Consider the following 227,021-nt stretch of genomic DNA (forward strand, 5'->3'; position numbering starts at 1 on the left):
AGCAACCACCCGTGACCGCCACCTTCACCCAGCCCGGCCCGCAGTCCAATAATGCAGTACGCGTTGCGCTTGCCCGGAATCGGACCGACCAATGGGGCACCATCAATGGTATAGGTGATCGGTCCGTTGACCACGGTGTGAATACCAACTTCCATCAAGGCGGGCATGCGCGCAAAGGCCCCTTCCAGCACATCGGTCACGCGGTCCAGATCATCCGGGCACAATGCGTTCACGAAGTTCGGATCAATCCCGTCCATACCCCAGGTTTTGCACCCCTGCTCGTAGAACCCTAGCAACAGGCCGTTCTTTTCCTGCCGGCAATAGTAATCGCTGATCGGGCAGCGCAGCAGCGGCATCCGGTGTCCGGCATCCCGGATGGCCTCGATTTCTTCGGTCAGGAAATACTGATGTTCCATGGACGACACGGGATGATGAACACCCATCATGGCGCCGACCTCGTTGACCCTGTAGCCGCAGGCGTTGACGACGACATCACAGTCGATATCCCCGTGCTCGGTATGCACGGTCCAGGTGTCATCGCTGTGCTGTGTCAGCGCGGTCACCGGCGTATTTCGATACACCTCGGCGCCCGCCTTGCGTGCCCGGCGCGCAAGGGACTGGCACAATTGCGCCGGATCGATGTCGCCGTCCAGCGGATCCCAAAGCCCACCGATGAGATTGTCGGTCGAAATCAACGGGTGTCTCCGGGCACATTCATCCGCGTCTATCACCTCGAAATGTACGTCCATCCCCCGCGCCATGGACGCAAAGTGACGATAGCCCTGCATCTGCCCTTCGGTGTTGGCCAGACGGATCCCACCGTCTGCGTGATGATAGTTGATCGGGTAATCCGGATCGTCAGCCAGCTCCTTGTACAGACGGATCGAATGCGATTTCAGGCCGACGATCGTCTGGTTCATGCCGAAATTGGTGACCTGCGCCGCCGAATGCCAAGTCGTGCCCGAGGTCAGTTCATTCCGTTCGACCAAAACCACGTCGGTCCACCCTTCCCGGGTCAGGTGGTAGAGCGTCGAACATCCGGCGATCCCGCCCCCTATCACAACGGCTCTGGTACGCGACTTCATGGCAGTGCTCCTTCAACTTCGGCACCAGTCTTGCTGAATAACGGGATGCGCAGACAACAGGGCAGATACGGGTGCCGGAAAATCGAAACCGCGATTTCGGATTCTGAAAACGGCACTTCTTCTTTGATACCGGGACAACTTGGGTCCTACGGTGCAGGAAAACGCTAGGTGACGAAAACACATGCCATCCGACAGCATCAAACGAAGCGGACGCAAAGCACGGCATGCACAGCGTGCGGCCAAGCCCGTCATTGATCCTTGCCCCCCCGGTCAGAAAGGCGGGGCATTCAAGCCCTTGAGCATATCGGAAATCGAGAAGATCTATGACACGGCGCTGCGTTTGCTGGAAAAGCTGGGGATGGGAGACGTGCCGGACAGGCTGGCCTTCGACCTCAGGGCGGCGGGTGCCCAGGATCGGGAACAGAACCGGCTGGTTTTTCCCCGTTCAATGGTCAAACAGGCCATCGCCTCGGCCGCGAAGAGCTTTACCTTTCATGGCCGGGATGAAAAACGATCCATCGAGGTGGGTGGCGACCGCGTGTATTTTGGCACCGGCGGTGCTGCGGTTCAGACCCTTGATATCAACAGTGGGCTTTATCGCCCCTCAACCCTGGCCGATCTGCATGATTTCACCCGGCTGCAGGACACGCTGGCCAATGTCAGTTGGTTCACCCGATGCTGCGTGGCAACCGATGTCCCGGATGTGTTCGATCTGGACGTCAACACCGTTTACGCTTTGGTACGCAACACAACCAAGCCAATGGCAACGTCTTTCACGTTGGCGGAACATGTCGGCCCGATCGTCGAGATGCTGGACATCGTCGCCGGAGGGGCCGGGGAATTCGCCAAACGCCCCTTCCTCAAAGCGCATATAAGTCCGATCATTTCACCAATGCGATACGGCGAGGATGCCGTGGATGTGGTTTATGAATGCATCGCCCATAACATGCCGATGTCCTGCATCACGGCCGCGCAGGCGGGCGCAACCGCCCCGGCAACTCTGGCCGGATTTCTGGCGCAGTCACTGGCCGAAACGCTGGCCAGTCTCGTGATGGTCAATGCGATCAAACCCGGCTTTCCGATGGTCTTTTCCAACTGGCCCTTCATCGTAGATCTCAGGACCGGCTCTTTCGCAGGGGGCAGCGGTGAGACCGCAATCCTGAATGCGGCGTCGGCGCAAATCACGAACTGGCTGGGTTTGCCGTCGGGTGTGGCCGCCTCGATGGCGGATGCCAAGGCCATCGACGCCCAGCATGGGGCAGAAAAAGGCATCACATCGCTGGCGGCAGCGCTGGCAGGAGGCAATCTGATCTATGAAAGCTCGGGCATGACGGCATCTCTGCTCGGGGTCAGCTTCGAGGCCTTCGTTCTCGACAACGAAATGCACTCGCACACGTATCGCGTCTTGCGCGGGATCGAGGTCACCGAAGCCAATCTTGGCTTTGACGCCATATGCCATTCGGTTTTGGGCGATGGGCATTTTCTGGGCAGCGAGCAAACCTATGAAGCCATGGAACGAGACTATTTCTATCCGAAACTCGCCGATCGTCAGGAGCCCCGCACCTGGCAAACCGATGGCGCGATGGATGCGTGGTCATCCGCACGGCGCGCCGCTCAAGAGGTGTTGCGCACGCATTACCCCGAATATCTCACCCCGGAACAAGACGCCGAAATCCGCCGGCGTTTTCATATCCTGTCTTGAAGAGCCGCGGGCATTTCCTGCCTGGTCCTGAACCGTTAGGGTCGCTGAGGAAACTTGCAGAGGATGGGGCATCATGGCCGATTCATTTTTTCAACCGGTATCCGCCATGGAACTGGCCCGATTTGCCGGCATACCCGCATTCATGCGCCTGCCCATGTTGGATCTGGCGCACGAACGTATCTCGGAAGTCGAACTGGGCATCGTCGGTATCCCTTGGGACGGCGGAACCACCAATCGCCCCGGCGCCCGGCATGGTCCGCGGCAATTAAGAGATTATTCCACGATGATCAGGGCGATGAACCCGGTTACGGGTGTGGCACCGTTTTCAATGGTGAACTGCGCAGATCTAGGAGACGTCGCCCCCAATCCCGTCGACATAGAAGACACGCTGGATCGGGTCACGCGTTTCTACTCTGATCTTCGAACCCGCAACATCACACCATTGACCGCAGGAGGGGATCACCTGACCACCCTGCCCGTCCTGCGAGCCCTGGCCGCTTCAAGTCCTGTTGGCCTGATCCAATTCGACAGTCACACCGACTTGTTCGACACTTATTTCGGAGGTCACAAATTCACCCACGGCACCCCGTTCCGCCGCGCGGTCGAGGAAAGATTGGTGGACCCGAAGCGTTTTGTACAAGTCGGAATCCGTGGCACGGCCTACAACACTGAAGATATCGAATGGGGCGAGGCGCAGGGCATCCGCATCATTCGCGTCGAAGAGCTGTTCGACCGGGGCATAGACGACGTCATGAACGAGGTACGCGATATCGTCGGCATGCAGCCGACCTATTGCACCTATGACATCGACTTTGTCGATCCAACTTACGCCCCCGGCACGGGAACACCTGAAATCGGCGGGCCCAACAGCTTTCAGGCCCAGCAGGTCATTCGCAGGATGTCCGGCCTGAACCTTGTTGGCGCCGATCTTGTCGAAGTGTCACCGCCATTCGACCCCCAAGGTGGAACGGCGTGGCTTGGCATCTCGCTGATGTTCGAGCTGCTTTGCGTTCTGGCACAGGCGATCGACGCGCGGCGCTAGGCCCGCGCGACGTTCTCGGCAATCATCGAAATCATCTCGAACATCACGGCCGCCGCCGTCAGCGCGGTGATGTTGTTGGGGTTGTCCTTGGTGGGCATCATGCAGACGACATCGCCGCCGATGATGTTCAAACCGCGCGCCGCACGCAGGATGCCGACCGCCTCATCGATGTCAAACCCCTTCTCACCCGGTTCCAGATTTGACACGGCCGGCGCGACGGTTGGGTCAAGACAATCCAGATCGAAGGTGATGTAAACCGGGCGGTCACCCAAAACCTCTTTGGTCTGCGCCACGACGTCCTGCAATCCGCGCTGTCGGAACTCTCGCATGGTGACGATATTGTACCCGTAATCGTAAGACGGTTGCAGCCAGTCCAGACTGCGTGGATGGCCGCGCAGACCGATCTGCATCGACCGGGTTGGATCCACCTGCCCCTGATCAGCCAGATAGGCCCCCCAGTGAGCCGCGGATTTCTTGGCCCCCAGAAAGTGATCAACCTTGGTGAAGACATCCGTATGCGCGTCCAGATGCAGAAAGCTGACCGGCTGCCCGCCTGCAAGCTTGCCGCCACCCAGGGCCTGAACAATGCCACCGGTGATGGAATGGTCGCCTCCGACGGAAACGGGGCGCGCTCCGGCCGTGTCTATGGTCTTGTAGAATTCAGTGATGCGTTCGATGCAATCTTCGTTGTCGTTGGCCTTTGGAAAAGGCACATCACCAACATCCGCGATCCGCGCACTCTGCCAGGGATCAATTTCAAAGACCGAATGCACCCTGCGTTGTACTGCCGAGACATGCCGCAACGCGCGTGGTCCCAGGTGCTGGTCCCTTTCGGTCGTGCCGTTGCCCGTCGAATGCGGCACGCCCGCCAGTGCGATATCCTGCCCTTCGGGCCCGACATTGGGACACCGGAACAGTGTGGGCACGCCCCACCAATACAGGTTGTCCATCATCGATTGTTCATACGGATCTGTCATGGTTTCCTCGGATCAAAGAAAAGCGCCCTCGATCAGAACCGGGGGCGTTTGCGTTCAGAGTTTTTCGTCTTCTCGTCGGAACGCGCCCTGCACGATCCGGTCCATGACCATGGCAAGGAACAGGATCGCAAAGCCCCCCAGCAGGCCCGGCCCCTTGGCCGCGTATTGCAGCGCCTCGAGGATTTCCTTGCCCAAACCGCCCCCGCCAATCAGTGAGATGATCACGACCATGGACAGGCACATCAGGATCGTCTGGTTCACACCGGTCATGATCGATGGCAGCGCCAGCGGAATTTCAACATCCTTCAACAGTTGCCATTTCGACGCGCCAAAGGCGACGGCAGCTTCTTTGATGCTTTCAGGCACGCCCCGCATTCCCAGTGCCGTCAGGCGGATCACCGGCGGCATGCCAAAGATGATGGTGGCCAGAATCCCCGGCGGGTTGCCGGTGCCGAAGAAGGCGATGATCGGGATCAGGTAGACGAAGGCGGGAAGCGTTTGCATCAGGTCCAGGACCGGTTCCGCCGCGCGATACGCGCGCTTCGATTTGCCGAACCAGATACCCAGTGGAATGCCGAAAACGACGCAAAGCAGCACCGCCGCACCGACCAGAGCCACCGTTTCCATCGCCACGTCCCAATACCCCAGCAATGCGATATAGGCCAGAGAAGACGCGGTGAAGATGGCAACTCTTGGTCCTGCCGCACGCCAGGCCGTCACACAGATGACCAGCATGACCACCGGCCAGGGCGACCCGATCAGTGCAATCGTCAGCGCATCAAGCACCGATCGCACGCCCGCCACGATCCCGTCAAAGATGTCGCCGCCTGCCGCCGCCGCGGCATCAATCCTGGCCTCCATCCAGTTTGCCAAGCTCGAAAACAGCGTGCCGTTGCCTTCGCCAAGAAATATCGCAGACACTTGCTGTTCCGGGAACGCGTCCAACAATGGAAGGGATGCGTTCACGGTGAACTTGTACACAATCAAAGGTCCGATTGCTGCGACAAGGATCGCACCCATGACAATATTACGGGTCGAACGCCCGCTTTCCGTGCTGTCCGGATCGATACGCCAGTTCGAGTACTGTTTTTCATAGACGCGGTCGGCATAGAACCCTTGAACCAATTTGAATACCAGCAACATCAACAACCCGGTAATCAGGATTCCTGCCGCCTCGGACTGAGCAGCGGCGGCCCTTTCCAGACTTGTGGCCGCTGCTTTTTGTATGTTCTCGGCCAGTTTGGTGAAACGATCGATATCGGCCTGTTCCGTGGCATCCGCTGCGCGCGCCAACAGTTCGGCCGCACGTTCCTGCTGACGCGCAGCGCGCTCGGCGAAATCCGCACCGGGATTGCCCCACGCGCCCCTGCCGATCTGGACCCACGCGATGATCTCAAGGATCAGAAAGGTCCAGAACATGCCCCAAATGGCGCGTGACGCAGACCAGAATGGCCCCAGCACCGCGGCCCACGTGTTGAACGTGTTGGGAATCGCGCTGGTCGCATCATGAATCTTGTGGAACGCATTGACATAGTAGTCACCGTTCGGACCCGCGAACTCTTTGATGGAAAGGTCCAAGGCCTCGCGATCGACCTCGATATCAGAGGCGGCCGTTACTTTCATCTCTGTTGCAGCATCAGTCATTTTTGCCCCCCTGGATACCGCGCAACAGGCGCGGCTTGGTCACGACACCCACATCGATACCCGCATCCGTGATGACGACCGGCAGATCAGAATTCACGGCCAGGTCGATCAGCTGATCCAGATCCGCGCCCTCGTCGGCTCGGGGCGCACCGTCAAGTGGCCCTGTATAACTGTCCAAAGGCTCCATGATGGAATGCGCCTTGACCAGTTTGAGTTTTGAGATGCCCTGAACAAATTCGCGCACGTAATCGTCGGACGGGTTCATGACGATGTCTTCGGGGGTTCCGATCTGTACGATGACGCCATCCTTCATGATCGCAATCCGGTGGCCGATCCGAATGGCTTCGTCCAGATCGTGGGTGATGAACAGCGTGGTCTTTTTGAGCTGCGCCACAAGTGCTTTGAACTGGTCCTGCAACTGCAGGCGGATCAGCGGATCGAGCGCAGAAAATGGTTCATCCATCAACAGGATTTCCGGGTCCGAGGCCAGCGCCCGCGCGATCCCCACGCGTTGCTGCATCCCGCCCGAAAGCTCTTTGGGCAGGCGGTCCTCGTAACCTGTCAGATTCACCAGGCTCAGCGCGTGATCCGAGACGGCCCAGCGCTTTGACTTGGACACCTTTCGGATCTCCAATGGATAGGCCACATTATCGCGCACGGAACGATGCGGCATCAGCGCCATGTGCTGAAAGACCATCCCGATTTGCTGGGCGCGAATGCGGCGCAACTCGGATTCCGACAGTTTCGAAACATCGTGACCCAGAATCTCGATCCGACCCGCCGTGGGTTCGATCAATCGATTCACATGTCGCACCAATGTGGACTTGCCCGAGCCGGACAGCCCCATGATACAGAAAATCTCACCCCTCGGCACTTCGAACGTGGCGCCCTGAACGCCGACAACACAGTTGAACCGCTCCAGAACCTCCGGCTTGCCTATGCCTTCGTTTCTGACCGCTTCCATTGCCTCTTCGGCACGCGAGCCGAAGATCTTCCAAACGTTTTCTAATTTTACGACAGGTTCGTCCATTTATCTCCCACAGGGCGATGCCCTGCCCGACAGAAAAAGGCCGCCGCGGTTTTGCGCGACGGCCCAAAGAGTGGTGATTTAGTTGGTCAGCCAGCCGATGACGGTGTCTTCATTCGCAGCCACCCATTCCTTGGCGAAATCCGCAGCTTCGATGTTGTCGACGGCCAGCGCCTTACCCATCGCGCTCAGATCGTCGCCTGTCATCTGGTAGTTGCTGAACAGGGCGGCCACTTCGGGATAGCTCTCTTCCAGTTCCTTGGCGTAGTGCAAGTGAAGCGTTGCTCCGTTCCAGGCCGAGGACGCCTCGGACTTGGACAACCAATCTGGATCATCCGTGGGTTGAACGATTGTCCAGGTGGCCGGATCATGAGGCGGTTCTTCCAGAACCGTCAAATCCTGGGTCACGAAGATATAGTGGGGGCTGTAGCAAAACCCGATCCACGGGTCGCCCGCTTTGGTCGCATTTGCCAGATTGGCATAGGCGATGGTTTCCTCGTATTCCGTCAAATCGAAGATCTGGTCATAGCCATAGGACTTGGCCCGGATCTTCTCGACAACGGTCGACGCCCAACCCGGCGCACCGATCCATACCTCGGGTGTTCCGTTGCCATCGGTATCGAAAATTGCAACCTTGTCGGGGTCGCTCAGGTCATCGATCGATTTGATGTCGTACTGTTCCGCGATATAGGTCGGCACGCACATGCCCTGTTCCGCCTGAACCGGGTTTTGGTTCATGACGACGGTGCCGTTTTCCTTGACATAGGTATCGTGAAGGTTTTGCTGATTGGGCATCCACACTTCCGGATGGACATGCATCGAACCGCTGTCCATGGCCTCGAAGACAATCGGGTTGGTGCCGTTTTGCAATTCCACGTCCAGGCCGAGGTTCTCTTCGATCACGACCTCAAGAATATGTGCCGTGGCGTTCACCGAGGCCCAGTTGGGCACACCGATCACGATATCCGCGGCCATGACCGGCCCGGCAATCGCGAAAGACGCGCTTCCAAGTAGCGTTGCAGTTTTTTTCATCTGATATCTCCGTGTTGGGTCGTTTCCGCGCTTGTTTTTCTCACCCTCTCGGGTAGTGGTGCGCTAAGTTTTTTTTGTGTGGAAAGGCCGTGCCTTTCGGGTTTTTTTGGGCCAGCAAAATCACAGGCTTACATGGCTCCAAAAGTGAAGCATGCGGATGCGCTGCCCTTCAAGGAATACGTTTTTATACCTCTTGAATGCGGTATTTTCGCAAGTTTGTTTCGACTTCCTGCAATTCAACATTGCCCCTCCGAAACCTCAGAATCCGAAAATACCCGCTGGTTTCTTGAGCACCGAAATGCCCCGTGCAGAAGGCACAACCAGTTTCGAAACGGGTGGTGAAGCTGTCCTTTCGCACGAAGCAATTGATATCATTCAGATACTTAATGCGCCTGATCTTGCGTATCGCACCCGCCCCCAAAAAAGGCGTGGCACTTCTTCCCGGCAATTGCGTCACCTAACCGTGGAACCAAGCCACACTGACAAGAAACCGTTCAACACTCTGTGTAAGGTGTCGCCTATAGCAACATTTCAGTTGGCATTTGCCTACCTACTGGTAGATAGTCATCCTTGCTGCAATCAAGGAAGAGAACTGACCCCATGGAAATCAATTCGGACTTCTCTGACCGCGTTGTCGTTCACTCGGACCAGCTGGAATGGCAGGCCTCACCCATGAAGGGTGTGGATCGCAGGATGCTGGACAGGATCGGAGGCGAGGTCGCACGGGCCACCACTATCGTACGTTATGCGCCGGGCAGTCATTTCTCTGCCCATACCCATACGGGTGGCGAGGAGTTCATTGTCCTTGACGGTGTATTTCAGGATGAACATGGTGACTATCCGGCGGGGACCTATGTGCGCAACCCGCCAACCTCGCAACACACACCGGGGTCGGAACCGGGATGCACGATCTTCGTCAAGCTTTGGCAGTTCGACCTGAACGACCGAACCCAGTTTCGCAAAAACATGGTGGATGAGCTGCGCGCACCCGCAAACGGTATCGCCACCGCAGTCCTACATGAGGATGCTCGCGAGATCGTGACCTACGCCCATCTGGACGCGGGCGCGACGCTGCGCTCGGACGCCCCCGGCGGGATCGAGGTTCTGATCATCGACGGGTCGGTCACCGAAGGCGGGGACGAACTGGTCAAAAACGATTGGCTGCGCCTGCCTGAAGGCCACAGCCTGACGGCCGTTGCTGGGGCGGACGGGGCCAAGATCTGGATGAAGACAGGCCACCTGCCTTACGCCCAACCGCCGGCGGTGTAACCGATGTCTGAACAAAACCCTGGCGCAACAACCCCGGTCGAGTTGGGCCCAAAAGCTGGACCTGCGTCCTTCAACTGAGGGGGTTTGACCCATGCGCACTGATACGCTCATCATCGGTGGCGGACTTTCAGGGCTTGGCCTGGCGACACAGCTTGTGGATCAGGGTCAGGAGGTGCTGGTTGCTGAGGCGCGCAGCCGTCTGGGCGGGCGCATTCTAACCGAGCTTCAGGGGCGCGCCCATCTGGACATGGGTCCGGCTTGGTTCTGGCCCGGGCAGCCACGTATCGCAGCGCTGACAGACCGACTGGGCCTGCACCGGTTTGACCAATTCAGTTCCGGCGCGCTGAGCTTCGAAGATGAACAGGGCCGTGTTGTGCGGGGCCGCGGGTTTTCATCCATGGAAGGGTCTTATCGTCTGGTCGGGGGGCTCGCTGCTTTGACGGATGCGCTGTCGGCACGGTTGCCGGATGGAGCAATTCACCTGTCCACGCAGATCACCGCCTTGGCCCGCACCAAAGGCGGAGTTCGGGTCACCTCGCAATCTGGACAGCATATTTGGGCAAGCCGTGTGGTACTTGCCATGCCCCCACGTATCGCGGCCGAGTTGACCTATGAGCCCGCCCTGCCCGATGGCACGTTGTCAGCCATGCGGCACATCGCGACCTGGATGGCCGGTCAGGCCAAAGCAGTTGCGGTCTATGACACTCCGTTCTGGCGCAAAGACGGATTGTCAGGGGATGCTATGAGCCGGCGCGGTCCCATGGTGGAAATCCACGACGCGTCGCCTGCCAGCGGTGGTCCCTTCGCGCTGTTCGGTTTCATCGGCATCCCTGCGCAAGCTCGCCGGGATGAAGGGGCGTTGCGGCAGCAGGTTCTGGCTCAGCTGGGGCGATTGTTCGGGCGCAAGGCGACCAGCCCCAATGCGCTTTTGTTAAAAGACTGGGCGTTTGATCGCTTCACAGCAACCAACCTGGATCTTCAGCCCGTACATGCCCATCCGCAATACGGCATGCCCAAGGCCATGACGCGGATCTGGGAAGACCGGATCATCTTCAGTGGCACCGAAACAGCCGCGCAATTTGGGGGATATCTGGAAGGTGCATTGGAAGCGGCAGAAAACACCGCGGCATTGTTGAGCGCAAATAGGATGAACGTGGCATGGAAATAGATACAAAAACCGCTTTGCTGAATTCTGCCGAATTTGCCGTACGCAGCAAAGGCTTCGACGGCTTCAGCTATGCCGACCTTGCCAATGATGTGGGCATCCGCAAGGCATCGATCCACTATCACTTCCCGACCAAAGCCGCGCTTTCTGCAGCTTTGATGACACGCTACCATACCGAGCTTACCGGACGCTGCGTCGAGATCGAGGAAACTTGCGAAACGGCGGGCGCGCGCATGCGTGCACTGATCGCGCTGTATCGCGCGGCTTTGAACGACGGAAAAACCCTATGCTTATGTGTGTCGCTGATCATCAGCCGGGAAAGCTTGTCAAATGAGGTCACCGACAAAATCCGCGAGTTCCGGCGCATGTTGACCCGGTGGATCGAGAATGTCTTTGCGCTTGGCAAAACAGATCATTCGATCACGGGCGTTGAGGATCCGAAAGCAGAAGCACGCGCGGCATTGGCCTTGCTGGAAGGCGCTCATCTGACGGCTCGGGTCGAGAAGAGCACCCAAACCTTTGACGACGCCGTGGAGGTTCTAACTGCGCGATGTTTGTGACACGGCCCAAGCTTGCGCATACAGAATGGCCGCGTCGATTGTTGAGGCGCCTGCCCGCCTCCCCTGCCCCAGCCCCATTTCGGGTGATCATTCGGGGCGGTCTTTGTAGATGTCGATATTGCCTGCGATACAGCGCAGCAAGCGAATTGGCCGAGGCTGGATGTACTGACCACCAGATTGCGTCCACCACAGGTCACAAAGAAATTTCTCCATGGCTCAAGAACACTCGAAAGGTTCCGGCCAAAAGCGACTCGCAAAGCATGCTCAGACCAAGCGGGGACTAGAACACGAACCAGACATGGGAATTTTCTGAAAAAACCGTAGGTTCGTAAAATACGGGACGTGGTCAGCGTGTGGTCGGATTTGCCATTTTTGTGGCGGGGAGACAGGGATTCGAACCCTGGGGACGCTCTCACGCCCAACGGTTTTCAAGACCGCCGCATTCGACCACTCTGCCACCTCCCCGTCGAAAGCAGGGTCTAAGGCGAAGTTCGACCAGAGGCAAGTCGAAATCGGGAAATCTTGCCGAAGCCTGTGCAGCGGTCTTTCCATGACACTTCAGCCACGTTATGATCCGCAGGAAAGACCGCGACAGGCTGGCATCCAGAACCAGCAGACCGGCAGTGGGGTTCGGAAAACGAAACCCCTTCAGGCAAGGGAAAAGCAGATGAAGCGAGCGATCGAGACACGCCCGGGGCCTAAACGGCTGGCGTATCTGGCGTTGACTTTGACGATACTGGCCGGATGCGAAGAGGTTTTGTCAACTTCTGACTCGGCTGAAAAACCGGAAGACAATTCGGGCAAGACGGAACTCCTGCCCGAGGTGGCCACCGGCTCTCAGCGTGATATCGAGGCCCCTGAGGTTTTTCAGACAACCGAAGCAGGGCTTTGGGATGGCCGGCCGTCTCTTGGCGGGATATGGGTTGCGCACCCGGATGCGTCTCAACCTGAACGTGTCGTGATCAAAAACACGTCCAACAACAAATCGGTGACCGGCGCCCTGTTCCGGCGCGAGCGCAACCTGCCCGGGCCTGCGCTTCAGGTCTCGTCCGCTGCCGCGAAAGAGCTGGGAATGCTTGCGGGGGCGCCGACAAAAGTCAGTGTCGTCGCACTGCGCCGGGAAAAGCTGGAAGAACCGTCGTCGGAAGATGCGCCAGAAGCAGAAGAATCGGCCGCCGAAACCACGGCTGCGGTTGCTGATGGAGCTTCCGACACGCAAGCGTCCGCAGAGCCGGAAAAACCGGTCAAACGGAAGTGGTGGCAGAAAAAGGAACCAGCCGCCGCCGCGGCTGGTACGACTGCGGTTGCAGCCGGTGCAGCCAGTTCATCCGATGAAACGGCTGAGGACGTCGAGCCCGCAAGCGAAGATGCCGAGACGCCTACATCAGCCGACGATCAGGTCGAAGCACCTGCCGATAAACCCGCCAAGCGGAAATGGTGGCAGAAGAAAGCCCCCACAGCTGCGGCTGCGGGAACTGCCGTGGCGGCGGCAGATACAGCGACCGACAGCGCAGACGTAGCCGCCGAAGCCGCTGCGGCCGTGGCGTCGCCCTCTTTGTCGGATGCACCGGTCACACCCCCTGCCGAAAAACCTGCCAAGCGGAAATGGTGGCAAAAGAAAGACCCTGCCGCGATCACCGAAACACCGCTGGACCCGGTAGAAGGGGCCGCAGCAGCAATAGATGCGTCAGACGCCACGCCTGTTGCAGCAGCCACAACGTCGGCGACATCTTTGAGTAAGCCGTATGTTCAGATTGGAACCTTCAGCGTTGAGGCGAACGCCAAGTCAGCAGCCCAAAAGGCGCGTCGCAACGGAATGCCCACGGTTGTTCGGGAACTGAAAACAGCGAATAGTACAGTGTGGCGCGTGCTGGTAGGCCCCGCCGCAACAAGGGCCGAGCGCAAAGCCTTTCAAAAGGACGTGAAAGACCTTGGCTTCAAAGATGCGTTCACGGTAACCGACTAATTCAGGGAGGCTTAACATGCTGTCCTCAATACGAACATCTGTTCTGGCTCTTGGGCTTGCCGTTCTGGCGATACCGGCCCAGGCTTTTGATACATCCGCCCGCGCGGCTTACGTGATCGACCAAACCACCGGTACCGTGCTGCTGTCGAAAGAAGCCGACCAACCGTTGCCGCCTGCGTCGATGTCCAAGCTCATGACGCTTTATGTTGCGTTCGAAGCATTGCGGGACGGGCGCTTGACGCTGGACGAAACTCTGCCTGTTTCGGAACACGCGATGAGCTATGGCGGCTCGACGATGTTCCTGAATACGCAGGATCGCGTACGTGTCGAAGATCTGCTGCGCGGCATTATCGTTTTGTCGGGCAATGACGCCTGCGTCGTCATTGCCGAAGCGCTCAGCCCGGATGGCACCGAAACAGGGTTTGCGCGATACATGACCCAGCGGGCCAAGCAGATGGGCATGAACAATTCGAACTTCGCAAATTCAAACGGCTGGCCCGCCGCCGGGCATATGATGTCAGTTCATGATCTGGCCGTTCTTGCAGACCGGCTGATCACTGACTTTCCGGAATACTATCCCCTTTTCGCCGAAGAAGTTTTCGAATTCGATGGCCGCGCGCCCTCGAACGCCCGCAACCGCAACCCGTTGCTGCGGCTGGATATCGGCGCAGATGGCCTGAAAACCGGCCACACGCAAGAAGCGGGCTATGGCCTTGTCGGGTCCGCCAAACAAGGCGACAGGCGTGTGATCTTTGTGCTGACGGGTCTCGACAGCACCGGCCAACGGGCAGAGGAGGCTGAGGCCGTGGTTAACTGGTCGTTTCGAAATTTTGTCGAGAGGACAGTTGCCACCGCGGAAACGCCGATAGCCGAAGCCAAACTGTGGATGGGCGAGAAAAAGACCGTGGGGCTTGTTCCCGAAGGTGATCTGAATGTGCTGTTCCCGGTTCTGGGCACTCAGAATGTCGAGGCCGAAGTGGTCTATGAGGGCCCGATCAACGCGCCCGTCAAAAAAGGTCAGCAGCTGGCCGAACTGGTTATCAAGCCCGAAGGGCTGCCGGAAATCCGGCGCCCGCTGGTGGCAGCCGAAGATGTTGCGATTGGCGGGTTTGTGGTGCGCATGCTGACCGTCGGCGGTATCGTATTGAAAGACGTGATCAACAACCCGCTGGAGTCGATGTGACGAAAGCGGGGTTATTTCTGACCTTCGAAGGCATTGACGGTTCAGGCAAGTCAACACAGGCACGGATGCTGGCGGAACATCTGCGCGCGCAGGGTCACGAGGTGGTACTGACGCGCGAACCCGGCGGTTCCGCGGGGGCCGAGGAAATTCGCAGTTTGGTTTTGGAGGGCGACCCGGATCGCTGGTCGGCCGAGACCGAGATTCTGCTGTTCACAGCAGCCCGCCGCGACCATTTGGAGCGTACAATCGAGCCGGCTCTGGAGGCAGGGAAGGTTGTGATCTGCGACCGCTTTGCTGACAGCACACGTATGTATCAGGGCTTGTCCCGGGGTGACCTGCGAAATCTGGTGGATCAGTTGCACAGCCTGATGATCGGGCGCGAACCGGACATGACGCTGCTGATCGACATGGACCCCGAAACGGGCCTGGCACGCGCCAAGGGGCGACAAGGCACCGAAGAACGTTTCGAGGACTTTGGCCCGGATTTACAAAAGAAAATGCGTGCCGGTTTTCTGGCGCTGGCCGATGAGTTCCCCGACAGGTTTCACATCGTGGATGGCAACAGGGACATGGACAGCGTTGCGCAGGATGTGACAGAATTCGTCCAGGCAGCACTGCGGTAGACGATGAGCGACGATATCCCTTCTCCGGATCAGGTGCAGGGCGCACCACATCCGCGCGAAACCGTTCGGCTTTTTGGCCAGGACGCGGCTGAACAGGCATTCCTGACCGCCTACACCTCGGACCGTTTGCATCACGGTTGGCTGCTGACTGGGCCACGCGGTGTCGGCAAGGCGACCCTCGCCTGGCGAATTGCAAGGTTTCTGCTTTCCACTCCGCCGACCGAGGATGGCGGGTTGTTCGGCGCGCCGCCTCCGCCCGAGACGCTCGATATCGATCCCGATCACCCGGTGGCCCATCGCATTCAGGCCGGGGCGGAACCGGGTTTGGCGGCAATAACCCGGTCACTGAACGATCAGGGACGGCTGCGCGGTGAGATCGTCGTGGATGACATCCGCAAGCTTGGAAAGTTTTTTGGCCTGTCCTCTGCGGACGGCGGCCGCCGCGTCGTGATCGTGGATTCAGCAGACGAAATGAACGTCAGCGCCGCCAACGCGTTGCTGAAAATGCTGGAAGAGCCGCCTGCCCGCACCACCCTTTTGCTGGTATCGCATCAACCCTCGCGCCTGTTGCCAACCATCCGTTCACGCTGTCGCACGCTGCGCCTCGGCCCGCTGAACGCGCAAGACATGCAAGCCGCCCTGTCACAAACGGAAACCGAAATTCCCGCGCAGACAGAACACCTTGCCGCGCTTGCAGCGGGTTCAGTCGGAGACGCCGTGCGTTTGATCAATCTGGGTGGTCTGGACATCTATGCCGAACTGATCGCCATTCTGGGAACCCTGCCCCGCATGGACCGCCAGCGCGCGCTGGCCCTGGCCGAAGCGGCAGCACAGCGTGGTGCGGCGGACCGGTTCGAACTTTTGCTTACCCTGATCGACATCGCTCTGTCACGGCTGGCACTGACCGGGGCAACGGGCACGCCCCCGCTGCCTGAAGCCGCCCCCAACGAGGGTGAAACACTGGCGCGTCTGTCAGCATCGCCAAATCAAGCCCGTCGCTGGGCCGAGGTCGCCGCAACGATCACAGCCCGAGCGCGACATGGTCAGGCAGTCAACCTTGACCCTGCCGCTCTGGTCCTAGATACGGTGTTCAAGATACAGGAAACTGCCGGTCAGAACAGATGAGCGACACCCCCCAGATTACCGACAGCCATTGCCATCTGGACTTCCCGGATTTCGAAGGCCAGTTGGACGACATCATCGCGCGTGCTGCCCAGGCTGGCGTGACCCGGATGGTGACGATCTGCACCAAACTGCGCAACGAACCCGCCGTCCGTGCGATTGCCGAAGCCCACGCGCCGGTCTTCTATGCCGCCGGCACACATCCGATGAGCGCCGCGGACGAGCCATTGGCCTCGGTCGATGATCTGGTCGCCCTGACACGGCATCCCAAATTCGTCGGTATCGGTGAAACCGGCTTGGACTACCACTATACCGCCGACAGTGCCGAAGTGCAGAAACAGTCACTGCGCATCCATATCGAAGCGGCCCAGCGCACCGGGTTGCCCCTGATCATTCACGCCCGCGCAGCTGATGAAGATATGGCCCGCATTCTGGCTGAAGAATATCGCAACGCACCCTATTCCTGCGTCATGCACTGCTTCTCATCGTCTGCTCAATTGGCCAAGGCCGCGCTGGAGCTGGGGTTTTATCTGTCCATGTCCGGCATCGCAGCCTTTCCCAAAAGCCAGGAGTTGCGCGATATCTTCGCAAACGCCCCGGTGGACCGCATTCTGGTGGAAACTGACGCGCCCTATCTGGCCCCGCCGCCCTATCGCGGCAAACGAAACGAGCCGGCCTATACTGTGCACACGGCCCAAAAGGGGGCTGAAATCTTTGGCATGGACTATGCCGCCTTTGCTGACCAGACACAGGCGAACTTCGACCGGCTGTTTACCAAAGCGGCATCAGACAAGGCCGACGCATGACCGGCTTCCGATTTACAATTCTGGGCTGCGGGTCCTCTGGCGGCGTGCCGCGGCTGGGCGGTCAGTGGGGCGATTGTGACCCTGCGAACCCCAAGAACATCCGGCGCCGCTGTTCGATGCTGGTCGAACGCGACGGGCCAGATGGGACAACCTCGGTTCTGATCGACACAACGCCAGATATGCGCAGCCAGTTGCTGGATACAGGTACAGGGCGGTTGGACGGGGTCGTCTATACGCACTCTCACGCAGACCATGTGCATGGAATCGATGACTTGCGCATGATCGTGTTCAACATGAAAACCCGCGTTCCCGTTTGGGCGGATGGCGACACCCAGAACGCCTTGTTGGGGCGGTTTGGATACGCGTTCATTCAGCCGGAAGGCTCCCCTTATCCTCCAATACTCGAGCTCAAGTCTATCGACGGTCCATTTGAAATCGACGGCCCCGGCGGCCCGATTCCGTTGCGTCCTTTCAAAGTGAATCACGGTTCGATCGATTCCCTTGGATTCCGCATAGGGCAACTCGCCTATCTTCCGGATGTCGCCGAGATCTACGACGACGCCTGGCCCGAAATGAAAGGGCTGGACTGCCTTGTCATCGATGCCCTGCGCCGCTCGCCTCATCCAACGCATGCGCATCTGGAAAAGACGCTTGGGTGGATCGAAGAACTCCAACCGAAGCGCGCGGTTCTGACCAACATGCATATCGATCTCGATTATGCCACCGTCGATGCTGAAACCCCCGACCACATCACCCCCGCCTTCGACGGGATGGTGATCCATCAGTCGCAGTAGGCCGCTGCCCGTCGCCCGCATGATATCGCAGCAGGCCCGTCGCACGGGGGCCACATGCTGCAAAGCCTGATCGACGTCATTCTTCCGGTTTTCCTTGTAATCGGGGCCGGGTATACGGCAACACGCACGGGGTACTTCAAAGAAGCGCATGTCGATGGGCTGATGAAGTTCACCCAAGGCTTTGCGATTCCCTGCCTTTTGTTCCTCGCCATCGCGCATCTGGACCTCAGCGCCAGTTTCGACCCCCGGCTTTTGGCCAGTTTCTATTCCGCTGCCGCCCTGTGTTTCACAGCAGGTCTGTTCGGCGCACGCATCATTTTCGGGCGCGATTGGGAAGATTGCGTTGCCATCGGGTTTTGTTGCCTGTTCTCAAACTCTGTCCTGTTGGGTTTGCCGATAACCGAACGCGCATATGGGCCCGAGAACCTGACCGGCAACTACGCGATCATCGCCTTCCATTCTCCGTTTTGTTACGGCGTCGGGATCACGGTGATGGAGGTCGTGCGAAATCGCGGTCATGGTGGCATGCGCATGGCACGGTCTGTGTTGTCTGCAATGTTCAAGAACGCGCTGATCCTTGGTATCGCCCTTGGGTTTCTAGTCAACCTGTCCGGCCTGGCAATCCCTGCGGTGGTCGACGAAGCACTGGGGTTGATCACCCGTGCTGCCCTGCCCGGGGCGTTGTTTGCCTTGGGCGGTGTGCTGGTCAAATACAAGCCCGAGGGCGACCTGCGCACCATTGCGTATGTTTGCTGTATCTCTTTGATGCTGCATCCCAGCCTGGTGTGGGTGTTCGGCAAATCCACGGGCCTGCCGCAGGATCTGTTTCGGTCGGGGGTTTTGAATGCCGCCATGGCTCCGGGTTTCAACGCCTATATCTTCGCCAACATGTATGGTCGCGCAAAACGGGTCGCAGCGTCGGCGGTACTTATCGGAACGGCCTCGTCCATTCTGACCGTCTGGCTATGGCTGACACTTTTGGGCTAACTGAGGTGTTGACTTCAGGTTGATGTGAAACACCTATCGCGCAACGCTGCAGGAGATCCGCATGTCACATGCCATAATTGTCGCTCATGGCCAACCGTCAGACCCGGAACCGGCCGAAGCTGCACTTGCGGCATTCGCCGCCAAGGTCAACGCGCTTACCGGGCATATAGCAGTGGATTCGGCCACCCTGGCAGCGCCGGGTGCGTTGGAGTCGAAGCTTGACCGCGCGCCCGAAAACTCGGTCATCTATCCACTTTTCATGGCAAAAGGGTGGTTTGTCACCAGCGCTCTACCCAAACGGCTTGGGCACCATCCGGCACGGATTTTGGACCCGCTTGGAATTGACCCGGACCTGCCGGCCCTGACCGCAGAGGCCCTGCGATCGGAATTGTCCGACAAACACTGGGCTGCTCGGTCCACCGATCTGGTCATTGCCGCGCATGGTTCCGGGCGCAGCCGGAACCCGTCGACCGTGGCGTTGCAGTTTGCGAAACAGCTTGCGGGACTGGTGGCGTTCAAATCCGTTCGCGTCGGTTTCGTCGAAGAGCCACCTTCCATATCTGACGCTGCAAACGGTACCGAAGATCAGGCGCTGTGCCTTCCGTTCTTTGCTTGTGCCGGAGGGCATGTGCAGGAAGACGTCCCGCAAGAGCTGGATCGCGCGGGGTTTTCAGGCGTGGTCCTGCCGGTGGTGGGAGAGTTGCCTCCGATCCGGCAACAGATTGCGAAAAAGATAAATGCGGCATTCGATTCAGCCTGAAGCCCCGATACGTGCCCATCGTGTTTTCTGAACGAATTCAGGTTTGCGCCTTGCTCAACGCTGAATACATGCGATGGCAAGACCGGCCGTCGCGCTTGGCCTGATAAAGGGCCAAGTCTGCTGCGTGAAGAATGTCGGCGGCTTTGGAGCAGTCGAACTGCGTGGACAAGGCAGTGCCAATACTGGCCGAGATCGAACAACTCTGATTCTGAAACGTCATCGGTTCATTCAACCTTGATATCAGACGCCCAGCAATGCAGGCCAGAGTATCTTCCCGAGTCAGATCCTTGAAAACAATGACGAATTCATCCCCGCCGACCCGGGCCACAGTGTCGTTGTTTCGTGTCTCCTGTTGCATGATGCGGGCGGCCTGCTGCAAGACGAAATCACCCGCGGCATGGCCCAGCTTGTCATTTACAGATTTGAAAAAATCCAGATCCAGATGCATGAGCGCGAAGGTGGAATTTCCCGAAATCAAATGCTCGAGCAAGTGATCCATCGCCCTGCGGTTCTTCAGTCCGGTCAATGTGTCGGTAAAGGCCTGCTCTTCGGCTGCAAGCATCGCACCCTGCAGCCGAAGGTTGAGAGAGCGGGATGCCTCCATCGCGGCGGATTTGGCTTCGACCAGATACAATAGCTCAATCGCCAGATCCGTGCCCGAGAAATCAGCACTTGTCAGCGCATAGTCCCGCACCGCATCCAAAATCGAGATACCAAATGACAGATTGATGACCGCACCACCGGAATGCGGCAAAGGAGCGACCAAGCCTTTCAGGGTTGTGCGGGGTTCATCATGAAACCTCAGATGCAGCTTCGCCCCCGCCATTGACGTCAGGGCGGGAATGGTGGTGATCGTTCTGGGGCGGATCAGTTCAAACACATCCAGAAATCCCTGCCCCACCAGCGGCAGTTCAGGTCGCAACTTTTGCAGGGTCGGACCTGCCTGCCGAATATGCCCATTTTGGTCCACCAACAGGAACATCGGGCAAAGCGTTTCCAGTAGACCAGCCAGTTCTTGGGTGTCTGTCATCCGTTCCGAGCCCCCAGATCAAAATGCCGCCCCTCGGCAAAAGCGCTTTCAACCAACATGATGGAAATGACATCACTGCCTTGCTGCTGCCCCTCGTGTGACAGCATCACCAGCGCACCATAGTCATCCGCCATTGCTCGCAGGACCCCAACCATGACATTGGAATAACCGGGCAGGCCCGGAGAGCAACTCAGCTGAAATTCCGTGGCTGACAGCTCTCTCAATTCCAAGGCCGGCAGGGTCAAATCAGACACGGCCAGCCGCACGCGGTCCGCCAGATCGTCGAGCGAATGAAGAAATTCCACGTAGCTGACACCGCCGAACCTGAGAAGGCGGCGCAGCCCTTCCATATTCGGATGAGATACGAGGTACGTTCCCAGGTCCTCAAAGACTTCGGCTGGCGGTCGATCAAGGTCGGCGCTCAGCGCCTCCATTACCTTGGACGTCATGTCATCGTCATAGACGAGCATGGCCTCGAACTCGACAAACCCCAGCCGCGCGGCTTCGGTCACGCGCAACCAGCAGGATCGCCCGTAGGTCGCACAGACAAAGGACTGTATCGCCCGATTGATCAGACCATGCATCAGATGCCCCAGTTTGGTGTCCTGTGCACTGTGGCCGGAAAAACCTTAACAAATAGCCAAAATCCACCCTGAGTTGTAGCAAATTCAACCGAGTATCAGCTCGAGACCACCTGTCCGATCAGAAATCCGTGGGCGCGCCGCCTTCCGCTTTGCGGCGTTCGACAAAAGCGGCCAGTTCCTCGCGAATGCCTTCATCGATCGGGGGGGCGTCAAAGCTCGAGATAATCTCCTTGAACATGTGATGCGCGCGTTCTGCCGTCCAGATGCCGCCGGCGACCTCCCATCCTTCATAGTTTTTCCAATCACTCAGGAAGGGTTGATAGAAGGCCGTGGTATAGCGATCCTGCGTATGTTGAATGCCAAAGAAATGACCGTCATTGCCGACTGCCCGGATCGCATCCAGTGCAATCTCGTCCGGCCCTGTGGCGGTCAACTCGGGGTTCATATAGCGTTGAATTTGCTGTAGGATTTCGCAATCCATGATAAACTTTTCCGGGCTGGCGATCAGACCGCCCTCAAGCCAACCGGCTGCGTGGTAGACCATATTGGTGCCCGATTGCACGGCGGCCCAAAGCGAGTTCGAAGTCTCCCACACAGACTGCCCGTCCGGCACATTTGCCGCACAAACACCCGAAGACCGCATGGGCAAACCATAGAACCGCGCCATCTGGCCGGTCATCTGGGTCGAACGCATGTATTCCGGTGTTCCAAAGGCGGGCGCGCCGGATTTCATATCCACATTCGACGTGAATGTACCGATCACACAGGGAATACCGGGGCGCACGTATTGGAACAGCGCAATGGCGCACAGCGCCTCGGCCAAGGATTGCGCCACGGCGCCTGCCATGGTTACGGGGGCCATCGCACCCGCCAGCGTAAAGGGCGTGACAACAATCGCTTGACCGCGCCGCGCCAGGCGCAGACACCCGTCGATCATCGGGTGATCGTGTTTCAGCGGCGAGGTAGAGTTGATATTGGTATACATGCGCGGCGCGGCCTCGAACTCCTCATGGCTCAACCCTCCTGCGATGCGCACCATTTCCATGACATCTTCGACGCGTTCCTTGCCCAGTGAATAGGCGTGCATGGCCTTGTCGGTCAGGGTCAGCTTGTCGTACAGCACATCCAGATGGCGAACGCTGGCGTGGATATCGACCGGCTCGACCGGGTATCCGCCCGCGAAATGGATGCAGTTGAAGTATTGCGTCAGCTTCAGAAGGTTCCGACACATCTCGCGATTGCCCGGTACTTTTTTCCCGATCTCCATGTCCCAGTAATTCGGCGGGGAAGAGACGTTGCCGAACAGGATGTTCTTCCCGCCGATTTCGATCTTGCGATCCGGATTGCGAGGGGTGATCGAAAACCGGCTGGGAGCCTTGGCGATCATCTCCATGACAAAGTCCCGCCCCATGCGGACATTGTCGCCGTTGATGGTGCAACCGGCTTCGCGCAGGATGCCTATTGCCTCTTCGTTGTAAAACTCGATCCCGATCTCTTCGAGGATGCGCATCGCCCCTTCATGGATCGCTTCGATGCCGGCCTGATCCAAAGGTTCTGTGGGTCGATCGATGTTGACCGGCGGATCCCAGGGCATCTGGTCAATCGCTGCACTGCCCCTGCGCGCAGCCGCCCCTGCGCGCCCTCCTCCGCGGCGCTTGCGTGTTTTAGTCTCGGCCATCGGTGCCTCCTGTTCTTGCTTTCGTCAAGCAAGCCCCGAAGGGACGCCTATGGCCGCTCCGTATGCGACAGAATATGTCGGTTTTTCATTCCGTTTTGTCGAATCCCGGATTTGAAAATCAGATTTTGGCCAACCATTCGGGAATATGACCGATATCCGGCAAAATCACATCCGCCATCGGAGCCAAAGCATCGGCCTCGGCCAAACCGGTCAAAACACCGATCGTGGTCATCCCCGCCGCGCGCCCGGCCTGCAAGTCATGAAGACTGTCACCCACCATCGCGATACGAGATGGCTCGACCCCGATATGGGCGGCAAAGGCCAGCAACTGGCCCGGTCCCGGCTTGAACCCGTGACCACTGTCATACCCGGCGACGAAATCGAAATGCCCCCTTATCCCGACAGATTCGAGATGCTGCAAAGCGGGATGTTCGCTGTCATTCGTCGCAACGCCCAGCTTGATTCCGGCATCTTGCAGACCTTCCAGGAAAGGAACCAATGGCACGGCGGGCACCTGCGGGGCCGAGGCGGCCTCGGAGTTCATCAAATCGATGATCTCATGTAAGGTCGCGCCATCGACATGGGCAATCAAGACTTCTGCGATTTCCTCGACCGTGGCGGCGATTACAATGCTGTCTTCGGTATATCTCCCTTGCTCGAAATCATATCCGATGACACGGCCAAGCTCGGTGGCGCGATCTTCGTCCCCGTTGGACAGGCGCAACAGCATGGAGCGCCCGAACCCTCCCCACGTATTTGCAAAGTCAAACAGCGTGCCATCTTTGTCAAAGATGATCGCATCTATCGGCATCCGGTGCTCCTGCGGAAAATATGGTTATGTCCAGTGTATCTCAGCGCCGCCAGACAATACCGCCCTTGCCTGGGCGGGAAGATCATAGGCGAGTGAATTGGCGTCACAAAACGCCATGACCCACGAATCGTCAAGCACCAGAAAATCAAGAACCGACGCCAGAAACTCGGGATCGCTTGCCCGATCGCGGACATCCTCGATCGATGCGCCCGTAGAGCCCAGAAAAACAGGCAAAAGCTCGTCATTGCTGACCAGCCAGGCCAGGGCCGTCAGCGCAAGAGTTTGGGCGGAATCAGAGGATATCGGCATAAACTTGGGTCAGATCCGGTCTTGGAAAGGGTTTGTTAACCAGAGTCATAAACACTTTGTTCACGCATGCAATCAACGGTGAACAACTATGTCTGTGCAGGGAACCATCCTTGTCCTCGACGGGGTATCGACCAATCGCATCATGCTGAAGGTACAGCTGACGGCGGCCTGGTATCACGTGGTGCAGGGCGAAAAGCTTGAAGGGTTGCCCGCGCTCGTGCGGCGTACGCAACCGGATCTGGTTCTGACGGCTCAGACGTTGCCGGATGGAACGGCTGCGGATGTGAAGAAGGCGATTGTGAAGGAACCCGGCCTTGACGACGTTCCGGTCGTGGCGATTGCCGCGCAAAATGACCGGGACGCCAGGCTGCGGGCGTTAAAGGACGGGCTGGATGATGTTCTGACGCACCCGTTCAAAGACACCTTATTATTGGCGCGCATTCGCAGCCTTTTGCGTGCTCGTGCGGCCACTCAGGATTTGCAGGTCAGCAACGGATCGCAATCGATTGGCTTCGCAGAGCCGGTCCAACCCATAATCAGACCGTCCAAAGCGGCGCGGGTTGATATCCTGACCCACACGGCCCGAAACGGCACGCTTTGGCAAAAGGCTCTGGAAGATCAACGTCAATTTGATTTGAACTGGCATCCTCAGTCGAACCTGCGGGGTGTTTTGTCCGGCTCTGTTCCCGATGCGATCGTGGTTGAACTGGGCTCGAACCCGGCCGGCCTCAATATCCTTGCCGACCTCAGATCACGCGGCGTGACCCGGCACACGGTTTTGATCGGGGTGCTGAAAGACGAAGACGCCGGACAGGCTTCGGAAGCTCTGGACCGAGGGGCCGATGCTGTCTGTCTGGGCGGGTTCTGCGCGCAGGAGATCCTGCTGCGGCTTGAAAACCAGATTGCCCGCAAAGCGCGACTGGATCAGATGCGGGTCTCTCTCAAAAGAGGCATCGCGGAATCCTGGATCGACCCGTTGACCGGGCTGCACAATCGCCGCTACGCCATGCGCGCGCTGGATCAAATCGCGCGCCAATCCGCCAGAACGGGGCGCAGTTTTGCGATCATGCTGGCCGATCTGGATCACTTCAAGGCAATCAATGATGGCCATGGCCATGCAAGCGGCGATTATGTTTTGACGCAAGCGGCGGAACGTATGCAACATGCCTTGGGATCCCGTGGCTTTGTCGCCCGCATCGGGGGGGAAGAGTTCATGATCGGCGTGCCCGATGTATCGCCCAAACAGGCGTTGAACCTTGCCGAAACCGTTTGTGACAGCATCTGTCAGTCCCCGTTCCTGTTACCGGACCATGGGGCACAAGTTGATGTGACGGTCAGTATCGGGTTGAAGTTGTCTCAGGTCGGTTTCGCCCGGCAAGACTATGCGGCTGAAAGCGTGGAAAACCTGATCAAATCCGCGGATAAAGCGCTGTATGCTGCGAAGAAGGCAGGGCGCAATCAGGTGAGCATCAGGCAAAGTGCGGCCTGATCTGTTCAGTCTCTTTTCTTGTGCCCATGCGGCCCGCGTTTGACGACTTCCTGCAATCGGTCTGCATAAGCCTGCCGTTCATCATTGCTCATGGCGGTCACACGTGCCAGCCATTGCGTTTGCAAGGCCTGCTGCAAATCGGCGGTGGCCTGTGCTTGTTGTTGCAACAGAACCTGAACGGCGACCGGGTCGAAGGGCGTTGCGCGCAAAGCCTGACTGAGCGCTTCAAAATCCTGAGTACGACCCTTTGATCCTTTTTTGTGCAGGCCCGTCAGCTCGCCCCGCATCGCCTTTCGATCATCCTTAGGCAGGGCCCGGTACAACGCGGGGCCGAAGCCGGGCGGTGATTTGGCATGATCCCCACCTTTGAGGCGCAATACGGTGCCCACAGCGACACCGACAACCAGCAGGTTCAGCGCCAGTGACAAGGCCAAGACGACAGGCACCCACTTGCGTTTGGGCTTGGGATCAGCGTTCATTCCGTGCTCTCCAAAAAACTCGAGTCAAATCCAAGGTCGGCCACGAGGAAGGGTGTCTCCTCTGACGTCAACAGGCTGGCCGGGTCCGGCAGAAAGGCCGGTGCGGAAAACCCGATCCAGACCCCGGCAGCGCTTGCGGCGACAAGCCCGCCAAGGCCCTGCCATCCTCCTACATTGCTTATCAACCTGTTCCATATCGAAGGCATCGGCTGCGGTGCAGGCGCAAGACGACCGAGGCGAACAGTTTCAGCATCCGTCTGGATGCGCACGGCAAGATCGTCCGGCAGTGCCGGTCGCTGCCGCTGTGCCTGTGCAAACAAATGATCAAGTTCCAGGTCTTCATCCGCCATTGTCATACCCCAGTTCTTCGCGTCGTCCGGCCAAGATCGCGGTCAGGCTGCGCTTGCCTCTTGCGGTCAGGCTTTCAACTGCTTCTACCGAAATGCCCATTATCCCGGCAATCTCGGGGTTGGGCAGCTCTTCAATATGGCGCAGCACGACCGCTTGTCGCTGCCGCTCGGGCAGCTCGGCCAAAGCCGACTGCAAGGCATCCTTGCGCGCCTCGTCCTGCATGCGGTCAACAACGCTGGCCTTGCCATCTTCGGGTTCGGGAACGTCCGACAACCTGTCGGGTGTCTTCTTGCGCCTGATGTCCACGCACAGGTTCAGCGTCACCCGATACAGCCAGGTCGATACCTTGGCCTGACCCGAAACCCAATTCGGCGCCATCTGCCACAACCGCATCATCGCATCCTGCGTCACGTCTTCCGCCTCGGCCCGATTGCCCAACATGCGCAAAGCAACCGAGTAACAGCGTGGCCCCAAACGATCGGTCAGGATCCGTGCCGCCCCCGCCTCACCATCAGCGAATTGCCTCAGCAACGCATCGTCGCTGAGTGTGTTCGCGGCGCAATCCGCGCCGCGAACATCTTGTGGGTGGGAGGTCAGATCCTCCATCCTGCATCAGTTATCGCTTGTATCCGATTTTTGATGCTTTTTCTTATGGTGCCGTCCCATCCGATCTTTGGCATCGGCAAATTCCTGTTCCGAGATTCCGCCACTGTTGTCCGCATCCATCCGATCAAACATCTTGTCAGCCCGGCGCGGTTTCGGCAACTCATCCTGGCTGAGGAAGCCATCTTTGTTCGCGTCGTTGTTTTCGAACATCCTGGCAACCCGATCACTGGCTTTCTTCTGGGCGGCAGCCTGCATTTCTTCCTGGCTCAGCTTTCCATCCCCATTGGTGTCCGCCTCGGTGAAACGAGCGGTGCGGTGCGCCTCCATCTCTTGTTGCGTCACCTGACCATCCCCATCGGCGTCCAATTCCTGAAAGGACACCGGCTCGCGGCCACCCGAGCCAGCGGCCAAAACAGAAGTACCGGTAATCGCAACCGCCGACATGACAATGGCCGAGATGAATGTAACGTTTTTCATTTCCGTTTCCTTTTGTTGACGCGGCCCGAGTGCCGCCGCTCATACCCATTCAAACGGGCCGCGCCAGGAATTCCGTCGCTGAATTCGATATTATTTTGAAAGGTTCGGGACCGCCCCAAGACGAGGTGCCGGGCAGACGTTGCAAAGCGACGCACCCCCCTTTTAAATTTCCACGATCAGGCCCATTATCCGCAAAAGATTACTGCGCGAGTTACATTATGACGGATCAGACGATCGAGACGACCTCTGAAGATGAGCGTGAGACATGGCCAGCCCTGGTCAAGGGGTTTCGCTGCAAATGCCCCAACTGCGGGGAAGGCAAGCTGTTGCACAGCTATCTCAAGGTCAATGACTCCTGCTCGAACTGCGGGCAGGAGTTGTTTCACCATCGCGCAGATGATGGGCCCGCCTACCTGACAATCCTGCTGGTCGGCCACCTGCTGGCGCCTGCTCTGCACGTGTCGTACGTGCATTGGCGGCCCGATCCGTGGACGATGGCCATCGGCTTTTCCGTCGCCTGCGTCGCCCTGTCCCTGTACCTGTTGCCACGCCTGAAAGGTGCAGTGGTGGCGTATCAGTGGGCACGCCGCATGCATGGCTTTGGAAAAACCGCGTGACCCGACCCAGTTGACCAGTTTGGACATGACACCCGACAAAACCGCCATCCGGGACGCAGCGACGGTTATCGTGCTGCGGGACAGATGGACAAACCCCTCGATCCTTATGGGGCAGCGCGGGTCCAAAGCGGCCTTCATGCCGAACAAGTTCGTCTTTCCCGGTGGCGCGGTTGATCCGGCTGACGCGGATGTTCCATTGGCAACGGATTTGCCGGATCTGTGCTTTGAACGTTTGGGCGAACAGGCCGAGCCGGGGATTCAACACGCCCTCGCCGCGGCCGCCATACGCGAGCTTTGGGAAGAAACCGGTTTTGTTCTCGGCCAGCCGGGCACATGGCCCGGTCAGGTACCTGGCGATTGGCAGAGCTTTGCCGCGTTGGGTTACCTGCCAACTGCGGCTGCGCTTCAGTTCGTCTTTCGCGCGGTAACTCCACCGGGCCGTCCCCGCCGGTTCGATGCGCGGTTCTTTCTGGTCGACGCCGACGCTCTGCAAGGTGATGTGGATGATTTCAGTCACGCCTCGGATGAGCTGTCGCACCTGCAATGGGTGCCACTGGATCGGGCACGGGATCTGGATCTGCCGTTTATCACCGAGGTCGTTCTGGCGGAAATAGCGGCCCGGGTTACGTCCCCCGAGCCGCCATCGTCAGTTCCATTCTACAAAAACAACGAAGAGGCCAACCTGTTCCTGCGTCTCAGGGGCTATCCGATGCCAACCCACGACTGACGGATCGGTTTCACCGCATCCGGCTGACCACCACCGTCACTTCGGGCTTTTTGCCAATTTCCGCTTTGGCTGTCTGACGCACGATGCGGCGCATTTCATCTTCCAGCTTGTCGTCATCGCGCAGGGTCTTGGCAGCGGCCCGCATCAGGAACTGGTTCAGATCCTCTTCCAGCACTTCGACCAACGCGGCACGGGACGTGCCGGTTTCGGGCAGCCCCATGGTATCGCACCACGGCTCGCCCAGCGGTTCGTCTTCTTCGTCCAGAACCACCGTCACTGTAACATGGCCGTTCAAAGCCATGCGGATACGGTCCCGCACCACGCCGTCAAGGGCACCAATCTTCACGGTGCCGTCCAGATATGTGCGACCGGTTTCAACATAATCAACGACCACAGGCGCATTGCCGCTGAGATCCAGCATGGTGCCGTTCACCGCCAGCACTCCGGTTCTGCCGCCCTGCTCTGCCAGTTTGACATGCTCGCGCAGGTGCCGGTGTTCGCCGTGCATCGGGATCACGAATTGCGGATCAGTCAGTGCGTGCACTTTCTCGAGGTCCGGCCGGTTCGCATGGCCCGAGACATGATAAAGGCCCGAACTGTCATCAACGACATCCACGCCCTTTTCGCTGAGCTGGTTCATGATGAAGATCACGCCCCGCTCGTTCCCGGGAATGGTTTTCGAGGAAAACAGGAACAGATCGCCCTCGGCCAGTTCCAGACCACGGTACTTGCCACGGGCCAGTTGGGCGCTTGCGGCCCGTCGTTCCCCCTGGCTGCCGGTCACGATCAGCATCAGGTTCTGGCGCGGAAGGTCCAGAGCCTCTTCGGCGCTGATCACCTTTGGAAAATCCGCAAGAATACCGGTTTCGGTCGCGGCTTCGATCATCCGACGCATCGCGCGCCCCAGCAGAACGACGGAACGCCCGGCCCGCGCACCTGCTTCGGCCAGCGTTTTGACCCGCGCGACGTTTGACGCAAAGGTGGTCGCCACGACCATACCTTCCGCGCTTTCGACCAGCTTGACAATCTCGGGGCCAACTTCGGATTCTGAACGCCCCGGATGGGTCGAAAACACATTCGTACTGTCACAGACCAGCGCCTTGATGCCGGGCTTGGCAACCTCGGCCCACAGGTCAGGGTCAAAGGCCTCTCCAACGACGGGTGCAGCATCCAGCTTGAAGTCGCCCGAATGCACGACACGCCCTGCGGGTGTGTCGATGACCAGTGCGGCACTTTCGGGAATCGAGTGCGAAACAGGAAGGAAGCCAACCGTGAACGGCCCGACGGACACCTGTTCAGGCCAGGCGGAAACAGTCGTGACCGCCTCGGTCGGGTGCGCGTGTTCTTCCATCTTGCGGCGCGCGATATTGGCCGTGAAGGCGCGCGCATAGACCGGCGCGCCCAAAGCTTCATAACAATGGGCCACGGCACCGACGTGGTCTTCATGGGCGTGCGTGATGAAAACACCATCCAGCCGGTCGGCACGCTCTTTCAGCCAAAAGATATCGGCATGGATAAGGTCAACGCCCGGCGTTGTGTCCATATCAGGAAAAGTGACGCCCAGATCCACAAGGATCAGGCGTTCCTTTCCCGGTTCACCGTAGCCGTACACATAGGCGTTCATGCCAATTTCGCCCGCGCCACCCAGCGGCAGGTAGATCAATCTTTCACTGCTCATACGGAGCCATTATCCTTGTTGTAGCGATGGATCACGGTCAGGCCGTGCATCGTCAGATCATCTTCGATTGCGTCGAACCCCACGTCGGCCTGATCGAACAAGGGGGCCAGCCCTCCGGTTCCAACGACTTTCATCGGCATTCCATACTCGGCCTTGATCCGGGCGATCAGCCCCTCGATCAAACCGGAATATCCCCAATACACGCCCGATTGAATACAACCAACCGTATTTGTACCGATCACCTTCTCGGGACGCGTGATGTCGATATGCGGCAGTGCGGCTGCGCCCTGATGCAAAGCCTCAAGGCTGAGGTTCACACCCGGAGCGATAACGCCCCCCACATAGGCACCGTCCGCGGCGACAACGTCGAAATTTGTTGCGGTACCAAAGTCCACGACAACCACATTGCCACCATGGCGGTCAAAAGCGCCCACTGCATTGGCCAGTCGATCCGGGCCGGGCACCGTTCCTTCATCCACACGCGGCGGGACAGGCAACAGGCAATCGGGCTTGCCCACAACCAATGGTCTGCAACCAAAAAAGCGATCGGCAAAGATGCGCAGGTTGAACACGACACGTGGCACGGTCGAGGCAATGATGACATCCGAGATATTCGCCTCGATCCCATAATGTTTCACCAGCGTCGAATACCAGGTGAAATACGCGTCTGCCGTGCGCGCATGGTGGGTCGAGGTGCGCAGGGTGCACAGAAATTCCTCACCGTCCCAGATCGAGAAGACGGTATTGGTATTGCCGCAATCGATGGCCAGAAGCATCCGCGCCCCTCTCAGAAATAGACATCCGCCGCAGGAATGCTCACGCGGCCTTTGGCGGTGTTTAAGACAAGGTTACCACTTGCGTCCACCGTTTCGAAGGTTCCAACCGTTTCCGACGTACCGGTCCGCGCGGTGATGACCTCGCCCAACCGGGCCGCGCGGGACAGCCAGGCAGTGCGGATCGGTTCGAACCCATAGGTGACGAATTGGGTTTCATACCCGGCATAGGCCGCGGCCAGTTCGGTCAGAAAATCCTCGGGCGAGACATGTGCCCCGGTTTCCGAAAGAAGTGAGACGGGACGAACCGCGCCGGGCTCTACCGCGTCCGCATCCGGGGCATTGGCCAGATTCACTCCGATGCCGATGGACAGATGCGCCACGCCATGCCCCTGCCCCGTGCTTTCCAGCAGGATACCGGCAAGCTTGCCGCCGTTCAGCAGCACGTCATTGGGCCATTTCAGCGACAGTCCGGCAGCCCGCCCGGACACGGCGACACACGCGTCAAAAAGGGCCAGCGCCGCCACGAAACTGCGCAAAGCCGCCTGTTCCGGCGCGCCCTGAGGACGCATCAGCAAGGTCGCCGCCAGGTTGCCCATCGGGTTGGCCCAGCTTCGTCCGCGCCGCCCGCGCGCCGCCGTCTGGTGATGCGCCATGATCCAGACGGGACCACGCGCATTCGGAGCAATCCGCGCCGCTTCATTCAGCGTGCTGTCGACTTCCTGCACCTCGTGCAGGCCATAGCCTTGGGGCCATTTTGTCATATCAAAAAGGCCCGGTCGCGCGACCGAGCCCCTCTTTCCGGATGTGTGAAACGATCAATTGACAAGCGTGGCCGCCGCGGCTGCTGCCGCGCCCTCGACGCCGAACTGATAGAAGATGCCGACCAGCATTAGGGCCGCAGACCCCATCAATGCCACCCACAGAACAGGGGTCGACCGGGTTTCGATCGGCTCTTCGTTCTCGGCCCCGAAATACATGTAGAACACGATCCGCAGGTAATAGAAGGCACCGATGACCGAAGCGATGGCCGAGAGGACGACCAGACCGGTCAGACCCGCACTGACGCCCGCCTGCCAGACGCCGAATTTCGCAAAGAAACCAAGCATCGGAGGCACGCCCGCCAGGCTGAACATCAGGATCAGCACCGCCAGCGCCTTGCCCGGATCACGCTTGGAGTATTGCCGCAGAGCGTCAATGTCAGTGATGGGTTTGCCGTCACGTTCCATCATCAGAATGAAGGCGAAGGTGCCGATATTCATGGTCACGTAGATGGCCAGATACATGAGCATGGCCTTGATACCCAGCTCGGTACCAGCGGCCAGGCCAATCAGCGCATAGCCCATATGGGCAATCGACGAAAAAGCCATCAGTCGCTTGATGTCGCGCTGCCCGATCGCGGCCACGGCCCCCAGCAACATCGACAGCACGGACAGCATGACAATCACTTGCTGCCAGTCTTTGACAATGCCGCCGAACGCGTCATGCAACAGGCGCGCGAACAACGCCATCGCCGCAACCTTGGGCGCCGTGGCAAAGAAAGCCGTGATCGGTGTCGGAGACCCCTCGTAAACGTCCGGCGTCCACATATGGAACGGTACGGCCGAGACCTTGAAGGCCAGACCTGAGATCAGGAAGATTAGGCCAAACAGCAGCCCCAACGAAACATCGCCATGGTGAACTGTCTGGATGATGCCCGAGAACAACGTGGTGCCGGTGAAGCCATAGACCAGCGACGCGCCATAAAGCAGCAGACCCGAGCTCAGCGCACCCAGCACAAAATACTTCAGACCTGCCTCGGTCGATTTCGCGCTGTCACGACGCAGAGCGGCCACGACATAGAGCGACAGCGATTGCAGCTCGAGCCCCATGTAAAGCGACATCAGATCGCCTGCGCTGACCATCATCATCATCCCCACGGCGGCCAGTGCCACCAGCAAAGGATATTCAAAACGCAGCAGATCGCGGCGCGCCATGTATTCCTGGCTCATGACCAGTACTGCACCCGCCGACAAAAGGATAGCAACCTTGGCAAAGCGGGCAAAGCCGTCATCGACGAACATGCCGTTGAAGGCCACGTTTGTACCCCCGCCCTGAGTTGCAATCCAGATTGCCAGAAGGGCCATAAGACCTGCCGTGGTCCAGACCAGCAAAGGCGCCAGTCCGTCCTTTGTCGTGTAGACAGCCCCCAGCAGCGCCGCCATCGCATAAAGCGCCAGAACGATTTCCGGCAGGATGATTGTCAGATCAGCCTGGATCATGTCTCCAAAGCTCCCTTAATGCGAAGCGGCTGTCTGGGTCGCAGCCTCAGCCGCGGCCAGAGCCGTGTCATAGTTCGAAATCAGAGCCGCTGTGGATTGCCCGATTACATCGGTCACCAGCGACGGGTAGACACCCAGCAGGATGGTCATCACGATCAGCGGGGCGAAGATCAATCGCTCGCGCGAGCTCATGTCGGTCATCGCCTTAAGGCTTTCCTTGATCAGATCGCCAAACACGACCCGGCGGTAGAGCCACAGCGCATAACCCGCCGAGAAGATCACACCGGTCGCTGCCACAGCCGTTACCCAGGTGTTGATCTGGAACGCGCCCATCAGGGTCAGGAATTCACCGATGAAGCCACTGGTGCCCGGCAGGCCCACATTGGCCATGGTAAACAACATAAAGACCAGCGCGTAGGCTGGCATCCGGATCACCAGACCGCCATAAGCCTCGATATCGCGGGTGTGCATCCGGTCATAGATCACGCCAACGCACAGGAACAGCGCGGCCGAGATGAACCCGTGGCTGAGCATCTGGAAGATCGCGCCATCGATGCCCTGCTGGTTTGCCGCGAAAATACCCATGGTCACAAAGCCCATATGCGCGACCGAGGAATAGGCGATCAGTTTCTTCATATCCTCCTGCACCAGCGCCACCAAAGAGGTATAGACAACCGCGATGGCAGACATCCACAGCACCAGATCGGTCATCACGGCCGAACCCACCGGGAACATCGGCAGGCTGAACCGCAGGAAGCCATAGCCGCCCATCTTCAGAAGGATCGCGGCCAGTACGACCGATCCCGCCGTGGGCGCCTGAACGTGGGCGTCCGGCAACCAGGTATGCACCGGCCACATCGGCATTTTCACCGCGAACGAGGCAAAGAAGGCCAGGAACATCAGGGTCTGCATGCCACCGACAACATAGATGCCCAGCACGCTGAAGCCCTCGGACGAGAACTGGTGCGTCATCAGCGCGGCAATGTCCGTGGTGCCCGCATCCGCATACATTGCAACCATGGCGACCAGCATCAAGACCGAGCCGAGGAAGGTGTAGAGGAAGAACTTGAAGCTGGCGTAGATCCGATCCTTGCCGCCCCATATCCCGATGATCAGGAACATCGGAATAAGACCCGCTTCGAAGAACAGGTAGAACAGTACCAGATCAAGCGCCATGAAGACGCCCAGCATCAGCGTTTCCAGCAGCAGGAAGGCAACCATGTATTCCTTGACACGGTCCGTGACATTCCAGCTGGCCAGAATGGTCAGCGGCATGATGAAGGTCGTCAGCAGAACGAACAGGACACTGATGCCATCAACACCCATCTTGTATTTGAGGCCCATCAGCCACTCGCCCTCTTCCACCATCTGGAAACCGGGGTTCGACGGGTCAAAGCCTGTATAGATGCCGATGGAAACCAGGAAGGTCACAGTGGTGGCCAGCAGAGCAATCCACTTGGCGTTCCGCTGTGCCGCCGCATCGTCACCTTGCAGGAACAAGGCAAGAATGCCTGCGGCGATGGCGGGGATAAACGTGACGATCGAAAGGATATAATCCATTACTGGGCCCCTCCGCCGATCGACATCCAGGTGACAAGGGCCGCGATGCCCAGCACCATCCAGAAGGCATAGGTAAAGATGTACCCGGTCTGCGCCTTGCCGGCGAGGCGGGTGAAGAAGGGAACAACGCCCATTGCTACTCCGTTCAGGAAGCCATCGATTGTATTGCCGTCACCGCGTTTCCACAGGAAGCGGCCAAGCGCCACAGTGGGTTTTACGAAGACCGCATCGTAGATTTCGTCGAAATACCACTTGTTCAGAAGGAACAGGTACAGCGGACGCTGATTTGCAGCCAGACGTGCCGGCAGCGACGTATTCACGATGTAGAACCAATAGGCCACGACAAAGCCAAGCAACATGGCGACGAAGGGTGAAACCTTGACCCATTTCGGAGCCGCATGCGCATCGTCCAGAACATGGTTGTCCGGCGCCATGTAAAGCGCGCCCTCGCCGGGCTGGCCCGCAAAGACATAGTGATGATCGCCACCCTTTGCATCCTTCTCACCATGACCTTCATCGGCATGACTGTCAGCCGCGTGGCTTTCATCCGCATGGCTGTCTTCACCGTGCGAAGCATCCGCCGCCGCATGATCACCGGCCTCGGCATGTTCTGACGCTTCGGCAACCGGAATACCGTAGAACTTGCCGACCTTGTCCGCATGGCCAAAGAAATTGCCATACCAGATCATCCCGGCAAACACCGCACCCAGCGACAGAACGCCAAGCGGCACCAGCATGGTCATCGGGCTTTCATGTGCGTGGTCATGCGTATGCTTGTCGCCACGCGGTTTGCCATAGAAGGTCAGGAAAATCAGACGCCAGCTATAGAACGAGGTGAACATCGCCGCGATCACCAGCATCCAGAAGGCGTAGCCGGTTCCGCCCGCATAGGCGCTTTCGATGATCGCGTCTTTAGACAGGAACCCGGCAAAACCGATTGTGGTAAGCGGAATGCCGACACCCGTGATGGCCAGCGTTCCGATCATCATCGCCCAGAAGGTGTAAGGGATCTTTTTGCGCAGACCGCCATATTCCGTCATCTCCTGCTCGTGATGCATGGCGTGGATCACGGACCCCGCACCGAGGAACAGCAGCGCCTTGAAGAAAGCGTGCGTGAACAGGTGGAACATCGCCGCCGAATACATGCCGACGCCCGCGGCCACGAACATGTATCCCAGCTGGGAACAGGTCGAATACGCAATGACGCGCTTGATGTCGGTCTGTACCAGACCCACGGTCGCCGCGAAGAACGCTGTCGAGGCCCCAAGGAAAGTGATGAACCCGGTCGCGCCCGGCGCGAACTCCATCAGCGGCGACATGCGGCAGACAAGGAACACGCCCGCTGTCACCATGGTGGCCGCGTGGATCAGGGCCGACACCGGCGTCGGGCCTTCCATCGCGTCCGGCAACCAGGTGTGCAGGATCAGCTGCGCGGATTTACCCATCGCACCGATGAACAGCAGAACACAGATCACCTCGACCGCGGTCCATTCGCCCCACAGGAAATGTAGCTTTTCTTCTGCAAGCGCGGGTGCCGATGCGAAAATGTCCGAAAAGTTGATGCTGTCGGTCAGGAAGAACAGCGCGAAGATGCCCAGAGCAAAGCCGAAATCGCCCACACGGTTGACGATGAACGCTTTCATCGCCGCCGCATTTGCCGACGGCTTGCGATAGTAGAAGCCGATCAGCAGATACGAGGCAACACCCACGCCTTCCCAGCCAAAGAACATCTGCACAAGGTTGTCCGCCGTCACCAGCATCAGCATTGCGAAGGTAAAGAAGGACAGATAGGCAAAGAAACGCGGCTTATAGCTTTCGCCTTCGCGCCATTGCGGGTCGTGATCCATGTAGCCAAAGCTGTAGAGATGCACGAGCGCCGAAACCGTGGTGACCACGATCAGCATGATGGCGGTCAGCCGGTCCAGACGGATGGCCCACGAGGTCGAGAGCGACCCGCTTTCGATCCAGCGCATGATCTCGATCTGTTGTGTGAGCCCGTCGAACGAGAAGAACACGAGCCATGACAGCAGACAAGCCAGAAACAGCAGGCCCGTGGCCGTCCACATGGCGGCCTTCTCGCCAATGAATCTCCAGCCAAACCCGCAGAGCAGCGCGCCCACCAGCGGGGCAAAGAGGATGGTGGTTTCCATGTTCTCTTACCCCTTCATCATATTGACGTCTTCAACCGCGATGGTGCCGCGGTTGCGGAAGAAGCAGACCAGAATGGCCAGACCAATCGCCGCCTCGGCCGCCGCAACGGTCAGCACGAACAGCGTGAACACCTGCCCGACCAGATCGCCAAGGAAGCTGGAAAACGCCACGAGGTTGATATTCACCGCCAGCAGCATCAGCTCGATGCTCATCAGCAGGATGATGACGTTCTTGCGGTTCAGGAAGAGACCGAAGATGCCGATGACGAACAGCGTCGCCGCGACCGTAAGATAGTGTTCAAGTCCGATCATCGTCTTAGAGTCCCTCGAATTTCTCTTTCCCGTTGCGAAGCTCGGGAAACGCCATTGCACAGGCGCAGTTTTCTTTCGATTCAATGTAGTCGTCGATCTGGAATGCCCTTCGCTCAAAGGCTTTTGTTGCCGAAGTCCACGAATAACTTGTTTCAGCAGATGCTAGTACTTGGACAACTTCATTTGCTTCATCGACGCGATCCAAATGAGTACCGTCGAAGTCCCGTTCAAGATTCGCTACGACGCGCATCGTTTGACCGCTTTCACAAGCCGCAAACAAAACAAACTCAGTATGTGTGCATCCCAATTCGTCGGTGCAGATAGAGCCAATCTCAGAGTAAGAGACAACGCCGTTGCCAACGATTCTGTGGTTCGTCTCGAACACGTGATGCGACATAATCGGAAGAGCTTCGCAAGCTTCGATACCCGCTGCGAAAACAGTCGCGGGGAAAAAAGCGAAACTTAGCCCAGATATCACGGCTTTGAACCTCACAACCCCTGCCCCGGTTTCACGTCCTTCAATTCCATCGCCTTGGCCGGATCGCGCATCATCTGGCCGACGATGTCCTGACGCTTGATATCCTGACGGTGGCGCAGCGTCAAAACGATGGCGCCGATCATAGCCACCAGCAGGATCAGGCCCGCAAGTTGGAACAGAAGAAAGTACTGATCGTAAAGGATGACACCCAGCGCCTCGGTGTTGTGGCGGTCAGTCGGGACCGGCTGCGCCAGATTTTCGGCAGCACCCTGCGCGCTGTCCCAGGCGCCGAAAGCCAAGACAAATTGCATCAGGATGACCAGACCGATCAGCAGGGCCAGCGGCATATAGCGCGCCATCTCGGCCTTTAGCTCGGCAAAGTCCACATCCAACATCATCACAACGAAGAGGAAAAGCACAGCGACCGCGCCCACGTAGACGATGATCAACAGCATCGCCACGAACTCGGCCCCCAGCAGCACGAACAGCCCCGCCGCAGACAGGAAGGACAGGATCAGCCACAGCACCGAGTGCACTGGCTGACGGCTGATCACCGTGAACAGCCCGCCGGTGATGGCGCTGATGGCAAACAGGTAGAAGGCAAAGACGGTCATTGATCCTCATCCTCGTTGTCGCCCATGACCTCTTGCGCCAGATCCAGCGCGCGGGTCATGGCCGGGATGCCGGCAAAGACCGACATCTGACCGATCGTTTCCACGATCTCTTGTTTCTTGGCACCCGCCTCCAAAGCGTGGCGCACGGTCTGACGCACTGCCGAGTCCGCCTGAGCGCCCTGACAGGTCAGCCCGGCCAGCGTCAGCAGAAGGCGGGTTTTGGCATCCAGCCCGTCTTTGTTGACGGTGTTGCCAAACATCATCTCCATGACCTCTTTCGGCATGGTTGGCCACAGCGCCTCGAACCCCTTGGGCGAGAAGCTTTCCATCGCCGGGTTCATCGCCTTGGCCATGTCCTGAGCCTGCTTCATCATCAGCTCGAACGGATTTGTCGGGCTGTCACTCATCGGTAAGGCGCGTCCAGTTCCAGATTGCGGGCGATCTCGGCTTCCCAGCGTTCGCCGTTGTCCAGCAGTTTCTGCTTGTCATAGAACAGCTCTTCGCGGGTTTCCGTTGCGAATTCGAAATTCGGGCCTTCGACGATGGCATCGACCGGGCAAGCTTCCTGACAGAAGCCGCAATAGATGCACTTGGTCATGTCGATGTCATAGCGCGTGGTGCGGCGGCTGTCGTCCTCGCGCGGTTCAGCGTCGATGGTGATGGCTTGGGCCGGGCAGATCGCCTCGCAGAGTTTGCAGGCGATGCAGCGTTCTTCACCATTCGGATAGCGGCGCAGAGCGTGTTCGCCGCGGAAACGTGGGGACAGAGGCCCCTTTTCGTGCGGATAGTTCACCGTGGCCTTGGGCGCGAAGAAATACTTCAGCCCCAGCTTCATGCCGACCCAGAAGTCTTGCAGAAGGAAGTATTTGGCAGCGCGGGTATAGTCGATTTGGGTCATATCAGCCTCCTACGCTCCAACGGGCAAATGCGCCCCAGAACCAGTCGAATTTCGCCGCAAAGGCCACGAAAACCACCCAAGCCAGCGAGAATGGCAGGAACACTTTCCAGCCCAGCCGCATCAGCTGGTCATAGCGGTAGCGGGGTGTGATCGCCTTGACCATTGCGAAGATGAAGAAGAAGAACGCCATCTTGGCCACCATCCACAGAACGCCGTCCGGCAGGCCAGGGATCGGGGACAGCCAGCCGCCGAAGAACAGCAGAGAGGTCAGCGCGCACATCAGGAAGATGGCGATGTATTCGCCTGCCATGAACAGCAGGAAAGGCGTGGCCGAATATTCGACCTGATAACCGGCGACCAGTTCCGATTCCGCCTCGGGCAAGTCAAACGGTGGTCGGTTGGTTTCGGCCAGGGCCGAGATGAAGAACAGGAACACCATCGGGAAATGCGGCAGCCAGTACCAGCTGAAGAAGCCGAACGAGCCGTCCTGAGCGCGCACGATGTCGCCAAAATTCATCGAGCCGGTCGAAATGATCACACCGATGATGATCAGGCCGATCGAAACCTCGTAGGAAATCATCTGCGCGGCCGAGCGCAGCGAGCCCAAGAACGGGTACTTTGAGTTCGACGCCCAACCGCCCATGATCACGCCATAAACCTCGAGCGAGGACACCGCGAATACATAGAGGATCGCGACGTTGATATCCGACAGAACCCAGCCATCGTTGAACGGGATCACCGCCCAGGCGATCATCGCCAGAACGAAGGATGTCAGCGGTGCGAGGATAAAGACCGTCCGGTCGGCGCCCGCAGGAATGACGACCTCTTTCACCACATATTTCAGGGCATCCGCCACCGATTGCAGCAGGCCATAGACGCCCACCACGTTGGGGCCGCGGCGCATCTGGACAGCGGCCCAGATCTTGCGGTCCCCGTAAACAAGGAACAACAGTGAAATCATCACAAAGGCAACAACGGCAAGCACTTGCGCCAGAATGATGATGGCTATTCCGCCTGGGGTGTTAAAGAATTCAGCCATTGGTCCTCACACCGTGGGTATTCCGTTTTCCGCGCGCGATGCAAAGGCCAGAAGCCTGCGCAAACTGCGGCTGGGTCGGCGCGTTGGTGTAAACAGCATCTGCCGCCATTGCGCCACCCTTAATATTCGGTTTCACACGCAAATCAGGCGCGGCCAACTGCCGCCCGGCACCGGATGCGCCGATCTGCGATATGAAAATGGTCTGGGTCATTCCGCCGCGATCTTCTCGGATTTGCGGGCCTGCGCCTGTGCCGAAAGCTCGGCCATCAACTGTGAAGCCCGTGCGATCGGGTTGGTCAGGTAGAAGTCCTTGATCGCATAGCGGAAAGTTGCGTTGCCCAGAGCACCGGCGTCGAGAGCTTTCACATCGTTCTCGATCACTTCGTCGATACGGGCCAGATGCGAAACCGCCTCGATCAAGGCCGTGCGCAACTGTGCCAGGGAGTCGTAGGGCAGTGTTGCACCCAGTTCGGCCGACAAGGCGCGCAGGATGGCCCAGTTTTCCTTCGCCTCACCCGGCGCAAAACCGGCCCGCATCGCCAGTTGAGGGCGACCTTCGGTGTTTACGAACACGCCGTTTTCCTCGGTATAGGCCGCGCCTGGCAGGATCACATCGGCGCGGTGTGCACCCCGGTCACCATGGCTGCCCTGATAGATCACAAAGGCGCCTTCGCCGATCTCGACCTCATCCGCACCAAGGTTGTAGATCACGTCGGCGGCGCTGATCGCGTCCATTCCGCCTTCGTTCGTGGCACCCACATCCATCGCACCAACGCGCGATGCCGCAGTGTGCAAAACGATCAGACCACTTTCTGTATTGGCCGCGATGGCTTGCGCAGCAGCCAGCACGGCGGCGCCGTCCGCTTCCTGCAAAGCGCCCTGACCGATGATGACCAACGACCGTTTTCCCTTGATCTCATCATCTCCGCCCATGTCGACAACTTTTTGCAGCGCTGTTCGATCATCGCCAACATGCTGATACTCATATGTCAGATCGACCGCAGGACCGACCAAAGCGACTTCGGCCCCATGCGCCCACGCCTTGCGGATGCGCGCGTTCAGGACAGGCGCTTCGTCACGTGGGTTGGTACCGATCAGCAGGATACGTTCCGCGGTGTCGATATCTTCAATCGCGGCGGTGCCAGCGTAAGCGCCACGATTGCCCGCCGGAAGCTTTGCGCCATCGGTACGGCATTCGACAACACCACCCTGCCCTTCGATCATCTGTTTCAGCGCAAACGCCGCCTCGACCGGAGCCAGATCGCCCACGATACCGGCGGGTTTCTCGGCGCCTTTCAGCGCCTCTGCTGCCTTGGTCAGCGCCTCGGACCATGAGGCCGGGCGCAGCTTGCCGTTTTTACGGACATAGGGCTTGTCCAAACGCTGACGGCGCAGGCCATCCCAGACAAAGCGGGTCTTGTCGCTGATCCATTCCTCGTTCACGCCGTCATGATTGCGCGGCAGGAAACGCATGACTTCACGGCCTTTGGTATCGACGCGTATGTTCGATCCCAACGCATCCATCACATCGATGCTTTCGGTTTTGGTCAATTCCCACGGACGTGCAGTAAAGGCGTAGGGCTTGGAGGTCAGCGCCCCGACAGGGCACAGATCGATGATGTTGCCCTGCAAATTCGAATCCAGCGTCTGGTTCAGATACGAGGTGATCTCGGCATCCTCACCGCGCCCGGTCTGACCCATCTGAGTTATCCCGGCAACTTCGGTGGTGAAGCGCACGCAGCGCGTGCAGCTGATGCAGCGGGTCATTGCGGTGCCAACCAGCGGGCCAAGATCCAGATCATCGACCGCCCGCTTTGCTTCCTTGAAGCGGGATCCGGACATGCCATAGGCCATCGCCTGATCCTGAAGGTCGCATTCGCCACCCTGATCACAGATCGGGCAATCCAGCGGATGGTTGATCAGCAGGAACTCCATCACGCCTTCGCGGGCCTTTTTGACCATGGGCGAGTTCGTCTTGACCACCGGGGGTTGACCTTCAGGCCCCGGACGCAGGTCACGCACCTGCATCGCGCAGGAGGCCGCAGGTTTCGGCGGCCCGCCGACGACCTCGACCAGGCACATCCGGCAATTGCCAGCAATCGACAGACGCTCGTGATAACAAAAGCGCGGCACTTCGACCCCGGCTTGTTCACAAGCCTGGATCAGGGTCATCGCGCCATCGACTTCGATTTCCTGTCCGTCGATATTGATCTTGCGGAGGTCAGACATGGCTTTCAATTCGCCCTCAAATAAACGCCAATGGCGCTGTTTCTTTGGATTTCTTTCTGCCCCAGAGTGCAGAATGTGTTGGGGTTGTCATAGGTCACGCCATTCGAAGCCAGATACGCCTCGCCCTTGGCGCGCATCCGGTCTTTTTCAGCATCCGATTCGACGTAAGTGCGGATTTCGGTGTCCGAATACCCCAGTTTGTTCGCCTTGGAGCGCAGCCCCCACATCACACTGATCGCTTTCAATCGACGCCCGCTGATCGAGGGGCAATATTCCGAAATTTCATTTGCGATCGCGATGTAATAGAGTTCGTCGTCGATCTCTTTGACATCCCTCAAGGGCGGCTTCGCATTTGCAACGGCAGGCAATGTGACCAAGGTAGCCAGCGCAAGTGTTTTGGCAATAGACATGGATTTTCCCTTCGTTTTGGACGCACCAAAACGAACCGGTCCGGTCTTGCTAGGCAATAGCGGCCGGCAATCCGTGTCGTGATATGCAAAACCGCGCGTCATGGCCGTTGGCATTTTCCCGCAAAGGTCAATTGATCATCACTGATGCGCAGGTTTTGCGGTTCGGTGTCCGGCCCCACTTTCCAATCGATCCGCGAAGACCCGAAATTCTGCACGCAAAACTTGGTTCCTTCATGACGGCCGGCCTCACGTGCGCCGTCCAGCGATGCGGACGCACCCTTTACCACAACGGTAAAGTCCGTTGGCGATGCTTTCTTGTCGACCGCCTTCGCCTTTGCCTTGAACGCTTTTCCATCGAACAAAATACGATCTTCCGACGGCTTGATGATGCCGCAGGCGGACACGCTTGCCAGTGCCAGCAGGACTACAAGGGTTCTTGAGGCCTTCATACTATCCCTCTTCGTGTTCTCATCTGCCGGGACGCCATCAGAACGCCGCCACCAATGCCATAAGCCCAATCACAAACATGCAGGCCCAGCCCAATACATACAGCACGGACCGAAGGCCACTGTTCGGCTTGCCTATGCCTTTGATGTGCACCACCAGCATCACCAACCGCGCAACCAATGCGACAGACGCCAGCAGATTGACCCAGACCGGGCTGACGCCCAGCAATACCGCCGCAGTCACAACAGCCACAAACGCCGGAAGCGTTTCCGTTCCGTTCAGATAGGCCCGGTTCAGTCGATAGGCCTGGTCGGAATAGTCCTGCTCAGGGGTCGCCCCAGGCGCGAGGCCTTTGCCCTGCTTGGCCAGCGCTGAAAACGGGGCCAGGAACAGAACCACCAGCGTGAAAAGCACAACCGATGAAATCGCGTGGCTGTATTCTGCAAACATGTCCATCCCGATCACTCCGCCGCCATCGCACCCATACGGCCCGATTTCTGAGCCTTGATGCGGTCTTCGATTTCTTCACGGAAATTCCGGATCAGGCCCTGGATCGGCCAAGCGGCCGCATCGCCGAGCGCGCAGATCGTGTGACCTTCCACCTGTTTGGTCACATCAAACAGCATGTCAATCTCTTCCAGCTCGGCCTCGCCACGCACCAGGCGGTCCATGACCCGCATCATCCAGCCAGTGCCTTCGCGGCAGGGCGTGCACTGGCCGCAGCTTTCGTGTTTGTAGAATTTTGACAGGCGCCAGATCGCCTTGATGATGTCGGTGGACTTGTCCATCACGATCACCGCCGCCGTTCCAAGCCCCGAGCCCAGATCGTTGCGCAGATAATCGAAATCCATGATCGCGTCGCGCATGTTCTCACCGCGCACACACGGAACCGAGGATCCTCCGGGGATCACGGCCAGCAGATTGTCCCAGCCACCGCGAATGCCGCCGCAATGGGTCTCGATCAGCTCCTCGAAGGAAATTGACATCGCCTCTTCCACGACGCAGGGGTTGTTGACGTGACCCGAGATCGCAAACAGCTTGGTGCCCGCGTTGTTCTGGCGGCCGAAACCTGCGAACCAATCCGCCCCACGGCGCAGGATCGTAGGTACGACGGCGATGGATTCGACGTTGTTCACGGTCGTCGGGCAGCCATACAAACCCGCACCTGCCGGGAACGGCGGCTTCATCCGCGGCATGCCCTTTTTACCTTCGAGGCTTTCAATCAGCGCGGTTTCCTCGCCACAGATATAGGCGCCCGCCCCGTGGTGCAGAAATAGGTCGAAATCCCAGCCCGAGCCCGCGGCATTCTTGCCCAGCAGACCCGCGTCATAGGCCTCGTCAATCGCGGCCTGCAACGCCTCGCGTTCGCGGATGTACTCACCACGCAGGTAGATGTAGCAGGTGTGGGCATTCATGGCGAAAGACGCGATCAGGCAGCCCTCGATCAGCGTATGTGGATCATGGCGCATGATCTCGCGGTCTTTGCAGGTGCCGGGTTCGGATTCGTCCGCGTTGACCACCAGATAGGACGGGCGCCCGTCGCTTTCTTTGGGCATGAACGACCATTTGAGACCGGTCGGGAAACCCGCGCCGCCGCGTCCGCGCAGCCCGGAATCCTTCATCGTCTGGATGATCCAGTCGCGCCCTTTATCAATCAGGCCAGCAGTGCCGTCCCAATGCCCGCGGGCCTGCGCACCTTTCAGCGTGCGTTCATGCATCCCGTAGATGTTGGTAAAGATCCGGTCCTGATCCTTCAGCATCGCGTGTTACCTTCAGCTGTCCTGACGCATGCGCCAGAGTTGAAAAATGTTGACGCCCGCATAGATGAATCCCGCCAGAGCGGCGAAATCAAACAGCAGCGCATGCCGGGTTGTCAAACCCAGCGCGGGGCCAATGAACAGGTTCATCGCAAGCCAGATCAGCATGGTCACGGCGATGACCACCCCGATATGTCGGCCCTTGCGGGCTATGGCCTGTTCCTTGTCCTTGTCCATCTTCCCCCGAAGCCCGGAACGGGCATCCGTCTAGTCTTCGTATGTGCCCTCGGATTTGGCACGTTTGGCGAATTCGGTTTCCTCACCGGCAGCAAGCTTGGTCGCCTGCTCGATCCAGCCATCGCGTTCGATCCGGCCTTTGAATTTCAATCGCGCATCGACCCAGGCCACATGTTCGGGCGTCCAGGCCGCGATCTGGTCATAGTGATAGAAACCCAGCTCGTTTAGCGTTTCTTCCAGCTTGGGGCCGACGCCTTTCAACAATTTAAGGTCATCCGCCTTGCCGTCACGTGCCGCGGTTAGAGTGTTAGGCTGGGTCTCCTGAACGTCTGGGCCATCCGTCTTTGCTGCAGCGCCCTCGGGAGATGCCGGTTCGGTATGGGTAGATTTTTTGGTTCCACTCTGTTGTGCCGCCGTCTTGCCGGGCTCCGGCTTTTTCGGCGGTTGAGGAGCGGAACCGGAAGCTTCGGCTTTGCCATCCTTACCAAGCCAAGGAGTCAGGATCGGAACTTCGGTTCCGTCGATACGCTTGACCGTGTCCCCAAGCTCTGTCGCCAGTTCAACACTCGCGTTGTATTTCGGCTTGCTGGCTTCATATTCGGACAGGCTGGAAAGCCCTTTCAACGGCTCGGCCGCGTAACGCCCATTCTGAGGACCGGGCGTCGGCACCTTGCCCGCCACCAGATCGTCGAGGATCCTGCCAAAGCTCTCGGCGGTCAGGTCCTCATAGTAATCCTTGCCGATCTGCGCCATCGGCGCATTGGTGCAGGATCCCAGGCACTCGACCTCTTCCCAGCTCAGCTTGCCATCGGCAGAAAGTTCATGCGGTTTCGCCGCGATCTTTTCCTTGCAGACCGCGATCAGATCCTCGGCCCCGCAGATCATGCAGGACGTCGTGCCGCAGACCTGAATATGCGCCACAGATCCTACTGGTTGCAGCTGGAACATGAAGTAGAACGAGGCGACCTCGAGCACGCGGATATAGGCCATGCCCAGCATATCCGCGACCGATTCAATCGCCGGACGGCTCAGCCAGCCCTCCTGCTCCTGCGCGCGCCACAGCAGCGGAATGACCGCGCTGGCCTGACGCCCCTCGGGGTATTTGGTAATCTGCGCTTTGGCCCATTGCTGGTTGGCAGCGGTGAAGGCAAAGCTTTCGGGTTGTTCGGGGTGCAGACGGCGCAGCATTAGCAGGCATCTCCGATCACGATGATATAGGGGGCGTTCTGATGCGCGCGACCTTGTTCGACAAGGAAGGCAATCAGATCAGGCGTTTCGGCCTGTGTAAAACCGGCGGGGCGCAATTTTATCTCGGCTTCTTCTTCGACCATACGGCACCCATTCAAACGCACGAAGTCAAATAAGGCGTCGGCACGCCTTGCCGTATCCTCGGGCGCAAGTCCATGCGCACCGCAAATCGCAGGCGCAATCTCGAATACGGGACCGTCCAGACCAGCCAACCCCCGTTCGGCCCAGGAATTGATCACGGCGCTGACATCCTCGGGGCGCAGGTCACGCGCAGAAAAAGCCTCCTCGGTTTGCGAAATATCCAGCCGACAGCCGTTTTCCCGCATAACCTCCAGCACTTTTGCCGTCGGGTGAGTCGATGCGGCCTGCGCCGGTAGGGCAGCCACGAGGGCCAGAATCAGGGCAAAGCATCTCACCGATCAATCTCCCCAAACACAACGTCCATGGTGCCGATGATGGCGGCGACGTCGGCCAGTTGGTGGCCTTTGGCAACGTGGTCCATGGCTTGCAGGTGCAGGAAACCGGGCGCGCGCAGTTTGGCGCGATAAGGCTTGTTGGTGCCGTCGGCGACCAGATAGACGCCGAACTCGCCCTTGGGGGCCTCGACGGCGGCATAGACCTCACCAGCCGGCACGTGGAAGCCTTCGGTATACAGTTTGAAGTGATGGATCAGGCTTTCCATCGAGGTCTTCATGTCCGAGCGTTTTGGCGGGGTGATCTTGCCGCGCGCCAGAACGTCACCGGGGCACTCGCGGATTTTGGCGATGGCCTGACGGATGATCAGCAGCGACTGGCGCATTTCCTCCATGCGGACAAGGTAGCGGTCATAGCAGTCGCCGTTCTTGCCGACGGGGATCTGGAATTCGAACTCGTCGTAGCACTCGTAGGGCTGCGCGCGACGCAGGTCCCAGGCCAGACCCGATCCACGCACCATCACGCCCGAGAAGCCGTATTTCTGGATGTCATCTTCGGTCACCACGCCGATATCGGCGTTGCGCTGCTTGAAGATGCGGTTTTCGGTCAGCAGCCCGTCAATGTCATCAAGGACGCTTGGGAACTCGTGACTCCAGGCCTCGATATCGTCCAGCAGTTCCGGCGGCAGGTCCTGATGCACACCGCCGGGGCGGAAATAAGCCGCGTGAAGGCGGGCCCCGCAGGCACGCTCATAGAACACCATCAGCTTTTCGCGCTCTTCAAAGCCCCAGAGCGGCGGGGTCAACGCGCCCACATCCATCGCCTGCGTGGTCACGTTCAGCAGGTGGTTGAGGATGCGGCCGATCTCGGAATACAGAACCCGGATCAGCGAACCCCTACGCGGTACTTCAACCCCGGTCAGCTTTTCGATGGCCAGACACCAGGCATGTTCCTGGTTCATCGGCGCCACGTAATCCAGACGGTCGAAATAGGGCAGGTTTTGCAGATACGTTCGGCTTTCCATCAGCTTTTCGGTGCCGCGGTGCAGCAGGCCGATATGCGGGTCGCAGCGCTCGACAATCTCGCCGTCCAGTTCAAGCACCAAACGCAGAACCCCGTGCGCCGCAGGGTGTTGCGGGCCGAAGTTAATGTTAAAGTTGCGGATCTTCTGTTCTCCGCTCAGCGCGTCCGTGCTGCCGTCATCGTATCTTGAGCCGTCCATCAACGCCCTCGTTTCTTTTTCGCATCGGCCCGAACCCGAACCTTTTCCGCCTCGGCCGCTTTGGCAGCAGCCCCGGCCAGCAGAACCCCCAGCGCCCCCAACGCGATCAGTTCCCCCAGACCCATCAGCGGCGCTCCAGCTCTTGCAGTTTAAGCCCGACCCACCACAGCAGGGCGATCGTGCCAAAGGGAACCAGACACAGCAGGCACCAGTATTTGTTGATCCCGAAGAACGGCAATATCTTCACCATCGGAATGATGGTCAGCGCAGACAGGATCAGCCACCAGATGCCACCCATTATTCGGTCTCCTGTTTCTCATCCCCCGGCAGAATGTAGTTCGCACCTTCCCATGGGGACATGAAATCAAACTGCCGGTACTCCTGCACGAGACTGACCGGCTCGTAGACGACGCGTTTCTGCGCCTCGTCATAGCGGACCTCGGTATAGCCAGTGGTCGGAAAATCCTTGCGCAGCGGATGACCGCGAAAGCCGTAGTCGGTCAGGATGCGGCGCAGATCTGGGTGGCCCGAGAACAGGATGCCGAACATGTCGTACACCTCACGCTCGAACCAGTTGGCCGAGGGGTGAACATCGACGATCGAGGGCACCATGTCATCCTCGCGGATCGACACCCGCAGCCGGATGCGCTGGTTCTGGTACATCGACAGGAAGTGATAGACCACATCGAACCGTTTGGCGCGTTCGGGGTAATCCACACCGGTGATATCCACCAGCGACGAGAATTTGCAGCTCTGGTCGGATTTCAGGAATTCGACGAATTCCACAAGGTTTGACGGCGCCACATCCACGTTCAGCTCGCCGTGGGTCACGTCCCATGACAGAACACAATCAGACCGCTTGATTTCCAACTGCGTGCCGAGTTCCTTGAGTGCTTCGCTCATCAGCTCTCTCCTCAGCGGACAATTGTGCCGGTACGGCGGATTTTGCGTTGCAACTGCATCAGACCGTAAAGCAGTGCCTCAGCAGTCGGAGGGCAGCCGGGCACATAGATGTCCACCGGAACAACCCGGTCACAGCCACGCACGACGGAATAGGAATAGTGGTAATACCCACCGCCATTGGCGCAGGACCCCATCGAGATCACATAGCGCGGCTCGGGCATCTGGTCATAGACCTTGCGCAGCGCGGGCGCCATCTTGTTGGTCAGCGTTCCCGCCACGATCATCACGTCCGACTGGCGCGGGGACGCCCGAGGCGCAATGCCGAACCGTTCCGCATCATAACGCGGCATCGAGGTATGCATCATCTCAACCGCGCAGCAGGCCAAACCAAAGGTCATCCAGTGCAGCGATCCGGTCCGGGCCCAGTTGATGATGTCCTCGGTCGAGGTCAGCAGGAAACCTTTGTCCTGCAACTCGGCGTTCAGGGCCTGGGTGGCGACTTCCTTGTCGACACCGGCAGTGTTGGCACCTGTCATCACTCCCATTCCAGCGCCCCTTTCTTCCATTCATAGGCAAAGCCGATGGTCAGAACGCCCAGGAACACCATCATGGACCAGAACCCAACATCGCTGATGTCCTTGAAGCCGACGGCCCAGGGAAACAGGAAGGCAATTTCAAGATCGAAGATGATGAACAGAATCGAGACCAGATAGAATCGGACGTCGAATTTCATCCGCGCATCGTCGAAGGCATTGAAACCACATTCATATGCGCTGACCTTTTCGGGGTCGGGATTGCGGACGGCCAGTACGACGGCGGCCAGAATCAAGACGATCCCAAGACCAACGGCAACGGCCAGAAACACCAGAATCGGGAGGTACTCCCGCAGCAGGTCTTCCACGAATAGCTCCTTTCCTGCGCACATGTCTTGTCGGGTGCGCCGTCAATTGGCGTGTTGACTGGACATTCTCTATCCCTGCGGGGTCAGAGGGTCAACCGAACACAGCCCCCTTCGCGATCAAACCTGCGCTTGACAGCGCGGCATAGAATCGCAGTACCAGCGTTTGGCTTTGGCGTGGAGGAACCTGGTAAAACCTACTTATTCCATGCAGGTTTTCGTTTTTCAAAAAACGCAGCGATCCCTTCGCGTGCCTCGTGTGTTTCCCACCGTTCGACCAGCTCGCCTATGGTCTGATCGATCACGGCATCGTCGATGCGCGGACCCAGAGCGCGCACCAGCGCCTTGGCAGAGGCAACCGCCCCGGGCGCGCAAGACAAATAGGGGCGAATTTCGTCCTCAACGGCCTCGGAAAGCCGATCTGCCGACACGGTTTTCGCCAGCAGGCCCAGATCAACGGCCTCGGACGCATCGAACAGACGGGCCGACATGAATACCCGGCGCGCGCGGGCTTCGCCCATGCGGGCGATGACATAGGGGCCAATTGTTGCGGGGATCAGCCCCAGGCGCGTTTCGGTCAACCCCATCTTCAGACTGTCGACCCCGATCGCGACATCGCACACGGCCGCCATGCCCACCCCGCCCCCAAAGGCATTGCCCTGCAACGCCCCGATCAGAGGCTTTGGCATCGTGTTCAGAGCCTGCAACATCTCGGCCAGCTTGCGCGCCTCGACAAAACGCGTCTTTTTGTCAGCCGCCATCTGGTCCTGCATCCATCCCAGATCACCGCCGGCACAAAACGTCTTGCCCGCCGCGGCCAGAACCACCGCCCGGACCGCGTCATCCTGACCAAGTTGCGATGCGGCCTCGGTCAATTCCGTGATCATCTGCCCCGACATAGCATTGTGTTTGTCCGGCCGGTTCAGAGTGAGCGTCGCGACACCACGCTTATCCGTCGAGATCGTGATCGTTTCAAACATGTCAGCCCCTCAAAGCCCTGGCCATCTGCGCGGCCTCTTCAATGACGTCGATATCCAGGCCAGTTTCATACCCCAGCCGCTGCAAATGCGCCGCAACGTCCTCGGTGGCCACGTTACCGGCCGCACCTGGGGCGTAGGGGCAACCGCCCAACCCGCCCACGGCTGCATCGAACACCCGCACGCCCAGCGCCAATGCCGCATCGATGTTGTCGATCGCGCGCCCGTTGGTGTCATGGAAATGCCCCGCCAGCCGTGTCACCGGAACCCTTTCGCGCACCGCCAGAAGCATATGTGCAACCTTGTCCGGAGTTGCCTGCCCAATCGTGTCGCCCAGCGAAACCTCGTAACAGCCCAGCGCAAAAAGCCGATCAGCAACCTCAGCCACTTTTTCGGGCGGCGTCGGGCCGTCATATGGGCAATCCGTCACGCATGAGACATAGCCTCGAACCGGCAGGTCGATATGGCGCGCCGCCTCCAGAATCGGCGTGAACCGCTCAATCGACTCGGCGATGGATGCATTGATATTGGCCTTCGAGAATCCTTCGGAGGCCGAGGCAAACACGGCAATCTCGTCCGCCCTGGCCGCCAGCGCGTCGCCATAGCCATGCATGTTCGGCGTCAGCGCGGCATAGCGCACCCCATTCGCACGCGTGATCCCCCCCAGCACCTGAGCGGAACCCGCCATCTGCGGCACCCATTTCGGGGACACGAAGCTTGCAACTTCGATCCGGCGAAACCCCGCCCGGCTGAGACAGTCGATCAAGGCGATCTTGTCCGCGACCGGTATTTCGCGTTTTTCGTTTTGCAGCCCGTCGCGCGGCCCGACCTCATAGATTTCGACCAGCTCACCCATGTCCGCCCCCCTTCTGGATTGTCGTCGTTTCAAGCAAATATCGTCTGACCTTGGCACGCCGCGTTGCGCGGGTACAGATCAAGCTTCTTCCTCCAACCTCACCAAGGCAGCCCCGGCTTCGACCTGCGAACCATCCCCGACCAGCACTTCGGCAACGATCCCGTCCCGCGCCGCAAGCAGCGAATGCTCCATCTTCATCGCTTCCAAAATGGCCAGACGATCGCCTTTCTGTACGGTTTGTCCCGCTGTGGCAAAAACGGCTTTGACCAGACCGGGCATAGGCGCCTCGATCACATTGGTGTCGCCGGTCGCGCTGGTATCGCGGTCCAGCGGATCGATGACGTCAAAGCTCTGACCGTAATCGGTGAAAACCGTCAGGGTCCCGTTTTGTGCAGCAACGCGAGGCATCGGCGTGTCGTTCAACATCCAGCGCCCGGCGGTGCGGTCCGCAACGACGCGGTTTTTGCCAATCTGCCAAATCTGGCGATCCGGCCCATCGACCTGCACATCCAGATCCAGCACGTCGTCGCGACGGGACAAATGCACGGCACGATGCAGCGGCGCCCACAGCGAAAACCCGGTTTCCGAATCGACATCCACCAGATCCAATGCTGTCATCGCAGCCGCGACCGCGGTAACATCCGACGGCTCGGGTTCCTGCACCAACATTTCAAGGTCCCGCCCGATCAGCCCCGTATCGACATCGCCCGAGGCAAATCCTTCGTGACGCGTCAACGCGCCCAGAAAGGCCAGATTGGTAACGGTACCCGCAACTTCGGTCTGTTGCAGCACCCGGTTTAACGTCTCAAGTGCAACGGCACGCGTCGATCCATGCACCACCACCTTGGCGATCATCGGGTCATACCACGGGCTGATCGTGTCCCCGGCGCGAACGCCGCTATCGGCGCGACACGTGCCGGGGAAAACCAGATGAGTCAGCGTCCCCGTCGCGGGCAGGAACCCTTTCGGCACATCCTCGGCATACAGACGAGCCTCGAAGGCATGGCCAGAGATCGCAAGATCATCCTGTTTCTTGGGAAGGCTCTCGCCTGCGGCCACGCGAAGCTGCCACTCGACCAGGTCGATCCCCGTGATCGCCTCTGTCACCGGGTGCTCCACCTGAAGGCGCGTGTTCATTTCCATGAACCAGAATCTGTCGGGGCGCAGCCCGTCCGAGGCATCGACGATGAATTCGACCGTGCCCGCGCCTTTATAGCCGATCGCCTCGGCGGCCCGCACGCCGGCCTGACCCATAGCCTCGCGCATCTCAGACGTCATGCCCGGGGCGGGGGCTTCTTCGATCACCTTCTGATGGCGGCGCTGCAACGAGCAGTCCCTTTCGAACAGATGCACGGCATGAGTACCATCGCCGAACACCTGCACTTCGATATGGCGGGGTTTGGCCACGAATTTTTCGACCAGCACGGCATCATTGCCGAAGGCGGTCCGGGCCTCGCCCCGCGCGCTGTCGAGCGCGGTCGCGAAATCCTCGGGGCGTTCGACAAGGCGCATCCCCTTGCCGCCGCCGCCCGCAACGGCCTTGATCAGAACCGGATAGCCGATTGCATCCGCCGCACCTGCCAGATGCTCGGGGTCCTGATTGTCGCCGTGATAACCTGGCACGACCGGAACGCCGGCCTTCTCCATCAGAACCTTGGCCGCGTCCTTGAGGCCCATCTTGCGGATCGCATCCGCCGAGGGGCCGATGAACGTCAGCCCCGCCGCCTGCACGGCATCCACGAAATCGGGATTCTCGGACAAAAAGCCGTATCCCGGATGGATCGCCTGCGCGCCGGTGTCCAGCGCGGCCTGAATGATCACATCACCCTTCAAATAGCTGTCCGCCGGGGCCGGGCCGCCAATATGAACCGCCTCATCCGCCATCTGAACATGTTTTGCGGCTGCATCCGCATCGGAATAAACAGCAACGCAGGACACGCCCATGCTCTGAGCCGTTTCCATCACCCGGCAGGCGATCTCACCCCGGTTGGCAATCAGAATTTTGTTGAACATGGCCTTCACCCTTCCAATGCCAGATCTTCGACGAGACGGAACCGTTCGCACACGAGTTTCATCTCGGGATCAAAGTCGCCGTTTCGTTGGAAATATCGACGATGATCTTCCCGCCATCCTTCAAGCGTTTCATTTTCACCTTCCGCCAAGGCGAATTCCTCGGTCACATCGCAGTAACGCTGGATCGAAATATCAACGGTTTCAATGACCAACGCCGGAGTGTCATCCCAGTTCAGCGCAATATCGCGGCGACCGGACTTGGGCATCTCAAGGCTGTCATCAGGATAGTTTCTGAGCGCGTCGCAGGTCGCTGTTTTACGGCCAGAACGGACCAAGGCCAGAAGCTCTGAACTCAGCACGGGGTTGTCGCCGAATTTGAAGGTTTGTGCACCGGGATAACGGGCTAATATGTCTTTCAAACTCTCGCTCATCTCACATCCTGAACACGCCGAAACGTGTCTCCTCGATCGGGGCATTCAGAGCGGCGCTGAGCGACAGGGCCAGCACATCGCGGCTCTTGCGCGGGTCAATGATGCCGTCATCCCACAGTCGGGCCGAGGCATAGAGTGGATGCGACTGTTCCTCGAACATATCCAGCGTCGGGCGTTTGAACTCGGCCTCCTCTTCGGCGGACCACGTGCCACCCTGCCGTTCTATCCCGTCGCGTTTGACGGTGGCCAGAACGCCAGCGGCCTGCTCGCCGCCCATCACCGAAATGCGCGAATTCGGCCAGGTCCACAGAAAGCGCGGCTGATAGGCGCGACCGGCCATGCCGTAGTTTCCAGCACCAAACGAGCCGCCGACCAGCATCGTGATCTTGGGCACCGAAGTGGTCGCCACCGCCGTCACCATCTTGGCCCCATGCCGCGCGATGCCTTCGTTCTCGTATTTGCGGCCCACCATGAAGCCGGTGATGTTTTGCAGGAACACAAGCGGGATTTTGCGTTGCGAACACAGCTCGACGAAATGGGCGCCCTTCTGCGCGGCTTCGGAAAACAGCACGCCGTTATTGGCGATGATCCCAACCGGACAGCCTTTGACATGGGCAAACCCCGTGACCAGCGTTTCGCCGAAGCGCGGTTTGAATTCGTCGAACCGAGACCCATCGACCAGACGCGCAATCACTTCACGGATGTCATAGGGCGTGCGCAGATCAGCAGGGACAACGCCCAGGATTTCCTCGGGGTCATAGGCCGGATCTTCGGGGCTGGCCCAGTCCACCGTCTGCGGCTTGCGGCGGTTGAGTGACTTAACCGCCCGACGGGCCAAGGCCAGCGCGTGCGCATCATCCTCGGCCAGATAATCGGCCACGCCGGACAGGCGCGTGTGCACATCGCCGCCGCCCAGATCTTCGGCGCTGACGACCTCTCCCGTTGCTGCCTTGACCAGCGGCGGGCCGGCCAGAAAGATCGTGCCCTGTTCCTTGACGATGATCGTCACATCCGACATCGCCGGCACATAGGCGCCACCGGCCGTGCATGACCCCATGACCACGGCGATCTGAGCGATCCCCTTCGCGCTCATCCGCGCTTGGTTGTAGAAAATGCGGCCAAAGTGATCGCGGTCGGGAAAGACCTCATCCTGATTGGGCAGGTTCGCGCCACCGCTGTCGACCAGATAGATACAGGGCAGATGGTTTTCCTCGGCAATCTCCTGCGCCCGCAGGTGTTTTTTGACCGTCATCGGATAGTAGGTGCCGCCTTTCACGGTGGCATCATTGCACACAACCATAACCTGCTGCCCCTGCACAAGGCCAATGCCCGCAATCACCCCAGCACAGGGCGCGGCACCGCCATACATCCCATGCGCCGCTGTTGCCCCGATTTCGAGGAACGGAGACCCCGGATCCAGCAGGTTCGCCACCCTTCGGCGGGGGAGCATCTTGCCGCGGGATTCATGCCGCGCGCGGGATTTCTCGCCGCCCCCCATGCGGGCTGCCTCGGCGGCGGCAGATATCTGCGCCAGCGCGTCGAGATGGGCTGCGCGGTTGGCTTTGAAGCCCTCAGAGGCGGGCATAGCTTTGGATGTGAGTTTCATTTGCATACCTCTATTTTCAAAGACCGATTGGCAATTGGAAGAGCTATGAAAACCACAGCAATGCCAAACAATATTGATTTTCCTAATAGTCCAATCGGCACCCAACTTGGGAACAGTGACACGCCGTCGACGCCGAACAAGCCCATCATTCCAAAGGCGAACCAAAAAACGGTCACGAGAGTGCAAGCTATTATTGCGTGGATGAGACCAGAACCGCTCGCGACTCTGAGCTTCTCATTGCATTTTCCACATTCGACGAAAGGTATGTAGCCCTCACTGCCCTTCGCTGTATTTGCGATATTCCACGTGACAGGTGCGTCGCAACAAGGACATCGGAGCCCACTAATTCTATCGAGTACTTTCATTCCCCTACATCTTCCCCCGCCGCCCGCGCCTTCAACTCCTTGCGGATCACCTTCCCGGTCACGGTCATCGGCAGTTCCTCCAGAAATGCCACTTCGCGCGGGTACGAATAATGCGCCAGACGGTCCTTGACCCAACCCTGCAACTCGGCACCCGTGGCCTCGGCCCCCGGTTTCAACACCACGTAGGCCTTGACGATCTCGGTCCGCAGCGGGTCGGGCTTGCCGACCACGCCCACGGTGGCCACAGCCGGATGGGTCAGCAGGCAATCCTCGATCTCGGCCGGACCGATGCGGTAACCGGCCGAGGTGATCACGTCATCATCCCGACCGACAAAGCGCAGATAGTCGCCTTCCCACACGCCGCGGTCTCCGGTGATCAGCCAGTCACCCCGGAACTTCTCGGCCGTCGCTTGCGGATTGTTCCAGTATTCCAGCAGCATCGAGGCCGAACCCCGCCGGATGGCAACATCGCCTTCCTCGCTGGTCGGGATGCCATCCTCGTCGATCACCGCGACTTCATGCCCAGGCACCGGCTTTCCGATACAGCCGGGTTGAACAGGGAAATCCTCGGCGCAGGAGGATACGACCATATTGCATTCGGTCTGGCCGTAGAATTCGTTGATCGTCAGACCAAACGCACCGTGGCCCCAGGCCAGCATCTCGGCCCCCAGCGGTTCACCCCCGGACGCAACCGAGCGCAAACCCGGGATCGCCTGATCCGCCGCCTTGAGCATCCGCAGGGCGGTCGGCGGAAAGAACACATTCCGCACCCCGCCCCGCGCAATGATCTCGGCGCAGGCTTCGGGAGTGAACTTTTCAAGCCGTGCCGCGACAACCGGAATGCCCAGCGCAAGGCCCGGCATCAGCACATCGAACAACCCGCCGATCCACGCCCAATCCGCCGGGGTCCACAGGCAGTCTCCTTCGCGCAGGTGATTGTGGCTGATCGAGACACCCGGCACATGCCCGGTCAGAACCCGATGCCCGTGCAGTGCGCCTTTGGGGCTGCCGGTTGTACCAGAGGTGTAGATCAATACGGCAGGATCCTCGGGCCCTGTCGCGGCATAGGGCAGCGCAGGACCGGCCACGCCAATTTCGGATGCGATCAGAGGTTCAGCCAGATCGCCCAGCAAATCCACACCTTCAGCATCGGTCAGCACGATCTGAACGCCTGCATCGCCCGCCCGCGACCGCAGCGCATCCCGTTTGAATAACTTGAACAAGGGCACCGAAATCGCGCCGATCTTCCAGATCGCCAGATGAGCTGCCGCACACCAGGGTGACTGGCTCAGCAGCACTCCGACCCGATCACCGGGCCGGACGCGGGCCAGCAGGGCGCGGGCAATCCCATCAGCCATTTGCGCCAGTTGCCCATAGGTTGTCAGCCGCTGCCCTGATCCGGTCAGATCAATAAGCGCCACCTGATCACCCGGATGGTTCAGACATTGCTGCGCCATGTTCAGCCGGTCCGGTATGTCCCAGCCTCCTCCTGAGCGCAAACCCGGTATGCGCTCAGCGTGCAGCAACGCGAATTCCCCTTGTTTTCCTGATGCTTCGCGACCTGACCTTGGGCGGACACATCACACAAACTTGATGCAGATCAGAGTGGCCGGACACCGCCTTTGCGAAACCAAGAGCATCAACATAACCAAAGGCAAGAATATGACAAAGAAACTCGCCGCTTTGACACTGTCTACCGCGCTGGTCGCCTTGGCGGCTCCGGCTTTGGCCCAGTCGCAAGGGGACTGGACGCTGGGTATCGGTGTTGGCTATCTGGATCCGAAATCCGACAACGGCACGCTGGCCGGTGCGGCAGCGACGATCGACGCGGACACCCGCCCGATTTTCACCGCCGAGTACTTTATTCGCGACAACCTGGGCATTGAGCTTCTGGCGGCGACCCCGTTCAAACACACCGTGGCCCTTGGCGGTACGGACGCGGCCACGGTCAAGCACCTGCCGCCCACCCTGTCGCTGAATTATCACTTCCCGACCAACAGCGCCTGGAAACCCTATGTCGGCGCCGGTCTCAACTATACGATCTTCTTCGACGAGCAATCGCCCCTGGGCAACATCAAGGTCGATGACTCCTTCGGCGTCTCGTTGCAGGCCGGTCTGGATTACATGGTCACCGACAACGGGGCGATCCGCCTGAACGTGCGCTGGTTCGACATTGACTCGGACGTCTCGCTCAACGGCGCCCCCATCGGCACCGCGGAAATCGATCCCTGGCTGGTCGGTGTTTCCTACGTCCATCGGTTCTGATCCCGTTTCCAAAGCGCCCTGCGGTTACCTCGTCCGCAGGGTGTTTTTTCTTTCAGAGCATTTCACTCATCATTTCGCGGCCGATCAGCATCCGGCGAATCTCGCTGGTGCCTGCACCGATCTCCATCAGCTTGGCATCCCGGAAAATCCGGCTGACCGGCGCATCGGACAGGAAGCCCGCCCCGCCCAGCGCCTGAACCGCCTGATGGGCCTGAACCATCGCCTGTTCCGACGCGTAAAGGCAGCACGCTGCCGCATCCTGCCGGGTCACGTCACCGCGGTCACACGCCTTGGCGACTTCGTAAACATAGGCCCGCGCCGAGTTCATCGCGGTGTACATGTCGGCAATCTTGCCCTGCATCAACTGAAAGCTGCCGATGGGTTTGCCGAACTGCTTGCGTTCAGCCAGATAAGGCATCACTTCGTCCAGACAGGCGGCCATGATGCCGGTCCCGATGCCTGCCAGCACGACCCGTTCATAATCCAGCCCCGACATGAGCACGGCAACACCCTTGCCCTCTTCGCCCAACACGTTCTCGAACGGAACCTCTACATCTTCAAAGATCAGCTCAGCCGTGTTCGACCCGCGCATACCCAGCTTGTCGAAATGGGGCGAGGTTGAAAAACCCTTCATCTCTTTTTCGATCAGAAATGCGGTAATACCCTTTGATCCGGCATCGGGGTCCGTCTTGGCATAAACCACCAGAGTATCCGCATCCGGCCCGTTGGTGATCCAGTATTTGTTGCCGTTCAGACGGTAATGGTCGTTCCGCTTTTCGGCGCGCAGCTTCATCGACACCACATCCGATCCGGCCGAAGGTTCCGACATGGCCAGCGCCCCCACATGCTCGCCCGAGATAAGCCGCGGCAGGTACTTTTGCTTCTGCTCTTCATTGCCGTTCAGCTTGATCTGGTTTACGCACAGGTTCGAATGCGCCCCGTATGACAAAGAAACCGAAGCTGAAGCGCGCGCGACCTCTTCGACGGCGATCGTATGCGCCAGATAGGACATGCCTGCACCGCCGTACTCTTCCGGCACGGTAACACCCAGCAGACCAAGCTCTCCCATCTCTTTCCACAGCTCGTTCGGAAAGGCATTGGTGGCGTCGATCTCGGCCGCCATCGGCTTGACACGCTCCTGCGCCCAGCGATGCACCATCTCGCGCAGGGCATTCACATCCTCACCCAGATCGAATTTCATCGTGGCCATGAACATCTGCGTCTTCCCTCCGCTTTAATGAACAAGTGTTCAATAAATCTCTAGCAGCGAATCTGCCGCCGGTCAATCTTTGTGGCAGCGCGTCCGAAACAGAAAACGCCGCCCCGAAAAGGGCGGCGTTTCAAAAGATCGAGCGTGCGCCGCAGGCGCACTCCGCTTGGTCAAGACTGATAAACCGCGCTCACCTCAGCCCGGATGATCCGGGCGATCAATCGACAATCCTCCAGGGAAAACGTCAAAGGCACGCGCATATCCATAACGCCGGCCAGAACGCGGTCACTTTCAGGCATCCGCTCGCTATCGAAATATCGCCAACTGTCATAGCGCGACGTGAAACCTGTCGGTTCGGCACCGCCGAACCACTTCAGCTCAACCCCACGCGCGGCGCAACGGCTGATGACTTCGGCTATCCGTTCAGGCACCCAATCCAGCAGCAAGAACTGAATCGAAGACCCGACATAGGTTTCTTCTTCGGGCCGTTCGACGATCGTCAGACCCGGCGTGCCCCGCAACCCGGCTTCGATCTCGCGATAACGTTCGTTCCACCGTTCCACCTGCCGGTCCAGATCCCGCAATTGCGGGCGCAGGATGGCGGCGCGCAAATTGTCCATCCGGCCCGAGACGTTGGGCGTGGTGTATTTGATCCGTTCGAACACGTCCGGCCCCGGCGCCGCAAGATGGCGTTCGTACAGCATGTAGGACCCCGACAACATCGTAGCCTTGGCCGCCAGTTCCTCGTCATCGGTGACCAGCAAGCCCCCTTCGCCCGAATTGACATGCTTGTAGGTCTGGCAGGAATAACACCCGATCGCGCCCTGCCGTCCTGACAACTGACCGCGCCAGGCTGCACCCATCGTGTGTGCGCAATCCTCGATCACGATCACCCCGGCCGCGTCACACATCTGCATCAGCCGGTCCATATCACACAGATGCCCACGCATATGGCTGAGCATCAGAACACGCGCTTGATCCAGCTTGCCCTCTAGATCATCCAGATCGATGGTCAGCTCTTCCGTCACTCCCACAAAAATTGCCCGCCCTCCGACCGAGGCAATCGACCCCGGCACCGGCGCCAGCGTAAACGCATTGGTCAAAACCGGGTCGCCCGGCTGCACGCCAACCGCACGCAGGGCCGTGGCCAGAGCGTAACCGCCAGACGAAACCGCCAGACAGTATTTGGCCCCCATCTGCGCCGCAAATTCCTGCTCCAGCAGGGCCGTTTCCCCCAACTCTCCGGGGACGACATTGTAACGATGCAGACGTCCATGGCGCAGAACGGCCAGTGCCGCTTCGATTGCTTCTTCCGGAAGGGGTTCCTGCTGCGTAAAGCTGCCAGAGAATACGTCGGTCATGGTCTTGTTCTGAGGCTCCGAAAGGGTCCGGTCAAGGTTTCAGGCTGCCGCACCGATCAGATCAGGCACGAGGCCGGGCAAGTCATCAAAATGATGCAGAAGGGCTTCGGGTTCCAGCGCCGCCATGTCATCCCCCGATGGCCCGAAGGTAACCAGCACCGAAGGAACGCCCGCCGCCCTGGCGGTGTTGCGGTCAGTATCCGAGTCTCCGACCAGCACGCACAAGTCCGGATCGCCCCCGGCACGGCGCGCGGCTTCACGCAACGGCGCCGGGTCCGGTTTGCGGACCGGCAGCGTATCTGCCCCGACCAAAGATGCAAAACGGTCCCGCACCCCCATGCGTGTCAGCAACAATTCGGCCAGATGTTCCGGTTTGTTCGTGCAAATGCCCACACCGTAACCCGCGTCACTCAGCATCTCGACCGCCTGTAGTGCGCCGGGATAGAAACTGGTGTGGGTGTCGATGTCCTGCGCGTAGGCCTCAAGAAGAACCGGGTAATAGGCCTGCACCGTATCCTCGTCATAGGCCCCGACTCGTTTCAGCCCGTGGGTCAGCATCATGCGTCCACCTCGCAGCGCCACACCGGAATCCGGCCCATGGACCAGTACATCCCCGTGCCCCATCTTGCGGAAACAATGGTTCGCGGCCGCCAGCAAATCGCCGGATGTATCCGCCAAAGTGCCGTCCAGATCGAAGATGACGGTGCGCATTTCGCCCCCTTGCTCGGCAGGTTTTCGCCGTGTCCTGTTTCAATCGGCAATCTTGTTTGATGGCCGAACGGCTTGCGCCTTTGACCTCAGCGGATAAAACGGACGGCAACAAAACACAAAGAGAAAACGAATTCATGACCACTGCCCTTGTCATCCTTGCCGCCGGAAAAGGCACCAGGATGAATTCGGACCTTCCCAAAGTTCTGCATCCCATCGCTCAGGTTCCGATGCTGATCCATGCGATGCGCGCCGGATCTGTCCTGTCGCCCGAACATACCGTGATCGTCACCGGCCACGGGTCCGAAGCTGTGGCAAAGGTTGCACGGGCCGAGGATGAAGGGGCGCAGATCGCCGTGCAGGAAGACCAGTTGGGTACGGCCCATGCGGTCGCCCAGGCCCGAAGCGCATTGAGCGGGTTCGAAGGTGATGTGGTTGTTCTTTACGGCGACACCCCGTTCCTGCAGCCCGACACGCTGGAAAGGATGATCGAGGCACGGTCCGGGAATGACCTTGTTATTCTTGGCTTTGAAGCAGCCGATCCTGCCCGTTATGGCCGGCTGGTCATGAATGGCGACGTGCTGGAACGCATTGTCGAATTCAAGGATGCGTCGGATGAAGAACGATCCATAACATTTTGCAACTCAGGGCTTTTGGCCTGCAATGCGCAGCTGCTGTTTTCGCTGATCGACGAGGTCGGAAACGACAACGCTTCGGGCGAATACTATTTGACCGACGTGGTTGAAATTGCGCGCCGCCGTGGGCTGAACGTGACCGCAGTCGCGTGCGACGAGGCGCAGACGCTGGGCGTGAACTCTCGCGCTGATCTGGCGGCCGCCGATGCCGTATTTCAGGCGCGCGCCCGTGCCGAGCTGCTTGACCTGGGTGTCACCTTGATGGCGCCTGACACGGTGTATCTGGCCGCGGATACGGTGGTCGGGCGCGATACGGTGATCGAGCCAAATGTGGTGTTCGGACCGGGCGTCACGGTCGAAAGCGGCGCAACGATCCGCGCCTTTTCGCATCTTGAGGGCTGCCATGTCAGCCGGGGCGCTGTCGTCGGCCCCTACGCGCGCCTGCGCCCTGGTGCCGAACTGGCCGAAAACACGCGGGTCGGCAATTTTGTCGAGATCAAGAATGCCGAAATCGCCGAAGGCGCGAAGGTCAATCACCTCAGCTATATCGGGGACGCTTCGGTTGGCGCTGCGACCAACATCGGCGCAGGCACGATCACCTGCAACTATGACGGCGTGATGAAGCACAAGACCACGATTGGGGAGAATGTCTTTGTCGGCTCGAACACCATGCTGGTGGCGCCGGTCACAGTGGGCGACGGCGCGATGACCGCGACGGGCACTGTCGTGACCAGGGATGTGGACCCTGATGCGCTGGCTGTTGCGCGGGCCAAGCAGGAAAACAAGCCCGGATATGCACGTAAATTGTTTGATATGTTGAAGGCGAAAAAGGCTCGCCGCGATAAAAAGGCCTGAGATATGTGTGGAATAGTAGGTGTTTTGGGGCAGCACGAGGCCGCCCCTATTCTGGTAGAAGCCCTGAAACGGCTTGAATATCGCGGCTATGACAGCGCCGGGATTGCAACCGTCAACGACGGCGCATTGGGCCGGCGGCGCGCGGTTGGCAAGCTGGTCAACCTCAGCGATCTTCTGGTGCATGATCCCCTTCCCGGAAAATCCGGCATCGGCCATACCCGCTGGGCCACGCATGGCGCCCCGTCGGTCAACAATGCACATCCGCACAAGGCGGGCCCGGTGGCCGTCGTTCATAACGGCATCGTCGAAAACTATCGCGACCTGAGGGCCGAACTGGCCGAACATGGTGTTGATTTCCAAACCGAAACCGACACGGAAACGGTCGCCCTCATGACGGAACACCACCTGAACTCGGGCCTGTCCCCGGTTGAGGCCGCGTTCAAGACGATCGACCAGTTGGAAGGCGCCTTTGCGCTGGCCTTTCTGTTCGACGGAGAGGACGACCTGATCGTGGCGGCCCGCAAGGGATCACCACTGGCCATCGGTCACGGGGATGGCGAGATGTATGTGGGCTCTGACGCCATCGCCTTGGCGCCTCTGACCAACCAGATCACATATCTGGAAGAAGGCGACCGCGCGGTTCTGACGCGAACGTCGCTTGAAATCCGCAACGAATCCGGTGAGCTGGCCAACCGGGAAAAGCGCAAGATCAAGCTGGATCATACGCGCGCGGACAAGGGCGAGCACAAGCATTTCATGGCCAAGGAAATCGCTGAACAGCCCATCGTTGTGGCAGAGGCGATCCGGTCCTACCTGCCCACGGGCGGTGACCGCGTGGCACTGCCCGATGCCGATCTGGATTTCAGCAAGCTGGACCGTCTGACCATGGTGGCCTGCGGCACCGCGTTTTACGCCTGCCTGACCGCGAAATACTGGTTCGAGCAACTGGCCAAGATGCCGGTAGAGGTCGATATCGCCAGCGAGTTCCGCTATCGCGAGCCTCCGATCACGGATCGAACACTGGCGCTTTTCGTCAGCCAGTCGGGCGAAACCGCCGACACGCTGGCCGCGTTGCGGTACTGTGAGGGCAAGGCAGACAAGATCGTTTCGGTCGTCAATGTCCCCGAAAGCTCGATTGCAAGGGAAAGCGATATCGCCTTGCCAATCCATGCCGGTGTCGAAATCGGCGTGGCTTCGACCAAAGCCTTCACCTGTCAGCTGAGCGTGCTGCTGATGCTGGCGCTCAAGGCCGCAGCAGACCGGGGCACGATGACGGATGAGGACATCGCCGATCATGCCGCCGCTCTGCGCGGATTGCCGACCGTGCTGAACGCCGCGCTCGATCAGAACCGGGCGATCCGCAAAGCCGCCCAACGCCTGTCCGAGGCGCGCGACGTCCTGTTTCTGGGCCGTGGCCTGATGTATCCGCTGGCAATGGAAGGCGCGCTGAAGCTCAAGGAAATCAGCTATATCCACGCCGAAGGTTATGCGTCAGGAGAGTTGAAACACGGCCCCATCGCCCTGATCGACAAGCATATGCCCGTGGTCGTCATGGCACCCCGTGACACCGTGTTCGACAAGACCGTGTCGAACATGCAGGAAGTGATGGCGCGCAAGGGCAAGGTGATCCTGGTCTCTGATGATGACGGCATTGACGAGGCCGGCGACGGAGTCTGGAGCACCATCCGCATGCCGCATGTTCACACCAGTCTTGCACCGATCCTGTATTCGGTTCCCGCGCAATTGCTGGCCTATCACACGGCGGTTGCCAAGGGCACCGATGTGGATCAGCCGCGCAATCTGGCCAAGTCGGTCACGGTGGAGTGAATTATGGCCAAGCAGTTCCCGCAGCTTGAGGAAGCGCATCAAAAGTTCATCGAAGATCAGCATATGTTCTTCGTCGGCACCGCCGGGGCCGAAGGTCGTTTCAATATTTCCCCCAAGGGAATGGATTCGCTGCGGATATTGGGGCCGAACCGCATCGTCTGGATGAACCTGACCGGCAGTGGCAATGAAACGGCGGGGCATCTTTTGCAGGTCAACAGGATGACGCTGATGTGGTGTTCCTTCACCACGCGCCCGATGATCCTGCGCACCTATGGCACGGCACGTTGCCTGCATGTCGGGGATGATGGATGGGACGACTTTGCCGGCCTGTTCCCAAATCACCGAAGCGCACGGCAGATCTATGACCAGACGATCGACATGGTGCAGACCTCTTGCGGCTATGCCGTGCCTTTCTTGGAATTCCAATCCGACCGCGATACGATGCAGAAATGGGTGGATGGAAAATCAGACGAGGACATCCGCTCGTATTGGGTGGAAAGGAACAGCCATACGATTGATGGAAAGCCAACCGGCGTACCGATGTGAGCCCGATGCTGAGTGGATATCTAGATCAGATCAAAGCGCATGGTGACCCCGAGCGGGCGACCCAGATGGCCAGCTACCACAAGGCGGATCGCATATATCTGGGCGTCGCGAACCCGGTTCTCAACGACCTGACCAAGGCGTGGCGGAAAGAATTGGACGTACCGGCGCGGGTCGCATTGGCGGACGGGCTATGGCAAAGCAACATCCACGAAGGGCGGCTTGCTGCATCCAAGCTTTTGACTCAGGCACGCATCCGACCGGATGGGGCGGTTTGGAATTTGCTTCAAAGCTGGCTGCCGGATTTCGATGCCTGGGCCGTTGCGGACCATGCGTGCATGGCGATGCAAAAACGGCTTTCAGCAGATCCCGAACGGTTGGACGAGGTTGAACTGTGGACCCGGTCCGATCACATGTGGACCCGGCGCGCGGCCTTGGTCGCAACCCTGCCCTGGACCAAACAGAACCACCCCAAGCCTGACGATCTGCACCGCCGTGACCGCATCCTTGGCTGGGCTGCGGGATATGTTTCGGACCGCAACTGGTTCATCCAGAAATCCATAGCCTGGTGGCTGCGCGAACTGTCCAAACATGACCCAGAACGCGTGATCGCCTTTCTGAACCAGAACGGTGATGCCATGAAGCCGTTTGCCCGCCGTGAAGCAGGCAAATACCTGAAAAATCAGTCCACATAGACCTCAAGCTCGACAAGTTCGTCGAAGGGCACCAACAGGGCCCTCATGGCGTCCAGTGACAAGCGGCTGCCGCTGCTGTCCGGACCGGGAACCGGGACCAACGTAATATAGGCCTGCGCCCCGGTTCGTGGCACGACGACACGTGCCGTAACTTCGCTGTCCACCAGCGGTGTCTGCATCCAACGCCCCGGAGTGGTCGGATCCCCAAGCCCGGCGATGGTGGTTTTCGCCCCAACCCAGTTCGGGCGCGCGGAAACCGGTTCGGGCTGCAACACCTCTTCGGCAACTGCGGTGCCGGCTTCCGTGTCAGGCACCGTTTGGGCGGGCGCGTCGCCCCCGCCGAACACTCGGTCAGTCGTTGACTGCACGGCATCGCATCCGGCCGTCATTACGCATGTCAAAACAAGTATTTTCTTCATGCCGGAAACCTACAACCCTGCGCCCAGCTGTTCCAGCGCAAAGCACAGTTCGCCCTTGTCGCGAGCATGTTCCAGCTTTACCTATAATGGCATGACAGCTCCGCTAATCGACCCGTTTGCCCGCGCCATCACGTATCTCCGCGTCTCCGTCACGGACCGCTGCGACTTCCGCTGCGTGTATTGCATGTCCGAGAACATGACCTTTCTGCCCAAGAAAGACCTGCTGACTTTGGAGGAACTGGACCGGATGTGTTCGACCTTCGTCAGAATGGGGGTCGAAAAGCTGCGCATTACGGGTGGTGAGCCTTTGGTGCGTCGCAACATCATGACGTTCTTCAATTCGATGACACGTCATCTGGACAGCGGTGCATTGAAGGAGCTGACGCTGACAACCAACGGATCGCAACTGCACCGATTTTCCGATGATCTGTATGCGGCCGGTGTGCGTCGGGTGAATGTCTCGCTGGACACTCTGGATGATGACAAGTTCGCCAAGGTGACGCGCTGGGGTCGCCTGAAACAGGTTTTAAACGGAATCGACGCCGCGCAAAAAGCTGGCCTGCGGATCAAGATAAACGCCGTTGCCCTGAAAGGGTTCAACGAGCCCGAACTTCCCAAAATCACGGAATGGTGCGCCCAGCGGGATATGGATCTGACCTGGATCGAAGTCATGCCCATGGGTGATATTGGCAACGAAGACCGCCTGGATCAATACTGGTCGCTCAAGGACGTCCGGAAAGAATACGAAAACCACTATTCGGTCACCGATCTGGCCGAACGCAGCGGTGGCCCGGCCCGTTACGTGCGGCTCGAGGAAACCGGCCAGAAAATTGGCTTCATAACGCCGCTGTCGCACAATTTCTGTGAAAGCTGCAACAGGGTTCGCCTGACTTGCACGGGCGAGCTTTACATGTGCCTGGGTCAGGAAGACATGGCCGACCTGCGCGGCGCCCTGCGCGATCATCCCGATACCGAACAGCCACTTGAAGACGCAATCCGATCTGCGATCAATCTCAAACCCAAAGGGCATGACTTCGACTATTCCCGCCAAGCCGTCGATGGCCGGATGAGCCGTCACATGAGCCATACAGGCGGCTGATATGCCGGATCATGACGGCCGCCCCACGGCGTTGTACCATGTGTACTGCGCCCTAACGTCTCTGGCCGCGCCTCTGATATGGCGGGTCGTTCGGAACAAGCTGCGTGCAGCAAACGTACCTGATAAGCGGCAACAAGAACGCCTTGGCCATGCCAGCCTGCCCAGACCAAATGGGCGTTTGATCTGGTTCCACGCCGCCAGCGTCGGTGAAAGCCTTTCGGTCCTCAGCCTGATCAGACGGCTGGCAGACCGCCTGCCCGAGGCCGAGTTTCTGATCACCTCCGGCACCCCGACTTCAGCGGCACTGATCGGAAAACGCCTGCCGCCCCGTACACGGCATCAATTCCCGCCGCTTGACACGGCAGGCCCGGTCCGGCGCTTTCTGAACCATTGGCAACCAGAGGGCGGAGTTTTTGTCGAGAGTGAGATATGGCCGCGGTTGATCGTCGAAAGCGCCAGACACGGCGTTCCGCTGGCCCTTCTGAATGCACGACTGTCGGACAAGTCCGTTGCCGGTTGGAAAAAACGCCCCAGAACAGCGCGGTTCGTTTTGAACAAGTTCAACCTGTTCCTGACGCAAAACGACAAAACCGCAGCCAACCTGACAGCCATGGGTGCCCCTGCCGGCCGCGTCCGGCCCGGCACCAATCTCAAGGCCATGTCAGACCCTCTTCCCATAGACCACGGCACGCTGGATGACATCGGTTCTCAGGTTTCTGGCAGACCTGTGTGGATCGCCAGTTCAACCCATGCCGGTGAAGAGGAAATCGTTCTGGCCGCGCATCAATCACTTCTGGAACGCTGGCCCGATCTGCTGCTGCTGCTGATCCCCCGCCACCCAGAGCGCCGTTGCGATATCGCAAAACTACTGGACGCCTCCGATCTTAGCGCCGCGTTCCGATCAGATAGTTCCCCGATCGAAACCGAAACCCAGGTATATGTCGCCGATACATTGGGCGAGACCGGCACATGGTACGCTCTGTCTCCCATCGTGTTCCTGGGCGGTTCCCTGAAAAACATCGGCGGCCACAACCCTTTCGAACCCGCCCAGGCCGGAGCCGCCGTGATAACCGGCCCCGGATACTTCAATTTTGCTGAAACTTTCGCGCCGATGATCAAAGCCGGTGGCGCCATCGAGGTTCGAACCGAAACAGATCTCTCTGCGGCGGTCGACCTTTGGCTTTCAGACGATCAAGCCCTGACCCGGGCCCGCAGCGCCGCCCAATCCTGCGTCCAGACGCAAAGCAACGCACTGGACTCCGTCGTGGAAACGCTTTGCTGTTCGCTCAACCTGACGTGATCAGGCGGGATCCCTCTTCATCTGGCCAAAAATATCCCGGGGGTGTGGGGGCAGAGCCCCCACCCGCCCCATCAGGCCGCCGGCATCCGCTGCTCGACGATCTCTGCCCACCAGCTGCACCCGGCGGGAATCGCCTCATCGTTGAAGTTGTATTCCGGGTGGTGAACCATGGCCGTATCGCCGTTACCCACGAGAATATAGGCGCCAGGGCGCTCCTCCAGCATAAAGGCAAAATCCTCGCCGCCCATGACCAAAGGCGCATCGTCGCAATCGCCGGATACCGACCGGGCAACAGCTGCGGCAAACTCAGTCTGCTCTTCACTGTTCACCATCACCGGATACCCACGGATGTAGGTCACATCGGCGGTGCCTCCGAACGTTGCCGCCACACCATTGCAGATCTCATTGATCCGCTTTTCGGCCAGATCCCGCATATCCTTGCTCATGGTGCGCACGGTACCCTTGATCTGAACAGTCTGCGGGATCACGTTGAACGCTTTCGACGAGGTCTCGAACGACGTCACCGACACCACGACCTGATCGATCGGATCGGCATTGCGCGAGGAAATCGTCTGAAGCGCCAACACCGCCTGCGCGGCCAGTACCGTGGTATCTACTGTTTCATGCGGCTTGGCAGCATGACCACCGCGCCCTTCAAAAGTGATGTCGAACTGATCGGTTGCGGCAAAGAAAGAACCGGGGCGGATGGCGAACTTGCCCACAGGTTGACCCGGCCAATTGTGCATGCCGTAGACTTCCTGAATATTCCAGCGGTCCATCATGCCATCTTCACACATTTCACGACCACCGCCGCCGCCCTCTTCGGCAGGCTGGAAGATTACAACAACCGTGCCATCGAAATTGCGGGTTTCAGACAGGTACTTCGCCGCACCAAGCAGCATCGCCGTGTGGCCATCGTGGCCGCAGGCATGCATTGCGCCCGGCGTTTTCGAGGCATAGTCCAACCCCGTCGCCTCATGGATCGGCAGCGCATCCATATCTGCGCGCAGGCCGATCACCTTTCCCTTGCTGTCCGACTTGCCTTTGATCACCCCCACGACACCGGTACGTCCGATACCGGTCACCACCTCATCGCAGCCGAACTCCTTCAGCTTCTCGGCCACCTTCGCGCTGGTGCGGTGGGTCTCAAACAGGATCTCTGGATTTTCGTGCAGATCCCTTCTCCATTCCGTGATTTCATTCTGCAATTCGGCAAAGCGGTTTTTGACTGGCATGTCTATTCTCTCCTAATTCAGTTCAAGCCGCCGGCATTCGGCGCTCGACCATTTCTGCGAACCACGAACATCCGATCGGGATGATCTCGTCGTTGAAATCGTATTCAGGGTGGTGCAACCCGGCGCTGTCTCCGTTGCCCAGAACAATGAAAGCTCCGGGCCGTTCCTCCAGCATGAACGAGAAATCCTCGCCCCCCATCACCATCGGCGCCTCGATGCAGCTGCCCCCGACCGAGACTGCGGCCTCTGCCGCATATTCGGTTTGGGTTTCGGCATTGATCGTCACCGGAACGCCGCGCGAGTAATTGACGTTCACGGAACCACCGAATGTTGCTGCAATCCCTTCGGCGACCTCTTTGAGGCGCTGTTCGATCAGATCTCGCATCTGGTTGGAATGGGTTCGGACCGTGCCGCGTATCTGCGCCGATTGCGGGATCACGTTGAACGCTTTCGATGACATCTCGACAGACGTCACCGAAAGCACGGCTTGCAGGATCGGATCGGCATTGCGCGACACGATCGTCTGCAATGCCACGATCAGTTGTGACAGCATCACCGTCGTATCGACCGTTTCATGGGGTTTTGCAGCGTGACCGCCGCGCCCTTCAAGATGGATATCAAACTCGTCCGCTGCGGCCAGCAAAGGGCCCGAACGGATCGCGAACTGCCCGGTCGGCAGGCCCGGTACGTTGTGCATCGCATAGACTTCCTGAATGCCGAACCGGTCCATCAGACCGTCCTTGCACATGGCCTCGGCGCCATTCCCGCCCTCTTCGGCAGGCTGAAAGATCACGATTGCAGTGCCATCGAAATTGCGCGTCTCAGAGAGGTACTTTGCCGCCCCCAAAACCATGGCGGTATGCCCGTCATGCCCGCAGGCATGCATCGCGCCTGATGTCTTCGAGGCATAGTCCAGCCCGGTCTGTTCCTGCATCGGCAGCGCATCCATGTCGGCGCGCAGGCCAATCACCCGGCCCTGCGTGTCGCTCTTTCCCTGAATGACCCCGACCACGCCGGTGCGACCGATGCCTGTAACGACCTCATCACAGCCGAATTCCTTCAGCTTTTCCGCCACCAGCGCGCTGGTGCGATGCGTGTCGTACAGAATTTCCGGATGTTGGTGAATGTCACGCCGCCAGCCTGTGATCTCTTCGTGCATCTCTGCAAGGCGGTTTTTGATCGGCATGTCACTCTCCCTCAAATTAAGCCACGGGCAATCGTCGTTCCACGATCTCGGCAAACCAACTGCAACCGGCGGGAATCGCATTGTCGTCAAAATTGTATTCCGGGTGATGGCACATGGCCGTGTCCCCGTTCCCGATAAAGATGTAAGCTCCGGGCCGTTCTTCAAGCATGTAGGCGAAATCTTCCGACGGCATGATCGGATCAGTGCTGTCATTGACCTTGCCCGCCACGGCCTCGGCCGCCTCGGCAGCGTATGCCGTCTCAGCCTCGGAATTCACAGTCACAGGATAGCCGGGCGACCAGACGACATCTGCCTTTGCGCCGAAGGCCGAGGCCGTATCCTCGGCGATCCTGCGAACGCGCTCTTCTGCAATGGCGCGGTATTCGGGGTCGAGCGTCCGGACGGTCCCCTGCAAGCGGACGGTATGCGCGATCACGTTCGACGCGACACTGTCCGTTTCAAACGTACCCACGGTCAGCACCACGCGTTTGATCGGATCGACGGTGCGCGCCACGACGGATTGCAACGACACGACGATATGCGAGGCCACCAGCGTGGTGTCTACCGCGTCATGCGGTGCAGCCGCGTGTCCGCCCTTGCCGGTGATCGTGATTTCGAATTCATCAGATGAAGCCAGCAATGCGCCGGGTCGGATCGCGAATTCGCCCACCGGCAACCCCGGCATATTGTGCATGCCATAGACCTCATCAATGCCCCAGCGGTCCATCAGGCCGTCCTGACACATGGCCAGACCGCCTGCGCCACCTTCTTCGGCGGGCTGAAAAATCAGAACAACGGTGCCATCGAAGTTTCGGGTTTCAGCCAGGTACTGGGCGGCCCCAAGCAGCATCGAGGTATGCCCGTCATGCCCGCAGGCGTGCATCTTGCCCGATACAGTCGAGGCATAGTCCAACCCCGTCGCTTCTTCGATCGGCAATGCATCCATGTCAGCGCGCAATCCGATCACGCGCCCGGTCGTATCCTGCCGTCCCCGGATCACAGCCACGACACCCGTCCGGCCAATTCCCGGCGTGATCTCATCCACACCAAATTTCTTGAGACGCTCGACAACGAAAGCAGCCGTTTCATGCACGTCATACATCAGTTCAGGATGTGCGTGCAGGTGGCGGCGCCACTTGGTAATATCACCATGCATCTCTGCAAGTCTGTTTTTGACTGGCATCTCAAGACCCTCCCCTGAACCACTGAGGCCACGTTGAATGTTACGCCGCGCTCAGCCTTTCAACCAATCGTTGCATGAACCCATGCCCAGCTTCGAATTGCGCGATCGATATGAACTCGTTCGGCTGATGAGCCTGCGCGATATCGCCGGGGCCGCAAATCACGGCTGAATACCCGGCCGCCTGAAACTGCCCTGCCTCGGTCCCATAGCTGACGACGTGACTTGCGTTGTCCCCGGTCAGGGCGCGCACCAAAGCTTCGGCTTCTCCGTCCTGTTCGGGCACCAGCCCCGGGATCGCGAAATGTTCAGACAGTTCGATGCGCGTATCGGGGTGAACGGCCTGCATCCGAGCTTCGACCTGGCGGACCTGTTCGATATAGGCATCGCGCCATTCAGCCTGCGTTTCGTCCGGCACCGTGCGGAAATCCATCATGAAAGTGCAGTCTTTGGCGGTGATGTTATGGGCTGTCCCGCCTTCAATCATGCCGACATGACAGGTTGTCCACGGCGGGTCAAATACGGCTGCGATTTCGCTCGGCTCAGCAGCCATGCTTTCGGCATTTCGGTGATTTGCCCAATCAATCAAAGGCGCCGCCGCCATGATCGCGTTCACGCCAGTGTGCATGATCGAGCTGTGCACTTCGAACCCGACGATATGTGTATCTATGCCGAACCCGCCCTTATGCCCCGTCACCGCCTGCATCATCGACGGCTCACCCACTATCACTGCCGATCCCTTGGGCAGAACCTGTTGCATTGCTTCAATCATCGGCGGCGCACCGGTGCATCCGACCTCTTCGTCAAAGCTGAGCGCCAGCTGAAGCGGCCGGCTGATATTGGCATAGTGTGCTTCGACCAGAGCCCAGATGGCCAGGGCGTCAAACCCCTTCATGTCGCAGGTGCCGCGACCGAAGTACTTGCCGTCTTTCTCGGTCACCGTGAAAGGATCAGTGTCCCACGGCTGACCGTCCACCGGCACGACATCCGTGTGACCGGACAGAACCACCGCACCTTCTTCCAATGGACCAACATGCGCAAAGATCGCGGCCTTGTGCGGTTGGTCCGGATCTGGCCAGCGGTGGCTTTCGATTCCGTGGCCTTGCAAGTAGTCCTGAACCCAATCCACCAGCGGCAGATTGGAATCACGGCTTACGGTCGGAAATGAGATCAGCAGTGTCATGATCTCAAGCGGAGTCAGGCGTTTCGCCATTTGGGTCAATACCCGCTGTCCGTGGTCAGAATGAAGTGCCCTGCCTCAACCTCTTGATATTGCGAAGGTTCCGGCGTGTAGTTGGTGGGATGAATAGGAGAAGGGATCGGTTTGAAATTCAGATCCTTTTCCGATTTCCGCTTGTTCGGGTCTGCGATCGGAACCGCCTTCATCAGCGCCTGCGTATAGGGATGTTGCGGGTTCTCGAACACCCGCGCCCGGGGCCCGAGTTCGACAATGCGCCCCAGATACATGACCCCGACATAGTGGCTGACGCGTTCGACAACGGCCATGTCGTGGCTGATGAACAGGTATGACAGGCCCAGCTCGGACTGCAATTCCATCATCAGGTTCAGAACCTGCGCCTGCACCGACACGTCAAGGGCCGAGACCGCCTCATCCGCAATGATCAGCTTGGGGTTCAGGGCCAAAGCGCGGGCAATTGCAATCCGCTGACGCTGACCGCCCGACATTTCATGCGGGAAGCGACGCATGAAGCTGCGCGGCAATTGCACCTTGTCGAACAATTGTGCCACGCGATCCTGAAGTTCGGATCCCGATGCCACACCATAATTGCGCATCGGCTCGGCCACTTGGTCGACCAGCTGCATCTGCGGGTTCAGCGACGCGAACGGGTCCTGGAAAATCATCTGCATGTCCAGCCGCGCCTTGCGCAAACCAGATGGATCAAGCTTCATGATATCGACACCGTCCAGATCAATCTCGCCCGCCAAAGGCTCAACCAGCCGCAGGATCGAGCGCCCAGCCGAAGACTTGCCGCACCCGGATTCGCCGACAAGACTGAGCGTCTGACCTTTGTTCAGAGTGAACGAGACATCCTCGACCGCATGAACGTTCGAAATCGTGCGCCGCAAAAGCCCGCCTTTGACCGGGAACCGTGTTGTCAGGTTCTTGACGGTCAGCAGAACCTCTTCCGTACCCGGAATTGGTGCAATTTTCTGCCCTTCGACCCCCAGTAGCTTCATCGGCTCGGGCGCAGATTTACCCTGCATCTCGCCCAGTTTCGGCACCGCGGCCAGAAGCGCCTTGGTATAGTCGTGCTGCGGGTTTTCAAAGATTTCCTTGACCGTGCCTTCTTCGACCTTGTTGCCGCGGAACATCACCACCACGCGGTCAGCCATCTGGGCAACCACGGCCATGTCGTGGGTGATGAACATCACCGCAGTTCCGGTTTCCCGCTTGAGGCGGTCCATCAAGGCCAGGATCTCGGCCTGAATGGTCACATCCAGCGCCGTGGTGGGTTCGTCGGCGATCAACAGGCGCGGCTCACAGGCCATCGCCATCGCAATGACAACACGTTGGCGCATCCCGCCCGACAACTCGTGAGGGTATTGTTTCAGACGGCGCTCGGGCTCTGGGATACGGACCTGACGCAGCAGTTCCAGCGCCCGTTGCTCGGCCTGCGCCTTCGTCATGTCCTTGTGGATGCGCAGACCTTCGGTTAACTGCCGGCCCACGGTGAAAACGGGGTTCAGCGCGGTCATCGGCTCTTGAAAGATCATCCCGATCTCGTTGCCGCGAATCTGTTTCATCAGATCCTGATCGGCCTTGGCCAGGTTCATTTTTTCGCCATCGCGGCGATCAAACAGCAGTTCGCCGCCCGCGATTTCGCCGCCACCAAACTCGACCAGACGCATCAAAGACAAAGATGAAACCGACTTCCCCGAGCCCGATTCGCCAACGATACAAACGGTTTCGCCTGGTTTGACCTCGAACGAGACGTCCTCAACACCAACAACGGGACCGTCCTTTGTCTGAAACTCCACCCGCAGTTTTTTGATTTGAGCAATAGGCTGATCCAGCACGTGCGCGCTCCCTTGACGAGGTAATTCTTGTTCTGAGTGCCGAACGCTACGGCGGGCCACCGGGAAAAGTCAAACCCATTACACATTTTCGCGACGGCACCACTTGCATTTTTCTCAAGTTCTGTTTCGATACCCAACGTAACCGCCTTGGGGAAGCAGCGCCGACGGAATCCGTTAGCGCTATTATCGTGAATGATCAAAATCTTACCCCGAAGCGGCAACGCCAAACCCGCAGGCCTTGCGGAGATAATCGAGACACGAACGTGTCCAATTCGGGAGTGACTTATGAAAATCAAAACCCTTTTGCTTGGTGCGATCGCAAGCACGGCAATGGCCCCGATGGCCTTTGCCGAGCGCGGTTCGGACGGCAATGTCAGCATCATCTATTGGCAGGCTCCGTCGATCCTGAACCCGTTCCTGTCCGGCGGTACGAAAGACGTGGAATCAGCCTCGCTGGTGATCGAGCCACTTGCACGCTACGACCAGGACGGCAACATGGTGCCATTTCTGGCGTCTGAAATCCCGACCGTGGAAAATGGCGGTGTCAGCGAAGACCTGACGTCGATCACATGGAAAATCGCGCCGGGAATCACGTGGTCTGACGGCTCTCCGTTCACCGCTGCTGACGTGAAGTTCACCGCTGATTACTGCATGCACCCGGAAGGTGGCTGCGCACAGGTCACCAAGTTCGAAGGCGTCACCTCGGTCGAAGCTGTTGATGACCTGACCGTCAAGGTCACTTTCGACGCACCGACCCCCTTCCCCTATGGCCCGTTCGTCGGCGGTGAAAGCCCGATCCTACAAAAGGCCCAGTTCGAAAACTGCATGGGCGCCAAAGCCCCCGAATGCACCGAGCAGAACTTCAACCCGATCGGCACCGGCCCCTTTGTCGTCACCGAGTTCAAGCCGAACGACGTGATCACCTTCAAGGCCAACGACAACTATCGTGATCCGGCAAAACCTGCCTTTGCGACCGTGACCTTCAAAGGCGGCGGTGACGCGACAGCTGCTGGTCGTGCTGTCATGGAAACTGGTGAGTTTGATTATGCCTGGAACCTGCAACTGGCTCCGGAAGTGATCGCTCAGATGCAGGAAGGTGGCAAAGGTACGCCGGTTGCAGGCTTCGGCCCGCTGGTCGAGCGCATCATGCTGAACCAGACCAACCCGTCGCCTGAGCTGCCTGAAGGCGAGCGTTCGACGGCCAAGCATCCGCACCCATTCCTGAAGGACCCGGCCGTTTACAAAGCCATGTCGATGGCCATCGACCGTCCGCTGCTGGTGGAAATCGGCTATGGTCAGGCTGGTAAAGTGACCTGCAACTGGGTTCCGGCCCCTGCTGCGTTCAACTCGACCTCGATGACCTGTGACACCCAGGATATCGAAGGCGCCAAGAAACTGCTGGATGATGCCGGCATCGTCGACACCGATGGCGACGGCGTCCGCGAGAAGGATGGCGTTCCGCTGAAGATCGTCTATCAGACCTCGACCAACGCCGTCCGTCAGGACTTCCAGGCGCTGATCAAGGAATGGTGGAGCCAGATCGGCATCGAAACCGAACTGCGCAACATCAACGCATCGGTCTTCTTCGGTGGTGACCCGGGCTCGCCCGACACGTTCCAGAAGTTCTATGCCGACGTTGAAATGTACGCCAACACCTTCAACGGCACCGACCCGCAGTCCTATCTGGGCAACGGCCTGTGCGACAAAGCTCCGCGTCCTGACTCGCAGTGGCAGGGCGAAAACATCAGCCGCTTCTGCAACGAAGAGTTCGACAAGCTGCACGCTCAATTGGCCGAAACCGCTGGTCTGGAAGCGCGTGCGGAAATCGCCAAGCAGCTGAATGACATCATGGTTCAGAATGGTGGTATGATCCCGCTGGTTCACCGTGGTCGCCTGTCGGCGCATGCAAACACCCTGGGTGGCGTTGTCCTGAACGTTTGGGACAGCGAGCTGTGGAACATTGCGGACTGGTACCGCAAGACCGGTTCCTAAGCACTGACCTTGCAAAACCGCGCCCCGATCGTTATCGGGGCGCGGTCATTTGCAACCCACCCCAACAAGAAGACGCATATAAAGGCGCCTCTTAATGCTTAATTTCACAATCAGACGACTGGTGCTGGCCGTTCCAACGCTGCTGTTCATCAGCCTCGTCATCTTCCTGCTCCTCGAACTCGCACCCGGCGATCCGATGGCGCAGGTTCCGCTCACCGTTCCCCCCGAAGTCAAGGAAAAGATGCGCGAGGCGCTTGGCCTTGGCCAGCCGATGCATATCCGGTTCTGGAAGTGGATCGTGCAATTCTTCTGGATCGAACCGCAGGTTCTGATAGACCACATCTTCGGCACCAGTTTTTCCGCAGGCGACCTGCGTGTAATATCCTGGCAGACCCGCTCGCCCGTCATGGACATCGTCGTTCAGCGTATCCCGCAGACCCTGTGGGTTGTCGGCACCGCCTATGTTGTCGCCATCCTGATCGCGCTGCCCATCGGCATCTATTCGGCCTATCGCCAGTATTCCTGGTTCGACCAGATGGGCACCTTCGTGTCGATGGTCGGCTTCTCGGTCCCTCCGTTTTTCTCGGGCGTTCTGGTGATCGTGATCTTCTCGGTCCAGTTGGGCTGGTTCCCTTCGATCTATGACACGACCCATGTGGTCAACAGCTGGGACAGCTTCGTCGTGCAGCTGAAGCAGATGATCATGCCGGTCATGGTGCTGGCGTTGCAGATCACGGCACAGCTCAGCCGTTTCATGCGCGCCTCGATGCTGGACAATCTCAACCAGGATTACGTTCGCACCGCCCGCGCCAAGGGGCTCAGCGAATACACGGTCGTCATGGTCCACGTCCTGCGGAACTCGATGATCCCTGTGGTCACGGTCATTGCACTGGGCATTCCGGCCATCTTCGGCGGCGCCATCATCACCGAGCAGGTATTCAAGGTGAATGGCATCGGCCAGTTGCTGATTGGCGCCATTCAGGCCAATGACCTGCCAATGGTGCAAACCCTGACCTTCATCTTTGCCGTGCTGATCGTGTTGTTCAACCTGATCGCCGACGTCCTGTATGGCATTCTGGACCCGAGGATTCGCTATGACTGATCACGACAAATCAGACACGCTGATCCCCGACGAAGGTCTGGCCCCGGCATCCACCGCGCTGCCAACCGCTGATGTGATGGAGGAACTCACGACCCCGCCGCGCAGCCAATGGCGCGACGTCTGGGATCAGTTCAAGACGCACAAGGGCGCCATGGTGGGTGCGGTGCTGTTCATCCTGATCGTGGCGGGCGTCTATCTGGGCCCCTATCTCTGGAGCATCGATCCAACGCAGATCGATATCCGGGCCCGCAATCAGGGGCCAAGCTGGGCGCATCCCTTCGGCACCGACCAGTTGGGCCGGGATATTCTGGCGCGCATGATGTCGGGCGGTCAAACCTCGGTATCGGTGGGCATCACCGCGATGCTGCTGGCACTGTTCCTGGGATCGTTCATCGGCGTTCTGGCCGGGTTCTTCAAACGGCTGGATGGTCCGCTCATGCGTCTGACAGACCTGTTTCTGGCCCTGCCCCTGCTGCCCTTGCTGCTGGTCATGATGCTGCTGTTCCGCGAGCCCCTGTCGGCCGCGTTCGGGTTGGAGCGTGGGATCTTCATCCTGATCGTCTGCGCCATCGGCATCACCTCATGGATGCCGACCGCACGGATCGTGCGCGGTGATGTGCTGGCCATCAAGGAACGCGAATTCGTTCTGGCGGCACGCTCCATCGGCACCAGTAACAGTCAGATCATCACGCGGCACATTCTGCCCAACGTGCTTTCACCGATCATGGTGTCCGCGACGCTGGGGATTGCCACGGCGATCATTACCGAAAGCGCGCTTTCCTTCCTGGGTCTGGGCTTTCCGCCCGACTTCCCGACATGGGGCCGCCTGCTGTTCGACGGAGTCGATTACCTACAGCAATACCCCGAGCGTGTGTTCTGGCCTGGTCTGGCAATCTCGCTGACTGTCCTGAGCGTCAACTATCTGGGTGACGGTCTGCGCGACGCACTGGATCCCCGCATTCGCGGACGCTGAAACAAGTTCAGTCGGCGCGCCTCAGCGCGCCGGCCAACAGCACGATCAGAACGGCCAATGGCAACAGCACGGCGAATGCCAGACGCAGGCCGAACACTTCCGCCAAAAAGCCGATCAACGGCGGACCGATCAACAGCCCCCCATACCCCAATGTCGCAACACTTGCGATGGCTTGCCCCGGCGGCACATTCGGATCGCTGGCCGCCCGGCTGAATGCCAGTGGCATGATCACGGCATAACCTATTCCCATCAATGCAAAGCCGGCCAGCACGGGCAGGATCGTTGCTGTTGAAACCACCGTAATAACACCAAACGCCGCGCAAATACCGCCGAACCGGGCGGAAACGACTGGACCGAACCGGATAATAACAAGCGCGCCTGCAAGTCGAAACGCCACCATGGTTACTGAAAACACCGCATAGCCCAAGGCAGCGACGCTTTCCGACGCCCCCGTAATGTCACGCAGATATATCGCGCTCCAGTCTGCCACGGCCCCTTCGCCCAACGCTCCGCACAAGGCGGCTATGCCAACCAGTATCAACGCGCCGGATGGCAAGGCGAAGACCGTACTCTGAGGCTCTTGGGATTGGCGCGAGGTCCAGCTTACCCAGGATGACGCAAGCGCAAGGCCAACAACCACGCCACCCGCCAACAGGAAGTGCACAAGAACCGTCAGCCCCATCTGAACCGCGGCATAACCGCTGAGCGCGCCAAGACCTGCACCAAGGCTCCACATTGCATGGAACGAGGACATAACGGGTTTGTCATATGCCTGCTCTACCTCGGCGGCCCATGCATTCATCGCAACATCCATCGACCCGTGGAAGGCGCCAAAGACAAACAGGAACACTGCCAGCCCCCAAAGCCCATCCGCCATGGCCAGCAAGATCAGCGACCCCGTATACAGAATCGCAATGATCCGGGTGATTGCAACAGCGCCGAAACGATCCGTAAGCCGCCCGGTTATCGGGAAAGAGCAGACAGCCCCAGCAGCCATGAACAATAGGCCGAACCCGAGCGCATCATGGGACAGTTCCAAGCGGTCGCGTAAGGCGGGAATGCGCGACGCCCAGATTCCGAACAGGGCACCATTCAGAATGAACATGGCGGCGACAGCGCGCCATGCTGCAACTATGCTTGCCATCCCATGCCCTCGCTCAGCTTACCCAATGCCACCGTTCTACAGGTCAGAAAAAACTTGGCAATTGCTGCTCAACCGAGCCGTTTGCGAATGCGTCGCACCGAGTACCACACCGCGGCGACAACCGGGATCGTAACCGCCGCCGTCAGCATGCCCTTGCTGATGCCAGAGGCCGTCAGCGGATACAAAAGATAGCTGACCAGCGAAACCGCGTAATAGCTGATGGCAACCACGGAAAGCCCCTCGACCGTATGTTGCAAGCGCAGCGCCAGATCAGCCCGACGGTCCATGCTTTCCAGCAACGCCTGATTTTGCGCGCTTCTTTCCACATCCACTCTTGTCCGCAGCAACTCACCCGCGCGGATCGCCCGGTCCGACAAGGCCTCAAGGCGGCGTTCCGTGGATTTCACGGTGCGAATTGCAGGGTCATATCGGCGCATCATAAAATCGGCGAAATTCTGACCACCCTCGAAACGTTCTTCTCGCAACACTTCGATCCTCTGGTTGACGATGGCCTCATACGCCCCGGTGGCTCCGAACCGGAAAGAACACCGTGCCGACAATGTTTCGAGCTCGATCGACGTTGCCAGCAAATCCTGCAACAGCGCGTCAGGCTGCGCCGAGTTGCCTGTCATCTGCCCCATCAATCGGGTGAGTTGCCCATCCAGCTCTCCGATACGCGGCATCAGCTGCTTGACGCGCGCAAAACCCAGCATCGACATCGCCTTATACGTTTCAATTTCGCAAAGACGCTGAATAATCCGTCCCGTCCGACGCCGTCCGGTGCCCTCGGCCACGAACAAGGCAAAGCGCATGTGACCTGCCGGATCGATCCGAAAATCACTGGCACAAACCGCTGCATCGTCCAACACCCTGGACACGGCCAGGCTTTCCGGCTCGAACCAATCCAGCAGTTTCGATTTCACCACGTCGTCACTTTCGCGTTCAACCACGCGCACCAGAACCGACGTAACCCTTTGACCCGGACTGGCCATCAACCAATCGGGCGGAAAGACCTCAAAGTCAGCCGGGTCAAAGGCGCGTTCACTCACATTCTGCGCGATCGCCGTATAGGTCACGAATTCGGTATGCTGCTCCCACTTCAACCAGTGGCGTCCAATCTGGCCCGCGTAATGCGTGGCGTCCGGCCGAGGGTGCTGCGCACCGTGGCGATCCAGCAGGTCGATCAAATGAGCCAAATCCTCACGTCGATCGCGCGCCACGGCGGCCTCAGGCTTTTTGATCGCAAGAAAGACCACCGTACAGGGCATTGACGCGACCGGAAACGGTCGAGCATGCAGTTCATTGGCCAGCGCATAGCGAAGGGGATGGTCATCTATCGGTGTCATGTGAGGCTCCGCATCGTCACGCGCACTATACGGCACATAATTGACACATCAATTCTCTTTTTATTTCACGTACTTACAGGGGTACAACGGTATACAACCCTGCTATCTCATTGATTTGGCTGCCACAGCTCGATGGGGTTGCCTTCGGGATCATGGATGCGGGCAAATTTTCCAACTTCGCTGTCCCAGTCTGGATTGGTCTCCACCGTGATTCCAGCTTGCTCAAGCTGCGCCGTCAACGCGGCCAAGTCATCAACACGAAAATTGATCATCCACTGCTGATCGGCCCGCCCGAAATACGCGGTGTCCTCCGCGAATGGCGCAAAGACCGTATAGCCTTCACGCTGCTTCCAGGGCACGGGGTCATAATGATTGACGCCCAGGTGCTTCTCATACCAGGCGCTCAGCGCTTTAGGGTCGCGGGCGCGAAAGAACACTCCGCCAATACCATTCACTTTCTCCATCCTCGACCTCCTGCCATCTGTGCCGCCACCCCAGACTACCACACTCCGCCTGCTTCATCTGGCTGGAAATATCCTGGGGGTTTGGGGGCAACGCCCCCATACAAACTCAAAAAAGAAAAGGGCGCCCAAAGGCGCCCTTTGCAATCGGATCCAACGCGACGATCAATCGATCATCGGCAGCAGCTTGTCCAGCGACTCCTTGGCGTCGCCGTAGAACATGCGGGTGTTCTCTTTGAAGAACAGCGGGTTTTCGATGCCAGAATACCCGGTGCCCTGACCACGTTTCGACACAAAGACCTGCTTGGCTTTCCAGCATTCCAGAACCGGCATGCCGGCGATGGGACTGTTGGGATCTTCCTGTGCCGCAGGGTTCACGATGTCGTTCGAGCCGATGACGATTGCCACATCCGTGTCCGGAAAGTCGTCGTTGATTTCGTCCATTTCCAGAACGATATCATACGGCACCTTCGCTTCGGCCAGCAAAACGTTCATGTGGCCCGGCAAGCGGCCCGCCACAGGGTGGATTGCGAAACGAACGTTCTTGCCCTTGGCCCGCAGCTTGCGCACCAGTTCGGAAACCGATTGCTGCGCCTGTGCCACAGCCATGCCATAGCCCGGAATGATGATCACGCTGTCCGCGTCGTTCAAGGCTGCAGCAACGCCATCGGCCTCGATTGCGATCTGTTCGCCTTCAACGGCCATCTGTTCGCCCTGCGGGCCGCCAAAACCGCCAAGTATCACGCTGACAAAGTGGCGGTTCATCGCCTTGCACATGATGTAGGACAGGATTGCACCGCTTGAACCCACCAGCGCACCGACCACGATCAGTAGGTCGTTGCCCAGCGAGAAACCGATCGCCGCGGCCGCCCAACCCGAATAGCTGTTCAGCATCGACACAACCACCGGCATGTCGGCACCACCGATGCCCATGATCAGATGATAGCCGATGAACAACGCTGCCAGCGTCATCAGGATCAGCGGGAACAGACCCCCTGTCGATGTGTACCAGATCAGGCAGATCAGCGAGAGACCCGCCGCCGCCGCGTTCAGCGCATGGCCACCGGGCAGCTTTGTCGCTGCCGAGGTCACCTTGCCCGCCAGCTTGCCATAGGCGACGACCGACCCGGTAAAGGTGATCGCACCAATGAAAATGCCCAGGAACAGTTCCACGTGCAGGATTGCCAGCTCGGCCGGGGTTTTCTTGGCAATCAACTTGGCAAAAGACCCCAGATCGGACAGATCCGCCTGGCTGGCACTGTCCGCAATGGCCATGACCTGCGCCACGTTGCCGATCTCGAAATGCGCGTTGAAGCCGACGAACACGGCCGCAAGACCGACCAGCGAGTGCATCGCCGCAACAAGCTGCGGCATCTCGGTCATCTGCACGCGCTGCGCAACATACTGGCCGATGAAACCACCGCCCGCGATCAGCAGCAGCGACAGAAGCCACAGACCCGAGCCCGGGCCAACCAGCGTGGCGAAAACCGCCAGCGCCATACCGACGATGCCATACCAGACCGCGCGCTTGGCGCTTTCCTGGTTCGACAAACCGCCGAGCGAAAGGATGAAAAGGACAGCCGCAACAACATAGGCGGCAGTGGTGAAGCCATAATCCATGTGCCCGGTCTCCTTAAGATTTCTGGAACATGGCGAGCATGCGCCGGGTTACGAGGAAACCGCCGAAGATGTTGATCCCGGCCATGAAGACGGACAGTGCCGCCAACAGAATGACCAGGAACGACCCCGATCCGATCTGCATCAGGGCCCCGACGATGATGATCGACGAGATCGCGTTGGTGATCGCCATCAGCGGAGTGTGCAGGCTGTGTGCGACGTTCCAGATCACCTGGAAGCCCACAAAGATGGCCAGCACGAAGACGATGAAGTGCTGCATGAAACTGGCCGGAGCGATCAGCCCCACCAGCAGCATCAGCACGCCACCAACACCCAGCAGGGTAAATTGCTGCTTGGTCTGCGCCTTGAAGGCCGCAATTTCCTGCGCCTTCTTTTCTTCCGGGGTCAGTTCCTTGACCTCGGGCTTTTTCTGCGCCGCGATTGCCTGCACCTTGGGTGGTGGCGGCGGGAAGGTGATCTCACCCTCATAGGTCACGGTCGCGCCGCGGATCACGTCATCTTCCATGTCGTGATTGATCTGGCCGTCCTTTTCAGGCGTCAGATCGGTCATCATGTGACGGATATTGGTCGCGTACAAAGACGAAGACTGCGCCGCCATCCGGCTGGGGAAGTCGGTATAGCCGATGATGGTCACGCCATTGTCGGTCACCACCTTTTCGTCCGGCACGGTACCTTCGACGTTCCCGCCGCGTTCGGCCGCAAGGTCAACGATGACCGAGCCCGGCTTCATGGCCTTGACCATGTCTTCCAGCCACAGCTTTGGCGCCGGACGGTTGGGGATCAGTGCCGTGGTGATGACGATATCTATTTCCGGGGCCAGCTCTCGAAACTTGGCCAGCTGCGCATTGCGGAACTCTTCTGACTGGACGGAAGCATACCCGCCGGTGGCCGCACCATCCTGCTGTTCTTCTTCGAAGTCCAGATAGACGAACTCTGCCCCCATCGATTCGACCTGCTCGGCCACCTCGGGGCGCACGTCGAACGCGTAGGTGATTGCACCCAGCGAGGTCGATGTACCGATCGCGGCAAGCCCGGCAACACCGGCCCCGACGATCAGAACCTTCGCAGGCGGCACCTTGCCAGCCGCAGTCACCTGACCGGTGAAGAAACGACCAAAGTTGTTGCCCGCCTCGATAACGGCGCGGTAGCCGGCAATGTTGGCCATCGACGACAATGCGTCCATCTTCTGCGCGCGAGAAATACGCGGCACCATTTCCATGGCGATCACGTTTGCGCCCTTGGACTTGGCAAGGTCCATTCCTTCTTCGTTTCCGGCAGGGTTGAAGAAGGAAATCAGCGTCTTGCCCTTGGTCAGACGCTTCAGTTCCGTCTCGGTCGGGATACGAACCTTGGCGATGATATCTGCGGCCTTCCACAGCGATGCTGCGGTCTTGACAACTTCAACGCCCACGGCCTCATACGCCGCGTCCGAAAAACCGGCGGCAGCACCTGCGCCTTTTTCGATCAGGCACTCATAGCCCAGTTTTTGCAGTTGCACGGCCGAGTCCGGTGTCATCGCGACCCGGTTCTCGCCGTCCAGTATTTCCTTTGGCGTGCCTATCTTCACTGGCAGTCCCCCTATTTCTTACTCGTTCTGAGCGGGTGATCGGTATTCTTTGTTAAGCAAAGATGTATCCTGCGCAACATTATTTCGCAAGCGCAGCATTTTTGACGTGATGTCATTGCAGAATCCACACTAGATCCAGCGCCGTGTCTTGCGTTCGTAGCGAGCGTAATCAGCGCGAAAGGTACGACGCAGGCGGTCTTCTTCCGGCAGGATGAACCGACGCTCCAACACCCAGACAAAGACTGGCAAAAGAACCAGGGACAGCACGGCATCAAACCGAAGGATAAGACCCGCAAGAATCAGAACGTCGCCCACATAGATCGGATTGCGACTGCGCTTGTAAATGCCGGACTGCACCATCGACGACGGGGTTTCATGTGGGATGACGGTTGTCTTGTGACGGCGGAATTCGACCACTGCCAGAACAGCCATCAGGATTCCACCTCCGATCAACACCCCGCTCAGAAGATCCGTCAAACCACCCTCAAGCGACAGGCCCAGCTTCAGATACCTGGCCTGCAACCAGGCAAGAGCCGCAAAAGCAATCAACCAAACCGGCGGAACGTCCATCCAGCGCATGCAAAGCCCTCATTGAATGACGACAAGATCAAGCACATGTCGCTTCTGCGCGATGTCCTACCGCTTTTGAGCCAAAATGGCAAAAGACCAGTATGTCGCATCGCATGGACTCAATATCGAGGATCGACTACCTCAATAGCAATCACCGACGTTCACACTAGTTAGCGAGCCTTCATGACTGATTTTGCGGCAACCAAAGCCATGTTCGACCTGCCAGAGGGCGTCATCTATCTGGATGGCAATTCTCTGGGCCCCCTGCCGAAATCGGCCGGTGCCCGAGTGCAACGGATGCTGACGGATGAATGGGGCCAGATGCTGATCACCGGATGGAACAAGGCTGGTTGGATGGCCCTGCCCACCGCGCTTGGTGACCGGATTGGCCGCCTGATCGGAGCTGAGCCCGGCAGTGTGGTGACCGGAGACACCTTGTCGATCAAGGTCTATCAGGCGGTGGCCTCGGCCCTTGAACTGAATCCGGGTCGCAAAGTGGTTCTGTCGGACAACGGCAACTTTCCTTCGGACCTGTATATGGCGGATGGCTTGCTGCGCTCGCTTGGGGACGCGTATGAGTTGCGCGTCGTTGATCCCGAAGCCGTGGCCGGTGCAATCACCGAAGAGGTCGCTGTTCTTATGTTGACCGAGGTGGATTATCGCTCGGGTCGGATGCACGACATGAAGGCACTGACCGAACTGGCGCATGCCAACGGCGTGATAACAGTCTGGGATCTGGCCCATTCCGCGGGGGCCATCCCGGTGGACCTTTCAGGGTGCAACGCCGATTTCGCAGTCGGGTGCACGTACAAATACCTCAACGGCGGCCCCGGCGCGCCGGCCTTCATCTATGTCGCGCCGAGGTTGGCGGAACACGCACGCCCCGCCCTGTCCGGATGGCTGGGGCACGAAGCGCCGTTTGCCTTCGATCTCGACTACCGCCCCGGCAGCGGCATTGAACGGATGCGGGTGGGAACGCCCCCCATCATCCAGATGACGGCCTTGTCGGCTGCGATGGATATCTGGGATCTGGCGGACATGACCGACGTCCGGGCCAAATCGATTGAACTGACCGAGCTTTTCATAGAACGCGTCGAGGCAACCTGCCCGGATCTGCAACTGGCCAGCCCCCGTGATCCGCAGCAGCGTGGCAGCCAGATCTCGTTCCGTTTCAAGGAAGGGTATGCCGCCATGCAGGCCCTGATCGCCCGAGGCGTGATCGGAGATTTTCGAGCACCCGACATAATGCGGTTCGGCTTTACACCTTTGTATATCGACGAAGGCGATGTCGAACGCGCCGTCGGGATTATGGCCGATATCATGCAGAATCGCCTGTGGGACACGCCCGAATACAGGATCCGTCAGCGCGTTACCTGACTTCGAGTCCGGCGCCGAAAAGGGCCGCGACCTGTGCGACCTGCTGTTCATAGACCTCGGCGCCGGCGCCAATCAGCTTCAGCCCTTTGAGCGTGGCCGTGATCGTCCGACCGGTCTCTGCCGCGTCAGCCAGCAGGCGAACCCGGCCCGCCTTTTCCTGTTGCGTCAGCCAGTCCGCATAGAGCGCGGCCAGCCTGGCCTCACCCGCCGCGATGATTTCCCCAGACAGAGATTTTGTGTTGTCGAGGATTTCAAGCCCGTGGGGCGAGGTCAGAATTTTTGCCATCCCCTCGGTCTGCGCCTGAATTGCGCGGGTCAGAACCTCGGGCACCGACCCCTGCGTCGCCAGCGCTTCGGCCACCGCAACGCTCTTTTCGGCATAGTACAGCTCGGTCAGCTTGCTGACGATCGCCTCTTTGTTCTTGTAATGCAGATACACCGCCGGCCGGGACATCCCCGCGCCGCGCGCGATGTCGTCCATCGAGGTCTTTCTATATCCATAAGTGGAAAACGCCTGAAACGCCGAGTTCAGGATCGCCTGTTGCCGTGAGCCGTCACCATTGTCTTTCATATTCGAAGCCCTGACATTTTTTGTTCAATTTGTCAATTGACATCCTGACACTTTCCCACAATTATGTCAGAAACCAGCCACAGCAACACGAGGTGCGCCATGGCGACGACCCTGAAGATCAACGGCAAGCAACATCAGGTGGATCTGCCTGATGACGTCCCCCTTCTTTGGGTTCTGCGGGACGAGGTCGGGCTGACCGGCACCAAGTTCGGCTGCGGCGTGGCCGCATGCGGGGCCTGCACCGTGCATATCGATGGCGAGGCCGTGCGCTCCTGCCAGGTGGCGCTTTCGGATGTCTGGGGTGACGTGACCACGATCGAAGGGCTCGGCTCGCCGGACGCGCTGGCCACGATCCAACAGGCCTGGATCGATCATCAGGTCGCGCAGTGCGGATACTGCCAGTCGGGCCAGATCATGCAGGCCGCGGCATTGCTGGTGGAAAACCCGGCCCCCTCTGACGCAGACATCGACGAAGCGATGCAGGGCAACCTGTGCCGCTGCGGCACCTATCCCCTTATCCGCGCAGCAATCCATGACGCGGCATCCAAGCTGAAGGAGGCGTAAGCAATGGCTTCCGTTGGAAAAATCCTCCGCCGTACGTTCCTGATCGGCTCTGCCGCGATCGTTGGCGGCGTGGCCTTCGGGGCCTATTACGTGACCCGCCCTGCGGGCAACCCCTTGAAACCCCGCGAAGGAGAGGCAGCACTGAACCCGTTTGTGCTGATTGACCAGAACGGCGTCACATTGTTCGCGCCCCGCGCGGAAATGGGTCAGGGCGTCCGAACCACATGGGCCGCGCTGATCGCCGAGGAACTGGATGTCGATCTGGATCAGATCACCGTTCTGCACGGCCCCGCTGCGGCGGCCTATTACAATTCGGCCCTTGTGGGCGAAGGGTTGCCAAACAAGGGATACGATATCTCGAATTTCCAGCACAATCTGGGCGAGGCACTGGGTGTTCTGGGCAAGACGCTCAGCCTGCAAGTCACGGGTGGCTCGACCTCGATGAAAGATGGGTTCGACCGGATGCGGCAAGCCGGTGCTTCGGCCCGTGAAACACTCAAACGCGCTGCCGCAAACCGGTTGGGCGTCGACCCCTCGGATCTGAAAACGGCGTCAGGCCATGTCATTGCCCCCAACGGCGACAAGATCGCCTATTCAATGCTTGCCGAGGATGCCGCCGGGTTGGAACCCGTTGAGGTACCGTTGCGAGACCCGTTCGAATGGCGCTATCTGGGCCGAAGCCAACCGCGTCTCGACATGGTGGGCAAGGCGACGGGCACCGCTGAATTCGGCGTCGATGTCCGCCTGCCCGGCATGAAATTCGCCAGCGTGCGAATGAACCCCAAACTGGGCGGCGCGATGAACGGCTTTGACGACAGCGACGCAAGATCCATGCCCGGGGTTGAGAAGGTCGTCGATCTGGGCACAGGCGTGGCCGTGATCGCAAGCAACACATGGTTGGCCAATCAGGCAGTCGAGGCCATTGATGTCGATTGGGGCGACGCGCCCTATCCGCCGGAAACCGAAGACATCTTTGCCAGGATCGCCGAGGCGTTTGACGACGCACCGAACTCGACCATGCGCGACGACGGCGATGTCAGCGCGAGCCCGGAAAACGCCATTGAAATCACCGCCGAGTATCGCGTGCCCTATCTGGCCCATGCAACGATGGAGCCAATGAATGCCACCGCGCTCTACACGGGAAATGCGTTGGAACTCTGGTGCGGCAACCAGGCCCCCACACTGATTCAGTTCCGCGTTGCCAACACTGCCGGTCTGGATACCGAAGCCGTCCAAATCCACACCACCTATCTGGGTGGCGGGTTTGGTCGCAGGGGCGAACTGGATTTCGGCGAAATCGCAACCAAGGTTGCCATGGCCATGCCCGGCACACCGGTTCAGACGACCTGGAGCCGCGAAGAGGACATGCGTCACGACTATTTCCGCCCCGGCGCCATCGCCCGGATGCGCGGCGCGGTTCAGGACGGCAAGGCCGTGCTCGTTGACGGGAAGGTCGCGGCCCAATCTCCGACCCAACAGGCGGTCGAGCGCTACACCGGGTTCCCCGGCGGAGGGCCCGACAAAGTGCTGGTCGAGGGCTTCTTCAACCAGCCCTACGCGGTACCGAATTACCGCATGAGCGGCCACATTGCTGATTTGGCTGTTCCCGTGGGGTTCTGGCGCTCGGTCGGCAACAGCCATAACGGCTTTTTTCATGAAACATTCATGGATGAGATGGCTCATGCCGCAGGCCGTGATCCGCTGGAGTTCCGGCTGGAGCTGATGAGGAACGAACACGCGCCGTCGGCGGGATGTTTGGAAGCGGTGAAGGAAATGTCAGGCTGGACGGGTCAGACGACCGAAGGCGTCGGTCGGGGCGTGGCTTTCACATACAGCTTCGGCACTCCGGTGGCCCAGGTCATCGAAGTGGTCGACGAAGACGGCACCATCCGCATCAGCAAGGCCTGGATTGCCTGCGACATGGGGCTGGCGCTGGACCCGGAAAACGTCAAGGCGCAGATGTTCGGCGGCATGATGTACGGCCTGTCTGCCGCGTATTTCGGTGAGATCACCTTTGCGGAAGGCGAAGTCGAGCAGTTCAACTTCCCCGACTATGACGCGATGCGGATGCACACAGCCCCGCAGGTCGAGGTGCGCGTGCTGGAAACCAATCAGCATATGGGTGGTGCGGGCGAGCCCGGAACACCGCCTTCGATGCCGGCACTCGGCAATGCGCTTTTCGACCTGACGGGCAAGCGCGCCCGCTCGCTTCCGCTGATCAATCAGTTCAACCTGCTGGTCTGATCGCACGGCACCGGCCCGATTTCCCCCTCGTCGGGGCCGGTGTCATTCAGGCAGATTTTTGAACTGCCTGATGAACCGTTCCGGCGGCCCATCCACGCACCGCATCACCGAAGGCTTCGAACAGGGGGCGCGAGACCGGGTCATTGATCGCGTCCCATTCCGGATGCCATTGAACCGACAGGGTAAAGCCGGGCGCATCCTTGATGTAGATCGCTTCGGGCGTCCCGTCCGGTGCATGGCCATCAATGACCACGCGCTGCCCAATCGTTTTGATGCCCTGACCGTGCAAGGTGTTGGTCATGACCTCGGTTGCGCCGAACAGTTTGTGGAAAACGCCGCCGTTTTCCAGTGTCACCACATGACGCAGGGCAAACTTTTCCTCCAGGGTTCCATCGGGCGGCATCCGGTGGTTCATCCGCCCCGGCAGATCGCGTATCTCGGGATAAAGCGTTCCGCCCATGGCAACGTTGACTTCCTGAAACCCCCGGCAGATGCCCAAAAACGGCTGCCCCCTTTCAACGCAGGCCCGAACCAACGGCAGAGTTATGGCGTCTCGTGCCCGGTCGAATTCGCCATGTGCATCGGTTGCAGGTTCCCCGTATTCTTCCGGGTGCACGTTCGGGCGACCGCCGGTCAGCAAAAAGCCGTCACAGACCTCCAACAACTCATCTACCGACACGTAACGCGGATCTGCGGGTATCAACAACGGAAGACATCCTGACACGTTGGCCACGGCATCCGAATTCATCGTTCCCCCAGCATGTGTGGGGTATTGATCGTTCATGAGGTACGAGTTGCCGATGATACCGACGACAGGCCGAGACATTCCGCTTTCCCTGCTGTTGTTGTGCCTGTCAAGGAAGCTAGCGGCAGCGGTTTTAACGTGCAAGAATACACGCCCTGCATGAAAGCGCAGGGACGTGTTCGAAGACGCACTGTACGTTCTGGCCCGCCCCGCTTAATTGGAAAAATTTTCCAACGAACATCTGCGCGATGGAAAAAATTTCCCCACTCAGCGGGAAAGACGTATAAATACAACGCTCTTGTTAAATCTCGCCGATCAGGCCGGCTGCCTCGATCCCCGCCATTGCGGCCAGCGCATCATTGTCTGATGTGTCTCCGGTAACCCCAACGGCGCCGATCACGGCCCCCTTGCGATCACGCAACAGCACGCCACCCGGAACAGGCACGACCTGACCACCATAGACGCCATTTACAGAGGCCATGAAATAGGCCTGTGTTTCAGCGCGCTGCATCTGCGCGGTGCCCGCCATTCCCAGCATGACCGACCCATAGGCCTTGCCCTGTGCAATCCCGAACCGGCCCGGTGCTGCACCATCCTCGCGCTCGAACGCAATGACATGCCCACCGGCGTCCAGAACCACGACTGAGAGCGGCTTCAACTCCATCTCTCGGCCCTTTTCCAGGGTTTTGCGGATGATGGTGCGGGCCTTGCGTAGGGAAACTGACATCTGAAGGTCCTCTCGTCAGATTGAAGTTCGACGAAGCCCGCAAACGATTGGTCTGTGGGCTTTTGTCGGTGTTATCTTTGGCTGGCTTTCAATTCCAGACGGCGCGCATGCAGGACCGGCTCGGTATAGCCCGAGGGCTGAACCCGGCCCTTGAACACCAGATCGCATGCGGCCTGAAAGGCGATACCGTCAAATCCCGGCGCCATCGGTGTGTAATTCGGATCGTCTTCATTCTGGCGATCCACGACGGCGGCCATCTTTTGCAGTGCGGCCATGACCTGAGCTTCATCCACGATGCTGTGATGCAGCCAGTTGGCCAGTGCCTGCGACGAAATCCGACACGTCGCGCGGTCTTCCATCAGGCCGACATCGTTGATGTCGGGCACCTTAGAACAGCCCACGCCCTGATCGACCCAACGCACGACATAGCCGAGGATACCCTGCGCATTGTTTTCAAGTTCACGCGTGATTTCCTCGTCACTCAGATTGCGTCCAGCCAGCAAGGGGATGGTCAACAGATCCTTCAACGTACCACGTGCGCCGCCTGCGGCCAGCTCGTCCTGACGGGCCAGCACATCGACCTTGTGGTAATGCGTTGCGTGCAGGGTCGCGGCCGTGGGCGACGGCACCCAGGCACATGTCGCTCCGGCCATGGGGTGGCCGATCTTGGCCTCAAGCATATCGCCCATGCGATCCGGCATGGCCCACATGCCCTTGCCGATCTGCGCCTTGCCCTTCAGGCCACAGGCCAGACCAATATCGACATTGCGATCTTCATAGGCCGCAATCCATGGCGTATTCTTGATGTCGCCCTTGGGCAGCATCGGACCGGCCTCCATCGAGGTATGAATTTCGTCGCCGGTCCGGTCCAGGAAACCCGTATTGATAAAGGCGACGCGTGATTTTGCGGCGCGAATGCACTCTTTGAGGTTGACCGAGGTGCGGCGTTCCTCATCCATGATGCCCAGCTTCACCGTGTTGCGCGGCAGGCCCAGAATGTCTTCGACCATGTCGAATATCTCGACCGAGAACGCAACTTCCTCGGGCCCGTGCATCTTGGGCTTCACCACATAGACAGAGCCCTCGACAGAATTGCCCCCGTCCTGCTTCAGGTCGTGCATGGCGATCAGGGTGGTGCACAGAGCATCCATCAAGCCTTCGCCGATCTCGCGCCCTTCTGCGTCAAGCACGGCCGGGTTGGTCATCAGGTGACCCACGTTGCGCACCAGCATCAGGGACCGGCCTTTCAGCTTGGCCTGATCACCCGACGGAGTGGTAAAGCTCAGGTCCTCGGCCAGTTTCCGAGTGAACGTTGTGCCGCCCTTGGTGACCTCTTCGGTCAGGTCGCCTTTCATGAGGCCCAACCAGTTGCCATAGGCCACAACCTTGTCGGCGGCATCGACACAGGCAACCGAGTCTTCGCAATCCATGATGGTGGACAGTGCGGATTCCAACTGGACATCTGCAATGCCTGCGGGATCGGTCGCGCCTATGTTGCTTGTGGAGTCGATCATGATCTGGATGTGCAGGCCGTTGTTTTTCAACAGCACAAAGTCGGGCGTGTCCGCCGAACCGCCAAACCCGGCAAATTGAGCGGGATCGCCCAGCGCAGGGGTCAACGCACCGTCGGTGATGCCCAGTTCGGTGACATCCGCCCATGATCCCGACGCCAGAGGCACGGCATCATCCAGAAACGCCTTGGCCCATGCGATCACCCGTGCGCCGCGCGCCGCATCATAGCCACCGCTTGCCGGCAGATCCCCCATTGCATCGGTTCCGTACAGCGCATCATACAGGCTGCCCCAGCGCGCGTTGGCCGCGTTCAGGGCAAAGCGTGCATTGGTAATCGGAACAACCAGTTGCGGGCCCGGGGTCAGGGCGATCTCGGGGTCGACCTTGGCCGTTTCAATCTGGAACGCGTCGCCTTCTTCGACCAGATACCCGATCTCTTTCAGGAAAGCCTCATATTCAGCGGCATCGGTGTTCTGCTCCTTTCGGGACATGTGCCACCCATCGATGCGGCTTTGGATCTCGGCCCGTTTGGCCAGCAGCTCACGGTTTTTCGGCCCCAGTTCGTCCACCATCCGCGCCATGCCGTCCCAGAACTTCTGCGAAGAGACGCCCGTGCCCGGCAGCGCCTGCGTCTCGATGAACTCAGCCAAAACCGGATCGATCTGCAGTCCGCTCAGGGTCTGTCTGTCCGTCATATTCCTGCTCTCCTGCGATTGTGCGCCATTGTATGCACTGTGACTTAGGCGGAAAGTTTCCGATAGGCAACTTTCATCCCGTCATTTGGGGCATTCGCTTCGGCTTGAAGCTGTTTCAAAAACCTCAAGGCAATGGCAGGGCCGGTTGCAGCGCCCGAACGAAGCCCCTAACGTCGCGCCAGTCCCGAACAGATACGAGGCCCAAGATGCGCGACGCTGCCCCCACCACGATCTACCTGAAAGACTACACACCGTTTGGCTATCTGGTGGACAGCGTGCACCTGACCTTTGATCTGGACGCGCACGCCACGCGCGTCACCTCGCGCATTGCGTTCCGGCCCAATCCTGACGCAACCGACCGCACCTTCTTTCTGCACGGGGAAGAACTGAACTTGATCCGCGCCGCCATTGACGGGGCCGAGATCACGCCAGACGTGACCGACAAAGGACTAACCGCAGATGTCCCGGACGCCCCGTTCCTGTGGGAAGCCGAGGTTGAAATCGACCCCGGCAACAATACCGCGCTGGAAGGTCTGTACATGTCGAACGGCATGTACTGCACCCAGTGCGAGGCCGAGGGGTTCCGCAAGATCACCTTCTATCCCGACCGTCCCGACGTGATGTCCACCTTCACAGTTCGGATCAACGGCGACCTGACGGTTCTGCTGTCGAACGGCAACCCGTCGGGCAAGGGTGAAGGTTGGGCCGAATGGGTCGATCCATGGCCAAAACCCGCCTATCTGTTCGCTCTGGTCGCCGGAGACCTGATTGCACATCCCGGTCAGTTCACCACCAGATCAGGTCGCACCGTCGAACTGAACCTTTGGGTCCGTCCCGGAGACGAGGGGAAATGCGCCTTCGGCATGGAGGCGTTGAAGAAGTCGATGAAATGGGACGAGGATGTCTATGGCCGTGAATACGACCTGGACGTCTTCAACATCGTCGCCGTCGATGACTTCAACATGGGCGCTATGGAAAACAAGGGGCTGAACATCTTCAACTCGTCGGCCGTTCTCGCCAGTCCCGAAACTTCGACCGACGCCAATTTCGAACGGATCGAGGCGATCATCGCGCATGAGTATTTCCACAACTGGACCGGCAACCGCATCACCTGCCGCGACTGGTTCCAGCTGTGCCTCAAGGAAGGTCTAACAGTTTTCCGGGATGCGCAATTCACCTCGGACATGCGCTCGGCCCCGGTAAAGCGCATCCACGATGCCATAGACCTGCGTGCCCGGCAGTTCCCCGAGGACAACGGGCCGTTGTCGCATCCTGTGCGCCCAGAAAGCTTTCAGGAGATCAACAACTTCTACACCGCCACCGTCTATGAGAAGGGCGCCGAGGTGATCGGCATGCTGAAACGGTTGGTCGGGGATGCGGCCTATGCCAAGGCGCTTGATCTGTATTTTGAACGCCATGACGGTCAGGCCTGCACGATCGAGGACTGGCTGAAGGTTTTCGAAGACACCACTGAGCGCGATCTGACACAATTCAAACGCTGGTACAGCCAGTCGGGCACACCGCGCGTCGGGGTTCAGGAAGACTGGGCCGATGGCACCTATACACTTACGCTGAAACAGCGAACCGACCCCACGCCGGGACAGGAGGAAAAACTGCCTCAGGTCATCCCGGTTGCAGTCGGCCTGATTGGGCCAAACGGCGATGAAGTTCGCGCGACCGAAGTGCTGGAACTGACGCAGGCCGAACAGAGCTTTGCGTTCACTGGCCTGGCGGCGAAACCCACAGCATCGATCCTGCGCGATTTCTCGGCACCTGTCATTCTGGAACATGACCAGTCGAACGCGGAACGCGCGTTTCTTCTGGCGCATGACACGGACCCGTTTAACCGTTGGCAGGCAGGACGGGATCTGGCGCAGGACACCCTGATGCGGATGATCCTTAAGGATGCGGCACCGGATACCGATTACCTTGACGGCGTGTTGACTGTGCTGCGCAATGACGAACTGGACCCGGCCTATCGTGCGTTGATGCTGGGATTGCCGACACAATCGGAATTGGCAGCGGCCCTGCACGACCGTGGCCACACGCCCGACCCTATGGCGATCTGGACCGCAGTGGAAACGTTGCGGCAGGCAACAGCCCAGACCGTACAGGATTTGCTGCCCCGCCTGCACAGTGAGGCTTTGGTGGACGTCCCCTACAGCCCGGACGCCGAGCAATCCGGTAAACGGGCACTTGGCAGCGCCGCGCTGGCACTGACCTCTCGTCTGGACGGCGGGGCGATGGCGGCCGCGATGTACGACACGGCAGACAACATGACATTGCAACTGACGGCATTGTCTTGCCTTTTACGCGCCCGCAAGGGTGAGGCGCAGCTGGATGCCTTCTACGACCAGTGGCAGCATGACCGGTTGGTCATGGACAAGTGGTTTGGCCTGCAAGTCGCGATGGCAGCACCCGAGGCGACACCCGCAATTGCCGCGACCCTGACCGAGCATTCCGATTTCAACTGGAAAAACCCGAACAGGTTCCGCGCCGTCATGGGGGCCTTGGCGATGAACCACGCAGGGTTCCACCAACCGGATGGCGCCGGATACGCCCTGCTGGCCGACTGGCTGATCCGTCTGGACCCGGTGAACCCACAGACCACGGCCCGAATGTGCTCGGCGTTCCAGACCTGGAAACGGTATGATCCGGATCGTCAGGCCCTGATGCGTGCGCAGCTTTCCCGCATCGCGGAAACACCGAACCTGTCGCGGGACACGACCGAAATGGTGTCCCGCATCCTCGGCGCATGACGCCTTACAGCTTTGCCCGCAGCAACCGGAATTTGCGAACGCTGGCCATCCTGGCCGGCGTTTATGCGGCGTTGCTGACGCTGGTTGTCCTGTTTGACGCGGCCTGGTGGATCACGGGGCTGCTGTCTTTGGCCACCCTGCCCGCACTTTGGGACGTGGTTCAGAACACCAGCGCAGGCATGCAATTGGATCAGGATGCGCTAAGCTGGTTCACGGGGAACCGGCAGGCAGAGGTCGCGCTGCGCGACATCGACCATTTCCGCTTTGACACCCGTTGGGATTTCTCGGTTCGAGTGTCGATCGTTTTGCATTCCGGCAAACGAATCCGTCTGCCGGATGAGTCGCTGCCAGCGCATCTGGATTTGGAAACCCTTCTGAAACAAGCCGGATTTCGCGTAGAACGGCATCATTTCACTGTTTTCTGAAACACTGGACCCTTGAATGGTGAATTGGACACGAAAAGAAGAAATTAATCGGCAATTTACTTGATTTGAACCCGATATCCCGCCAGACTTCGGTGTCAGTTATACGTTTTTACAGTTTTGAGTATCGCCATGTTTCGGTCGCTAAGGGCACTGTTCGCCCCATCCACAGCTACTCCTACAAATGTTTCAGCAGATCTGTGCGCGACAAAATCCGCGCTTGCGGCTGCCTTGCCCGAGCAAGGTCAGCTGAATATTCCCGTCGCAAAATCCGACCGCGATGATCTGATCGGACATTCCACGATCGAACATGGCCGCTATCTCGCCCGGCAGGACCGCTGGGCAGAGCTGTCGCAGGAAATGCGCGTAGCTGATCAGGATCGCGCCGCCGTTGCGGATGGTATGCCGGTGGCCGATCTGCTGGCGTTCGGTGCAAGGTCTGACGTTGTTCTGGCCGCTGAACATGCGCTCTCGGATGGCGCGGCCATCTCGGATTACGACCTGTTGGGGGGCATCTCGGAACTTGAAGGCGAGATGGCGGACAACCCCTATGACCCGATGATCGCCACCGTTGTTGCCCTTGCCCATATCGATCTGGCGTGGGCATGGCGCGGAACGGCCTCGGACGCGACGCTGCCACCTTTGCACCGGTCACGCTGCGCCGCGCATTTCGACCGGGCCGCGGCAATCCTGCCCAAATGCAGGAAGGATGCCCCCGACAGCCCCCTGATTGCAGCGACCGGATGTGCGCTGCTGGCTGGCCAGCGCAAATCCAACGCGCGGGTGGCCGAAGAATATGAACGGCTGATCACGCTGGATCCATGCAATCAGCGCCACATGCGCGCGATGGGCAGCCATCTTCTGCCCCGGTGGTTCGGCAGCTACGAAGAGCTGGAGTTGCAAGCCTTGCGTACAGCCGCCAGGACACAGGATATCTGGGGCGCGGGCGGATACACATGGGTTCAGTTCGACGCCATCGCATTGGACGAAGAGGCCTGTGCCCGCGTCGATATCGAGTATTTCCTTGAAGGCCTGCGCGATATCCTGCGCCTGCGGCCTGATCAGCAGATGATCAACATGCTGTCATCCTACTGCGCGATCACTGTCCAGAACGGATTTGGCCTGAACGATCAGGCCGACCTTGTCCGTTCGCAGATGCGTGACACGGCAAACCGGCTTATCCGCGATCACCTGACTGAATTGCACCCGTTGATCTGGGCGCATGCGGCCAACGGTTTCAACAATTCCGTCCGCATAAACTCGCCCGAACGATTTGCAGCGCGCGGTCAGCGCGATGCCTTGCGCGCCATCTCGGATCTGTTCCGGGAAGAACTGCGCAGCGGTATGGATGTGACATTCACACCGTCGGGCCTGCGGTTTTCCCAGAACTGAACACGACAGGATTCCCCCTTGCCCCTAAGCCCTGCCGGGCCTAATACGCAGGCTTAGACTTCTGCGGAAATGAGGCGCGCCATGCTCGATCTGACATACGAAATGCCCAAACCCAAAACCATTGCCGGGGCCAAGCACGATTGGGAACTGGTGATCGGGATGGAGGTGCATGCTCAGGTCTCATCCAATGCCAAGCTGTTTTCGGGTGCATCCACCCAATTCGGGGCGGAACCGAATTCAAACGTGGCTTTCGTGGACGCGGCGATGCCGGGGATGCTGCCGGTGATCAACGAATACTGCGTTGAGCAAGCTGTGCGCACAGGGCTGGGCCTGAAGGCGGATATCAATCTGAAATCGGCCTTTGACCGCAAGAATTATTTCTACCCCGACCTGCCGCAAGGGTATCAGATTTCCCAGTTGTATCACCCGATCGTGGGCGAAGGCGAAGTGCTGGTCGAACTGGGCGACGGTACCGCGCGCAAGGTGCGGATCGAGCGTATCCACATGGAACAAGACGCGGGCAAGTCGATTCACGACATGGATCCGCATATGTCCTTCGTCGACCTGAACCGCACCGGTGTCTGCCTAATGGAGATCGTGAGCCGCCCCGACATCCGCGGGCCGGAAGAGGCCGCGGCCTATATCGCCAAGCTGCGTCAGATCATGCGTTACCTGGGCACCTGCGACGGCAACATGCAGAACGGCAACCTGCGGGCCGATGTGAACGTCTCGATCTGTTTGCCCGGCGCCTATAAGAAGTATCAGGAAACACAGGATTTTTCGCATCTGGGCACGCGTTGCGAGATCAAGAACATGAACTCGATGCGCTTCATCCAGCAAGCGATCGAGGTCGAAGCCCGCCGTCAGATCGCCATCGTCGAAGGTGGTGGCAAGGTCGAGCAGGAAACGCGTCTGTACGATCCGGACAAGGGTGAAACCCGTTCGATGCGGTCCAAGGAAGAAGCGCATGATTACCGCTATTTCCCTGACCCCGACCTGCTGCCGCTGGAGATCGAACAAGCGTGGGTCGATGATATCGCCGCCAGGCTGCCCGAGCTGCCGGACGAGAAAAAGGCGCGTTTCATCAATGAGTTCGGCCTGACCGACTATGACGCATCAGTGTTGACCGCCGAGGTCGAATCCGCCGCCTATTTCGAAGAAGTGGCCAAGGGCCGCAACGGAAAACTGGCGGCGAACTGGGTCATCAACGAGCTGTTCGGCCGCCTGAAGAAAGACGACCGCGACATCACCGACTCGCCGGTTTCGCCCGCGCAGCTGGGCGGGATCATCGACCTGATCGCCTCGGACGCGATTTCGGGCAAGATCGCCAAAGAGCTGTTCGAGATCGTCTATACCGAAGGCGGCGACCCGGCGCAGATCGTCGAGGATCGCGGCATGAAACAGGTGACCGACACCGGCGCGATCGAGGCCGCGCTGGACGAGATCATCGCTGCCAACCCGGCGCAGGTCGAGAAGGCCAAGATGAACCCGAAACTGGCGGGCTGGTTCGTGGGTCAGGTCATGAAAGCCACCGGCGGCAAGGCGAACCCGAAAGCCGTCAACGAACTGGTCAGCAAGAAGCTGGGCTCGTAAACCTTTCGTTTTGTACAAGCCGGCCGGCAATCTTTGGCGGGTTTGTACAATCCGGTTTCTCACAAAATCTCAAGACTTGGGGTCAAGCCATCGGCTTGACTTCCTGCTGTTTGGGCCCTTTCCTCCGCAACAGAGAGGTGAGGTATTATGCAAAGCAGATTTGATCAGGAACTCGAAGACCGGCTGGTGCGCTATGCCGCCATCGACAGTCAAAGTGACGAGACATCCCCGACGACCCCGAGCACTCAGATTCAGTTCGACATGCTGAACCTGTTGCGCGATGAGCTGATGCAGATCGGCGCGCAGGATGTTGAGATGACGGGCGACAGTGTTGTCGTCGCGACCATTCCCGGAACGGCGCCGGGGCCGACCGTGGGCTTTCTGGCCCATGTCGATACAGCCCCTCAGTTCAACGCAACCGGCGTCAAGCCGCGGGTGATCAAGGGCTACAACGGTGGCGACATCACCTTCCCCGACAACCCGGATCCGGTTCTTTCTCCGGAAGACCACCCCTATCTGGCCGAAAAGATCGGCCACGACCTGATCACTGCGTCGGGCACAACCCTGCTGGGCGCGGACGACAAGGCCGGTGTATCGATTCTGATGACGATGGCGCGGCACCTGATCGAAAATCAGGATGTTCCACATGGTCCGATTCGTATCGCGTTCACTCCGGATGAAGAGATCGGCCGGGGTGTCACGGAACAACTTCCCCAGGATCTGGGCGTGGATTTTGCTTATACGCTGGATGGGCAGCAAGTGGGTGAGATCGAGTATGAAAGTTTCTCGGCCGACCGCGCCGTGATCCGGATCGAGGGTGTTTCGATCCATCCCGGCCTGGCCAAGGAAAAGATGGTGAACGCCACGCATCTGGCGGCAAAGATCGTACAGACATTGCCTCAGGCCACCATGACGCCGGAAACCACGGACGGACGCGAAGGCTTCATCCATGTCACTGACATGAACGGCGGATCATCCGAGATGGAGATCAAGCTGATCCTGCGTGATTTCGAGATGGACGGGCTGGAAGCGCAACGAAACATCGTGCGGCAGGTCTGCGCCGCCGTGCAGGCCACGGAACCGCGCGCGACCATCACCTGCGACATCAGCCACCAGTACCGCAACATGCGGTATTGGCTGGAAAACGACATGACTCCGGTCGAACTGGCGCGCGATGCGTGTCGCGAGTTGGGGGTTGAACCGCTGTCGGTACCGATTAGGGGCGGCACGGACGGATCGCGCCTGACCGAATTCGGCACCCCCTGCCCCAACATTTTCACCGGGATGCAGTGCGTTCACGGCCCGTTGGAATGGATTTCAGTGCAGGACATGGCGTTGGCGACGGAACTGTGCCTGTCGGTTGTGGCCAAGGCGGCACAGGCCGAAGCGAATGGTCAGAGGTGAATTCCGCCGGATGAGCAAGGGCCCTTTCACCCGGGGGGCAGCGTGTTAAGTTGGCGCGGAAACGCATTTAGGAACAGTAGATGAAGCGCTACGAATACAAGGTCATCCCCGCCCCGCAAAAAGGTGTCAAAGCCAAAGGCGTGAAAACGGCCGAGGGCCGCTTTGCCGTCTCGGTCGAGCAACTGCTGAATCAGTTGGGGCAGGATGGCTGGGAATACCAGCGGGCCGAGTTGCTGCCCAGCGAAGAACGCTCGGGTCTGACCGGATCGACCACGAACTGGCGCAATGTGCTGGTGTTCCGCCGCGTGGTGGAAGAGGAAGTCGATGCCTCGTGGGTCGGCGCAGTACCTGAGATGGATGACACCCCGCTGGCCCAGCCGATTCCGGGCCCCGACGAGGTACAGGCCCCAAAACCTATTGCCGCAGAGGCGGACGAGCCGCCTTTGTCGTTGAAGCGGTCTGATGACGCCGCTGATGAAAGCGACCCTTCAAAAACATAGGCTTGGGGGCTGGTACGACCGCCAGAGCGATTGCAAATGCCCTGTGGCCTTGTGCAGGACATCCGTGTTCGCTCTGACATACGTCAAGTCGAGCCGGGACGGCCCAACCACATTGGAAAGCAATAAGGGCTACACCCTCGGGAAATCTGTGGCATGTTAGCCGGATATTCTGGAGGGACATCGAAATGGCTATTCGACAGACACAAGGGCGGACACGCCTGTATGACAGCATTCTCGACACGGTCGGTGACACGCCCTGCATTCGGGTCAATCGGATCGCGCCCGAGCATGTGACCGTCTATGTGAAATTCGAGGCCTTCAACCCGGCAGGCTCGGTCAAGGACAGGCTGGCGCTGAACATCATCGAGGCGGCGGAACGTGACGGGCGGCTGAAGCCCGGACAAACCGTTGTCGAAGCGACATCCGGCAACACCGGGATCGGGCTGGCCATGGTGTGCGCGGCCAAGGGATACCCTCTGGTCGTGACGATGGCCGAGAGCTTCTCGGTCGAACGGCGAAAGCTGATGCGGTTTCTGGGCGCCAAGGTTGTTCTGACCCCGAAGGCGCAAAAAGGGTTCGGCATGTATACCAAGGCCAAGGAACTGGCCGAGGAAAACGGATGGTTCCTTGCCAGCCAGTTCGAGACCGCAGCCAATGCCGATATTCACGAGAACACGACTGCCCGGGAAATTCTTGCGGATTTCGAAGGGCAACGGCTGGATTATTGGGTGACGGGCTATGGGACCGGCGGCACCGTTTCGGGCGTTTCGCGTATACTGCGGAAAGAGCGGCCCGACACCAGGATCATCCTGACCGAACCGGCAAATGCCGCAATAGTATCATCAGGTTACGTCAATACGCGCAACGCTGACCATCAGCCGACCGAAAGCCACCCCGATTTCGAGCCCCACCCGATTCAGGGCTGGACACCGGATTTCATCCCCTGGGTTCTTCAGGAAGCCATCGACAATTCATACTATGACGAGTTGATCCCCATTCCCGGACCCGAAGGAATCGCATGGTCGCGCCGGCTTGCCGCCGAAGAAGGGATATTCACCGGGATTTCGGGCGGATCGACCATTGCGGTGGCCATGAAGCTGGCCGAATCCGCGCCGGCAGGCTCTGTCATGCTGGTCATGTTGCCGGACACCGGCGAGCGATACTTGTCGACCCCCCTGTTCGAGGGAATCGAAGAGGGCATGACGGAAGAGGAATACGCCATCTCGGCATCGACGCCGTCCGCACAGATGGAGGCGGGTTGACACGTAAAGGTCTTCAGACGCCGATATCAAGGGCCAGCGCGTGGATGCGGGGCACGATGTCGCCCAGCGCCTTGTGCACGGCACGGTGGCGGGCGACGCGGGATTTGCCTTCGAATGCGCTGGCGCGGATACGGACGTTGAAGTGGCTTTCACCACCGTCCTGATATCCCGCATGGCCGCGATGGCTTTCGCTGTCGTCGATCACGTCCAGCTCGCGCGGATCAAAGGCGGCTTGCAGGCGGGTTCGGATCTCGTCGGTCACACTCATTTTTTTGCTCAGCGGCAAAAATATTGCCGCACCCCTCTTCTACTTTCGGCTGCTTAGATTAAACTGCTGCCTCCGAGTCGAAAAGACGCGTTCTTGAGGATTAGAGCATGGCGAAATCAGACCCCTTCGGATTCGATATGTCCGTTTCCAGCGCCAAAAAGAAGAATCCGCGGGGACGCCGGGGCATGTCGGGTGCCTCTGAAACCTCGGTCCGGATCTGTGACCACGAGGGATGTGAAGAACCGGGAAAGTTCCGCGCGCCAAAAGCACCGGATGTCCTGGATGATTTTTTCTGGTTCTGCCAGCAACACGTGCGGGAATATAACCAGAAGTGGAATTTCTTTGACGGCACCACCGAGGCCGAGCTGAACGCGCAGCGATCGAAAGACAAGGTTTGGGAGCGCGAGACCAAGCCGATGGGCGACCCCGAAGCACGTGCCTGGGCCCGTTTGGGGATCGAGGATCCGCATCAGGTTCTTGGTGCCAACAGCACGCAGAACAAAGGCCGCACGACGGGTGGCGGCGGACGACGCCTGCCGCCGACCGAACGCCGTGCGATCGAGATTCTCGAGGCCAATGACAGCTGGACCAAGGCCGAGGTTCGCAAAGCGTACAAGAAGCTGATCAAAGTGCTGCATCCGGACATGAACGGCGGCGACCGTTCGCAGGAAGAGCAGTTGCAGGAAGTTGTCTGGGCCTGGGATCAGATCAAGGACAGCCGGAACTTCAAGTAGCGGTCACGGCTTTGCCTGCTTTGCGTTGGCGGCGCGCTCTGCCTGAATGGTTGGGTGCCGCGGACGACACAACCTGAAAAAACTGCGCAAGTTCCGTATGGAACCCTGTTTCATTCCACACGAAAGTGGTGGAGGATTTGGGACAGGAGTTTCCAGGGATCAGTTTCGTGCGCACATCCATTTGCCTGTTGCTCGTCTCGCTAAGCGGGCTCATCGCTGCCAGTTTCATTACGACTGACGCGGATTGGCTGTTCCTATTGGCGCTGATTTGCGTGATGGCCAGCGCAATTCTGTTCGTACGGGCCTGGTTCAGATGGCGCCGGGCCAATACATGGATCATCGTGGACGGTTCGAACGTCATGCACTGGAAAGATGGCACCCCGGATCTGGGTACGTTGAAGAAGGTCCTTGAGACTTTGAAGCGCGCAGGGTTCAAACCGGGCGTCATGTTCGATGCGAATGTCGGGTACAAAGTCGAAGGCCACTATATGGACGACCGGAAGCTGAGCCGCGCCTTGGGCCTGCGATCCAAGCAGGTCATGGTGGCCCCCGAAGGGACACCTGCGGACCCGCTGATCTTGCAGGCGGCGCGGGATAGCAAGGCACGCATCGTCACAAATGACCGGTTTCGGGATTGGGTGGACGAGTTTCCGGATGTGTTGAACGCGGATCGTCTGGTAAAAGGTGGCTTTCGCAAAGACGAGCTTTGGTTTTCGCTATAGTCAAGCAACGGTTGACCCAAGGCACAGATGTGTAAGGCCATCTCAACGGTGCTGCACTGAGAAATTGCCTATGGTAAATGGTCCCAGAGAACACATTTGAAGGGGTTTGTTGAGGCCAGGGATCAAACCAGGGGCGGTTCGGATTACAACTATCCGCGCTTCAGTCCGGGTATGAGCTTCGCAATGCAATTGCTTCCCGGCGCTTCAAACAACTTAAGCGAGTTTGTTGCGACTCTGCAGTGCCGTCACGCAATTCGGGGAACAGTGCGAGCAATTCTTCGACGTCTTCACGACAGAAAGACTGCAGCGCTGTGTCGCCCAGAAAAAGACTTTCGCTACGTAGCCCCTGCGAGTGCAGTATCGCGTGTCGAGAGCAGGCAATGTGGTAATATGTGATGTCTTCACCTGTATGCACCTGCTGAATTGTTCTGTCATTCACCAAGTGGATTGCCGCAACAAAGACCCGATCTTGTCCGAACAACAACTCGGCGCGCCAGCCTTCCAGCATGATCCGATGTTGCGGGGACACAAAAACATCCTGGTTGGGTTGACCCTTGCAAATCGCGTCGCGCCGAATGCGAACGGGTCTAAATTTCGGTTGCAAAGCCAGTGTTTGTGCACTCAGCACTTTTTTCCCGATCCACAAAATCGGCAGCGTTTTCCCACCTGACACGCAAACTCTGTCACCGATCATCAGGTTCTCGACCGGGCGTGGACCGGCCTCGGTCTCTATCAGGGTTCCAGCAACAAAACAGGGCGGATTGTTTGGATCAAGATCTCCGGTTGTGATTTGCCAGTTTCCGGTTGTCATTGGCCCGGTGGGGTTGTTGGTGTCCCAGGCATAGATTTCGGTTCCAACCTGAATAAACTCACCAGATTCGCCGGTACCTCTGTAGTTACCTTGTCCAAGATACGTGTAGGGTACGAACGGACCACCGTTGATCGAAATCGTTTGACCCGAGACAGTGGCTGGATCGGTCAAGTTTCGGACGATCAAGTCGCCTTGCCCGCTTGTGTTGACCGAATGAAGTAAGACATCAAACGACATACGTTGTATCCGCTAAGCAGGTTGGACCAAAAGGGAACTCGCAACGAACAAGTTCCTTCCGTGTGTTGACTGAACAGAACACCACGGCCCTCACAAACTCACAAAGACCGCCCAAAAAACCACATTTAGAAGTCATGTTAACGCGCCGAAGAAGCATTTCAATGATAGTATGTTAATGTTTACATTTGAGCGAGGCGCAAAGGCCGTTGCCAGCCTTTCACCGAGGACTTCTGGGTTATGCGCAATCGGCCTCAAAGCTTGTTAACGCGAGGTGCCAAATCGTAGCGTGGTTTATCATTCTGGAATGACACCCCATGTGCAACGATAGGGCCAGTTTGCAAGAAAAACATGCGCACCTTTGGGCGCCTTTCGCTTTCCCTTGCCCTTGCCCGCAATATGTTGCACCACACACGGGTTCATACCCGGTGAACGGGCCAAAGGATAAGGACTAGGCGCATGGCTGACGGATCGATCGATATCAACGCAAAACCTACCGAGGATATCTCGGTCCGTGACGTGTTCGGCATTGACAGCGACATGGCGGTCAAGGGTTTCGCCGAGCGCAGCGACCGAGTGCCGGTGATCGATCATACCTACAAGTTCGATCCGGAAACCACGCTGGCGATTCTGGCGGGCTTTTCCCATAACCGTCGTGTGATGATCCAAGGCTATCACGGCACCGGCAAATCCACCCACATTGAACAGGTCGCTGCCCGTCTGAACTGGCCCGCCGTGCGTGTGAACCTGGACAGCCATATCAGCCGGATCGACCTGATCGGTAAAGACGCGATCAAACTGCGCGACGGCAAGCAGGTGACCGAATTCCACGAAGGCATTCTGCCCTGGGCGTTGCGCAACCCGGTTGCCATCGTGTTCGACGAATACGATGCGGGCCGCGCCGACGTGATGTTCGTGATCCAACGTGTGTTGGAGCATGACGGCAAGCTGACCCTGCTGGATCAGAACGAGATCATCACCCCGAACCCAAATTTCCGCCTGTTTGCCACCGCCAACACGGTCGGTCTGGGCGACACCACGGGTCTGTATCACGGCACGCAGCAGATCAACCAGGCGCAGATGGACCGCTGGTCGCTGGTGTCGACACTGAACTATCTGAGCCACGACGCCGAGACGATGATCGTTCTGTCGAAGGCGCCGCATTACAACACCGCCGAGGGCCGCAAGACCGTCAGCCAGATGGTCACCGTGGCCGACCTGACCCGGACCGCCTTCATGAATGGCGATCTGTCCACCGTCATGAGCCCGCGGACCGTGATCAACTGGGCCCAGAACGCTGAGATTTTCCGCAATGTGGGCTATGCGTTCCGCCTGTCCTTCCTGAACAAATGCGATGAGCTGGAGCGCCAGACCGTGGCCGAGTTCTATCAGCGCTGCTTTGATGAGGAGTTGCCTGAAAGCGCCGCGAGTGCAAGCTTGGGGTAAGCACCCGAATTGCGCCCGGAGCGGGCGCAATGCCTCCGGCGGGGATATTTTTGGCCAGATGAAGACAGATCCGTTGCTGTTTTCGACGCCGGGCAGGCCAGTACTATGAGGGCTTAAGGACATGGCACAGAAGAACGACAACCCCGCCGATCCGTTCAAGAAGGCCTTGGCCGAGGCCACCAAGGTCATGGCCGATGATCCCGAACTGTCGGTGACCTATACGGTGGACCCTTCGGGCATGACGGGCGAGTCGATGCGGCTGCCTCAGGTCTCGCGCCGGATGACGCGCGAAGAAGTGCTGTTGGCGCGAGGCACGGCGGACGCCTTGGCGTTGCATCGCAAGTATCATGACGACGCGACCCATGCGCGCTATGCGCCTCCGGGCGATATGGCGCGGGATCTGTACGAGGCGATGGAGACCGCCCGCTGCGAGGCAATGGGCGCGCGGGACATGCCGGGCACCGCCAGCAATATTGACGTCAAGATCGGGCATGAAGCAATCCGGCGTGGGTATGATCAGTGCAAGCAACCCGCCGATGCACCTTTGTCGGTTGCGGCAGGGTACTTGATCCGGCATCTGGCCACCGGGCGCGATCTGCCCCCCGCCGCAGAAAACATCATGAACCTGTGGCGTGGGTTCATTGAAGAGCAAGCGGGTGGGACGTTGGAGAATCTGGACGAGATTCTCTCGGATCAGGCGGACTTTGCCAAATTCGCCCGTCAGGTGATCAAGGATCTGGGATATGGCGACCAGCTTGGGGATGACCCCGATGAGCTGGACGACGAGCAGGAAGACCAGGCCGAGGAAGACGCCGAGGAGCAGCCCGATCCGGACAGCACCGGTCAGGATGATCAGGACGAACAGGACGCCGACGCGACCCCTGAGCAGACGCAGGAAGAGCAGCAGGATCAGTCTCAGGCCCAGGTCTCGATGGACGAAATGGCCGAAGACGAGATGGGTGACGAGGCTGAGATGCCGGATGGCGAGGCGCCTCTGGAGCCGCCTGCCCCACCGCCGGCATCTGAAGCGGACCCGGATTACAAGGTCTATCTGGACACTCACGACGAAGAGATCGCCGCTGAGGATTTAGCGGAACCGGCCGAGCTGGAACGTCTGCGGGCCTATCTGGATCAGCAGCTTGAACCGCTGAAAGGCGCGGTGAGCCGTTTGGCCAACAAGCTGCAACGTCGCTTGCAGGCGCAGCAGAACCGCAGCTGGGAGTTCGACCGCGAGGAAGGCATTCTGGACGCGGGCCGATTGGCACGTGTGGTCGCGAACCCCACCACTCCGCTGAGTTTTAAGGTCGAGAAAGACACCGAGTTCCGCGACACGGTGGTGACGCTGCTGCTGGACAATTCGGGGTCGATGCGGGGTCGTCCGATTTCGATCGCCGCCATCTGTGCCGATGTTCTGGCCCGGACGCTGGAGCGGTGCAATGTAAAGGTCGAAATTCTGGGCTTTACCACGCGGGCGTGGAAAGGCGGTCAGGCGCGCGAGGCGTGGCTAAACGATGGCCGCCCGCAACAGCCCGGCCGTCTGAACGATTTGCGCCACATCATCTACAAGGGCGCGGACGCCCCTTGGCGTCGTGCGCGGCCCAATCTGGGTCTGATGATGAAAGAGGGCCTGCTGAAAGAAAACATCGATGGGGAAGCCCTGGAATGGGCCCATCGCCGGATGCTGGCACGGCGCGAACAACGCAAGATCCTTATGGTGATCTCGGACGGTGCGCCGGTCGATGATTCGACACTGAGCGTGAACCCCGCCAACTATCTGGAAAAACACCTGCGCGACGTGATCGCGATGGTTGAAAAACGCAAGATGGTCGAACTTTTGGCCATCGGCATCGGCCATGACGTGACCCGGTATTACGACCGGGCGGTGACGATTACCGATGTCGAACAACTGGCCGGCGCGATGACCGAACAACTGGCGGCTCTTTTTGACAGTGACCCGCGGGCGCGGGCGCGTGTCATGGGGATGAGAAAGGCCGGCTGAGGCTGATCTTCTGCGCGGCGGGCGTATTTCCCCGAGGGCGACGTGTTTTTCCTTGCTGATCATCGGCCCGTTCAGACGGGGTGTTCCCGTCTGGACATTTTTTGAAATGCGCCTCAGGGTCACGCTCAAATGAAGTGAATGAGGCCGCCCATGTTCCAATCCTTCGAAGTGAACGCCCGCCCGGAACAGGGGCCACCGCGGCTGGCCGCCTTGCGCGAACAGATGGTGCAAGAAGGGCTGGACGGGTTTCTGATCCCGCGGGCGGATGCGCATCAGGGAGAGTATGTCGCGGCGCGCGATGAACGTCTGGCCTGGCTGACCGGGTTCACGGGCTCGGCCGGGTTTTGCGCCGCCCTGCGCGACGTGGCCGGAGTTTTCATCGACGGGCGGTATCGCACCCAGGTCAAGGCACAAGTTGCCGCAGATTTCACCCCGGTCCCCTGGCCCGAGGTAAGCCTGAGCGCCTGGCTGAAACAGCAATTGCCCAACGGCGGCAAGATCGGTTTTGACCCGTGGCTGCATGCGGCGGGGCAGATTTCCGGCACATTGAGTGATCTGGATGGATCGGGCATCGAACTGGTAAGGTGCGAAAACCTTGTGGACCGGATCTGGGCCGATCAACCCGCACCGCCGATGAACCCGGTCAAGGCGCATCCGATCGAATTTGCCGGGGAAGGTGCGGACAGCAAGATCGCCCGTCTGGCCGAAGACCTTCGGCGGGCCGGGCACAAGGCAGCGGTGATCACCCTGCCGGATTCCATCATGTGGCTGTTGAATATCCGTGGGTCGGATATCGCCTATAACCCGGTGGCCCACGGCTTTGCCATTCTTCATGCAGGTGGTCAGGTCGATCTGTTCATGGCGGCAGAAAAACTGGCCGGGGTACGGGATCATCTGTGTTCTCAGGTGACCTTGCGCGCTGTGGGCGATTTTCTGGATTCGGTTGCGGCTCTGGCCGGTCCGGTGCAGGTGGATGCCGCTTCGGTGCCTCAGCTCGTGGCCGATGCGCTGGGTGACGCGATGACGGATGGCGGCGATCCCTGCGCCCTGCCCAAAGCCTGCAAGAATGCGGCTGAAATCGCGGGCAGCGCCGAGGCGCATTTGCGCGATGCGGTGGCGGTCATCGAGACGTTGTGCTGGCTGGACGAACAGGCCCCGGGCAGCGTGACCGAAACACAGGTTGTCACCCGGCTGGAAGAAAACCGGCGTAAGGACAATGCGCTTCAGGACATCTCGTTCGATACCATTGCAGGCACGGGTCCGAATGGCGCGATCATGCATTACCGCGTGACCGAAGAGACCGACAGCCGCCTGGAAAATGGCCATATTCTGGTGCTGGACAGTGGCGGGCAGTATCTGGACGGCACCACCGACATCACCCGAACCATCGCCATCGGTGACGTCGGAACCGAGGAAAAAACCTGCTTCACCCGGGTGCTGAAGGGCATGATTGCCATGTCGATGCTGCGCTGGCCTGCGGGCCTTTCCGGGCGGGATATCGAATGTGTGGCCCGCGTGCCGCTGTGGTCTGCGGGACAGGATTTCAACCATGGGGTCGGACATGGGGTCGGCGCCTATCTGAGCGTGCATGAAGGGCCGCAACGGCTGTCCAAAGTCAGCCATATACCGCTGCAACCCGGCATGATCCTGTCAAACGAACCTGGGTATTACCGGGAAGGTGCCTTTGGCATCCGCATCGAAAACCTTGTGGTCGTGGAAGACGCTCCTCTGCTGCCCGGTGGCGATGCCGAACGCGCAATGCTGTACTGGCGCACGCTGACCTTTGTGCCGATTGACCGCAGACTGATCTTGGTCGATATGTTGACGCCTGACGAACGCGACTGGCTGAATGCCTATCACCGCGACGTTGCGGAAAAAATCCGCCCAAGGCTGGGACATGACGCACAACTGTGGTTGGATGCCGCAACTGCCCCAATCTGACACTGGCCTGTTACATAAAACAGGCAGAGGGGTGACCCTGATACGACGACGGAAGGAAGAGGAATGGCTGAGATCACGATCCGGAAAGCGCCGGGCAAATGGACTGTCCGCTCGGGCGGTGCGATTCTGGGCGAAACGAACAACGCGCTGGAACTGCTTGAAGGCGAAAAGGATCCGGTGATCTATTTCCCGCGCAACGATATTGCGATGGCGTTTCTGGATCGGACTGACAAGGTGACCCACTGCCCCGGCAAGGGCGAGGCGACGCACTTTTCCATCGTCAACAAGTCATCCGTGACCGACAACGCGGTCTGGAGCTATGAGGATCCGATTCAGGCGGTGGCCGAGATCAAGGACCATCTGGCATTCTACCCGGTCGAATCGGTGAAAGTGGAGCAGATTTAACGCCAGCCCCCGCGCCCACCTCACGCAGCTGTGGCATGCACGTGAACGGCATTTGCGGCACACTTTCTCCGGGGTAACACCGGAGGCTTCCATGTCGATGTCACGTCGCGATTTTGCTGGGATGATTGGGGCTGGTGCAATGGCGCCCGGCGTGCTGTGGGCGCAGCAGGATCCGGTTCTGGACGCGTTGCGCAGCACGCTGAGCGGGCGTCGGACCGCGTTTGAGGCGCAGATGGCGTATCTGAAGGGCCGTGGCCAGCCGGATGTTGTGGCCGGGTTGCTGACTGCGATGCGTTATGCCGACAGGCGACGGGATGAGATTGTCGAGGTGATGGAGGCCCTGACCGGGCAACGCCATGGCAATGACTGGTTCGATTGGATGCTGTGGCAGGAACGTAACCCGCAGATTGTCCCTCATCCGTCGCTGATCCCGTTCAAGCGCGAGGTTCTTCTGGGGATCGACCCGAATTTCGATCTGTTCCTGCGGCCCGAATATCTGCAACGCGACAAGATGAAGATCCGCCTGGAAGAGATCGCCTGGGGCGGTGTGTACAAGGATGGCATTCCGTCCCTGGACGATCCCACCCTGATCTCTGCTTCGAATGCGGGGTATCTGAAGGGCGATGATCTGGTGTTTGGCGTCGCCATCAATGGGGATGAGCGCGCTTATCCCCTGCGGATCATGGGCTGGCACGAGATGTTCAACGAGGTGATCGGTGGCGTGCCCGTGGCGCTGGCCTATTGCACGCTTTGCGGGTCTGGCATCCTGTTTGAAACCCAGGTGGCGGGGCGGCGAAAGCCGTTCATTTTCGGGTCGTCAGGTTTCCTCTATCGCTCGAACAAGCTGATGTTTGACCGTGAGACGCATTCGCTGTGGAACCAGTATACCGGCAAACCTGTTGTAGGGCCCTTGGCGAACAGCGGCATCACGTTGAAACAACGCCCTGTGGTGATCACGACATGGGACAGCTGGAGGACCTCGCATCCCAAAACCCGTGTTCTGTCGCTGAACACCGGGCATCGGCGCAATTACGGATCAGGGGTGGTTTATCGCGACTATTTCGCCTCGAGCGAGCTGATGTTCCCGGCGGTTGTGGATCAGTCCCGGCTTAGGCAGAAGGATTACATCTTTGCCGTGCGCCAGTTTGGTGCAGCCCGCGCCTGGCCTCTGGTTGCGTTCAAGGGCAAACCGGTGATCAACGATGCAATCGGTCGGACACCTCTGGTTCTGATTGGCGATCCCAAAGAGCGCAGCGTGCGGGCCTATGAGCGAAAAACGCATGCGTTCCGGGCGACGCAAGGCGGGTTGCAGGATAGCGCGGGGAACGGTTGGACCGTCACGGAAGAGGCTTTGATCGGGCCGGATGGAACGCGTTTGCCACGAGTCGCCGGTCATGTTTCCTATTGGTTTGCGTGGGACAATTATCTGGGCGACGCAGCCAGCGTGTATGGTGAGTGAAACTCAGGAATGCTCTTCGGCAGCCGTGGCCGCAAGCGCCCTGTTATATGCCTTGAGCGCATCGACGTGATAGAGCGCCCCAACCGGTGTTTCAGAGCCGTCGTTTTCCAGAATGACAACCGGAATGCAGGGGATGTCGTCACGATCAAAATAGGGCATGGCGGCTTCCAGCGTGGCGCTGGCCTGAATGCACAGGCCCTGGTCGATCAGCCCCTGCGCCTCTTCTTTCGTGATCGACCGCGGATCCCCAAGCGGGCGCATCACGGCACCGGCGCGAAGCATTGCCAGCAGATAAGCCTGCGGCCCCGCGGCCAGGTGGACATCACGCCGTTCCAGCTGGGTCAGGAAGAAAGACCGGTCCACAAGTCTCGAGGCCAGTGCCGTGGACATGGACACGCTTACCATCACGGCAAGACCGATCTGCCAATCGCCGGTCAGTTCAAAAACGATCAAAGTGGTCGAGATGGGCGCGCCCAGCACCGCCGCAGCTACGGCGCCCATTCCGGCAAAGGCATAGAGCGTATGCGTGCCCGACACATCCGGCAACAACCCGGTGGCGATCAGACCGAAGGCCAGCCCGGTCAATGCGCCGACCATCAGAGACGGTGAGAACACCCCACCGCCCATGCGCCCACCCATGGTAATCGCCACCGCAACCGTTTTGGTCACCGCAAACAGGATGGCCGTGGTCAGCACCAGATCACCGGTCAGGGCGCGAATTGTCGTCTCGTACCCCACGCCGATGATATGCGGGAACCAGATCGCCATCAGCCCCAGCATTGCCCCGGACACCGCAGGGCGCAACCAGGCCGGAATCGACAGACGGTTCTGGATATGGCTGCCGATATCCTCGGCAAAGAAAATCGACCGCATCAGCAGCAGCGCGACAAGTCCGCAGATCAGGCCCAGGATCAGGAATGCCGGAAGCTCGACATAGAATTGCAGCGATCCCGGCGTCTCCAGCGTGAACTCGGTAACGTCGCCATATTCCAGCCGGTTGATCACCGTTCCCGCGACCGAGGCGATGACGATCGGGGCAAAGGCGTGAACGGCGAAATGGCGCAGCACGACCTCGAGCGCGAACAAGGCCCCCGCAATGGGGGCGTTGAAGCTGGCCGACACGGCCGCAGCGACGGCACATCCCAACAGGTCACGCCCCGTGATCCCGTCCGCATGTATGCGGTTGCTGACCCATGTGGAAATCACTCCGGCCATATGCACCACCGGCCCCTCGCGGCCTGTTGACCCGCCCGAACTGAGCGTGATCAGCGAGGCGAAGAACGACGCGATGCCCGCCTTGACCTCGACCCGCCCGTCGGTGATGGCCGAACCTTCGATCACGTCGGCAACCGACCGGACGCGCCCGTCATTGGTGAACCGGTTCAGGATGATGCCGACGACCAGGCCACCGAAGATGGGAATGATCAGAACCATGAACCATGGCAGTTTCTCGGCGTGGCTGTGCAGCAGCAGGATATCATTGGTGTCGTACAGATAGGCCTGCAATGCGCTGATGGCCTTGCGGAAGCCAAGCGCCATGAAACCCGCCCCTATCCCGATGGCCAGCGCAATGAACCAGAACTGGATCTGGCTTGGCCCCCGGCGCAGCATGACCCGCCACGCATCCTTGATCGCGGCCACAGCCTGATTGAACTGGTTGCGCAGAACGGTGCGGGTCGATTGGGTCATTGGCCCTCGAGGATCATCACTTAACCCTTAGTAAGCCACGGAGCGCCCATATAAAAGTGAGATAGCGACAGTGTGAGCACCAATTCACGCCATCGCCGCGTCAGGCCTGCAACAGAGCCCGGGCGGCGGCGCGGGCTTCTTCGGTGATGGTGTCGCCGGCCACCATGCGCGCGATCTCGTCCACCCGATCCGGTTCGGCCAGAGGAATGACGGTGGACAGGGTTTGTCCGTCGGTAACCTGTTTCTGCACCCGCCAGTGATGAGCTGCCCGCGCAGCAACTTGCGGGGAATGGGTGACAACCAGAACCTGCCCGCCCTGCGCGAGCGACGCCAGCCTGCGTCCGACCGCATCGGCGGTTGCCCCACCGACACCGCGATCGATTTCGTCAAAGATCATCGTCCGGGCACTGTCGTCGCCAGACAGGCAGACCTTGAGGGCCAGCAGAAAGCGGCTGAGCTCACCCCCCGAGGCGATCTTGTTCAGCGGCCCCGCCGGCGCACCGGGGTTGGTGGCCACGGTGAAGGCCACAGCGTCGGTGCCTTCGGGGCCGGGTTCAACCGGGGTGATCTCGGTCTGGAACACGGCACGTTCCATCTTGAGCGGGGCCAGTTCCGCCATGACGGCCGCGTCAAGCTGCCCAGCGGCGGCCTTGCGCGCGGCGCTGAGGTCGGCTGCGGCGGCGTCATAGGCCTGTTGCGCCGCGTCTACGGCAGCTCGCCTGTCTGCCAGGTCGGCATCCCCTGCCTCCAACCGGTTCAACCGGTCACGCAGAGTGCCGGCAAACGAACCCAGATCATCCGGGGCCACGTCATGTTTGCGGGCCTGCGCACGGATGGCAAACAGGCGTTCCTCGGCCTGTTCCAATTCTACCGGGTTGAAGTCCAGCGCCTGAAGGCAGGCATTCACGCCATCCTGCGCCTCGCCCAACTCGATCATCGCGCGCCCGAGCGCTGCTATCGGTTCTTCCAGCTGGCCGCCCGCGTTGTCCGAGACGCCTTCCAACCAGCGCATGGCGTCGGACATGGCCCCTTCCGCCCCGTCCCCGGCCAACAGGGCAAAGGCACGCGCAACATCGTCGCGAATCCGCTCGGCCCCTTGCATCATGCGGCGGCGGGCATCCAGTTCGGCATCCTCACCGGGTTGCGGGTCAAGCTGGTCTAGCTCGGCGACCGCGTGACGCAGGAATTCTTCCTCGCTGCGGACCGCAGCCAGAGCGGCCTCGGTCTCGGCCAGCGCCTTGCGGGTTCGGGACATCGCGGCCCAGGCGGTTCGCACGTTTGACAGCTGCTCCGTGACCTGTGCGAATTCGTCCAACATCGCCCGATGACCACGTGGGTTCAGCAAACCGCGGTCATCGTGCTGTCCGTGCAGTTCAATCAAGGTCTCGGACAGCGCCCGCAGAACTTCGCCCGAGCAGCGGCGGTCATTGACCCAGGCGGTCTTGCGCCCCTCGGCCGTGTTGACGCGGCGCAGGATCAGTTCCTGGCCACCCGGCAGACCGGCTTCGGCCAGAATCGCATGTGCGGGATGATCGGCAGAGAGTTCGAATTCGGCGACGACCTCACCCTGCGCGGCACCCTGCCGCACAAGTTCCGCGCGCCCGCGCCAGCCTAACACGAAGCCAAGCGAATCCAGCAGAATCGATTTGCCTGCACCGGTCTCGCCGGTCAGGGCGTTCAAGCCCGGCTGAAAGCTCAGTTCCAGCCGGTCAATGATCAGCATATCGCGGATATCAAGGGCGCGCAGCATGTGGTCTTCAGCGTCCCGGACCAAAGGCCATCGCGATTACAACCATTCACCTTTGATGGTCTGACGATAAATCGTGCTGAGCCAGTTGTTACCGCGGCTCTTGAGATCAAGCCCGCGAGAGGTCAACAGTTTGTACGCATCGTCATACCATTCCGAGGACTGGTAGTTGTAGCCAAGAATGGCACCTGCGGTCTGCGCCTCGTCCAGCAGGCCAAGCGACAGATAGGCTTCGACCAGACGATACAGTGCTTCGGCGGTGTGGGATGTGGTCTGAAAGTCTTCGACCACAACTCGGAACCGGTTGATCGCCGCGACATAGTGATCCTGACGCAGGTAGTAGCGCCCGATCTCCATTTCCTTGCCCGCCAGATGGTCGAAGGCCAGATCGAACTTCAGTACCGCCGATGTGGCGTATTCGCTGTCGGGATAGACCTCGATCACGGTCCGCAGAGATTGCAGCGCCTGGAAGGTCAGGCCCTGGTCACGCCCGACTTCGTCGATCTGGTCATAATAGCTGAGCGCCAGCAGATACTGCGCATAGGCAGCATCTTCATCCGTCGGATAGAAGTCGATATACCGCTGCGCCGCCGCGCGGCTTTCTTCGTAATTCTGGTCCGAATGGAACGAAAACGCCTGCATGATCAGTGCGCGCTTGGCCCAGTCCGAATACGGATACAAACGTTCGACTTCCGAGAAATACCACGCCGCGTCGTCCGAGCGATTCTGCGACAGTTCGTATTCACCTCGGGTATAGATCTGTTCCGGCGTGAACCCTTCCAGATTCTGTTCACGGTCCGCGCCCTTGCGACCAAAAAGGCCGCCGGCGTTGCCGCATGCCGTCAAAACTGCTGCCAGAAGAATCGCACCCGCGAGTCTGACTGCCGCTTTGCTGCCAACCATACCGCCCATCCTTGTCGTCTTGCTTAATGGGGTTTGCCCCGATTTGAGCCATGGTCTAGCACAGAAAATTCCGGTGCAAAACGCCTTATGCGACTTCCGGCGCAAATGTCGTCAGAGTTGATCTGATCAGGCCACTTCGGGAATTTCCTTGACCACAAGCCCCTGCCCCGGCAGGCGCGCGGCCTGTTCCGGTGTGCACAGTACCGGACGCACGGCGCCCGGCGTTTCGAACAGGTTGCGCAGCAATGTGTTGGTCAGCGAATGACCCGACTTGTTTCCGGTGAAGTGACCCAAAATCGGCCCACCAGCCAGATAGAGATCACCCAGAGCATCCAGCATTTTGTGGCGCACGGCCTCGTCGACCCGGCGGAAACCGCCCGGTGTCAGAACTTCGACGCCCTGAACGACCACGGCGTTTTCAAGCGTGCCGCCCAAAGCCAACCCGTTTTCGCGCATCGCCTCGACATCCGTGCGTCGGCAGAACGTGCGACAATCGCTGAGTTCGCGCGCGAAGGAACCGTTGCGCATATCAAGCGTTTTGCTCTGGCTGCCGATGGCACCGTCTTCGAAATCGATATGGAAGTCGATGATCAGCCCGTCAGCGGGCGCAATACTGGCGCTCGCGCCTTCGCGGGATGCGGTGACGGTTTTCAGGACCTCATAGGCCAATACCGGGCTGGCCTGACGGCGCACACCCCGGGCCATGATGCCACGCACGAAATCAATCGAGGAGCCGTCCATGATCGGAACTTCGGGACCGTCGATCTCGACAAGCGCGTTGTGCACGCCACACCCGGCCAATGCAGCCATGATATGTTCGACGGTGGAAACCGAAACGCCGGCATCATTCACCAGACGCGTGCAAAGCGGGGTCCGTTCAACCGCATAGTAGATCGCCGGGATCATCGCGTCGCCCAGTTGAATATCCGTCCGCTTGAACCAGATGCCATGACCGGCTGCCGCCGGTTTCAGGACCATGGTCGCCGGCTTGCCGCTGTGCAGCCCGACGCCTGTAAACGTGACCGGAGATTTGAGCGTATGTTGCAAAATAGGCCTCGGTGAGTAGTGTCCAGCCTGCTTGGGCCGTGTTGGACACTGAGTTAAGGAAGCCCGCGTCAAGGCTCAACTCACTCTTTGCAACCGATTGAAACATGTATGTAACAGATCGGCGAAACCCTGCTCACATAGTTGCAAGTGACTATTAATAAACAATTAAGGGCCGCCAAATGGCAGCCCTTTGAGTGGATTTTGTTACCGCGATCAGTTGGCTTGACGGCGCAGGAAGGCCGGAATTTCGATACGGTCCTGATCCGGATCGGCCTCTTCCTGAAGCGGCGCGGTTGCCTCGGACTGTCGCAAAACGGGCTGCTGACGCGGCGGTTGAGCCGGTGTGTCAGAGGCGTGCCCGGTCATCCGGTCGATCAGGCGATTGAAGCCAAACCGCGAGCGTTCTTCGTGTTCCGGCTGCGAAACTGCTTCGGGTTGACGGGGCGCCGCCGGACGCTGTGGCGCCGACGGAACCTTCTGCACAGCGGCCTGCAAACGCTGCAACGCTTCGGGCGACGGGGTGCCGGCAGCATGCCCGCGCGGTGCCACGAATGCCTCCGGCGCGGGTTCAACATGCTCGGGCTGCGGTTCGAATTCGGCCACACGCGGCTGATAAGCGGGTGGCGGCAAGCCGTCATCGTCACGCTCGACGCGCGGCTGGAATTGTGGCTGCGCCGGCTCTTCCGCGGCTTCGAACAGCGAAGGTTCGCGGTTTTCTTCCGGCTGCGGGGCAGGCTCTGCTGTGTCGGCAGCTACGTGCGCTTCTTCCTGAATATGCTCTTCAGCCGAAACCGTGCGGGTCAGCGGTTCGGACATCGAACGGCGTGCCACCGGGACTTCGGTCGATTTTTCGCTGGCGTCGATGCCGGTCGCAACAACCGACACGCGCATTCCGCCTTCCATGGCGGTATCCAGCGTCGAGCCGACGATGATATTGGCCTCGGGATCCACTTCCTCGCGGATGCGGTTGGCAGCTTCGTCCAGCTCGAACAGGGTCAAGTCGTGCGACCCGGTGATGTTGATCAGCACGCCCTTGGCACCCTTGAGGCTGATTTCGTCCAGCAGCGGGTTTGCAATGGCCTTTTCCGCCGCCTGAATGGCGCGATCTTCGCCTGTTGCCTCGCCGGTGCCCATCATTGCCTTGCCCATCTCGTCCATTACGGCGCGAACGTCGGCAAAGTCGAGGTTGATCAGGCCGGGCCGCACCATCAGGTCGGTCACGCCTTTGACGCCCTGATACAGAACGTCGTCAGCCATCGAGAACGCCTCGGTAAAGGTGGTCTTTTCATTGGCCAGACGGAACAGGTTCTGGTTCGGGATGATGATCAGCGTATCGACAACCTGTTGCAGCGCCTCGACACCATCTTCAGCCTGGCGCATCCGCTTGGCACCTTCGAACTGGAAGGGCTTGGTGACGACACCGACGGTCAGAACACCCAATTCGCGGGCGGCCTGCGCAATGATCGGAGCAGCCCCCGTGCCGGTACCGCCGCCCATACCGGCGGTGATGAAGCACATATGCGCGCCGGCAAGGTGGTCCACGATCTGTTCGATGCTTTCCTCGGCGGCGGCCGCGCCTACGGTCGGGCGGGCCCCTGCCCCCAGACCTTCGGTGACTTTCACGCCCAGCTGCACCCGCGCCGAAGACTGGCTTTGTTGCAACGCCTGTGCGTCGGTGTTGGCGACCACGAAATCAACGCCGTCCAACTGTTTTTCAATCATGTTATTGACGGCGTTCCCGCCTGCACCGCCAACGCCAAATACTGTAATCCGAGGCTTCAGTTCGTCGTGCCCGGGCATCGAAAGATTCAATGTCATGCTCTGTCCGCCTGTATTTATGTCCCGCCAAAGCGGTGTTTTTCTTACCTATCCTTGTTCGATTCTAGCGGCCTGATGCCAAAAGGTCACGTCAAAAATCGCGTTTTCCCACAAAATATGGAGGAAATAAGGCAGAAACCGGCGGCATTTCGCAGGTCACGCCAGATATAGCGGAAACAACGGCGACCATTACTAGACAACCGGCATGAACGCGAGAACACATTCGTTCATCGCGCTCTGATCGACTGTCGACTACATTGCGGAAAACTGCTCAGGTCCTGCCGCGAGGCCTCTTTCGGGCCTTGTGGATATCTTGAGGGATAAATCGAAACGCTGCAACCGGTTTCTTCAGCTGAGCGGTGCATTTGGACAGTCCAGGCCGCGATCCGTCATGGATCGCACTTCCTGTATTTCGCCATCGACGAATGAGGCAAGCCGCACCATCAAACGATCTTCATGCAAAAACGGCCACCAACAGACCGGAATGCCGTCCGGGTCATTGTCGTACAGAAAACACAACTGACCGTTTGGCGTCGTGATCTGCCCGTAGACACAGCCCTGCCCCTCTTCGCGCCAGACCGACATGCGGCGGTTCAGAAATTGTTCGGTTCCCACCAGGCCACCGCTGCGGATTTCGTAGAATGTCAGAGTTTTGCCGACCGCCGCGTCCAGAAACGCCTCGGGCGTGATCATGGTCTGGGCCGAGGCCAAGCAAGGCAGCAGCGCCGTGCCCAGTGCACACCCGCGCAGGACTCTACCAGTTGTCACGGAACCACCGCACGGCGCGCTTGAACGGGCGCGCGGCATAGGTATCGACCGGGATTTCAAAGTCCCACCATTCATCCTGAGGATGGGCTGCAAACAGGCTGAGGCCGACAGCGGACGAGAACCCGGGCCCGGTGGCTGATTGGGGCAGGCCATGCACGCGCAAGGGGCGGCCCAGGCGAACGCGCTGACCGAGGATGCGCGTGGCCAGCCCGTCCAGCCCCATGATCTGGCTGCCGCCGCCGGTCAGCACGATCTGCTGGCTTGGCATGTGTTCAAATCCGGCGGCGTCCAGCCGGACGCGGACCTCTTCAAGAATTTCCTCGACACGCGGGCGCATGATGCCGATCAACTCGGCACGGCTGACGGTGCGGCGGTCGTGTTCCCAATCGCCGGTATCACCACCGATATCAATCATATCCCTGTCGTCGGCCCCGGTGGCATGAACGCCACCATTGAATGTCTTGATCCGTTCCGCCACGGCGGCAGGTACACCCAAGCCCATCGAGATATCGGCAGTCACGTGATCGCCGCCCATGCGCACGCAATCGGCATAGATCATGTGCTTTTTCATGAAGATCGAAACGCTCGTGGTGCCGCCGCCCATGTCGATACAGGCCGCACCCAGTTCCTGCTCATCCTCGACCAGCGCCGAGATGCCCGAGACATAGGCCGAATTCGCAATCCCGGCCAGTTCCAGATCGCAGCGCTTGATACAGCGCACGATGTTCTGGATCGCTGACGAATCCACGGTCAGCATATGCATGTCGACCGCAAGGCTCTGGCCCATCTGCCCGCGCGGGTCGATCAGGCCCGATCGGTTGTCGAGCGCGAAATTCACCGGTTGAGCATGCAGTACTTCGCGCCCGTCACCATAATCCGGCACGTCGCAGGCGTTCAGAACCCGGCCTACTTCGGCCTCGGTCACGATCTGACCGTCCAGATCGACTTGTGCATCCAGCCCGTAAGACCGCGGGTTCGCGCCCGAGAAACAGGCGATCACATGGTCGACGCGGATGTCGGCCATCTTCTGTGCGGCCTGAAGCGCGGTGCGGATGGCACGTTCGGTTTCCTGCATGGCGGTGACTTCGCCGAACTGCACGCCCCGCGACCGGGTGGTCGCGGCACCGATGACGCGAAAACCTGTCTGCCCTGCCATGGAACCGATGGTGTTGTCCTCGCTCAGCCGACCGGTTCCGTCAAAGCGCAGCACAAGACAGGCGATTTTCGAACTGCCCACATCCAGAATCGCAATCACACCGCGTTGCAATGCCTGCCGCCGCATCTGACGCATGGCACGTTGGGACTGATAAAGATCGGTCATCATGGTCGTTACTGCCCGTTACTCACTGTCACTTTTGTGTTCCACCAGTCTTCGCTGGCGGCTTTGGTCATTCGGATGGTCGGACGCTGCCCGAGGCGCATGTCGACCACGGCCACGTCACGTTCCAGAAGGTCCTGTACCTCGTTCACGGCAAGCACGCGTTCCAGCGCACGCACCGGGCGTTCGGTCGGCAGCATGATGCGCTGACCACGGTCCAGCACCAGATCCCAGCGCCGCTCTCCCACGCGCACCAAGCCGCGCACGCGATTGCCCAGGCTGCGCGAAGTCCGCAGAAGCTCCAGCGCTTCGCCGACGTGATCGTCGGCGCCCATCCCTGCGATCAGCGGCAGATCGACGTGATCCTTGCGAGAGGTGGCTTCCTTGACATGCGCGCCTGTCTCATCCAGCAGCTCAAGCCCCTCACGCGTTCGCCAGACGATTACGGGCTGACGCTCGACGACATCGACTTGCAGGATGCCTCCGGGGCGGATTCTGACGGTTGCGGATTTCACCGGGTCCAGCCCGGTGATCGTGTCGCGGATCTGTTCCACATCCAGATCCCAGGAACTGATCGGGAAATCCAGCGGAACGATTTCACGGATATCTTCGGACAGGTCGGTTCCCGCCCCATCGATGGCCATCAGGTTGACCATGAATTCAGGGCGCTCCTGAATCGAAGTGCGCACATCGGCGATATAAGCGGCAAGTGCGTCGCTACGGTCCTGCGAGGCAAAGAAGATGCCAACCGCGGCAGCGATGGCGCAGATCGGCAGGCCGACCTTGACACCAAGGCGAATGCCCGGCGTCAGCATCCAACGTTGCAGCCGATAGCTGAGACGAGACGGCGCAGGGTCACTGCGCTTCGCAGAGCGGGAAAACACACGCGCACCGCGCAGGCGCAAAAGCGGTTCGGCCTCGTGCGAGTCCGTGTCGGCCGAGGCGAAATCGGCATCCGGCCCCGCAAGTGGTGTGCTGCGGTGGATTTCCAATGAACGACTGGCGATCAGCGGTCGCATGAGGCGTCCTCCACCATCCAGGCGCAGAGCTGTCCGAATGTCATTCCAAGATGAGCGGCCTGTTCCGGGACCAGAGAGGTTGGCGTCATGCCGGGCTGGGTATTGGTTTCCAGCAGGAACAACCCATCGGCACCCTTGCTGTCATCCCAGCGAAAATCGGTGCGGCTGACGCCCCTGCATCCCAAGGCAACATGCGCACGCACGGCGTAATCCATGCAACGGTCAAAGATGTCCGGTGGCACATCGGCAGGCAGAACATGCCATGATCCGCCCGGTTTGTACTTGGCATCGTAATCATACCAACCACCATCGGTCATGATCTCGGTCACGGTCAGGGCGCGGTCGCCCATCACCGTTACGGTCAGTTCACGCCCCGCAACATATTTCTCGACCATGATCTGATCGGGCATGTCTTCGGACAGCTGCGGCGGGCCGTTGGCGTTTTCATGGACGATGTAAATCCCAACGCTGGAGCCTTCGTTGTTCGGCTTGGCCACATAGGGTGGCTTCATCACGTGAGCTTCGACCACCTCGACCTTGGGCACGATCACGCTTGGTACGACGGGCAGCCCTTCGGTCTGGTAAATCTCTTTGCTGCGCTGCTTGTCCATTGCCAGCGCCGAGGCCAGCACACCGGAATGGGTGTAAGGGATACGCATCCACTCCAGCAGGCCCTGCACACACCCATCTTCGCCCCAGCGGCCATGCAGGGCGTTGAAAACCACATCCGGTTTGATGTCCACAAGGCGCGCGCAGAGGTCGGGACCCGCGTCCAGTTCGACCACTTCAAAGCCTTCTCCCACAAGGGCGGCCGCGCATTCGCGCCCAGAGCTGAGAGACACCTCGCGTTCCGCCGAGGGTCCACCCATCAATACCGCCACTTTGGGGTTTGTCCTGCTCGACATACCCAATGTGCGCCTCAATGTCCCCGGACCTTATGTCGTGGTCCGTACTGCGTTTATGCCTTTGATCCGTCGCCTGAATTTGCCTGTTATGGTCTGACGGTCGGGGCTTTATTCTGTCAGCGGATCACCGACCCGCATGATTTCCCACTCTAGCGTGATGCCGCTTGTTTCGTAAACCTTTTTTCGCACTTCTTCGCCAAGACCTTCGAGGTCTGCAGCGGTGGCCGCGCCGGTATTGATCAGGAAATTCGAGTGCTTCGGGCTCATCTGCGCACCGCCAAGCGTCGCGCCGCGCATTCCGGCGTCGTCGATCACCTTCCACGCCTTGAAATCATGCACGTCATCCGCCTGCCCGGTCGAAGAAAACCCCGCCGGGTTACGGAAGGTCGACCCCGCGCTGCGATCTTTGGTGGGCTGGGTTTCGTCGCGTTTTTTCAACTGTGCCTCCATACGGGCATGGAGTTCTTGGGGACTGCCTGAAGGGCCCTCGAACACAGCCGAAATCAGCACGGCGCCTTCCGGCAGGTCCGTCTGGCGATAGCGAAAGTTCAAGTCTTCGGGCGTCAGGTCCACAAGTTCGCCTTGCCGGGTGACAATCGTGGCCTTGCGCAGAACATCCGCCGTGTAGCTGCCGTAACAGCCCGCGTTCATCCGCACCGCGCCGCCGATCGAGCCCGGAATGGTGCGCAGAAAGGTCAGGTCAACACCGGCATCCGCCGCTTTTCGCGCAACATGCGCGTCCAGCGCCGCAGCCCCTGCCGTAACCGTGTTGCCGTCAACCGAGATCGCGTTGAACCCGCGCCCCAGCCGGATCACCACGGCCCGCAGCCCCCCATCCCGAACGATCAGGTTCGAACCGACACCCATCGGAAAGATCGGGGTTTGTGCGGGCAGTTCCCGCAGGAAGGCTTGCAGGTCTTCGGTATCGGCAGGCTGGAACAGGTAATCGGCCGGGCCGCCGACGCGAAGCCATGTGAGCTCAGAGAGAGGCCGCGCCCGAGACAGGCGACCTTTCGGAACGGGAAACGTTGTCATGCGTCTGCACGCACCGCCAGGCTGCGTCCGCCCACACCGCCCATGATTGCAGCGAACAGAAAGGGAAGAACGCCGGCGGTCAGCCAGACCAGCGGGCCGAACGCCTGTTCTTCTTCGCCGGTGCCAATACCGGCCAGTACCACGATCAACGCCAGCCCGACGGCCGAGGCCAGACCGATCAGCCACAACAAGCCGCGCAGGCCCAGCCAACGGCCCGCCGTAAAACCGGCGGCGGCACCTAGCAGGAAAGAAAGAATCGGCAGATAGGCAAATGTGGCGACGGACGCCATGGCGGACCTCCTGAAACTGGCCGGTTATTCGTCAGCCGCCTTCATGCCCTGCATTTTCATCTTTGTCCAACGGGTCAGATAAATCACGGGCCAGCGCAGCACGGACATACCCATGGCCAGCACCAGCAAGCCGATCCACGGGCCGTTCTGATAGGTGACATACCCCAGAATCGGAATGCCCACGGCGATCAGGATATAGGCGCGTGTCCAGTGGTTGTCTTTGCTCGGGATCATTGCCAGCAGATTCGCGGAAACGCCCCAAAGACCGGCAAGGGCGATGGACCAGTTCATTCCATGACCTCCCCGCGCACCCATTTTCGCCAGTAATACCGGATGGGGTTGCGGAACATCGAAACGAATCCGCCGAAGGCGAAAACCGACCAGAACCAACCGTGATCATAACCCAGCCAGACGATCAGTACCGGAGCGCAGATCAGTAGGGTCACGCCCGGCGGAAACTGCATTCGCATCGGCAAGAACGCCACGATCGTGGCGCAGATCACCCAAAGGGCGGCAATGATCATCGAATAGTCCATCTGTCCCCTCCGAGGACATGCGGCGGCTGCGGGCATTTGCTACACCTTCAGGTTGTGCACCAAACAGAAGAGAAGTCAAACAGCTTGTTTTCGTTGCAATCTCTCGGGCAGACCATTGGCCCAGGCGCTGATCGTACCGGCCCCGAGGCAGACGACGATATCGCCCGGGCGGGCCTGCTCGCGCACAAGCCGCTCAAGATCGTTTTCGTCAAACAGCGCGCGGGCGTGGCGGTGGCCGTGACGGATCAGACCCTGCACCAGATCGTCGCGCGATGCGCCTTCGATCGGGTCTTCACCAGCCGCGAAGATATCGGCGATAGCCACGACATCGGCGTCATTGAAGCAGGTGCAGAAATCATCGAACAGATTGGACAGGCGCGAATAACGGTGCGGCTGGTGCACGGCGATTACGCGGCCTTCGGTCGCCTGTCGCGCGGCCTTCAGGACTGCGGTGATTTCAACGGGGTGGTGGCCATAGTCGTCGATGATGGTGACACCGTCGACCTCTCCGACCTTGGTAAAGCGGCGATTGACGCCGCCGAAATTGGCCAGTGCCTCGCGAATTTCCGAGGCTTTCATGCCCAGATGGCGGGCAACAGCCACGGCGGACAAAGCGTTGGAAACGTTGTGGTCGCCGGGCATCGGCAGAGTGCAGCCTTCGATCACCTTGTCTTCGTATTGCAGGTGAATGTCGAAATGCGCGACGCCGCCCTTGTAGGTCAGGTTCTCGGCCCGCACATCGGACTGCGCGTTGAAGCCATAGGTGCGCACGCGGCGGTCGGTGATGCGGCCGACAAGCGCCTGCACCTCGGCATGGTCGGTGCAACACACAGCCAGCCCGTAAAAGGGGATATTCGATACGAATTCATGGAAACCCGCGCGCAGCTTGTCGAAATCGCCCCAATGCTCCATATGCTCGGGGTCGATATTGGTGACGATGGCGATGGTCGCGGGCAGGCGGTTGAACGAGCCGTCGCTCTCGTCCGCTTCGACCACCATCCATTCGCCCTGTCCCATCCGGGCGTTCGAGCCGTAGGCATGGATGATGCCGCCATTGATCACGGTCGGGTCAAAATCCCCTGCCACCATCAGTTCGGCCATCATCGTGGTCGTGGTGGTCTTGCCGTGAGTCCCGGCGATGGCGATGTTGGATTTCAGCCGCATCAGTTCGGCCAGCATGTCAGCCCGGCGCACCACCGGAAGGCCGCGGGCACGGGCGCCGTCAAGCTCGGGGTTGCCCGGTTTGATCGCGGTCGAGACCACCACAACGGCCGCGTTTTCAAGGTTTTCCGCGCGCTGACCGACAAAGATCTCGGCCCCCAGACTTGCCAGCCGGTCGGTGATCTTCGATGCCTTCAGGTCCGAGCCCTGAACCCGGTACCCCAGATTGAGCAGCACCTCGGCGATACCCGACATTCCGATCCCGCCGATCCCCACAAAGTGAATCGGCCCTACGTCCTGCGGCAGTTTGGTTGCTGGGTTCATGTGGTCTCCTTCTGCGCCAATTGTTCAACAAGGGCTGTCAGACGCTCGGTGGCGTCAGGTGCCCCGACGGACAAGGCGGCATGGGCCATTTTCTGTGCGGCTTCGGGGTTCGTGAGAACCGTGGTGATTTGCTGTGTCAGCGCAGGAACGTCAAGAGCCTTTTCCGGGATCATGATGGCCCCGCCCGCCTGCACCAAGCCCCGTGCGTTGGCTGTCTGGTGATCTCCGGCGGCGGCGGCAAAGGGGATCAGGATCGACGGGCGCCCGATGACCGAGATATCGGCAACGCTGGACGCGCCAGACCGCGAGATCACCAGTTGGGCATCCGACATGCGACGGGGGACATCATCAAAGAAGGGCTGCACGTCGGCGCGGATGCCGTGTTCGTTGTAGAAGGCTGTGACGCGCTCGCCATCCTCGTCCCGGGCCTGATGCGCCACGCGGATGTGAGTGCGGATTTCTTCGGGCAGTGCGGCGATGGCACCAGGCACCACATCGCTGAGGATGCGTGCGCCTTGCGAACCGCCCATGACAAGGACCGACATCGGATAATCGCCGGGCGGAATATAACCGGCCGCGGCGCGGTCCAGAACGGCGGACCGGACCGGGTTTCCGGTGTGGATGCCATGCGCGCCCTCGGGCAGGTCCGTGGGCCACACACCACAGGCCACCTGCGCGACACGGGTGGCGAACAACTGGTTCACACGCCCGAGCACCCCGTTCTGTTCGTGGATCATGCGGGGGATTTTGAGCATGGTCGCAGCGCTCAGCGCCGGGATCGAGGGATACCCGCCGAAACCCACAACGACGTCGGGCTTGTCCCGCACCATCTGGAACACCATGCCAGCCACGCCACCGGCGATCTTGGGGCCGGCCATGGCCTTGGCCGCCAGACCGCCACGCGCGAAAGTGGCCGATGATGCCTCGACGATCTCGGTCGAATGCGGGAAACCACCGGTATAGCGGGCGCCGCGCGGGTCGGTGGACAGGCGCACGCGCCAGCCCTTGTTCAGCATCGCCTCGGCCAGCGCCTGAGCCGGGAACATGTGCCCCCCGGTCCCGCCAGCCGCAATCAACAGGTAAGGGTTCCCCATTATCCTCGTCCGCGCAGAATTTCGCCAAGCTCGCCCTGTGGGCGGGTTCGGGTGAAGGCCAGCAGCATTCCGACCGCAATACCGCCTGCAATCAGGGATGAGCCGCCATAGCTGACAAAAGGCAGCGTCATTCCCTTCGCGGGCAGCAGACGTACCGCAACACCCATGTTGATCATCGCCTGCACGCCGAACATGCATGCCAGACCGGTGCCCGCCAGGCGGATGAACATGTCACGTTCCCGCATCAGGCGCAGCAACGAACGTACCACGACCAACGAATAAAGCGCGATGATGATCAGCACCAGGATCAGGCCGTATTCCTCGGCCGCGACCGCGATGATGAAATCGGTATGCGCGTCCGGCAGCGACCACTTGACCTGCCCCTCACCCACGCCGACACCGAACAGCCCCCCTTCGCGGATGGCGTTGGTGGCATAGCCTAACTGGGTGGTCGGATCGACCTCTTGATTCAGAAAGCCATCGATACGGCGGGCAAAGTGTTCAGAATTGGAATAGGCGAACATACCGCCCAGAACAACAAACCCGGCCATTCCAACCAGCAGCAGCATTGGCGCCCCGGCGACAAAATACATCACCCCCCAGCCGAACAGGATCAGGCAGGCCTGACCGAAATCAGGTTGCATCACCAGCATACCGACAATCGCCATGCACAGGGCAAACGACCAGATCCGCCCCGGCGGGCCGTTGATCTCTTGTGAGGCAGCCAGCAGCCATGCAGCAACGACGATGAAGCCGGGCTTCAGAAACTCGGACGGCTGAAGCGAGGCGAACCCCAGCGAATACCAGCGCACCGCGCCCTTGCCAAAGTCGGTCCCGAAGACGGGCAGGAAAACCAGTGCCACGAAGGCCCCCAGGAAACCCAGCACCGCCAAACGACGCACCAGCGTCGGTGACATCATCGAGGTCAGAAGCATCGCAATCAGCGCCAATCCGCCGAAGATGGCCTGACGTTCGACATAATGGAACGGATCGAACCCGTTTCGCCCGGCCAGCGGTGGCGAAGACGCCAGCCCCAGCAACAGACCGATGGCAAACAGGATCAGAACGCAGGACATCGTCCAGCGATCGATTGTGCGCCACCATTTCGGTAGAATCGGTTCTCCGCGCTGGTCCTGGACCGCGCCATACACCATCTCAGTCATGAGATACCGCCACTCTCTGCCTCGTCAACGCCCCGTTTTCGGGGTCTGATTGAGACTCTACAGGGATTTTTGTGTTTGGGCTAGTAGGATGAAGCCACAAGGCATAAATCGACCTTCCAGGCCCAAAGCACCCCCGGCTGCACGTGGCGGCCCGTGGTTATTGCAGCTTTGGACACACCGCTTGGCGGAGCGGCGCGCGTTGATCCACAAGGCGGGTTGCTATGCATTATTCCTTGATCGGATATCGGTCGGGTTCCTCAAACACGTCAATGACGCGAGACCCCGCCTTGATGGTCCCTCCGTGCGCGACTCCGCTTGGGATCGAGTAGCTGTCGCCGGGGCCGTAGATGCGGGTCTGGCCACCGATCGTGAGTTCAATTTCACCCTCAACCACCGTCCCCCATTGGGCACCATGCGAATGCAGGGGAAGCTCCATGTCCTTAAGAAAAGTGAAGAAAGCGACCAGCCCTGCATCTGATCGAATGACGGCCGTCTGCACCACGTCCTCAGGAAAAGGCACATCCAGTTTTGGAAATGACGAAATAAATTCGGGGAATTGCATTCAGAGTTCCTTTTGCCAGTTTGTCTTGTCAAAACCTCTTTGCGGTATGGCCGCAGCATGTCAGTGCGCTGGAACTCTGGCAATCGCCCTGTCAGCCGACTTCGAATTTGAGAGAACGCGGCGAGCGCGCGCCGCGCGACTTCGGCATGGGCTCTTGCCATCTTGTTTAATCCACGCCATCCCCCGCGCATGACCTACGACACGATCATCCTTGGGGCCGGGGCTGCCGGCATGATGTGTGCGGCCCATTGCGGTGGGCGCGTGCTGGTGATTGACCATGCCAAGGCACCCGGCGAGAAAATCCGCATCTCGGGCGGGGGGCGCTGCAATTTCACCAACATGTATGCCGGGCCGGGCAACTTCCTGTCGCGAAACCCGCATTTCTGCAAATCCGCCCTTTCACGGTACACGCAATGGGATTTCATCGATCTGGTCGAGCGTCACAACATCGCCTGGCATGAGAAAACCTTGGGCCAGTTGTTCTGCGATGGCTCTTCGAAACAGATCATCCGGATGTTGCTGGATGAAATGAGCGGTGCAGGAGCAGAGCTGTGGGTTCAAACCTTGCTGCGCGATCTGCGCAAGACCGAAGGCGGCTTTGCACTGGAGGTGGAGCGTGACGGGCAACGGCAGCACCTGACCTGCGCCAATCTGGTGCTGGCGACGGGCGGGAAATCGATTCCCAAGATGGGCGCTACCGGGCTGGCCTATGACATCGCGCGCCAGTTCGGGTTGCGGATGACCGAGACTCGGGCGGCGCTGGTGCCTTTCACCTTCTCGGACAGGCGGTTCAAGGACCTGTCCGGCGTTTCACTTCCCGTGCGACTGTCGAATGATAGCGCCAGCTTCGACGAGGCGCTGCTGTTCACCCATCGCGGTCTCAGCGGGCCGTCGGTGTTGCAACTGTCGTCATACTGGCGCGAAGGTGAGGCAATCCAGGTGAACCTGATCCCCGACCTGCCCCTGTTGGATCTGTTGCGCGCACAGCGGCAAAGCGCTGGCCGCAAGGCGCTGACCACTGAACTGGCGCGGCATCTGCCGGCCCGGCTGGTCGATTACCTGTGTCGGATCATTCCGATGTCCGGGAAGCTGGCGGATCAGTCGGACGCGAAACTGGTCGAACTGACCTCGGCCTTGTCTGCGTGGCAACTGGTGCCGTCGGGGACCGAGGGGTATCGCACCGCCGAAGTCACCTTGGGCGGGATCAACACGGATGACTTGTCTTCGAAAACGATGGAGGCCAGGGATGTCCCCGGCCTCTATGCAATTGGCGAAGCAGTTGATGTCACCGGTTGGTTGGGCGGCTACAACTTCCAATGGGCATGGTCGTCAGGCCATGCCGCAGGTGTTGCAATTGCCGCCGGACGCTAGCCTACGACGTTGTAGCCACGCCCGCGCATGCAGTTGCGCACGATCACTTCTTTGTTCTGGTTTTTATTGATGACGTCTGCGCCAGCGCCTACCAGGGCACCTGCCACAGCCGCGCGACCAAGATTGTCGCTGCTGTCCTGAACGATCCCGGTAACGGCCGCAGCACCCGCTGCGCCAATTGCTGCATTCCCCGCGGTAGAGCCATCAACGCTGCTCTGCGATGCCGCCAGTTGTTGGCATTGCTGCAGGTCCACGTTGTAATTCGGGCCGACCGGACCGTCGACGATGGGCTGATAGTTGGCACCCGTGTTCGTACAGGCCCCCGCAACAAGAATGGCAGGTAGGATCAGAGAAAGTCTACGAAATGGCATAGTCATAACCTCGTGTTGAATCTGCTGGCAGGCAAAACCAATAATGGTGCCGCGTCAAGCTGATAGCATCCAAGTTTGGCCCAGCCGGCGGTCTATTGCAAATGGCTATTCTGTCAGCCGGCGCTTAACCTGCGTTTCAAAATCCTCGCCGCGCTGCTCAAAATTGTCATACTGATCGAAACTGGCGGCGGCCGGTGCCAACAGCACAGTGTCGCCTGCCTCGGCATCTTCCATGGCCTGCGCCACGGCGGCCTCCATCGTGGTGCAGACCTGCGCGTCTGCTTCAAGCTGCATCGCAAAACCGGCCGCTTCGCGACCGATCACATAGGCCTTGATGACTTCGCCCGCCGCCATGTTCAGGGCTGATATGCCACCCTCTTTCTCAAGACCGCCGCAAATCCATCGGATCTTTTTGAATGCCATAAGCGCTTTCAGGGCGCTGTCGACATTGGTCGCCTTGGAGTCGTTGACATAGGTAACCCCATCGGCCTCGGCGATGATCTGGCTGCGATGCGGCAGGCCCGGATAGGAATGCAACGCATCTTCGATCACGCGCGGCGCAAGGCCCAGCGACCGGCAGGCCGCGTAGGCCGCGCAGGCATTCTGGTGGTTATGTGCACCGGGCAGGCCCTTGATGGCGCGCAGGTCGATAGACCCCGTCTGCCGCCCCTTGCGGTATTCCGACAGGAACCCTTTGCGCGCAAAGACCTGCCAGCCCGGCCCAGTCAGCTTCCGCGCCACCGAGACACGGATCACCCGGTCATCCGATGGCCCTTCGGCCAGTTGCCCCGCCAGAAAAGCACCTTCGGCTTCATCGACGCCAATGATCGCACGGTCAGGGCCGCCTTCGGCAAAGAGACGCCGCTTGGCCGCGAAATATCCACCCATGCCGCCGTGGCGGTCCAGATGATCGGGCGACAGATTGGTGAACACCGCCACATCGGGGGTCAGAGCGCGGGCCAGTTCCGTCTGGTAACTGCTGAGCTCCAACACCACGACCGAACCATCTCCGCCCGGATCGATATCCAGAACCCCGCGCCCGATATTGCCCGCCAACTGCGCCTCGCGCCCGGCCTCGGTCAGAATGTGGTGGATCAACGCCGCTGTGGTCGATTTCCCGTTCGATCCCGTCACTGCAATCACGCGCGGCGGCGTGTCGTAACCGTTCCATTCCGCCCCCGCGAAGGAGCGGAAGAACAGGCCGATGTCATTGTCCACAGGCACGCCTGCATCCAGGGCTGCCGCCACCACGGGGTTCGGTTCAGGATAGAGATGCGGAATGCCCGGTGAAACGATCAGCGACGCGATGTCGTCAAATGCCCCATGCTTGCGCAGGTCGGCGCAGGTGAATCCCTCGCCTTCGGCGGTATCACGGGCGGCCGGGTTGTCATCCCAGCACACCGGTTCCGCCCCGCCCGCACGCAGCGCACGTGCAGTGGCCAGACCGGACCGGCCCAGCCCCAGAACGGCCACTTTCTGCCCTGCAAAGCCTTTGACCGGGATCATTAGGGGGTCACCTTTTTTAGATTACCGAAGATCGTGAAATCACCAACAGCTACGACCCCGCCAATAATAAACAGCAACGAAATGAAAAACGATAATATTTGTACGCTTACTGCCTCGCGGTCGTAGCGACCACTCAATTGAGTAAGCCTGTAGCCAACTACTAATGCTGCGGAGTTTGCAACGTGAAGGAACGCGACCAATACTACAAACGCGGTGATCAAATACACACGGAAATCAAAGCCGACACAGGCCAAAAAAATCAGTATGAAAAATACCGCAATCGCGAGCCACAAAGCTTGATCAAAAGAACGACGAGAAGACTTACTTTTGGGCCACCTTGTATTTACGCTATTGTGAAGCATAACTATGGGGATTGGCACGACGATAGCCACAGCGGACAAAACCAACGCTGCTATGATCACTCCCCAGTACGAACTGCACAGATCAAAAAGACCAAGAGTGTTGTTTAAGAACAAGCTAATGGTGCCTTTCCCAAGAGAAACGCTTTCCAAAAATTTTAAAAAAATTACAGCCAACCCTGCCGACTGCAACCCTGCCGCGATGGCGTAAAGTCGTTCACGCCAACACAATTCCATTTGATCGCAAGTCATTCCGCGTTGCCTTAAACTACCGCACCTTCAGCGTCGCCAGACCGATCATGGCCAGGATCAGCGAGATGATCCAGAAGCGGATCACGATGGTCGGCTCGGCCCAGCCTTTTTTCTCATAGTGGTGATGGATCGGGGCCATCAGGAAGACCCGTTTGCCCGTGCGCTTGAAGTAGAGGACCTGAATGATCACGCTCAGCGCCTCGACCACGAACAGGCCGCCGACCACGGCCAGAACCAGCTCGTGCTTGGTGGCCACGGCGATGGCACCCAGCGCGCCGCCCAGGGCCAGCGATCCGGTGTCACCCATGAACACTGCCGCCGGAGGGGCGTTGTACCAGAGAAACCCGAGGCCGGCCCCGAACAACGCGGAGGTGAATATGAAGATCTCACCGGTGCCTGGCACGTAATGCACATCGAGATATTCGGTAAAGTCGACCCGACCCACCGCATAGGCGATCACGCCCAGGGTCGAGGCTGCGATCATCGCTGGCATGATGGCCAGCCCGTCCAGACCGTCGGTCAGGTTCACCGCATTGGCGGCCCCCACGATCACGACAATCGCAAAGGGGATATAGAAGATGCCCAAATTGACCAGTGTGTCCTTGAAGACGGGTACAGCGAGCTGGTTCTGCAAGGCTTCGGGATGGTGCAACGTCGCCCAAAGCGATGCCAGCACGGCGATGATCACGCCCAACGCCAGGCGCATCCGGCCCGAGACCCCTTGCGTATTCTGTTTTGAAACCTTGGCATAGTCGTCCGCAAATCCGATGGCCGCATAAGACAAGGTCACAAAAAGAACCATCCAGACATACGGGTTGTCCAGCCGTGCCCAGACAAGGGTTGACGTGACCAGAGCTCCGACAATCAGCAATCCACCCATCGTCGGCGTGCCTGCCTTGGAAAAATGCCCTTCGGGGCCGTCGTCACGGATCGGCTGGCCTTTGCCCTGTTTCTTGCGCAGCACGTTGATCAGAGGTTTTCCGAAGATGAACCCAAAAATCAGCGCGGTCATGAAGGCACCGCCTGCGCGGAAGGTGATATACCGGAAGAGGTTCCAGAAATCCCCTCCGTCCGACAGAGCGGTCAACCAGTACAGCATGACAATACCTTTCTCACACGAGGCGCGCGGGCAAGTTCACCCATCAAGCGCGCCCCCTTGCCCCATTTTGCGCAGACCGTCAACAATCGCGGCCAACGCCATGCTGAGCGAGCCCTTGGCGAGCACCGTGTCTCCATCCCGGATCAAGGCAGGCAGATGTTCGGCCATTTCGGCGCTGGTTGCGAACCAGAGTCCACGTTTCTTCTCGGGCAGCGCGCGGTGCATTGCCTGCATCAATGGCCCGATGCAATGAACCTGATCCACGCGCGCCATCGCCTCGATATCCGCCATGGCGGCATGCATGGCCTCTTCCTGGGCGCCCAGTTCCTTCATGTCACCCAGAAACGCAACGCGGCGGGTGCCTTTGGAGGCGGCCAAGACATCCAGCGCGGCCTCCATCGAGGTCGGGTTGGCGTTATAGCTGTCATCCAGCAGTTCGATCTGCCCGCCGCCGGGCAAAGGCAGGCTTTCCCGTACGCCGCGCCCCTTGACCGGAGACCATGCGCGCAGACCCGCGATAGCGTCATCCAGATCGACACCCAGTTCAACGCAGGCTGCCAAAGCCCCCAGTGCGTTCATGGCGAAATGCGTACCGGCAGAGTTCACCGCAAAGCGGAATACCTGATCACCAACGGCAGCTTCGGCATTCACGGCGCTCGTCCCCTGCTGAACGTCGGTCAGCCGGTAATCCGTTGCGCCTTGGCCGAAATCCACGATCCCGGCCCCCTGCCCAAGTGCCGTTTGGCGCAGGATGTCCGCGTGCTCGATATCCGCATTGACGATTGCCGCGCCACCGGATTCGAGCCCTTCAAAGATCGCAGCTTTTTCATGGGCGATGCCAGCCACATTCTCGAAGGCTTCCAGATGCACCGCCGCCACGGTCGTGACCAGCGCCACATGCGGGCGGGCTTGCCGGGCCAGCGGGGCAATCTCGCCCGGATGGTTCATGCCAATCTCGATCACTGCGAATTCAGTGTCGCGCGGCATCCGGGCAAGGGTCAGCGGAACGCCCCAGTGGTTGTTGTAGCTGGCCACGCTGGCATGGGTTCTGCCCTGTGTTTCGAGGATCACGGCCAGCATTTCCTTGGTCGACGTCTTGCCGACACTGCCGGTCACCCCCACCACACGCGCATCCGTTCTGGCGCGAGCCGCCTGCCCCAAAGCCTTGAGCGCCGCCTGCACATCTTCGACGATCAGCAGTGGTGCGTCTGGCGATACGTTGTCGGGAATATGCGAGACCAAAGCCGCGCCCGCGCCTTTCTCAAGCGCTTGGGCTACGAACTCATGCCCGTCCCGTGCCGCTTTCAGCGCCACGAACAGATCACCGGGTTGAAGAGTGCGCGTGTCGATGGAGACACCATCAGCGGCCCAGTCGGTCGTGACCCGTCCACCCGTTGCCTGAGCAGCCTCGGATGCAGTCCAGAGCGTCATGCGACCCTCCCGTCCAGCGCTGCAACGGAAATGCTGGCCTGTTCGACATCGTCGAAGGGCAGAACCTGATCTCCCACGATCTGACCGGTTTCATGCCCCTTTCCGGCGATCAGCAGCGCATCACCGGGTTGCAGCGCATCGATGCCGCGCAGGATGGCCTCGGCGCGGTCGCCGACTTCGGTCACGCTGGCGTCGCCTGCTGCCTCTGACGCGCCTGCCATCACGGCCGCGCGGATGACTGCCGGATCTTCGCTGCGCGGGTTGTCATCGGTGACAAAGACCACGTCTGCATGGTTGGCTGCCGCCCTGCCCATCAAGGGTCGTTTGCTGGCGTCGCGATCCCCGCCCGCACCGATAACGGCAATCAGACGGCCCATCACATGCGGGCGCAGCGCCTTGAGTGCCGTGGCAACAGCATCAGGCGTGTGGGCATAATCCACAAACACCGCCGCGCCATTGTCACGCGTGGCGGCCAGTTGCATCCGCCCGCGAACCGTCGTCAGATGGGGCAGAGTTTCGAACACCCGTTCGGGGCTGTCCCCGGCAGCGATCACCAGGCCACAGGCCAGCAGGATATTTTCGGCCTGAAACCCGCCGATCAGGTTCAGGCGGGTCTGGAACGTTCGGCCCTGCCACGCAAAGCGCAGGTCCTGCCCCGTGGCGTCGAACCGCTGGTTGATCAGACACAGGTCGGCATCGCCCAGCCCCGCCGTCAGCACCGACTGGCCGCGCATCTCGGCGATCCGCCGGACCTGGGCCCCTTTCGGGTCGCTCAGGTTGACAACGGCCGTTCCATCCTGCGGCAAAACCCGGTCGAACAGACCGGCCTTTGCGTTGAAATAGGCCTCGAAGGTTTCGTGGTAATCCAGGTGGTCCTGCGTGAAGTTCGAGAAACCGGCGGCGGTCAGGTGAACGCCGTCAAGGCGGCGCTGTTCAAGGCCGTGGGACGAAGCCTCCATTGCGGCATGGGTCACGCCGTTCTCGGCCGCCTCGGCCAGACAGCGGTGCAAGGTGATCGGCTCGGGCGTGGTGTGGGCCAGCGGCGCTGTCCACGCACCTTCAACCCCGGTGGTGCCGAGGTTGACGGCGGCGTGGCCAAGCGCGGACCAGATCTGCCGAACGAAGGTGGAAACAGATGTTTTGCCATTCGTTCCCGTGACGGCCACGATGGTTTGCGGCTGCGCGCCGAACCACAACGCCGCGGCACCGGCCAGCGCCTGTCGCGGGTCTTCAACCACGGCCAGCGCTGCGTCCGAGGCTGCCAGTTCGGCCTCGGCGATCTCTGCCCCTTCGGCATCGGTCAGGATTGCAGCGGCCCCCATGCGCAGGGCAAACTGGATGAACTCTGCGCCATGAACGCGGGACCCGGGCAGCGCGGCAAACAGGAAGCCCTCTTTCACCTCGCGGCTGTCAACGGCCAGACCGGTGATATCCGGGTTTGCGCCCTCTCTTGCGGTCAGGGCCAGCTGGCTGAGTTTCTTCGTCCTTATGCCCATGACCCACCTCTTGCCGGACAGCCTAGTTTGAGGTCAGCGTTATAGCAGCGCCCGCCTCAGGCTCAAGCCGGGGACGCAACCCCAACAAAGGTGCGACGCGTCCGATCAGTTCGGCGGCAACTGGCACGGCAGTCCAACCGGCCGTGCGGCGTTTTTCACCGTAGGCCACGATCGAAGGTTCGTCCAACGTCACGATCAAAACGTATTGCGGATCGTAGGCCGGGAAGATCGTCGCGAAGGTGGCAATGACCTTGTCATCATAGTACCCGCCGCGCGGTTTGGGCTTGTCGGCCGTACCGGTCTTGCCGGCCACGTCATAGCCCTTGACCTCGGCGAAACTGGCGGTGCCGTCCGTTACCACTTTGCGCAGCATCTTTTGCGCCTGCCGTGCAGTGTTCTGCGACATGACACGAGGCCCGTATTGCGGGCCGTTCCGGCGCAGAATGGTCGGGCTGACGTAATGCCCGCCATTGGCAATCGCCGCGTATCCCGCGGCCAGATGCATCGGGCTGGTCGACAGGCCGTGGCCATAAGAAATTGTCACGGTACTGAGCTCGCCCCATTTCTTCGGCTTCAGCGGCACACCGCCCTTGGCCTCGACAATCTCGAATGGGGTCGGATCGAACATGCCAAGCGCGTCCAGAAACTCCTGCTGCCGTTTGGCACCGATTTGCAAGGCCAGACGCCCCGTGCCTCGGTTCGAGCTGTGGACGATCACATCCGCCACGCTGATCTTGCCGTAATTTTTGCCGTTGAATTCGCCGATGGGAAAGCGGCCGATCTTCATCGGCCCGGACGTATCGATGATGGTGTTCGAATTCACCAATCCAAGTTCAACGGCCTGGGCCGCGGTGAAAATCTTGAAAACAGATCCCAGTTCATACACGCCTTGTACATAACGGTTGAAAAGCGGGCTGTCCGAGGGGTCAAAGCCCGAGGTCGGTGGGCGCGGGCGGTCATTCGGATCAAAAGAAGGCAGCGAAGCAGCGGAAATAACCTCGCCCGTATGCGCGTTCATCAGAACGGCCGAGGCCCCCTTGGCATTCATGATCTTCATACCGCCGTAAAGAACCTGTTCTACTGCGGCTTGAATCGTCAGGTCCAGCGACAGTTGCAGTGGCTTGTTGCCGTTGGCCGGATCGCGCAGATAATCGTCGAACTGCTTTTCCACACCGGCCACGCCGATCACTTCGGCGGCGCTGACGCCTTCACGACCAAAACCGGACCCGCCCAGGATATGAGCGGCCAGCCGCCCGTTGGGGTAAAGCCGCATTTCACGCGGACCGAACAGGATGCCGGGATCACCGATGTCGTGCACGGCCTGCTTCTGCTCGGGCGAAATGCGTTTCTTGATCCACAGGAATTTGCGGTTGCCGGTGAAGTCCTTGATCAGCCGCTCTTTGTCCAGATCAGGAAAGATCGCAACCAACTGCTCTGCAGCGGCGACGGGATCGATCATCAACGGGGGCTGCGCGTAAACGGAATAGGTGTCCAGATTGGTGGCCAGTATGCGCCCTTCGCGATCGACGATGTTGGCGCGCTGCATGGCAATCGCCGCGCCTGGTGCGCTGGCCAGAGGCTCTTGTGCTTCCGAGGTCGCCAGCATGCCCATGCGGAAGCCGACAACGGAAAAAGCGCAGAAGAAGAACAGGCCCAGCACCAGCAGACGCCCTTCGGCACGGGCGCGGGCGCGATCCTTCATCTCTTCGTGGCGCTTGCGGATGTTCTCACGCTCGATTGCCTTGGGGTTTTCGCCCCGCGCGCGGGCATCCAGGATTCGGGCCAGGGGGCGCAGAGGGGTGCGTGTCATGGAATCTGCACCTCGCCCAAAGCCTGAATGTCAGTGATGGCCTGCAATTCAATCGGATCAACGACGGGCAGGTCCGGGTCTTCGGCATAGGCGATCTGATCCGCGCGCCCGAACTGCTCGGCCCGCAACGGCAGCAGACCAAGGCGTTCAAAGTTCAGGTCGGCCAGTTCGCGCAGCCTGTCCGGGCGGTTCAGATAGGCCCATTCCGCGTTCAGAACAGCCAGTCGCACCTGTGCCATTCCGATCTCGCGCTGCAAAGACTGGGTTTCCTTTACCACTTGCTGGGTTCGGTAGTTTTCCTGATAGGCCCACAGCGCCAACCCGAACACGGACAGAGCAGTCAACACATACAAAACACTCTTCATCTTGCCCTTCCCCCCAGTTGCGGCATTCCGATGGCCCGCGCTTCAATTTCCCCCGCCGGAGCTTCGGTTCGGATCGCCACGCGCAGTTTGGCCGAGCGCGCGCGCGGGTTTTCCTGCAATTCCTGTTCGTCAGGCCCCACCGCCTTGCGGGTCTTCAGTGTGAATTGCGGCTGTTCCTGTTCAATCTCGGGCGCATAGCGGTTCGCGCGCCCCGTCTTGCCCGCGCGGGACTGGAAAAACCGTTTCACCATTCGGTCTTCAATGGAATGGAAAGTGACAACGGCCAGTTGCCCGCCGGGCTTCAAAGCACGTTCAGCGGCCATCAGCCCCTGAAACAGCTCTTCATATTCTGCATTCACGGCGATCCGCAGCCCTTGAAAGCTGCGCGTGGCCGGGTGGGATTGCCCCGGTTTCGGACGTGGCAGGCAGGATTCGATGATCGCGGCCAGACGCAGGGTTGTGGTGATCGGCTCTTCCGTGCGCGCTTTGACGATCGCCTTGGCAATCCGGCGGCTGGCGCGTTCTTCACCATAGTGGAACAGGATGTCGGCCAGTTGCGCCTCGGTCGCGGTATTGACCAGATCGGCGGCGCTTTCGCCATCCTGGCTCATGCGCATGTCCAAAGGACCATCCTTCATGAAGGAAAACCCGCGGTCGGCCTGGTCCAGTTGCATCGAGGAAACGCCAAGGTCCAGAACAACGCCGTCCAGGTTCTGTGCATATTCATCCATACGAGAGAACACGCCGGGCTGCATCACCAGCCGATCACCATAGGCGCCCGCCCAGTCTGACGCCATCTCAAAAGCCAAGGGATCGCGATCCACGCCGATCACCTTGTCGGCCCCGGCCTCCAGCAATCCGCGGGTGTACCCGCCTGCGCCGAAGGTTCCGTCCAGCCAGACGCCCGTGACCGGCGCCACCGCCGCCAAGAGCGGGCGCAGCAAGACAGGGATGTGAGGCGCGTCCGGTTGTGGATGATCCGCGGCCGCCATGCCGTCACCCGCCCTCGACTTCATCGAGGAATTCCAGCGGATCAACATCGTCGCCAAGGCCGTCCAGCCATTCCTCGGTCGCCGCCAGTTCCTCGGATTCGTAGGTCTCGGGCTTCCAGATCTGAAAAGTATCCCCGGCGGCGATAAAAAACGCCTCGCCCTCAAGACCGATTTTCTTGCGCAGCTTTGCCGGCAGAACCAGCCGCCCGGTTTCATCGACATTGGTCGGGAAGGACTGCCCATGGAACAGGCGCTGCAACATCTTGCGCTTCATCGCGCCACGTGGCAGCGCATCGATCTTGGCATCGACCTCGTCGATCGCCTCCATCGTGTAGCATTCCAGGTATTTGCGGCGATGATCCCCGTAGACAATCACAAGCTCTGGATTGTCGCCGGGCTGCCAGTTGGGATCGGAGGCTTCAAGCACGCGGCGAAACGAGGCCGGGATCGACACCCTGCCTTTCGCATCCACCTTATGGTGGCTTTCACCTCTGAACCTGCGCGCCAAGACGACTGTCCCTTTCGCTTGCGCCCCACTTGAAATTCGCGTTCCCCCCGGATGAAAAACGGCGGGTTGATCTGCTGCCACTGATCAACCCGCCGCATTGACCCGCTGTGCGGGATGTCCAGCTGCACGCGCCACCTGGGGGGATGTCTGCTCGCCCGCGCGCCGGATCTCTTGATTGATGAAAGCGAGATGCCTGTATGAAACCTGATTATTTTTGGTCGGGGTCGTTTGGCGCCCCTGCTGCCTCGTCCTCATCGGATGTATTAGGGATGCCATGGGAATTCATGGAAATCAACAGGAATTTTGCGAACCGTGTTCCATGAATCACGCTCCAACAACAATACCACCATAAAATTTGATCACAATGACACCAATTGTAGGAGGTCTTTCCGCGCAACACCCCAGATATAGACAATTCGAAGTTGGAATTTTTTTCCCACGATTTCCCGGAATATCTAAAGAATTGCCATTCAGGGTGGAAAAACCCGGCATCTTTGGGCAGCGATCTCGCAGAATCATTTGCACTTTGAGCGCAATTTCGGCGGGACTTCCCCTCGACAACCACATTGGCCCATGAAATCCCGTGGCGTTCGGGCAGTTTGCTCTGCGACGTGCGAAACTGGCAAATCGTGCATCAGGGAATAGCTGAACCGCCACGCCTTGCCTGGCGCTTCGGTCACACGCACGTCTTGAATGGTTTTATTGCGCACATATTCCAGCCAACACCGCTCAATTAAAAGGCAAGCCATAAGAAGGCCATGTTTCCGCTGTCACCCGTGACCCAAGGGAAGGCCCAATGTTTCAAGGTGCATTTCGAGTTGAAGGAAAAAACTGAACCAATCTATGCGCTTGCTGCATAGCAGCATTGACGACGCGACCTATTGTGCAATCGCAGCATTTGCCTATTTTCAACCTCAAGCAAGGGCCGAGCGTAATCGGCAAAGCAAATAAATACGGATGATGAGCATGGCAGTCGCAAGCACACATACAGCATCGAAGAGCACACCGGCGTTCGGAATCGCAACTTTGATCGAAAACGCAAAGGCGCGTTTTGCCCGCTATCGTATGTATCGCCAGACCGTCAATGAGCTGGCAGGACTGTCGGACCGTGAACTGGCCGATCTGGGCCTGCATCGTTCCATGATCCGTCGGGTGGCCATGCAGGCCGCCAACGATCACATCGCGCAATAAGCGCGCCACGAATATCGAGATCAGGCCCTTCCTCCTCCCTTAGGGTCTGTTATCAGCGGCAACGTCTCTCCTCCTCCCTGACGTTGCCGCACCATATACCGGCCTCAACTCGCCGGATCCTGATACATCGAGGCTCTCCTCCTCCCTGCCTTGATGTTGAAAGCGCGCGGCGACGCCTTCCTCCTCCCTGACGTCGCCGCGTCTTCTCCATACCGGGCTCAAACCCGGGTTCGAATACATCGGGGCTCTCCTCCTCCCTGCTCTGATGTTGACAAGACGGCGGTTCCCCTTCCTCCTCCCTGGGAACCGCCGTTTTTTTGTTTTTCTGACATAGGTGTAAGATGGCCCTCTGATTTCTGATCCGCAGGAAACAATGGCCGCCTATTTCATCGCGCAGATCGACATCCACCACCCGGATGGGTATCAGGATTATCTGGCGGGTTTCATGCCGATCTTCGACCGCCACAAAGGACGCCTGCTCAAGGTTTCATCGAAACCGGTCGAACGGGTCGAAGGCGATTGGCCCAAAGGTGGCATTGTGCTGATGGAGTTTCCGGACCTTGCCGCGGCGAAAGCCTGGAAAGACGACCCTGATTACATCGAGCTGGCGAAGGTCCGGCAAGCCACCGCCTCAACCAATCTGGTTCTGGTCGAAGGGATATGACGCCTCAGAACGGGACGTCATCCTTGTTGGTCAGAAAACGCGAGACCACTTTCTTTGTGCCTGCCTTGTCGAATTCGACTTCGACCTTGTCGCCCTCGATCCCGACAACCGCGCCATAGCCGAATTTCTGGTGGAACACCCGTTCCCCCAGCGTGAAACTGGCCACGGCGGTCGCGTCGATCACCGTGTTGCGGGATTCGCGCGGCTGCGACATGCCGTATTGCCCCTGCCGCGCCTGCATCCGTCTCCAGCCCGGCGAGTTGTAGACATTCGCTTCGGCCGCGCGGGTCTCGATACCGGCCGACATCTGACTGTTGCCGTGCAACCCGGCCCCTGGCAAAACCTCAACGTGATCGTCCGGCAATTCGTCGATGAAGCGGGATGGCATGGAGTTCTGCCACTGCCCGAACACCCGCCGGTTTGCGGCAAAAGAAATGGTGCACACTTCTTCGGCGCGGGTGATGCCGACATAGGCCAGCCGCCGTTCCTCTTCGAGCCCCTTGAGCCCGGATTCGTCCATTGACCGCTGCGAGGGGAACAGCCCGTCTTCCCAGCCCGGCAGGAAGACGGCGGGAAACTCCAGCCCCTTGGCCGCGTGAAGGGTCATGATCGAAACCTTGGCCCCGTCGCTGTCCTGTTCGTTGTCCATGACCAGACTGACATGTTCCAGAAACCCTTGCAGGTTCTCGAAATTGTCCAGCTGGTTCACCAGTTCCTTGAGGTTTTCAAGGCGCCCCGGCGCTTCGGGCGTCTTGTCGTTCTGCCAGTGGGCGGTATAGCCGGATTCGTCGAGAATGATCTGCGCAAGTTCGATATGCGTATGCTCGGGTGCGCCGAACCGCATGGGCGAACCGTCATCGATCACCGAATCGTCGTCCACCTCGATCCGCGGCCCACGTGTCATCGCATTCCAACGCGCCAGACCGTCGATCAGTTCGCGCAGCGCCTTGCCTCCCTTGCCCTTGATCAACCCGTTATCGACCGCAATCCGAGCCCCCTCGACCAATGACACCCCATTTTCGCGCGCGGTCATCTGGATGGTTTGCTGCGCCCTGTCACCCAAGCCGCGTTTCGGCGTGTTTACGATTCTCTCGAAAGCAAGATCATCCTCTGGGCTGACCACCAGCCGGAAATAGGCCATGGCATCGCGAATCTCCATCCGTTCATAGAATCGCGGGCCGCCGATCACTTTGTAGGGCAAACCGATGGTCAGAAACCTGTCTTCGAAGGCGCGCATCTGGTGGCTGGCGCGGACGAGGATGGCGATTTCACTGTAACTATAGCGAAAGAATGCTGGTTCTAAGTCCTTTTCCTCATCAGAAAAACCTTTCAATCTCCAAACTAGGTTTAGTGTCTTTAAGTCTTGAAATGGGAAGTTCTGCGCAACCAGTTGGCTTTCTAACTGCTTGAGATTTGTTACACCACTTAATGCACCTCGCTTCGACAGTCTTTCAAACTCTTGGAGGATGTCCTGCGATCTTGGATTTTCTCTTCGCTTTGCAAAAGGAGAGGTTCCATCAACTAGTGCTTCGATTTCTTCACCTATCCTGCGGGCCTCTTCCTCGCCGTCCCAATGGCCGATCAGATTGACCTTGTGGCCTTCCTCGGCTTCGGTCCACAGCTCTTTGCCCAGACGGTTTTCATTGCCGCGAATGACGTTCGACGCAGCCGCCAGAATATGCGGGGTCGAGCGGTAGTTCTGTTCCAGCCGCACCACATACGCGCCGGGAAAATCCTTTTCGAACCGTAGGATGTTGCCCACCTCGGCCCCGCGCCAGCCATAGATCGACTGATCGTCATCGCCGACGCAGCAGATGTTCTTGTGCCCGCCCGCAAGCAGCCGCAGCCACAGATATTGGGCGATGTTGGTATCCTGATACTCGTCCACCAGGATATAGCGGAACCAGCGCTGGTATTGCTCCAGAACATCCTGATGGGTCTGGAAGATCGTAACCATGTGCAGAAGCAGATCGCCGAAATCCACCGCATTCAATTCGCGCAGGCGGGTCTGATATTGGGCATATAGCTCAATGCCCTTGTTGTCATAAGCCCCGGCATCGGCGGCTGGCACCTTGTCGGGTGTCAGCGCTCGGTTCTTCCAATCGTCGATGATTCCCAGCAACATCCGCGCAGGCCAGCGTTTGTCGTCGATATTTGCGGCCTGCACCAACTGCTTGAGCAGGCGCAACTGGTCGTCGGTATCCAGAATGGTGAAGTTCGATTTCAAATCGACCAGTTCCGCATGGCGGCGCAGCAGTTTGACGCAGATCGAATGAAAGGTACCCAGCCATGGCATCCCCTCAGCAGGCTGCCCCAACAGGCGGCCCACCCGTTCCTTCATCTCGCGCGCGGCCTTGTTGGTGAAGGTTACCGACAGAATCTCATTCGGACGTGCGCGCGCGGTGTTGAGAAGATGTGCGATCCGGGCGGTCAGAGCCTTGGTCTTGCCCGTTCCGGCACCTGCCAGCATCAGAACCGGGCCATCCAGACGCTCGACCGCGTCCCGTTGTGCCGGGTTAAGCTCATCCAGATAGGGCGAAGGGCGCACGGCCATGGCCCGCGCCGACAGCGATGCGCCCTCGAAGGCGTCCATTTCGTCAAAACTGCTCATGGCCCCAAACTACGCCGGATAAGCGCGAAGGGAAAGGGTTTGTTCACGGCTTGTTCACAGACTTTTCGCACTTCTTTTTACATTCAATTCTAAACAAACACGCCACCGTCCTGCACCCCGTTAACTCTCTGTCAAATCCTGACTGGGATGTTTGGCAGAGTGTAGTGGGAGCGGACATATGAAACAGGCGGAACTGACGGGTCAGTCCTCGAGGCTTAAAATGATAGGCGTGGCCCTGATGCTGCTCGCGCTGACGGCAGCGGCGGGCTGGGGGATCTATGCCGCCCCTGCGCCAGTGGTTGATCGCATGCTGGAAGCAGACCTGCGAAAGAACGCGATGCGGATGAGCCGCCAGGTCGAAAGCCATCTAAACGATCTTGAGCAGACATTCCGTTTTCACGCATTGACCGATCATGACCAGGAGTTTCTGGAGCTACTGCCCGAAACCACGGACATTTACCGCTTCAAGCTGTTTGATGCTTCGGGGCAGGTGTTCTGGTCGACCCGAGCCAGCGACGTCGGGTTCGTGAATACGAAACCCTATTTCCAGTCGATCGTCGCCGCTGGGGGCCTTTTTTACAAACACGAAGAGAAGCCGGTTACCGAAGTTGATTCCTTTGTTTTCGACAATTCCCGGGATACGGAACTGAGCAGCCGCCATGTGGCAGAGGTCTATACGCCGATCATCAAGGATGCGACGTTCATGGGCGCGATCGAGTTCTATTCCGACATAACCGACCTGCGGAACCTGTTCATCACGCGCGTTCGCCTGTCTCTGGCGCTGTTGAGCGGCGTCGCCCTGCTGGCGCTGACGACTGTCATCCTGATTGTCCATCGCACCAACCGTCGTCAGGTTCGCGACCTGCGCAAACGGGCCCAGAAAGAGAGGGAGCTGATGGACGAGCAGCTGCGCCTGGCCCGAGAGGTCCGTCTGTTGGGTGAGTTGAACGAATGGCTGCAATCAAGCCGGTCGCTGGATGAACTGTTCGACATGGTGTCTCGCTTCATGACCCACATCCTGCCAGAGGCCGAAGGCAGCGTGTATGTCTACTCAAACTCACGCGATGTGCTGGATGGCTGCGCCAGCTGGAACGGTGGAACTCATAAATCCCACATTCACCCCGAAGGTTGCTGGGGTTTGCGGCGCGGCCGGACTTACGAGTTCGGCGCATCCGAGATTGACTTTGTCTGCGAACACGCCGAACCGCATGACGGGCGGCCCTATTTCTGCTTTCCCATTCTGGCCCATGGCGAAACCGTTGGTCTTTTGCATTTGCGGGCACTTGAGGGGCGCGAAGACTGCTTCAACAAGAGCCGCAAGCTGGCCCAATTATGCGCCGAACAGATCAGTATGGCGATCGCCAACGTCCGCATGCGGGATCAGCTTCACGACCAATCGGTACGAGACCCCCTGACCGGGCTGTTCAATCGCCGCCATATGACCGAGACGCTGCGCAAGTCCATCAGCCGCAGCCAGCAGACGGGCGCCGCGCTAAGCCTGATCGCCGTGGACGTGGATCACTTCAAGAAGTTCAACGATACTCATGGGCATGATGCGGGCGACATGGTATTGCGCGCCGTCGGCGCCGCCCTGGAACAGGGGTGCGACCGGGACGAAGTCGCCTGCCGCATCGGGGGGGAAGAGTTCATGCTGATCCTGCCTGACAACAGCCCCGAAGATGCCATGACCCGCGCCGAACAACTGCGCCAGGCGGTTGAAGCCGTAACCGTCCGATATGGCGAGAAGGTATTGCCGCGCATTACGATATCGGTCGGGGTTGCACATTACCCGGCCCACGGCACCATGCCGCAGGACCTGATGCGCGCGGCAGACGATGCGCTTTATGTCGCCAAGGACAAGGGGCGCAACCAGGTGCATGTTGCAAGCGGCACCAGGAACAAGACCGAAAATGCGTCGCCTGAAAACCGGCAACCACCCAAGGATGCAGCTTAAAAAACTTGCCGAATCGCATGGCAGGTCGGATCAATCTGCATGGACTTGCACAGCACCTATCCCGGCATACCGGATCTGAAACACCGTGCGCGCCGTCGTCTGCCGCATTTCGTGTGGGAGTATATCGACAGTGGAACCGGGATTGAAACGACGCTGCACCGGAACCGCAAGGCGCTGGATGACGTGCGCCTCTGCCCCTCGATCCTGCATGGCGAGCTGGACTTTGATACGTCAAAGTCGTTTCTCGACGCTTCATATCCGCTGCCGTTCGGAATCGCGCCGATCGGAATGTCCGGGCTGGTCTGGCCCCGCGCCGAGCAACTGCTTGCCAGCGCGGCCGCAGAGGCGGGTATTCCTTATACCCTGTCGACCGTAGCCAGCCAAAGCCCTGAAGACATGGCACCGCATCTTGGGGACAATGCCTGGTTCCAGCTTTACCCGCCCCGGGATCCGGATATTCGAAAAGACCTGCTGAACCGGGTCCGCAAGGCCGGGTTCAAAACCCTGGTCCTCACCGCGGATGTTCCCGTCGCATCGCGCAGGGAAAGGCAGACACGATCGGGCCTGCGGCAACCGCCAAAGCTGACCCCGCGCATTCTGGCGCAGATCGCCCAAAGACCCGCCTGGGCGATGGGCATGCTGCGCAACGGTGTGCCGCATATGCGAACGCTGGAGAAATATATCGAAACCCCCGGGAATCTGCCGCCCACGGCTCATATCGGTTACCTGCTTCGAACCTCGCCGGATCTGGACTATGTCAAATGGCTGCGCGACCATTGGGACGGTCCGCTTGTCCTGAAGGGTGTCCTGCGACCAGAGGATACGAGCAGGCTGGAACAGGTCGGTGTCGATGCTTTGTGGGTGTCGAATCATGGCGGTCGGCAATTTGACGCGGCCCCGGCCAGCATCGAGGTTCTGCCCTCTGTCCGGGATGCAACCCGCCTGCCCCTGATCTTCGACAGTGGTGTCGAAGGCGGTCTGGATATTTTGCGTGCCATGTCGCTGGGCGCAGACTTCGTGATGCTCGGGCGGGCTTTTTTATATGGTCTTGCGGCGCTTGGCGCGCGGGGGCCTGCACATGTCATCGAGATTCTCAGGCAAGACCTGCATGCAAATATGGGCCAGATGGGCCTGGCAAGCCTGTGTCAGATTGAGAGTTAACGTTAAACATTTGATGCTGCGGCGCAGCAAAAGTATAAGGGCGCTGCGATCATAGGGCGTTTGCGAGCGATAACATGCCGGTTCTACCCAGAAGAACGGATATACCTGCGCGTATTCTCCGCCCAATAAGACGCCCATACACAAAAGACCGGGACCTATCATGACAGACTTCAACAAGATCCTGATCGCCAACCGCGGCGAGATTGCCATCCGCGTCATGCGCGCAGCAAACGAGATGGGAAAACGAACCGTCGCCGTCTACGCTGAAGAAGACAAACTGGGCCTGCACCGGTTCAAGGCTGACGAGGCGTATCAGATCGGTGAAGGCATGGGGCCGGTTGCCGCCTATCTTTCGATCGACGAGATCATCCGTGTTGCCAAGCAATGTGGCGCCGACGCGATTCATCCGGGCTATGGTCTGCTGTCCGAGAACCCGGATTTCGTCGATGCCTGCGTCAAGAACGGCATCACCTTCATCGGCCCCAAGGCGGAAACCATGCGCGCGCTTGGCGACAAGGCAAGCGCGCGACGCGTAGCAATCGAAGCAGGCGTTCCGGTCATTCCTGCCACCGAAGTTCTGGGCGATGACATGGACGCGATCCGCAAGGAGGCCGCCGAAATCGGCTATCCGCTGATGCTCAAGGCGTCCTGGGGCGGCGGCGGGCGCGGCATGCGCCCGATCCAGTCGGAAGAAGAGTTGGAAGAGAAAGTGCTGGAAGGCCGTCGCGAGGCCGAAGCCGCATTTGGCAATGGCGAGGGTTATCTGGAAAAGATGATCATTCGTGCGCGCCACGTCGAGGTGCAGATCCTGGGCGACAAGCACGGTGAAATCTATCACCTGTATGAACGCGACTGCTCGGTCCAGCGCCGGAACCAGAAGGTCGTGGAACGCGCCCCTGCCCCGTATCTGAGCGACGAACAGCGCGCAGAGATCTGCGAGCTTGGCCGCAGGATCTGTGCGCATGTGAATTACGAATGTGCCGGCACGGTCGAGTTCCTGATGGATATGGACACCGGCAAGTTCTATTTCATCGAAGTCAATCCGCGCGTTCAGGTCGAACACACCGTGACCGAAGAAGTCACCGGTATCGACATCGTGCAGGCGCAGATCCTGATCGCCGAGGGCAAGACGCTGGCCGAGGCGACCGGCATGGCCAGCCAAAAGGATATCCAGCTCAACGGGCACGCGTTGCAGACACGGATCACCACCGAGGACCCACAGAACAACTTCATCCCCGACTATGGCCGGATCACCGCCTATCGCTCGGCCACCGGTATGGGCATCCGTCTGGATGGCGGCACGGCCTATGCGGGCGGGGTGATTACGCGCTATTACGACTCGCTGCTGACCAAGGTTACGGCCTGGGCCCCCACGCCCGAAAAGGCGATCTCTCGGATGGACCGCGCCCTGCGCGAGTTCCGCATCCGCGGGGTTTCGACGAATATCGACTTCGTCATCAACCTGCTCAAGCATCCGACCTTCTTGTCGAACGAATACACCACCAAGTTCATCGACACGACGCCCGAACTGTTCACCTTCAAGAAGCGGCGCGACCGCGGCACCAAGGTTCTGACCTATATCGCGGACATCACCGTGAACGGGCATCCCGAAACCAAGGACCGCCCGCGCCCGCGCGCCGACCTGAAGGAGGCCAGGCCTCCGGCGCTGAAGGCCGAACCGCAGATGGGTACGCGCAACCTGCTGGAGCAGAAGGGCCCGCAGGCGGTGGCCGACTGGATGAAGGCGCAGCGCCAACTGCTGATCACCGACACCACCATGCGCGACGGGCACCAGTCTCTGCTGGCGACCCGGATGCGCTCGATCGACATGATCAAGGTGGCTCCCTCCTATGCGGCGAACCTGCCGCAGCTGTTCTCGGTCGAATGCTGGGGCGGCGCGACTTTCGATGTGGCGTATCGGTTCTTGCAGGAATGCCCGTGGCAGCGCCTGCGGGACCTGCGTGAGGCGATGCCGAACCTGATGACCCAGATGCTGCTGCGCGGCGCAAACGGCGTGGGCTATACGAACTATCCTGACAACGTAGTGCAGGAGTTCGTGCGTCAGGCGGCGACAGGAATTGACGTGTTCCGTGTCTTCGACTCGCTGAACTGGGTCGAAAACATGCGCGTGGCGATGGATGCGGTCGTCGATAGCGGCAAGATTTGCGAAGGTACCGTCTGCTACACTGGCGATATTCTTGACCCGGATCGCGCCAAGTACGATCTGAAATATTATGTCGGCATGGCGAAAGAACTGCGTGACGCCGGCGCGCATATTCTGGGCCTCAAGGACATGGCGGGCCTGCTGAAACCGGCCTCGGCCAAAATCCTGATCCGGGCGCTGAAGGAAGAGGTCGGGCTGCCGATCCATTTCCACACACATGACACCGCCGGTATTGCCAGCGCGACCATTCTGGCCGCGTCCGAGGCGGGCGTCGATGCAGTTGACTGCGCGATGGACAGCTTCTCGGGCAACACCAGCCAGGCGACGCTGGGCACCGTGGTCGAAGCGCTGCGCCATACCGACCGCGACACCGGGCTGGACATCAAGGCCATCCGTGAAATCAGCGATTACTTCGAGGCTGTGCGTGGCCAGTATGCGGCCTTCGAATCCAGCCTTCAGGCCCCCGCGTCCGAGGTCTATCTGCACGAGATGCCGGGCGGTCAGTTCACCAACCTCAAGGCGCAGGCACGCAGCCTGGGTCTGGAAGAACGCTGGCACGAAGTGGCGCAGATGTATGCTGACGTGAACCAGATGTTCGGTGACATCGTGAAGGTCACGCCGTCTTCCAAGGTCGTTGGTGACATGGCGCTGATGATGGTCAGCCAGAACATGACACGTGAACAGGTCGAGGACCCGAATACCGACGTGGCCTTCCCCGACTCGGTCGTGGACATGATGCGCGGCAATCTGGGTCAGCCTCCGGGCGGGTTCCCCGAGACCATCATCAAGAAGGTGCTGAAAGACGAGGTTCCCAACACGCAGCGACCCGGCAAGGACGTGCCCCCGGTCGATCTTGAAGCCACCCGCGCCGAGCTGTCCAAGCAGCTGGAAGGCAAAGAGGTCGATGACGAGGATCTGAACGGCTATCTGATGTATCCCAAGGTGTTCCTGGACTACATGGGTCGCCACCGGATCTACGGCCCGGTTCGTACCCTGCCAACGCGCACCTTCTTCTACGGCATGGAGCCGGGCGAGGAGATCACCGCGGAAATCGACCCCGGCAAGACGCTGGAAATCCGGTGTCAGGCCATTGGCGAAACGGATGAAAACGGAGAGGTCAAAGTGTTTTTTGAACTCAACGGCCAACCGCGCGTGATCCGGGTTCCGAACCGGTTGGTCACCTCGACCACGCAGGCGCGGCCCAAGGCCGAGGTCGGCAACCCGGATCATGTCGGTGCGCCGATGCCCGGTGTTGTTGCCACCGTCGCCGTAACAGCGGGCCAGCAGGTCAAGGAAGGCGACATGTTGCTGACCATCGAGGCGATGAAGATGGAAACCGGCATCCACGCCGAGCGCGATGCGACCGTCAAGGCCGTTCATGTGCAGCCCGGTGGCCAGATTGACGCAAAGGACCTTCTGGTCGAGCTGGAATAACCTGCCGAACCGGTTACAGTTCAAAGGGCCGCTCGGGAAACCGCGCGGCCCTTTTTCTATGCTGGAACGGAGACCCACCATGCTTGCTATCACCCCGATCTATGCGGCCCTGATCGCTATTCTTTACGTGGCACTCAGCGTCAAAGTGATCCTTCAGCGCCGCAGCGACAAAATCTCAGTCGGGGATGGGGGCAGCAAATTGATGATCAAGGCGATACGGACACATTCCAATTGCGCCGAATACGCCCCTATCGCCCTTTTGCTGATCGCCATGGTGGAATTGCAGGGAGCGGGCGGATTGCTTTTGCATATACTGGGCTTGATGTTGCTGGCCGGGCGTCTGCTGCACGCGTACGGATTCGGGCGCACGCCCCAGATCGTCATCCTGCGGCAGGCTGGCATGAGCCTGACGTTCCTGGCCATTCTGGTTGCGGCCATCGCCAACCTGATTCTGGCAATGTAGCTCGGTTGGCGGGTGTTATCCGGTCAGATCCGTCGTCATCACAAGGGGCGCTTTCAACAAAACGGGCGTGATCCGGTTGTGTTCGTGATCGTCCGATTTCGGCATCGCGGTGACCAGCAAGATCATTGCGGCCAGCGCCATTATCTTCATGTCTGCAACAGAAATCATGAAAGCCCCTCTGCCTGTGTCCTTTTTTGATCCGTGTTCGAGATTGAACGGGCCGGATGCCAGGTTCCGTCGAAATATTTTTCCTCTTTTTTGTGTTTTTCCGCTTGCAGCCCCGCGTGGGAATTTATAAATCCCTCCTCACTCAACGGCGCGGGCGTAGCTCAGGGGTAGAGCATAACCTTGCCAAGGTTAGGGTCGGGCGTTCGAATCGCCTCGCCCGCTCCATTGAGAGGTCTTCGGACCACATATGTATCTGATGCGGGCGTAGCTCAGGGGTAGAGCATAACCTTGCCAAGGTTAGGGTCGGGCGTTCGAATCGCCTCGCCCGCTCCAGATACGAAATTCTCCAGACATGCTGGTTCTTCACATGACATTGCGTCATTCTGGTTGCATTGCCCAACGCAGGATTCACCCATGTCTGATTACGTCATCCGCCCTCTTACCGTTGACGAGGTGCAAAAGGCCGTCGATTGGGCCGGGCGCGAAGGGTGGAACCCGGGGTATCACGATGCTCGTTGCTTCCACGGCACGGATACCCGCGGGTTTCTCGGCGGGTTCCTGGATGGCGAGATGATCGCTTCCATCTCGGTCGTTCAGTATGATGACGCCTTTGCGTTCCTTGGGTTCTACATCGTCCGGCCCGAGTTTCGCGGATCGGGCCACGGGTTGAAAATCTGGCGGCACGCCTTGGAAAACTGCAATGCGGACAACATCGGTCTGGATGGGGTCGTCGAGCAGCAGGATAACTACCGCAAGTCCGGTTTTTCCTTTGCCTATAACAACTACCGCTTTGGCGGGACAAAACGCGGGATTCTGGCCGCGCTCGGGGCGCAACCAGCTGCGCGGGCTGAGGAGCTGAACAGCCTCTCGGACGATCTAGCCGCCTATGACCGGCAGATGTTCCCTGCCCCGCGCGACATCTTCCTTCGCGATTGGCTGAGCGCGCCCAGCCACGCCTCGCGCGTGATTGCCGAGAACGGGGTGATCCGGGGCTATGCGACCCTGCGGCCCTGTCAAAGCGGATACAAGATCGGGCCGTTGTTCGCGGACGACGCCGAGATTGCCCAAGCCCTGTTGGCCTCGGTATTGGAAGCCATCCCCGACGATCACGCCACGCATGACGTGTTCATCGACATGCCGCGGCCCAACGCCGCCGCCTTTGCGCTGGCGGATGCGCTGGGTCTTGAAAAGGTGTTTGAAACGGCCCGGATGTATTCCGGCCACGCGCCGGATATCGATCTGAGCCGTGTCTTTGGCGTCACCTCATTCGAACTGGGTTAAAAAGCCTTGAACGTCATTGTGGTCAGCGAGCGTTCGATATTGGGAATCACCAGCAGGTGTTCATTGATAAAATGACCCACATCCTCGGTTTCGGGGATATAGAGCTTGAGCAGCAGATCATATTCACCGCTGGTGGAATACAGTTCAGAATGGATTTCGCGCAGGGCGATTTCCTCGGCGACCTTGTAGGTGGTTCCGGGCTTGCAACGGATCTGGATGAAAACGCAGGTGGACATGGTTTGACCCTATCGGTTCGTATTGTTGACAAGCTGACACGGGGCCAAGCCGGGCGCAATCCCCTGCAACAGTTTGCAGCGTTCGCAACGCGCGGTCTGGAAAACCCCGACCTTCCCCGTCTATAAGCGCGCCTGTAGCAAAAGGAATTCGCCCATGCGCAGCGCAAAGATCAGCCGCCAGACTGCCGAAACCGAAATTTCGGTCGAGATCAATCTGGATGGCACCGGCATGTATGAAAATCAGACCGGAGTTGGATTTTTTGATCACATGCTGGATCAACTGGCGCGCCATTCGCTGATCGACATGACGATCCGCGCCAAGGGCGATTACCACATTGATGATCACCACACGGTCGAAGATACCGGCATCGCGCTGGGGCAGGCTTTGACGCAGGCCCTGGGCGACAAAAAGGGTATCCGGCGGTACGGAGAATGCCACCTACCGATGGATGACGCTCAGGTGCGCTGTGCGCTGGACCTGTCCGGCCGCCCCTATTTGATCTGGAATGTGGACCTGCCGACGCAGAAAATCGGTGCATTCGACACAGAACTTGTGCGCGAGTTCTTTCAGGCGCTCAGCACCCATGGCGGCATCACGCTGCATATCGACCAGTTGCACGGCTTCAACAGCCACCACATCGCCGAGGCCGCATTCAAGGCCGTCGCGCGCGCGCTGCGCGACGCCGTTGAAACCGATCCGCGCAAGGCAGATGCGATTCCGTCGACCAAAGGCGCGTTGTAAATGCTGACCGCCATTATCGACTACGAAAGCGGCAACCTGCACTCGGCGGAAAAAGCGTTTCAGCGCATGGCGCAAGAGGTCGGCGCCGGTGAGGTTGTCGTCACCTCGGACGCGGATGTTGTGGCACGCGCGGATCGCTTGGTTCTGCCGGGCGACGGGGCGTTTCCGGCATGCGCTGCCGAATTGCGTGGGCACAAGGGCATCTATGACGCGATGGTCGAGGCGGTCGAACAGAAAGGCCGCCCGTTTCTGGGCATCTGTGTGGGGATGCAGTTGATGGCAACCAAAGGCCATGAATACAGCGAAACGGATGGTCTGGACTGGATTGCCGGCGATGTCGTCAGGATCGAGCCGTCAGACACATCGCTGAAAGTTCCGCATATGGGCTGGAACGATCTTGTTCTGGACAGCGATCACCCGGTGTTCAACGGGGTGAAATCCGGCGATCACACCTATTTCGTCCACTCGTACCACTTCCGGGTGTCCGACCCGGCACAGAGATTGGCTTATGTGGACTACGGGCAGGAGGTCACGGCCGTCATTGGCCGCGACACGATGGTTGGAATGCAGTTTCACCCCGAGAAAAGCCAGGACGTTGGCCTGCGCATGCTGGGCAACTTCCTGACCTGGAAACCCTGAGGCTTACTGAACACGCGTCCAGGTTTGACCGCGGCAGATCAGACCGCCCGCCACACATCCCTTGACGGTCAGTTTGTTCTGGCCGTCCAGTGACATTTTTGAATTGTAGGTTTTGTTCCGGTCCGGTGCCCAGATCTTGCCGCTATCATAGCTTCCGCCGCCATCGGGCACCATGTCCCAAATGATCTGCTTGCCCAGGTTTTCATATTCCAGCTGCTCGTTGCCATCCGCATCAAAGGCGCTGTCGATGGTTCCGCAGATCGCACTGCCGCATCCGGAAATCGTCACGTGCAGATAGCCGCCGGTATCACCGGGTGCAGTCTTCCACAGACCGTCGACGGGATCCGCAGCCATCGCGCTGGTCGCAAGAAACATCAAACCCGCTGCAAACGTAAATTTCTTCATGATTGTCTCCCTGTTTTGATGGCAGTCTGACCCGGCAACCAGCTGCGGGCAAGAATGACCCAGCGTCGCGTTGCATCCCCTGCCCCGCCTGTGCGATATCCCGCGCGTGCAACACAGATATAGGGCCGCCCGACATGATCCTCTACCCCGCCATCGACCTCAAAGACGGCAATGCCGTGCGCCTGCTGCGTGGTGAAATGGACAAGGCCACCGTGTTCAACGAAGACCCCGCCGCGCAGGCCCGCGCCTTTGTCGAGGCCGGGTGCGAGTGGCTGCACCTGGTCGATCTGAACGGCGCTTTTGCTGGTGAGCCAGTCAACGCCGCCCCGGTCGAAGCGATTCTGAAAGCCTGCGACGTGCCCGCGCAATTGGGAGGCGGCATCCGCGACATGGCCACCATCGAGACCTGGATCGACAAAGGCCTGGCCCGCGTGATTCTGGGCACGGTCGCGGTCGAGAACCCCGATCTGGTGCGCGAAGCGGCCAAAGCCTTTCCCGGCAAGGTCGCCGTGGGCATCGACGCGCGCAACGGTCTGGTTGCCACCAAGGGTTGGGCCGAAGAAACCGACGTTCAGGTAACCGATCTGGCCCGCAGCTTCGAAGACGCGGGCGTCGCTGCGATCATATACACCGACATCAACCGGGACGGCGCGATGCAGGGCCCCAATGTCGAGGCCACCGCAGAGCTTGCCAAATCGGTCGATATTCCGGTCATCGCATCTGGCGGCGTGTCCTCGATCGCCGATCTGATCGCCCTGCGCGATTGTGGCGCAGCTTTGAACGGTGCCATTTCCGGCCGCGCGCTTTATGATGGAGCGATTGATCTGAAAGAGGCTCTGACCACGCTCAGAGGATAGCTTTATGTTTCATTCGCCGGTAAAGCGTTCCGAACTGTCCGCGCACAGCCTGCTGAACGAACGGTTCAAAACCGGCGACTTTCTGGACTGCTTCAGTGTTGAATCCAATCTTCCGCCGCGCCGGGCCGCGGAAATCATCACCGCGTTCCCCGGATGGGTGCTGGCATTGGTTCGGCTGCGCGGCCTGTTGGTGACACCCTTTGGCCTCAGCACGACCGGCCCGGATGCTGACGACAAGCTGGGGATCTTCCCGGTCGAACATGATGGCAGGACCGAGGTGATCGCAGGTTTCAACGATCGCCACCTGGATTTCCGGGTGTCCGTCCTGTCGGAAAACGGCCGCATCTCGCTGGCCACATGGGTCCGACGCCATAACCTTGGCGGGCGCCTGTACCTGGCTGCGATCCTGCCATTTCACATCCTGATCGCGCGAAACGCGCTTGCGCGTGTGAAAAGCGCAAGCACATGACCCAAAAGGTCTAACCCGCGGCCGCAGCGGTCAACTTGGCGAGCGCACCGCGCATCTTCTCGACTACAGGTGACTTTTCGACGTCATCCAGCTCGTCCATCGTTTCCTTGGGGTCTTCATAGGCCAACCAGACCTGACCGTTCCCATCCTCATACGCCTGCACCTTGAGCGGCAGGAACAATCCTGCACGCGGATCGATCTGCATGGCCGGCGTGCCCAGCGCAGGATTGCCGAAAATCAGCACTTGATTGGCCGGAATGGGCGTACCGACCTTTTCCGCCCCGGCCGCGTGGTCGATACGGGCGAAGACAGTGGCCCCTGCGTTGCCAACCGCTGCTTCCAGCGCATCCAGCGCCTCGGCTACGGATTTGTTCGTTTGAACTTTGATGATGTCGTCAGCCATGGCAGCCAAAGCCCCTCCGAGCGAAAAAATTGAAGCAAGTATCAAGCTACGCATGTCGGTATTCCTTCTGTAATATTCACTCCAATTCTCACAGGTTTTGGAAATCTGACAATCACAAGTCTGGCATCAGCAAAGCTTTGCCAGAATTGATGACGCCCATTTTATCCTGGCTTTGAAGAACAATCCGACCAGAAGCCAAACATTTCACTGGGTTGAGCCATAATTCGGGCGGAATCCCCGCTTCACTCCTTCGTCAAACACAACAACCCGGGTGGCAAACGTGAGTGTTTCCAACCTAGACGTTCCCAAAACGTCCAGATTCGGATCGGCAACCATTGCGATCTTCTGTGCGGCGATTTTCACGAGCGCCAGTCTTCTGTTCTTTGTCCAGCCGCTTTTTGCCAAACTGGTTCTTCCAAAAATCGGCGGCGCCCCGGCGGTCTGGACGACGGCTATGCTGTTTTTCCAAGTGGTGCTGATATTCGGGTATGTTTACGCGCACCTGTTGACCAAGTTTCTGCCCTTGCGCTGGCAGATCATCGCCCATTTTGCCTTTTGGGTGGCGGCGCTGACTTTCCTGCCGCTGTCCACAAGCGAAAGTTGGAGCTATGACGCCTCGACCTCGACCGCGCTACAAACGCTTGGCCTGTTCGCCGTAGGTGTGGGTGTACCTTTTGCGGTGTTGTCGGCAAATGCGCCCCTGTTGCAGGCCTGGTACGCCAGGTCGGGCGGGCCTTCGGCGGATGATCCGTATTTCCTCTACAGCGCCAGCAATGTCGGATCCTTGCTGGCGTTGTTGGCCTTCCCCCTGGTTGCGGATCCATTTTTTGGCGCAGCCGAGATCAGCCGTGCCTGGCTGGTCGGCTTCGTGCTGCTCGGCGCGCTTTTGCTTGGCAGTGGCATGATCGCCTTGCGGGGATCACGGCACACGAAGCCGTCGGTTCAAACGGCGCTCAAGGCCAGTTTCCCGACCCTGCGGCAGATCGCTGTCTGGGTGTTCGTCGCCTTCATCCCCTCTTCCTTGATGCTGTCCTTCACAACGCGGGTTAGCACGGATCTGGGTGCTCTCCCGTTGATCTGGGTTGTTCCGCTGGCGGTCTATATCCTGTCCTTCATCATCGCGTTTGCCAAATGGAAACACCTGACGCTTGACGCCTTGAACCTGCCCATGCTGGCGGCGCTGGCGGCGGGTGTCTTACTGGTGTCCAAGGTGGTCAGCGAGCATGACGCGCCGATGGTTATTCTGCTCTATGTCCCGGTGTTGTTCATCATCGCCCTTTTTGCGCACCGCCTGCTGTACGACATGCGCCCATCCGCCGAGCAATTGACCGTGTTCTACATCGCCCTTTCCATGGGCGGAGCAATTGGCGGGCTGTTCAACTCGATCGTTGCGCCAATTGCCTTCACACGTGAGTTGGAGGCGCCAATCACCATGATTCTGGCCGGAGGCTTGTTTCTTGTCCGCGCCCCGGGATTTGCCCTTCGCCATGTCATCATGGGCATCGCGGCAAGTGTTTTCATCCTCGTCATCGCAGGTGCGACACGCGGCGTCGCGGCGCTGAGCGCATATATCCCGCGAGCAGGCGCGCTGTTCGTGCTGATATTCGCAGTGCTGTACCTGTTCCGGGCGCAGGCCATGCGTATCCCTGTGGTTCTTACCGTCGTTCTGCTTCCCGCATTTGCGGTAAAAAACAATCCGGTGTTCGAAGATCGCAGCTTTTTCGGCGTGCATTCCGTGTATTCAAGCAAGGGCTACCGTCTTTACAAGAACGGCACCACGGTGCATGGCTGGCAACGCGAATCCGAATATGGCACTCGACCCACACCGCTGTCCTATTATCACCCCGAAGGACCGATGGCGCAGGTCATCACGTCGGACTTCGGCAAGCAATCCAACAGCATCGGAATTGTCGGTCTTGGAACAGGTGCACTGGCCTGCTATCGGCAGCCTGCTCAAAACTGGGACTTCTTCGAGATCGACGCGACCGTTGACCAGATCGCACGCGACCCTTCGCTGTTCACCTATCTGTCGGAATGCACGCCCGATTCCGAGACCCATCTGAGTGACGCCCGGATCGTTCTGAAGCAGAAGCCTTTTGCCTTCGATATCCTGGTTTTGGATGCGTACAGCTCGGACGCGATTCCGCTTCACCTGATCACACGCGAGGCGGTAGAGATGTACACCAGCCGCCTGGCCGATGATGGGGTTTTGGTGTTCCACATCACAAACCGGTTCTACGATCTGGTCCAGCCTTTGGCCCGAATTGCCGACAGCCTGAACCTGACCGCTGCGCATCAGCAGCTGGCCGTGGGTAAAGAGCAGGTTGAAACCGGAGCCGCCACCAGCAGCGTTGTGATCCTGAGCCCCGACAAATCCCGAATTGAGAGTTTTGCGCAGGATGGAAACTGGCAAATCGTCGAAACCGACGGAGCGCTGCCATGGACCGATGGTAAGGCAAACCTGCTTTCGGCACTGAAACTGCTGAAGAACCGGGATCACTAAGCCCCCCGCTCCGCCCATGGCCCGTGCTACCAGGGCCATGGGCGGCAAAACGTCTGTGGCATCGGCGGCGCTTTGTCGGTAAAGGTCCGGCAACGAAGGACGATCAGATGCTGAAGACCCGGATCATTCCCTGCCTTGATGTTGCCGATGGCCGCGTGGTCAAAGGCGTGAATTTCGTCGGTCTGCGCGATGCGGGCGATCCCGTGGAATCGGCCAAGGCGTATGACGCCGCAGGCGCGGACGAAATCTGTTTTCTTGATATCCACGCAACCCACGAAAACCGCGGCACCATGTTCGATGTGGTACAGCGCACCGCCGAGCAGTGCTTTGTACCTCTGACAGTCGGCGGCGGAGTTCGCACCAAGGATGATGTCCGCGCCCTGTTGCTGGCGGGGGCAGACAAGGTCAGCTTCAACTCGGCAGCCGTCGCCAATCCCGACGTGATCGCGGAATCAGCAGATCAATTCGGCAGCCAGTGCATCGTCTGCGCCATCGACGCCAAGACGGTCAGCCCCGGAAAGTGGGAGATTTTCACGCATGGCGGCCGCAAGCCAACGGGCATTGATGCGGTCGAGTTCGCAAAAACTGTTGTCGCCAAAGGCGCCGGGGAAATTCTGCTGACCTCGATGGACCGCGACGGCACCAAGGCTGGCTTCAACCTGCCCCTGACCCGCGCGATTTCCGATTCCGTGGATGTGCCCGTGATCGCAAGCGGCGGTGTCGGTAAACTGGACCATCTGGTCGAAGGCGTCACCCAAGGTGGCGCAAGTGCGGTGCTTGCAGCCTCGATCTTCCATTTCGGAGAATACACGATCCGCGAAGCCAAAGAGCATATGGCCGCCGCAGGCATTCCGATGAGGCTGACATGAGCATTCTGCACGACCTTGCTGCCACGATTAAGGCGCGTAAAGGGGCTGATCCCGATTCAAGCTGGACAGCCAAGCTGCTTGCAAAGGGTCCCGAGAAATGCGCCGAGAAATTTGGTGAAGAAGCCATCGAAGCCATCATCGAAGCCACAAAGGGCGATCAGGCCAAGCTGACCGCCGAAGCCGCAGACGTGCTGTATCACCTGCTGGTCATGCTGGCCGCCCGGGACGTGGCGCTGGAGGATGTTCTGGCCGAACTTGCGCGCCGTCAGGGCATCAGCGGCATTGCCGAAAAAGCCGCCCGCCCCAAAGGGTAACGGCCGGGTTCCGCGCCGCCGCAACGCCCGTTATACTCGGGCGTCAGAATGACAGGTCGAGGGCGCGACATGATCCGAATTTTGATGCTTGTGGCAACGCTTGCCATCGTTGCGGCATGTGCGGCGCCTCCCCCTTCGACCGGGGATGAGGTGCAACGCCTGACAGCCGAGATTCAGCGTCTTGGCCCGGATATCGATCCGGAAGAAGCCCGCCGGGCGGCGCAAGTCGCCTATTCCTATACCGCGCAGCTGGTGGACGAATACCAGATCACCGACCCGCCGCTGATCCACAATGCGAAGGTCAACAAGGGATTGCGCCCGCGTGGTCTGTGCTGGCATTGGGCCGAGGATATCGAGCGTCGTCTGAAACAGGAAAACTTCCAGACGCTGGAATTGCACCGCGCCATCGCCAACGCCGACAATCCGTTGAGGATCGACCACAGCACCGCGATTATCAGTCGCAAGGGTGAATCGCTGTATGAGGGCGTCGTGCTGGATCCGTGGCGCTATGGCGGGGTTTTGTTCTGGTCACCTCTGGTCGAGGATACCCGATATGATTGGGTCCCTCGGGACGTGGTGCTGGAAAAACGACGACAGGAACAGGTTGCCCGCCTGAAACCCTATCAGCCAGCAACGCCCTAAAGCTTGGACGAGATGATCCCGGTGGAAAACCCACCCATGCGCAGCTCGCCAAACAGGCGCTGATACTCGATCTTCGGACAGCGGTTCATCACGACGTCCACACCGCGGGCCTCGGCCTTGGCTGCCGCTTCAGGGTGTTCAACCCCGATCTGCATCCAGATCGTTCCGAGGGACGGGAACCCCTCCAACGCTTCGTCCACAATGGGCGGCACGGATTCGGACCGTCGGAAGATGTCTACCATGTCCACGGGTTCGGATATCTCCGAAAGGCTGCCGCGTACCGTCTGGCCAAACAAGTCGTTCCCGGCATGGCCCGGATTGACCGGGATCACGTTGAACCCTTTCAACGACAGGTAGCGGGCGACGTAGTAGCTGGGCCGCACCGGGTTCATGGACACCCCGACAACGGCAACGGACTTGGTGCGTTGCAGAATGGTTCTCAGGTGCTGATCGGAATAGTCTGGCATGCCCTATCCTTAGCAGGGTTCCAAAAAGAAAAAAGCGCCCAAGAAACCTTGGGCGCCAGTTGTTGGAACGAGGGACAGTGAAATGACCCGCGGCAGTTCCATTCCGCGGTCACTGTGACATTTAGGCATATATTTGTTAAAAAAAAGAGGGGCGGCGCATTTTTGTGATGACTCATCACAATTAGCTGATTCCCGCTCATTCGTGATAGAGGATTGCCGGCCAGTTTTCTTCAGCCAACTCAATGTATTCTGCCTGATCCTGCTTCCAGATTTCTTCGATCTCGATCGAGTGTGTCAGGTACAGACGACCATCCACGACTTTCCAGGCCTTGGGGTCCGAGCTCTTCAGAACGCCCATCGCCATTGCATATGAACAATACCCGCCGAACTGCGGCGCGAAAGCACGGGGATTGCTTTCGAACAGCTCGCGGTTCTCCTGCGAGGTGAAATGCCACCGCGCCCCTTTCCACATCACGGAATTCTCGGGCATGCCCATGATCGGCGTAGAACCGTCGAAATAGGACACGGCGTCATACCCGGCCAACGCCACCCCTTCGGTGGCGTAGTAAACGGGCCTTTCCTGCGCATACGTGGCAGGCGCCAGAAAAAAAGCGCACAGCGCGCCAAGTGTGGAACGTCGGGTCAGCATTGCCATGTCAGAATCAGAAATCACTGGGGTATCAAGATGCAATTTTTTGCTGCATGCGGAACCCCTGTTGACGTGGATGTGAACGATCTTCACCCAAAAACGTTCAATCGAAAATGTCTTCGATCACATCCCAGGCTTCATCGAACACGCGCGAGAACATGCTCTTTTTCTTCTTTTTTCGCTTGGCCTTCCGCGGAGGGGCATGAGAAACCTCAGATCGCACTGTTTTGGCAGGCGCGGCCTTCCGCTTGGGCAGCATCTTCAGATCGTGCAAAGGTGCGCCACAACTGGAACAGCTCAGCTCGTGCCGTTCTTTGCCCCTCAGGACCAGCACAGCCCGGGTCCCGCAATAGCAGCAGGTCGCAATTTTGGATGGACCGGAAATAGCGCTCTCCTTTTTTTGTCAGGGCCGGGATGCATATAAGGCGATTGCCGCCGCATTTGAGACATTCAGCGATCCGAATCCCCCGGCTGCGTCAATTTTCACCAATTGATCCACGGTTTCCTTCGTCTTTTGGCGCAATCCCGGGCCTTCCGCCCCCAGAACAAGTGCGACGGGGCGGTCCCGACCGTCGCTCAGCGCGCCTTCGATCGTTACCTCTGCTTCACCATCCAACCCAAGGACCAGAAATCCCATATTCTGTAGTTCAACAATTGTGTCGGCCAAGTTGCGCATCCGCAGATAGGGTTGACGCTCCAGCGCGCCGCTGGCGGTTTTTGCCAGGGCCCCGGTCTCGGGCGCGGAATGGTGGCGGGTGCCTATGACGGCACTGGCACCCAGAACTTCGGCCGAGCGCAGAATCGCCCCGACATTGTGCGGGTCCGTAACGCGGTCCAGAAGGATAACGCGTGGATTTTCCCGACCGATGCAATTTTCGGCCAGTCCGCCCCAATCCAACGGCTTTACCTCCAACGCGGCACCCTGGTGCACCGAGCCTGCATCGATGGGCGCCGAGAACTTGCGCGGATCGGCCATCTCGGGCTCGATACCAGAGAATTCAATCGCTTCCGCCAGTTTGTCCCGCGCATTGCGCGTTACGATCAGGCGCAATTTCTGCCGATTGGGGTTCATCAAAGCGTCGCGAACTGCATGCAGACCGAACAGCCAAACGGTTTCAGCAGCCGCGGCCTTGCGCGCCTGCTCCTTTTCAACGACCCATTTGGGTTTCTTCATTTTTCAGGCCTCCGGGCCGGGAATTCGGTTTCCTGCGCCAAAGCGAAATTTTCCTGTTGACGCTCCTTTGGTGCGCTAGTAATCACGCCTCCACGTCAGGTGCAACGCCTGACAGTGGGCGACAGGCCGCAAGGTGTGGCAGGGGACTGTAACTCCCTCGCGGAGACGCACGCCTGGTTCGATTCCAGGGTCGCCCACCATCTTTCCCGTAGAATTCAAAGATGGCTAGAACGCATCGCCCGCGCGAGCTTATGTGCATGCTTATGCGCAATGATGGCTGCAAAGACTCGTAAAAGTTGCGAAACAGGGCACCGCCCGCTAGTCTGTTCACGTATTTGCGAGGGATTTGTTATGAGATTGATACTGGCGGCTATTGCCGTGTGTGTCGCAGGCGCGGCGAATGCGCTGACGATTACGTTTGATAATAATTTTCCAAATGATCCCCAAAGCGGCCTGACAACATATCAGGGAACCAGCCAAGGTTTCACCTTTGACTATGGTGCGGTCTACAATTTTGGAAATCAGATTAATTTCCATGATGACAACGGTGTGCTGTCAACCGTCGTGCAGGCCGTAAACGGGACGAAATTCACTGTGCAGTCCGTCGATCTTTGGGGGTTGTCACGTGTGTTCAAGACTGGATCCGGCCCTGCACCCGCACTTGGAACGCAGGCCTACAACCAGTGGCTCAAGGCGGGTACTGCAACAGTTCCAACCCTGACATTTTCGGGGCTTCTGAACGGTGCCACAGTTGCGACGCAGACGTTCGGACCTTCGGCTTTGAACACTTTTAGTTTTTCAAGTGGGTTCACGGCCATTGATCAACTTTTGATCACGCTGAACGTCCCCAACGCAGTCAAATTCCCCTTTGGCCTTGGGTCAAACACCGTTTGGTGCGACCAATGGTGTGGCGAATTCAACGTGGATAACCTGCAGGTTGCACCGGTCCCCCTGCCCGCAAGCGGGCTGCTTTTGATCGGGGCCGTTCTGGGCCTGTTCGGGTACCGCAGGCTTAAGACAACCTAGTTGCACCCAACATCAAAAAAACGGCGCTGATTGTTGGTCAGCGCCGTTTTTTGTTTCTTAACCAAGGGTTTGGAAGGTTCTATTCTGCCGCCGGGCGCAGTTCCGAGACCTTGTTGAACCACGCCTCGATTGCATCCAGATCCGCCGGCAGGGCTTGCGCTGCGCCATCCGCGAAAGTCTGGAATTTCTCTTCGTTCAAACCGTTCACGCCGACCAGAACCGGGATATCCATCGCCAGGGCTTCGCCGATCACGGGGCGGAATCCACGCCCATCGGATTCATGCTTGCCGAATTTGTTGATGATCAGCAATTGGGGCGCGCCCTCCAGCGAGGCAGTCACATATCCCACCGCCTGTTCCAGCGCTGCCGGGTCCAGACGGCAGCCGCGCGACTGGGTGCCCAGCGACTGCGAAATGCGGATGGTTTCACCATCGGGAAGCACGCGCAAGTCCATATCGCATTTGCTGCTGTCGGCGCATTCCGTGTTTGTTTGCACGACACCGGCCAGTTTTGCTCCGGAGGCCAGCAGGCGGTCCGCAACGGCGCTCAGCAGGCGGTCCGTCGCGCCGCGATCGGTGGTGGTGACATAGGCCAGATGCATCTTGGACCTCTTGTAATTCGTTTGTGACGTTTCAAATAGCACGCATGACACCGCCCGGCCACTCCCTCGTTCACGGAAGCGGGGACAGGCCAATCACAGGGGCGTGCAGGTGAAGCAGAACCGCATAGGCGGCAAGTGCGGCCAGCCACACCCCGGGACGCGGCCAGGGACGCGGTGCGCGCAGTGAGAACCGCGCCGTGTTGCGGGACAAGCGGACCCATTCAAAGCCCATTTCCCGCGACTTGCGCCGGTCGACAAGGGCCATGCCCATGGCTGCGAAACCGGCAAACAGGCCGAACAGAATCACATGTGACAGGCTGCCATTGGCAAGAAGATGTGCCACCGCCCACAGCATCAGCGCGGCAAGGATCGGGTGTCGGGTGGTGCGCAGGATACCGGGCTGTTCTGGGTCAAAGGGCCGATTGCCCAGCCCTCCGAATGAGAACGGGTTCTGAATGATCAGCCCCGCAACAGCCAGCCAGCAGACCACCGGCATGATCAGAACCGGCGCCCAGCGCAAAACCGCAAATGGCGGAATGACCTCGACATAAGGAGCGTTGGCAGCGGCGATGATCAACCACGCCAGGACGGCCAGCGACAGAACCGAATAGGCCGTGAAATACCCCCGGCGTCCGAGTGTATCGATCAGCCGTCCGCGTATGGCGGGTCGCACCGGAATCGCGTGGCTGAGAAGGAATGTGACGAGCGCTGCAAGGAATAGGACCCAACCGGTCATGGTGATCTCCGCGTTATTGGGATCGGTCTAGATCAGGACGACACTGGTATCCTTGTCCAAAATCAAGTTCGGCGCAGGGGCGGTGCATCGCCCCTGCCCTGTTTACAATCCAAGCGCCGCGCGGCGTTCTTCGGCAAACCCCTGCACTATGCGGTCGGCAATCAGCGCCAGAATCGCCATCGCGGCCCCGGCCGAAATGCCAAGCCCCACATCTGCCTGACCCAGCGCCAGATAGATCGACTGCCCCAGACCCGTGGTGCCAATGAGGGCGGCGATCACCAGCATCGCAAAGGCATAGAGGATGGTCTGGTTCAACCCCAGCAGGATCGTGGGCGCGGCATAGGGCGCGCGCACGTCGCGCATGATCTGCCACTCGGTCGCACCGCTTGAGATCGCGGCCTCCATCATCTCGTCCGGCGTGTTGACCAACCCGTGCCGCGTGTAGCGGATCATGGGCACGATCGCATAGGCGCAGATTGCCAGAAAGGCCGAGAACTCGCCGATCTGGAACACCATGAGAACCGGGATCAGGAACACGAACAGAGGGATTGTCTGCAACATGTCGCAGATCGGACGGACCACTTTCCACACCGGTTCCCAGACCGCGCTGGCAAGGCCGATCAGGCCGCCGACCACGGCACAGGAAAACACCGCCGCACCGCTGAGGTAAAGCGACAAGAGCGCTCTCTCCCACAGGCCCGAAACGAGGATGGTGCAAAGCAGCCCCACGCACAGCGCCGCCAGACGCCAGCCCCCCGCGACCCAGCCCAGAGCAGCGGCGCCGGTCAGGACAAAGGGCCACGGCAGGTTGGCAATGCCGGTTTCCAGCATTCCAATCAGGATCATGACGATCAGACCACCCGTCAGCCGCCCACGCCATGCCATCAACAGCGCGATCCCGGCACCTGCGGCAAACAGGCCAAAGCTCATGCCCGGCGTCCACTGGAAGCCCCAGGTGAAGGGCAGCACCGCCTGATCCAGACCGATCCGCAAAGGCAGCAGCACATAGAAAAGTGAGTTGTTCTTGAGCGCATCCAACCACGGGCCATTGGCCTGAGTGAACGCGGTCAGGCCGCTGTCCACGGCCTCGGCCATCGGATCCAGCAAGGTCAGTTCGGATGGGTTCGGCAACCACGCCCAGAAGGCGGCGGTGAAGACCACGGCGAAACCCAACATCGCCCAGACAACCCGACTGTCATAACGTTTGCGCTCGGTCGCCAAGGTGCCGCTCATGCGATCTATGACGACGGCAAAGACCACGATGACCAGACCCGCCATCAGAGACTCCCCGAACTGCGCCTTGCGCATGGTCAGCAGAACCTCCCAGCCGATATCGTTGAACCCACCGATGACGGCGGCAATGATGACCATGGACAAGGCCGCCATCAGACACTGGTTCACACCGACCATGATCTGCGTCGTGGCGGCGGGAATTTCGACCTGAAACAGTTGCTGAAAACGCGTGCCACCGGACATGATGGCGGCCTCTTTGATCTCGGGCTCCACCCGTTCCAGCCCCAGCATCACGTTGCGCGCCATGGGCGGCGCAGCATAGATGGCCGAGGCGATCAGACCGACAACCGGGCCAAAGCCAAAGAGCAGCAACAGTGGTGTCAGATATGCGAAGGTCGGCACCGTCTGCATGACATCCAGAACCGCCTGAACGAAGGATTTCACCCGCGGTACCTCGTTGGCGAGGATGCCGATGCCACCACCCAGTATCAACGCCACCGGAACGGATACTGCGACCAAGGCCAGAGTGTTCATGCTTTCAGCCCAGTAACCCGACGCCAGAACAAAGCTGAGGCCCAGAAAGCCCAGCGCGGCCATGGGCAAACCGCCCAGATACCAGCCCAGCGCGGTCACGATCCCGATCAGAATGGGCCATGGTGTGTTACCAAGAACGAAATTCGCCCAGTTCATCGGATAGGTCATCAAATCCGAGAACAACCGCATCGCCGGTTTGATCAGGTTCAGAAACCAGTCCAGAAACGTGCCCACCCATTGGGTTGCAGGCAGTTCCCACGCGGCGGGCCATTTGACCAGCCATGGGGCGATGCCCTCGAGTGCAAGGCAAACCGCACCGACGACAACCGTGATCAGGGCGGCCCTGGCGCCTGCCGTCAGCCGCGCGCCGTGCTGCGTCGGAAACTCAGCTACGGCGGTCATGTTTCGTCCACCTGAAGCGCGGCAGCCAGATCGGAAGGGTGCACCGTGCCAACGACATTGCCATCGGCATCCCGCACCGGCACGGGTTCATAAAGTTCCATGCAATGGGCCAGGGCCGCGTCCAGTGTCATCGATGTGGTCAGGCCGGGATCGTCCGGGCCGCACTCTGCCTCGTTTCGCATGACCGAGGCGACCTTGGCATGCTGCCCCTTGGCGACGTCCTTCGAGAATTCGCGCACATAGTCATCGACGGGTCGCAGGACGATATCCGTGGGCGTGCCGATCTGCACGATCTTGCCGTCCCGCATGATGGCAATACGGTCAGCCAGCTTAAGCGCTTCCTGAATATCGTGGGTGATGAAGACGATCGACTTCTTCAACGTCGCTTGAATGCGCAGGAATTCATCCTGCAACTGGCGACGGATCAGTGGATCAAGCGCCGAGAACGGTTCGTCCAGAAACCAGATGTCAGGGTTTACGGCAAGACTGCGGGCGATACCCACCCGCTGCCGCTGCCCGCCGGAAAGTTGTCGCGGGAAGCTGTCTTCGCGCCCTTCCAGACCGACCAGCGAAATCACTTCCTGCGCGCGGTCCAGCCGTTCCTTTTTGCCCACGCCCTGAACGCGCAGAGGATATGCGACGTTTTCAGCAACGGTCATGTGGGGGAACAGGCCGAAATGCTGGAACACCATGCCCAGTTTTTTCCGGCGCAGCTCGGTCAGGGCCTTTTTTGAGGCGCCGATGACATTTTCGCCGTCCACCCGAATCTCACCGCCTGTGCCGGGCAGCAGCTGCGAAATGCAGCGGATCAGCGTGGATTTGCCCGAGCCCGACAGGCCCATAATGACGAAAAGTTCACCTTCCTGAACTTCGAAATTGGCATCCTGAACGGCGGGGATCAGCCCCTGTTCGCGAAGGGCGACGGCAGCCTTGTCGGCGTCATTCCCTGACCGAGACAGCGCGTCGGTCAGGGCTTTGTCAGCGCCCGGGCCAAACACCTGCCAGAGATTCCGGCAGGCGATGGCTGGCACAGTCGTGTCAGTCACCTAAGTGGCTCACTTGGTCGCCGCGTCGACAACAGGACGCCATTTGTCTTCGTTCTCGGCCATCCATGCGGCGACAACTTCTTCGACCTGACCGCCGTCGACATCGATCGCGCCCATCATCGGCTGCTGGTCTTCGACCGCCAGTTGATAGTTGGACAGGATCTCATAGGCGGCCGGCCACTTTTCTTCCAGGCCGCTCCAGCCGGCTTTGAAGATGCGCGATGGCGAAAAGTCGCAATCGTTTACCGCGTTCGGGTTCGGACCCCACGCCGGATCGTTAAAACATGCCTCTTCACCTGCGGGCAGTTCAACGAACTGCACGTCATAGGCAGACATCGCCCAGTGCGGCTGCCAGAATGTGATCAGCAGCGGCGATTTACGCTCGGTCGATGCGCGAAGTTCAGCGATCAGGGCACCTTCGGAACCGGCGGGGACAGCCTTGAACGGCAGCTCAAGGCCAGTCATGCGATCCGCACCAGGCGTGCCCCAGTCGGCCGGATAGTCGACCAGACGGCCACCGGGCAGAGTTTCCGCCGTGGCGAACACCTGCGCGCAGTCTTTCAGCGCTTCCCACGCAGGCAAGCCGGGGCACAGATCAGCGACATGCGCCGGGTATGCGATACCTTCCTTGGCATCCAGGCCAAGATCGCCGATTTCGACAACCGTGCCTTCCTCGATCTTCTTGGCATATTCATCCGAAACATTGGACGACCAGATTTCAAGCGTCGCGTCGATGTCTCCATCGGCCAGCGCCTGGAACTGGTTCATCATGCCGGCGGTCACATATTCCACGTTATAACCGGCGGCCTTGAGCATCTCACCCGCCACATGCGTGGTTACGTGCTGACCGGTCCATTCGTTGATCGCCAGTTTGATCGGCTCGTCCACGGCCCCCATATCCGCCGCATGCGCCGCACCGGCAACGGTCAGGGCCATAAGGCTTACACTCAGTTTTTTCATGGATTTTCTCCCTGTCTTATTTGTTTTGCCCACCCCGGCAGGGGTTTCCCGCCGGTGTCTTTGTCTGATGACAATACCATGCCGCAACATGCACAAATTTGGTCGGAAAAGGAAAGTGATCAGTTTGTAACAGCGCGGCTTTCTTGCCGCTGAAGCGTTGATTTTTTCCCGCAGGCGCCGCAAGGACCCCCGCCCAACCTGCCATTATCCCCCGCCCCGGGGCACGGAATGTTGACTGACGAGTCAATCACAAACCGTTTTAAACCCGTTTGTCGAGGATTTCTTTGACAGTTCAGTGTTTTTCTTGTTCGGGCCGAGTTTCATTTCCGGTCGGGTGGCTTTCGAACACCGAAAATTCCCATTGCAAAAGGAAGGCAAAACAAAACACTCTTCCTAAGACAGCTTTGAGGTTGGGTTCATGCGTTCATTTGACGAGATCTTTGATATTGCCGCCTCTCGCCACGGTGGGATCGAAGCCTTTGAAGCACAGCTGAACAAGCCCAAAAGCCACGAAGAACTGGCGGCGATGCCCGACGACCGGTGGCTATCGATCATCACGAAATGCGTCTTTCAGGCCGGTTTCAACTGGAAGGTCATCGAAAACAAATGGGATGGATTCGAGGCCGCCTTTGACAGCTTCGATGTGGGCCGGTGTGCGTTCATGGATGATGAAAAGTTCGATTCCCTGCTGCAAGACACACGCATTGTCCGCAATGGAACCAAGATCGCAGCAGTGCGGGACAACGCGGCGTTCCTTTTGGAACTGCGCAACGAAGGCGGCGCGGGCCAGGTTCTGGGGGGCTGGCCCTCTGATGACTATGTCAACCTTCTTGCCATGCTGTCCAAACGCGGGTCTCGTCTTGGCGGGGCTTCGGCGCAATATGCGATGCGTTTTGCGGGCCGCGACAGTTTCATCCTGTCGCGAGACGTCACCGCCCGTCTGATCGCCGAGGGCGTGATCGACAAACCCGCTACGTCGAAAAAAGCCATGGCGGCGGTACAACGGGCCTTCAATTCCTGGATGGATCAATCCGGGCGGTCTTTGACGGAAATCAGCCGGGTTCTGGCCATGAGCCTGTGAAAACCGTTTGCGGATCGCAGGCAGAGGACTAGGATTCACCTCATGGTTCTGCGCGTATTCCTGTGTGCTCTTTTATTGCTGTCCTCTTGCGGCCGTCCGTTGACAAAGCAAGAGCGCGACTTTGCGGATGCCATTCAGGGCGAGACCCTGAATCTTGACAGCGTGCGATTGGTCCAAGGCGCGCCGGTTACCAATGTGACGTATTTCCGCGAAGAGCGGCCACGTCTGGCCTGCCGCGAGCGCATCCTTCCTCCGGTAGAACCCGGGCCGGTGACCGGCAGGCCCGCAGCCGTGGCCCTGTTCAACAAGGTCTATTTTGCGCGCGACTGGTATCTGGAAGACTACATGTCCGATTTTCCGGATCAGATGAACCTGGTGGCCGCGATGCTGCTGGCCCATGAACTGACGCATGTCTGGCAGTGGCAGAATCGCCGGACCACCGGTTACCACCCGTTGCGAGCAGCGGCGGAACATGGTGGGCGCAGCGACCCGTATCTTTTTGACCTCGAAACCTCGCCGGACTTCCTGTCCTACGGGTTTGAACAGCAGGGCGCCATCGTTGAGGAATACGTTTGCTGCCGTGCGCTGGACCCTCAGGCCACCCGAACCAAACGGCTGCACAGGATGCTGAGTGCGCATTTTGATCTGTCCCCGCTTCCGCAAAAAGGGCGTGAGCGCGCGATCTTGCTTCCCTGGAGCGAGGCCGAGATCGACGGGATTTGCAGCGGAACCTAATTCTTCTGAAGTGTTTCCAGATAGGCCACCAGATCCACGATGGGCTGGCTCGTCAGAATTGGCTGACCCTGCGGCGTTTTCATGGATGTGTCCTGCCCGTCAAAATAAGGACCATAAACCGGCATAGGGCTACCATGGCTGACCAGCGGATCCCGACCATCAATGCGGGCGACAACGCCCGCAGTCGGGAACACGCCCTCTTCGTTGGACAAAGCGGTCAGATCACTTGGTTGAACCACCAGCACGGCTGCCATCGGACCCTGACCCATCGCATCGATTCCGTGGCAGGTCGCGCAATGGTGCACATAGAGTTCCTCTCCGGTCTTCGCGTCCTGAGCCCAGGCGGCCTGCGAGGCAGCAGCCGAAACCCCAAGAACCATCACACTGATTGTTGCCTTGAACATCGTATCCTCCTGCCTGGATTGGCATTTGCAGGGTTGCCCGATGACCGTCTTGGCGCAATGATCCAGATCAACGAATAAGGTACAGAGGTTTCGGGTAATGACACAATACGCCGCCATCATGCTGGCCGCCGGATTTGGAATTCCGATCCTGGCCGCGCTCAACGCGGCGCTGGGAAAAGTCATCGGGTCGCCAACTGCGGCAGCTGTTGTGCTGTTTGCCATTGCCTTCGCCGCCTCCGCCTTGGTCATGGCGCTGTTTCCCGGATTTGCGGCCTTGTCCAAGATTGCCAATGCGCCGAAACACCTGTTGCTTGCAGGTGTCCTGATTGCTTTCTATGTCCTGTCGATCACCCATGTCGCACCACATTTCGGGGTGGGCAATGCAGTGTTCTTTGTGCTGCTCGGGCAATTGATCAGCGCTGCGGCCATCGACCATTTCGGCCTGTTCGGCGCACAGGTCGAACCGCTTACGCTTATGCGGATGGGCGGGATCGCCGTCATGGCCATTGGCGTTGCGATCACTCAACTGGCCTGAGCACTCCGCCCTCAAGCCGGACCATCCGGTCCATGCGCGCCGCTAGGTCAAGATTGTGCGTTGCTATCAACGCCGACAACCCTTCGTCCCGCACCAGCTTCATCAGTGTATCAAAGACCTGATCCGAGGTTTCGGGGTCCAGATTGCCCGTCGGTTCATCCGCCAACAAAACACGGGGCGCATTCGCCAAGGCCCGGCAAAACGCCACCCGCTGCTGTTCCCCACCAGAGAGTGCGGCGGGGCGATGGCTGGCGCGTGCGGCCACGCCGACACGGTCCAGCAGATCCAGCGCTCGGGCCTGTGCGGCCTTGTCCGGTACACCATTGGCCAGTTGCGGCAGGGTGATGTTTTCTAAGGCCGTGAATTCCGGCAGCAAGTGGTGGAATTGATACACGAACCCGATATCCTGCCGACGCAGTGCGGTTCTGGTCCGGTCGCCCTTGCCCGATACGTTCTGCCCGCCGATTTCAACGGTTCCTTCGTCGGGCATGTCCAGCAGACCAGCAATATGCAGAAGCGTTGATTTACCTGCCCCAGAGGGCGCAACCATCGCTACGGCCTCACCCGCGCGCAGATCCAGATCAACTCCGCGCAGAACCTGCACCTCGCCCGGTTTGCCTTTCAGATAGGTCTTGGTCAGACCTTTCAGACGCAATGTGACATCATTCATAGCGCAACGCCTCGACCGGGTTCAGCCGCGCCGCTCGACGGGCAGGGAAATAGGTGACGACAAAGGACAGGCCAAGCGACAGGCCGATCGCCTTGAGCACGTCGCTCAGATGCAGCTCGGCGGGCAAGGCATAGATGCCCCGGATCGACGGATCCCAGACGCCGCCGCCCATCACGTAATTCACGAAGGAAAAGATCGGATCGATATAGATCGCAAAAAGGCATCCCAGGATGACCCCCATTGCCGTTCCGATCAGGCCGGTAAAAGCGCCGCAGATGAAAAAAACACGCAGAACCGACCCTTCGCTCAGGCCAATGGTACGCAGGATGCCGATGTCGCGCCCCTTGTTCTTGACCAGCATGATCAGGCCCGAAACGATATTCATCGCGGCGATCAGAACGAGGATTGAAAGGATGATGAACATCACGTTGTCTTCAACTTCCAGCGCCCGCAGAAAGCCTCCGGATGCATCCTGCCAGGTCCAGATCTGGCTGCGCTCGCCCGATGCTTCGAGAATAGAAATCAGGATCGGGCCCAGGTCTTCGGGGTTGTCCACCATCACTTCGATTTCATCGGCCACACCTTCGCGATTGAAAAAGCCCTGCGCCTGCGAAAACGGCATGTAGACGCGGGTGCGGTCGATGTCATAGCGCCCGGCCGAGAACACATAGACAACGCGATAGGCATTCACGCGGGGCGACGTACCAAAGGCGGTTTTGACGCCGTTGGGCGACGTCAACTTGACGACATCCCCGACCGTTGCCCCGATGCTGCGCGCCACGCCTGAACCAATTGCGATGACATCCTCACCCGCCTGGAATTCAGACAAGTCCCCCACAGCCTGCTCTGCCTGGGCAATTCCGGGCAGATCACGCAGATCGTCGGGTCGGATTCCAAACACCTCGACCCCGCTGCTGCGGTCGCGGTTGGTGATCAGTACCTGCCCCTTCACCAAGGGAGCCGCGCGTTGAACACCGGGCACTTGCGCGACCCGGGCCGCGCGTTCCTCAAAGTCGGCGATTGTGCGATCCACCCGCCCCTGCGCATCAATCTCGCCTGACGAATAGACCGTCACATGCGCGTTGGCGCCCAGAATGGTGCCAACAAATTCCGAACGGAAGCCGGACCGGACCGCCAATGTCGCGATCAGGGCAAACACTGCCAATGTGATCCCGATCAGAGAAATCCAGGTCATCACACTGACGCCGCCCTCGGCCCTGCGGGCCCGCAGATAACGCCATGCGATTTTCCATTCAAAAGGGGCAAAGGGCGGGGGTGTCTTGGCCATGCCTGCTCCGGGGTGTTCATGTTCGCGGGGACAGTTTCGACATTTCACCCGATGGTCAAGCCGGTTGTCATTCCGAACCCGTTCCTCAGCCTGAACGAGCCGAATCAATCCGGTTGCCCAGCACTGTGGCTGGGCCAAACGGATGACTTGGAATTCTGGCGCTACACCATGAGTTGTGAAGCGCATCACAGACAAACTGGTATTGTTTCATGTATGAAGTTAATCGTCGCGCTTTGTGAGCTCCTGAATCGAAAAGGCAACAATGGGCGCGAAATTTTATTACTCTTTTTGATTATTTTCAGAAACTTTGTCACCCTGTATGTGGGGGAACACATTTAAGGAGCGGGGGTCGCTCAATGAATTTTCAAATTTCAACCAACGGTGCGGGGGTTATTCCGTCTCGCCAAGCATCAAAAGAACTGGATTGTGAAACAGCGGCGCTGCTGCGTGCGGCCATTCGGCCGATCTTTGCCAGCGCGGCAAGCTGGGGCAACTTGACTGATATCCTGAAAGACAAAGGGTACCGTCTGGTTTTCCGGCAAGGACGTCTGTGTATCACGGATCGCACTACGGACGCGCGGGTTTGCGGGTTGCGATTTCTGGGTCTTGAGTTTCGCGACCTGGTCAACCGGCTGGGCCGTCCGATCGTGGTCGCACGCGGCGATGGCGCCAACGGCGACATCCTTGCAACGCGCCCGACGGCAGACCAAGACTGACGTCTGAACCAATCAAATTGGTCAGTTCACATTTGGTGGCCAAGCCAATCGCATGGCCACCTTCGCGAAATGGATCTGTGTTGCGTGACAGCAAGACCCGTCACCGGTGACGGTGCTCAGGCAATCTGCTGGTAGATTTCAGCAACTTTGGTAACGGCCGCCTCGGGGCTCAGTTCCTCGCTTTCACCGGTCCGGCGGCAAGTCAGTTCAACGACACCATTCTTCAGGCCACGCGGCCCGACCGTGATCCGCCAGGGCAGACCAATCAGATCCATGGTCGCAAACTTGCCCCCTGCCCGTTCATTGCGGTCATCATAAAGCGGCTCCAGCCCCAAGGCAGTCAGAGCATTGTAGATTTTGTCACAGGCCGCATCCGCTTCTTCATCGCCCTGTTTCAGGTTCACGATGCCGCAATGGAACGGGGTCACGCCCTCGGGCCAGATGATGCCTTTGTCGTCATGGCTGGCCTCGATGATCGCACCGACCAGGCGGCTGACACCAATCCCATGGCTGCCCATATGCACCGGAACCGGTTTTCCATCCGGGCCCTGCACGGTGGCGCCCAGCGGCTCGGAATACTTCGTGCCGAAATAGAAGATCTGCCCAACTTCGATACCACGCGCCACGCGGCGGCGTTCTTCGGGGATCTGATTGAACAGCGCCTCGTCATGCGTTTCATCCGTGCGCGCGTATTTCGAGGTGAACTCTTCCAGGATCGCCTGACACTGTTCGCGGCTGTCATAGTCAATCTCACGATCACCAAAGGTCAGATCGGTGACGGCGCTGTCATAGAAGACCTCGGATTCACCAGTGTCAGCCAACACCAGGAACTCATGGGTGTCATCGCCGCCGATGGGCCCCGAATCCGCGCGCATCGGGATCGCCTGAAGGCCCATACGCTCGTAGGTGCGCAGATAGCTGACAAGATGGCGGTTATAGGCGTGCAGCGCATCTTCCTTGGTGAGGTCGAAGTTGTAGCCGTCCTTCATATAGAACTCGCGCCCTCGCATCACACCGAAACGCGGGCGGATTTCGTCGCGGAACTTCCACTGGATCTGATAGAGGGTCAGCGGAAGGTCTTTGTAGCTGTTCACGTGACCGCGGAAAATATCGGTCACCAGTTCTTCGGCCGTGGGCGTGAAAAGCATGTCCCGGTCATGCCGGTCCTTCATGCGCAGCATTTCCTGCCCGTAATCGTCATAGCGGCCGGATTCGCGCCACAGATCCGCCGATTGGATGATGGGCATCTGGATCGCGATGTGACCAGCCCGGGCCTGTTCCTCGTGGACGATGTTTTCCAGCTTGCGCAGCACTTTGAAGCCCAGCGGCAGCCAGGAATAAATCCCCGCAGAAGCCTGCTTGATCATCCCGGCACGCAGCATCAGCCGGTGGCTAACGATCTGGGCCTCGGACGGGTTTTCCTTGAGAACGGGCAGAAAGTAACGGCTGAGGCGCATGAACGATCCTATTTGTCTAGCGAAAGCCCGAATGCTCTACGCGATCCACAAAGGCTAGGCAAGGCGGCGCATCATTCAGGCTTGCGCAGCAAATAAGTGTAATAGTTGCACGAACCAAAGAACGTGCCTTCCCGCGCGGCTGTTTTCTGTCCTTCGGCCCATTTCAAGGCGGTCTCGGCGTCGATTGCGCCGGCCTGAATGCAGGGGCCGACATAGGCGTCGATCATGTTTCCGAAAAACGAGGTCTGGCCAGCCTCGGCCAGCAATTCCGGGATGAAACCGGAAACTTCCAGCCCCGTCTGCCGGGCCAGGAACGGAAGATGCCGCAGAACGAACGGATTGCCGACCACCGTCTGCAAGATCGCGTTCACCGCCATCGCGTTGGCGTCAGGGTCGCCAGCGCCGATCGTCAACGACGCATAGTCGCCATCGAAAACGGCGATCGTGCCGCCGGGCCGCGTCAGTCGCGCGGCTTCCTCCAGCATCGCCGCCGGGTCCACCACATGGCTGATCACCGTATGCGCGATGACGATATCAAAGCTACCTTCGCCGTCACCGGTGTTCCGGGAATCCGCAACCTCGTACCGTATGCGCCCCGCCAACCCCGCAGCGTCCGTCTTTTCCATTGCGACCTTGATCAGTTCCGCCGCCAGATCCGACCCGACAATCTCGCACTCCGGGCCGACCCGGTCGGCCAGCGCCCGCGTCACGACGCCCGTGCCACAGCCCAGATCGACGATGCGGCGGCACGAGGCCCAGTCGAGCCGGTCGAAATAGCGTTCGCGCATTTTTATGAAATCCGGCATTTCGCCGCGAAATTCCAGACGGTCCGCAACGACGCGAACCGTGTCTCCCCCTTGTTGATCCAGGCTCTGATAAATGTCGGGCATTGCTTCGTCCCCCAAGGCAGGGCGTCAGTATAGCACGTTTCGGCCCGGTACGTCGGCTCTCTGCGCTGGCGGGCTGTGAATGCGACGCCCGGCAATGGCGCGTTTGCGACCCAAGGTCAGTCGGGTTTTTGATTGACCCGCCAATTGGGAATTTCAATTGTGACGGGAACACCAACCCCAGGAGGCACTGTTGCAGACAATTCAGGAACCCGCCCGGCAGATACCTGTCATCCACCAGACCGATATTCTGGTCGTGGGCTCTGGCCCGGCCGGGTTGGCAGCAGCGCTGGCAGCGGCCCGTGCAGGCGCAGACGTGTCGCTGGTTGACCGGTTCGGCTGTATGGGCGGCAACATCACTGCCGTCGGCGTCGAAGGATTCGCCTGGTACCGGCACGAGCAAACCGTCGAGGCCGGCGGCATCGGGATGGAGTTCGAAACCCGCGCCAAAGAAATGGGCGCGGCGGTGCCCGAAAGCCAGTCGCTCAGTTATGAACTGGACAGCGAAGGGTTCAAGCTGGTGGCGGACAAGTTGGTCGAAGAGGCGGGTGTTCACCCGATGCTGCACCGGCAATTCGTCGCCCCCATCATGGAAGGGGACCGGATCACTGGTATCATTACCGAGTCCAAGGCCGGGCGCGAGGCGATACTGGCCAAGGTGGTAATCGATGCCACCGGTGACGCCGATGTGGCCCATCGGGCGGGGGCCCCGACGCACAAAACCGCTCGGGAGGACATGATGGCGGCGTCTGTCATGTTCCATCTGGCCGGGGTGGACAAGCGCGCCTTTATCGAGGGCGTCAAGGCCGACCCGCAGACCTACAAGGACTGGGGCGGCGGTGGTGAGTGGAACATCGAAACCAGCGGCAAAGAGGACGACATGTTCTCGCCCTTCGTGCACAAGCCCTTCCAGCAGGCCATCGATCAGGGGCTGATCCCGCCGCATCTGAATACCATTGCCGGCACCTGGGGTGCGATGCATGACACGGGCGAGCTGACCTACATGAACCTCATCCATCTGGCCGAGATTGATGGGACCGACCCCGACAGCCTGACACGTGGCGAGATCGAAGGCCGCCGTCAGACCATGCTGGCCATCGAGGCGCTGCGCCGGTTCATGCCGGGATGCGAAAACGCGCGGCTTCGGAATTTCGGGATGACCATCGGTATCCGCGACACCCGCAAGATCGATGCGGTCTACAACATGACCGAAAACGACGCCCGCCATCAGGGCCGCTTCGAGGACACGATCGGCATCTATCCCGAATTCATCGACGGCTATGGCATTCTGATCCTGCCGACCACGGGGCGGTACATGCAGGTCCCCTACCGCTCGATGCTGCCCAGGGGCGTCAAGGGCCTGCTGGTCGCCGGGCGGTCGCATGGCGCGGACCGGGTGGCCCATGCCGCCACGCGCAACATGGCCTGCTGCGCCGTCATGGGCCAGGGCGCGGGAATCGCCGCAGCGGTATCATTGAAAAGCAATCAGGAGCTGGACCAGCTGAATCTGGCACCTGTTCACGCGGAACTGCAACGTCAGGGGGTCAGGATTCACTGATGGACAGAATTCCGACCATAGACATCTCGCCGCTGTCCGATCCCGGCAGCGCAGCCTTTGCCGCAACGGTACAAGGCATAATTGAGGCCTGCACAGGAATCGGGTTTCTGTCCATCACCGGGACAGGTGTGTCCCAGCGGACAGTGAATCACGTCCGTCAAACCACAAGAGAGATCTTTGCCATCAATGAATCCCGCAAATGGGATCAGGCCATCACGCGCAAGAATTATCGCGGTTATATCCCGATGGGTTTATTCACACCGAATGACGGATCCGGCAAGGCCGACAAATACGAGGGTTACAAGCTGCACCACGAGGTTGCCGCCACCGACCCTGTGCGCTCTGAATGTGCCCTGTACGGCCCAAACCTGTGGCCCGCCGAAGTCCCCCACGCCAAAGAGGTCATCCTGGACTATTGGCGTCAATTGGATCAGGTCACTGATGTGTTGTTGGGCGCGTTGGAATCCGGCCTGAACTTGACCTCTGGCATTTTGCGCGACGCGTTCCGCAACCCGATGACCAATATGACATTGCTGCACTATCCCCCGCAGGCCGCGGAAGAAGCGGGCTATGGCATCCATCCGCACAAGGATACGGACGCACTGACCATCATCGCGCCCGATCCGGTGGGCGGGCTCGAGGTGCAGACCCGCAGCGGCAAGTGGATTTCACCAGACTGCCCACTCGGTGGTTTCGTGGTGAATATCGGCGACATGCTGGAACTTTGGTCAGGCGGGCGATTGAAATCCACGCCACATCGGGTGGTCAACCGGTCGGGCAAGGAACGGTATTCTTTCCCTTATTTCGCCGTACCCCGCCATGACGTCATTGTTGAACCATTGTTGCCCGCCCTGCCCGGTTTCGACCGTCCGGCGGTTCATTGCGGCCACTGGTCGGCAGAAATCTGGCGCACCAACTGGCCCGATGAAGCCGCAGAAGAAGACACCCCTGAACTGGGGACGTTGCACGATTGAAGCGGGCAAAGCCCCTGCCCATGAAGCGCTTGCATCATGGGCTTTGATGCGCCAAGAACGCCTGCAAGTGCCTGAACAAGGGGATCACGATGGCTTTGCCGGTAAAGGATCAGCTGAGATACTGGGGCGTCGCCGCGGCGGTTTTTGTTTTGATCCTCTGGGCTTTGGGGGATGTCCTGCTGCCCTTCGTCATAGGCGGAGCAATTGCGTATTTCCTTGATCCCGTTGCGGATCGGCTGGAGAGGTTGGGCCTGTCGCGCATCGCAGCCACAGCCGTCATCACCGTCATCGGGATTTTGGGGTTTATATTGGCGATCCTGATGGTCGTGCCCGCCCTGATTACCCAGTTGCTGGATCTGATCGACGTTCTGCCAGACCTGTTCAAGCAATTGCGCGGGTTCATTGAAAAACAATTCCCGTCGCTGCTGGATCGGGAATCAAACACTCATCAGATGCTGGTGTCCTTCGGCGACATGCTGAAATCCAAGACCGGTGATGTTCTGCAAACGGTTCTTGCCTCACTTGGGTCTGCGATAAACATTGTTGTCCTTCTGGTGATCGTGCCCGTTGTGGCCGTTTACCTGCTGCTGGACTGGGATCGCATGGTCGCTCGCATCGGAGAGCTCCTGCCGCGTGATCATGCCCCCACCATCAGGCGGCTGGCCGGTGAGATTGACGCCGTGCTGGCCTCTTTCGTGCGCGGGATGGGAACGGTCTGCCTGATCCTAGGTACCTACTATGCCGTCGCGCTGATGCTTGCCGGTCTGCAATTCGGCCTGATCGTGGGGTTCATCGCGGGGCTGGTCACGTTCATCCCCTATCTGGGCGCCCTGATCGGAGGCTCATTGGCCATCGGGCTGGCGCTGTTTCAGTTTTGGGGTGATTGGGCACATGTAGGACTGATCGCGGGGATCTTTGCCATCGGACAGGTCACCGAGGGGAATTTCCTGACACCCAAACTGGTAGGCAGCTCTGTCGGGCTGCACCCGGTCTGGCTGCTGCTGGCGCTGTCGGTCTTTGGGGCCTTGTTTGGCTTTGTCGGCATGCTGATCGCCGTGCCCGTGGCCGCAGCATTGGGCGTGCTGGCCCGATTTGCCACATCGCTGTACCTGGACAGCCGACTTTATACCGGTCTTGAACGTCAGGATCAGGAAACCGAGTAAATGGCCCGACAACTCAGCTTTGATCTGCCCGCCAAAACTGCGCTCGGGCGAGAGGACTTTTTTGTGTCGCCTGCCAATGCCTTGGCCGTGGCGATGATCTCGGCCACATCCTGGCCGGGAAACAAGCTTGTTCTGACCGGTCCGGCTGGCGCGGGTAAAACCCATCTGGCACATGTCTGGGCCGCGGAAACCGGCGGGCGCATCATTCAGGCCGCCGATTTGCGGTATGACGACGTGCCGGATCTGGCACGCAGGCCGATTGCCGTCGAAGACGTGCCCATGATCGCCGACGATGCCGACCAGCAGAAAACGCTGTTTCACCTGCACAATCTGGTTCTGGCCGAGGGGAACGCCCTGCTGATGACGGGTCGGCTGGCCCCGAAGTTCTGGGAATTGCCACTGGCCGACCTGCAAAGCCGGGTCGAAGGCGCCCATCACGTGGCGCTGGATCCGCCCGACGACGCGTTGCTGGGTGCGGTTCTGGCCAAACTGTTCGTAGATCGGCAGCTGAACCCCGGCCCCGAAGTAATCGCCTATCTGGTCAAACACATGGATCGTCGATTTGAAACTGCGGCCGACGTAGTGGCGCAGCTGGATCAATTGGCCCTTATGGAAAAGCGCGACATCACCCGTTCCCTGGCCGTGCGGGTTCTGAACATGAGCCCGGACGAGATCGAGACCAATGATTGACCCGCTGACGTCAATTTCGCATCCTCAAACAGAACAATCTGGAAGGCACATGGATCAGACCGTCGAAACCGATATCCCGGATTGGGGAACAATCGGAAAGCCTCTGTTTGACAAACCGGACGCACGGGCGCTGTCGCGCGTCGGGGTTGTCGATGTCGGGTCGAACTCGGTCCGGATGGTCATTTTCGACGGGGCGGCCCGATCACCGGCTTATTTCTACAATGAAAAGGTCATGTGCGAACTGGGGGCGGGCCTGTCCGAAACCGGACGGCTGAACCCGCGAGGCCGCAAACGTGCCCTGGCGGCATTGCGGCGCTTCCAGCACCTGGCAATGGATCTGGATTTGCCCGGTTTGCATGTTGTCGCCACCGCTGCTGTGCGCGAAGCCTCGGATGGGCCCGAGTTCTGCGATCAGGTGCAGGCTGAAACAGGATTGCAAGTGGCCATCATTGACGGTGACGAAGAAGCCCGCCTGTCGGCACAGGGTGTCCTGTTGGGATGGCCCGGAGCTTATGGGCTGATCTGCGATATTGGCGGATCGTCGATGGAATTGGCCGAAATCGGCGGTGGTCAGGTCGGCCGCCGCGTGACCTCGCCGCTTGGGCCGCTGAAACTGCGTGACATCAAAGGCGGGCGGCGCGCGCGAAAAGCGCATATCAAGGAAACGATGGAGGATCTGCGCAATCAGATGGGCCAGCAGCGGGATCGTTTGTTTTTGGTCGGCGGCAGCTGGCGTGCCTTTGCGCGGCTGGACATGCTGCGGCGAGGCTATCCGCTGAACGTTCTGCATGAATACCGCATGACCACCAAGCAGGTGCGCGAGACGATCAAATACATCGAGAAACACGATCATGAAAAGCTGCGTACTCAGGCCGGCGTGTCCAGTTCGCGCATGGCGCTTATCCCTTATGCGATGGATGTTCTGGCGCGGCTGATCCGCACGTTCAAACCCAAAGATATCGCCATCTCGAGCTATGGTATCCGCGAGGGGTTGCTGTATGAGCAGATGCCGCAGGAAGTGCGCGACCGCGACCCGCTGATCGAAGCCAGCCGGTTCTCGGAAGCCAAGGACGCGCGCCTGCCCGGATTTGGCAGCAATCTCTATGATTTTGTCATCCCGCTGTTCAGATCCGCACCGCCCAGCAGGGTGCGCCTGATCAAGGCGGCCTGCCTGCTGCACGATGTAAGCTGGCGCGCACATCCCGATTATCGGGCCGAGGTGTGTTTCGACAACGTCACGCGCGCCAATCTGGGGGGCCTGAAGCACTCCGAGCGTGTTTTCATCGGATTGGCACTGCAACACCGCTATCGCAACAAACGGGAAGGCAACCGGTTCTCTCGGCTTTACGAATTGCTGGATGAGAAAAGCCAGAAACAGGCCGAAATTCTGGGCAAGGCCATGCGCTTTGGCGCGATGCTGTGGATGCACAAGGACGCCAATATGGGGCGCCTGAAATTCTATCCCAAAAAGCGGGAGTTGGAGCTATACCTGCCCGAAGCAGCAGCCCCCCTGTTCAGCGAAGTTGCCGAAGCGCGCCTGAATTCACTGGCGAACGCCCTGAAATCCGATACGCGCGTGATCATCAAGGGCTGACCATCGATCCGATCAGATATCAGTTGCCCCTTCGGGCAATTCTTCACTTTCATTTTCAGGCTCTGGCGGATCCTCGGCCTGTTTCCTTCGGATGATGATATCGCCATTGGGCAAGATCTCGGGCGCTTCATAAGCGCTCCAATCCTTGATCTCGGCCCCCAGCTCGGCCAGTGCGGGGCCCATTTCCCGCAAGAACGACTGCATTGCCGGGCCAAACTCATCCGCAAGGCCCAGCAGATCATCCAGCGCCGGTTCCATCTCCTTGCGCAGACCTTCGAAAAACAGCTCGGCCCCCTGCTCCATCAGGGATTTGCTGTTGTCTTCCTGCGAAAGGGCGGGCGCGGCGATGCCGGCAGTGATTATGCTGATCAGCAAAACGTGTTTCATAACTAGTATATAGCGCCCCAGCCGAAGGCGTGAAAGGTCACAGGTCGATGTCCAGTGTGACCGGGAAATGATCCGACGCCGTCAGCAGTGCCTGTCGCAGGTCCGGTGCGGACCAACAGGCCGCGTCGCGAAACGGATGCCAAATGCGCCAGGCCGGGCGGTATGCACGCAGATCCTGTGTAATCATTATGTAATCCAGAAGAGCCTCGAGAAACCTGCCTTCTTCCGGGCGGGCAAAGCGCGCCGTGGAGGGTATCGATCCCGGCCGAAAACCATGAGCCGTCACCGCGTGCGGGTCGAACAACCCAGCTTCCAGCAAAATCTCGACCGAAGAGCGGCCGAACAGATGCTCGAACTCATCCAGCCCGGGACCGTCGTTCAGGTCTCCCAGCAGAATGACGGGTTCCTGGCTGGCAACGTGCATCTCGACCCGCCTGGCAAGCCAGACCGCCTGCGCCAGTTGCTTGCGGCGGTTGGCAATCGAGATCCGGATCGCCTCGTCCCGCGACCCGGCCCCATGCGGAGCCTTGGATTTCAAATGAGCTCCGATCAGCCGGACGTCGTGGCCCGATTGCGTCGTCACCGCCAGTTCCATCGGTGGTTTGGAAAACCGCACCACATCCTCGGTCGCATCAATATCCAGATCGATTCTGAACGCACCATCGAACCGGGGGGCCAAGGGGTCGTCGATGTCACCCTTGGGATCATGACGCACGGCAAGAATGGTCCTGTCGTAGAGCAGCGCCAGCTCTTGATGGGTGTCGTTGGCAAACCCCATCACAGCGTCAGAGATGCGCAGATCGAACGCCTCGGCAAAGGTTTGCAGGGCCCGCACCGTATTCTGGCGTTTGCCGGTGTTCGGAGCCTCGACAATCAATACCGCATCCGCGTCAATCGCGGTCAGCACTTTTGCGATCGCCTCGACCTGTTGCGCCTTGGTGACATTATGCCGACCGGACCAGGTGTCATCGACAATCAGATGGTCGTTTTGATCAAAAAGATTGGCAAACCATTCGATATTGTAGGTCGCCAGCCGCATCCTGTCAGGCCCGCGCGCCGTTGATCTCATCCCAGGCGCGGTTGATGTCGATCATCTTTTTCTCGGCTAGTCTGATCGCCTCTTCCGGGACACCGCGCGCCATCATGGCGTCCGGGTGCGTTTCGCGGACCAGCCTTCGCCAGACTTTGCGGATATCGGGCAAAGGCATGTCCTGCGGCACACCCAGAACCGTGTAAGGATCCTTTGGCGCATCCGGCACGAACCGTGCCCGCAATGCTTTGAATTGAGCGTCGGACTGCCCGAATATCTTGCTCACTTCCTCCAAGAACGCGTTCTCATTGGGGTGGTAGAACCCATCGGCCATGGCGATGTGAAACAGCCCCTCCATCAGGTCGCAAAGCGTGGTGCTGTCTTCGGCGAACATCCGGGCGATCTTGCGGGCATAGTCCTGATACCCCGCCACATCCGTGCGCGCCATGTTGAAGACCCGCGCAGCATCTTCTTCGTCTTCGCGCGCGATCTGGAACACATCGCGGAAGGCAGTGACTTCATCTCGAGTCACCTGACCGTCTGCCTTGGCCATTTTTGCGCCCAGGGCAATCACTGCAATCGTGAACGCCACCGATCGTTCCGGAGGTGTTCGCAGCTTTTCAAAAACTGCGGCCAGGCTTTCGCCTTGGGCCAGCGCGCTGAGCGCATCGGATATGCGGGTCCAGATCGACATGGGCGTACACTAGCGTCACAATTCGGGACTGTCAGGTGCGACAGATCATTCAGGCGAAAGAATTTTCTGCATCAACACAAGATCCAGCCATTGACCCCATTTGAACCCAACTTCGGGCATGCGACCAACCTGCGAAAAGCCCAGCGCCGCGTGAAACGCCACGGCGCCCGGATTGGCCGAGGAAATGCCTGCAACCAACACATGCACCCCGTCGGTTCGTGCCGCCGCCTCGAGCGCTTGCATCAAAGCCCGCCCAGTGCCTTTTCCGCGCGCGTCCGGTGACAACTGGATCGAATGTTCGCGCGTTTGCGCGTATCCGGGGCCCGCGCGAAACGGGGCATAGGTGGCAAAACCAACAACTTGCCCATCATGTTCGGCGACTAGGAATCCAGTGCCCCGCTCCGTAATATCCTCGGTGATTTGCGTTGTGCTGCGCTCATCGGTCGTGAAGGTGATCAACGACTCACGAATGATCGCATTGGTGATCCTGGCGATTTCGGGCGCATCCGCCGCCATGGCCGGGCGAATGATCATCCCAGCACCCGGACCCCATGAGGCGTCTCGAACTCCGCCCTGAGCGCGGCCGGGCCGGTGTCGAACACCACCTGATCCAATGCACCAAGATGTCTGGCCAGCGTCAACGCATCCGGGTGGTACACAACCAAACGCCGCAGCCGACAGCCGCTGTTTTGCAGCATGTCGGCCGGGTGAAGATCGCCCTGCCATTCGATAAGGGCGGGAAACAGGTTGTCGAACGGCAAGCGCCCGGTTGGTGGAACCGCCATGCGCCACCGCAGCGCGCCCCGGGTCAGGTCGATCGGCTCTCCGGTGCCATCGGGGAAGATCGACAGTGTGGCCTCGATATCCTCGACCCGGCATATCCAGTTCGTCAAACGCGGGCCGCCCTGAAAACTGTCCAGATCGAACCATCGCGGCCTGCCCGGAGGGTGCGCCTGCGGATCGATGGAAATCGCTTCCAGATAGAGCCCATCCCTAAGACCCAGCAGCCTGTTATGTGTCCCGAATTTTTCGTGTTTCCCACCGGGTTGCAGCGCAACGCCAAGCGCCTGTTCGATATGCGCAGACGCTTCTTCAAGCGTTTCGCCCGCGACGGCCAGATGATCCAGTAACATGTGCCACCTCCTGCAAGTTAATGGCCAGACCCTTGCGGATCTGGCCGTATGTTTTCGCCAAAGAGGCACGATCACAAGATGATCTGACGAAAAACCCGACCTTCTTCAGCCGCGCGCTTCGCTGATCAGGCGCAGGATGTCCTGAGCGGCCTCGGGAATGTTGGTGCCCGGGCCAAAGATTGCCTTGACCCCATGATCATAAAGGAACTGGTAATCCTGTTGTGGGATCACCCCTCCGCAGATCACGATGATGTCCTCGGCCCCGGCCTTTTTCAGCTCTTCCACCAGTTGCGGAGCCAGTGTCTTGTGCCCTGCCGCCTGCGAGGAAATGCCGACCACATGCACGTCATTGTCCACTGCATCCTGCGCGGCCTCGGCCGGGGTCTGGAACAAGGGGCCAACGTCCACGTCAAACCCGATATCGGCGAACGCGGTGGCAATCACCTTGGCCCCACGGTCATGGCCGTCCTGCCCCATCTTGACCACCAGCAGACGCGGGCGGCGGCCTTCGGCCTCGGCAAACTCCTCGATGGATTTCTGGATCGCGGCAAAGCCTTCGTCGCCCTCATAGGCCGCGCCATAAACGCCGGCCAGGGTTTTCACTTCGGCGCGGTGGCGGCCGAATTCCTTTTCCATTGCCATGCTGATCTCTCCTACGGATGCGCGGGCACGGGCGGCCTCGACGGCGGCGGCCAGCAGGTTTCCGCCCTCTTGGGCAGCCTTGGTCAAAGCGTCCAGCGCCTGTTGGCAAGCGGCTTCGTCACGGGTCGCACGGATACGTTCCAAACGCGCGACCTGCGCTTCGCGAACCGCCACGTTGTCGACGTCCAGAATGTCGATCGGATCTTCCTGTTCCTTGCGATATTTGTTGACCCCGACGATCACCTCTTCGCCACGGTCGATCATGGCCTGGCGGCGCGCGGCGCTTTCCTCGATGCGCAGCTTGGGCATACCACTGGCCACGGCCTTGGTCATGCCGCCCATTTCCTCGACCTCTTCCATCAGGGCCCAGGCTTTCTCGATCAGCTGATTGGTCAGGCTTTCGACGTAATAAGACCCCGCCAGCGGGTCGACCACATCGGTCACGCCGGTCTCTTCCTGCAACACCAGCTGCGTGTTCCGGGCGATACGCGCCGAAAAGTCGGTGGGCAGCGCAATCGCCTCGTCCAATGCGTTGGTGTGCAACGATTGAGTCCCGCCCAGAACCGCGCTCATCGCCTCATAGGCGGTGCGGATCACGTTGTTGTAAGGATCCTGTTCCTGCAACGAAACACCTGACGTCTGGCAGTGGGTGCGCAGCATTTTTGACCGTTCAGATTTCGCGCCGAACTCAGTCATCACCCGGTGCCACAGCGTGCGCGCGGCGCGCAGTTTGGCGATCTCCATGAAAAAGTTCATGCCGATGGCAAAGAAGAACGACAGCCGGCCTGCGAACTTGTCCACGTCCATCCCGGCCTGTGTTGCTGCACGGACATATTCGCGCCCGTCGGCCAGGGTATAGGCCAGCTCCTGCACCAGGTTCGCGCCGGCCTCTTGCATGTGATAGCCCGAGATCGAGATCGAGTTGAACTTGGGCATCTCGTTCGAGGTATACTCAATGATGTCCGAGATGATCCGCATCGAGGGCTCGGGCGGATAGATATAGGTATTTCGCACCATGAATTCCTTCAGAATGTCGTTCTGAATGGTGCCGGACAGCACGGATTTGTCGTGTCCCTGCTCTTCACCCGCCACGATGAAATTGGCGAGGATCGGGATCACCGCGCCGTTCATGGTCATCGAGACCGAGACCTGATCCAACGGAATGCCGTCGAACAGGATTTTCATGTCCTCGACACTGTCGATGGCCACACCGGCCTTGCCCACGTCACCGACGACACGCGGGTGGTCGCTGTCATAGCCGCGGTGGGTGGCCAGATCGAAGGCAACCGAAACACCCTGCTGGCCCGCCGCCAGATTGCGGCGATAGAAGGCGTTGGATTCTTCGGCGGTCGAAAAGCCCGCATATTGACGGATCGTCCACGGACGGCCGGCATACATCGTGGCTTTCACACCGCGTGTAAACGGACCAAAGCCCGGCAGCGAACCCATATGCGGCAAACCAGCGGTGTCTTCCTGCGTATAGAGCGGTTTGACCGCAATGCCTTCCAGCGTCTCTTTGGTCAGATCGTCCAGCGGACGCCCGCGCAGCTCTTTCTCGGCCAGCGCTTTCCAATCCTTGGTGTCGGTCATTTCGGTTTCCTCTTGTCAATTCGGATGGCGGCAGTCGAAAGCTTCCGCATTGAGGTCTTGCGCTTGGCCGTTTCATTCAGCCACAAGCGCGACATTTTGAGTGTTTGGTACAAATCGTCGGTCGCAATCGGTGTCACAGAGGCTATATTCGAAGGAACAGGAGGCCACATGACACGCACGCTTGCCTTTGTTTTCTTGGCACTAATCCCGATGTCTGTCTGGGCGGCGGATGGCACGGCGACGACGGATGACAGTTTTGTCCGCCCGGTGGGTGACAGCGAACTCAGCGAGTTTCTTTGGGTCAACCGACCTATCGTAGTCTTTGCCGACACGCCGGCGGACCCGCGGTTCCAGCAACAGATCGACATGCTGGTCGAGGGCGAAGCCGCAATGCGTGAGCGTGACGTGGTGGTTCTGACCGACACCGACCCATCGGCGCGGTCTCCGATCCGGTCACAGCTGCGCCCGCGCGGGTTCCAGATGGTATTCGTCGACAAGGACGGCGTGGTCAAACTGCGCAAACCTTCTCCGTGGAGCGTGCGCGAGATTGGCCGGTCCATCGACAAGACCCCCCTGCGCGAACGCGAAATCCGCGATCGGCGCGAAGGCGGCTGACCGCTTTCGCCACCCCGAAAGGCCCCGGCACAGAATGCCGGAGGCTTTGACGGGTATGGCAAAAGCGCGGTCATGATCACTCGAACTCGATGATCACTTCGTCCACGGCGAGACTGTCGCCGGGGCCTGCATTGATCTTGGCAACGATGCCCTTCTTCTCGGCGCGCAGGATGTTTTCCATCTTCATCGCCTCGATGGTGCACAGCGCTTGACCTTCCTGCACCTCCTGCCCCACTTCGACGTCGATCTTCACGACCAGGCCGGGCATCGGGCACAGCAGCATTTTCGAAGTGTCCGGCGGCAGTTTTTCAGGCATCAGCCGCGCCAGTTCGGCCTGACGCGGGGTACGTATCTGCACCTTGAGATCCGCGCCGCGGTTACGGATGCGGAACCCGCCCGAGATCTTGCCCACCTTCATGACCAGCGGCGCGTCATCGACCGTCATGACGGCAAGTTGATCACCCGGTGTCCAATCACCCGTCACCCGCATTTCCTGACCGTCGTCAAACCTGATCGTGGCCCCGTCCTGATCCGCGTTAACCTTGACGGGCCACTGGATCTCGCGCCCGAAGGAGACAACCCAATCGGTGCCGACCTTGCGTTCGTGATTATCCATCCGGCCCGACACGCGGGTCCGGCGAATTTCTGCGACGCGATGCATGGCCGCGCAGGACGCCGCAATCCGGCGCAGGTCTGCCTCGGCAAGTTCGACGCCTTCGAACCCGTCGGGGTATTCCTCGGCGATAAAGGCCGTGGTCATATCGCCGCTGATGAATTTCGGATGATCCATCACGGCGGACAGGAACGGCAGGTTGTGGCCAATGCCTTCAACCTCGAAACTGTCCAGCGCCACGCGCATCGCCTCGATCGCCTGATCACGGGTCGGAGCCCAGGTACACAGTTTGGCAATCATCGGGTCGTAATACATGCTGATCTCACCGCCCTCATAGACGCCGGTGTCATTTCGAACAGCAACATCGCCTTCGGGCGCATCCCCCTGCCATTTGCCGTTGGCCAGCATCGGTCCGGCTGCCGTCTCCTGCGGCGGGCGATACCGGGTCAGACGGCCAATCGAGGGCAGGAAACCGCGATACGGATCCTCGGCGTACAGGCGGTTTTCGATCGCCCATCCGGTCAGTGTCACGTCGTCCTGCGTGATCGACAGCTTTTCACCCGCTGCTACGCGGATCATCTGTTCGACCAGATCAACGCCGGTGATCAGTTCGGTGACAGGGTGTTCAACCTGCAAACGCGTGTTCATTTCCAGGAAATAGAAGTTCTTTTCACCGTCAACGATGAACTCTACCGTTCCCGCGCTGGAATAGCCCACGGCCTTGGCCAGGGCCACCGCCTGTTCCCCCATGGCTTTGCGCGTCGCTTCGTCCAGAAACGGCGACGGCGCCTCTTCCACGACTTTCTGGTTCCGGCGCTGGATCGAGCATTCGCGCTCGCCAAGGTAGATGCCGTTTCCATGACTGTCGCACAGAACCTGAATTTCGATGTGACGCGGTTGGGTCACGAATTTCTCGATGAAGATCCGATCATCCCCGAACGAGCTTGCGGCTTCGTTCTTTGACGACTGAAAGCCCTCGCGCGCCTCGTCGTCATTCCACGCGATCCGCATGCCCTTGCCGCCGCCGCCGGCGCTGGCCTTGATCATGACAGGATAGCCGATCTCGTTCGAGATTTTGACCGCCTCTTCCGCGTCTTCGATCAGCCCCATATATCCGGGAACCGTCGACACATTCGCGTCCTGCGCGATTTTCTTCGAGGTGATCTTGTCGCCCATCGCCTCGATCGCGCCTTTCGGAGGACCGACGAAAACCACACCTTCGGCTTCCAGCGCCTCGGCAAACTTGGCGTTTTCGGACAGGAAACCATAACCGGGATGGACCGCCTGCGCGCCGCTCTGGCGGATGGCGTCCATCACCTTGTCGATAACGATATAGGACTGGTTTGCAGGTGGCGGGCCGATATGGATGGCTTCGTCCGCCATCGACACATGCAGCGCGTTCTTGTCCGCGTCCGAGAAAATGGCGACGGTGCCGATACCCATCTTGCGGGCGGTCTTGATAACCCGGCAGGCGATCTCGCCCCGGTTGGCGATCAGGATCTTATTGAACATGGAACGTCCTTTGGCTTGGTCTTCTGGAAACGCAAAACGCCGCCGCAGGGAACAATCCCCACGACGGCGTGATGCGCGATGACGGGCGGGACGACATGCGCCCCGCAAAATATGCGTTAGTTACAGGTGTTCTGTGTCTTGCAGTACAGCACGTTGCCCGCCGCGCCGACTGCTGCGCCAAACAACGGGTCCGCGTTGAGGACGGCCGCCCCCACTGCCCCGGCACCTCCGCCGAGGATTGCCTGTTCGCCCGTGGTGTCTCCGCAGGCGGCCAGACCCGCGCAGGTCGTCGCAACAAGGATGAAGCGTGAGAATCGCATAGTATCTGCCCTTTTTGGTTTCTTGGTCCTTTTCGGGTCAGATGCGCGAAACACACCCTGTTATTCAATATCAACGGACGCGCCGGCGATTTTTGTGCGGGATTTTGCCTCTTTTTGTCCGTGACAGGCAAAAAGAAAAACGCGGACAGGACTATGTGGGGAACACAAGCCTGCCCGCGCAAGGAAGGGGTACGGAATAGTAGGTGCATGTGCGGCGCAGGCAAAGTAGAGCCGCACGGCTCATCCAGTTTGCACAGCACAATATTGCCGGCAAACACAGTATTGTTTCCAATCGGGATTTCGGCTGGAATCTGCCCACACCCGGAAATGCCGCGCAACTTCGCGCCTATACCGGTTCGATACTGCTCGGGCGTTTGAGGCCGCTTTACCGTCACAGTTTCGTGACAGATCAAGCCGCTTCCCGCGCGTTTCGCGGTTGCAGCATCACGACTCTCGGTCAGCGTTGGACATACAGAACCGCCTTGCGCCAATGCGTTATCCAAGCAGCTCAAGACGTCGTGTTTCAGCGCAGTAAAAAACACACATATACTTGAAAAATCAAAGCCTTCACTTCCCATTCTCGTGATTTCCCAAGGTTTGCACCTCGTGAAACGGTCCTTGTGCACACTCGCACTCAAAGGAACACCCACATGACGAAGACTAGAAAAAAGGCACTCCTGCTTGCTGCCTCTGCGCTTTGTGTGACCAGCACGCTTGCCTTTGCTCAGGATGCCCAAACCCAAGCCGAACTTGACGCCTTGCGCGCCCGGGTCGAGGCGCTGGAATCCGCCAGTGCCAGCCCTGCCAACGGTGACTTCCGCATCGGTAACACCGTTCTGGACGTTTATGGCTATGTAAAGGCCGACTTCTTCTACGATTTCGAGTTCGATCAGGGCGACACGGCGTTCGTGAATGTCATCGGGGAACCGTCGGCCGCGACCGATGGTACATTTGGTGCCACCGTCCGCCAATCGCGGATCGGTCTGCGCACCACCACCCCAAGCGGTATCGGCGATATCGGCGGACAATTGGAACTGGATCTGTTCGGTTCCGGCGGAACGGCCGAATTGCGTATACGCCACGCCAATATCACCATCGGTGACAACTGGCTGATCGGACAGACCTGGACCAACTTCATGCCGCTGGACACCTACCCGACCTCGGTGGAATTCAACGGCCCCGTTGGTATCCCTTTCGCACGGGTTCCGCAGGTTCGCTATACCAACTCTTTCGGAACGAACACGTCCTTCGCCGTTTCGATCGAAGAGAATGTCGGCGGTTCGAACTCGGACGATCCGGTTTTGACCGCATCCGCCGAATACAATGACGGGACTTATGTCGCACGTGTGTCCGGCCTTTATGGCAAGGCGGAATCCGGCAATGTCGAAGTTGATCAGACCGGGTTCACGATTTCCGGCTCGGTTCGCCCATGGCAGGGCGGTCTGTTCCAGGTCAACTATGTGAACGGCGAGGCACTCGGCCCGTACCTGATCGGCCTTGGTGATCCCATCGTGAACGGCCAGGCCAATGACGTGGATGGATACACCATCGAATTCCGGCAGGATCTGAGCCCGAAATGGAATGTTGGCATTGCATACGGCAAAGAAGACTATGACCTGCCGACCTCGACCGGAACCCTGTCGTTTACCGAACTGGAAACGATCCACGTCAACGCATTTTACAAGGCAACCGAGGATCTGACACTCAGCGCCGAGTACATCTATGGCGAACGGAACGACGCGCCGACCGGCAGAACCTTTGACGGAAGCCGCGTTCAGCTGGCCGCTCAGTTGAACTTCTGACGCCGCACACGGATCCTGCCCGGTTTCGGGCAGGGTCATCCCGAAACCGGTCTTGAAGGGCTGATATGCGGCGGCCTGGATCACGATCAGCCTGTCCCGTCGATTACGTCGGGAAAGGACGCACGGGCGGCGTCCACATCGATCACCAGCATCGCGTCATAGCTGGCCGGATCAAAAGGATCTTCCGCCGGGATGACTTCGCGCCCAAAAAGCCAGCTGAGACGTCCGGCATCCAGGTTGCCCCTCTCGAACGGCTGATCGCCGAAATGCGCCCAAAGGGCCTCCATGAAGGCGGCATCGGCACGTTTGTCCGCCGGTTTGCGATCCCGGAACCGTTCCCGCCGCGTCAGCGGCGTCACACCCTTGGGATTGGCGCGGCGAATAGTGAACTGAAAATCGGTGCCTGAAAGACGCCCTGGAAACCCGCGATGTTTCAGCATGGCGACACTCCACAGCTTTGTTTTGCAGTCAAAAATAGTTCGAACCCGAACTTGGATGGGATCATGTTGCGCACCTCCAAAGCCGCACCGTTGGTCTGAGAAGCTTTGACGTCATGACAGCGTGAGTTCATGGTCAAAGCCCTTCCCAGATACACCGGGACTGCTCCAGCCGGTAGGCTTCAAAATACTGTGTCGCGTCCGGAGCGGTGTCGCCGAATTCCACCGGGCGATCAGACAGGGAAATGACAACTCTGGATGGCTGCAATTCGTGCAGAGCCACATAAGGAACGGCAAGAACCTGGCACAGATGCTCCATATCCCTGGACGCCACATCATAGCCGATCCGTCCCACTGATGCTCCGATCTTCGGGGCGACAAATCGAAAGCGCACCCAAAGCTCACCGGGGTTGTTGTCCAGCAGGACATCGCTCAGATGCACGGGCTGACCGGACGGTACCGGCAACGAACTGTCTGTCTGGGCAAAAACAGGAGCGCCGAGCGCGCACAATACCAGACATATGGCACGATCCCGGACCCACCGAAGGCAGGCTCCTCCTTCCGGGATCGCGCGCGCAGTGCTTTTGGCCTGCGCGGTTCTATGTCTGACGGGTCGGATCATTCAACTATTTGTCGCTTTTTGTCAATTCCGCCGCAATTTTGAGCATTTCCTGCTCAGAATCGGACTACCGGTGCCAACAACCGGGGCGGACAACGTCGCCCCGAATGGGTCAAAGCGGAATATTGTCGTGCTTTTTCCATGGGTTCTTAAGCTGTTTGCCGCGCAAACTGGCAAAGGCTCTGGACACGCGCCGGCGGGTCGAATGCGGCATGATGACCTCGTCGACGAACCCGCGTTCGGCGGCGACAAAGGGGTTTGCAAACCGATCTTCATAATCGGCGACATGCTGTGCGGTCTTTTCCGCATCATGCAGATCTGCCCGGTGAATGATCTCGGTTGCACCCTTGGCACCCATCACCGCGATTTCGGCAGTCGGCCAGGCATAGTTGAAATCGCCGCGCAGGTGTTTGGACGCCATAACCACATAGGCACCGCCATACGCCTTGCGCGTGATCACCGTGACCTTGGGCACGGTCGCCTCGCCATATGCATAAAGCAGCTTTGCGCCGTGCTTGATCACGCCGCTATATTCCTGCTGTGTGCCCGGCAGAAAGCCCGGCACATCGACAAGCGTCAGGATCGGAATTTCGAAACAGTCGCAGAACCGCACGAACCGCGCCGCCTTGCGCGAACTGTCGATATCCAGACATCCCGCCAAAACCATCGGCTGGTTCGCCACCACACCTACGGTCTGACCTTCCAGCCGGATAAAGCCGGTGATGATGTTCTTGGCGAAATCTTCCTGAATTTCGTAGAAATCGCCTTCATCGGCTATTTTGGTGATGAGTTCCTTCATGTCGTAGGGCGTGTTCGGATTGTCCGGAACCAGAGTGTCCAGCGAATCCTCGATCCGGTGAGGGTCATCAAAGAACGGGCGCACCGGAGGTTTTTCGCGGTTGTTGAGCGGCAGGAAATCCACCAGACGGCGCACTTCTGCCAATGCTTCCACATCGTTTTCGAACGCGGCGTCGGCGACCGAGGACTTCTTGGTGTGGGTCGAGGCGCCACCCAGTTCTTCAGCCGTTACAACCTCGTTGGTAACCGTTTTGACCACGTCGGGGCCCGTCACGAACATGTAAGACGAGTCTTTGACCATAAAAATGAAGTCAGTCATCGCGGGGCTGTAAACCGCACCGCCGGCGCATGGGCCCATGATCACGCTGATCTGCGGAACCACCCCCGAGGCCGTGATGTTGCGCTGAAACACTTCGGCATACCCGGCCAGCGAAGCCACGCCTTCCTGGATTCGCGCACCGCCCGAATCGTTGATTCCGACAATTGGTGCTCCGTTTTGCACCGCCATATCCATGATCTTGCAGATCTTCTGGGCATGCGTCTCGGACAGCGACCCACCAAAGACCGTAAAGTCCTGGCTGAACACATAGACCATGCGGCCGTTGATGGTGCCCCAGCCGGTGACAACGCCATCACCTGCAGGTTTTTGTTTTTCCATTCCGAATTCGGTGCATCGATGACTGACGAACATGTCGAATTCTTCAAAGCTGCCCTCATCCAGCAACAACTCGATCCGCTCTCGCGCCGTCAGTTTTCCGCGCGCATGCTGGGCATCAATCCGCCTCTGCCCGCCGCCCAGTCGTGCGTCGTTGCGGCGGTTTTCCAACTCGGAAAGGATGTCTTTCATGACGATTATCCCCTGTAAAATTTGCCGGGACCCTACCCCTTTGCGCCTCTCATCCAAAGCCCTTTTCGGCAAATTTGCAAATATTCAGCAACAACAATCTGGATAACTGTAAACTTGCAAAGTCTCTTATTGAGATCGCTGGATTGCTGGCAATCCCAAATTCCATGACTATACATGTGAACCATGCAGTTCAGCTCTCGCGCGGTTCGCCGCACACCACCCACATTGGCGACACTGGTATTGCTCGCGGGCTTGTCTGCGCTGAGCATGAACCTGTTTCTGCCGAGCCTGCCGAACATGGCCGCGTATTTTGGCGCCGATTACAAGGTCATGCAGCTGTCGATCGCGCTGTATCTTCTGGTCAATGCCGTTCTGCAAATCCTGATTGGGCCGCTCGCCGACAAGGCAGGTCGCAGGCCAGTTCTGCTGTGGGGGATCGGCTTGTTCCTGCTGGCCACGCTTGGATGCATCTATGCCCCCAACGTTGAAATCTTTCTGGCGTTCAGAATGTGCCAGGCGGTCGTGGTTGTCGGCATGGTTCTCAGCCGGGCCGCGGTAAGGGATATGTACGATCAGGATCAGGCGGCATCGATGATCGGATATGTGACAATGGGTATGGCCGTGGTCCCGATGATCGGCCCGGCGATCGGCGGGCTGCTGGAGGAAAGCTTTGGCTGGAAAGCGAATTTCTGGCTGCCTTTCGCCCTGGGTGGATTGACGCTTGCCTTGACCTTTGCGGATTTTGGCGAAACGTCAGCGAAAAGCGGCAAGACCCTTGTTCAGCAGTTCAAGGAATACCCTGAACTTCTGACCTCGCCACGGTTCTGGGGCTATTCACTGTCCTGCGCGTTGTCTTCGGGCACCTTCTTTGCCTATCTCGGTGGCGCGCCCTTTATTGGAACCGAACTGTTCGGACTAAGCGCGGCACAGGTCGGCATATATTTCGGTGCACCGGCAGTCGGTTATTTTGTTGGCAACTTTCTGAGCGGTCGTTTTTCCATGCAGATTGGCATCAACCGGATGGTGCTGTGGGGCAGCCTGCTGAACGCTTTGGGTGTCGCGCTTTCAGCATCCTTGTTCCTCACAGGTCTGGGCACCGCACTCAGCTTTTTCAGCTTGATGACCTTTGTGGGCGTCGGAAACGGCATGGCCATTCCCAATGCCACTTCCGGCGCATTGTCTGTTCGTCCGCATCTGGCCGCAACCGCCTCGGGGCTGAGCGGCGCAATCATGCTGGGGGGCGGCGCGGGCCTGAGCGCGCTGGCAGGCACCCTGCTGACCCGGGAAACCGGAGCCATGCCGTTGCTCTGGCTGATGCTCACCTCCGCAGTTCTGGCGATTTTCGCAATTGGATCCGTCATTCGGCGAGAACGGCAATTGGGGCTGTGACCACTTGCCCCGAAAACTTTGCAAAGTTAGTCTTCCAAAATAGAAAACTTGCAAAGGTACCTCATGGCCACCCAAAAGCTCTATGCCGGCGCGAAACTGCGTGAAATGCGCACGCGACTGGCCCTGACACAACGCGAATTCGCGGCGAAACTGGGTGTTTCACTCCCATATCTGAACCAGATGGAGAACAACAACCGGCCGATCTCGACCACGGTTGTGTTGGCTCTGGCACAAGAATTCGGCATGGATGTCACCGAGCTCAGCACCGGCGACAGCGAGCGACTGGTGTCGGACATGCGCGAAGCTTTGGCCGACCCGGTTTTTGCGGATATTCTGCCGCCACTTGCCGATTTACGCCTGACGGCATCAAACGCCCCGGCATTGGCCCGCGCATTTATCGAGCTGCACAAAACCTACCGGCAAACGCATGAACGCCTCGCGTCACTGGACGAAGCTTTGGGGCGGGAAGACGCCCGAATGCAGGCCAGCCCTTGGGAAGAGGTGCGGGACTTCTTCCACTATTGCGACAACTATATCGACGCCGTGGACCGGGCGGCAGAGCTGTTCGCCAATCGCGCGGAAAACCCGGGCAGTATCCGGCAGGCGGCTTTGAACAGCCTGACTGAGCGCGGCATTCAAGTGATGTTCTCTGACATCGCCCCTTTGCGCACCTATGACGCTGAAAGCAAAATCCTGCGCCTTTCCTCCCGCTCGACTCCGCAAACGCAAGTGTTTCAACTGCTGTTGCAGGTCGCATTGATCAGTCAGGACAAGCTGCTGGAAGCGACACTGGATTTTGCCAAGTTCCAAAGCGAAGAGGCACGGTCCATCGCCAAGATCGGCCTCGCCAATTATTTCGCCGGCGCTTCCTTGATGCCCTATTCCGCATTCCTGACCGCCGCTCAGGAAGAGCGCCACGATCTGGAGCTGCTCAGCAACCGGTTCGGCGCATCGATTGAGCAGGTTGCGCATAGACTGTCGACGCTGCAACGCCCCGGTGCAAAAGGTATCCCGTTCTTTTTTGTCCGCGTGGATCAGGCCGGAACAATCACGAAACGGCACTCGGCCACGCGTCTGCAATTTGCACGGTTTGGTGGCGCATGCCCCCTTTGGAACGTGCATCGGGCCTTTGAAACGCCGGGCCATTTCCTTCGGCAACTGGCAGAAACGCCGGATGGTGTGCGTTATATCTCGCTGGCTCGGGATGTGTCGAAATCAGGTGGTTCATTCGGCGCACCGGTCAGGCGGTACGCAATTGCGCTGGGGTGCGAGGTACGCCACGCCCCGGCGCTCGTGTATGCCGACAACCTCGACATAAACAACGCCAGCGCTTACGAGCCCATCGGCATTTCCTGCCGCATCTGCGAGCGGCAAAACTGCCATCAGCGCTCGGTCCCGCCGCTGGAACGTCGGCTCAGCATCGACACCCATACGCGCGGCACCCTGCCATACGAAGTCACCTGAGTTCGTATGGCCAGAAATTAACCGGGGGAGCCCCGACCGGGGCCGGGAAAGGACAGGGACAGTATCCCCCGGCCATAATGTTCAGGCCTTGGACAAAATCGCCCAGATTTCGTCTTTCAGCGCTGCCCGCTTCTTGCGCAAATCAACTTCGGCCAGGTCTTCCATGGGTTCGACGTTGGTTTCAGCCCGATGCACAACGCGATTGACCTCGTGATACTCATCAGCCAGACGGGCAAAATGCGCGTCCGTTTGCTTGAGCTGGCTCATCAGTTCAACCTTGTCCGGAAACTCTTCGGCCAGTTCATGCGGGGTGTGGGACATGTCTGTTCGCTCCTTAATATGTCGTTGCATATCAGTGGTAGAAGCGTGACGCGCCGCCCACTTTGACGCGGATCAATTTCATACAGTAAAAATTCAGAATTCAGCGTCGCGCAGCACGCCAACCCGCTGCACGTGCTTCGGCAGCAGAGCAAAACCATCGCTCGCCCTTGGCTGCGCTGATCCGGGTCTTGGAATAGTACCTCTGGCCCGGTTCGTGAAAGATCCTTTCGCCCTTTGACGAAACATTTCCTTTAATAATGCATACATCAGAGGATTTCGGTTTCTTGCGCGCCCTGTGCACCCAAGGCACCTGAATCTGAGTTTTGTGCAATCCCCTGTTTCCAGTCTTCGCAACCCGCTCGGCGCCTGCATACGTGTCCGAATATTTACGGTACGCAAAGGCCAAGCCCTGCTCTACAATCTGGGTGGCGACGTCTTCGCGCTCCACGCTGCACCGAGCAACGATGCGACCGTAGCGATCCCGATCCACCGGGACACATGTGGTCATCCGTCCCTGAAACTGCTTCTGAACCATATGAGTGGCCCACGCCCCGCACGGCCAGCTTGATCCGTCGGAATCCTGACAGGTCTGATCCAGTTCGGGCGCATCGATACCGTGCAGCCGCACCCGAACATCACCGACATTCCAGGTGTCCGCATCGATTACGTGAACCCGACCCGCAAGGTGCTCTGCGGCATGGGTTAGACCTGGCAGCAGAAGAACAAAGGTTAAACAAATCCTTAACATGCCCCCGATATGCGCGGTATTTCACGCGCATTCAACCGGGGGCCGTTTGGAAAGGTTAACGTTGAGCGGTTGCCCAGTTGGGGTGAATCCACGGACGATCATTGGCCTTCGGCAACGGATCTTTGCCCAATAGCGAATCCGACACTTTTTCACCCACCATGATAGACGGCGCATTTAGGTTGCCGTTGGTGATCTGCGGAAAGATTGAACTGTCCGCAACGCGCAACCCGTCCACGCCGATGACACGGCCTTGGGGGTCGACTACCGCATTCTTGTCATCCGCGCGCCCCATCCGACACGTACCGCAGGGGTGATAGGCGCTTTCCGCATGCTCCGCGATAAAGGCGTTCAGCTCTTCATCCGTTTGGACAGCGGAACCGGGCTGAATTTCCTTGCCCGCAAAGGGCTTGAAGGCGGCTTGCCCAAAGATTTCGCGGGTCAGCCGGATACAGGTGCGGAAATCCTCCCAATCCTTTTCATGGCTCATGTAGTTGAACTTGATCACCGGCGCATCTGCGGCTTGGGCAGAGCGCAATGTGACCGCCCCGCGTGACGGGGACCGCATCGGGCCGACATGCGCCTGGAACCCGTGCCCCTCGGCAGCGGCCTGCCCATCATAGCGCACCGCTATCGGCAGGAAGTGGTATTGAATGTCGGGGTATTCCACGCCCGGCTTCGACCGGATGAACGCAGCGCTTTCGAACTGGTTCGATGCGCCCAGTCCCGTTTTGGTAAACAGCCATTGCGCCCCGATCAGGCCCTTGCTGAACAGGTTCCAGTGCTTGTAGAGCGTGATCGGTTGCAGCGACGCCTGTTGGATATACAGCTCAAGATGGTCCTGTAGGTTAGCACCAACCCCCGGGCGATCCGCCACGACGCCGATCCCATGCTCGGCCAGATGCGCCGCTGGGCCGATACCGGACAACATCAGCAGCTTGGGCGAATTGATCGACGATGCCGCCAGAACAACTTCGCGCCGGGCCTTGATGACCTCTTTCCTGCCGCCACGGATCAGTTCGACCCCTGTGGCGCGGCCGTTTTCCATGACAACCCGAGACGCAAGACCGCGCACGATATCGCAATTGTCGCGCTTGAGCGCGGGTTTCAGATAGGCATTCGCCGCAGACCAGCGCCGCCCTTTCCAGACGGTCTGCTCCATCGGGCCAAAGCCTTCCTGCTTTTCACCGTTGTAGTCGCCCGTGACTTCGTAACCGGCCTGCTGACCGGCATCCACAAAGGCCTGAAACAACGGGTTCTCGCGCGGGCCGCGCGACACGTGCAGCGGACCGTCAGTGCCGCGCCATGCCGGATCGCCCCCGTGGCCGCCGTCGTGCCAGGTTTCCATCCGTTTGTAATAAGGCAAAACATCCGCGTAAGACCAACCGTCAGCCCCCATCTCGGCCCAGGTATCGAAATCGCGCGCGTGGCCGCGAACATAGACCATGCCATTGATCGAGGACGACCCGCCGATCACCTTGCCGCGCGGACAGGCCAGGCGGCGGTTGTTCAGGTGCGGCTCGGGCTCGGACTGATAGCCCCAGTCATAGCGCGACATGTTCATCGGATAGCTCAGCGCCGCCGGCATCTGAATGAACGGCCCCATATCGGTGCCGCCGTGTTCGATCACCAGAACCGAGGCCCCGGCCTCGCTCAGACGATATGCCATTGCGCAGCCTGCGGACCCTGCGCCGACGATGACAAAATCTGCTTCCATTTCCACAACTCCTGCCCCGCCGAGAAGGTTGGATGCCTCCGGCGGGAGTATTTTCGAAAAGATGAAGAGGTTATTCGCCGCGTGGGAACCGGGCGTTTTCCTCGACGATGTTCAGATCCATGTGATTGCGCATGTAGCGTTCCGACGCTTTTTGCAGCGGCTGATAGTCCCAAGGGTAGTATCCGCCCTGCCGCAGCGCTTCGTACACAACCCAACGCCGCGCCTGGCTGGCACGGACTTCGGCGTCGAAGCGATCCAGATCCCAACGGGCCTCGGATTTGGCACGCAGTGTTTGCAGCGTACCTGCGTGTTCGGGGCTGTCTGCCAGATTGTTCAGTTCGTGCGGGTCGGCCTCAAGATCAAACAACTGATCAGGGTCCAGCGCACAGCGGTTGTATTTCCACTTGCCATATCGCAACGAGACCAGCGGCGCGTAGGATGCCTCGGCCGCGTATTCCATGGCTACCGGTGTGGTTCGTTCCTCGCCCAGTGCCAACGGCACGAGGTTTTCGCCATCGGTCCAGGGGGCAATCTCGGCCATGTCTACGCCGGCCAGCGCCCCTAGGGTCGGCGTTACGTCAATTGTTGACACCGGAGCATCAATCCGGCCGGCGGGCAGATCAGGCGACGCGATCATAAGCGGCACTCGCGCCGAACCTTCGTAGAAGTTCATCTTGAACCACAGCCCGCGTTCACCCAACATGTCCCCGTGATCCGAAACGAACAGGATGATCGCCTCTTGCCGGGTGGTTTCCAGCACTTCGAGGATTTCGCCTATCTTGTCGTCCAAATAGGAAATATTGGCGAAATAGGCGCGGCGCGACTTGCGGATATCTTCTTGGGTAATGTCGAAACTGCGCCAGTCATTGGCATCGAAGATGCGCTTGGCGTGGGGGTCCTGATTGTCATAACCCAGATCGGCGACCTCGGGCAGCAGATGTGCGCAATCTTCGTAAAGGTCCCAGTATTTGCGGCGGGCAACATACGGGTCATGAGGGTGCGTGAAGCTGACGGTCACGCACCACGGGCGGTCATCCTTGCCGCGTGCCAGATCATAAAGCTTGGCCTTGGCGTTGTAGGCGACCTCGTCGTCATATTCCATCTGGTTGGAAATCTCGGCAACGCCCGCGCCGGTAACGGACCCCATGTTGTGATACCACCAGTCGATGCGTTCACCCGGCTTGCGGTAATCCGGGGTCCAGCCGAAATCGGCTGGGTAGATGTCGGTGGTCAGGCGGTCTTCGAACCCGTGCAGCTGATCAGGACCGACGAAATGCATCTTGCCCGACAGGCAGGTGTAATAGCCCGCGCGGCGCAGGTGATGCGCGTATGTGGGGATATCGCTGCGAAACTCGGCCGCGTTGTCATAGACGCCGGTTCGCGACGGCAATTGACCGGACATGAAGCTGGCCCGCCCGGGCGCGCACAAGGGCGACGCCGTGTAAGCGTTGGCAAATCGGGTTGACCGTTCCGCCAGTTTCTTCAGGTTCGGAGCGTGAAGCCAATCAGCGGGACCGTCTGGAAAGAGAGTCCCGTTGAGCTGATCCACCATCAGGATCAGAATGTTCGGTTTTGTCATTTTTCAGCCTCGAGCAGAGTGTTGAGCACACGCATCGCGTGGTTCACGGCCAGTTGCGGTTCTTCAGGGGCGCTGAGTGCGGCGCGGATGTACAGACCGTCAATCAGGGCAACCATGTTCTCGGCCGCCTCCTGCGGGTCAGCCAACTTGTGCCGCAGGGCGTGGGTCAGATTGGATTTGATGCGGGCCTGATAGATCTGCCACAGGCGCAGGGCATCATCATTTGTCTGAGCCAGCACATAGAAGGTCATCCATGCCGCGATCACATCGGGTGTGAAACAAGAAGGCGCAAAACACGCCCTGACGATCGCCTGCGCCCTTTGGTCCGGCGTAGCCGCTTTCAGCTCGCCCCTTGCTTCTTCGCCGAAGTCCGACAGGATCCGGCGCATGGCGGCCAGAAAGATCTGATCCTTGCCGCCGAAATAGTGATGCGCAAGCGCGCTGGACATGCCCGCACGTTTGGCAATCTGACTGACGGTTACATCAAGGGATTTCTTCACGCCCAGCTCAGCGATTGTCGCGCGAACAATCGCATCCCGGCGGATTGGCTCCATTCCGACTTTTGGCATCGTTCTCCCCTTGAGCAGGCGTCACGGGACCACGCTAGGGGGTTTTTATTGACTCGTCAATTAATGAAAAATCAGAGAGCGATGTCGTTACAGCTTCGGCGCAATACTCGGAGGCGTCAAGTCCTTGCGGTTCAACACGAATTCGCGCCACGATATAAAGCTCACGGCGGCAAGGATCAGCGTGCCGCCCGCGACAACCCACACGTCAACGCTTTCATGGAAAACCGCGGCGCCCAGGATCGTGGCCCATATCAGCTGAAGAAACGTCACCGGCTGCGTGACGGCCACTGGCGCCGCCTGAAGCGCCAGGGTCATGAAATAGTGCCCGGCGGTCGCAAAGCTGGCCACCAGAAAAAGAACCCCGATATCCCGCAGGCTTGGCTGCGTCCAAACGGCGATCGCAAAGGGTATCAAGGCAATGGTCACCCAGATCGACAGATGTGCCACAACGACGGCGGGCGGTACGTCACGCACCAGAATCTTGGCCAATAAATACGACCCCCCAAGGGTCAGGGCCGTTCCCAGCATGGCCAGATGGCCTGATGACACTTCGCGAAACCCGGGCCGCAGGATGATCAGGACGCCAACCAGAGCGACCAAAATCGCGGCAATCCGGCGAAAGGCCAGCTTTTCGCCCAAAAACAGGGCCGCCCCCAGTGTGACGTAAACCGGAGTCATGTAATTCATGGCTGTAACTTCGGCCAGTGGGATCTGTGTCATCGCAAAGAACCAGAGCATGACCGCAACCGCATGCACGACGCCTCGCAGACCGAACAGCGTCAGCAGGCGGGGGGTCAGATGCGTCGCCATGATCGACCGCATGGCCGGCAACAGAAACACCAACCCCAGCACATATCGCAGAAAGGCGGCCTGGATGGAATTCATCGATGTGCCCAGCGACTTCACCAGCGCGGTCATCACAACAAAGGACAAGCCGGCGGCGAACATCCAGAACATGCCGGCAAGCGGACGGGACGATACGGTGGATGAAGTCATGTTCAAGGTTGAACACCGAAACCCGGCCGGGAACAACCCTTCACATGGTAACAAGTTTCAACGCGATACCCAACATGACCACGCCAATCCCTGCGTCCAGCACCTGCCACGCCCTGGGGCGCGCAAAAACAGGCGACAGGATGCTTGCCCCATAGCCAAGCGAAAAGAAGAATACAAAGCTGGATGTCATCGCGCCGAGGGCGAAACCAAGCCGGTCGTCATATTGGGCCGAGATCGAGCCGATCAGCACGACCGTATCCAGATATACATGCGGATTCAGCCAGGTGAACGCGAAAACCGTCAGCAGCGCAGCCTTGAGGCTGGTTCGCTTGCCATTGCCGATTTCCATCACCGAACCACCCAGCCAGGACGACCGAAGACTGCGCAAGCCATACCAGGTCAGGAATGCCGCCCCACCGTATCGCATCACGGTTTCGAACCAGGGTGCGGCCTGTGCCAGTGTGCCAAAACCTGCTACGCCTGCTCCGATCAGGATGGCATCAGACACCGCGCAGGTCAGGCACAGAAAAAACACATGCTCGCGTCGCAAGCCCTGCCTCAGAACAAAGGCGTTCTGCGCCCCGATGGCGAGGATCAGGCTGAAACCCAGCGCGAAACCGGCGATCACGGATGTAGGCATGGTACCTCCTGCGTTGCGTTTGCGTTGACTAATGGCCGCGATGCGATCTATCAAATTAAAGATGTTGCCCTCAGTTAAGTTTTGCTAATGCTGCTGGATCCTCACCAATTGGCCGCCTTGTCAGCCATTCTGCGCCATGGCAGCTTTGATGCGGCGGCGGCGGAACTGGCTGTAACCCCTTCGGCGATATCCCAGCGGATAAAAGCGCTGGAGGATCGCGTGGGCGCCTCGCTCATCCATCGGGGAACCCCTTGCACCGGAACGCCAGCCGGGCAGCGCATCGCACGTTACGCTGAAGATGTCGGACTGCTCGAGGCGCAGCTGGCACGGGAATTGGCTCTGGTACAAGAACCCGGGTCCGCAAGGGTTCGCGTTGCGGTACCCGCCGACATTCTGGCCACCTGGTTCATTGACGCGATGGCGCGGGTGCCCGACCTGCTGTTCGACCTTGTGATCGACGATCAGGATCATTCTGCAGACTGGCTGAGGCGCGGCGAGGTCAGCGCCGCCGTCACTGTCGGCGGACAAACCGTGAGCGGTTGCGACGCGATTGAGCTGGGCGTGTTGAGGTATCTGCCCACCGCCAGCCCGGAATTTGTCAACACCTGGTTCAAGAACGGCGTGACCGAGGAAACCCTCAGCAAAGCGCCTTGCCTTGTCTTCAACAGGAAGGACGGTCTGCAAAAAGCGTGGATCGCACATCACACCGGCAAACATCTGTCACCGCCTTTCCACTTCCTGCCATCTTCGCAAGGGTTCGTTGATGCCGCAGTCGCCGGAATTGGCTGGGGCATGAACCCCGCAGCCCTTGTGCAAGACGCCATGGCGCGCGGACTTCTGAGCCCGATCGTTCCAGATGCGCCACTGGACATCGCGCTCAGCTGGCAGGTCGGGCGGGTTCTTGCCCCGGCGCTCAAACCCCTTACACAGGCAGTCCAGCATGCTGCGCAACGGGTTTTACTACCGTCACAAGGCAAATAGTCAGACTCATTCGATTGGAGGAACCAATGTTCTCGCGCGACGCCCTCAGTTATGACCCCATTCCCCTGCCCGACCGATGCGAGATCAGTGATGCGGACATGCAGGACGCGGCAGTGGCTTTTTTTGAAAAGATGCGGCGACGTCATACCGTTCGGGACTTCTCCACGCGCCCGGTGGCTCGTGACGTGATCGAAACCTGCCTGCGCACCGCGGGAACAGCCCCGTCAGGTGCAAACCACCAGCCCTGGCATTTTGCTGCCATCTCGGACCCCAAGCTGAAACTGCGCATCCGCGAGGAAGCCGAGGAAGAAGAGCGTCGCTTTTACGCGGGAGCGGCGGGCGATGAATGGATCAAGGCTCTGGAACCCATCGGGACAAACGCAGTCAAGGAACATCTGACCATCGCCCCGTGGCTGATCGTGGTCTTTGCCCAACGCTGGGGGCAATTCGAAGACGGGACGCGGTACAAGAATTACTATGTGCCAGAAAGTGTGAACATTGCCACCGGCTTTCTGCTGGCGGCGTTGCATCACGCCGGTCTCAGCACATTGACACATACCCCGAACCCGATGCGATTTCTGACCGATGCGCTGGGTCGGCCCGCTTCAGAGAAACCGACAATGATCATCGCAGTTGGACATCCCTCGGAAACCGCGACCGTGCCGTCCGTTGCAAAGCTGAAAAAGCCCCTGGACGAGATTTCTTCCTTTTTCTAGGCGGAGCCGCATCAGCCCTGTGTGCCAGAGGCGTCCTTTCGGCCCGGCGACATCGTCAGATAGCATGTCACGCAGGCCACCAGGCTGGCCGCGACTATGAACCCGACGGCCAATGCAACCTCGTGCATATGGGCGACCGCGGCCAGAGCCGCCGAAAGCAGCACCGCCAACAAACGGGTAAAAGACTTGATCGCGGCTGATCCCTGAACGCGCTGTTCCTTGGGCGCGACGTCCAGGAAATAGAGCTTGCGCGCGCTGCTGATCCCGGTCACCGCAACGGTGACGACAAACAGCGCGATCGCGTGCAGATGCACATCGTGATCGATACCCAAGTCGTGAAATGCCAGAAGAACGCCACCGGTTGCGGCCACCATCAGTGTCCCGACCACCATGACGGCACGATGAGATTTCATGTTCACGACCTGCCACAAAGGCCCGGACACAAGATAGCCCGAAGCAGATGAAACAATCATCGCGGTCAGTCCCTTGGCCGAGCTGTGATGCGCCTCGGCCGCGATCAGCGCGAAGAACGGGACAGAGAGCGAAACAGCCACCAAGAGCATTCGCATGACCATGTAACGCCGAAACCACGAGTATTCGAACATGCCCAGAATACCCCGGGCATTGGCCTTGAACGACAGCTTTGCCGTGGGTCCGGTCTTGTTTGCCGACTCCGCCGAGCGGGCATTCTCTGTCATGGCCAGCATCAAAAGCCCTGACAGCATGAAGAACGCAACCGATACACCGATCATGGTTGAGTGGCGGGAAAAAGGTGGGTTTTCCCTGGTGATCTGATGCACAAGCATGGCAAGACCGATGGCACACAGGCCTCCGCCCCCAAGTTGCAGGTAATGCAGGACCATGCGCGAACGCGAGTGGACATGATCGCCCAGCAGATCGGTGAACATCAGGTTCTGAACCTCGTCCACAAGACCGATCACGAAAAAGACCGCCACGAAGACCACTGCGATCAACGGAACGATCCCGGTCGCGGCGGCCACCATCGCCAAAACCAGACAGGATCCGATGATCGCTTCGGTCAGGGCAATGGCGCGTTTCTTTTGCGATTTCGCCGCGACGGATTGCGCCAGAAAGAAATCGGAAATCATGCTGCCAATCATTCGCACCGAAACCAGCGCGCCCGCCACGAACATCGGCAATTCGAATGACACGGCCAGAAACGGCAAAACCACCGATGGGCTGCCCAGAGTCCACGCAACCTGAGACACGATACTCTGCCCAGCAAGAACCGGCACGTTTCGCTTGGCCTTTTCAGCAGTCGCATCCATCGCGGATCTTTCGGTGGTGTTGTCCCGGAAATTCCGAGTTTTTCCAGCCTATGCGTTTCGAAGGGTTCAGCCAACAACTCTTCAAAACTGTCCGAAAACGAAAAAACCCGGCCGTTGAGCCGGGTTTCGCCGTCAAGATCCGCAACAACTCAGAGCTGTGCCATCACCTCATCCGAGGCTTCGAAATTGGTCGTGACACGCTGCACGTCGTCATCGTCTTCCAGCGCGTCCACCAGCTTCATCAGCTTTTGCATGTCTTCCAGACCCAGCTCGGTCGTGGTGGTTGGCTTCCAGACCAATTTGGTGGATTCCGATTCACCCAGCGCGGCTTCCAACGCGTTCGAAACGTCGTTCAGATCCGTATCCGCACACCAGATGATGTGGCCATCCTCTGAACTTTCGACATCTTCCGCGCCGGCCTCGATGGCGGCTTCGAAAATGGTGTCTGCGTCACCCGCCGTTGCCGGGTAAATCACTTCGCCCTTGCGTTCAAACATAAACCCGACCGAGCCCGTCTCGCCCAGATTGCCGCCGTTCTTGGAAAAGGTCGAACGCACGGTCGACGCAGTGCGGTTGCGGTTGTCCGTCATGGTTTCAACAATCACGGCCACGCCGTTGGGGCCATAGCCCTCGTAGCGGATTTCTTCGTAATCGTCGCCTTCACCGGCGGTGGACTTTTTGATCGCGCGGTCAATCACATCCTTGGGAACCGAGTTCGACTTGGCCTCTTTCACGGCCAGACGCAAGCGCGGGTTCTTGTCGGGATCGGGGTCGCCCATCTTGGCGGCAACGGTGATCTCTTTCGACAGTTTGGAAAACAGTTTGGACCGCGCGGCGTCCTGACGCCCCTTGCGGTGCTGGATGTTGGCCCATTTTGAGTGGCCTGCCATAATGCGTCCTCGTCATCGTGATTGCGTGTTCGGCGCTCATATAGACGTTTGCAGGGGGCAGGATCAAGAGAGCGGCTTGCGACGGCTTCACCGACTAGTATGGTGACGGCATGACGACAGACCAGATCATTCTTTTTGCGCTTTTCATCACCGTCTTCGGAATGCTGCTGTGGGGCCGGTTTCGATACGACCTTGTGGCCTTTGCCGCGCTGATGATCGGCGTCGTGCTGGGCGTCGTGCCGGTGGATAACGCCTTTGCCGGGTTCGGACACCCGGCCACCATCATCGTGGCGCTGGTTTTGGTGGTTTCTGCCGGTTTGGTCCGGTCCGGAGCAGTGTTCCTGATCACCCGCACGCTGGTGGATGCCTCGCGGGGTCTGGGCGCGCATATCGCCCTGATGGGTGGGATCGGTGCGGTTCTGTCGGCCTTCATGAACAACGTAGCGGCGCTGGCGCTGCTGATGCCCGTGGACATTCAGACCGCACGCAAGGCTGGACGATCAGTGGGCCTGTCGCTGATGCCGCTGAGCTTTGCCACCATTCTGGGGGGGATGGCGACGCTGATCGGCACACCTCCGAACATCATCATCGCGTCGATCCGGGCCGAAACACTGGGCGAGCCGTTTCACATGTTCGATTTTGCCCCGGTCGGTGGGCTGGCCGCGATCGCCGGTCTTGCCTTTGTCGCACTGGTAGGCTGGCGCCTGATCCCCAATCGCGGACCGCAGGCCGAGACATCGGAAACCTTGGCCGAGTACATCGCCGAGCTGACCGTTCCCCCGGAATCCGCCCATATCGGCAAACGGGTCAGCGAGCTTTATGAGGTGGCCGAGAAATCGGACGTGGCCATCATCGGATTAATCCGGGATGGCAAGCGTCGTTATGGCCGGTCGGCACACGCTGTTTTACAAGAAGGTGACGCGCTGGTTCTGGAAGCCGGACCCGAAGCGCTGGACGAGTTTCGCGCGGCGCTCAATCTCAACTTCTCGGACACGCGCCGGCAGGAATTGCTGACGGCTGAGGGTGACGGGCTGGAAGTGATCGAAGTCGTCGTGCCGGAAAGCGCGCGCATCACAGGTCGCACGGCACAAGGGCTTGGGCTGGCCTGGCGGCAAAGCACCGTTCTGATGGGCATCTCACGCCAGGGGCGCAGGATCACCCAACAGGTCCGCAAGACCGAGGTGGAACCGGGCGATATCCTACTGCTGCTCTGCCCCCGCGACCGCGCTGCGGATGTTACGGAATGGCTGGGTTGCCTGCCCCTTGCCGGACGCGGGCTGAACGTTACTGCAAACGACAAGGCAGGGTTGGCCATCGGTCTGTTTGCCGCCGCTGTTTTGGCCGCAAGTGTTGGGTTGATCTATCTGCCCATTGCTTTGGGACTGGTCGTGATTGCCTATGTGCTGACCAAGATCATGCCGATCACCGACATTTACAATCACATCGAATGGCCGGTGGTCGTACTGCTGGGGTCTATGATCCCTCTGGGCAGTGCTTTGGAGACCTCGGGCGGCACCGAGCTGATCGCAAACGCCCTGATCCAGCTGACCGATGGTCTGCCCGCCTGGGCCATTCTGACCGTATTGATGGTTGTCACGATGACTCTGTCGGACGTGTTGAACAACACCGCCACCGCCATTGTCGCCGCGCCGGTCGGGATACAGATGGCACGCACGCTCGAGGTGTCACCCGACCCGTTCCTGATGACCGTGGCCGTTGCGGCCTCGGCTGCATTCCTGACCCCCATCGGGCACAAGAACAACACGCTGGTTCTGGGTCCCGGCGGCTATCGGTTCGGAGATTACTGGCGCATGGGATTGCCGCTGGAAGTGCTGATCATAGCCGTTTCTGTTCCCGCCATTCTTGTATTCTGGCCGCTATGACCGGTAAAGGCTGCGCATGAAACCCTTTTTGATCCTGCAACTGCGCCCCGAAACAGATGCGTCCGACGCCGAATATGCCTCGATCCTGAACCGAAGCGGGATGCCTCAGGAACGGGCGAATCGCATCCGTTTGGATTGCGACGACCTGCCAGAAGGGCTGGATGTCACGGAGTATGCCGGTGTCATCGTAGGCGGCGGACCGGGATGCGTCAGTGACGACCCGGCGACCAAATCCCCGCTGGATGCCCGGATCGAGGCTGCGATCATGGGATTGATGCCGCAGATCATCGCACAGGATCACCCATTCATGGGCTGCTGCTATGGCCTTGGCATTCTGGCGGCTTACCTGGACGGCGACGTCAGCAAGGCCCGGTATGGCGAACCCGTCGGACCATCCACGTGCCACCTGACCCCGGAGGGGCGGCAGGATCCGTTGACCGCCGGGTTGGAACCCACCTTCGACGCTTTCGTTGGCCACAAGGAAGCGGTTCAGGCTCTGCCAGAGGGATGCGTGCACCTTGTCGCGTCAGCCCCCTGCCCGTTCCAGATGATCCGTTGGGGGCAGAACGTATACGCCACGCAGTTCCACCCAGAAGCCGACGCCAGGGATTTTGAACAGCGCATCAAAATCTACAAGAACCACGGCTATTTCCCGCCTGAAGACGCGCAAAAACTGATCGACCACTGCCATTCGGCCGATGTCACGCAGCCGGGCGAGATCCTGCGCCGGTTCGTCCGACGATACGAATGACCCAACGGCGCGGTTGCCTGCGCCTTGCCCCCTCGCATAGGCTGATCTGACGCAACTTTGGGAGGAGTTGTCCTTGGATTTGCTTTTGAATGTCGGCTTGCCGGTGTCGCTTGCCATTATCATGTTGTCTCTGGGCATCGGGCTGGAGGTGGCAGACTTCCGTCGTATCCTGAGCCGACGACGCGCCTTTGCCATCGGGGCGGCAAGCCAGATTGTTCTCTTGCCAGTCGCGGCCTTTGTGACGGTCACAATCTTTGCATTGCCCCCCGAGATCGCGGTTGGTTTCATGCTGCTCAGTTTTTGCCCGGGCGGCGTAACCAGCAACATCCTCTCCAAGCTCGCCAAAGCCGATGTCGCGCTTTCGGTCAGCCTGACCGCCGTGATCAGCCTTTTGTCGATGGTGACCGTGCCAATACTGGCCGCGTGGTCGATCAGGCACTTCATGGGCGACGAAGCCCCCGAGGTTTCGATCACCGGTCTGGCTGTTGCATTGTTTCTCATAACAACGCTGCCCGTGGCCATCGGGGTCGGAATTCGCAACTTTGCAACAGGGTTTGCAAACCGCGTAGAGCCGGGATTGTCGACGCTCGCGACCGTTTTGTTCGTGCTGATCGTTGCCGCGGCACTGGCCGGGAACTGGCAATTGTTCGTCGACAATCTTGGCATCATGGGCGCAGGCTTGATTTCTTTGAATATCGCCCTGCTGTTCATCGGGCTCGGGCTGGCGCGGATATCAAACCTGTCCTGGAATGAGTGCAAGACGATCTCGATCGAAACCGGAATTCAAAACTCCACGCTGGGCATTACACTGGCGGCGCTGATCACGAATACCGAAAGCGGGTTCAGCCCGCTGGCCCTGCCCTCGGCAGTTTATGGCATTACGATGTACGCCGTGGTTCTGCCGTTTCTTGTCTGGTTCCGCAGGCGCTGAAAGGACCGTTATGACAAACAACACTGCTGATGCGATCGTAATCGGTGCTGGTCTGGCCGGATTGGCCGCCGCCGCCGAACTGGGCGACCGAGGTAAGAAGGTAATCATACTCGATCAGGAACCAGAAGGTTTTCTGGGCGGCCAGGCCTTCTGGAGCCTGGGCGGTTTGTTCATGGTCGACACGCCGGAACAACGCCGCATGGGTATCCGCGACAGCCACGATCTGGCATTGCGCGACTGGATCGGAAGCGCGCAGTTTGACCGCGAAGAAGACATCTGGCCCCGCAAATGGGCCGAGGCCTATATCGAGTTCGCCGCCGGTGAAATGCGCCCCTGGCTGCATGACATGGGCCTGCGCTGGTTTCCGGTCGTGGGTTGGGCTGAACGTGGCGGGTCTTATGCAAACGGGCATGGCAATTCCGTCCCGCGCTTTCACATCACCTGGGGCACCGGACCCGGCGTACTGGAACACTTCATCCGCCGGGTCCGCGACCATGTCAGCGCCGGCCTGATCCAGCTGAAGTTCCGCCATCAGGTCAGCCATATCATCATGCAGAACGGCGAGGCCAAGGGCGTCTCGGGCGAGGTTCTGGCCGATGATGCGGCCCCACGCGGCGGCAAGACCAACCGTGACGAGGTGGGCGAGTTCGAGGTCTATGCACCATCCGTCATCGTCACCTCGGGCGGGATCGGTGGCAATTTCGAGATGGTGCGCCAGAACTGGCCCCGCGACCGCCTGGGCGAACCGCCCAAGGACATGGTGGCGGGTGTGCCCTTCCATGTGGATGGTCGGATGATCGCCATCAGCGAAAAGGCCGGTGGCCATGTTATCAACGGAGACCGCATGTGGCATTACACCGAAGGCGTGCGCAACTGGGATCCGATCTGGCCCGACCATGGCATTCGCATTCTGCCCGGTCCCAGCTCGATGTGGTTCGACGCGCGCGGAAACCGGTTGCAGCCCCCCTGCCTGCCCGGGTTCGACACGCTGGGCACCCTGCGCGAAATCCTTAAGACTGGCTATGAATACAGTTGGTTCGTCCTGACACAGAAGGTGATCAAGAAAGAATTCGCCCTGTCCGGGTCTGAACAGAACCCCGATTTCACATCAGGCAGCTGGAAGGAAGTGATCCGGCAGCGCATCCTGTCGGGGTCGAAAGCCACCGGCCCGGTCGAGGCGTTCAAGGAAAAGGGCGCGGATTTTGTCGTCGCCAACACGTTGACCGAACTGGTGAGTGGCATGAACCATCTGGGCGGGGGTCTGATCGACGAGGCGCATCTGCGCGCCCAGATCGAAGCACGGGATTCACAGGTGGACAATCCGTTCTCAAAAGATGCGCAGATGATGGCGATCCTGGCGGCGCGCAACTATCGCGGCGACAAGCTGATCCGCACCGCCAAACCGCACAAGTTCCTGGACCCCAGGAATGGCCCGCTGATCGCGGTCAAGCTGCACGTGCTGACCCGCAAGACACTGGGCGGTTTGCAGACCAATCTGGACAGTCAGATGATCGGCGCCGACGGTCAGGTTGTGCCGGGCCTGTTCGCAGCCGGCGAAGTCGCCGGATTCGGAGGCGGTGGCTATCACGGCTACAACGCGCTTGAGGGAACTTTCCTGGGCGGCTGCATCTTTTCGGGTCGCAACGCCGGACGATCGAGGGCCATCGCGTGACAGCCCTGCCCTATTACTTGCGCATCATTTTGATCACCGGCTCACCCTGAGCATCCAGCAAGGCCAGCACGTTGCCTTGCATCGCGAAGGTCGTGACACTTTGCATCGCCTTGAGAAACTGCCGCTCGACCTCATCCAGCGGGGGTGGGCAAGCCATGAGCGTTGCAGCCATATTGTCCGGGAACGCAATCCGATTGTCAGAAATCTCGGCCTGGCCACTGAACCGGTTGCAACCTCCGCTGCCTGAAAATGCCCCGCCCTGCCCAAAAGCAAGTTCAGGACGTTTCTCTGTCTCGACAGCCGCACCATTGAGGCCCGAAGCGACCCATTCGGTGTTTTCCAGCATCACGGCACCTTGGTGTTGCACCTGTATCATCAGCAGGTCAGCAGAATTCTCGGCCCCATGTGTAAGTACCGGATAAACGGTATCCGTGGTGAACAACAGCTTTTGCCCCTGCATGACCGAAGCACGCACGGCGTATCTGCGCCCGTCCTGAATCAATGCGTCATCATAGGTCAGTTCGAACTGCGCCGGAACTCCGGTCAGAGCATATCTCTGCGCGGCAAGCGTTTCGGCCGGCGCATCCGCCAATGAGATATCCTGAAGCTCGACGAACAAGGTCGTGTCAGGCGGAAGCGCAATACGCTCTCGGTAGGTTGCAGTTCCTTCGACGGTTCCGGCAAGCGATGCGCCGCTCAAAACGGTGGCGAAAGCAACCGCAGGAAACATGGTGCGGCCGAATGTCAGCATGGCAGTACCCCTTAAAGTAATATTTCTACAAAAGATTGCTGTTCATCCGACATTTACAAGTACGCCGCGGATAAAGCGGCAAATCTGCGCCGATGTCATAACGGCCAGATCAACGGGATCAGCAGAGACGCCAACAATCCGACCGTCAGGTTCAGCGGCACACCCACCTTCATGAAGTCGGTGAACCTGTAGCCTCCGGGGCCATAGACCATCATGTTCGTCTGGTATCCGATCGGAGTTGCAAAAGATGCCGAGGCCGCCACCATGACCGCGACGACCAGCGGACGCGGGTCTATTCCGACCGCCTGCGCCAAACCGATGGCGATCGGGGTGACCACAACCGCCACGGCGTTATTGGAAACCAGTTCCGTCAGCACCGAGGTCAGCAGGTAAATCGCCCAGATAATCAGGAATGGCGGCAAGACACTGAGCCCCGGCGCAACGGCCTCGACGATCAGAGAAACCGCGCCCGAACTGTCCAGTGCAGCCCCAATGCCCAGCATCGCAAAGATCAACGCCAACAGGCGACCTTCCACAAAAGAAAACGCCTCATCCGCATCGATACAACGGGTCAACAGAACCACGGCGCAGGCCACAATCGACAACAACAGGATGGGCGCAATGCCCAGCGCGGCAAGGGCAACAATCCCTACAAGAGCCCCAATCGCAATCGGTGCGTGGCTGCGACGGAATGCACGAGCCGATGGCTGGGTGACGTCCACCATGTCCATTTCCGCCGCCAGCCGCTGGATATCCGCCGGGGCACCTTCCAAAAGCAGCGTATCCCCAACCCTGACCACCAAGTCATCCAGTTGACGACCGATATTCTGGTTGCGGCGGTGCACCGCCAGCACGTAAACGCCATAACGACGCCGAAGCCGCATCATCCCAAGGGTCCGACCCACCAGACGGCATCCGGGCGTGATCAACACCTCAACCGTCTTGGTTTCAACGGCCGATACCTGATCCACGCGTTTGAGTTCCCTGTTGCGCTGAAGGCTCAGAAGCTCGGTCATCTCGGTGCGTAGAACCACCCGGTCGCCGACCTTAAGTTCGACGCCTTTCAGGTTGCGCCGCAACGACTCATCCCCCCGGATGACATCGATCAGGCGCACGCCGGGGCGTTTGAACAACTGCACGCCGGTCACTTCGCGCCCGATCAGGTTGCTGTCCGGCGGAATGACGGCCTCGGTAAAGAACTTCATCTTGGACCGGTCGCTGAGCAGCGACGCCATGCTGTCCCGCTCGGGCAACAGTTTCGGCGCGATGAACCGCAAATAGATCATGCCGTAGATCACCAGCGCGATCCCCAGCGGCGTGACTTCGAAAATCGTAAAGGGTTTCATCCCCTGCGCGCGGGCCACACCATCGACCAGCAGGTTGGTGGACGTGCCGATCAATGTCAGCGTGCCGCCCAGAATGGCCGCATAACTCAGCGGAATCAGCAATTTGGACGCGGGAACATTCAGGGTGCGGGCGATTTGCACAAAGACCGGTATCATCACCACGACCACTGGCGTATTCGAAACCACCGCCGAGGCCAGCACGACAAACCCCATGAGCAAAGCGATTGCGACACGCGGGTTCACCTGAGCTTGCTTTTGCGCGGTCGAGGTGAACGAATCCAGGGCTCCGGTCCGCACCAAAGCCCCCATGATGATGAACATCGCGGCAATCGTCCAGGGTGCCGGGTTGGACAGAACTGCAAGCGCACTCTGATAGGGCAGAATGCCGGTTACAAGCATCAGTGAGACACCGCCAATGGCCACGACTTCGGTCGGATAAACCTCGCGCAGGAACATGATGAACATGCCCGCAACGATGACCAGCGCCAGAACTGCGCTTCCTGTGTCTGTCAGTGAAAGGAAATTCATTCGTGGTATTCTGTCCGAACCCGGGCCCAAGCGCCTGATGACATGCAGTTTCACGCATTGCGCCCGACAGAGCAAGCCTGACGATGACTATTCGGGCCCGGCTTGTTCCAGGCGCCCTCCGACGCGCACCATGCGCACGGTTTTGGCTTGTCCGTCACGATCATCGGTTTCCACGAACACGCCGCTTAGTGTGGCTTCGCCGTTTGCAGGGGTAAAGCGCGCCTTGGGCATGCCGGTGATGAACCGGCGCATGGGCTCCTGCTTGTCCATGCCGATGACCGAATCGTAATCTCCGCACATGCCCGCATCGGTCAAATACGCAGTGCCCCCCGGCAGAATCTGGGAATCCGCCGTCGGGACATGGGTATGCGTTCCTACCACAAGGCTTGCACGTTTGTCGCAGTAGTGCCCCATCGCCATCTTCTCGGACGTGGCCTCGCAATGCATGTCCACGATGATCGCCTGCGCCTGCCCGCCTCTGGGATGAGATTTCAGGATCGGTTCGATAGCCGAGAACGGATCGTCGAACGGGCGTTTCATAAAGACCTGACCCAGCACCTGAACCACCAGAACCTTGCGCCCCCCCGGGGCCGTGAACAGCCGATGACCCCGCCCCGGCGCGCCTTTGGCGAAATTGATGGGTCGTATGATGCGCTGTTCCTTCTCGATGAATTGCAGCATGTCTTTCTGGTCGAACGCATGATCGCCCAGCGTCAGGCAATCCGCTCCGGCGTCGAGCAACAGCCTGGCGTGATCTCCGGTCAGCCCCATGCCGTTCGACGCGTTTTCGCCATTGACCACGACAAAATCCAGCCGCCATTCGTCGCGCAGGCGCGGCAAATGCTGCTGAACGGCAGCGCGTCCCGCGCGCCCCATGACATCACCAAGAAACAGAATCCTCATGATCCGGGTCGTAGGGGCTGTACTTGGCAATAACAAGGCGGAAGCGTGAAATTAACGGCAGACTTGGGGGTTGAAATCAAATTCTGCCGTGGCGATGTTTCGATACGTCTCTTGAATACAGAAGGAATTCTTCGTGAAGTCGTCAATTGTTCTGACCGGCTGCCTTTTGGCGGCAACTGCTGCCGCTGCCGAAGGCACCAAGACATCCATGCCCAACCCCGCCGCGACCTTTTGCATTGAAAACGACGGGACCTACCAGCTTCGTAAAAACGAAGACGGCAGTGTCTATGGCGTCTGCATCCTGAAGGACGGCACCGAGGTGGATGCCTGGGATTACTTGCGCAGCCATTTCGAACAGTAGCAGCTAGAAGGTCAGCACGCGGCTTTCCGTGACAACCATGTCCAGCGGTTGGTCGGTTGGCTCGAGCGGCAGGTCCGCAGCCTCTTGCGCATCAAAAGCAAAGCCGATGGCAAGCGTCGGGCGTTTGGCGCGCAGACCTTCCAGCGTTCGGTCATAAAACCCGCCGCCATACCCCAGGCGGCCACCATTTGCGTCGAAGGCGACCAGTGGAACGATCAGAATTTCGGGTTCGAAATAGTCATCCACCTGGGGCACTTTTGCACCGAACGGGCCGTCCTTAAGCACACCGTCCGGCGTCCAGCGAGAGAATTTCAGCGGCTGACCGGCTGTCTGAATGACAGGTACCCCCACCGGGCCATAAGCCGATGCTTCGGCCATCGCAGGCACCGGGTCGATCTCGGTCCGGATCGGCATGTAACCTGACAGGGGCACGCCGCGATAGCCTGCCAGAACCTCGGACAAGCGCCCGGCTGCGCCCGGCAAGCGGGCATCAAACGCGGCCTTGCGGCGGGCAAATGCCGCTTTGCGCGCTGCGGCTTTAATATCGGTCAGATCGGTCACAGTAGCACCACGCTGGCAAGCCCAAGAAATATGAAGAAACCCATGACATCCGTCGTGGTTGTCACAAAGGTTCCTGAAGCCAGAGCCGGGTCAATTCCCAGACGATCCAGCACCACCGGTACTACCGTACCTGCGAACCCGGCGATGATCATATTCACGACCAAGGCCGACCCGATCACGACACCCAGCAGCGGGGAATCGAACCACAGCATCCCCACGGTCCCCAACACGATGGCAAAGCAGAGCCCATTCAGCATCCCCACCAGCAGTTCCCGCCTGATAACGCGCATCACGTTCGAATTTGTCAGGTCGCGCGTCGCCAGCGCACGCACCGCCACGGTGAGCGATTGTGTTCCTGCATTGCCGCCCATTGACGCAACGATCGGCATCAGGATGGCCAGCGCGACCAATTGATCAATTGCCGCCTCGAATTGCGAAATCACCAAAGAGGCACAAATCGCCGTGCACAGATTCACCGCCAACCAGGGCAACCTTCGCCGGCTGGTTGCCGCCACACTGTCAGACAACGAGCTTTCGTCGCCAACACCGGCAAGACGCAGAATGTCCTCTTCGTGCTCTTCATCCAGAACGACCATCGCGTCGTCAATGGTGATGACACCGACCAAACGACCATCTGCATCCACCACCGGGGCCGAGATCAGGTGATACTGGTTGAAGGCATAAGCCACGTCTTCCTCATCCTGATCGACGGGGATGATGTGAAACTCTTCTTCTGCCAGATCAATCAGCGGCACTTCACGACGCGCCGCCATAAGCTTGCCCAACGTCACCTGAGCAACCGGTTTCAGGCGCGGATCGACCAGAACGACATGATAGAACTGCTCGGGCAAATCGTCATTGGCGCGCATGAAGTCGATAGCTTGCCCGACGCTCCAATGTTCCGGCGCCATGACGACTTCCCGCTGCATGAGACGACCGGCCGAGTTCTCGGGGTAGGACAGTGCCTGCTCGGCTGCGATCCTTTCGGAAACCTCCAATGCGTCCAGAATGGCTTCCTGCTGCGGTTCCTCAAGGTCTTCCAGCAGGTCAACGACATCGTCGCTTTCCATCTCGCGCACGGCTTCGGCCAGAACATCCGGGTTCAGAACCGAGATCACCTCTTCACGAACCGATTCATCCAGTTCAGACAGGATGTCGCCGTCGAACTCTTTGTCATACAGGCGGATCAGGCGCGCCCGGTCAAACGGATTGATCTGTTCAAGAAGGTCGGCAATGTCGGCCGAGTGCAGCGGCTCCATCAACTCAACCAGCTTGTCGCGGTCGTCTATGTCCACCGCGTACAGAATTGCCGCTACTGCCTTGGGGTCCAACGCATAGGCGTCTTCATCCCGGGGCTGATCGTGTCCGGCTTCGTCTCTGCCTGTCGTCATGCTCTGCCCCTTTTTTACGATTTGCCCTTAAATAGAAGAAGCAGCTACCGGAAAACAATGACAATGCGCCGATTTACCCACTTCTTTCGTCCGCCTATGCTGGTGTGCGGTTCCAAACAGGTGGAGAACAGGGAAAATGGCGCAAAAGACGCTTTTGAAAGGGCGTGTTCTGAGTTTCACAGGATCACCCTTCGACGGAGAGCCGACCGAGGCGACCCGGCTGGACGAAGCGGTCGTGATCGAACACGGGCGAATTGCAGAGGTCGGCACCGCCGATGCGCTGAATAAAGCCCATCCTGACGCGGTTACGAAGGATCACGGAACGCGCCTGATCATGGCTGGGTTCGTCGATCCACATGTGCATTATCCACAGACTGCGATGATCGCCAGCTGGGGCAAACGGCTGATCGACTGGCTGAACACCTACACCTTCCCGGAAGAGATGAAGTTCGGCGATTTCGACTATGCGACCGAGATCGCCAACCGGTATCTGGACCTGACGACCGCCCACGGCACCACGACCATGTGCAGTTTTTGCACGATTCACCCTGAAAGCGTCGATGCCTTCTTCACCGCGGCGCAACAGCGTGGGCAGCGTGTCGTCGCCGGCAAGACCTGCATGGACCGGAACGCGCCCGAAGGGCTGCGCGACACCGCGCAGACGGCTTACGACCAATCCGCCGCCCTGCTGGAAAAATGGCATCGCGTCGACCGCTTGTCCTATGCGGTCACGCCGCGCTTTTCACCGACCTCGACCCCGGAACAGCTCGAGGCCATGGGCGCGCTTTGGGCCGAGCATCCCCATTGTCTCATGCAAACCCACCTGAGCGAGCAAACAGATGAAATCGAATGGGTTCGATCCCTGTTCCCTGAAGCAAGGGATTATCTGGATACCTACGAGAAATTCGGCCTGTTGGGCCAGAACGGCCTGTATGGCCACGTCATCCATCTGGAAGACCGGGAACGGGATCGGCTGCGCGAGGTCGATGCCTCTTTGATCCATTGCCCCACGTCGAACACCTTCATCGGATCGGGATTGTTTGACATGAACGGGCTGATCCATGATGGCCACCGGATCGGTCTGGCCACGGATACCGGCGGCGGGTCCAGCTTTTCGATGCTGCGCACCATGGCCGCCGCTTATGAGATCGGCCAATTGCGCGGCCGTCCCCTGCATCCGGCGCAATTGCTGTGGTTGGGCACGGTCGGATCCGCCCGAAGCCTGCGTATGGACGACTGCATCGGCAACATCGCTCAGGGGATGGAGGCGGATCTGGTGGTAATCGACCTCGCCTCGACCCCCGCCATCGCCCAGCGCGAGGCCCATGCAGAAGATGTTTGGGAAGCGATCTTCCCAACCATCATGATGGGCGATGATCGCGCCGTGGCTGAGGTCTGGATCGGCGGACAACAGGCGGCTTAGGCCTGCAACGCCCGGGCAAGCGTGTTCTGGCGTTCGATCACGCGGGGCAGATCGATGGTCGTTATGTGCCCGTCACGCACGATCTGGCGGCCTTCGACGAACAGATGTTTCACAGACATCGGCCCCGCCAGAAGCAGCGCCGCCGGATCCCAACTGCCCGCGCTTTCGATGCCGCGGGTATCCCACACAGCAATATCGGCTCGTTTTCCGGGCATCAGCCGTCCACAATCGGAACGTCCCAACACATCCGCGCCGCCGCGCGTCGCGATCTCGAGCGCTTCGCGGGCCGACATGGCATCTGCACCATTGGCGACCCGTTGCAGCAACATGGCCTGGCGCGCCTCAAGCATGAGGTTGCCATTGTCATTGCTGGCCGATCCATCGGCGCCGAGGCCGACCTTGACACCCGCATCGCGCATCGCCCGCACCGGTGCGATACCCGATCCGAGGCGGCAATTTGAACAGGGGCAATGGGCCACGCCTGTTTCCGAGCGCGAGAACAGATCAATCTCGGCCCCGTCCAGCTTGACGCAATGGGCGTGCCAGACATCCGGGCCGGTCCAGCCCAGTTCCTCGGCATATTGCCCCGGGCGGCAGCCGAATTGCGCCTGCGAATAGGCGATATCCTCATCATTCTCGGCCAGATGGGTATGCAACATCACGCCCTTGTCCCGCGCCAGCA

At 59.4% G+C, this 227,021-nt stretch carries 223 protein-coding genes and 4 tRNA genes (2 of these 227 running past the window's edge); 85 read left to right on the top strand and 142 right to left on the bottom strand.

The annotated features are described in order from the left end of the window. A protein-coding gene (locus ACR0I0_RS05885; RefSeq protein ID WP_480490545.1) for a GcvT family protein crosses the window boundary here: on the bottom strand, positions 1–1,085 show its 5' end (the start). 1,351 nt of this gene lie to the left of the window's left edge; only the first 1,085 of its 2,436 coding nucleotides appear in the window; it begins with the start codon at positions 1,083–1,085; its stop codon lies beyond the left edge, outside the window. A 181-nt stretch (positions 1,086–1,266) separates the two neighbouring features. Here ACR0I0_RS05885 and ACR0I0_RS05890 point away from each other — a divergent pair, with 181 nt between their 5' ends. Both ACR0I0_RS05890 and ACR0I0_RS05895 read left to right on the top strand, forming a co-directional pair. After that, complete coding sequence (locus ACR0I0_RS05890) at positions 1,267–2,787, top strand: trimethylamine methyltransferase family protein (RefSeq protein ID WP_480490547.1); 1,521 nt, start codon at positions 1,267–1,269, stop codon at positions 2,785–2,787. 73 nt (positions 2,788–2,860) lie between these two features. Beyond that, positions 2,861–3,829 (top strand): agmatinase, encoded by a 969-nt coding sequence (locus ACR0I0_RS05895; protein WP_480490549.1) that lies wholly within the window; start codon positions 2,861–2,863, stop codon positions 3,827–3,829. On the opposite strand, the gene ACR0I0_RS05900 is transcribed toward ACR0I0_RS05895, so the two are convergent. From ACR0I0_RS05900 to ACR0I0_RS05915, 4 genes are all read right to left on the bottom strand, one after another. Next, positions 3,826–4,806: an arginase family protein gene (locus ACR0I0_RS05900; protein ID WP_171631238.1), complete on the bottom strand. Its 981-nt coding sequence runs from the start codon at positions 4,804–4,806 to the stop codon at positions 3,826–3,828. The two genes, ACR0I0_RS05895 and ACR0I0_RS05900, sit on opposite strands and share 4 nt — an antisense overlap. Positions 4,807–4,860: 54 nt before the next feature. After that, on the bottom strand, positions 4,861–6,450 hold the full coding sequence (locus ACR0I0_RS05905) for an ABC transporter permease (protein WP_480490551.1): 1,590 nt from the start codon (positions 6,448–6,450) through the stop codon (positions 4,861–4,863). After that, positions 6,443–7,480, bottom strand: a complete 1,038-nt coding sequence (locus ACR0I0_RS05910) for a quaternary amine ABC transporter ATP-binding protein (protein WP_480490552.1) — start codon at positions 7,478–7,480, stop codon at positions 6,443–6,445. Before ACR0I0_RS05910 ends, ACR0I0_RS05905 begins: the two co-directional genes overlap by 8 nt. 78 nt (positions 7,481–7,558) lie before the next feature. Further along, positions 7,559–8,509: an ABC transporter substrate-binding protein gene (locus ACR0I0_RS05915; protein WP_253283232.1), complete on the bottom strand. Its 951-nt coding sequence runs from the start codon at positions 8,507–8,509 to the stop codon at positions 7,559–7,561. 600 nt (positions 8,510–9,109) lie between these two features. Here ACR0I0_RS05915 and ACR0I0_RS05920 point away from each other — a divergent pair. The 3 genes from ACR0I0_RS05920 to ACR0I0_RS05930 all read left to right on the top strand — a co-directional run bounded on the left by ACR0I0_RS05920 (position 9,110) and on the right by ACR0I0_RS05930 (position 11,503). Then, positions 9,110–9,778, top strand: a complete 669-nt coding sequence (locus ACR0I0_RS05920) for a cupin domain-containing protein (RefSeq protein WP_171722980.1) — start codon at positions 9,110–9,112, stop codon at positions 9,776–9,778. A gap of 91 nt (positions 9,779–9,869) precedes the next feature. After that, positions 9,870–10,946 carry a flavin monoamine oxidase family protein gene (locus ACR0I0_RS05925; RefSeq protein WP_209832632.1) on the top strand — a complete coding sequence of 359 codons (1,077 nt, stop codon included), beginning with the start codon at positions 9,870–9,872 and terminating at the stop codon, positions 10,944–10,946. Beyond that, complete coding sequence (locus ACR0I0_RS05930) at positions 10,937–11,503, top strand: TetR/AcrR family transcriptional regulator (RefSeq protein ID WP_171631227.1); 567 nt, start codon at positions 10,937–10,939, stop codon at positions 11,501–11,503. The genes ACR0I0_RS05925 and ACR0I0_RS05930 overlap by 10 nt, the downstream gene beginning before the upstream one ends. A gap of 87 nt (positions 11,504–11,590) precedes the next feature. Here the strand turns inward: ACR0I0_RS05930 and ACR0I0_RS05935 are convergent, their stop codons facing one another. Next, positions 11,591–11,716: a hypothetical protein gene (locus ACR0I0_RS05935; RefSeq protein ID WP_280922458.1), complete on the bottom strand. Its 126-nt coding sequence runs from the start codon at positions 11,714–11,716 to the stop codon at positions 11,591–11,593. A 162-nt stretch (positions 11,717–11,878) separates the two neighbouring features. Next, positions 11,879–11,968: transfer RNA gene (locus ACR0I0_RS05940), tRNA-Ser, on the bottom strand. A gap of 202 nt (positions 11,969–12,170) precedes the next feature. Here ACR0I0_RS05940 and ACR0I0_RS05945 point away from each other — a divergent pair. The 8 genes from ACR0I0_RS05945 (at position 12,171) to ACR0I0_RS05980 (ending at position 19,744) form a co-directional block, all read left to right on the top strand. Further along, on the top strand, positions 12,171–13,469 hold the full coding sequence (locus ACR0I0_RS05945) for an SPOR domain-containing protein (RefSeq protein WP_171722978.1): 1,299 nt from the start codon (positions 12,171–12,173) through the stop codon (positions 13,467–13,469). A gap of 16 nt (positions 13,470–13,485) precedes the next feature. Further along, entirely contained in the window at positions 13,486–14,652 is a 1,167-nt protein-coding gene (locus ACR0I0_RS05950; protein WP_480490554.1) for a D-alanyl-D-alanine carboxypeptidase family protein, read from the top strand. After that, positions 14,649–15,275: a dTMP kinase gene (tmk, locus tag ACR0I0_RS05955; RefSeq protein WP_480490555.1), complete on the top strand. Its 627-nt coding sequence runs from the start codon at positions 14,649–14,651 to the stop codon at positions 15,273–15,275. Before ACR0I0_RS05950 ends, tmk begins: the two co-directional genes overlap by 4 nt. 3 nt (positions 15,276–15,278) lie before the next feature. After that, the gene (locus tag ACR0I0_RS05960; RefSeq protein ID WP_480490556.1) at positions 15,279–16,400 is read left to right on the top strand and encodes a DNA polymerase III subunit delta'; all 1,122 of its coding nucleotides are present in this window, start codon (positions 15,279–15,281) and stop codon (positions 16,398–16,400) included. After that, a complete protein-coding gene (locus ACR0I0_RS05965; RefSeq protein WP_480490558.1) occupies positions 16,397–17,203 on the top strand; it encodes a TatD family hydrolase in 807 nt (268 codons plus the stop codon). Before ACR0I0_RS05960 ends, ACR0I0_RS05965 begins: the two co-directional genes overlap by 4 nt. After that, on the top strand, positions 17,200–17,997 hold the full coding sequence (locus ACR0I0_RS05970) for an MBL fold metallo-hydrolase (protein ID WP_171631213.1): 798 nt from the start codon (positions 17,200–17,202) through the stop codon (positions 17,995–17,997). Before ACR0I0_RS05965 ends, ACR0I0_RS05970 begins: the two co-directional genes overlap by 4 nt. Before the next feature lie 54 nt (positions 17,998–18,051). Beyond that, entirely contained in the window at positions 18,052–18,984 is a 933-nt protein-coding gene (locus ACR0I0_RS05975) for an AEC family transporter (protein ID WP_171227973.1), read from the top strand. 61 nt (positions 18,985–19,045) lie between these two features. Further along, a complete protein-coding gene (locus tag ACR0I0_RS05980; protein WP_171631209.1) occupies positions 19,046–19,744 on the top strand; it encodes a CbiX/SirB N-terminal domain-containing protein in 699 nt (232 codons plus the stop codon). Positions 19,745–19,781: 37 nt separating this feature from the next. Here the strand turns inward: ACR0I0_RS05980 and ACR0I0_RS05985 are convergent, their stop codons facing one another. From ACR0I0_RS05985 to ACR0I0_RS06005, 5 genes are all read right to left on the bottom strand, one after another. Then, positions 19,782–20,774: a diguanylate cyclase domain-containing protein gene (locus ACR0I0_RS05985; RefSeq protein WP_480490560.1), complete on the bottom strand. Its 993-nt coding sequence runs from the start codon at positions 20,772–20,774 to the stop codon at positions 19,782–19,784. Then, positions 20,771–21,358, bottom strand: coding sequence for a heme NO-binding domain-containing protein (locus tag ACR0I0_RS05990; protein WP_171631195.1), 588 nt, complete (start codon positions 21,356–21,358; stop codon positions 20,771–20,773). Before ACR0I0_RS05990 ends, ACR0I0_RS05985 begins: the two co-directional genes overlap by 4 nt. Before the next feature lie 118 nt (positions 21,359–21,476). Beyond that, positions 21,477–23,036 carry a trimethylamine methyltransferase family protein gene (locus ACR0I0_RS05995; protein ID WP_171722968.1) on the bottom strand — a complete coding sequence of 520 codons (1,560 nt, stop codon included), beginning with the start codon at positions 23,034–23,036 and terminating at the stop codon, positions 21,477–21,479. A 118-nt stretch (positions 23,037–23,154) separates the two neighbouring features. Next, positions 23,155–23,847 carry an HAD family hydrolase gene (locus ACR0I0_RS06000; protein ID WP_210092574.1) on the bottom strand — a complete coding sequence of 231 codons (693 nt, stop codon included), beginning with the start codon at positions 23,845–23,847 and terminating at the stop codon, positions 23,155–23,157. Between the two features lie 24 nt (positions 23,848–23,871). After that, a complete protein-coding gene (locus ACR0I0_RS06005; protein WP_171631188.1) occupies positions 23,872–24,156 on the bottom strand; it encodes a DUF3572 domain-containing protein in 285 nt (94 codons plus the stop codon). Between the two features lie 88 nt (positions 24,157–24,244). On the opposite strand from ACR0I0_RS06005, the gene ACR0I0_RS06010 reads away from it, so the two are divergent. Next, a complete protein-coding gene (locus tag ACR0I0_RS06010; RefSeq protein ID WP_480490562.1) occupies positions 24,245–25,645 on the top strand; it encodes a diguanylate cyclase in 1,401 nt (466 codons plus the stop codon). A gap of 5 nt (positions 25,646–25,650) precedes the next feature. On the opposite strand, the gene ACR0I0_RS06015 is transcribed toward ACR0I0_RS06010, so the two are convergent. The 4 genes from ACR0I0_RS06015 to ACR0I0_RS06030 are packed head-to-tail and all read right to left on the bottom strand — an operon-like array spanning position 25,651 to position 27,558. Further along, positions 25,651–26,124, bottom strand: coding sequence for a periplasmic heavy metal sensor (locus ACR0I0_RS06015; protein WP_480488042.1), 474 nt, complete (start codon positions 26,122–26,124; stop codon positions 25,651–25,653). Then, positions 26,121–26,474 (bottom strand): hypothetical protein, encoded by a 354-nt coding sequence (locus ACR0I0_RS06020; protein WP_480490564.1) that lies wholly within the window; start codon positions 26,472–26,474, stop codon positions 26,121–26,123. Before ACR0I0_RS06020 ends, ACR0I0_RS06015 begins: the two co-directional genes overlap by 4 nt. Then, on the bottom strand, positions 26,464–27,081 hold the full coding sequence (locus ACR0I0_RS06025) for an RNA polymerase sigma factor (RefSeq protein ID WP_152458569.1): 618 nt from the start codon (positions 27,079–27,081) through the stop codon (positions 26,464–26,466). The genes ACR0I0_RS06020 and ACR0I0_RS06025 overlap by 11 nt, the downstream gene beginning before the upstream one ends. A 6-nt stretch (positions 27,082–27,087) precedes the next feature. Then, complete coding sequence (locus ACR0I0_RS06030; RefSeq protein WP_171631177.1) at positions 27,088–27,558, bottom strand: EF-hand domain-containing protein; 471 nt, start codon at positions 27,556–27,558, stop codon at positions 27,088–27,090. Positions 27,559–27,776: 218 nt separating this feature from the next. Here ACR0I0_RS06030 and ACR0I0_RS06035 point away from each other — a divergent pair, with 218 nt between their 5' ends. Both ACR0I0_RS06035 and ACR0I0_RS06040 read left to right on the top strand, forming a co-directional pair. Further along, a complete protein-coding gene (locus ACR0I0_RS06035) occupies positions 27,777–28,175 on the top strand; it encodes a DUF983 domain-containing protein (protein ID WP_171115058.1) in 399 nt (132 codons plus the stop codon). Positions 28,176–28,200: 25 nt separating this feature from the next. Then, on the top strand, positions 28,201–28,902 hold the full coding sequence (locus ACR0I0_RS06040; protein ID WP_480490768.1) for an NUDIX hydrolase: 702 nt from the start codon (positions 28,201–28,203) through the stop codon (positions 28,900–28,902). A 10-nt stretch (positions 28,903–28,912) separates the two neighbouring features. Here the strand turns inward: ACR0I0_RS06040 and ACR0I0_RS06045 are convergent, their stop codons facing one another. The 33 genes from ACR0I0_RS06045 to ACR0I0_RS06205 all read right to left on the bottom strand — a co-directional run bounded on the left by ACR0I0_RS06045 (position 28,913) and on the right by ACR0I0_RS06205 (position 58,204). Beyond that, a complete protein-coding gene (locus ACR0I0_RS06045; protein ID WP_480490566.1) occupies positions 28,913–30,580 on the bottom strand; it encodes a ribonuclease J in 1,668 nt (555 codons plus the stop codon). Continuing rightward, a complete protein-coding gene (locus ACR0I0_RS06050; protein ID WP_171631173.1) occupies positions 30,577–31,356 on the bottom strand; it encodes a type III pantothenate kinase in 780 nt (259 codons plus the stop codon). Before ACR0I0_RS06050 ends, ACR0I0_RS06045 begins: the two co-directional genes overlap by 4 nt. A gap of 11 nt (positions 31,357–31,367) precedes the next feature. Beyond that, positions 31,368–32,117: a biotin--[acetyl-CoA-carboxylase] ligase gene (locus tag ACR0I0_RS06055; RefSeq protein WP_480490568.1), complete on the bottom strand. Its 750-nt coding sequence runs from the start codon at positions 32,115–32,117 to the stop codon at positions 31,368–31,370. Positions 32,118–32,171: 54 nt separating this feature from the next. Continuing rightward, the gene (nuoN, locus tag ACR0I0_RS06060; RefSeq protein ID WP_480490570.1) at positions 32,172–33,614 is read right to left on the bottom strand and encodes an NADH-quinone oxidoreductase subunit NuoN; all 1,443 of its coding nucleotides are present in this window, start codon (positions 33,612–33,614) and stop codon (positions 32,172–32,174) included. 15 nt (positions 33,615–33,629) lie between these two features. Next, on the bottom strand, positions 33,630–35,174 hold the full coding sequence (locus tag ACR0I0_RS06065; protein WP_480490571.1) for an NADH-quinone oxidoreductase subunit M: 1,545 nt from the start codon (positions 35,172–35,174) through the stop codon (positions 33,630–33,632). After that, positions 35,174–37,324 carry an NADH-quinone oxidoreductase subunit L gene (gene nuoL / locus ACR0I0_RS06070; RefSeq protein ID WP_171722963.1) on the bottom strand — a complete coding sequence of 717 codons (2,151 nt, stop codon included), beginning with the start codon at positions 37,322–37,324 and terminating at the stop codon, positions 35,174–35,176. Before nuoL ends, ACR0I0_RS06065 begins: the two co-directional genes overlap by 1 nt. 6 nt (positions 37,325–37,330) lie before the next feature. After that, positions 37,331–37,636 carry an NADH-quinone oxidoreductase subunit NuoK gene (gene nuoK, locus ACR0I0_RS06075; protein ID WP_005984024.1) on the bottom strand — a complete coding sequence of 102 codons (306 nt, stop codon included), beginning with the start codon at positions 37,634–37,636 and terminating at the stop codon, positions 37,331–37,333. Between the two features lie 4 nt (positions 37,637–37,640). Further along, positions 37,641–38,129 carry a hypothetical protein gene (locus ACR0I0_RS06080; RefSeq protein ID WP_480490572.1) on the bottom strand — a complete coding sequence of 163 codons (489 nt, stop codon included), beginning with the start codon at positions 38,127–38,129 and terminating at the stop codon, positions 37,641–37,643. Further along, positions 38,126–38,728 (bottom strand): NADH-quinone oxidoreductase subunit J, encoded by a 603-nt coding sequence (locus ACR0I0_RS06085; RefSeq protein WP_480488055.1) that lies wholly within the window; start codon positions 38,726–38,728, stop codon positions 38,126–38,128. Before ACR0I0_RS06085 ends, ACR0I0_RS06080 begins: the two co-directional genes overlap by 4 nt. Then, a complete protein-coding gene (locus ACR0I0_RS06090) occupies positions 38,725–39,135 on the bottom strand; it encodes a carboxymuconolactone decarboxylase family protein (RefSeq protein WP_170476531.1) in 411 nt (136 codons plus the stop codon). Before ACR0I0_RS06090 ends, ACR0I0_RS06085 begins: the two co-directional genes overlap by 4 nt. Further along, positions 39,132–39,626, bottom strand: a complete 495-nt coding sequence (gene nuoI, locus ACR0I0_RS06095; protein WP_480490574.1) for an NADH-quinone oxidoreductase subunit NuoI — start codon at positions 39,624–39,626, stop codon at positions 39,132–39,134. The genes ACR0I0_RS06090 and nuoI overlap by 4 nt, the downstream gene beginning before the upstream one ends. A gap of 1 nt (position 39,627) precedes the next feature. Continuing rightward, positions 39,628–40,665: an NADH-quinone oxidoreductase subunit NuoH gene (nuoH, locus tag ACR0I0_RS06100; protein ID WP_152458581.1), complete on the bottom strand. Its 1,038-nt coding sequence runs from the start codon at positions 40,663–40,665 to the stop codon at positions 39,628–39,630. Next, complete coding sequence (locus tag ACR0I0_RS06105; protein WP_171631160.1) at positions 40,658–40,876, bottom strand: hypothetical protein; 219 nt, start codon at positions 40,874–40,876, stop codon at positions 40,658–40,660. Before ACR0I0_RS06105 ends, nuoH begins: the two co-directional genes overlap by 8 nt. After that, positions 40,873–42,894: an NADH-quinone oxidoreductase subunit NuoG gene (nuoG, locus tag ACR0I0_RS06110; protein ID WP_480490576.1), complete on the bottom strand. Its 2,022-nt coding sequence runs from the start codon at positions 42,892–42,894 to the stop codon at positions 40,873–40,875. The genes ACR0I0_RS06105 and nuoG overlap by 4 nt, the downstream gene beginning before the upstream one ends. 5 nt (positions 42,895–42,899) lie before the next feature. Next, entirely contained in the window at positions 42,900–43,304 is a 405-nt protein-coding gene (locus ACR0I0_RS06115; protein ID WP_171631156.1) for a DUF5333 domain-containing protein, read from the bottom strand. Positions 43,305–43,402: 98 nt separating this feature from the next. Next, positions 43,403–43,753: a hypothetical protein gene (locus tag ACR0I0_RS06120; protein WP_171631153.1), complete on the bottom strand. Its 351-nt coding sequence runs from the start codon at positions 43,751–43,753 to the stop codon at positions 43,403–43,405. Positions 43,754–43,790: 37 nt separating this feature from the next. Next, complete coding sequence (locus ACR0I0_RS06125) at positions 43,791–44,207, bottom strand: MAPEG family protein (RefSeq protein ID WP_210092583.1); 417 nt, start codon at positions 44,205–44,207, stop codon at positions 43,791–43,793. Between the two features lie 5 nt (positions 44,208–44,212). After that, positions 44,213–45,511 carry an NADH-quinone oxidoreductase subunit NuoF gene (gene nuoF, locus ACR0I0_RS06130; RefSeq protein ID WP_209832595.1) on the bottom strand — a complete coding sequence of 433 codons (1,299 nt, stop codon included), beginning with the start codon at positions 45,509–45,511 and terminating at the stop codon, positions 44,213–44,215. A 12-nt stretch (positions 45,512–45,523) separates the two neighbouring features. Continuing rightward, entirely contained in the window at positions 45,524–45,745 is a 222-nt protein-coding gene (locus tag ACR0I0_RS06135) for a DUF5337 domain-containing protein (protein WP_171115038.1), read from the bottom strand. A 30-nt stretch (positions 45,746–45,775) separates the two neighbouring features. Then, positions 45,776–46,933 (bottom strand): NADH-quinone oxidoreductase subunit E, encoded by a 1,158-nt coding sequence (locus ACR0I0_RS06140; protein WP_480490580.1) that lies wholly within the window; start codon positions 46,931–46,933, stop codon positions 45,776–45,778. Continuing rightward, positions 46,933–47,409 (bottom strand): hypothetical protein, encoded by a 477-nt coding sequence (locus tag ACR0I0_RS06145; RefSeq protein ID WP_480490581.1) that lies wholly within the window; start codon positions 47,407–47,409, stop codon positions 46,933–46,935. Before ACR0I0_RS06145 ends, ACR0I0_RS06140 begins: the two co-directional genes overlap by 1 nt. Beyond that, positions 47,406–48,629, bottom strand: a complete 1,224-nt coding sequence (locus tag ACR0I0_RS06150; protein ID WP_171631140.1) for an NADH-quinone oxidoreductase subunit D — start codon at positions 48,627–48,629, stop codon at positions 47,406–47,408. Before ACR0I0_RS06150 ends, ACR0I0_RS06145 begins: the two co-directional genes overlap by 4 nt. Continuing rightward, entirely contained in the window at positions 48,629–48,754 is a 126-nt protein-coding gene (locus ACR0I0_RS06155) for a hypothetical protein (RefSeq protein WP_256368965.1), read from the bottom strand. Before ACR0I0_RS06155 ends, ACR0I0_RS06150 begins: the two co-directional genes overlap by 1 nt. After that, complete coding sequence (locus tag ACR0I0_RS06160) at positions 48,754–48,927, bottom strand: hypothetical protein (protein ID WP_010442775.1); 174 nt, start codon at positions 48,925–48,927, stop codon at positions 48,754–48,756. Before ACR0I0_RS06160 ends, ACR0I0_RS06155 begins: the two co-directional genes overlap by 1 nt. Then, positions 48,927–49,532, bottom strand: coding sequence for an NADH-quinone oxidoreductase subunit C (locus ACR0I0_RS06165; RefSeq protein WP_480490583.1), 606 nt, complete (start codon positions 49,530–49,532; stop codon positions 48,927–48,929). Before ACR0I0_RS06165 ends, ACR0I0_RS06160 begins: the two co-directional genes overlap by 1 nt. 11 nt (positions 49,533–49,543) lie before the next feature. Beyond that, entirely contained in the window at positions 49,544–50,077 is a 534-nt protein-coding gene (locus ACR0I0_RS06170; protein ID WP_010442777.1) for a NuoB/complex I 20 kDa subunit family protein, read from the bottom strand. Continuing rightward, entirely contained in the window at positions 50,068–50,433 is a 366-nt protein-coding gene (locus tag ACR0I0_RS06175; protein WP_050602775.1) for an NADH-quinone oxidoreductase subunit A, read from the bottom strand. Before ACR0I0_RS06175 ends, ACR0I0_RS06170 begins: the two co-directional genes overlap by 10 nt. Positions 50,434–50,627: 194 nt before the next feature. Then, on the bottom strand, positions 50,628–51,410 hold the full coding sequence (locus ACR0I0_RS06180) for a crotonase/enoyl-CoA hydratase family protein (protein ID WP_480490586.1): 783 nt from the start codon (positions 51,408–51,410) through the stop codon (positions 50,628–50,630). Position 51,411: 1 nt separating this feature from the next. Beyond that, positions 51,412–52,263 (bottom strand): hydroxymethylglutaryl-CoA lyase, encoded by an 852-nt coding sequence (locus ACR0I0_RS06185; protein WP_480490588.1) that lies wholly within the window; start codon positions 52,261–52,263, stop codon positions 51,412–51,414. 78 nt (positions 52,264–52,341) lie between these two features. Then, positions 52,342–54,276 carry an acetyl/propionyl/methylcrotonyl-CoA carboxylase subunit alpha gene (locus ACR0I0_RS06190; protein WP_480490590.1) on the bottom strand — a complete coding sequence of 645 codons (1,935 nt, stop codon included), beginning with the start codon at positions 54,274–54,276 and terminating at the stop codon, positions 52,342–52,344. A 5-nt stretch (positions 54,277–54,281) separates the two neighbouring features. Continuing rightward, complete coding sequence (locus ACR0I0_RS06195) at positions 54,282–54,707, bottom strand: ASCH domain-containing protein (protein ID WP_209832585.1); 426 nt, start codon at positions 54,705–54,707, stop codon at positions 54,282–54,284. 1 nt (position 54,708) lies between these two features. Then, positions 54,709–56,313 carry a carboxyl transferase domain-containing protein gene (locus tag ACR0I0_RS06200; RefSeq protein ID WP_171722952.1) on the bottom strand — a complete coding sequence of 535 codons (1,605 nt, stop codon included), beginning with the start codon at positions 56,311–56,313 and terminating at the stop codon, positions 54,709–54,711. A 361-nt stretch (positions 56,314–56,674) separates the two neighbouring features. Then, positions 56,675–58,204 (bottom strand): AMP-binding protein, encoded by a 1,530-nt coding sequence (locus tag ACR0I0_RS06205; protein WP_171722951.1) that lies wholly within the window; start codon positions 58,202–58,204, stop codon positions 56,675–56,677. 136 nt (positions 58,205–58,340) lie between these two features. Here ACR0I0_RS06205 and ACR0I0_RS06210 point away from each other — a divergent pair, with 136 nt between their 5' ends. Next, positions 58,341–58,943, top strand: coding sequence for an OmpW/AlkL family protein (locus ACR0I0_RS06210; protein ID WP_171227945.1), 603 nt, complete (start codon positions 58,341–58,343; stop codon positions 58,941–58,943). Between the two features lie 52 nt (positions 58,944–58,995). Here the strand turns inward: ACR0I0_RS06210 and ACR0I0_RS06215 are convergent, their stop codons facing one another. The 3 genes from ACR0I0_RS06215 to ACR0I0_RS06225 all read right to left on the bottom strand — a co-directional run bounded on the left by ACR0I0_RS06215 (position 58,996) and on the right by ACR0I0_RS06225 (position 62,225). After that, complete coding sequence (locus ACR0I0_RS06215; protein ID WP_480490592.1) at positions 58,996–60,159, bottom strand: isovaleryl-CoA dehydrogenase; 1,164 nt, start codon at positions 60,157–60,159, stop codon at positions 58,996–58,998. 164 nt (positions 60,160–60,323) lie between these two features. Next, positions 60,324–61,514 (bottom strand): DegT/DnrJ/EryC1/StrS family aminotransferase, encoded by a 1,191-nt coding sequence (locus tag ACR0I0_RS06220; protein WP_210092592.1) that lies wholly within the window; start codon positions 61,512–61,514, stop codon positions 60,324–60,326. 39 nt (positions 61,515–61,553) lie between these two features. Further along, on the bottom strand, positions 61,554–62,225 hold the full coding sequence (locus ACR0I0_RS06225; RefSeq protein ID WP_209832581.1) for an HAD-IA family hydrolase: 672 nt from the start codon (positions 62,223–62,225) through the stop codon (positions 61,554–61,556). A gap of 134 nt (positions 62,226–62,359) precedes the next feature. Between ACR0I0_RS06225 and glmU the strand changes: the two genes are divergently transcribed. From glmU to ACR0I0_RS06245, 4 genes are read left to right on the top strand one after another with little or no spacing between them, the layout of a single operon-like run. Then, on the top strand, positions 62,360–63,712 hold the full coding sequence (gene glmU, locus ACR0I0_RS06230; RefSeq protein ID WP_480490594.1) for a bifunctional UDP-N-acetylglucosamine diphosphorylase/glucosamine-1-phosphate N-acetyltransferase GlmU: 1,353 nt from the start codon (positions 62,360–62,362) through the stop codon (positions 63,710–63,712). Between the two features lie 3 nt (positions 63,713–63,715). Next, positions 63,716–65,539, top strand: a complete 1,824-nt coding sequence (gene glmS, locus ACR0I0_RS06235) for a glutamine--fructose-6-phosphate transaminase (isomerizing) (RefSeq protein ID WP_171231295.1) — start codon at positions 63,716–63,718, stop codon at positions 65,537–65,539. Positions 65,540–65,542: 3 nt separating this feature from the next. Further along, the gene (locus tag ACR0I0_RS06240; RefSeq protein ID WP_480490597.1) at positions 65,543–66,085 is read left to right on the top strand and encodes a pyridoxamine 5'-phosphate oxidase family protein; all 543 of its coding nucleotides are present in this window, start codon (positions 65,543–65,545) and stop codon (positions 66,083–66,085) included. A 5-nt stretch (positions 66,086–66,090) separates the two neighbouring features. Next, complete coding sequence (locus tag ACR0I0_RS06245; RefSeq protein WP_171631105.1) at positions 66,091–66,777, top strand: DNA alkylation repair protein; 687 nt, start codon at positions 66,091–66,093, stop codon at positions 66,775–66,777. Here ACR0I0_RS06245 and ACR0I0_RS06250 read toward each other — a convergent pair. Next, on the bottom strand, positions 66,765–67,196 hold the full coding sequence (locus ACR0I0_RS06250; RefSeq protein WP_171631103.1) for a hypothetical protein: 432 nt from the start codon (positions 67,194–67,196) through the stop codon (positions 66,765–66,767). The two genes, ACR0I0_RS06245 and ACR0I0_RS06250, sit on opposite strands and share 13 nt — an antisense overlap. A 91-nt stretch (positions 67,197–67,287) precedes the next feature. Between ACR0I0_RS06250 and moaA the strand changes: the two genes are divergently transcribed. Both moaA and ACR0I0_RS06260 read left to right on the top strand, forming a co-directional pair. Next, complete coding sequence (moaA, locus tag ACR0I0_RS06255) at positions 67,288–68,295, top strand: GTP 3',8-cyclase MoaA (protein ID WP_171631101.1); 1,008 nt, start codon at positions 67,288–67,290, stop codon at positions 68,293–68,295. Between the two features lies 1 nt (position 68,296). Then, positions 68,297–69,595: a 3-deoxy-D-manno-octulosonic acid transferase gene (locus tag ACR0I0_RS06260; protein ID WP_480490600.1), complete on the top strand. Its 1,299-nt coding sequence runs from the start codon at positions 68,297–68,299 to the stop codon at positions 69,593–69,595. Between the two features lie 71 nt (positions 69,596–69,666). On the opposite strand, the gene ACR0I0_RS06265 is transcribed toward ACR0I0_RS06260, so the two are convergent. Genes ACR0I0_RS06265 through ACR0I0_RS06285 form a run of 5 tightly spaced genes read right to left on the bottom strand, consistent with a single transcriptional unit; the run spans position 69,667 to position 76,235 of the window. Then, positions 69,667–70,830: a M20 aminoacylase family protein gene (locus tag ACR0I0_RS06265; protein ID WP_171631096.1), complete on the bottom strand. Its 1,164-nt coding sequence runs from the start codon at positions 70,828–70,830 to the stop codon at positions 69,667–69,669. 22 nt (positions 70,831–70,852) lie between these two features. Next, positions 70,853–72,016, bottom strand: a complete 1,164-nt coding sequence (locus tag ACR0I0_RS06270) for a M20 aminoacylase family protein (protein ID WP_480490602.1) — start codon at positions 72,014–72,016, stop codon at positions 70,853–70,855. Between the two features lie 16 nt (positions 72,017–72,032). Further along, on the bottom strand, positions 72,033–73,199 hold the full coding sequence (locus ACR0I0_RS06275) for a M20 aminoacylase family protein (RefSeq protein WP_480490603.1): 1,167 nt from the start codon (positions 73,197–73,199) through the stop codon (positions 72,033–72,035). A 40-nt stretch (positions 73,200–73,239) separates the two neighbouring features. Continuing rightward, entirely contained in the window at positions 73,240–74,409 is a 1,170-nt protein-coding gene (gene argE, locus ACR0I0_RS06280; RefSeq protein WP_480490604.1) for an acetylornithine deacetylase, read from the bottom strand. Positions 74,410–74,414: 5 nt separating this feature from the next. After that, on the bottom strand, positions 74,415–76,235 hold the full coding sequence (locus ACR0I0_RS06285; RefSeq protein WP_171631087.1) for a dipeptide ABC transporter ATP-binding protein: 1,821 nt from the start codon (positions 76,233–76,235) through the stop codon (positions 74,415–74,417). 285 nt (positions 76,236–76,520) lie between these two features. On the opposite strand from ACR0I0_RS06285, the gene ACR0I0_RS06290 reads away from it, so the two are divergent. The 3 genes from ACR0I0_RS06290 to ACR0I0_RS06300 all read left to right on the top strand — a co-directional run bounded on the left by ACR0I0_RS06290 (position 76,521) and on the right by ACR0I0_RS06300 (position 80,302). Continuing rightward, entirely contained in the window at positions 76,521–78,227 is a 1,707-nt protein-coding gene (locus ACR0I0_RS06290) for a peptide ABC transporter substrate-binding protein (RefSeq protein WP_171631085.1), read from the top strand. A 94-nt stretch (positions 78,228–78,321) separates the two neighbouring features. Beyond that, a complete protein-coding gene (locus ACR0I0_RS06295) occupies positions 78,322–79,329 on the top strand; it encodes an ABC transporter permease (protein WP_171114986.1) in 1,008 nt (335 codons plus the stop codon). Further along, positions 79,322–80,302, top strand: coding sequence for an ABC transporter permease (locus ACR0I0_RS06300; RefSeq protein WP_171631083.1), 981 nt, complete (start codon positions 79,322–79,324; stop codon positions 80,300–80,302). The genes ACR0I0_RS06295 and ACR0I0_RS06300 overlap by 8 nt, the downstream gene beginning before the upstream one ends. 7 nt (positions 80,303–80,309) lie before the next feature. On the opposite strand, the gene ACR0I0_RS06305 is transcribed toward ACR0I0_RS06300, so the two are convergent. The 6 genes from ACR0I0_RS06305 to ACR0I0_RS06330 form a co-directional block, all read right to left on the bottom strand. Further along, entirely contained in the window at positions 80,310–81,446 is a 1,137-nt protein-coding gene (locus ACR0I0_RS06305) for an MFS transporter (protein WP_480490606.1), read from the bottom strand. 68 nt (positions 81,447–81,514) lie between these two features. Then, positions 81,515–82,792, bottom strand: a complete 1,278-nt coding sequence (locus ACR0I0_RS06310; protein WP_171631078.1) for a DUF3422 family protein — start codon at positions 82,790–82,792, stop codon at positions 81,515–81,517. A 107-nt stretch (positions 82,793–82,899) separates the two neighbouring features. Continuing rightward, positions 82,900–83,256: a VOC family protein gene (locus ACR0I0_RS06315; RefSeq protein WP_480490608.1), complete on the bottom strand. Its 357-nt coding sequence runs from the start codon at positions 83,254–83,256 to the stop codon at positions 82,900–82,902. Between the two features lie 162 nt (positions 83,257–83,418). After that, positions 83,419–84,873 (bottom strand): NAD(P)(+) transhydrogenase (Re/Si-specific) subunit beta, encoded by a 1,455-nt coding sequence (locus ACR0I0_RS06320; protein WP_152458621.1) that lies wholly within the window; start codon positions 84,871–84,873, stop codon positions 83,419–83,421. Positions 84,874–84,886: 13 nt separating this feature from the next. Further along, a complete protein-coding gene (locus ACR0I0_RS06325) occupies positions 84,887–86,458 on the bottom strand; it encodes a Re/Si-specific NAD(P)(+) transhydrogenase subunit alpha (RefSeq protein ID WP_171631071.1) in 1,572 nt (523 codons plus the stop codon). A gap of 129 nt (positions 86,459–86,587) precedes the next feature. Next, entirely contained in the window at positions 86,588–87,037 is a 450-nt protein-coding gene (locus ACR0I0_RS06330) for a methyltransferase family protein (protein ID WP_480490611.1), read from the bottom strand. 174 nt (positions 87,038–87,211) lie between these two features. Here ACR0I0_RS06330 and kynU point away from each other — a divergent pair, with 174 nt between their 5' ends. Further along, positions 87,212–88,405 carry a kynureninase gene (gene kynU, locus ACR0I0_RS06335; protein WP_480490612.1) on the top strand — a complete coding sequence of 398 codons (1,194 nt, stop codon included), beginning with the start codon at positions 87,212–87,214 and terminating at the stop codon, positions 88,403–88,405. Here kynU and ACR0I0_RS06340 read toward each other — a convergent pair. After that, positions 88,398–88,976, bottom strand: coding sequence for a TetR/AcrR family transcriptional regulator (locus ACR0I0_RS06340; RefSeq protein WP_480490613.1), 579 nt, complete (start codon positions 88,974–88,976; stop codon positions 88,398–88,400). The genes kynU and ACR0I0_RS06340 overlap by 8 nt on opposite strands. A 99-nt stretch (positions 88,977–89,075) precedes the next feature. Between ACR0I0_RS06340 and ACR0I0_RS06345 the strand changes: the two genes are divergently transcribed. Continuing rightward, positions 89,076–89,540, top strand: coding sequence for a (2Fe-2S)-binding protein (locus tag ACR0I0_RS06345; protein WP_209832557.1), 465 nt, complete (start codon positions 89,076–89,078; stop codon positions 89,538–89,540). A gap of 3 nt (positions 89,541–89,543) precedes the next feature. Beyond that, complete coding sequence (locus ACR0I0_RS06350; protein WP_480490615.1) at positions 89,544–91,784, top strand: xanthine dehydrogenase family protein molybdopterin-binding subunit; 2,241 nt, start codon at positions 89,544–89,546, stop codon at positions 91,782–91,784. Positions 91,785–91,830: 46 nt separating this feature from the next. Here ACR0I0_RS06350 and ACR0I0_RS06355 read toward each other — a convergent pair whose 3' ends face one another. The 3 genes from ACR0I0_RS06355 to ACR0I0_RS06365 all read right to left on the bottom strand — a co-directional run bounded on the left by ACR0I0_RS06355 (position 91,831) and on the right by ACR0I0_RS06365 (position 95,463). Continuing rightward, on the bottom strand, positions 91,831–92,610 hold the full coding sequence (locus tag ACR0I0_RS06355; RefSeq protein WP_171631058.1) for a gamma-glutamyl-gamma-aminobutyrate hydrolase family protein: 780 nt from the start codon (positions 92,608–92,610) through the stop codon (positions 91,831–91,833). A gap of 220 nt (positions 92,611–92,830) precedes the next feature. After that, complete coding sequence (locus ACR0I0_RS06360) at positions 92,831–93,256, bottom strand: GlcG/HbpS family heme-binding protein (protein WP_152458631.1); 426 nt, start codon at positions 93,254–93,256, stop codon at positions 92,831–92,833. 71 nt (positions 93,257–93,327) lie between these two features. Further along, on the bottom strand, positions 93,328–95,463 hold the full coding sequence (locus ACR0I0_RS06365; protein WP_480490618.1) for a malate synthase G: 2,136 nt from the start codon (positions 95,461–95,463) through the stop codon (positions 93,328–93,330). 206 nt (positions 95,464–95,669) lie between these two features. On the opposite strand from ACR0I0_RS06365, the gene pepN reads away from it, so the two are divergent. The 7 genes from pepN (at position 95,670) to ACR0I0_RS06400 (ending at position 104,795) form a co-directional block, all read left to right on the top strand. Continuing rightward, positions 95,670–98,222, top strand: coding sequence for an aminopeptidase N (gene pepN, locus ACR0I0_RS06370; RefSeq protein ID WP_480490620.1), 2,553 nt, complete (start codon positions 95,670–95,672; stop codon positions 98,220–98,222). After that, positions 98,219–98,647 (top strand): hypothetical protein, encoded by a 429-nt coding sequence (locus ACR0I0_RS06375; RefSeq protein WP_171722931.1) that lies wholly within the window; start codon positions 98,219–98,221, stop codon positions 98,645–98,647. The genes pepN and ACR0I0_RS06375 overlap by 4 nt, the downstream gene beginning before the upstream one ends. A 129-nt stretch (positions 98,648–98,776) precedes the next feature. Then, complete coding sequence (locus tag ACR0I0_RS06380; protein ID WP_245217960.1) at positions 98,777–100,036, top strand: hypothetical protein; 1,260 nt, start codon at positions 98,777–98,779, stop codon at positions 100,034–100,036. 81 nt (positions 100,037–100,117) lie between these two features. Beyond that, positions 100,118–101,629, top strand: coding sequence for an Asp-tRNA(Asn)/Glu-tRNA(Gln) amidotransferase subunit GatB (gene gatB, locus ACR0I0_RS06385; RefSeq protein WP_480490622.1), 1,512 nt, complete (start codon positions 100,118–100,120; stop codon positions 101,627–101,629). A 147-nt stretch (positions 101,630–101,776) separates the two neighbouring features. Continuing rightward, positions 101,777–103,033 carry a peptidase T gene (pepT, locus tag ACR0I0_RS06390; protein ID WP_480490623.1) on the top strand — a complete coding sequence of 419 codons (1,257 nt, stop codon included), beginning with the start codon at positions 101,777–101,779 and terminating at the stop codon, positions 103,031–103,033. An 80-nt stretch (positions 103,034–103,113) separates the two neighbouring features. Continuing rightward, positions 103,114–103,533, top strand: coding sequence for a DUF4177 domain-containing protein (locus ACR0I0_RS06395; RefSeq protein WP_171631043.1), 420 nt, complete (start codon positions 103,114–103,116; stop codon positions 103,531–103,533). 185 nt (positions 103,534–103,718) lie between these two features. Then, a complete protein-coding gene (locus tag ACR0I0_RS06400; RefSeq protein ID WP_171722929.1) occupies positions 103,719–104,795 on the top strand; it encodes a PLP-dependent cysteine synthase family protein in 1,077 nt (358 codons plus the stop codon). Positions 104,796–104,808: 13 nt separating this feature from the next. Here the strand turns inward: ACR0I0_RS06400 and ACR0I0_RS06405 are convergent, their stop codons facing one another. Continuing rightward, complete coding sequence (locus tag ACR0I0_RS06405; protein WP_171631039.1) at positions 104,809–105,063, bottom strand: BolA family protein; 255 nt, start codon at positions 105,061–105,063, stop codon at positions 104,809–104,811. A gap of 107 nt (positions 105,064–105,170) precedes the next feature. Here ACR0I0_RS06405 and ACR0I0_RS06410 point away from each other — a divergent pair, with 107 nt between their 5' ends. Further along, positions 105,171–105,797, top strand: coding sequence for a J domain-containing protein (locus tag ACR0I0_RS06410; protein WP_171631037.1), 627 nt, complete (start codon positions 105,171–105,173; stop codon positions 105,795–105,797). Positions 105,798–105,964: 167 nt separating this feature from the next. Next, positions 105,965–106,519: an NYN domain-containing protein gene (locus ACR0I0_RS06415; RefSeq protein WP_371807721.1), complete on the top strand. Its 555-nt coding sequence runs from the start codon at positions 105,965–105,967 to the stop codon at positions 106,517–106,519. 160 nt (positions 106,520–106,679) lie between these two features. On the opposite strand, the gene ACR0I0_RS06420 is transcribed toward ACR0I0_RS06415, so the two are convergent. Continuing rightward, entirely contained in the window at positions 106,680–107,567 is an 888-nt protein-coding gene (locus ACR0I0_RS06420) for a Hint domain-containing protein (RefSeq protein WP_480490626.1), read from the bottom strand. Positions 107,568–108,023: 456 nt separating this feature from the next. Between ACR0I0_RS06420 and cobS the strand changes: the two genes are divergently transcribed. From cobS to ACR0I0_RS06445, 5 genes are all read left to right on the top strand, one after another. After that, on the top strand, positions 108,024–109,010 hold the full coding sequence (gene cobS, locus ACR0I0_RS06425) for a cobaltochelatase subunit CobS (protein WP_152458642.1): 987 nt from the start codon (positions 108,024–108,026) through the stop codon (positions 109,008–109,010). Between the two features lie 121 nt (positions 109,011–109,131). After that, positions 109,132–111,009, top strand: a complete 1,878-nt coding sequence (gene cobT, locus ACR0I0_RS06430; RefSeq protein ID WP_210092615.1) for a cobaltochelatase subunit CobT — start codon at positions 109,132–109,134, stop codon at positions 111,007–111,009. Positions 111,010–111,159: 150 nt separating this feature from the next. Beyond that, positions 111,160–112,950: an aminopeptidase P family protein gene (locus tag ACR0I0_RS06435; protein WP_480490628.1), complete on the top strand. Its 1,791-nt coding sequence runs from the start codon at positions 111,160–111,162 to the stop codon at positions 112,948–112,950. 63 nt (positions 112,951–113,013) lie between these two features. Next, the gene (locus ACR0I0_RS06440; protein WP_209832537.1) at positions 113,014–113,355 is read left to right on the top strand and encodes a DUF427 domain-containing protein; all 342 of its coding nucleotides are present in this window, start codon (positions 113,014–113,016) and stop codon (positions 113,353–113,355) included. Positions 113,356–113,446: 91 nt separating this feature from the next. Then, the gene (locus ACR0I0_RS06445) at positions 113,447–114,814 is read left to right on the top strand and encodes a DUF3179 domain-containing protein (RefSeq protein WP_480490629.1); all 1,368 of its coding nucleotides are present in this window, start codon (positions 113,447–113,449) and stop codon (positions 114,812–114,814) included. A gap of 3 nt (positions 114,815–114,817) precedes the next feature. Here ACR0I0_RS06445 and ACR0I0_RS06450 read toward each other — a convergent pair whose 3' ends face one another. The 17 genes from ACR0I0_RS06450 to ACR0I0_RS06530 form a co-directional block, all read right to left on the bottom strand. Beyond that, positions 114,818–116,503 carry a chloride channel protein gene (locus ACR0I0_RS06450; RefSeq protein ID WP_171631023.1) on the bottom strand — a complete coding sequence of 562 codons (1,686 nt, stop codon included), beginning with the start codon at positions 116,501–116,503 and terminating at the stop codon, positions 114,818–114,820. 100 nt (positions 116,504–116,603) lie between these two features. Then, the gene (recN, locus tag ACR0I0_RS06455; protein ID WP_480490630.1) at positions 116,604–118,253 is read right to left on the bottom strand and encodes a DNA repair protein RecN; all 1,650 of its coding nucleotides are present in this window, start codon (positions 118,251–118,253) and stop codon (positions 116,604–116,606) included. A gap of 36 nt (positions 118,254–118,289) precedes the next feature. Then, the gene (locus ACR0I0_RS06460) at positions 118,290–119,153 is read right to left on the bottom strand and encodes an outer membrane protein assembly factor BamD (RefSeq protein ID WP_171631018.1); all 864 of its coding nucleotides are present in this window, start codon (positions 119,151–119,153) and stop codon (positions 118,290–118,292) included. 126 nt (positions 119,154–119,279) lie between these two features. Then, positions 119,280–120,200, bottom strand: coding sequence for a UDP-3-O-acyl-N-acetylglucosamine deacetylase (gene lpxC / locus ACR0I0_RS06465; RefSeq protein WP_171631015.1), 921 nt, complete (start codon positions 120,198–120,200; stop codon positions 119,280–119,282). Positions 120,201–120,413: 213 nt separating this feature from the next. Continuing rightward, positions 120,414–122,018, bottom strand: coding sequence for a cell division protein FtsZ (gene ftsZ, locus ACR0I0_RS06470; protein ID WP_209832528.1), 1,605 nt, complete (start codon positions 122,016–122,018; stop codon positions 120,414–120,416). A 348-nt stretch (positions 122,019–122,366) separates the two neighbouring features. After that, entirely contained in the window at positions 122,367–122,786 is a 420-nt protein-coding gene (locus ACR0I0_RS06475; RefSeq protein ID WP_210092620.1) for a hypothetical protein, read from the bottom strand. Then, the gene (gene ftsA / locus ACR0I0_RS06480; RefSeq protein WP_170344711.1) at positions 122,773–124,107 is read right to left on the bottom strand and encodes a cell division protein FtsA; all 1,335 of its coding nucleotides are present in this window, start codon (positions 124,105–124,107) and stop codon (positions 122,773–122,775) included. The genes ACR0I0_RS06475 and ftsA overlap by 14 nt, the downstream gene beginning before the upstream one ends. 8 nt (positions 124,108–124,115) lie before the next feature. Further along, positions 124,116–125,123: a cell division protein FtsQ/DivIB gene (locus ACR0I0_RS06485; RefSeq protein WP_480490632.1), complete on the bottom strand. Its 1,008-nt coding sequence runs from the start codon at positions 125,121–125,123 to the stop codon at positions 124,116–124,118. Next, positions 125,111–126,034, bottom strand: a complete 924-nt coding sequence (locus tag ACR0I0_RS06490) for a D-alanine--D-alanine ligase (RefSeq protein WP_209832524.1) — start codon at positions 126,032–126,034, stop codon at positions 125,111–125,113. The genes ACR0I0_RS06485 and ACR0I0_RS06490 overlap by 13 nt, the downstream gene beginning before the upstream one ends. 102 nt (positions 126,035–126,136) lie before the next feature. Continuing rightward, positions 126,137–127,063, bottom strand: coding sequence for a UDP-N-acetylmuramate dehydrogenase (gene murB / locus ACR0I0_RS06495; protein WP_171631003.1), 927 nt, complete (start codon positions 127,061–127,063; stop codon positions 126,137–126,139). Beyond that, a complete protein-coding gene (locus ACR0I0_RS06500; RefSeq protein ID WP_152458656.1) occupies positions 127,060–127,353 on the bottom strand; it encodes a hypothetical protein in 294 nt (97 codons plus the stop codon). The genes murB and ACR0I0_RS06500 overlap by 4 nt, the downstream gene beginning before the upstream one ends. A gap of 24 nt (positions 127,354–127,377) precedes the next feature. Beyond that, positions 127,378–127,644, bottom strand: a complete 267-nt coding sequence (locus ACR0I0_RS06505) for a DUF2484 family protein (RefSeq protein WP_171114920.1) — start codon at positions 127,642–127,644, stop codon at positions 127,378–127,380. Beyond that, complete coding sequence (locus ACR0I0_RS06510; RefSeq protein WP_171631000.1) at positions 127,641–127,889, bottom strand: DUF2484 family protein; 249 nt, start codon at positions 127,887–127,889, stop codon at positions 127,641–127,643. Before ACR0I0_RS06510 ends, ACR0I0_RS06505 begins: the two co-directional genes overlap by 4 nt. A gap of 75 nt (positions 127,890–127,964) precedes the next feature. After that, a complete protein-coding gene (murC, locus tag ACR0I0_RS06515) occupies positions 127,965–129,374 on the bottom strand; it encodes a UDP-N-acetylmuramate--L-alanine ligase (protein ID WP_171630998.1) in 1,410 nt (469 codons plus the stop codon). Beyond that, positions 129,371–130,468 carry a UDP-N-acetylglucosamine--N-acetylmuramyl-(pentapeptide) pyrophosphoryl-undecaprenol N-acetylglucosamine transferase gene (locus ACR0I0_RS06520; RefSeq protein ID WP_171722918.1) on the bottom strand — a complete coding sequence of 366 codons (1,098 nt, stop codon included), beginning with the start codon at positions 130,466–130,468 and terminating at the stop codon, positions 129,371–129,373. Before ACR0I0_RS06520 ends, murC begins: the two co-directional genes overlap by 4 nt. Beyond that, positions 130,468–131,631 (bottom strand): putative lipid II flippase FtsW, encoded by a 1,164-nt coding sequence (gene ftsW / locus ACR0I0_RS06525; RefSeq protein WP_171362489.1) that lies wholly within the window; start codon positions 131,629–131,631, stop codon positions 130,468–130,470. Before ftsW ends, ACR0I0_RS06520 begins: the two co-directional genes overlap by 1 nt. A gap of 226 nt (positions 131,632–131,857) precedes the next feature. Further along, positions 131,858–132,193 (bottom strand): cupin domain-containing protein, encoded by a 336-nt coding sequence (locus tag ACR0I0_RS06530; RefSeq protein WP_209832518.1) that lies wholly within the window; start codon positions 132,191–132,193, stop codon positions 131,858–131,860. A gap of 189 nt (positions 132,194–132,382) precedes the next feature. Here ACR0I0_RS06530 and ACR0I0_RS06535 point away from each other — a divergent pair, with 189 nt between their 5' ends. Beyond that, entirely contained in the window at positions 132,383–133,564 is a 1,182-nt protein-coding gene (locus ACR0I0_RS06535) for a BaiN/RdsA family NAD(P)/FAD-dependent oxidoreductase (RefSeq protein ID WP_480490635.1), read from the top strand. Here ACR0I0_RS06535 and ACR0I0_RS06540 read toward each other — a convergent pair. From ACR0I0_RS06540 to mraZ, 10 genes are all read right to left on the bottom strand, one after another. Continuing rightward, complete coding sequence (locus ACR0I0_RS06540; protein ID WP_245217959.1) at positions 133,561–133,935, bottom strand: glycine zipper family protein; 375 nt, start codon at positions 133,933–133,935, stop codon at positions 133,561–133,563. The genes ACR0I0_RS06535 and ACR0I0_RS06540 overlap by 4 nt on opposite strands. A gap of 105 nt (positions 133,936–134,040) precedes the next feature. Next, on the bottom strand, positions 134,041–135,441 hold the full coding sequence (gene murD / locus ACR0I0_RS06545) for a UDP-N-acetylmuramoyl-L-alanine--D-glutamate ligase (RefSeq protein ID WP_480490636.1): 1,401 nt from the start codon (positions 135,439–135,441) through the stop codon (positions 134,041–134,043). Then, positions 135,441–136,052, bottom strand: a complete 612-nt coding sequence (locus tag ACR0I0_RS06550) for a hypothetical protein (protein WP_480490638.1) — start codon at positions 136,050–136,052, stop codon at positions 135,441–135,443. Before ACR0I0_RS06550 ends, murD begins: the two co-directional genes overlap by 1 nt. 16 nt (positions 136,053–136,068) lie before the next feature. Next, positions 136,069–137,151 (bottom strand): phospho-N-acetylmuramoyl-pentapeptide-transferase, encoded by a 1,083-nt coding sequence (mraY, locus tag ACR0I0_RS06555; protein ID WP_152458667.1) that lies wholly within the window; start codon positions 137,149–137,151, stop codon positions 136,069–136,071. Positions 137,152–137,187: 36 nt separating this feature from the next. Beyond that, positions 137,188–138,582 carry a UDP-N-acetylmuramoyl-tripeptide--D-alanyl-D-alanine ligase gene (locus tag ACR0I0_RS06560; protein WP_480490639.1) on the bottom strand — a complete coding sequence of 465 codons (1,395 nt, stop codon included), beginning with the start codon at positions 138,580–138,582 and terminating at the stop codon, positions 137,188–137,190. Then, positions 138,579–140,078, bottom strand: a complete 1,500-nt coding sequence (locus ACR0I0_RS06565) for a UDP-N-acetylmuramoyl-L-alanyl-D-glutamate--2,6-diaminopimelate ligase (protein ID WP_480490641.1) — start codon at positions 140,076–140,078, stop codon at positions 138,579–138,581. Before ACR0I0_RS06565 ends, ACR0I0_RS06560 begins: the two co-directional genes overlap by 4 nt. 22 nt (positions 140,079–140,100) lie before the next feature. Next, a complete protein-coding gene (locus tag ACR0I0_RS06570) occupies positions 140,101–141,888 on the bottom strand; it encodes a peptidoglycan D,D-transpeptidase FtsI family protein (protein ID WP_171630989.1) in 1,788 nt (595 codons plus the stop codon). After that, complete coding sequence (gene ftsL, locus ACR0I0_RS06575) at positions 141,885–142,253, bottom strand: cell division protein FtsL (RefSeq protein ID WP_152458671.1); 369 nt, start codon at positions 142,251–142,253, stop codon at positions 141,885–141,887. The genes ACR0I0_RS06570 and ftsL overlap by 4 nt, the downstream gene beginning before the upstream one ends. After that, positions 142,250–143,245, bottom strand: a complete 996-nt coding sequence (gene rsmH / locus ACR0I0_RS06580) for a 16S rRNA (cytosine(1402)-N(4))-methyltransferase RsmH (RefSeq protein ID WP_171633764.1) — start codon at positions 143,243–143,245, stop codon at positions 142,250–142,252. The genes ftsL and rsmH overlap by 4 nt, the downstream gene beginning before the upstream one ends. 4 nt (positions 143,246–143,249) lie before the next feature. Then, positions 143,250–143,753 carry a division/cell wall cluster transcriptional repressor MraZ gene (mraZ, locus tag ACR0I0_RS06585; protein WP_171630988.1) on the bottom strand — a complete coding sequence of 168 codons (504 nt, stop codon included), beginning with the start codon at positions 143,751–143,753 and terminating at the stop codon, positions 143,250–143,252. Between the two features lie 966 nt (positions 143,754–144,719). Between mraZ and ACR0I0_RS06590 the strand changes: the two genes are divergently transcribed. Both ACR0I0_RS06590 and ACR0I0_RS06595 read left to right on the top strand, forming a co-directional pair. Continuing rightward, on the top strand, positions 144,720–144,944 hold the full coding sequence (locus ACR0I0_RS06590) for a DUF1127 domain-containing protein (RefSeq protein WP_171630987.1): 225 nt from the start codon (positions 144,720–144,722) through the stop codon (positions 144,942–144,944). Between the two features lie 373 nt (positions 144,945–145,317). After that, on the top strand, positions 145,318–145,608 hold the full coding sequence (locus tag ACR0I0_RS06595; protein ID WP_480490644.1) for a DUF1330 domain-containing protein: 291 nt from the start codon (positions 145,318–145,320) through the stop codon (positions 145,606–145,608). Between the two features lie 4 nt (positions 145,609–145,612). On the opposite strand, the gene ACR0I0_RS06600 is transcribed toward ACR0I0_RS06595, so the two are convergent. Beyond that, entirely contained in the window at positions 145,613–148,219 is a 2,607-nt protein-coding gene (locus ACR0I0_RS06600; protein WP_480490646.1) for an ATP-dependent helicase, read from the bottom strand. Positions 148,220–148,397: 178 nt separating this feature from the next. Between ACR0I0_RS06600 and ACR0I0_RS06605 the strand changes: the two genes are divergently transcribed. The 4 genes from ACR0I0_RS06605 (at position 148,398) to ACR0I0_RS06620 (ending at position 155,395) form a co-directional block, all read left to right on the top strand. Then, on the top strand, positions 148,398–150,173 hold the full coding sequence (locus ACR0I0_RS06605) for a sensor domain-containing diguanylate cyclase (protein ID WP_171722910.1): 1,776 nt from the start codon (positions 148,398–148,400) through the stop codon (positions 150,171–150,173). Between the two features lie 39 nt (positions 150,174–150,212). Beyond that, entirely contained in the window at positions 150,213–151,334 is a 1,122-nt protein-coding gene (locus tag ACR0I0_RS06610) for an alpha-hydroxy acid oxidase (protein ID WP_480490648.1), read from the top strand. Positions 151,335–151,494: 160 nt separating this feature from the next. Further along, positions 151,495–154,932, top strand: a complete 3,438-nt coding sequence (locus ACR0I0_RS06615; protein ID WP_171630977.1) for a pyruvate carboxylase — start codon at positions 151,495–151,497, stop codon at positions 154,930–154,932. Positions 154,933–155,011: 79 nt separating this feature from the next. Further along, positions 155,012–155,395, top strand: coding sequence for an MAPEG family protein (locus ACR0I0_RS06620; RefSeq protein ID WP_480490650.1), 384 nt, complete (start codon positions 155,012–155,014; stop codon positions 155,393–155,395). A 15-nt stretch (positions 155,396–155,410) separates the two neighbouring features. Here ACR0I0_RS06620 and ACR0I0_RS06625 read toward each other — a convergent pair whose 3' ends face one another. After that, a complete protein-coding gene (locus ACR0I0_RS06625; protein WP_171167198.1) occupies positions 155,411–155,563 on the bottom strand; it encodes a hypothetical protein in 153 nt (50 codons plus the stop codon). Between the two features lie 150 nt (positions 155,564–155,713). Here ACR0I0_RS06625 and ACR0I0_RS06630 point away from each other — a divergent pair. The 3 genes from ACR0I0_RS06630 to ACR0I0_RS06640 all read left to right on the top strand — a co-directional run bounded on the left by ACR0I0_RS06630 (position 155,714) and on the right by ACR0I0_RS06640 (position 156,844). Beyond that, positions 155,714–155,788, top strand: a tRNA-Gly gene (locus ACR0I0_RS06630). A gap of 33 nt (positions 155,789–155,821) precedes the next feature. Next, positions 155,822–155,896: transfer RNA gene (locus ACR0I0_RS06635), tRNA-Gly, on the top strand. 81 nt (positions 155,897–155,977) lie between these two features. Next, on the top strand, positions 155,978–156,844 hold the full coding sequence (locus tag ACR0I0_RS06640) for a GNAT family N-acetyltransferase (protein ID WP_480490652.1): 867 nt from the start codon (positions 155,978–155,980) through the stop codon (positions 156,842–156,844). Here the strand turns inward: ACR0I0_RS06640 and ACR0I0_RS06645 are convergent. Further along, positions 156,841–157,080 carry an Lrp/AsnC family transcriptional regulator gene (locus tag ACR0I0_RS06645; protein ID WP_050602861.1) on the bottom strand — a complete coding sequence of 80 codons (240 nt, stop codon included), beginning with the start codon at positions 157,078–157,080 and terminating at the stop codon, positions 156,841–156,843. The genes ACR0I0_RS06640 and ACR0I0_RS06645 overlap by 4 nt on opposite strands. 154 nt (positions 157,081–157,234) lie before the next feature. Between ACR0I0_RS06645 and hisB the strand changes: the two genes are divergently transcribed. Together hisB and hisH are read left to right on the top strand one after the other, a co-directional pair. Then, positions 157,235–157,822 carry an imidazoleglycerol-phosphate dehydratase HisB gene (gene hisB / locus ACR0I0_RS06650; protein ID WP_210092640.1) on the top strand — a complete coding sequence of 196 codons (588 nt, stop codon included), beginning with the start codon at positions 157,235–157,237 and terminating at the stop codon, positions 157,820–157,822. Next, on the top strand, positions 157,823–158,461 hold the full coding sequence (gene hisH, locus ACR0I0_RS06655) for an imidazole glycerol phosphate synthase subunit HisH (protein WP_170343693.1): 639 nt from the start codon (positions 157,823–157,825) through the stop codon (positions 158,459–158,461). Between the two features lie 3 nt (positions 158,462–158,464). Here hisH and ACR0I0_RS06660 read toward each other — a convergent pair whose 3' ends face one another. After that, positions 158,465–158,866 carry a DUF2147 domain-containing protein gene (locus tag ACR0I0_RS06660; protein ID WP_171722904.1) on the bottom strand — a complete coding sequence of 134 codons (402 nt, stop codon included), beginning with the start codon at positions 158,864–158,866 and terminating at the stop codon, positions 158,465–158,467. Between the two features lie 134 nt (positions 158,867–159,000). On the opposite strand from ACR0I0_RS06660, the gene hisA reads away from it, so the two are divergent. Together hisA and ACR0I0_RS06670 are read left to right on the top strand one after the other, a co-directional pair. Then, entirely contained in the window at positions 159,001–159,723 is a 723-nt protein-coding gene (gene hisA / locus ACR0I0_RS06665; RefSeq protein ID WP_152458684.1) for a 1-(5-phosphoribosyl)-5-[(5-phosphoribosylamino)methylideneamino]imidazole-4-carboxamide isomerase, read from the top strand. A gap of 4 nt (positions 159,724–159,727) precedes the next feature. Beyond that, positions 159,728–160,192 carry a DUF2867 domain-containing protein gene (locus ACR0I0_RS06670; RefSeq protein ID WP_171630957.1) on the top strand — a complete coding sequence of 155 codons (465 nt, stop codon included), beginning with the start codon at positions 159,728–159,730 and terminating at the stop codon, positions 160,190–160,192. A gap of 10 nt (positions 160,193–160,202) precedes the next feature. Here ACR0I0_RS06670 and ACR0I0_RS06675 read toward each other — a convergent pair whose 3' ends face one another. Then, positions 160,203–160,595, bottom strand: a complete 393-nt coding sequence (locus ACR0I0_RS06675; protein WP_171633762.1) for a DUF302 domain-containing protein — start codon at positions 160,593–160,595, stop codon at positions 160,203–160,205. A 280-nt stretch (positions 160,596–160,875) separates the two neighbouring features. Between ACR0I0_RS06675 and ACR0I0_RS06680 the strand changes: the two genes are divergently transcribed. The 4 genes from ACR0I0_RS06680 to ACR0I0_RS06695 all read left to right on the top strand — a co-directional run bounded on the left by ACR0I0_RS06680 (position 160,876) and on the right by ACR0I0_RS06695 (position 164,923). Continuing rightward, a complete protein-coding gene (locus ACR0I0_RS06680; protein WP_480490655.1) occupies positions 160,876–163,098 on the top strand; it encodes a fused MFS/spermidine synthase in 2,223 nt (740 codons plus the stop codon). A gap of 107 nt (positions 163,099–163,205) precedes the next feature. Beyond that, the gene (gene hisF / locus ACR0I0_RS06685; protein WP_171630953.1) at positions 163,206–163,967 is read left to right on the top strand and encodes an imidazole glycerol phosphate synthase subunit HisF; all 762 of its coding nucleotides are present in this window, start codon (positions 163,206–163,208) and stop codon (positions 163,965–163,967) included. Then, complete coding sequence (locus tag ACR0I0_RS06690; protein WP_171630951.1) at positions 163,964–164,281, top strand: phosphoribosyl-ATP diphosphatase; 318 nt, start codon at positions 163,964–163,966, stop codon at positions 164,279–164,281. The genes hisF and ACR0I0_RS06690 overlap by 4 nt, the downstream gene beginning before the upstream one ends. A 69-nt stretch (positions 164,282–164,350) precedes the next feature. After that, the gene (locus ACR0I0_RS06695) at positions 164,351–164,923 is read left to right on the top strand and encodes a hypothetical protein (protein WP_171114881.1); all 573 of its coding nucleotides are present in this window, start codon (positions 164,351–164,353) and stop codon (positions 164,921–164,923) included. Here the strand turns inward: ACR0I0_RS06695 and ACR0I0_RS06700 are convergent. The 4 genes from ACR0I0_RS06700 to rlmB all read right to left on the bottom strand — a co-directional run bounded on the left by ACR0I0_RS06700 (position 164,920) and on the right by rlmB (position 167,213). Beyond that, positions 164,920–165,390: a CoA-binding protein gene (locus ACR0I0_RS06700; protein WP_171630948.1), complete on the bottom strand. Its 471-nt coding sequence runs from the start codon at positions 165,388–165,390 to the stop codon at positions 164,920–164,922. The two genes, ACR0I0_RS06695 and ACR0I0_RS06700, sit on opposite strands and share 4 nt — an antisense overlap. Before the next feature lie 196 nt (positions 165,391–165,586). Further along, positions 165,587–166,045: a YHS domain-containing (seleno)protein gene (locus tag ACR0I0_RS06705; protein WP_171630946.1), complete on the bottom strand. Its 459-nt coding sequence runs from the start codon at positions 166,043–166,045 to the stop codon at positions 165,587–165,589. Between the two features lie 97 nt (positions 166,046–166,142). Then, complete coding sequence (locus ACR0I0_RS06710; protein ID WP_480490770.1) at positions 166,143–166,424, bottom strand: hypothetical protein; 282 nt, start codon at positions 166,422–166,424, stop codon at positions 166,143–166,145. Between the two features lie 18 nt (positions 166,425–166,442). Beyond that, positions 166,443–167,213, bottom strand: coding sequence for a 23S rRNA (guanosine(2251)-2'-O)-methyltransferase RlmB (rlmB, locus tag ACR0I0_RS06715; RefSeq protein ID WP_171630944.1), 771 nt, complete (start codon positions 167,211–167,213; stop codon positions 166,443–166,445). A 116-nt stretch (positions 167,214–167,329) separates the two neighbouring features. Between rlmB and ACR0I0_RS06720 the strand changes: the two genes are divergently transcribed. Together ACR0I0_RS06720 and ACR0I0_RS06725 are read left to right on the top strand one after the other, a co-directional pair. After that, positions 167,330–167,413: transfer RNA gene (locus ACR0I0_RS06720), tRNA-Tyr, on the top strand. 151 nt (positions 167,414–167,564) lie between these two features. Beyond that, positions 167,565–168,239, top strand: a complete 675-nt coding sequence (locus ACR0I0_RS06725; protein ID WP_171722898.1) for a VPLPA-CTERM sorting domain-containing protein — start codon at positions 167,565–167,567, stop codon at positions 168,237–168,239. A 79-nt stretch (positions 168,240–168,318) separates the two neighbouring features. Here the strand turns inward: ACR0I0_RS06725 and ACR0I0_RS06730 are convergent, their stop codons facing one another. The 5 genes from ACR0I0_RS06730 to ACR0I0_RS06750 all read right to left on the bottom strand — a co-directional run bounded on the left by ACR0I0_RS06730 (position 168,319) and on the right by ACR0I0_RS06750 (position 173,751). Further along, the gene (locus tag ACR0I0_RS06730; RefSeq protein WP_171630940.1) at positions 168,319–168,840 is read right to left on the bottom strand and encodes a DUF2478 domain-containing protein; all 522 of its coding nucleotides are present in this window, start codon (positions 168,838–168,840) and stop codon (positions 168,319–168,321) included. A gap of 70 nt (positions 168,841–168,910) precedes the next feature. Beyond that, positions 168,911–169,576: an NnrU family protein gene (locus tag ACR0I0_RS06735; protein WP_171722897.1), complete on the bottom strand. Its 666-nt coding sequence runs from the start codon at positions 169,574–169,576 to the stop codon at positions 168,911–168,913. Between the two features lie 102 nt (positions 169,577–169,678). Continuing rightward, positions 169,679–171,745: an ABC transporter permease gene (locus ACR0I0_RS06740; protein WP_480490658.1), complete on the bottom strand. Its 2,067-nt coding sequence runs from the start codon at positions 171,743–171,745 to the stop codon at positions 169,679–169,681. Then, a complete protein-coding gene (locus tag ACR0I0_RS06745) occupies positions 171,742–172,791 on the bottom strand; it encodes a quaternary amine ABC transporter ATP-binding protein (protein ID WP_171630931.1) in 1,050 nt (349 codons plus the stop codon). Before ACR0I0_RS06745 ends, ACR0I0_RS06740 begins: the two co-directional genes overlap by 4 nt. Positions 172,792–172,800: 9 nt before the next feature. Further along, positions 172,801–173,751: an ABC transporter substrate-binding protein gene (locus ACR0I0_RS06750; protein WP_171630927.1), complete on the bottom strand. Its 951-nt coding sequence runs from the start codon at positions 173,749–173,751 to the stop codon at positions 172,801–172,803. A gap of 418 nt (positions 173,752–174,169) precedes the next feature. Between ACR0I0_RS06750 and ACR0I0_RS06755 the strand changes: the two genes are divergently transcribed. Beyond that, the gene (locus ACR0I0_RS06755) at positions 174,170–174,832 is read left to right on the top strand and encodes a DNA-3-methyladenine glycosylase I (protein ID WP_480490660.1); all 663 of its coding nucleotides are present in this window, start codon (positions 174,170–174,172) and stop codon (positions 174,830–174,832) included. 42 nt (positions 174,833–174,874) lie between these two features. Further along, positions 174,875–175,567, top strand: coding sequence for a hypothetical protein (locus tag ACR0I0_RS06760; protein ID WP_480485311.1), 693 nt, complete (start codon positions 174,875–174,877; stop codon positions 175,565–175,567). On the opposite strand, the gene ACR0I0_RS06765 is transcribed toward ACR0I0_RS06760, so the two are convergent. Beyond that, positions 175,564–175,971, bottom strand: a complete 408-nt coding sequence (locus ACR0I0_RS06765) for a c-type cytochrome (protein ID WP_209832486.1) — start codon at positions 175,969–175,971, stop codon at positions 175,564–175,566. The genes ACR0I0_RS06760 and ACR0I0_RS06765 overlap by 4 nt on opposite strands. Positions 175,972–176,068: 97 nt before the next feature. Here ACR0I0_RS06765 and ACR0I0_RS06770 point away from each other — a divergent pair, with 97 nt between their 5' ends. Next, positions 176,069–176,506 (top strand): DMT family transporter, encoded by a 438-nt coding sequence (locus tag ACR0I0_RS06770; RefSeq protein WP_171114855.1) that lies wholly within the window; start codon positions 176,069–176,071, stop codon positions 176,504–176,506. Here ACR0I0_RS06770 and ACR0I0_RS06775 read toward each other — a convergent pair. After that, positions 176,490–177,176: an ABC transporter ATP-binding protein gene (locus ACR0I0_RS06775; RefSeq protein WP_171630915.1), complete on the bottom strand. Its 687-nt coding sequence runs from the start codon at positions 177,174–177,176 to the stop codon at positions 176,490–176,492. The two genes, ACR0I0_RS06770 and ACR0I0_RS06775, sit on opposite strands and share 17 nt — an antisense overlap. Then, complete coding sequence (locus ACR0I0_RS06780; RefSeq protein WP_171722891.1) at positions 177,169–178,464, bottom strand: lipoprotein-releasing ABC transporter permease subunit; 1,296 nt, start codon at positions 178,462–178,464, stop codon at positions 177,169–177,171. The genes ACR0I0_RS06775 and ACR0I0_RS06780 overlap by 8 nt, the downstream gene beginning before the upstream one ends. Positions 178,465–178,482: 18 nt before the next feature. Here ACR0I0_RS06780 and ACR0I0_RS06785 point away from each other — a divergent pair, with 18 nt between their 5' ends. Together ACR0I0_RS06785 and ACR0I0_RS06790 are read left to right on the top strand one after the other, a co-directional pair. Continuing rightward, positions 178,483–178,803 (top strand): hypothetical protein, encoded by a 321-nt coding sequence (locus ACR0I0_RS06785; RefSeq protein ID WP_209832480.1) that lies wholly within the window; start codon positions 178,483–178,485, stop codon positions 178,801–178,803. Between the two features lie 17 nt (positions 178,804–178,820). Then, positions 178,821–179,180, top strand: coding sequence for a hypothetical protein (locus ACR0I0_RS06790; RefSeq protein WP_152458705.1), 360 nt, complete (start codon positions 178,821–178,823; stop codon positions 179,178–179,180). A gap of 116 nt (positions 179,181–179,296) precedes the next feature. On the opposite strand, the gene proS is transcribed toward ACR0I0_RS06790, so the two are convergent. Beyond that, positions 179,297–180,637, bottom strand: a complete 1,341-nt coding sequence (gene proS / locus ACR0I0_RS06795; protein WP_152458706.1) for a proline--tRNA ligase — start codon at positions 180,635–180,637, stop codon at positions 179,297–179,299. Between the two features lie 71 nt (positions 180,638–180,708). Beyond that, complete coding sequence (locus tag ACR0I0_RS06800; RefSeq protein ID WP_480490664.1) at positions 180,709–181,527, bottom strand: methyltransferase domain-containing protein; 819 nt, start codon at positions 181,525–181,527, stop codon at positions 180,709–180,711. Between the two features lie 190 nt (positions 181,528–181,717). Between ACR0I0_RS06800 and ACR0I0_RS06805 the strand changes: the two genes are divergently transcribed. The 5 genes from ACR0I0_RS06805 to ACR0I0_RS06825 all read left to right on the top strand — a co-directional run bounded on the left by ACR0I0_RS06805 (position 181,718) and on the right by ACR0I0_RS06825 (position 187,503). Next, positions 181,718–183,082 (top strand): FAD-dependent oxidoreductase, encoded by a 1,365-nt coding sequence (locus ACR0I0_RS06805; RefSeq protein WP_371807720.1) that lies wholly within the window; start codon positions 181,718–181,720, stop codon positions 183,080–183,082. After that, positions 183,082–184,056, top strand: a complete 975-nt coding sequence (locus ACR0I0_RS06810) for an isopenicillin N synthase family dioxygenase (protein ID WP_171630907.1) — start codon at positions 183,082–183,084, stop codon at positions 184,054–184,056. The genes ACR0I0_RS06805 and ACR0I0_RS06810 overlap by 1 nt, the downstream gene beginning before the upstream one ends. A gap of 89 nt (positions 184,057–184,145) precedes the next feature. Beyond that, positions 184,146–185,219, top strand: coding sequence for an AI-2E family transporter (locus ACR0I0_RS06815; RefSeq protein WP_171722887.1), 1,074 nt, complete (start codon positions 184,146–184,148; stop codon positions 185,217–185,219). After that, entirely contained in the window at positions 185,220–185,909 is a 690-nt protein-coding gene (locus ACR0I0_RS06820) for a P-loop NTPase family protein (RefSeq protein WP_171722886.1), read from the top strand. A 49-nt stretch (positions 185,910–185,958) separates the two neighbouring features. Continuing rightward, positions 185,959–187,503, top strand: coding sequence for a Ppx/GppA family phosphatase (locus ACR0I0_RS06825; protein WP_171630901.1), 1,545 nt, complete (start codon positions 185,959–185,961; stop codon positions 187,501–187,503). Positions 187,504–187,515: 12 nt separating this feature from the next. Here the strand turns inward: ACR0I0_RS06825 and ACR0I0_RS06830 are convergent, their stop codons facing one another. The 6 genes from ACR0I0_RS06830 to scpA all read right to left on the bottom strand — a co-directional run bounded on the left by ACR0I0_RS06830 (position 187,516) and on the right by scpA (position 192,979). After that, positions 187,516–187,878: a hypothetical protein gene (locus ACR0I0_RS06830; RefSeq protein WP_371732205.1), complete on the bottom strand. Its 363-nt coding sequence runs from the start codon at positions 187,876–187,878 to the stop codon at positions 187,516–187,518. A gap of 49 nt (positions 187,879–187,927) precedes the next feature. Further along, entirely contained in the window at positions 187,928–188,929 is a 1,002-nt protein-coding gene (locus ACR0I0_RS06835) for an endonuclease/exonuclease/phosphatase family protein (protein ID WP_480490667.1), read from the bottom strand. A gap of 4 nt (positions 188,930–188,933) precedes the next feature. Continuing rightward, the gene (locus tag ACR0I0_RS06840; protein ID WP_171114829.1) at positions 188,934–189,614 is read right to left on the bottom strand and encodes a molecular chaperone DjiA; all 681 of its coding nucleotides are present in this window, start codon (positions 189,612–189,614) and stop codon (positions 188,934–188,936) included. A 45-nt stretch (positions 189,615–189,659) separates the two neighbouring features. Continuing rightward, complete coding sequence (locus ACR0I0_RS06845; RefSeq protein ID WP_209832469.1) at positions 189,660–190,148, bottom strand: GNAT family N-acetyltransferase; 489 nt, start codon at positions 190,146–190,148, stop codon at positions 189,660–189,662. Beyond that, positions 190,145–190,747, bottom strand: a complete 603-nt coding sequence (locus ACR0I0_RS06850; protein ID WP_480490669.1) for a VOC family protein — start codon at positions 190,745–190,747, stop codon at positions 190,145–190,147. The genes ACR0I0_RS06845 and ACR0I0_RS06850 overlap by 4 nt, the downstream gene beginning before the upstream one ends. A 105-nt stretch (positions 190,748–190,852) precedes the next feature. Further along, the gene (gene scpA / locus ACR0I0_RS06855; protein WP_480490671.1) at positions 190,853–192,979 is read right to left on the bottom strand and encodes a methylmalonyl-CoA mutase; all 2,127 of its coding nucleotides are present in this window, start codon (positions 192,977–192,979) and stop codon (positions 190,853–190,855) included. Positions 192,980–193,147: 168 nt separating this feature from the next. On the opposite strand from scpA, the gene ACR0I0_RS06860 reads away from it, so the two are divergent. Further along, complete coding sequence (locus tag ACR0I0_RS06860) at positions 193,148–193,594, top strand: DUF4174 domain-containing protein (RefSeq protein WP_171362466.1); 447 nt, start codon at positions 193,148–193,150, stop codon at positions 193,592–193,594. Positions 193,595–193,670: 76 nt separating this feature from the next. Here ACR0I0_RS06860 and ACR0I0_RS06865 read toward each other — a convergent pair whose 3' ends face one another. Next, positions 193,671–195,719 carry an acetyl-CoA carboxylase biotin carboxylase subunit gene (locus ACR0I0_RS06865; RefSeq protein ID WP_171666372.1) on the bottom strand — a complete coding sequence of 683 codons (2,049 nt, stop codon included), beginning with the start codon at positions 195,717–195,719 and terminating at the stop codon, positions 193,671–193,673. Positions 195,720–195,835: 116 nt separating this feature from the next. Then, positions 195,836–196,039 (bottom strand): hypothetical protein, encoded by a 204-nt coding sequence (locus ACR0I0_RS06870; protein ID WP_152458720.1) that lies wholly within the window; start codon positions 196,037–196,039, stop codon positions 195,836–195,838. 650 nt (positions 196,040–196,689) lie between these two features. Here ACR0I0_RS06870 and ACR0I0_RS06875 point away from each other — a divergent pair. Then, the gene (locus tag ACR0I0_RS06875; protein ID WP_171630886.1) at positions 196,690–197,841 is read left to right on the top strand and encodes a DcaP family trimeric outer membrane transporter; all 1,152 of its coding nucleotides are present in this window, start codon (positions 196,690–196,692) and stop codon (positions 197,839–197,841) included. Between the two features lie 86 nt (positions 197,842–197,927). On the opposite strand, the gene ACR0I0_RS06880 is transcribed toward ACR0I0_RS06875, so the two are convergent. The 3 genes from ACR0I0_RS06880 to ACR0I0_RS06890 all read right to left on the bottom strand — a co-directional run bounded on the left by ACR0I0_RS06880 (position 197,928) and on the right by ACR0I0_RS06890 (position 200,542). Next, positions 197,928–198,281 (bottom strand): hypothetical protein, encoded by a 354-nt coding sequence (locus ACR0I0_RS06880; protein ID WP_152458722.1) that lies wholly within the window; start codon positions 198,279–198,281, stop codon positions 197,928–197,930. Between the two features lie 133 nt (positions 198,282–198,414). Continuing rightward, positions 198,415–198,900: a DUF6497 family protein gene (locus ACR0I0_RS06885; protein ID WP_209832465.1), complete on the bottom strand. Its 486-nt coding sequence runs from the start codon at positions 198,898–198,900 to the stop codon at positions 198,415–198,417. Between the two features lie 109 nt (positions 198,901–199,009). Then, the gene (locus tag ACR0I0_RS06890) at positions 199,010–200,542 is read right to left on the bottom strand and encodes an acyl-CoA carboxylase subunit beta (protein ID WP_171630880.1); all 1,533 of its coding nucleotides are present in this window, start codon (positions 200,540–200,542) and stop codon (positions 199,010–199,012) included. Between the two features lie 183 nt (positions 200,543–200,725). Between ACR0I0_RS06890 and ACR0I0_RS06895 the strand changes: the two genes are divergently transcribed. After that, the gene (locus ACR0I0_RS06895; RefSeq protein ID WP_171722879.1) at positions 200,726–201,931 is read left to right on the top strand and encodes a multidrug effflux MFS transporter; all 1,206 of its coding nucleotides are present in this window, start codon (positions 200,726–200,728) and stop codon (positions 201,929–201,931) included. A 63-nt stretch (positions 201,932–201,994) separates the two neighbouring features. After that, positions 201,995–203,395: a helix-turn-helix domain-containing protein gene (locus ACR0I0_RS06900; RefSeq protein ID WP_152458726.1), complete on the top strand. Its 1,401-nt coding sequence runs from the start codon at positions 201,995–201,997 to the stop codon at positions 203,393–203,395. A gap of 81 nt (positions 203,396–203,476) precedes the next feature. On the opposite strand, the gene ACR0I0_RS06905 is transcribed toward ACR0I0_RS06900, so the two are convergent. The 7 genes from ACR0I0_RS06905 to ACR0I0_RS06935 all read right to left on the bottom strand — a co-directional run bounded on the left by ACR0I0_RS06905 (position 203,477) and on the right by ACR0I0_RS06935 (position 209,962). Continuing rightward, positions 203,477–203,716: an HP1242/YdcH family protein gene (locus ACR0I0_RS06905; RefSeq protein WP_152458727.1), complete on the bottom strand. Its 240-nt coding sequence runs from the start codon at positions 203,714–203,716 to the stop codon at positions 203,477–203,479. Positions 203,717–203,816: 100 nt separating this feature from the next. Then, positions 203,817–204,464 carry a thermonuclease family protein gene (locus ACR0I0_RS06910; protein ID WP_480490674.1) on the bottom strand — a complete coding sequence of 216 codons (648 nt, stop codon included), beginning with the start codon at positions 204,462–204,464 and terminating at the stop codon, positions 203,817–203,819. Between the two features lie 55 nt (positions 204,465–204,519). After that, positions 204,520–206,178, bottom strand: coding sequence for a choline dehydrogenase (gene betA / locus ACR0I0_RS06915; protein ID WP_480490676.1), 1,659 nt, complete (start codon positions 206,176–206,178; stop codon positions 204,520–204,522). 70 nt (positions 206,179–206,248) lie between these two features. Beyond that, entirely contained in the window at positions 206,249–207,757 is a 1,509-nt protein-coding gene (gene betC / locus ACR0I0_RS06920) for a choline-sulfatase (protein ID WP_209832461.1), read from the bottom strand. Then, positions 207,754–208,326 carry a choline-binding transcriptional repressor BetI gene (gene betI / locus ACR0I0_RS06925; protein WP_171630867.1) on the bottom strand — a complete coding sequence of 191 codons (573 nt, stop codon included), beginning with the start codon at positions 208,324–208,326 and terminating at the stop codon, positions 207,754–207,756. Before betI ends, betC begins: the two co-directional genes overlap by 4 nt. Before the next feature lie 87 nt (positions 208,327–208,413). Next, positions 208,414–209,322 (bottom strand): DMT family transporter, encoded by a 909-nt coding sequence (locus tag ACR0I0_RS06930; protein ID WP_171227849.1) that lies wholly within the window; start codon positions 209,320–209,322, stop codon positions 208,414–208,416. 40 nt (positions 209,323–209,362) lie between these two features. Continuing rightward, positions 209,363–209,962 carry a LysE/ArgO family amino acid transporter gene (locus ACR0I0_RS06935; protein WP_171630864.1) on the bottom strand — a complete coding sequence of 200 codons (600 nt, stop codon included), beginning with the start codon at positions 209,960–209,962 and terminating at the stop codon, positions 209,363–209,365. A gap of 87 nt (positions 209,963–210,049) precedes the next feature. Here ACR0I0_RS06935 and ACR0I0_RS06940 point away from each other — a divergent pair, with 87 nt between their 5' ends. Continuing rightward, positions 210,050–210,943, top strand: coding sequence for a LysR family transcriptional regulator ArgP (locus ACR0I0_RS06940; protein ID WP_209832458.1), 894 nt, complete (start codon positions 210,050–210,052; stop codon positions 210,941–210,943). 26 nt (positions 210,944–210,969) lie between these two features. Next, positions 210,970–211,659 carry a nitroreductase family protein gene (locus ACR0I0_RS06945; protein WP_171722874.1) on the top strand — a complete coding sequence of 230 codons (690 nt, stop codon included), beginning with the start codon at positions 210,970–210,972 and terminating at the stop codon, positions 211,657–211,659. A gap of 11 nt (positions 211,660–211,670) precedes the next feature. On the opposite strand, the gene ACR0I0_RS06950 is transcribed toward ACR0I0_RS06945, so the two are convergent. Next, on the bottom strand, positions 211,671–212,948 hold the full coding sequence (locus ACR0I0_RS06950; RefSeq protein ID WP_480490678.1) for a permease: 1,278 nt from the start codon (positions 212,946–212,948) through the stop codon (positions 211,671–211,673). Between the two features lie 149 nt (positions 212,949–213,097). After that, positions 213,098–213,838: a YebC/PmpR family DNA-binding transcriptional regulator gene (locus ACR0I0_RS06955; protein WP_152458737.1), complete on the bottom strand. Its 741-nt coding sequence runs from the start codon at positions 213,836–213,838 to the stop codon at positions 213,098–213,100. 110 nt (positions 213,839–213,948) lie between these two features. Between ACR0I0_RS06955 and ACR0I0_RS06960 the strand changes: the two genes are divergently transcribed. The 4 genes from ACR0I0_RS06960 to ACR0I0_RS06975 all read left to right on the top strand — a co-directional run bounded on the left by ACR0I0_RS06960 (position 213,949) and on the right by ACR0I0_RS06975 (position 219,075). After that, complete coding sequence (locus ACR0I0_RS06960; protein ID WP_480490680.1) at positions 213,949–215,721, top strand: SLC13 family permease; 1,773 nt, start codon at positions 213,949–213,951, stop codon at positions 215,719–215,721. 16 nt (positions 215,722–215,737) lie between these two features. Continuing rightward, complete coding sequence (locus ACR0I0_RS06965; RefSeq protein ID WP_480490682.1) at positions 215,738–216,472, top strand: glutamine amidotransferase; 735 nt, start codon at positions 215,738–215,740, stop codon at positions 216,470–216,472. Between the two features lie 73 nt (positions 216,473–216,545). After that, positions 216,546–217,403 (top strand): bile acid:sodium symporter family protein, encoded by an 858-nt coding sequence (locus ACR0I0_RS06970; protein ID WP_480490684.1) that lies wholly within the window; start codon positions 216,546–216,548, stop codon positions 217,401–217,403. A 10-nt stretch (positions 217,404–217,413) separates the two neighbouring features. Beyond that, positions 217,414–219,075, top strand: a complete 1,662-nt coding sequence (locus ACR0I0_RS06975) for an FAD-binding dehydrogenase (RefSeq protein WP_480490686.1) — start codon at positions 217,414–217,416, stop codon at positions 219,073–219,075. Between the two features lie 13 nt (positions 219,076–219,088). On the opposite strand, the gene ACR0I0_RS06980 is transcribed toward ACR0I0_RS06975, so the two are convergent. From ACR0I0_RS06980 to ACR0I0_RS06990, 3 genes are all read right to left on the bottom strand, one after another. Further along, complete coding sequence (locus ACR0I0_RS06980) at positions 219,089–219,826, bottom strand: YbaY family lipoprotein (RefSeq protein ID WP_480490688.1); 738 nt, start codon at positions 219,824–219,826, stop codon at positions 219,089–219,091. 95 nt (positions 219,827–219,921) lie between these two features. Continuing rightward, positions 219,922–221,700 carry an SLC13 family permease gene (locus ACR0I0_RS06985; RefSeq protein WP_171630849.1) on the bottom strand — a complete coding sequence of 593 codons (1,779 nt, stop codon included), beginning with the start codon at positions 221,698–221,700 and terminating at the stop codon, positions 219,922–219,924. Between the two features lie 87 nt (positions 221,701–221,787). Continuing rightward, positions 221,788–222,603, bottom strand: coding sequence for a TIGR00282 family metallophosphoesterase (locus ACR0I0_RS06990; protein ID WP_480490689.1), 816 nt, complete (start codon positions 222,601–222,603; stop codon positions 221,788–221,790). 133 nt (positions 222,604–222,736) lie between these two features. Between ACR0I0_RS06990 and ACR0I0_RS06995 the strand changes: the two genes are divergently transcribed. After that, on the top strand, positions 222,737–222,964 hold the full coding sequence (locus tag ACR0I0_RS06995) for a putative hemolysin (protein WP_224853568.1): 228 nt from the start codon (positions 222,737–222,739) through the stop codon (positions 222,962–222,964). A gap of 3 nt (positions 222,965–222,967) precedes the next feature. Here the strand turns inward: ACR0I0_RS06995 and ACR0I0_RS07000 are convergent, their stop codons facing one another. Both ACR0I0_RS07000 and mgtE read right to left on the bottom strand, forming a co-directional pair. Beyond that, positions 222,968–223,525, bottom strand: a complete 558-nt coding sequence (locus ACR0I0_RS07000) for a 5-formyltetrahydrofolate cyclo-ligase (RefSeq protein ID WP_480490691.1) — start codon at positions 223,523–223,525, stop codon at positions 222,968–222,970. Beyond that, positions 223,522–224,916, bottom strand: coding sequence for a magnesium transporter (mgtE, locus tag ACR0I0_RS07005; protein ID WP_171630845.1), 1,395 nt, complete (start codon positions 224,914–224,916; stop codon positions 223,522–223,524). The genes ACR0I0_RS07000 and mgtE overlap by 4 nt, the downstream gene beginning before the upstream one ends. Positions 224,917–225,052: 136 nt before the next feature. Between mgtE and guaD the strand changes: the two genes are divergently transcribed. Then, complete coding sequence (gene guaD / locus ACR0I0_RS07010) at positions 225,053–226,339, top strand: guanine deaminase (protein WP_480490693.1); 1,287 nt, start codon at positions 225,053–225,055, stop codon at positions 226,337–226,339. Here guaD and ACR0I0_RS07015 read toward each other — a convergent pair. After that, positions 226,336–227,021, bottom strand: the 3' portion of a protein-coding gene (locus ACR0I0_RS07015; protein WP_480490695.1) for an 8-oxoguanine deaminase. The gene runs 649 nt beyond the window's last position; the window shows 686 of its 1,335 coding nt (coding positions 650–1,335); its start codon lies beyond the right edge, outside the window; the stop codon is at positions 226,336–226,338. The genes guaD and ACR0I0_RS07015 overlap by 4 nt on opposite strands.

The organism is Ruegeria sp. AG6 (assembly GCF_056541565.1).

Coding starts and splice junctions, on each gene's coding strand:
- ACR0I0_RS05890 (WP_480490547.1), top strand. CDS start 1,267: ATGCCATCCGACAGCATCAAACGAAGCGGACGCAAAGCACGGCATGCA.
- ACR0I0_RS05895 (WP_480490549.1), top strand. CDS start 2,861: ATGGCCGATTCATTTTTTCAACCGGTATCCGCCATGGAACTGGCCCGA.
- ACR0I0_RS05900 (WP_171631238.1), bottom strand. CDS start 4,806: ATGACAGATCCGTATGAACAATCGATGATGGACAACCTGTATTGGTGG.
- ACR0I0_RS05905 (WP_480490551.1), bottom strand. CDS start 6,450: ATGACTGATGCTGCAACAGAGATGAAAGTAACGGCCGCCTCTGATATC.
- ACR0I0_RS05910 (WP_480490552.1), bottom strand. CDS start 7,480: ATGGACGAACCTGTCGTAAAATTAGAAAACGTTTGGAAGATCTTCGGC.
- ACR0I0_RS05915 (WP_253283232.1), bottom strand. CDS start 8,509: ATGAAAAAAACTGCAACGCTACTTGGAAGCGCGTCTTTCGCGATTGCC.
- ACR0I0_RS05920 (WP_171722980.1), top strand. CDS start 9,110: ATGGAAATCAATTCGGACTTCTCTGACCGCGTTGTCGTTCACTCGGAC.
- ACR0I0_RS05925 (WP_209832632.1), top strand. CDS start 9,870: ATGCGCACTGATACGCTCATCATCGGTGGCGGACTTTCAGGGCTTGGC.
- ACR0I0_RS05930 (WP_171631227.1), top strand. CDS start 10,937: ATGGAAATAGATACAAAAACCGCTTTGCTGAATTCTGCCGAATTTGCC.
- ACR0I0_RS05935 (WP_280922458.1), bottom strand. CDS start 11,716: ATGGAGAAATTTCTTTGTGACCTGTGGTGGACGCAATCTGGTGGTCAG.
- ACR0I0_RS05945 (WP_171722978.1), top strand. CDS start 12,171: ATGAAGCGAGCGATCGAGACACGCCCGGGGCCTAAACGGCTGGCGTAT.
- ACR0I0_RS05950 (WP_480490554.1), top strand. CDS start 13,486: ATGCTGTCCTCAATACGAACATCTGTTCTGGCTCTTGGGCTTGCCGTT.
- ACR0I0_RS05960 (WP_480490556.1), top strand. CDS start 15,279: ATGAGCGACGATATCCCTTCTCCGGATCAGGTGCAGGGCGCACCACAT.
- ACR0I0_RS05965 (WP_480490558.1), top strand. CDS start 16,397: ATGAGCGACACCCCCCAGATTACCGACAGCCATTGCCATCTGGACTTC.
- ACR0I0_RS05970 (WP_171631213.1), top strand. CDS start 17,200: ATGACCGGCTTCCGATTTACAATTCTGGGCTGCGGGTCCTCTGGCGGC.
- ACR0I0_RS05975 (WP_171227973.1), top strand. CDS start 18,052: ATGCTGCAAAGCCTGATCGACGTCATTCTTCCGGTTTTCCTTGTAATC.
- ACR0I0_RS05980 (WP_171631209.1), top strand. CDS start 19,046: ATGTCACATGCCATAATTGTCGCTCATGGCCAACCGTCAGACCCGGAA.
- ACR0I0_RS05985 (WP_480490560.1), bottom strand. CDS start 20,774: ATGACAGACACCCAAGAACTGGCTGGTCTACTGGAAACGCTTTGCCCG.
- ACR0I0_RS05990 (WP_171631195.1), bottom strand. CDS start 21,358: ATGCATGGTCTGATCAATCGGGCGATACAGTCCTTTGTCTGTGCGACC.
- ACR0I0_RS05995 (WP_171722968.1), bottom strand. CDS start 23,036: ATGGCCGAGACTAAAACACGCAAGCGCCGCGGAGGAGGGCGCGCAGGG.
- ACR0I0_RS06000 (WP_210092574.1), bottom strand. CDS start 23,847: ATGCCGATAGATGCGATCATCTTTGACAAAGATGGCACGCTGTTTGAC.
- ACR0I0_RS06005 (WP_171631188.1), bottom strand. CDS start 24,156: ATGCCGATATCCTCTGATTCCGCCCAAACTCTTGCGCTGACGGCCCTG.
- ACR0I0_RS06010 (WP_480490562.1), top strand. CDS start 24,245: ATGTCTGTGCAGGGAACCATCCTTGTCCTCGACGGGGTATCGACCAAT.
- ACR0I0_RS06015 (WP_480488042.1), bottom strand. CDS start 26,124: ATGAACGCTGATCCCAAGCCCAAACGCAAGTGGGTGCCTGTCGTCTTG.
- ACR0I0_RS06020 (WP_480490564.1), bottom strand. CDS start 26,474: ATGGCGGATGAAGACCTGGAACTTGATCATTTGTTTGCACAGGCACAG.
- ACR0I0_RS06025 (WP_152458569.1), bottom strand. CDS start 27,081: ATGGAGGATCTGACCTCCCACCCACAAGATGTTCGCGGCGCGGATTGC.
- ACR0I0_RS06030 (WP_171631177.1), bottom strand. CDS start 27,558: ATGAAAAACGTTACATTCATCTCGGCCATTGTCATGTCGGCGGTTGCG.
- ACR0I0_RS06035 (WP_171115058.1), top strand. CDS start 27,777: ATGACGGATCAGACGATCGAGACGACCTCTGAAGATGAGCGTGAGACA.
- ACR0I0_RS06040 (WP_480490768.1), top strand. CDS start 28,201: ATGACACCCGACAAAACCGCCATCCGGGACGCAGCGACGGTTATCGTG.
- ACR0I0_RS06045 (WP_480490566.1), bottom strand. CDS start 30,580: ATGAGCAGTGAAAGATTGATCTACCTGCCGCTGGGTGGCGCGGGCGAA.
- ACR0I0_RS06050 (WP_171631173.1), bottom strand. CDS start 31,356: ATGCTTCTGGCCATCGATTGCGGCAATACCAATACCGTCTTCTCGATC.
- ACR0I0_RS06055 (WP_480490568.1), bottom strand. CDS start 32,117: ATGACAAAATGGCCCCAAGGCTATGGCCTGCACGAGGTGCAGGAAGTC.
- nuoN (WP_480490570.1), bottom strand. CDS start 33,614: ATGATCCAGGCTGATCTGACAATCATCCTGCCGGAAATCGTTCTGGCG.
- ACR0I0_RS06065 (WP_480490571.1), bottom strand. CDS start 35,174: ATGGATTATATCCTTTCGATCGTCACGTTTATCCCCGCCATCGCCGCA.
- nuoL (WP_171722963.1), bottom strand. CDS start 37,324: ATGGAAACCACCATCCTCTTTGCCCCGCTGGTGGGCGCGCTGCTCTGC.
- nuoK (WP_005984024.1), bottom strand. CDS start 37,636: ATGATCGGACTTGAACACTATCTTACGGTCGCGGCGACGCTGTTCGTC.
- ACR0I0_RS06085 (WP_480488055.1), bottom strand. CDS start 38,728: ATGACCGTCTTTGCCTTCTACCTGTTTGCCATCAGCGCCATCACCGGC.
- ACR0I0_RS06090 (WP_170476531.1), bottom strand. CDS start 39,135: ATGAGTGACAGCCCGACAAATCCGTTCGAGCTGATGATGAAGCAGGCT.
- nuoI (WP_480490574.1), bottom strand. CDS start 39,626: ATGACCCAAATCGACTATACCCGCGCTGCCAAATACTTCCTTCTGCAA.
- nuoH (WP_152458581.1), bottom strand. CDS start 40,665: ATGGCTGAATTCTTTAACACCCCAGGCGGAATAGCCATCATCATTCTG.
- ACR0I0_RS06105 (WP_171631160.1), bottom strand. CDS start 40,876: ATGACCCAGACCATTTTCATATCGCAGATCGGCGCATCCGGTGCCGGG.
- nuoG (WP_480490576.1), bottom strand. CDS start 42,894: ATGTCTGACCTCCGCAAGATCAATATCGACGGACAGGAAATCGAAGTC.
- ACR0I0_RS06115 (WP_171631156.1), bottom strand. CDS start 43,304: ATGTCTATTGCCAAAACACTTGCGCTGGCTACCTTGGTCACATTGCCT.
- ACR0I0_RS06120 (WP_171631153.1), bottom strand. CDS start 43,753: ATGAAGGCCTCAAGAACCCTTGTAGTCCTGCTGGCACTGGCAAGCGTG.
- ACR0I0_RS06125 (WP_210092583.1), bottom strand. CDS start 44,207: ATGGACATGTTTGCAGAATACAGCCACGCGATTTCATCGGTTGTGCTT.
- nuoF (WP_209832595.1), bottom strand. CDS start 45,511: ATGCTGAAGGATCAGGACCGGATCTTTACCAACATCTACGGGATGCAT.
- ACR0I0_RS06135 (WP_171115038.1), bottom strand. CDS start 45,745: ATGGACAAGGACAAGGAACAGGCCATAGCCCGCAAGGGCCGACATATC.
- ACR0I0_RS06140 (WP_480490580.1), bottom strand. CDS start 46,933: ATGCTGCGCCGTCTGCACCCCGAACAACCCGAAAGCTTTGCCTTCACC.
- ACR0I0_RS06150 (WP_171631140.1), bottom strand. CDS start 48,629: ATGGACGGCTCAAGATACGATGACGGCAGCACGGACGCGCTGAGCGGA.
- ACR0I0_RS06155 (WP_256368965.1), bottom strand. CDS start 48,754: ATGGGTCTGGGGGAACTGATCGCGTTGGGGGCGCTGGGGGTTCTGCTG.
- ACR0I0_RS06160 (WP_010442775.1), bottom strand. CDS start 48,927: ATGGGTGGCATCTGGTGGCTGATCCTGTCTGCGCTGACCATCATTCCG.
- ACR0I0_RS06165 (WP_480490583.1), bottom strand. CDS start 49,532: ATGAGCGAAGCACTCAAGGAACTCGGCACGCAGTTGGAAATCAAGCGG.
- ACR0I0_RS06170 (WP_010442777.1), bottom strand. CDS start 50,077: ATGGGAGTGATGACAGGTGCCAACACTGCCGGTGTCGACAAGGAAGTC.
- ACR0I0_RS06180 (WP_480490586.1), bottom strand. CDS start 51,410: ATGTTTGAAACGATCACGATCTCGACGGATAAGCGTGGTGTCGCGACG.
- ACR0I0_RS06185 (WP_480490588.1), bottom strand. CDS start 52,263: ATGGGTGAGCTGGTCGAAATCTATGAGGTCGGGCCGCGCGACGGGCTG.
- ACR0I0_RS06190 (WP_480490590.1), bottom strand. CDS start 54,276: ATGTTCAACAAAATTCTGATTGCCAACCGGGGTGAGATCGCCTGCCGG.
- ACR0I0_RS06195 (WP_209832585.1), bottom strand. CDS start 54,707: ATGAGCGAGAGTTTGAAAGACATATTAGCCCGTTATCCCGGTGCACAA.
- ACR0I0_RS06200 (WP_171722952.1), bottom strand. CDS start 56,313: ATGAAACTCACATCCAAAGCTATGCCCGCCTCTGAGGGCTTCAAAGCC.
- ACR0I0_RS06210 (WP_171227945.1), top strand. CDS start 58,341: ATGACAAAGAAACTCGCCGCTTTGACACTGTCTACCGCGCTGGTCGCC.
- ACR0I0_RS06215 (WP_480490592.1), bottom strand. CDS start 60,159: ATGTTCATGGCCACGATGAAATTCGATCTGGGTGAGGATGTGAATGCC.
- ACR0I0_RS06220 (WP_210092592.1), bottom strand. CDS start 61,514: ATGACCGACGTATTCTCTGGCAGCTTTACGCAGCAGGAACCCCTTCCG.
- ACR0I0_RS06225 (WP_209832581.1), bottom strand. CDS start 62,225: ATGCGCACCGTCATCTTCGATCTGGACGGCACTTTGGCGGATACATCC.
- glmU (WP_480490594.1), top strand. CDS start 62,360: ATGACCACTGCCCTTGTCATCCTTGCCGCCGGAAAAGGCACCAGGATG.
- glmS (WP_171231295.1), top strand. CDS start 63,716: ATGTGTGGAATAGTAGGTGTTTTGGGGCAGCACGAGGCCGCCCCTATT.
- ACR0I0_RS06240 (WP_480490597.1), top strand. CDS start 65,543: ATGGCCAAGCAGTTCCCGCAGCTTGAGGAAGCGCATCAAAAGTTCATC.
- ACR0I0_RS06245 (WP_171631105.1), top strand. CDS start 66,091: ATGCTGAGTGGATATCTAGATCAGATCAAAGCGCATGGTGACCCCGAG.
- ACR0I0_RS06250 (WP_171631103.1), bottom strand. CDS start 67,196: ATGAAGAAAATACTTGTTTTGACATGCGTAATGACGGCCGGATGCGAT.
- moaA (WP_171631101.1), top strand. CDS start 67,288: ATGACAGCTCCGCTAATCGACCCGTTTGCCCGCGCCATCACGTATCTC.
- ACR0I0_RS06260 (WP_480490600.1), top strand. CDS start 68,297: ATGCCGGATCATGACGGCCGCCCCACGGCGTTGTACCATGTGTACTGC.
- ACR0I0_RS06265 (WP_171631096.1), bottom strand. CDS start 70,830: ATGCCAGTCAAAAACCGCTTTGCCGAATTGCAGAATGAAATCACGGAA.
- ACR0I0_RS06270 (WP_480490602.1), bottom strand. CDS start 72,016: ATGCCGATCAAAAACCGCCTTGCAGAGATGCACGAAGAGATCACAGGC.
- ACR0I0_RS06275 (WP_480490603.1), bottom strand. CDS start 73,199: ATGCCAGTCAAAAACAGACTTGCAGAGATGCATGGTGATATTACCAAG.
- argE (WP_480490604.1), bottom strand. CDS start 74,409: ATGGCGAAACGCCTGACTCCGCTTGAGATCATGACACTGCTGATCTCA.
- ACR0I0_RS06290 (WP_171631085.1), top strand. CDS start 76,521: ATGAAAATCAAAACCCTTTTGCTTGGTGCGATCGCAAGCACGGCAATG.
- ACR0I0_RS06295 (WP_171114986.1), top strand. CDS start 78,322: ATGCTTAATTTCACAATCAGACGACTGGTGCTGGCCGTTCCAACGCTG.
- ACR0I0_RS06300 (WP_171631083.1), top strand. CDS start 79,322: ATGACTGATCACGACAAATCAGACACGCTGATCCCCGACGAAGGTCTG.
- ACR0I0_RS06305 (WP_480490606.1), bottom strand. CDS start 81,446: ATGGCAAGCATAGTTGCAGCATGGCGCGCTGTCGCCGCCATGTTCATT.
- ACR0I0_RS06310 (WP_171631078.1), bottom strand. CDS start 82,792: ATGACACCGATAGATGACCATCCCCTTCGCTATGCGCTGGCCAATGAA.
- ACR0I0_RS06315 (WP_480490608.1), bottom strand. CDS start 83,256: ATGGAGAAAGTGAATGGTATTGGCGGAGTGTTCTTTCGCGCCCGCGAC.
- ACR0I0_RS06320 (WP_152458621.1), bottom strand. CDS start 84,873: ATGGATTATGGCTTCACCACTGCCGCCTATGTTGTTGCGGCTGTCCTT.
- ACR0I0_RS06330 (WP_480490611.1), bottom strand. CDS start 87,037: ATGCGCTGGATGGACGTTCCGCCGGTTTGGTTGATTGCTTTTGCGGCT.
- kynU (WP_480490612.1), top strand. CDS start 87,212: ATGACTGATTTTGCGGCAACCAAAGCCATGTTCGACCTGCCAGAGGGC.
- ACR0I0_RS06340 (WP_480490613.1), bottom strand. CDS start 88,976: ATGAAAGACAATGGTGACGGCTCACGGCAACAGGCGATCCTGAACTCG.
- ACR0I0_RS06345 (WP_209832557.1), top strand. CDS start 89,076: ATGGCGACGACCCTGAAGATCAACGGCAAGCAACATCAGGTGGATCTG.
- ACR0I0_RS06350 (WP_480490615.1), top strand. CDS start 89,544: ATGGCTTCCGTTGGAAAAATCCTCCGCCGTACGTTCCTGATCGGCTCT.
- ACR0I0_RS06355 (WP_171631058.1), bottom strand. CDS start 92,610: ATGTCTCGGCCTGTCGTCGGTATCATCGGCAACTCGTACCTCATGAAC.
- ACR0I0_RS06360 (WP_152458631.1), bottom strand. CDS start 93,256: ATGTCAGTTTCCCTACGCAAGGCCCGCACCATCATCCGCAAAACCCTG.
- ACR0I0_RS06365 (WP_480490618.1), bottom strand. CDS start 95,463: ATGACGGACAGACAGACCCTGAGCGGACTGCAGATCGATCCGGTTTTG.
- pepN (WP_480490620.1), top strand. CDS start 95,670: ATGCGCGACGCTGCCCCCACCACGATCTACCTGAAAGACTACACACCG.
- ACR0I0_RS06375 (WP_171722931.1), top strand. CDS start 98,219: ATGACGCCTTACAGCTTTGCCCGCAGCAACCGGAATTTGCGAACGCTG.
- ACR0I0_RS06380 (WP_245217960.1), top strand. CDS start 98,777: ATGTTTCGGTCGCTAAGGGCACTGTTCGCCCCATCCACAGCTACTCCT.
- gatB (WP_480490622.1), top strand. CDS start 100,118: ATGCTCGATCTGACATACGAAATGCCCAAACCCAAAACCATTGCCGGG.
- pepT (WP_480490623.1), top strand. CDS start 101,777: ATGCAAAGCAGATTTGATCAGGAACTCGAAGACCGGCTGGTGCGCTAT.
- ACR0I0_RS06395 (WP_171631043.1), top strand. CDS start 103,114: ATGAAGCGCTACGAATACAAGGTCATCCCCGCCCCGCAAAAAGGTGTC.
- ACR0I0_RS06400 (WP_171722929.1), top strand. CDS start 103,719: ATGGCTATTCGACAGACACAAGGGCGGACACGCCTGTATGACAGCATT.
- ACR0I0_RS06405 (WP_171631039.1), bottom strand. CDS start 105,063: ATGAGTGTGACCGACGAGATCCGAACCCGCCTGCAAGCCGCCTTTGAT.
- ACR0I0_RS06410 (WP_171631037.1), top strand. CDS start 105,171: ATGGCGAAATCAGACCCCTTCGGATTCGATATGTCCGTTTCCAGCGCC.
- ACR0I0_RS06420 (WP_480490626.1), bottom strand. CDS start 107,567: ATGTCGTTTGATGTCTTACTTCATTCGGTCAACACAAGCGGGCAAGGC.
- cobS (WP_152458642.1), top strand. CDS start 108,024: ATGGCTGACGGATCGATCGATATCAACGCAAAACCTACCGAGGATATC.
- cobT (WP_210092615.1), top strand. CDS start 109,132: ATGGCACAGAAGAACGACAACCCCGCCGATCCGTTCAAGAAGGCCTTG.
- ACR0I0_RS06435 (WP_480490628.1), top strand. CDS start 111,160: ATGTTCCAATCCTTCGAAGTGAACGCCCGCCCGGAACAGGGGCCACCG.
- ACR0I0_RS06440 (WP_209832537.1), top strand. CDS start 113,014: ATGGCTGAGATCACGATCCGGAAAGCGCCGGGCAAATGGACTGTCCGC.
- ACR0I0_RS06445 (WP_480490629.1), top strand. CDS start 113,447: ATGTCGATGTCACGTCGCGATTTTGCTGGGATGATTGGGGCTGGTGCA.
- ACR0I0_RS06450 (WP_171631023.1), bottom strand. CDS start 116,503: ATGACCCAATCGACCCGCACCGTTCTGCGCAACCAGTTCAATCAGGCT.
- recN (WP_480490630.1), bottom strand. CDS start 118,253: ATGCTGCGCGCCCTTGATATCCGCGATATGCTGATCATTGACCGGCTG.
- ACR0I0_RS06460 (WP_171631018.1), bottom strand. CDS start 119,153: ATGGTTGGCAGCAAAGCGGCAGTCAGACTCGCGGGTGCGATTCTTCTG.
- ftsZ (WP_209832528.1), bottom strand. CDS start 122,018: ATGACATTGAATCTTTCGATGCCCGGGCACGACGAACTGAAGCCTCGG.
- ftsA (WP_170344711.1), bottom strand. CDS start 124,107: ATGACCGATCTTTATCAGTCCCAACGTGCCATGCGTCAGATGCGGCGG.
- ACR0I0_RS06485 (WP_480490632.1), bottom strand. CDS start 125,123: ATGCGACCGCTGATCGCCAGTCGTTCATTGGAAATCCACCGCAGCACA.
- murB (WP_171631003.1), bottom strand. CDS start 127,063: ATGACAACGTTTCCCGTTCCGAAAGGTCGCCTGTCTCGGGCGCGGCCT.
- ACR0I0_RS06500 (WP_152458656.1), bottom strand. CDS start 127,353: ATGGCGTCCGTCGCCACATTTGCCTATCTGCCGATTCTTTCTTTCCTG.
- ACR0I0_RS06505 (WP_171114920.1), bottom strand. CDS start 127,644: ATGAACTGGTCCATCGCCCTTGCCGGTCTTTGGGGCGTTTCCGCGAAT.
- ACR0I0_RS06510 (WP_171631000.1), bottom strand. CDS start 127,889: ATGGACTATTCGATGATCATTGCCGCCCTTTGGGTGATCTGCGCCACG.
- murC (WP_171630998.1), bottom strand. CDS start 129,374: ATGAACCCAGCAACCAAACTGCCGCAGGACGTAGGGCCGATTCACTTT.
- ACR0I0_RS06520 (WP_171722918.1), bottom strand. CDS start 130,468: ATGGGGAACCCTTACCTGTTGATTGCGGCTGGCGGGACCGGGGGGCAC.
- ftsW (WP_171362489.1), bottom strand. CDS start 131,631: ATGACTGAGATGGTGTATGGCGCGGTCCAGGACCAGCGCGGAGAACCG.
- ACR0I0_RS06530 (WP_209832518.1), bottom strand. CDS start 132,193: ATGCAATTCCCCGAATTTATTTCGTCATTTCCAAAACTGGATGTGCCT.
- ACR0I0_RS06535 (WP_480490635.1), top strand. CDS start 132,383: ATGACCTACGACACGATCATCCTTGGGGCCGGGGCTGCCGGCATGATG.
- ACR0I0_RS06540 (WP_245217959.1), bottom strand. CDS start 133,935: ATGCCATTTCGTAGACTTTCTCTGATCCTACCTGCCATTCTTGTTGCG.
- murD (WP_480490636.1), bottom strand. CDS start 135,441: ATGATCCCGGTCAAAGGCTTTGCAGGGCAGAAAGTGGCCGTTCTGGGG.
- ACR0I0_RS06550 (WP_480490638.1), bottom strand. CDS start 136,052: ATGACTTGCGATCAAATGGAATTGTGTTGGCGTGAACGACTTTACGCC.
- mraY (WP_152458667.1), bottom strand. CDS start 137,151: ATGCTGTACTGGTTGACCGCTCTGTCGGACGGAGGGGATTTCTGGAAC.
- ACR0I0_RS06560 (WP_480490639.1), bottom strand. CDS start 138,582: ATGACGCTCTGGACTGCATCCGAGGCTGCTCAGGCAACGGGTGGACGG.
- ACR0I0_RS06565 (WP_480490641.1), bottom strand. CDS start 140,078: ATGGGCATAAGGACGAAGAAACTCAGCCAGCTGGCCCTGACCGCAAGA.
- ACR0I0_RS06570 (WP_171630989.1), bottom strand. CDS start 141,888: ATGACACGCACCCCTCTGCGCCCCCTGGCCCGAATCCTGGATGCCCGC.
- ftsL (WP_152458671.1), bottom strand. CDS start 142,253: ATGAAGAGTGTTTTGTATGTGTTGACTGCTCTGTCCGTGTTCGGGTTG.
- rsmH (WP_171633764.1), bottom strand. CDS start 143,245: ATGGCGGCCGCGGATCATCCACAACCGGACGCGCCTCACATCCCTGTC.
- ACR0I0_RS06590 (WP_171630987.1), top strand. CDS start 144,720: ATGGCAGTCGCAAGCACACATACAGCATCGAAGAGCACACCGGCGTTC.
- ACR0I0_RS06595 (WP_480490644.1), top strand. CDS start 145,318: ATGGCCGCCTATTTCATCGCGCAGATCGACATCCACCACCCGGATGGG.
- ACR0I0_RS06600 (WP_480490646.1), bottom strand. CDS start 148,219: ATGAGCAGTTTTGACGAAATGGACGCCTTCGAGGGCGCATCGCTGTCG.
- ACR0I0_RS06605 (WP_171722910.1), top strand. CDS start 148,398: ATGAAACAGGCGGAACTGACGGGTCAGTCCTCGAGGCTTAAAATGATA.
- ACR0I0_RS06610 (WP_480490648.1), top strand. CDS start 150,213: ATGGACTTGCACAGCACCTATCCCGGCATACCGGATCTGAAACACCGT.
- ACR0I0_RS06615 (WP_171630977.1), top strand. CDS start 151,495: ATGACAGACTTCAACAAGATCCTGATCGCCAACCGCGGCGAGATTGCC.
- ACR0I0_RS06620 (WP_480490650.1), top strand. CDS start 155,012: ATGCTTGCTATCACCCCGATCTATGCGGCCCTGATCGCTATTCTTTAC.
- ACR0I0_RS06625 (WP_171167198.1), bottom strand. CDS start 155,563: ATGATTTCTGTTGCAGACATGAAGATAATGGCGCTGGCCGCAATGATC.
- ACR0I0_RS06640 (WP_480490652.1), top strand. CDS start 155,978: ATGTCTGATTACGTCATCCGCCCTCTTACCGTTGACGAGGTGCAAAAG.
- ACR0I0_RS06645 (WP_050602861.1), bottom strand. CDS start 157,080: ATGTCCACCTGCGTTTTCATCCAGATCCGTTGCAAGCCCGGAACCACC.
- hisB (WP_210092640.1), top strand. CDS start 157,235: ATGCGCAGCGCAAAGATCAGCCGCCAGACTGCCGAAACCGAAATTTCG.
- hisH (WP_170343693.1), top strand. CDS start 157,823: ATGCTGACCGCCATTATCGACTACGAAAGCGGCAACCTGCACTCGGCG.
- ACR0I0_RS06660 (WP_171722904.1), bottom strand. CDS start 158,866: ATGAAGAAATTTACGTTTGCAGCGGGTTTGATGTTTCTTGCGACCAGC.
- hisA (WP_152458684.1), top strand. CDS start 159,001: ATGATCCTCTACCCCGCCATCGACCTCAAAGACGGCAATGCCGTGCGC.
- ACR0I0_RS06670 (WP_171630957.1), top strand. CDS start 159,728: ATGTTTCATTCGCCGGTAAAGCGTTCCGAACTGTCCGCGCACAGCCTG.
- ACR0I0_RS06675 (WP_171633762.1), bottom strand. CDS start 160,595: ATGGCTGACGACATCATCAAAGTTCAAACGAACAAATCCGTAGCCGAG.
- hisF (WP_171630953.1), top strand. CDS start 163,206: ATGCTGAAGACCCGGATCATTCCCTGCCTTGATGTTGCCGATGGCCGC.
- ACR0I0_RS06690 (WP_171630951.1), top strand. CDS start 163,964: ATGAGCATTCTGCACGACCTTGCTGCCACGATTAAGGCGCGTAAAGGG.
- ACR0I0_RS06695 (WP_171114881.1), top strand. CDS start 164,351: ATGATCCGAATTTTGATGCTTGTGGCAACGCTTGCCATCGTTGCGGCA.
- ACR0I0_RS06700 (WP_171630948.1), bottom strand. CDS start 165,390: ATGCCAGACTATTCCGATCAGCACCTGAGAACCATTCTGCAACGCACC.
- ACR0I0_RS06705 (WP_171630946.1), bottom strand. CDS start 166,045: ATGGCAATGCTGACCCGACGTTCCACACTTGGCGCGCTGTGCGCTTTT.
- rlmB (WP_171630944.1), bottom strand. CDS start 167,213: ATGAAGAAACCCAAATGGGTCGTTGAAAAGGAGCAGGCGCGCAAGGCC.
- ACR0I0_RS06725 (WP_171722898.1), top strand. CDS start 167,565: ATGAGATTGATACTGGCGGCTATTGCCGTGTGTGTCGCAGGCGCGGCG.
- ACR0I0_RS06730 (WP_171630940.1), bottom strand. CDS start 168,840: ATGCATCTGGCCTATGTCACCACCACCGATCGCGGCGCGACGGACCGC.
- ACR0I0_RS06735 (WP_171722897.1), bottom strand. CDS start 169,576: ATGACCGGTTGGGTCCTATTCCTTGCAGCGCTCGTCACATTCCTTCTC.
- ACR0I0_RS06740 (WP_480490658.1), bottom strand. CDS start 171,745: ATGACCGCCGTAGCTGAGTTTCCGACGCAGCACGGCGCGCGGCTGACG.
- ACR0I0_RS06750 (WP_171630927.1), bottom strand. CDS start 173,751: ATGAAAAAACTGAGTGTAAGCCTTATGGCCCTGACCGTTGCCGGTGCG.
- ACR0I0_RS06755 (WP_480490660.1), top strand. CDS start 174,170: ATGCGTTCATTTGACGAGATCTTTGATATTGCCGCCTCTCGCCACGGT.
- ACR0I0_RS06760 (WP_480485311.1), top strand. CDS start 174,875: ATGGTTCTGCGCGTATTCCTGTGTGCTCTTTTATTGCTGTCCTCTTGC.
- ACR0I0_RS06765 (WP_209832486.1), bottom strand. CDS start 175,971: ATGTTCAAGGCAACAATCAGTGTGATGGTTCTTGGGGTTTCGGCTGCT.
- ACR0I0_RS06770 (WP_171114855.1), top strand. CDS start 176,069: ATGACACAATACGCCGCCATCATGCTGGCCGCCGGATTTGGAATTCCG.
- ACR0I0_RS06775 (WP_171630915.1), bottom strand. CDS start 177,176: ATGAATGATGTCACATTGCGTCTGAAAGGTCTGACCAAGACCTATCTG.
- ACR0I0_RS06780 (WP_171722891.1), bottom strand. CDS start 178,464: ATGGCCAAGACACCCCCGCCCTTTGCCCCTTTTGAATGGAAAATCGCA.
- ACR0I0_RS06785 (WP_209832480.1), top strand. CDS start 178,483: ATGTTCGCGGGGACAGTTTCGACATTTCACCCGATGGTCAAGCCGGTT.
- ACR0I0_RS06790 (WP_152458705.1), top strand. CDS start 178,821: ATGAATTTTCAAATTTCAACCAACGGTGCGGGGGTTATTCCGTCTCGC.
- proS (WP_152458706.1), bottom strand. CDS start 180,637: ATGCGCCTCAGCCGTTACTTTCTGCCCGTTCTCAAGGAAAACCCGTCC.
- ACR0I0_RS06800 (WP_480490664.1), bottom strand. CDS start 181,527: ATGCCCGACATTTATCAGAGCCTGGATCAACAAGGGGGAGACACGGTT.
- ACR0I0_RS06810 (WP_171630907.1), top strand. CDS start 183,082: ATGGACAGAATTCCGACCATAGACATCTCGCCGCTGTCCGATCCCGGC.
- ACR0I0_RS06815 (WP_171722887.1), top strand. CDS start 184,146: ATGGCTTTGCCGGTAAAGGATCAGCTGAGATACTGGGGCGTCGCCGCG.
- ACR0I0_RS06820 (WP_171722886.1), top strand. CDS start 185,220: ATGGCCCGACAACTCAGCTTTGATCTGCCCGCCAAAACTGCGCTCGGG.
- ACR0I0_RS06825 (WP_171630901.1), top strand. CDS start 185,959: ATGGATCAGACCGTCGAAACCGATATCCCGGATTGGGGAACAATCGGA.
- ACR0I0_RS06835 (WP_480490667.1), bottom strand. CDS start 188,929: ATGCGGCTGGCGACCTACAATATCGAATGGTTTGCCAATCTTTTTGAT.
- ACR0I0_RS06840 (WP_171114829.1), bottom strand. CDS start 189,614: ATGTCGATCTGGACCCGCATATCCGATGCGCTCAGCGCGCTGGCCCAA.
- ACR0I0_RS06845 (WP_209832469.1), bottom strand. CDS start 190,148: ATGATCATTCGCCCGGCCATGGCGGCGGATGCGCCCGAAATCGCCAGG.
- ACR0I0_RS06850 (WP_480490669.1), bottom strand. CDS start 190,747: ATGTTACTGGATCATCTGGCCGTCGCGGGCGAAACGCTTGAAGAAGCG.
- scpA (WP_480490671.1), bottom strand. CDS start 192,979: ATGACCGACACCAAGGATTGGAAAGCGCTGGCCGAGAAAGAGCTGCGC.
- ACR0I0_RS06860 (WP_171362466.1), top strand. CDS start 193,148: ATGACACGCACGCTTGCCTTTGTTTTCTTGGCACTAATCCCGATGTCT.
- ACR0I0_RS06865 (WP_171666372.1), bottom strand. CDS start 195,719: ATGTTCAATAAGATCCTGATCGCCAACCGGGGCGAGATCGCCTGCCGG.
- ACR0I0_RS06870 (WP_152458720.1), bottom strand. CDS start 196,039: ATGCGATTCTCACGCTTCATCCTTGTTGCGACGACCTGCGCGGGTCTG.
- ACR0I0_RS06875 (WP_171630886.1), top strand. CDS start 196,690: ATGACGAAGACTAGAAAAAAGGCACTCCTGCTTGCTGCCTCTGCGCTT.
- ACR0I0_RS06880 (WP_152458722.1), bottom strand. CDS start 198,281: ATGCTGAAACATCGCGGGTTTCCAGGGCGTCTTTCAGGCACCGATTTT.
- ACR0I0_RS06885 (WP_209832465.1), bottom strand. CDS start 198,900: ATGATCCGACCCGTCAGACATAGAACCGCGCAGGCCAAAAGCACTGCG.
- ACR0I0_RS06890 (WP_171630880.1), bottom strand. CDS start 200,542: ATGAAAGACATCCTTTCCGAGTTGGAAAACCGCCGCAACGACGCACGA.
- ACR0I0_RS06895 (WP_171722879.1), top strand. CDS start 200,726: ATGCAGTTCAGCTCTCGCGCGGTTCGCCGCACACCACCCACATTGGCG.
- ACR0I0_RS06900 (WP_152458726.1), top strand. CDS start 201,995: ATGGCCACCCAAAAGCTCTATGCCGGCGCGAAACTGCGTGAAATGCGC.
- ACR0I0_RS06905 (WP_152458727.1), bottom strand. CDS start 203,716: ATGTCCCACACCCCGCATGAACTGGCCGAAGAGTTTCCGGACAAGGTT.
- ACR0I0_RS06910 (WP_480490674.1), bottom strand. CDS start 204,464: ATGTTAAGGATTTGTTTAACCTTTGTTCTTCTGCTGCCAGGTCTAACC.
- betA (WP_480490676.1), bottom strand. CDS start 206,178: ATGGAAGCAGATTTTGTCATCGTCGGCGCAGGGTCCGCAGGCTGCGCA.
- betC (WP_209832461.1), bottom strand. CDS start 207,757: ATGACAAAACCGAACATTCTGATCCTGATGGTGGATCAGCTCAACGGG.
- betI (WP_171630867.1), bottom strand. CDS start 208,326: ATGCCAAAAGTCGGAATGGAGCCAATCCGCCGGGATGCGATTGTTCGC.
- ACR0I0_RS06930 (WP_171227849.1), bottom strand. CDS start 209,322: ATGACTTCATCCACCGTATCGTCCCGTCCGCTTGCCGGCATGTTCTGG.
- ACR0I0_RS06935 (WP_171630864.1), bottom strand. CDS start 209,962: ATGCCTACATCCGTGATCGCCGGTTTCGCGCTGGGTTTCAGCCTGATC.
- ACR0I0_RS06940 (WP_209832458.1), top strand. CDS start 210,050: ATGCTGCTGGATCCTCACCAATTGGCCGCCTTGTCAGCCATTCTGCGC.
- ACR0I0_RS06945 (WP_171722874.1), top strand. CDS start 210,970: ATGTTCTCGCGCGACGCCCTCAGTTATGACCCCATTCCCCTGCCCGAC.
- ACR0I0_RS06950 (WP_480490678.1), bottom strand. CDS start 212,948: ATGGATGCGACTGCTGAAAAGGCCAAGCGAAACGTGCCGGTTCTTGCT.
- ACR0I0_RS06955 (WP_152458737.1), bottom strand. CDS start 213,838: ATGGCAGGCCACTCAAAATGGGCCAACATCCAGCACCGCAAGGGGCGT.
- ACR0I0_RS06960 (WP_480490680.1), top strand. CDS start 213,949: ATGACGACAGACCAGATCATTCTTTTTGCGCTTTTCATCACCGTCTTC.
- ACR0I0_RS06965 (WP_480490682.1), top strand. CDS start 215,738: ATGAAACCCTTTTTGATCCTGCAACTGCGCCCCGAAACAGATGCGTCC.
- ACR0I0_RS06975 (WP_480490686.1), top strand. CDS start 217,414: ATGACAAACAACACTGCTGATGCGATCGTAATCGGTGCTGGTCTGGCC.
- ACR0I0_RS06980 (WP_480490688.1), bottom strand. CDS start 219,826: ATGCTGACATTCGGCCGCACCATGTTTCCTGCGGTTGCTTTCGCCACC.
- ACR0I0_RS06985 (WP_171630849.1), bottom strand. CDS start 221,700: ATGAATTTCCTTTCACTGACAGACACAGGAAGCGCAGTTCTGGCGCTG.
- ACR0I0_RS06990 (WP_480490689.1), bottom strand. CDS start 222,603: ATGAGGATTCTGTTTCTTGGTGATGTCATGGGGCGCGCGGGACGCGCT.
- mgtE (WP_171630845.1), bottom strand. CDS start 224,916: ATGACGACAGGCAGAGACGAAGCCGGACACGATCAGCCCCGGGATGAA.
- guaD (WP_480490693.1), top strand. CDS start 225,053: ATGGCGCAAAAGACGCTTTTGAAAGGGCGTGTTCTGAGTTTCACAGGA.